Annotated in this window: 162 protein-coding genes, 7 tRNA genes and 8 pseudogenes (1 of these 177 running past the window's edge); 58 read left to right on the forward strand and 119 right to left on the reverse strand. The window is 70.7% G+C overall.

Going from position 1 to position 197,461, the window contains the following annotated elements; genetic code table 11:
* Both BT364_RS03230 and BT364_RS03235 read left to right on the forward strand, forming a co-directional pair.
* On the forward strand, nucleotides 1–504 hold the 3' portion of the coding sequence (locus BT364_RS03230) for a serine hydrolase domain-containing protein (protein ID WP_072483500.1). 318 nt of this gene lie to the left of the window's left edge; 504 of the gene's 822 nt are visible here — the last part of the coding sequence; the start codon falls outside the window, past its left edge; it ends in the stop codon at nucleotides 502–504.
* 72 nt (nucleotides 505–576) lie between these two features.
* A pseudogene (locus BT364_RS03235) lies at nucleotides 577–729 on the forward strand (DUF397 domain-containing protein); the annotation flags it as partial.
* Nucleotides 730–801: 72 nt separating this feature from the next.
* Here the strand turns inward: BT364_RS03235 and BT364_RS44055 are convergent.
* Complete coding sequence (locus tag BT364_RS44055) at nucleotides 802–2,001, reverse strand: eCIS core domain-containing protein (RefSeq protein WP_371268012.1); 1,200 nt, start codon at nucleotides 1,999–2,001, stop codon at nucleotides 802–804.
* Nucleotides 2,002–2,204: 203 nt separating this feature from the next.
* Here BT364_RS44055 and BT364_RS03245 point away from each other — a divergent pair, with 203 nt between their 5' ends.
* Entirely contained in the window at nucleotides 2,205–2,795 is a 591-nt protein-coding gene (locus tag BT364_RS03245) for a GNAT family N-acetyltransferase (RefSeq protein WP_072483502.1), read from the forward strand.
* A gap of 1 nt (nucleotide 2,796) precedes the next feature.
* Here the strand turns inward: BT364_RS03245 and BT364_RS03250 are convergent, their stop codons facing one another.
* Nucleotides 2,797–3,453, reverse strand: a complete 657-nt coding sequence (locus tag BT364_RS03250; RefSeq protein WP_072483503.1) for a pirin family protein — start codon at nucleotides 3,451–3,453, stop codon at nucleotides 2,797–2,799.
* 116 nt (nucleotides 3,454–3,569) lie between these two features.
* On the opposite strand from BT364_RS03250, the gene BT364_RS03255 reads away from it, so the two are divergent.
* From BT364_RS03255 to fabF, 5 genes are all read left to right on the forward strand, one after another.
* A complete protein-coding gene (locus tag BT364_RS03255; protein ID WP_072483504.1) occupies nucleotides 3,570–4,769 on the forward strand; it encodes a PucR family transcriptional regulator in 1,200 nt (399 codons plus the stop codon).
* A gap of 89 nt (nucleotides 4,770–4,858) precedes the next feature.
* A complete protein-coding gene (locus tag BT364_RS03260) occupies nucleotides 4,859–5,773 on the forward strand; it encodes an ACP S-malonyltransferase (protein ID WP_072483505.1) in 915 nt (304 codons plus the stop codon).
* 13 nt (nucleotides 5,774–5,786) lie between these two features.
* Nucleotides 5,787–6,788: a ketoacyl-ACP synthase III gene (locus tag BT364_RS03265; protein ID WP_072483506.1), complete on the forward strand. Its 1,002-nt coding sequence runs from the start codon at nucleotides 5,787–5,789 to the stop codon at nucleotides 6,786–6,788.
* 63 nt (nucleotides 6,789–6,851) lie between these two features.
* Nucleotides 6,852–7,100, forward strand: coding sequence for an acyl carrier protein (locus BT364_RS03270; RefSeq protein ID WP_072483507.1), 249 nt, complete (start codon nucleotides 6,852–6,854; stop codon nucleotides 7,098–7,100).
* 77 nt (nucleotides 7,101–7,177) lie between these two features.
* Nucleotides 7,178–8,440: a beta-ketoacyl-ACP synthase II gene (gene fabF / locus BT364_RS03275; RefSeq protein ID WP_072483508.1), complete on the forward strand. Its 1,263-nt coding sequence runs from the start codon at nucleotides 7,178–7,180 to the stop codon at nucleotides 8,438–8,440.
* Nucleotides 8,441–8,574: 134 nt separating this feature from the next.
* On the opposite strand, the gene BT364_RS03280 is transcribed toward fabF, so the two are convergent.
* Nucleotides 8,575–9,069, reverse strand: coding sequence for a DUF3145 domain-containing protein (locus BT364_RS03280; protein ID WP_072483509.1), 495 nt, complete (start codon nucleotides 9,067–9,069; stop codon nucleotides 8,575–8,577).
* Between the two features lie 350 nt (nucleotides 9,070–9,419).
* Here BT364_RS03280 and BT364_RS03285 point away from each other — a divergent pair, with 350 nt between their 5' ends.
* The gene (locus tag BT364_RS03285) at nucleotides 9,420–10,328 is read left to right on the forward strand and encodes an SGNH/GDSL hydrolase family protein (protein WP_072483510.1); all 909 of its coding nucleotides are present in this window, start codon (nucleotides 9,420–9,422) and stop codon (nucleotides 10,326–10,328) included.
* 11 nt (nucleotides 10,329–10,339) lie between these two features.
* Nucleotides 10,340–11,338 carry an aldose epimerase family protein gene (locus tag BT364_RS03290; RefSeq protein WP_072483511.1) on the forward strand — a complete coding sequence of 333 codons (999 nt, stop codon included), beginning with the start codon at nucleotides 10,340–10,342 and terminating at the stop codon, nucleotides 11,336–11,338.
* Nucleotides 11,339–11,386: 48 nt separating this feature from the next.
* Here the strand turns inward: BT364_RS03290 and BT364_RS03295 are convergent, their stop codons facing one another.
* The gene (locus BT364_RS03295; RefSeq protein WP_072483512.1) at nucleotides 11,387–13,858 is read right to left on the reverse strand and encodes a glycoside hydrolase family 3 protein; all 2,472 of its coding nucleotides are present in this window, start codon (nucleotides 13,856–13,858) and stop codon (nucleotides 11,387–11,389) included.
* Between the two features lie 150 nt (nucleotides 13,859–14,008).
* Here BT364_RS03295 and BT364_RS03300 point away from each other — a divergent pair, with 150 nt between their 5' ends.
* Together BT364_RS03300 and BT364_RS03305 are read left to right on the forward strand one after the other, a co-directional pair.
* A complete protein-coding gene (locus BT364_RS03300; protein ID WP_072483513.1) occupies nucleotides 14,009–14,605 on the forward strand; it encodes a TetR/AcrR family transcriptional regulator in 597 nt (198 codons plus the stop codon).
* Between the two features lie 119 nt (nucleotides 14,606–14,724).
* A complete protein-coding gene (locus BT364_RS03305) occupies nucleotides 14,725–16,692 on the forward strand; it encodes a flavin monoamine oxidase family protein (protein ID WP_072483514.1) in 1,968 nt (655 codons plus the stop codon).
* A 22-nt stretch (nucleotides 16,693–16,714) separates the two neighbouring features.
* On the opposite strand, the gene BT364_RS03310 is transcribed toward BT364_RS03305, so the two are convergent.
* The 4 genes from BT364_RS03310 to BT364_RS03325 all read right to left on the reverse strand — a co-directional run bounded on the left by BT364_RS03310 (nucleotide 16,715) and on the right by BT364_RS03325 (nucleotide 19,296).
* Entirely contained in the window at nucleotides 16,715–16,837 is a 123-nt protein-coding gene (locus BT364_RS03310) for a hypothetical protein (protein ID WP_256259560.1), read from the reverse strand.
* Nucleotides 16,838–16,852: 15 nt separating this feature from the next.
* Nucleotides 16,853–17,641: an EI24 domain-containing protein gene (locus BT364_RS03315; RefSeq protein WP_072483515.1), complete on the reverse strand. Its 789-nt coding sequence runs from the start codon at nucleotides 17,639–17,641 to the stop codon at nucleotides 16,853–16,855.
* A gap of 117 nt (nucleotides 17,642–17,758) precedes the next feature.
* Entirely contained in the window at nucleotides 17,759–18,187 is a 429-nt protein-coding gene (locus tag BT364_RS03320) for an organic hydroperoxide resistance protein (RefSeq protein WP_072483516.1), read from the reverse strand.
* Between the two features lie 89 nt (nucleotides 18,188–18,276).
* Nucleotides 18,277–19,296: an NADP-dependent oxidoreductase gene (locus BT364_RS03325; protein ID WP_072483517.1), complete on the reverse strand. Its 1,020-nt coding sequence runs from the start codon at nucleotides 19,294–19,296 to the stop codon at nucleotides 18,277–18,279.
* A gap of 151 nt (nucleotides 19,297–19,447) precedes the next feature.
* Between BT364_RS03325 and BT364_RS03330 the strand changes: the two genes are divergently transcribed.
* The 4 genes from BT364_RS03330 (at nucleotide 19,448) to BT364_RS03345 (ending at nucleotide 23,311) form a co-directional block, all read left to right on the forward strand.
* Nucleotides 19,448–19,891, forward strand: a complete 444-nt coding sequence (locus BT364_RS03330) for a MarR family winged helix-turn-helix transcriptional regulator (RefSeq protein ID WP_072483518.1) — start codon at nucleotides 19,448–19,450, stop codon at nucleotides 19,889–19,891.
* Nucleotides 19,892–19,925: 34 nt separating this feature from the next.
* Nucleotides 19,926–20,492 (forward strand): hypothetical protein, encoded by a 567-nt coding sequence (locus BT364_RS03335; protein WP_072483519.1) that lies wholly within the window; start codon nucleotides 19,926–19,928, stop codon nucleotides 20,490–20,492.
* Nucleotides 20,493–20,640: 148 nt separating this feature from the next.
* On the forward strand, nucleotides 20,641–21,678 hold the full coding sequence (locus BT364_RS03340) for a rod shape-determining protein (RefSeq protein WP_072483520.1): 1,038 nt from the start codon (nucleotides 20,641–20,643) through the stop codon (nucleotides 21,676–21,678).
* Nucleotides 21,679–21,700: 22 nt separating this feature from the next.
* Complete coding sequence (locus BT364_RS03345) at nucleotides 21,701–23,311, forward strand: GAF domain-containing sensor histidine kinase (RefSeq protein WP_079179292.1); 1,611 nt, start codon at nucleotides 21,701–21,703, stop codon at nucleotides 23,309–23,311.
* Here the strand turns inward: BT364_RS03345 and BT364_RS03350 are convergent.
* A complete protein-coding gene (locus tag BT364_RS03350) occupies nucleotides 23,289–23,720 on the reverse strand; it encodes an Lrp/AsnC family transcriptional regulator (protein WP_072483521.1) in 432 nt (143 codons plus the stop codon). The genes BT364_RS03345 and BT364_RS03350 overlap by 23 nt on opposite strands.
* Before the next feature lie 148 nt (nucleotides 23,721–23,868).
* On the opposite strand from BT364_RS03350, the gene BT364_RS03355 reads away from it, so the two are divergent.
* The 3 genes from BT364_RS03355 to BT364_RS03365 all read left to right on the forward strand — a co-directional run bounded on the left by BT364_RS03355 (nucleotide 23,869) and on the right by BT364_RS03365 (nucleotide 27,925).
* Nucleotides 23,869–25,077 (forward strand): nitrate/nitrite transporter, encoded by a 1,209-nt coding sequence (locus BT364_RS03355; protein ID WP_072483522.1) that lies wholly within the window; start codon nucleotides 23,869–23,871, stop codon nucleotides 25,075–25,077.
* A 105-nt stretch (nucleotides 25,078–25,182) separates the two neighbouring features.
* A complete protein-coding gene (locus BT364_RS03360; protein ID WP_107408165.1) occupies nucleotides 25,183–26,574 on the forward strand; it encodes an acyl-CoA synthetase in 1,392 nt (463 codons plus the stop codon).
* On the forward strand, nucleotides 26,567–27,925 hold the full coding sequence (locus tag BT364_RS03365; protein WP_072483524.1) for a carboxyl transferase domain-containing protein: 1,359 nt from the start codon (nucleotides 26,567–26,569) through the stop codon (nucleotides 27,923–27,925). Before BT364_RS03360 ends, BT364_RS03365 begins: the two co-directional genes overlap by 8 nt.
* Nucleotides 27,926–27,943: 18 nt before the next feature.
* Here the strand turns inward: BT364_RS03365 and BT364_RS03370 are convergent, their stop codons facing one another.
* From BT364_RS03370 to BT364_RS03385, 4 genes are all read right to left on the reverse strand, one after another.
* Nucleotides 27,944–29,209, reverse strand: coding sequence for an MFS transporter (locus BT364_RS03370; protein ID WP_072483525.1), 1,266 nt, complete (start codon nucleotides 29,207–29,209; stop codon nucleotides 27,944–27,946).
* Between the two features lie 57 nt (nucleotides 29,210–29,266).
* On the reverse strand, nucleotides 29,267–31,150 hold the full coding sequence (locus BT364_RS03375; protein ID WP_107408166.1) for an ABC transporter ATP-binding protein: 1,884 nt from the start codon (nucleotides 31,148–31,150) through the stop codon (nucleotides 29,267–29,269).
* Between the two features lie 126 nt (nucleotides 31,151–31,276).
* A complete protein-coding gene (locus tag BT364_RS03380; protein WP_072483526.1) occupies nucleotides 31,277–31,492 on the reverse strand; it encodes a hypothetical protein in 216 nt (71 codons plus the stop codon).
* Nucleotides 31,493–32,078: 586 nt separating this feature from the next.
* Nucleotides 32,079–32,699: a putative GNAT family N-acetyltransferase gene (locus BT364_RS03385; RefSeq protein WP_072483527.1), complete on the reverse strand. Its 621-nt coding sequence runs from the start codon at nucleotides 32,697–32,699 to the stop codon at nucleotides 32,079–32,081.
* A 431-nt stretch (nucleotides 32,700–33,130) separates the two neighbouring features.
* Here BT364_RS03385 and BT364_RS03390 point away from each other — a divergent pair, with 431 nt between their 5' ends.
* The gene (locus tag BT364_RS03390) at nucleotides 33,131–34,435 is read left to right on the forward strand and encodes an MMPL family transporter (protein ID WP_072483528.1); all 1,305 of its coding nucleotides are present in this window, start codon (nucleotides 33,131–33,133) and stop codon (nucleotides 34,433–34,435) included.
* A complete protein-coding gene (locus BT364_RS03395; protein ID WP_072483529.1) occupies nucleotides 34,432–34,866 on the forward strand; it encodes a hypothetical protein in 435 nt (144 codons plus the stop codon). The genes BT364_RS03390 and BT364_RS03395 overlap by 4 nt, the downstream gene beginning before the upstream one ends.
* Nucleotides 34,867–35,096: 230 nt before the next feature.
* Here the strand turns inward: BT364_RS03395 and BT364_RS03400 are convergent.
* From BT364_RS03400 to BT364_RS03415, 3 genes are all read right to left on the reverse strand, one after another.
* A tRNA-Ile gene (locus BT364_RS03400) sits at nucleotides 35,097–35,170 on the reverse strand.
* Between the two features lie 233 nt (nucleotides 35,171–35,403).
* Nucleotides 35,404–35,476: transfer RNA gene (locus tag BT364_RS03410), tRNA-Asn, on the reverse strand.
* A gap of 5 nt (nucleotides 35,477–35,481) precedes the next feature.
* A tRNA-Asn gene (locus BT364_RS03415) sits at nucleotides 35,482–35,554 on the reverse strand.
* Between the two features lie 193 nt (nucleotides 35,555–35,747).
* On the opposite strand from BT364_RS03415, the gene BT364_RS03420 reads away from it, so the two are divergent.
* The 4 genes from BT364_RS03420 (at nucleotide 35,748) to BT364_RS03435 (ending at nucleotide 41,394) form a co-directional block, all read left to right on the forward strand.
* Nucleotides 35,748–36,047, forward strand: coding sequence for a hypothetical protein (locus BT364_RS03420; RefSeq protein WP_072483531.1), 300 nt, complete (start codon nucleotides 35,748–35,750; stop codon nucleotides 36,045–36,047).
* Between the two features lie 68 nt (nucleotides 36,048–36,115).
* A complete protein-coding gene (locus BT364_RS03425) occupies nucleotides 36,116–37,561 on the forward strand; it encodes an FGGY family carbohydrate kinase (RefSeq protein WP_072483532.1) in 1,446 nt (481 codons plus the stop codon).
* 168 nt (nucleotides 37,562–37,729) lie between these two features.
* Complete coding sequence (locus BT364_RS03430) at nucleotides 37,730–39,463, forward strand: ABC transporter ATP-binding protein (RefSeq protein ID WP_072483533.1); 1,734 nt, start codon at nucleotides 37,730–37,732, stop codon at nucleotides 39,461–39,463.
* Nucleotides 39,463–41,394, forward strand: a complete 1,932-nt coding sequence (locus tag BT364_RS03435; RefSeq protein WP_072483534.1) for an ABC transporter ATP-binding protein — start codon at nucleotides 39,463–39,465, stop codon at nucleotides 41,392–41,394. The genes BT364_RS03430 and BT364_RS03435 overlap by 1 nt, the downstream gene beginning before the upstream one ends.
* A gap of 63 nt (nucleotides 41,395–41,457) precedes the next feature.
* Here the strand turns inward: BT364_RS03435 and BT364_RS03440 are convergent, their stop codons facing one another.
* The 4 genes from BT364_RS03440 to BT364_RS03455 form a co-directional block, all read right to left on the reverse strand.
* The gene (locus tag BT364_RS03440; protein WP_371268026.1) at nucleotides 41,458–42,648 is read right to left on the reverse strand and encodes an RNA polymerase sigma factor; all 1,191 of its coding nucleotides are present in this window, start codon (nucleotides 42,646–42,648) and stop codon (nucleotides 41,458–41,460) included.
* 99 nt (nucleotides 42,649–42,747) lie between these two features.
* Nucleotides 42,748–44,655, reverse strand: a complete 1,908-nt coding sequence (dnaG, locus tag BT364_RS03445) for a DNA primase (RefSeq protein ID WP_072483536.1) — start codon at nucleotides 44,653–44,655, stop codon at nucleotides 42,748–42,750.
* A 102-nt stretch (nucleotides 44,656–44,757) separates the two neighbouring features.
* A complete protein-coding gene (locus BT364_RS03450; protein WP_072483537.1) occupies nucleotides 44,758–46,017 on the reverse strand; it encodes an NAD(P)/FAD-dependent oxidoreductase in 1,260 nt (419 codons plus the stop codon).
* A gap of 92 nt (nucleotides 46,018–46,109) precedes the next feature.
* The gene (locus BT364_RS03455; RefSeq protein WP_072483538.1) at nucleotides 46,110–47,417 is read right to left on the reverse strand and encodes a deoxyguanosinetriphosphate triphosphohydrolase; all 1,308 of its coding nucleotides are present in this window, start codon (nucleotides 47,415–47,417) and stop codon (nucleotides 46,110–46,112) included.
* Between the two features lie 206 nt (nucleotides 47,418–47,623).
* On the opposite strand from BT364_RS03455, the gene BT364_RS03460 reads away from it, so the two are divergent.
* Nucleotides 47,624–48,337, forward strand: a complete 714-nt coding sequence (locus BT364_RS03460; RefSeq protein WP_072483539.1) for a SanA/YdcF family protein — start codon at nucleotides 47,624–47,626, stop codon at nucleotides 48,335–48,337.
* Nucleotides 48,338–48,364: 27 nt separating this feature from the next.
* Here the strand turns inward: BT364_RS03460 and cutA are convergent, their stop codons facing one another.
* Both cutA and BT364_RS03470 read right to left on the reverse strand, forming a co-directional pair.
* On the reverse strand, nucleotides 48,365–48,703 hold the full coding sequence (gene cutA / locus BT364_RS03465; RefSeq protein ID WP_072483540.1) for a divalent-cation tolerance protein CutA: 339 nt from the start codon (nucleotides 48,701–48,703) through the stop codon (nucleotides 48,365–48,367).
* Between the two features lie 76 nt (nucleotides 48,704–48,779).
* Nucleotides 48,780–49,406, reverse strand: a complete 627-nt coding sequence (locus tag BT364_RS03470) for an NADPH-dependent FMN reductase (protein WP_072483541.1) — start codon at nucleotides 49,404–49,406, stop codon at nucleotides 48,780–48,782.
* Between the two features lie 1,043 nt (nucleotides 49,407–50,449).
* Here BT364_RS03470 and BT364_RS03480 point away from each other — a divergent pair.
* Together BT364_RS03480 and BT364_RS03485 are read left to right on the forward strand one after the other, a co-directional pair.
* Nucleotides 50,450–51,256 (forward strand): hypothetical protein, encoded by an 807-nt coding sequence (locus BT364_RS03480; RefSeq protein WP_256259561.1) that lies wholly within the window; start codon nucleotides 50,450–50,452, stop codon nucleotides 51,254–51,256.
* A gap of 99 nt (nucleotides 51,257–51,355) precedes the next feature.
* Nucleotides 51,356–51,979 (forward strand): class F sortase, encoded by a 624-nt coding sequence (locus tag BT364_RS03485; protein WP_072483544.1) that lies wholly within the window; start codon nucleotides 51,356–51,358, stop codon nucleotides 51,977–51,979.
* A 24-nt stretch (nucleotides 51,980–52,003) separates the two neighbouring features.
* Here the strand turns inward: BT364_RS03485 and BT364_RS03490 are convergent, their stop codons facing one another.
* Entirely contained in the window at nucleotides 52,004–52,792 is a 789-nt protein-coding gene (locus tag BT364_RS03490; RefSeq protein ID WP_072483545.1) for a sulfite exporter TauE/SafE family protein, read from the reverse strand.
* Nucleotides 52,793–52,878: 86 nt separating this feature from the next.
* Between BT364_RS03490 and BT364_RS03495 the strand changes: the two genes are divergently transcribed.
* Nucleotides 52,879–53,808 (forward strand): oxidoreductase, encoded by a 930-nt coding sequence (locus BT364_RS03495; RefSeq protein WP_072483546.1) that lies wholly within the window; start codon nucleotides 52,879–52,881, stop codon nucleotides 53,806–53,808.
* 24 nt (nucleotides 53,809–53,832) lie between these two features.
* On the opposite strand, the gene BT364_RS03500 is transcribed toward BT364_RS03495, so the two are convergent.
* The 4 genes from BT364_RS03500 to dusB form a co-directional block, all read right to left on the reverse strand.
* The gene (locus tag BT364_RS03500) at nucleotides 53,833–54,237 is read right to left on the reverse strand and encodes a VOC family protein (RefSeq protein ID WP_072483547.1); all 405 of its coding nucleotides are present in this window, start codon (nucleotides 54,235–54,237) and stop codon (nucleotides 53,833–53,835) included.
* 182 nt (nucleotides 54,238–54,419) lie between these two features.
* Nucleotides 54,420–55,394, reverse strand: a complete 975-nt coding sequence (locus BT364_RS03505; protein ID WP_072483548.1) for an ArsR/SmtB family transcription factor — start codon at nucleotides 55,392–55,394, stop codon at nucleotides 54,420–54,422.
* Nucleotides 55,395–55,903: 509 nt separating this feature from the next.
* The gene (ppdK, locus tag BT364_RS03510; protein WP_072483549.1) at nucleotides 55,904–58,651 is read right to left on the reverse strand and encodes a pyruvate, phosphate dikinase; all 2,748 of its coding nucleotides are present in this window, start codon (nucleotides 58,649–58,651) and stop codon (nucleotides 55,904–55,906) included.
* A 645-nt stretch (nucleotides 58,652–59,296) separates the two neighbouring features.
* The gene (dusB, locus tag BT364_RS03520; protein WP_072483551.1) at nucleotides 59,297–60,445 is read right to left on the reverse strand and encodes a tRNA dihydrouridine synthase DusB; all 1,149 of its coding nucleotides are present in this window, start codon (nucleotides 60,443–60,445) and stop codon (nucleotides 59,297–59,299) included.
* A 70-nt stretch (nucleotides 60,446–60,515) separates the two neighbouring features.
* Here dusB and BT364_RS03525 point away from each other — a divergent pair, with 70 nt between their 5' ends.
* Together BT364_RS03525 and BT364_RS41310 are read left to right on the forward strand one after the other, a co-directional pair.
* Complete coding sequence (locus tag BT364_RS03525; protein WP_072483552.1) at nucleotides 60,516–61,997, forward strand: MFS transporter; 1,482 nt, start codon at nucleotides 60,516–60,518, stop codon at nucleotides 61,995–61,997.
* Between the two features lie 16 nt (nucleotides 61,998–62,013).
* Complete coding sequence (locus tag BT364_RS41310) at nucleotides 62,014–62,184, forward strand: hypothetical protein (protein WP_177327985.1); 171 nt, start codon at nucleotides 62,014–62,016, stop codon at nucleotides 62,182–62,184.
* Between the two features lie 80 nt (nucleotides 62,185–62,264).
* Here BT364_RS41310 and BT364_RS03530 read toward each other — a convergent pair whose 3' ends face one another.
* The gene (locus BT364_RS03530; protein WP_072483553.1) at nucleotides 62,265–62,501 is read right to left on the reverse strand and encodes a DUF6243 family protein; all 237 of its coding nucleotides are present in this window, start codon (nucleotides 62,499–62,501) and stop codon (nucleotides 62,265–62,267) included.
* 259 nt (nucleotides 62,502–62,760) lie between these two features.
* Nucleotides 62,761–64,143: a glycine--tRNA ligase gene (locus BT364_RS03535; RefSeq protein ID WP_072483554.1), complete on the reverse strand. Its 1,383-nt coding sequence runs from the start codon at nucleotides 64,141–64,143 to the stop codon at nucleotides 62,761–62,763.
* Nucleotides 64,144–64,344: 201 nt separating this feature from the next.
* Between BT364_RS03535 and BT364_RS03540 the strand changes: the two genes are divergently transcribed.
* From BT364_RS03540 to BT364_RS03555, 4 genes are all read left to right on the forward strand, one after another.
* The gene (locus tag BT364_RS03540; RefSeq protein WP_072483555.1) at nucleotides 64,345–65,298 is read left to right on the forward strand and encodes a metal ABC transporter substrate-binding protein; all 954 of its coding nucleotides are present in this window, start codon (nucleotides 64,345–64,347) and stop codon (nucleotides 65,296–65,298) included.
* Nucleotides 65,299–65,336: 38 nt separating this feature from the next.
* On the forward strand, nucleotides 65,337–66,119 hold the full coding sequence (locus tag BT364_RS03545; protein WP_072483556.1) for a metal ABC transporter ATP-binding protein: 783 nt from the start codon (nucleotides 65,337–65,339) through the stop codon (nucleotides 66,117–66,119).
* Between the two features lie 2 nt (nucleotides 66,120–66,121).
* A complete protein-coding gene (locus BT364_RS03550; RefSeq protein ID WP_072483557.1) occupies nucleotides 66,122–67,015 on the forward strand; it encodes a metal ABC transporter permease in 894 nt (297 codons plus the stop codon).
* 65 nt (nucleotides 67,016–67,080) lie between these two features.
* A complete protein-coding gene (locus tag BT364_RS03555; protein ID WP_072483558.1) occupies nucleotides 67,081–67,515 on the forward strand; it encodes a Fur family transcriptional regulator in 435 nt (144 codons plus the stop codon).
* Between the two features lie 63 nt (nucleotides 67,516–67,578).
* On the opposite strand, the gene BT364_RS03560 is transcribed toward BT364_RS03555, so the two are convergent.
* From BT364_RS03560 to leuA, 4 genes are all read right to left on the reverse strand, one after another.
* Nucleotides 67,579–68,400, reverse strand: coding sequence for an isoprenyl transferase (locus tag BT364_RS03560; RefSeq protein ID WP_072483559.1), 822 nt, complete (start codon nucleotides 68,398–68,400; stop codon nucleotides 67,579–67,581).
* Between the two features lie 35 nt (nucleotides 68,401–68,435).
* Nucleotides 68,436–69,182, reverse strand: coding sequence for a DNA repair protein RecO (recO, locus tag BT364_RS03565; protein WP_072483560.1), 747 nt, complete (start codon nucleotides 69,180–69,182; stop codon nucleotides 68,436–68,438).
* 47 nt (nucleotides 69,183–69,229) lie between these two features.
* On the reverse strand, nucleotides 69,230–69,907 hold the full coding sequence (locus BT364_RS03570; RefSeq protein ID WP_072483561.1) for a TerB family tellurite resistance protein: 678 nt from the start codon (nucleotides 69,905–69,907) through the stop codon (nucleotides 69,230–69,232).
* 242 nt (nucleotides 69,908–70,149) lie between these two features.
* On the reverse strand, nucleotides 70,150–71,937 hold the full coding sequence (gene leuA, locus BT364_RS03575; protein ID WP_072483562.1) for a 2-isopropylmalate synthase: 1,788 nt from the start codon (nucleotides 71,935–71,937) through the stop codon (nucleotides 70,150–70,152).
* A gap of 295 nt (nucleotides 71,938–72,232) precedes the next feature.
* Between leuA and BT364_RS03580 the strand changes: the two genes are divergently transcribed.
* The gene (locus tag BT364_RS03580) at nucleotides 72,233–73,309 is read left to right on the forward strand and encodes a M4 family metallopeptidase (RefSeq protein WP_072483563.1); all 1,077 of its coding nucleotides are present in this window, start codon (nucleotides 72,233–72,235) and stop codon (nucleotides 73,307–73,309) included.
* 31 nt (nucleotides 73,310–73,340) lie between these two features.
* On the forward strand, nucleotides 73,341–73,607 hold the full coding sequence (locus tag BT364_RS03585) for a protealysin inhibitor emfourin (protein ID WP_072483564.1): 267 nt from the start codon (nucleotides 73,341–73,343) through the stop codon (nucleotides 73,605–73,607).
* Between the two features lie 194 nt (nucleotides 73,608–73,801).
* Here the strand turns inward: BT364_RS03585 and era are convergent, their stop codons facing one another.
* The 9 genes from era to BT364_RS03630 form a co-directional block, all read right to left on the reverse strand.
* On the reverse strand, nucleotides 73,802–74,776 hold the full coding sequence (era, locus tag BT364_RS03590; protein WP_072483565.1) for a GTPase Era: 975 nt from the start codon (nucleotides 74,774–74,776) through the stop codon (nucleotides 73,802–73,804).
* A gap of 62 nt (nucleotides 74,777–74,838) precedes the next feature.
* Nucleotides 74,839–75,783 (reverse strand): WxL protein peptidoglycan domain-containing protein, encoded by a 945-nt coding sequence (locus BT364_RS03595; RefSeq protein WP_072483566.1) that lies wholly within the window; start codon nucleotides 75,781–75,783, stop codon nucleotides 74,839–74,841.
* Nucleotides 75,784–75,866: 83 nt separating this feature from the next.
* Nucleotides 75,867–77,216: a WxL domain-containing protein gene (locus BT364_RS03600; RefSeq protein ID WP_072483708.1), complete on the reverse strand. Its 1,350-nt coding sequence runs from the start codon at nucleotides 77,214–77,216 to the stop codon at nucleotides 75,867–75,869.
* Nucleotides 77,217–77,456: 240 nt separating this feature from the next.
* Complete coding sequence (locus BT364_RS03605; protein WP_072483567.1) at nucleotides 77,457–77,810, reverse strand: cytidine/deoxycytidylate deaminase family protein; 354 nt, start codon at nucleotides 77,808–77,810, stop codon at nucleotides 77,457–77,459.
* A gap of 61 nt (nucleotides 77,811–77,871) precedes the next feature.
* Complete coding sequence (locus BT364_RS03610) at nucleotides 77,872–78,225, reverse strand: MmcQ/YjbR family DNA-binding protein (RefSeq protein ID WP_072483568.1); 354 nt, start codon at nucleotides 78,223–78,225, stop codon at nucleotides 77,872–77,874.
* Nucleotides 78,222–79,514 carry a hemolysin family protein gene (locus tag BT364_RS03615; RefSeq protein WP_072483569.1) on the reverse strand — a complete coding sequence of 431 codons (1,293 nt, stop codon included), beginning with the start codon at nucleotides 79,512–79,514 and terminating at the stop codon, nucleotides 78,222–78,224. The genes BT364_RS03610 and BT364_RS03615 overlap by 4 nt, the downstream gene beginning before the upstream one ends.
* Nucleotides 79,511–80,008 (reverse strand): rRNA maturation RNase YbeY, encoded by a 498-nt coding sequence (gene ybeY / locus BT364_RS03620; protein WP_072483570.1) that lies wholly within the window; start codon nucleotides 80,006–80,008, stop codon nucleotides 79,511–79,513. The genes BT364_RS03615 and ybeY overlap by 4 nt, the downstream gene beginning before the upstream one ends.
* A 9-nt stretch (nucleotides 80,009–80,017) precedes the next feature.
* On the reverse strand, nucleotides 80,018–81,049 hold the full coding sequence (locus BT364_RS03625) for a PhoH family protein (RefSeq protein ID WP_072483571.1): 1,032 nt from the start codon (nucleotides 81,047–81,049) through the stop codon (nucleotides 80,018–80,020).
* A gap of 142 nt (nucleotides 81,050–81,191) precedes the next feature.
* Nucleotides 81,192–82,316: a carbohydrate kinase family protein gene (locus BT364_RS03630; protein ID WP_072483572.1), complete on the reverse strand. Its 1,125-nt coding sequence runs from the start codon at nucleotides 82,314–82,316 to the stop codon at nucleotides 81,192–81,194.
* Between the two features lie 337 nt (nucleotides 82,317–82,653).
* Between BT364_RS03630 and BT364_RS03635 the strand changes: the two genes are divergently transcribed.
* Nucleotides 82,654–84,009, forward strand: a complete 1,356-nt coding sequence (locus tag BT364_RS03635) for an MFS transporter (protein ID WP_072483573.1) — start codon at nucleotides 82,654–82,656, stop codon at nucleotides 84,007–84,009.
* Here BT364_RS03635 and BT364_RS03640 read toward each other — a convergent pair.
* From BT364_RS03640 to hrcA, 9 genes are all read right to left on the reverse strand, one after another.
* Nucleotides 83,973–84,965: an adenosine deaminase gene (locus BT364_RS03640; protein WP_072483574.1), complete on the reverse strand. Its 993-nt coding sequence runs from the start codon at nucleotides 84,963–84,965 to the stop codon at nucleotides 83,973–83,975. The genes BT364_RS03635 and BT364_RS03640 overlap by 37 nt on opposite strands.
* 48 nt (nucleotides 84,966–85,013) lie before the next feature.
* The gene (locus tag BT364_RS03645; protein WP_072483575.1) at nucleotides 85,014–85,922 is read right to left on the reverse strand and encodes a ribonuclease Z; all 909 of its coding nucleotides are present in this window, start codon (nucleotides 85,920–85,922) and stop codon (nucleotides 85,014–85,016) included.
* Nucleotides 85,923–85,940: 18 nt separating this feature from the next.
* The gene (locus BT364_RS03650) at nucleotides 85,941–86,300 is read right to left on the reverse strand and encodes a histidine triad nucleotide-binding protein (RefSeq protein ID WP_072483576.1); all 360 of its coding nucleotides are present in this window, start codon (nucleotides 86,298–86,300) and stop codon (nucleotides 85,941–85,943) included.
* Nucleotides 86,301–86,469: 169 nt separating this feature from the next.
* Complete coding sequence (locus tag BT364_RS03655) at nucleotides 86,470–89,703, reverse strand: S41 family peptidase (protein WP_072483709.1); 3,234 nt, start codon at nucleotides 89,701–89,703, stop codon at nucleotides 86,470–86,472.
* Between the two features lie 80 nt (nucleotides 89,704–89,783).
* On the reverse strand, nucleotides 89,784–90,272 hold the full coding sequence (locus BT364_RS03660) for a hypothetical protein (protein WP_072483577.1): 489 nt from the start codon (nucleotides 90,270–90,272) through the stop codon (nucleotides 89,784–89,786).
* 171 nt (nucleotides 90,273–90,443) lie between these two features.
* Complete coding sequence (locus BT364_RS03665) at nucleotides 90,444–91,190, reverse strand: 16S rRNA (uracil(1498)-N(3))-methyltransferase (RefSeq protein WP_072483578.1); 747 nt, start codon at nucleotides 91,188–91,190, stop codon at nucleotides 90,444–90,446.
* On the reverse strand, nucleotides 91,187–92,260 hold the full coding sequence (locus BT364_RS03670; RefSeq protein ID WP_072483579.1) for a nitronate monooxygenase: 1,074 nt from the start codon (nucleotides 92,258–92,260) through the stop codon (nucleotides 91,187–91,189). The genes BT364_RS03665 and BT364_RS03670 overlap by 4 nt, the downstream gene beginning before the upstream one ends.
* A 124-nt stretch (nucleotides 92,261–92,384) precedes the next feature.
* Nucleotides 92,385–93,521, reverse strand: coding sequence for a molecular chaperone DnaJ (dnaJ, locus tag BT364_RS03675; protein WP_072483580.1), 1,137 nt, complete (start codon nucleotides 93,519–93,521; stop codon nucleotides 92,385–92,387).
* Nucleotides 93,522–94,538: a heat-inducible transcriptional repressor HrcA gene (gene hrcA / locus BT364_RS03680; RefSeq protein ID WP_072483581.1), complete on the reverse strand. Its 1,017-nt coding sequence runs from the start codon at nucleotides 94,536–94,538 to the stop codon at nucleotides 93,522–93,524.
* Nucleotides 94,539–94,736: 198 nt separating this feature from the next.
* Here hrcA and BT364_RS03685 point away from each other — a divergent pair, with 198 nt between their 5' ends.
* Together BT364_RS03685 and BT364_RS03690 are read left to right on the forward strand one after the other, a co-directional pair.
* Nucleotides 94,737–95,459, forward strand: coding sequence for an MBL fold metallo-hydrolase (locus tag BT364_RS03685; protein ID WP_072483582.1), 723 nt, complete (start codon nucleotides 94,737–94,739; stop codon nucleotides 95,457–95,459).
* Nucleotides 95,460–95,482: 23 nt separating this feature from the next.
* Complete coding sequence (locus tag BT364_RS03690; RefSeq protein ID WP_072483583.1) at nucleotides 95,483–96,301, forward strand: DUF3097 domain-containing protein; 819 nt, start codon at nucleotides 95,483–95,485, stop codon at nucleotides 96,299–96,301.
* 24 nt (nucleotides 96,302–96,325) lie between these two features.
* Here BT364_RS03690 and hemW read toward each other — a convergent pair whose 3' ends face one another.
* From hemW to lepA, 4 genes are all read right to left on the reverse strand, one after another.
* The gene (gene hemW, locus BT364_RS03695) at nucleotides 96,326–97,567 is read right to left on the reverse strand and encodes a radical SAM family heme chaperone HemW (protein WP_072483584.1); all 1,242 of its coding nucleotides are present in this window, start codon (nucleotides 97,565–97,567) and stop codon (nucleotides 96,326–96,328) included.
* 72 nt (nucleotides 97,568–97,639) lie between these two features.
* Nucleotides 97,640–99,565 (reverse strand): ATP-binding SpoIIE family protein phosphatase, encoded by a 1,926-nt coding sequence (locus tag BT364_RS03700; protein ID WP_072483585.1) that lies wholly within the window; start codon nucleotides 99,563–99,565, stop codon nucleotides 97,640–97,642.
* A 186-nt stretch (nucleotides 99,566–99,751) separates the two neighbouring features.
* Nucleotides 99,752–101,641: an AMP-dependent synthetase/ligase gene (locus BT364_RS03705; RefSeq protein ID WP_072483586.1), complete on the reverse strand. Its 1,890-nt coding sequence runs from the start codon at nucleotides 101,639–101,641 to the stop codon at nucleotides 99,752–99,754.
* Between the two features lie 320 nt (nucleotides 101,642–101,961).
* Nucleotides 101,962–103,836, reverse strand: a complete 1,875-nt coding sequence (lepA, locus tag BT364_RS03710; RefSeq protein ID WP_072483587.1) for a translation elongation factor 4 — start codon at nucleotides 103,834–103,836, stop codon at nucleotides 101,962–101,964.
* Between the two features lie 216 nt (nucleotides 103,837–104,052).
* On the opposite strand from lepA, the gene rpsT reads away from it, so the two are divergent.
* Nucleotides 104,053–104,319 carry a 30S ribosomal protein S20 gene (rpsT, locus tag BT364_RS03715; protein WP_072483588.1) on the forward strand — a complete coding sequence of 89 codons (267 nt, stop codon included), beginning with the start codon at nucleotides 104,053–104,055 and terminating at the stop codon, nucleotides 104,317–104,319.
* Nucleotides 104,320–104,527: 208 nt separating this feature from the next.
* Here the strand turns inward: rpsT and holA are convergent, their stop codons facing one another.
* Nucleotides 104,528–105,514: a DNA polymerase III subunit delta gene (holA, locus tag BT364_RS03720; protein WP_072483589.1), complete on the reverse strand. Its 987-nt coding sequence runs from the start codon at nucleotides 105,512–105,514 to the stop codon at nucleotides 104,528–104,530.
* 172 nt (nucleotides 105,515–105,686) lie between these two features.
* Here holA and BT364_RS03730 point away from each other — a divergent pair.
* Nucleotides 105,687–106,776: pseudogene (locus BT364_RS03730) on the forward strand (aldo/keto reductase); the annotation flags it as partial.
* Nucleotides 106,777–107,175: 399 nt separating this feature from the next.
* On the opposite strand, the gene BT364_RS03735 reads toward BT364_RS03730, so the two are convergent.
* From BT364_RS03735 to BT364_RS03775, 9 genes and pseudogenes are all read right to left on the reverse strand, one after another.
* Nucleotides 107,176–108,060 carry a YceI family protein gene (locus BT364_RS03735; protein ID WP_072483590.1) on the reverse strand — a complete coding sequence of 295 codons (885 nt, stop codon included), beginning with the start codon at nucleotides 108,058–108,060 and terminating at the stop codon, nucleotides 107,176–107,178.
* A 187-nt stretch (nucleotides 108,061–108,247) separates the two neighbouring features.
* A complete protein-coding gene (locus BT364_RS03740; protein ID WP_072483591.1) occupies nucleotides 108,248–110,863 on the reverse strand; it encodes a ComEC/Rec2 family competence protein in 2,616 nt (871 codons plus the stop codon).
* The gene (locus tag BT364_RS03745) at nucleotides 110,860–111,588 is read right to left on the reverse strand and encodes a ComEA family DNA-binding protein (protein ID WP_371268047.1); all 729 of its coding nucleotides are present in this window, start codon (nucleotides 111,586–111,588) and stop codon (nucleotides 110,860–110,862) included. Before BT364_RS03745 ends, BT364_RS03740 begins: the two co-directional genes overlap by 4 nt.
* A gap of 446 nt (nucleotides 111,589–112,034) precedes the next feature.
* On the reverse strand, nucleotides 112,035–112,880 hold the full coding sequence (locus BT364_RS03750; RefSeq protein ID WP_072483592.1) for a DegV family protein: 846 nt from the start codon (nucleotides 112,878–112,880) through the stop codon (nucleotides 112,035–112,037).
* A 108-nt stretch (nucleotides 112,881–112,988) separates the two neighbouring features.
* A complete protein-coding gene (locus BT364_RS03755; RefSeq protein ID WP_072483593.1) occupies nucleotides 112,989–113,687 on the reverse strand; it encodes a hypothetical protein in 699 nt (232 codons plus the stop codon).
* 162 nt (nucleotides 113,688–113,849) lie between these two features.
* Complete coding sequence (leuS, locus tag BT364_RS03760) at nucleotides 113,850–116,717, reverse strand: leucine--tRNA ligase (RefSeq protein ID WP_072483594.1); 2,868 nt, start codon at nucleotides 116,715–116,717, stop codon at nucleotides 113,850–113,852.
* A 369-nt stretch (nucleotides 116,718–117,086) separates the two neighbouring features.
* A tRNA-Ala gene (locus tag BT364_RS03765) sits at nucleotides 117,087–117,159 on the reverse strand.
* A 145-nt stretch (nucleotides 117,160–117,304) separates the two neighbouring features.
* The gene (locus BT364_RS03770) at nucleotides 117,305–117,538 is read right to left on the reverse strand and encodes a hypothetical protein (protein ID WP_015608461.1); all 234 of its coding nucleotides are present in this window, start codon (nucleotides 117,536–117,538) and stop codon (nucleotides 117,305–117,307) included.
* Between the two features lie 176 nt (nucleotides 117,539–117,714).
* A pseudogene (locus BT364_RS03775) lies at nucleotides 117,715–118,937 on the reverse strand (MFS transporter).
* A gap of 187 nt (nucleotides 118,938–119,124) precedes the next feature.
* On the opposite strand from BT364_RS03775, the pseudogene BT364_RS03780 reads away from it, so the two are divergent.
* Nucleotides 119,125–120,034 (forward strand): annotated as a pseudogene (locus tag BT364_RS03780) (helix-turn-helix transcriptional regulator).
* Between the two features lie 42 nt (nucleotides 120,035–120,076).
* On the opposite strand, the gene BT364_RS03785 reads toward BT364_RS03780, so the two are convergent.
* The 7 genes from BT364_RS03785 to BT364_RS41320 all read right to left on the reverse strand — a co-directional run bounded on the left by BT364_RS03785 (nucleotide 120,077) and on the right by BT364_RS41320 (nucleotide 124,318).
* Nucleotides 120,077–120,149, reverse strand: a tRNA-Ala gene (locus tag BT364_RS03785).
* 129 nt (nucleotides 120,150–120,278) lie between these two features.
* Complete coding sequence (locus BT364_RS03790; RefSeq protein WP_072483595.1) at nucleotides 120,279–120,932, reverse strand: histidine phosphatase family protein; 654 nt, start codon at nucleotides 120,930–120,932, stop codon at nucleotides 120,279–120,281.
* The gene (gene rsfS / locus BT364_RS03795) at nucleotides 120,929–121,360 is read right to left on the reverse strand and encodes a ribosome silencing factor (RefSeq protein WP_072483596.1); all 432 of its coding nucleotides are present in this window, start codon (nucleotides 121,358–121,360) and stop codon (nucleotides 120,929–120,931) included. Before rsfS ends, BT364_RS03790 begins: the two co-directional genes overlap by 4 nt.
* A gap of 114 nt (nucleotides 121,361–121,474) precedes the next feature.
* Nucleotides 121,475–123,241, reverse strand: coding sequence for an LCP family protein (locus BT364_RS03800; RefSeq protein ID WP_072483597.1), 1,767 nt, complete (start codon nucleotides 123,239–123,241; stop codon nucleotides 121,475–121,477).
* A gap of 19 nt (nucleotides 123,242–123,260) precedes the next feature.
* Nucleotides 123,261–123,878 carry a nicotinate-nucleotide adenylyltransferase gene (nadD, locus tag BT364_RS03805; RefSeq protein WP_072483598.1) on the reverse strand — a complete coding sequence of 206 codons (618 nt, stop codon included), beginning with the start codon at nucleotides 123,876–123,878 and terminating at the stop codon, nucleotides 123,261–123,263.
* 38 nt (nucleotides 123,879–123,916) lie between these two features.
* Nucleotides 123,917–124,081: a hypothetical protein gene (locus tag BT364_RS41315; protein ID WP_177328009.1), complete on the reverse strand. Its 165-nt coding sequence runs from the start codon at nucleotides 124,079–124,081 to the stop codon at nucleotides 123,917–123,919.
* An 84-nt stretch (nucleotides 124,082–124,165) separates the two neighbouring features.
* Nucleotides 124,166–124,318: a hypothetical protein gene (locus BT364_RS41320; RefSeq protein ID WP_177328010.1), complete on the reverse strand. Its 153-nt coding sequence runs from the start codon at nucleotides 124,316–124,318 to the stop codon at nucleotides 124,166–124,168.
* Nucleotides 124,319–124,428: 110 nt separating this feature from the next.
* Between BT364_RS41320 and BT364_RS03810 the strand changes: the two genes are divergently transcribed.
* A complete protein-coding gene (locus tag BT364_RS03810; protein WP_072483599.1) occupies nucleotides 124,429–125,574 on the forward strand; it encodes a M48 family metallopeptidase in 1,146 nt (381 codons plus the stop codon).
* Here the strand turns inward: BT364_RS03810 and BT364_RS03815 are convergent.
* From BT364_RS03815 to proB, 5 genes are all read right to left on the reverse strand, one after another.
* On the reverse strand, nucleotides 125,507–126,628 hold the full coding sequence (locus tag BT364_RS03815) for an SCO2583 family membrane protein (protein ID WP_072483600.1): 1,122 nt from the start codon (nucleotides 126,626–126,628) through the stop codon (nucleotides 125,507–125,509). The genes BT364_RS03810 and BT364_RS03815 overlap by 68 nt on opposite strands.
* Before the next feature lie 345 nt (nucleotides 126,629–126,973).
* Complete coding sequence (locus tag BT364_RS03820; protein WP_072483601.1) at nucleotides 126,974–127,576, reverse strand: SCO2584 family spore wall biosynthesis protein; 603 nt, start codon at nucleotides 127,574–127,576, stop codon at nucleotides 126,974–126,976.
* A gap of 67 nt (nucleotides 127,577–127,643) precedes the next feature.
* A complete protein-coding gene (locus BT364_RS03825; protein WP_072483602.1) occupies nucleotides 127,644–128,927 on the reverse strand; it encodes a glutamate-5-semialdehyde dehydrogenase in 1,284 nt (427 codons plus the stop codon).
* A 97-nt stretch (nucleotides 128,928–129,024) separates the two neighbouring features.
* Nucleotides 129,025–129,525 carry a hypothetical protein gene (locus tag BT364_RS03830; RefSeq protein ID WP_072483603.1) on the reverse strand — a complete coding sequence of 167 codons (501 nt, stop codon included), beginning with the start codon at nucleotides 129,523–129,525 and terminating at the stop codon, nucleotides 129,025–129,027.
* 143 nt (nucleotides 129,526–129,668) lie between these two features.
* Nucleotides 129,669–130,754 carry a glutamate 5-kinase gene (gene proB, locus BT364_RS03835; protein ID WP_256259576.1) on the reverse strand — a complete coding sequence of 362 codons (1,086 nt, stop codon included), beginning with the start codon at nucleotides 130,752–130,754 and terminating at the stop codon, nucleotides 129,669–129,671.
* 448 nt (nucleotides 130,755–131,202) lie between these two features.
* Here proB and BT364_RS03840 point away from each other — a divergent pair, with 448 nt between their 5' ends.
* Both BT364_RS03840 and rfbC read left to right on the forward strand, forming a co-directional pair.
* Nucleotides 131,203–133,242 (forward strand): glycosyltransferase family 2 protein, encoded by a 2,040-nt coding sequence (locus BT364_RS03840; protein WP_072483605.1) that lies wholly within the window; start codon nucleotides 131,203–131,205, stop codon nucleotides 133,240–133,242.
* 86 nt (nucleotides 133,243–133,328) lie between these two features.
* Nucleotides 133,329–133,928, forward strand: a complete 600-nt coding sequence (rfbC, locus tag BT364_RS03845) for a dTDP-4-dehydrorhamnose 3,5-epimerase (protein ID WP_072483606.1) — start codon at nucleotides 133,329–133,331, stop codon at nucleotides 133,926–133,928.
* 67 nt (nucleotides 133,929–133,995) lie between these two features.
* On the opposite strand, the gene BT364_RS03850 is transcribed toward rfbC, so the two are convergent.
* From BT364_RS03850 to BT364_RS42520, 13 genes and pseudogenes are all read right to left on the reverse strand, one after another.
* Complete coding sequence (locus BT364_RS03850) at nucleotides 133,996–134,790, reverse strand: O-methyltransferase (RefSeq protein ID WP_072483607.1); 795 nt, start codon at nucleotides 134,788–134,790, stop codon at nucleotides 133,996–133,998.
* A gap of 155 nt (nucleotides 134,791–134,945) precedes the next feature.
* Nucleotides 134,946–135,830 (reverse strand): dTDP-4-dehydrorhamnose reductase, encoded by an 885-nt coding sequence (gene rfbD / locus BT364_RS03855; protein ID WP_072483608.1) that lies wholly within the window; start codon nucleotides 135,828–135,830, stop codon nucleotides 134,946–134,948.
* Nucleotides 135,827–136,813, reverse strand: coding sequence for a dTDP-glucose 4,6-dehydratase (rfbB, locus tag BT364_RS03860; protein WP_072483609.1), 987 nt, complete (start codon nucleotides 136,811–136,813; stop codon nucleotides 135,827–135,829). Before rfbB ends, rfbD begins: the two co-directional genes overlap by 4 nt.
* Nucleotides 136,810–137,880: a glucose-1-phosphate thymidylyltransferase gene (locus tag BT364_RS03865; protein WP_072483610.1), complete on the reverse strand. Its 1,071-nt coding sequence runs from the start codon at nucleotides 137,878–137,880 to the stop codon at nucleotides 136,810–136,812. Before BT364_RS03865 ends, rfbB begins: the two co-directional genes overlap by 4 nt.
* 138 nt (nucleotides 137,881–138,018) lie before the next feature.
* Nucleotides 138,019–139,230 carry a glycosyltransferase family 2 protein gene (locus BT364_RS03870; RefSeq protein WP_256259577.1) on the reverse strand — a complete coding sequence of 404 codons (1,212 nt, stop codon included), beginning with the start codon at nucleotides 139,228–139,230 and terminating at the stop codon, nucleotides 138,019–138,021.
* A 156-nt stretch (nucleotides 139,231–139,386) separates the two neighbouring features.
* Nucleotides 139,387–141,432, reverse strand: coding sequence for a hypothetical protein (locus BT364_RS03875; RefSeq protein ID WP_072483612.1), 2,046 nt, complete (start codon nucleotides 141,430–141,432; stop codon nucleotides 139,387–139,389).
* Between the two features lie 131 nt (nucleotides 141,433–141,563).
* The gene (locus tag BT364_RS03880; protein WP_072483613.1) at nucleotides 141,564–143,021 is read right to left on the reverse strand and encodes a bifunctional cytidylyltransferase/SDR family oxidoreductase; all 1,458 of its coding nucleotides are present in this window, start codon (nucleotides 143,019–143,021) and stop codon (nucleotides 141,564–141,566) included.
* A 332-nt stretch (nucleotides 143,022–143,353) separates the two neighbouring features.
* Nucleotides 143,354–144,790, reverse strand: a complete 1,437-nt coding sequence (gene obgE, locus BT364_RS03885; RefSeq protein WP_072483614.1) for a GTPase ObgE — start codon at nucleotides 144,788–144,790, stop codon at nucleotides 143,354–143,356.
* Nucleotides 144,791–144,968: 178 nt separating this feature from the next.
* Complete coding sequence (gene rpmA, locus BT364_RS03890) at nucleotides 144,969–145,226, reverse strand: 50S ribosomal protein L27 (protein WP_018103204.1); 258 nt, start codon at nucleotides 145,224–145,226, stop codon at nucleotides 144,969–144,971.
* 14 nt (nucleotides 145,227–145,240) lie between these two features.
* The gene (gene rplU / locus BT364_RS03895; RefSeq protein WP_072483615.1) at nucleotides 145,241–145,561 is read right to left on the reverse strand and encodes a 50S ribosomal protein L21; all 321 of its coding nucleotides are present in this window, start codon (nucleotides 145,559–145,561) and stop codon (nucleotides 145,241–145,243) included.
* Between the two features lie 361 nt (nucleotides 145,562–145,922).
* A complete protein-coding gene (locus BT364_RS03900) occupies nucleotides 145,923–149,936 on the reverse strand; it encodes an Rne/Rng family ribonuclease (RefSeq protein ID WP_072483616.1) in 4,014 nt (1,337 codons plus the stop codon).
* Nucleotides 149,937–150,167: 231 nt separating this feature from the next.
* A complete protein-coding gene (locus BT364_RS03905) occupies nucleotides 150,168–150,950 on the reverse strand; it encodes a TIGR03936 family radical SAM-associated protein (protein WP_072483617.1) in 783 nt (260 codons plus the stop codon).
* Nucleotides 150,951–151,074: 124 nt separating this feature from the next.
* A pseudogene (locus tag BT364_RS42520) lies at nucleotides 151,075–151,374 on the reverse strand (hypothetical protein); the annotation flags it as partial.
* A 261-nt stretch (nucleotides 151,375–151,635) separates the two neighbouring features.
* Here BT364_RS42520 and BT364_RS42525 point away from each other — a divergent pair.
* Nucleotides 151,636–151,995, forward strand: a complete 360-nt coding sequence (locus tag BT364_RS42525) for a hypothetical protein (protein ID WP_256259562.1) — start codon at nucleotides 151,636–151,638, stop codon at nucleotides 151,993–151,995.
* Between the two features lie 412 nt (nucleotides 151,996–152,407).
* Here BT364_RS42525 and BT364_RS03920 read toward each other — a convergent pair whose 3' ends face one another.
* The 14 genes and pseudogenes from BT364_RS03920 to BT364_RS03990 form a co-directional block, all read right to left on the reverse strand.
* A complete protein-coding gene (locus BT364_RS03920; protein ID WP_256259563.1) occupies nucleotides 152,408–152,620 on the reverse strand; it encodes a hypothetical protein in 213 nt (70 codons plus the stop codon).
* Between the two features lie 303 nt (nucleotides 152,621–152,923).
* Nucleotides 152,924–153,481 carry a DUF5753 domain-containing protein gene (locus BT364_RS03930; RefSeq protein ID WP_256259564.1) on the reverse strand — a complete coding sequence of 186 codons (558 nt, stop codon included), beginning with the start codon at nucleotides 153,479–153,481 and terminating at the stop codon, nucleotides 152,924–152,926.
* Nucleotides 153,482–153,562: 81 nt separating this feature from the next.
* Nucleotides 153,563–153,679: pseudogene (locus tag BT364_RS42530) on the reverse strand (helix-turn-helix domain-containing protein); the annotation flags it as partial.
* A 375-nt stretch (nucleotides 153,680–154,054) separates the two neighbouring features.
* Complete coding sequence (locus BT364_RS03940; protein WP_072483711.1) at nucleotides 154,055–155,980, reverse strand: TIGR03960 family B12-binding radical SAM protein; 1,926 nt, start codon at nucleotides 155,978–155,980, stop codon at nucleotides 154,055–154,057.
* 50 nt (nucleotides 155,981–156,030) lie between these two features.
* Nucleotides 156,031–157,551 carry a CYTH and CHAD domain-containing protein gene (locus tag BT364_RS03945; protein ID WP_072483621.1) on the reverse strand — a complete coding sequence of 507 codons (1,521 nt, stop codon included), beginning with the start codon at nucleotides 157,549–157,551 and terminating at the stop codon, nucleotides 156,031–156,033.
* A 51-nt stretch (nucleotides 157,552–157,602) separates the two neighbouring features.
* On the reverse strand, nucleotides 157,603–158,793 hold the full coding sequence (gene rodA, locus BT364_RS03950) for a rod shape-determining protein RodA (RefSeq protein ID WP_072483622.1): 1,191 nt from the start codon (nucleotides 158,791–158,793) through the stop codon (nucleotides 157,603–157,605).
* On the reverse strand, nucleotides 158,793–160,958 hold the full coding sequence (gene mrdA / locus BT364_RS03955; RefSeq protein WP_072483623.1) for a penicillin-binding protein 2: 2,166 nt from the start codon (nucleotides 160,956–160,958) through the stop codon (nucleotides 158,793–158,795). Before mrdA ends, rodA begins: the two co-directional genes overlap by 1 nt.
* A 61-nt stretch (nucleotides 160,959–161,019) precedes the next feature.
* Nucleotides 161,020–161,682, reverse strand: a complete 663-nt coding sequence (gene mreD / locus BT364_RS03960) for a rod shape-determining protein MreD (RefSeq protein WP_072483624.1) — start codon at nucleotides 161,680–161,682, stop codon at nucleotides 161,020–161,022.
* Between the two features lie 11 nt (nucleotides 161,683–161,693).
* Nucleotides 161,694–162,734, reverse strand: coding sequence for a rod shape-determining protein MreC (gene mreC, locus BT364_RS03965; RefSeq protein WP_072483625.1), 1,041 nt, complete (start codon nucleotides 162,732–162,734; stop codon nucleotides 161,694–161,696).
* Nucleotides 162,735–162,865: 131 nt separating this feature from the next.
* On the reverse strand, nucleotides 162,866–163,885 hold the full coding sequence (locus BT364_RS03970) for a rod shape-determining protein (RefSeq protein WP_072483626.1): 1,020 nt from the start codon (nucleotides 163,883–163,885) through the stop codon (nucleotides 162,866–162,868).
* Between the two features lie 289 nt (nucleotides 163,886–164,174).
* On the reverse strand, nucleotides 164,175–164,588 hold the full coding sequence (gene ndk, locus BT364_RS03975) for a nucleoside-diphosphate kinase (protein WP_072483627.1): 414 nt from the start codon (nucleotides 164,586–164,588) through the stop codon (nucleotides 164,175–164,177).
* Between the two features lie 96 nt (nucleotides 164,589–164,684).
* Complete coding sequence (locus BT364_RS03980) at nucleotides 164,685–165,044, reverse strand: DUF4233 domain-containing protein (protein ID WP_072483628.1); 360 nt, start codon at nucleotides 165,042–165,044, stop codon at nucleotides 164,685–164,687.
* 2 nt (nucleotides 165,045–165,046) lie between these two features.
* Complete coding sequence (gene folC / locus BT364_RS03985) at nucleotides 165,047–166,570, reverse strand: bifunctional tetrahydrofolate synthase/dihydrofolate synthase (RefSeq protein WP_072483629.1); 1,524 nt, start codon at nucleotides 166,568–166,570, stop codon at nucleotides 165,047–165,049.
* 128 nt (nucleotides 166,571–166,698) lie between these two features.
* A complete protein-coding gene (locus BT364_RS03990) occupies nucleotides 166,699–169,320 on the reverse strand; it encodes a valine--tRNA ligase (RefSeq protein ID WP_072483630.1) in 2,622 nt (873 codons plus the stop codon).
* Between the two features lie 140 nt (nucleotides 169,321–169,460).
* Here BT364_RS03990 and BT364_RS03995 point away from each other — a divergent pair, with 140 nt between their 5' ends.
* Nucleotides 169,461–170,486 carry a hypothetical protein gene (locus BT364_RS03995; protein ID WP_072483631.1) on the forward strand — a complete coding sequence of 342 codons (1,026 nt, stop codon included), beginning with the start codon at nucleotides 169,461–169,463 and terminating at the stop codon, nucleotides 170,484–170,486.
* Nucleotides 170,487–171,254: 768 nt separating this feature from the next.
* Here the strand turns inward: BT364_RS03995 and clpX are convergent.
* The 5 genes from clpX to BT364_RS04020 form a co-directional block, all read right to left on the reverse strand.
* Nucleotides 171,255–172,553, reverse strand: a complete 1,299-nt coding sequence (gene clpX, locus BT364_RS04000) for an ATP-dependent Clp protease ATP-binding subunit ClpX (RefSeq protein WP_072483632.1) — start codon at nucleotides 172,551–172,553, stop codon at nucleotides 171,255–171,257.
* Nucleotides 172,554–172,710: 157 nt separating this feature from the next.
* The gene (locus BT364_RS04005) at nucleotides 172,711–173,391 is read right to left on the reverse strand and encodes an ATP-dependent Clp protease proteolytic subunit (RefSeq protein WP_072483633.1); all 681 of its coding nucleotides are present in this window, start codon (nucleotides 173,389–173,391) and stop codon (nucleotides 172,711–172,713) included.
* Between the two features lie 80 nt (nucleotides 173,392–173,471).
* Nucleotides 173,472–174,077 (reverse strand): ATP-dependent Clp protease proteolytic subunit, encoded by a 606-nt coding sequence (locus BT364_RS04010; protein WP_177328013.1) that lies wholly within the window; start codon nucleotides 174,075–174,077, stop codon nucleotides 173,472–173,474.
* A 265-nt stretch (nucleotides 174,078–174,342) separates the two neighbouring features.
* A complete protein-coding gene (tig, locus tag BT364_RS04015) occupies nucleotides 174,343–175,752 on the reverse strand; it encodes a trigger factor (protein WP_072483635.1) in 1,410 nt (469 codons plus the stop codon).
* A gap of 150 nt (nucleotides 175,753–175,902) precedes the next feature.
* Nucleotides 175,903–175,979 (reverse strand) — tRNA-Pro (locus tag BT364_RS04020).
* Between the two features lie 165 nt (nucleotides 175,980–176,144).
* Between BT364_RS04020 and BT364_RS04025 the strand changes: the two genes are divergently transcribed.
* Nucleotides 176,145–176,218: transfer RNA gene (locus tag BT364_RS04025), tRNA-Gly, on the forward strand.
* 108 nt (nucleotides 176,219–176,326) lie between these two features.
* Here BT364_RS04025 and BT364_RS04030 read toward each other — a convergent pair.
* Nucleotides 176,327–176,521, reverse strand: a complete 195-nt coding sequence (locus tag BT364_RS04030; protein WP_072483636.1) for a hypothetical protein — start codon at nucleotides 176,519–176,521, stop codon at nucleotides 176,327–176,329.
* Nucleotides 176,522–176,987: 466 nt separating this feature from the next.
* Here BT364_RS04030 and BT364_RS04035 point away from each other — a divergent pair, with 466 nt between their 5' ends.
* A complete protein-coding gene (locus tag BT364_RS04035) occupies nucleotides 176,988–178,139 on the forward strand; it encodes an acyltransferase family protein (RefSeq protein WP_072483637.1) in 1,152 nt (383 codons plus the stop codon).
* Nucleotides 178,140–178,157: 18 nt separating this feature from the next.
* Here the strand turns inward: BT364_RS04035 and BT364_RS04040 are convergent, their stop codons facing one another.
* From BT364_RS04040 to BT364_RS04055, 4 genes are all read right to left on the reverse strand, one after another.
* Nucleotides 178,158–178,664, reverse strand: coding sequence for an HD domain-containing protein (locus tag BT364_RS04040; protein WP_072483638.1), 507 nt, complete (start codon nucleotides 178,662–178,664; stop codon nucleotides 178,158–178,160).
* 9 nt (nucleotides 178,665–178,673) lie between these two features.
* Nucleotides 178,674–181,154: an FtsX-like permease family protein gene (locus BT364_RS04045; protein WP_072483639.1), complete on the reverse strand. Its 2,481-nt coding sequence runs from the start codon at nucleotides 181,152–181,154 to the stop codon at nucleotides 178,674–178,676.
* Complete coding sequence (locus BT364_RS04050) at nucleotides 181,154–181,999, reverse strand: ABC transporter ATP-binding protein (RefSeq protein ID WP_072483712.1); 846 nt, start codon at nucleotides 181,997–181,999, stop codon at nucleotides 181,154–181,156. The genes BT364_RS04045 and BT364_RS04050 overlap by 1 nt, the downstream gene beginning before the upstream one ends.
* A 384-nt stretch (nucleotides 182,000–182,383) precedes the next feature.
* Complete coding sequence (locus BT364_RS04055) at nucleotides 182,384–183,529, reverse strand: PP2C family protein-serine/threonine phosphatase (RefSeq protein WP_072483640.1); 1,146 nt, start codon at nucleotides 183,527–183,529, stop codon at nucleotides 182,384–182,386.
* Nucleotides 183,530–183,634: 105 nt separating this feature from the next.
* Here BT364_RS04055 and BT364_RS04060 point away from each other — a divergent pair, with 105 nt between their 5' ends.
* Nucleotides 183,635–184,867 (forward strand): GNAT family N-acetyltransferase, encoded by a 1,233-nt coding sequence (locus BT364_RS04060; protein WP_072483641.1) that lies wholly within the window; start codon nucleotides 183,635–183,637, stop codon nucleotides 184,865–184,867.
* Nucleotides 184,868–184,900: 33 nt separating this feature from the next.
* Here the strand turns inward: BT364_RS04060 and BT364_RS04065 are convergent, their stop codons facing one another.
* The gene (locus tag BT364_RS04065; RefSeq protein WP_072483642.1) at nucleotides 184,901–185,707 is read right to left on the reverse strand and encodes an Fpg/Nei family DNA glycosylase; all 807 of its coding nucleotides are present in this window, start codon (nucleotides 185,705–185,707) and stop codon (nucleotides 184,901–184,903) included.
* A gap of 81 nt (nucleotides 185,708–185,788) precedes the next feature.
* Nucleotides 185,789–186,277, reverse strand: a complete 489-nt coding sequence (locus BT364_RS04070) for a ribose-5-phosphate isomerase (protein ID WP_072483643.1) — start codon at nucleotides 186,275–186,277, stop codon at nucleotides 185,789–185,791.
* Between the two features lie 283 nt (nucleotides 186,278–186,560).
* Here BT364_RS04070 and BT364_RS04075 point away from each other — a divergent pair, with 283 nt between their 5' ends.
* Both BT364_RS04075 and BT364_RS04080 read left to right on the forward strand, forming a co-directional pair.
* Nucleotides 186,561–188,051 (forward strand): amino acid permease, encoded by a 1,491-nt coding sequence (locus BT364_RS04075; RefSeq protein WP_072483644.1) that lies wholly within the window; start codon nucleotides 186,561–186,563, stop codon nucleotides 188,049–188,051.
* A gap of 72 nt (nucleotides 188,052–188,123) precedes the next feature.
* Nucleotides 188,124–188,477, forward strand: a pseudogene (locus BT364_RS04080) (FAD-binding oxidoreductase); the annotation flags it as partial.
* Nucleotides 188,478–188,576: 99 nt separating this feature from the next.
* On the opposite strand, the gene BT364_RS04085 reads toward BT364_RS04080, so the two are convergent.
* Nucleotides 188,577–189,173, reverse strand: a complete 597-nt coding sequence (locus BT364_RS04085; RefSeq protein ID WP_072483645.1) for a biotin transporter BioY — start codon at nucleotides 189,171–189,173, stop codon at nucleotides 188,577–188,579.
* Between the two features lie 442 nt (nucleotides 189,174–189,615).
* Between BT364_RS04085 and BT364_RS04090 the strand changes: the two genes are divergently transcribed.
* On the forward strand, nucleotides 189,616–191,031 hold the full coding sequence (locus BT364_RS04090; RefSeq protein ID WP_072483646.1) for an amino acid permease: 1,416 nt from the start codon (nucleotides 189,616–189,618) through the stop codon (nucleotides 191,029–191,031).
* Here the strand turns inward: BT364_RS04090 and BT364_RS04095 are convergent.
* Together BT364_RS04095 and BT364_RS04100 are read right to left on the reverse strand one after the other, a co-directional pair.
* A complete protein-coding gene (locus tag BT364_RS04095) occupies nucleotides 191,021–191,653 on the reverse strand; it encodes a histidine phosphatase family protein (protein WP_072483647.1) in 633 nt (210 codons plus the stop codon). The two genes, BT364_RS04090 and BT364_RS04095, sit on opposite strands and share 11 nt — an antisense overlap.
* 54 nt (nucleotides 191,654–191,707) lie before the next feature.
* A complete protein-coding gene (locus BT364_RS04100) occupies nucleotides 191,708–193,135 on the reverse strand; it encodes an FGGY-family carbohydrate kinase (RefSeq protein ID WP_072483648.1) in 1,428 nt (475 codons plus the stop codon).
* A gap of 162 nt (nucleotides 193,136–193,297) precedes the next feature.
* On the opposite strand from BT364_RS04100, the pseudogene BT364_RS04105 reads away from it, so the two are divergent.
* The 4 genes and pseudogenes from BT364_RS04105 to BT364_RS42535 all read left to right on the forward strand — a co-directional run.
* Nucleotides 193,298–194,011: pseudogene (locus tag BT364_RS04105) on the forward strand (ABC transporter substrate-binding protein); the annotation flags it as partial.
* A gap of 234 nt (nucleotides 194,012–194,245) precedes the next feature.
* On the forward strand, nucleotides 194,246–195,421 hold the full coding sequence (locus tag BT364_RS04110; protein ID WP_072483713.1) for an RNA-guided endonuclease InsQ/TnpB family protein: 1,176 nt from the start codon (nucleotides 194,246–194,248) through the stop codon (nucleotides 195,419–195,421).
* A 263-nt stretch (nucleotides 195,422–195,684) separates the two neighbouring features.
* Nucleotides 195,685–197,253, forward strand: a complete 1,569-nt coding sequence (locus tag BT364_RS38990) for an ATP-binding cassette domain-containing protein (protein ID WP_079179299.1) — start codon at nucleotides 195,685–195,687, stop codon at nucleotides 197,251–197,253.
* On the forward strand, nucleotides 197,250–197,461 hold a 212-nt coding region (locus BT364_RS42535; RefSeq protein WP_143166446.1), incomplete at its 3' end, for a transposase. The genes BT364_RS38990 and BT364_RS42535, both read left to right, overlap by 4 nt.

Below are 197,461 nucleotides of genomic sequence, written 5' to 3' on the forward strand. Positions count from 1 at the left end.
GCGCTCGGCGACCACATCGCCAAGGCCACCGACATCCCGTTCCCGGAGTACGTGCGCCAGGCGGTGGTGGAACCGCTGGGCATGACGGCGACCACGGTGGACGGCTCGCCCGCCAAGGACGGTGTCTCGACCGTCGACGACCTCATACGGTTCGCGGCGGAGGTGCAGGTGCCCCGCCTGCTCGACCCCCGTACGGTGCTCGCCGCGCAGACCGTCGTACACCCCGGTCTGAAGGGCGTACTGCCCGGCTACGGCCACCAGAACCCCAACGACTGGGGCCTCGGCTTCGAGATCCGGGACTCCAAGTCGCCGCACTGGACGGGCAGCTCCTCGTCGCCCGCGACCTTCGGACACTTCGGGCAGTCGGGGACGTTCCTGTGGATCGACCCGGTCGCGGGCGCGGCGTGCGTCGCACTGACCGACCGCGCCTTCGGCCCGTGGGCGGTCGAGGCATGGCCGCCGTTCACGGACGCGGTGCTCGCGGAGCTCCGCCCCGGCCGCTGAGGCGTACCACCGGTCGGCCGCCTTCGCGGCCAGGCAGTCGAGTGCACCGTCACCGGCGGCGCCGCATGGCGCAAGTCCAGCTACAGCGGCACCAACGGCGGCGAATGCCTCGAAGTGGTTGACGGTCTCCCCTGCGCCGTGCCCGTGCGCGACAGCAAGAACCCGGACGGCCCCGTCCTGATCGTCGGAGCGGACGCCTGGCGGGCGTTCGTGGGCACGCTCTGAGGTTGTCCGAAGCCTGAACGGCGAAGGGGCCCGGGGACGACCGACCGTCGTCCCCGGGCCCCTTCGTCCTCGTCAGACCAGCGGTTCGATCATGTGGGTCCGGCGCTGGGACCGCGTGGCCGCGCTGCCCGACCAGGCCGTCCGGCCCGGGTCGAGCCCCACGCCGTTGGCGAGACCGAGACGGGCGATCACGGCGTTGTGCTCCCGGCAGGCGACTTCCATCGGATCGATGAACTCGTTCTGCAACTCCGCCTGCGTGACGGCCGCGTTGGCGCTGACCTTCGCTTCGATGAAGTCGTAGACGTGCTCCAGCTGTTCGGAGCGAGGCGTGATCGCACCGTCCTCGGTGAAGTTGAGGTCCGGTCCGCCGCTGCCCGGGTCGTCGTTCCTGACCGCCGGTTCCGGGCCGAGTGCGAAGTTGGCCGGGACGTTCTTCAACGCCTTGGACACAGCGTTGAGTTGGGCGCTGTTGCTCGTGAACGCCGTCGGCGCGACCGGCCCCAGAGCCGTCACGACATCGGCCAGCTGGGCCGGGGTGAGGAGACCGGCGAATCTTTCTAGCAGCGACTTGGGCACGATGTGGTGCAGGGTGTGCACGAGTGCGTTGCCCGGGTTGGCCGCCTTCTCCGCGGCCAGGGCGTTCTTCGTCGGGTTGTTCTTCCAGTCACCGGCACGCTGGACCGGCGTCTCCGCGGTCGACGGCGCATGCGATGCGGGCTTCTCCCGGCCGCCGGGCACCCCGGTCCGCACCGGTGCGGACATGACCCGGCGGGCGTTCCGCTCCGCGGCCCGCTCGTAACGGTCCGAGGGGTCGGAGATCCGCAGGCCCGCGCCGTTGTCGGTGCCGGCGACCGCGCCCTGCCGTTGCTGGACGACATGGGTCAGCTCATGAGCGAGGGTGTGCTTGTCGCCGCCGCCCGCGCCGACGACGACATGGTGGCCGGAGGTGTAGGCACGGGCGCCGACCTCGTCGGCGGAGGCCCGTGCGGCGCTGTCGTCGTGAATGCGTACGTCGGAGAAGTCGGCGCCGAGGCGCGCCTCCATCTCCTCCCGGAGTGGGGTGTCCATGGGCCTGCCACCGGTGCGCAGGACGTCATGGACGGCGGAACGCTGCACCTCGTGCTGGTGCTCCTCCGACTGCTGCTGCTCCTCGGGCTGCGCCCAGGGGTGTCCCGCCTGCCGGAGCAGCTGGACGACGGCGTCGTTGCCGAGGCTGCTCTGGAGGGCGAGCGGCAGGTGCTCGGGGAGTTCGCCCGTCTCCGGTCGTCTCACCGGCGTACGCGCGCGAGCGGAACCATGGGTGCGTTCGGAGTCTCGTGCGCGCATCAGAAGCCTTCCGTAAGGGTGCACGGGGTGGTGGCCCCTCCATCACTACGCGGAACATGCCGGTGCGGGCCAGGTACACGGGGGCAGAATCGGTCGGCTCGCCGGACACAGCGGCATGGCCGACGCGACACCCGCTAATCTCCTCGGCCATGGCCGACATAGTCCGCGCTACCGCCGCCGATGTCCCCGCACTCGCCGCCGTGCTCGCCAGTGCCTATGCCGAGGATCCCGTGTGGACCTGGCTGATGCCGCGCGACCGGGACCGGCGGCTGCGGCTGCTGTTCACCGCGCACCTGGCCCAGCAGGTCCCGGCCGGCCGGGTGTGGACCGATCCGGAGCGCACCGTCGCGGCGGTGTGGGCGGAGCCCGGGAAGTGGAAGCTGCCGGTGACGTACCTGCTGCGCAACGCGGGGCCGCTCGTACGCGCGACAGGGGCTCAACTCCCGCGTACAGCAGGGCGGTTGTTCGCCATGGAGCACCGCCATCCGGCCGGTCCCGAGCACTGGTACGTCGAGTACATCGGCACCCGGGCGGACGCGCGCGGCACCGGGCGCGGGGCGCGGGTGCTGGGCGGGCTGCTGGAGCGGGCGGACGCGGACGGGCGGCGGGTCTTCCTGGAGTCCAGCAACCGCCGCAATCTCACCTTCTACCAGCGGCACGGCTTCGTCGTGCACGAGGAGATGACGTTCCGGTCCGGGCCGCCGATGTGGTCGATGTGGCGCCGGGACGACGGCCGGTAGGTCAGTCCGACAGTTCCCAGATCAGCACCTCGGCCGATCCGGTCGCCACCAGCTCCAGCCCTTCCTCGCCGGTGATCCGTACCGAGTCGCCCGGCTCCAGCTCCTCGTCGCCGATCCGTACGCCCCCGGCCACCACATGGACGTACACCCGCGCCGCGTCCGGCAGCGCCGCCCGCTCCCCCGCGCCGAGCCTGCGCACATGGAGCAGCGCACCGGCCGCCGGGAGGGCGTACGGGGTGGCGTCGGGGAGGCCGGGGACGATCGTGTACGAGGGTTCGCCGCCCGGTTCGAGCGGTGCCAGCCACATCTGGACGAACGTCAGCGGGGCCTCCCCGTCGTTGCGTTCGACGTGGCGCACGCCGGAGGCGGCGCTGAGGTGCTGGAGGTCACCGGGCCGTACGACCGTGGCGTGGCCGGTGGAGTCGCGGTGGGTCAGCTCGCCCTCGACGACCCAGGTGACGATCTCCGTATGGCTGTGGGGGTGTTCGTCGAACCCCGCGCCGGGTGCCAGACGCTCCGTGTTGCAGGCCAGGATCGGGCCGAAGCGCAGATTGTCCGGGTCGTAGAAGCCGCCGAAGGAGAAGGAGTGCCGGGACAGGATGCCGGCGTCCTGGTCCCCGCCCTGGAAGCGGTCCTCGGCGCGGTGTACGGAAATCACCCGCCCACGGTAGCCGGGCGGGAGCGCGGGGGGATCCTCCGGCCGCTACCGGCCGGTACGACCCGCGGTCGCCCCGGCTCTCCGTGCCCGTGGCCCGATAGGGCAATCTTGTCTCCGTGCCCCGACCCGATCCTGAACAGCCCGCTGCGAACGCCGCCCACCTGCATGCCGCGACCCTGAAACGCCTGGAACAGTCCTCCGGCAGGCTCGCCGCGAACGCGATCGCCCGCATGGACGAGTCGCTGCCGTGGTACCGGGCGATGCCACCGGAGAACCGGTCCTGGATCGGCCTGGTGGCCCAGGCCGGTATCGCGGCGTTCACCGAGTGGTTCCGGCACCCGGAAACCCCGCAGGCCATCTCCACCGATGTGTTCGGAACGGCTCCGCGCGAGCTGACCCGGGCGATCACCCTGCGACAGACCGTCGAGATGGTGCGTACGACGATCGAGGTCATGGAGGCCGCGATCGAGGAGGTCGCCGCGCCCGGCGACGAGTCGGTGCTGCGCGAGGCGCTGCTCGTCTATGCCCGGGAGATCGCCTTCGCGACCGCCCAGGTGTACGCGCAGGCCGCCGAGGCGCGCGGCGCCTGGGACGCCCGGCTGGAATCGCTCGTGGTGAACGCGGTGCTGTCCGGCGAGGCCGACGAGGGCGCCGTGTCACGCGCCGCGGCGCTCGGCTGGAACTCCCCCGAGCACGTCTGCGTGGTGCTCGGCACCGCCCCGGACGGCGACAGCGAGCTGACCGTGGAGGCGATCAGGCGGGCCGCCCGGCACGCCAAGCTCCAGGTCCTGACCGGGGTGCTCGGCAACCGCCTGGTGGTCATCGCGGGCGGCAGCGACAACCCGCTCCAGGTCGCGAAGGCGCTGATCGGCCCGTACGCGGCGGGCCCCGTGGTCGCCGGCCCCGTGGTGCCCGACCTGCTGGCGGCCACCCGGTCCGCGCAGGCCGCGGCCGCCGGACTCAGGGCGTGCGGTGCCTGGCAGGACGCCCCCCGGCCGGTGCTCGCCGACGATCTGCTGCCGGAGCGCGCGATGGCGGGCGACCCCGCCGCGCGGGACCAGTTGGTGGAGGAGATCTACAGACCACTGGAAGAAGCGGGCTCCGCCCTGCTCGAAACCCTCAGTGTGTATCTGGAGCAGGCGAGCAGCCTGGAGGGCGCGGCCAGAATGCTCTTCGTCCACCCGAACACCGTGCGCTACCGGCTTCGACGTGTGACAGACGTCACCGGATGGTCCCCTTCCGACGTTCGCTCGGCGTTCACGCTGCGGATCGCCCTGATCCTGGGGCGCTTGGCCGCGAAAGATCCTCAGTCCTAGACTTTTGTCGGACATCAACAATTCCCCATACGGTTCTTCGTCCCTGTCCCCACGGGTGTTCCGGACCGTTCACAAGAGAGAGTGTGAGGGTGCTCGTACTCGTCGCTCCCGGCCAAGGCGCTCAGACGCCCGGCTTCCTGACTCCCTGGCTCGACCTCCCCGGTGCCGCCGACCGCATCGCGGCCTGGTCCGACGCCATCGGGCTCGACCTCGCCCACTACGGCACCAAGGCCGACGCGGACGAGATCCGTGACACCTCGGTGGCGCAGCCGCTGCTGGTGGCGGCCGGTCTGCTGTCCGCCGCCGCACTCGATGCGTCGCCGAACGTCGTCGCAGGTCACAGCGTTGGTGAGATCACCGCAGCCGTCCTCGCCGGAGTCATCGGCGACGAGGCCGCGCTGCGTCTCGTACGGACCCGCGGGCTCGCCATGGCCGAGGCCGCGGCGGTCACCGAGACCGGCATGGCGGCGCTGCTGGGCGGCGACCCCGATGTGTCGGTCGCACACCTGGAGAAGCTCGGGCTGACCCCGGCGAACGTCAACGGGGCGGGTCAGATCGTCGCCGCGGGCACCGCCGCGCAGATCGCCGCGCTGGTCGAGGACAAGCCCGAGGGCGTGCGCCGCGTGGTGCCCCTCAAGGTCGCCGGTGCCTTCCACACGAGCCACATGGCCCCCGCCGTCGACCGGCTGCGCGAGGCCGCCGCGGAGCTGAAGCCCGCCGACCCGGCCGTGACATATGTCTCGAACGCCGACGGAAAGGCCGTCGCCACCGGCGACGAGGTCATCTCCCGGCTGGTCGGCCAGGTGGCCAGCCCGGTCCGCTGGGACCTGTGCATGGAGACGTTCAAGGAGCTGGGCGTCACGGCTCTCATCGAGGCCTGCCCCGGCGGCACCCTCACGGGGCTCGCCAAGCGCGCGCTGCCCGGTGTCCGGACGCTCGCGCTCAAGACCCCCGACGACCTCGACGCGGCCCGCGCGCTCATCTCCGAGCACGCCGGCGCCTAAGGAGCCCGAGAGAATGTCGAAGATCAAGCCCAGCCAGGGCGCCCCGTACGCACGGATCATGGGTGTCGGCGGCTACCGCCCGACCCGTGTCGTGCCCAACGAGGTGATCCTCGAGACGATCGACTCGTCCGACGAGTGGATCCGTTCGCGCTCCGGTATCGCCACCCGCCACTGGGCCTCCGAGGAGGAGACCGTGGCCGCGATGTCCGTCGAGGCGTCCGGCAAGGCCATCGCGGACGCCGGGATCACGCCCGAGCAGATCGGCGCCGTGGTCGTCTCCACCGTCTCGCACTTCAAGCAGACCCCGGCCATCGCGACCGAGATCGCCCACCTGGTCGGTGCGGGCAAGCCCGCCGCCTTCGACATCTCGGCCGGCTGCGCGGGCTTCGGCTACGGGCTGACCCTCGCCAAGGGCATGATCGTCGAGGGCTCGGCGGAGTACGTGCTCGTCATCGGCGTGGAGCGGCTCAGCGACCTCACCGACAAGGAGGACCGCGCGACGGCCTTCCTCTTCGGCGACGGCGCCGGCGCGGTCATCGTCGGCCCCTCCAAGGTGCCCGCCATTGGCCCGACCATCTGGGGCTCCGAGGGCGACAAGTCCGAGACCATCAAGCAGACCGTGGCGTGGGACGAGTTCCACGCCGAACGCCCGGAGAAGTTCCCGGCCATCACGCAGGAGGGCCAGGCGGTGTTCCGCTGGGCCGTCTTCGAGATGGCGAAGGTCGCCCAGCAGGCGCTGGACGCGGCCGGGATCGCCCCGGAAGACCTGGACGTCTTCATTCCGCACCAGGCCAACATGCGGATCATCGACTCGATGGTGAAGACCCTGAAGCTGCCGGAGAACGTCACCGTCGCCCGCGACGTGGAGACCACCGGCAACACCTCCGCCGCCTCGATTCCGCTCGCAATGGAGCGGCTCCTGGCGACCGGTCAGGCGAAGAGCGGCGACACCGCGCTCGTCATCGGCTTCGGGGCGGGTCTCGTCTACGCCGCGACGGTCGTTACCCTCCCCTAGGCACACCAGGCCGTTTCGGCCCGTACGCCCCAACCTGCAGATAAACATCGAAGGAGCGCCAACATGGCCGCCACTCAGGAAGAGATCGTCAAGGGTCTCGCCGAGATCGTCAACGAGATCGCCGGTATCCCGGTCGAGGACGTCCAGCTGGACAAGTCCTTCACCGACGACCTGGACGTCGACTCGCTGTCCATGGTCGAGGTCGTCGTCGCCGCCGAGGAGCGCTTCGACGTCAAGATCCCCGACGAGGACGTCAAGAACCTCAAGACGGTCGGCGACGCTGCCGACTACATCCTCAAGCACCAGGGCTGATCAGGCCTGCACCTGTGTCGCCACCCGGCGGTGGCGCCGCTGATTCACGACCCTCTACACGTGGAGAAGATTTTCCAGTGAACTCGACCAATCGCACCGTGGTCGTCACCGGTATCGGCGCAACCACTCCGCTGGGTGGCGACTCGGCGTCGACCTGGGAAGGTCTGATGGCCGGCCGTTCCGGCGTCAAGCCTCTCGAGGGCGAACGTTTCGCCGAACTGCCCGTCCGGATCGCCGCCCTCGCGGCCGTCGACCCGGGCGACGTCCTGCCCCGTCCGCTCGCCCGCAAGCTGGACCGCTCGGCGCAGTTCGCGGTGATCGCGGCCCGCGAGGCCTGGGCGGACGCCGGTTTCACCGGCAAGGCCGGCGAGGACGAGAACATCCGGCCCGAGCGACTGGGCTCGGTCATCGCCTCCGGCATCGGCGGCGTGATCACCCTGCTCGACCAGTACGACGTGCTCAAGGAGAAGGGCGTACGCCGCGTCTCCCCGCACACCGTGCCCATGCTCATGCCCAACGGCCCGGCGGCCAACGTCGGCCTTGAGGTCAACGCCCAGGCCGGTGTCCACACCCCGGTCTCCGCCTGCGCCTCGGGCGCCGAGGCGATCGGGTACGCCGTCGAGATGATCCGCACCGGCCGCGCCGACGTGGTCCTCGCCGGTGGCACCGAGGCGGCGATCCACCCGCTGCCGATCGCGGCGTTCGCCAACATGATGGCGATGTCCAAGAACAACGAGGAGCCCGAGAAGGCCTCCCGTCCGTACGACACCGGCCGTGACGGCTTCGTCCTCGGCGAGGGCGCCGGAGTGGTCGTCCTGGAGTCCGCGGAGCACGCCGCGGCGCGTGGCGCCAAGGTCTACTGCGAGGTGCTGGGCCAGGGGCTGTCCGCGGACGCCCACCACATCGCGCAGCCCGAGCCGACCGGCCGCGGGATCGCCGCCGCGATGCAGAACCTGCTGGACCAGACGGACCTCAAGCCGTCCGAGGTCGTGCACCTCAACGCGCACGCCACGTCGACGCCGCAGGGCGATGTCGCGGAGCTGAAGGCCCTGCGCAAGATCCTGGGCGACGACCTCGACCATGTCGCGATCTCCGCGACGAAGTCGATGACCGGTCACCTCCTCGGTGGCGCGGGCGGCATCGAGACCGTCGCGACGGTCCTGGCGCTGCACCACCGGACGGCTCCGCCCACGATCAACGTGGAGCACCTCGACGAGGCCGTGGAGGCGGACATCGTGCGCGACGAGCCCCGGCCGCTGCCGGAGGGTTCGATCGCCGCGATCAACAACTCGTTCGGGTTCGGCGGACACAACGTGGTTCTGGCGTTCCGCAGCGTCTGACCTGCGATCCGCAGTCCTGGTACGACGAGGCCCGCCCTCCCCTCTCGGGAAGGCGGGCCTCGTTCGCTGCGTTTCGGGGGCTTCGCCCCCGGACCCCCGCTCCTCGATCGCCGGAGGGGCTGAACTCCGCGCCGTCACACCACCTGGTGCAGCCACCGCACCGGCGCGCCCTCGCCCGCGTGGCGGAAGGACTCCAGTTCGTCGTCCCACGGCTTGCCGAGCAGTTTGGCGATCTCGGCCTCCAGGTCGGTCTCGCCCCGGACGGACCTGGCCAGCGCCGCCCGCAGCCGGTCCTCGGGAACCAGGATGTCGCCGTGCATGCCGGTGACGGCGTGGAAGATGCCGAGGCCGGGCGTGGAGCTGTAGCGCTCGCCCTCCGACGTGGAGCTCGGCTCCGCCGTCACCTCGAAACGCAGCAGGTCCCAGCCCCGCAGCGCGGAGGCGAGCTTGGACGCCGTGCCGGGGCGGGCCTGCCAGGAGAACTCGGACCGCCAGGTGCCGGGTGCGGCAGGCTGTCTGATCCAGTCCAGCTGGACCCGCACACCGAGGACACCGCCCACCGCCCATTCGACATGGGGGCAGAGCGCGCGCGGTGCGGAGTGAACGTACAGAACTCCACGTGTCGTCACCGGGACCTCCAGTGTGGGACGAAGTTCGCCTTCCCCAGCGGTCTCGCGCCCGTACCGTCTCTTCTCGGCCGGATCCCGAGGTTGTCATCAGTAAACAGCATCGGGGTGAAACTCCTGAAAAGGGACAGTATGTGACGTGATGTGATTTCCTGAAAGCCACCCGAGTGGAGCCGGGCGGGGGAACGCGCCGCTGGTTCGACGAGGAAAAGCTACCGCGCGGCGGGGTCCCAGGTGTGACGTACGGTCGGTCCCGGGCCCATCATTCGCTCAGCTTTCACTCGCCGGAGCGGCCGGGCCTTCCGACCGGTGCCACCAGGGGTTGCCGGGGGCATGACCGAGGGGACCAAGGGATGCAGGATCGTTCCGCCCGCCGCCGTTCGCGTACCGCGGCCGCCCTCCTGGCGGCGGTCTCGGTGCTCGGCACGGCCGTGCTGACGGGCTGTGACTCCGGGCCTGAGGGGACGACGAAGGGGGCGGTCGCGCAGCCTTCGGCCAGGCCGGGCCCGGTCTGGGACCGCGAGCCGGGTTCGGTGGCCGCCGTCGGCGACTCCATCACCCGCGGCTTCGACGCCTGTTCGGTGCTGGCGGACTGCCCCGAGGTCTCCTGGGCGACCGGCACGGACCGCGAGGTGCGCAGCCTGGCCGTGCGGCTGCTCGGTGAGTCGGGGGCCGCCTCGCGCAGCTGGAACCACGCCGAGACGGGCGCCAGGATCGCGCAGTTGCCGGAGCAGATGGCGCTGGCCGCGAAGGAGAAGCCCGATCTGGTGACGGTGATGATCGGCGCCAATGACGCCTGCCGGGACTCGGCGCGGTACATGACGCCGGTGGCTGATTTCCTCGCTTCGTTCGAGGCGTCGATGCGTCAGCTGCGGGCCGGGGCGCCCAAGGCGCAGGTGTACGTGTCGAGCGTGCCGGACCTCAAGCGGCTCTGGTCGACGGGGCGCGGCAACGCGCTGGGCAAGCAGGTCTGGAAGCTGGGGATCTGTCAGTCGATGCTGGGCGACGCGGACGACATGAGCGCGCGGGCGGCGGACCGGCGCGCATCGGTGCAGGAACGGGTCGTGGCGTACAACAAGGTGCTCCAGGAGGTCTGTGCGAAGGACCGGCGCTGCCGTTACGACGGCGGGGCGGTCTTCGACTACCCGTTCACCGGCAGGCAGCTCAGCCAGTGGGACTGGTTCCATCCGGGGCGTGACGGGCAGGCGAGGCTGGCGGAGATCGCGTACCGCAATGTCACCGCCGCCCGGCCTCCCGCGTAAGGTCCGTGATCATGGTCACTGGTTCGGGCACGGCGATGCGTACGGAAGACTTCGGTACCCTCGCGGACGGCAGCCGGGTACACCGATGGACGCTGGAACGGGACGGTACGCGGGTGCGCGTGCTGACGTACGGCGGCATCGTGCAGTCGGTCGAGGTGCCGGACCGGGACGGGGTGCGGGCCCAGGTCGCGCTCGGGCTGCCGGACCTGGCCGGGTACCAGGCGTTTCCCGGCCCGTACTTCGGCGCGCTGGTCGGGCGGTACGCGAACCGGATCGGCGGGGCCCGCTTCGAGCTGGACGGGCGCACGCACCGGCTGACGCCGAACGAGGGGCGCAACCAGGTGCACGGCGGGGCCAGGGGCTTCGACAAGCGCGTGTGGCGGGCGCGGGAGGTCGCCGAGGGTGTGGAGCTCTCGCTGGTCTCGGAGGACGGCGAGGAGGGCTTCCCGGGCCGTCTCGCGGTGTCGGCGGCCTACACCCTGGACGAGGGCGGGGCGCTGCGGATCGCGTACCGGGCGACGACCGACGCCCCGACGGTGCTGAACCCGACGAACCACACGTACTGGAACCTCGCGGGCGCCGGCAGCGGCAGCGCGCTCGGGCAGACGCTGCGGATCGCGGCCGGGCGGATCACCCCGGCGGACGCCGAGTCGCTGCCCACGGGCGGGTTCCTGCCGGTGGACGGGACCCGGTTCGACTTCCGTGAGCCGCGGCCGGTCGGTGCGGGCTACGACCACAACTTCGTGCTGGACGCGGCGGGAACGGGCCCGGCGGCCGAGCTGTACGACGCGGCCTCGGGGCGCGTGCTGACCGTGACGACGACGGAGCCGGGGCTCCAGCTGTACACGGCGGACCACTTCGACGGGCGGCCGTTCGGCCCGTGCGCCGGGATCGCGCTGGAGACCCAGCACTTCCCCGACTCCCCGAACCGGCCCGGGTTCCCGAGCACGGTGCTGCGGCCGGGCGAGGAGTTCGTCTCGACGACCGTGTACGGATTCACGGTGCGCTGACGGTGCGGCAGGGGGCGGGCGCGACCCCGTCCCCCTGCCGCCCGGCCGCTATTCCTCGATGTCCACGTTCGCCGTCAGGCGTACGTCGGTGAGCGAGCGGGCCGCCTGGACCTCGTACGTGCCGGGGACGAGGACCCAGTCGTACGCCTCCTCGTCCCAGATCTCGTACGCACGCCGCTCCAGCGCGATCACCGTCTCGGCGCTCTCGCCGGGCGCCGCCTCGACCCGTGCGAAGCCGGCCAGCCAGCGGGCCGGGCGTTCGGCGGTGTCGTCCCGGGGCGCGAGGTAGATCTGGACGGTCTCGGCGCCCGGCCGGGCGCCGGTGTTGCGGAGGCGGACGGTGACGGAGTCCGGGCCCGCCGTGAGGCTCTCGTACTCCCAGGTGGTGTAGCCGAGTCCGTGGCCGAAGGGGTACGCGGGCGCGGTGCCGGCCTTCTCCCAGGCCCGGTAGCCGACGAAGACGCCCTCGTCGTAGTGGAGTTCGCCGTCGGTGGGGGTGGTGTTCGAGACCGGGACGTCGGCGAGCGCGGCCGGCCAGGTGGTGGGCAGGCGCCCGCCCGGTTCCCCGGCGCCGAGCAGGACGTCCGCGAGGGCGTGGCCGGCCTCCTGGCCGGGGAACCAGCCGAGCAGCACGGCGGCGACCTCGTCGCGCCACGGGAGCTCCACCGGGGAGCCGGAGTTGACGATCACGACGGTGTCCGGGTTGGCGGCGGCGACGGCCCGGACGAGGTCGTCCTGGTGGCCGGGGAGCTTCAGGTCGGTGCGGTCGAAGCCCTCGGACTCGACGCGTTCGGTGGTGCCGACGACGACGATCGCGGTGTCCGCGGCGCGGGCCGATTCCACGGCCTCGGCGATCAGCTCCTGGGGGTCGCGGCGCGGGCCGAGGTGGCAGAAGGCGAACGAGACGCCGGGGATCGGCGCGTCGTCGCCCAGGGTCTCGGGGACCTGCCGCAGCGAGACCTGGACGGGTTCGCCCGCGGTGAGGGTGATCCGGCCGCGCTCCAGCGGGTTGCCGAAGAAGGCCTCGCCGGGGTCGTCGGAGCCGGTGACCCGGTGGATCCCGTCGTACAGGGTCTCGCCCGCGACGGTGAGGGTGATCGCCCCCGTGCCGCGGGTGCCGAAGACGTGCTCGCCGCTGTCGCGCGGGACGAAGGTGCCGGTGACCTCGACGGTGTGCAGCGTGCCGCGGGTGACGCCTTCGGGGAAGTCGTCACCGATCCACTGGACGGTGCCGCCCCGCAGCGGTGCGGAGCCGATGACGGTGCCGGCCTCGTCGTAGCAGACGGCCCTGAGCTCGAAGCCCTTCTCGGCGGGGGTGAGTTCGGTGTTGGGATCGGCGCCGACGCGGTAGTCGACGACGCCCTCGGGGAGGGCGGCGAGGAGGCCGTCGAGCGGGCTGACGATGTGGTGCGGGAAGACCTGGGCGGAGCCGCCGCCGAGGACCCGGGCGTCCCGGGCGAGCGCCCCGCTGACCGCGACCGTGCGGACGGCCGCCGGGTCGATGGGGAGGGCGGTGCGTTCGTTGCGTACGAGGACGAAGGAGCGGCGGGCGATCTCGCGGGCCAGCGCGTCGCCGTCGACGGCGGCGGGGCGGGCGGACTCGTCGACGACGGGCGGGGCGCCGTCCAGGATGCCGACACGGGCGGCCAGCCGCAGCACATTGCGTACGGCGCCGTCGACGACGGACTCTTCGATCTCGCCGGCCCGCACGGCGTCGGCGAGCGCCTTGCCGTAGACCGTCTTCGGGCCGGGCATCGCGACATCGAGGCCGCCGTCGGCGGCGGCGACGGTGGAGCGGGCGGCCAGCCAGTCGGAGACGATGTAGCCGTCGAAGCCCCATTCGCCGCGCAGCACCGCGTTCTGCAGATAGCGGTGTTCGGTCATGGTGGAGCCGTTGACCCGGTTGTAGGCGGCCATGATGCCCCACGGGTGGGCGTTCTTGACGATGCGTTCGAACGGGGCGAGGTAGATCTCGCGCAGGGGGCGCGGGGCGACGATGTTGTCGACGGTGAAGCGGTCGGTCTCGGCGTCGTTGGCGACGAAGTGCTTGACGGTCGTGCCGACCCCGCCGTCCTGCACGCCGAGCACATAGCCGGTGCCGATCTCGCCGGTGAGGTACGGGTCCTCGCTGTACGTCTCGAAGTGGCGCCCGCCGAGCGGGGAGCGGTGGAGGTTGACGGTCGGGGCGAGCAGGACGTGCACCCCCTTGCGGTGGGCCTCCTGGGCCAGCAGCCGGCCGGCCCGGCGGGCCAGGGCCGGGTCCCAGGTCGCGGCCAGCGCGGTGGGCGAGGGCAGCGCGACGGACGGGTCGTCGGCGCTCCAGGCGACACCCCGGACGCCGATCGGCCCGTCGGACATCACCAGGGAGCGCAGCCCGATGGCGGGGAGCGCGGGCAGCGACCACATGTCCTGGCCGGCCAGCAGCCGGGCCTTGTCGTCGAGCCCGAGCGCGGCGAGCGCCGCGTCGACCGCGGCCTCGCGGGCCGCATCGGGGTTGGTGGGTGTGGACGCGTCTGCCACGGCCGTGCCTCCTGGTCGGATTCTGGGCTGAATGCCTCCATACTGACCCCATCACAGGTAGAGCAGTAGGTTTCGTTATCGCTCTGTGATATTAGAGATGGCGTACGGTCCGGGTGCGGGACCGATGGAGCACCGAAAGGGGCCGGGGCGATGGTGCGGGCCAGGAGTACGGAGCGGCGGGCGGAGATCGTCCGGGCCACGCTCGAAGTGATCGCCGAGCGCGGCTATCGCGGCGCCTCGCTGAGCGCGGTCGCCGAGCGGGTCGGCCTCAGCCAGCAGGGGCTCCTGCACTACTTCCCGACCAAGGAGGCGCTGCTCGTCGCCGTGCTGGCGGAACGCGACCAGTGGGACACCGGAGGCAGCACCCGGAGCGACGGCGTCTGGCGGATCGAGCTGCTGGCCTCGCTGGTGGAGTACAACGCGATGCGGCCCGGCATCGTCCAGACGTTCTCGGCGCTGCTCGGCGAGAGCGTGACGGAGGGGCATCCGGCGCGGGATTTCTTCACCCGTCGCTACACCCAGGTCCGGTCGAGCATGGCGGCGACACTGCGCGCGGAGTACGGCGAGCGGCTGCCGGGCGGGCTGACCCCGGAGCGCGCGGCTCCGCTGCTCGTGGCGGTGCTGGACGGGCTCCAGTACCAGTGGCTGCTGGACCCGGACTCGGTGGACATGCCCGCGGCGTTCGGGGACTTCCTGGCGCTGTTGCAGCCGCCCGGACAGGAGGCTGTGAAGAACCCGCAATCATGACATGACCTGCGGCGACACACAGCGGAACCTGATCGATGCACGCCCCCTGCGGGTGATTTCGGGTCGGTCTACGCGCGTCCGGGCGCAGGGCACCCCTCCGGGCGCCCCAGGGTTGCCGCATGACTACCGAGCCCGCCGGACCCTCCTCCGACCTGCCCTCCCGCCGCACCCTGATCACGGGTGCCGCCGGTGCCGCCGCGTTAGCCGTCACCGCCGCTTCCGGCACCGCGAGCGCCGCCGCGCCCGGCGCCGCCGACTCCCCCGCCGACTCCCCCGCCGCGGCCGGCACCGCGCTCGCCCCCGCGGCCACCGGATCGGACTGGAACGCCTGCCTGACCGTCGCCCGCGCCATCCTCGTACGCGACGAACAGGACCAGCCCCTGGTCCCCCGCTACCGCGACATCCTGCTCTCCAAGGGCCTGCCGCGCAGCCGCAAGAGCCCCAAGAAGGTGCTGATCGTCGGCGCCGGCCCGGCCGGGCTCACCGCCGCCCATCTGCTCCGCGAGGCCGGGCACACCGTCACCGTCATCGAGGCCAACGGCAATCGCGTCGGCGGCCGGATCAAGACCTTCCGCAAGGGCGGCCACGAGAACGCGAAGGCGCCGTTCGCCGACCCGAAGCAGAACGCCGAGGCCGGCGCGATGCGCATCCCCGACAGCCACCCGCTGGTCACCGGCCTCATGGACAGCTTCGACCTGAAGCGCCGCCGCTTCTACCTGGTGGACGTCGACGCCGAGGGCCGGCCCGTCAACCGCACCTGGATCCACGTCAACGGCATCCGGATGCGCAAGGCCGACTACGCGGCGAAGCCCCAGGCGATCAACCGCTCGTTCGGGGTCCCCGCCGCGTTCGAGAACAAGACCGCCGCGGCGATCGTGCGGGACGCCTTCAAGCCCGTGCGGGCGGAGTTCGAGGGCAAGGAGGGCCGGGAGCTCGTCGAGGGCTGGGCGCGGGTGATCCAGCGGTACGGGCACTGGTCGATGTTCCGCTTCCTGACCGAGGCGGCCAAGCTCGACGAGCGCACCATCGACCTCGTCGGCACGGTAGAGAACCTCACGTCCCGGCTCCATCTCGCCTTTGTGCACAGCTTCATCGGGGCCTCCCTGATCAGCCCGGACACCGCGTTCTTCGAGCTGCCGGGCGGCACCGGCGTCCTCGCCGACGCGATGTACGAGCGGGTCGAGGACCTGGTGCGGCTGGACCGCCGGGCCACCAGGATCAGTCACGGCACCGACAGTGTCGAGGTCGAGACGATCTCCGAGGGCCGCGACGGCAGGCCGCTGGTGCGTCAGACCTTCCGCGGCGACCGGGCGATCATCACGGTGCCGTTCTCCGGACTGCGCCACATCCCCGTCACGCCCGCGCTCTCGTACGGCAAGCGGCGCGCGATCACCGAGATCCACTACGACGCGGCGACCAAGGTGCTGCTCGAATTCAGCCGCCGCTGGTGGGAGTTCGAGGAGAAGGACTGGAAGACCGAGCTGGAGCGGATCAAGCCCGGTCTGTACGACGCCTACCGGCTGGGCAAGGCACCGGCCGACGGTTCACTGCTGGGCTCCCACCCCTCCGTGCCGCCCGGCCACCTCCCGCCCAACCAGCGCGTGCACTACGCGGCGTACCGGGCCACCGCCCGCAACCAGCCCGAGGCGGCGCACGTCATCGGCGGCGGGTCGGTCACCGACAACGCCAACCGCTTCATGTTCCAGCCCTCGCACCCGATCGAGGGCAGCGCGGGCGGCGTCGTCCTCGCCTCGTACAGCTGGGCCGACGACGCGCTGAAGTGGGACTCGCTGGACGACGACGAGCGCTACCCGCACGCCCTGGGCGGGGTGCAGGACGTGTACGGGCAGCGCGTCGAGGTCTTCTACACGGGCGCGGGCGCCACCCAGTCGTGGATGCGCGACCCGTACGCGTACGGCGAGGCGTCGGTGCTGCTGCCGGGCCAGCACACCGAACTGTTCGCCGATGTGCGCTCGGTCGAGGGGCCGCTGCACTTCGCCGGCGACCACACCTCGATCAAGCCGGCCTGGATCGAGGGGGCGCTGGAGTCTGCGGTCAGGTCGGCGCTGGAGGTGCACAGCGGCTGACCCGGGTCCGGCGGGGCGTCGCTCAGTGGGACAGGCCCAGGGTGACGCCCGGCCCGACGAGCACCGATCCGATGCCCCGGTTGAGGGCCTTCTGCCACCTCAGCATCGAGGTGCGCAGGCGCGAGTTCGAGAAGAACAGGGTCATGGGCGGGTGGTCTCCTCAGTCCTTGTCGAGCGTGTACGGGGTGGGTGCCGTCTCGTCGTCCTCGTTCTCCGGCGCCACCAGGTCGCGCGCCAGCAGGGTCGCTCCGGCGACGGCGCCCGGCATCAGGAACACGGCGACGAACGGGATCAGGAAGGCGAGCCCCAGCGGTACGCCGAAGCCGAGGGTCAGCAGGCGGCGGCCGCGCAGCAGGGCGAGCCGGTTCTTCAGGAGCATGCCGCGGCGCTGGAGCGCGACGGCGGTGAGTTCCTCGGCGAGGAAGTAGCCGGTGACGCAGAAGCCGAGCACGGGGACGACGGTCTGGCCGAGCACCGGAATGAACCCGAGGGCGAAGAGCAGCACCGAGTAGAGCCCCACCCGCACCAGGATGCGGACGCTGTCGCGGGCGGAGATCCACAGCTCCCGCCAGAGCGGCAGCCCGGACTCGGGGACGTCGCCGCCCTCGGTGCGGTCGACGTGCTCGGAGAGCGACTCGTAGAAGGGCTGGCCGATCAGCAGCGTCACGGCGGTGAACGTGATCACGGCGAGGAAGAGCCCGAGGCCGAAGACCAGCACGGTCAGGGTGGTGCGGAGCAGGCCGAGCCAGGGCGAGGACCAGTCGTCGGCGAACGGGGTCGCCCAGTCCACCAGGTCGTCGGCGCCGTAGCCGAGACCGACGAGCGCCGCCACGTACAGCACGAGGGCGATCAGTCCGGGCAGCAGCCCTATGCCGAACCACCGTCCGTGCCGGCCGACCCAGCGCTGTCCCTTTATCAAGTAGCCGAAGCCCGCCCCTAGATCACGCATGGCGTCAGCGTACTGGTGGGGAAGGTGCGCCGTCGGACGAGTGGTTGTCGCGGACACGCCCGAAGGCCGCACCCCTTCGGGAGTGCGGCCCTCGGCCTGTCACGGGTGGGCCGGCGGTCAGGCGACCGACAGCTCGACCTTGATGTTGCCTCGCGTGGCGTTCGAGTACGGGCAGACCTGGTGGGCCTTCTCGACCAGCGCCTGCGCGGTGGCGGTGTCGACGTTCGGGATGGTGGCTCTGATCGCCACCTCCAGGCCGAAGCCGCCCTCGGCCGTCTTGCCGATGGAGACCTCGGCGGTCACCGTGGAGCCGGAGATGTCGGCCTTCTCCTGGCGGGCCACCACGCCCAGCGCGCCCTGGAAGCAGGCGCTGTAGCCGGCCGCGAAGAGCTGCTCGGGGTTGGTGCCCGCGCCGCTTCCGCCCATGGCCTTGGGCGGGTTGACGATGACGTCGAGGTTGCCGTCGTCGGACGAGACGCGGCCGTCACGGCCGTTCTCGGCGGTGGCGACGGCGGTGTAGGCAACGGTTATGTCCCGAATGGCCATGCTGAGGTTTCCTCCTGCTGTGCGCCGCGACTCGCGCCCACGATCGCGGCGGCCTGTGGATGAGCCTGACGGGTGCGCCGGGGCGGCTGTCAGGCGAGGGAGACGATCATCTTTCCGGTGTTCTCGCCGCGCAGCAGACCGAGGAAGGCGTCGAAGCCGTTCTCGATGCCCTCGACGAAGGTCTCGCGGTACTTCAGCTCGCCCGAGGCCAGCCAGCCGGCGACCTCCTGGACGAACTGCGGCTGGAGCGCGGCGTGATCGCCGACGAGCATGCCCTGGATGCGCAGCCGCTTGCCGATGACGAGGGCGAGGTTGCGCGGGCCGGGGGTCGGCTCGGTGGCGTTGTACTGGGCGATCATTCCGCAGACGGTGACGCGGCCGTGCAGGTTGAGCGAGGAGATCGCCGCTTCGAGGTGCTCGCCGCCGACGTTGTCGAAGTAGACGTCGATGCCGTCGGGGGCGGCCGCGCGCAGCTGCTCGACGACCGGGCCGTCGTGGTAGTTGAAGGCCGCGTCGAAGCCGTACTCCTCGACGAGGAGCTTGACCTTCTCGTCGGAACCGGCCGAGCCGATGACCCGCGAGGCGCCCTTGATCCTCGCCATCTGGCCGACCTGGCTGCCGACCGCGCCGGCCGCGCCGGAGACGAAGACTGCGTCGCCCTCCTTGAAGGAGGCGACTTCGAAGAGGCCCGCGTAGGCGGTGAGCCCGGTCATGCCGAGCACCCCGAGGTAGGCGGAGAGCGGGGCGAGCGAGGCGTCGACCTTCACGGCGCGCCCGGCCGGGAACTCGGCGTACTCGCGCCAGCCGAGGCCGTGCAGGACGTGGTCGCCGACCGCGAAGCCCTCGGCGTTCGAGGCGATGACCTCGCCGACCGCTCCGCCGTCCATGGGGTGGTCGAGCTGGAAGGGCGGGGTGTACGACTTCACGTCGTTCATCCGGCCGCGCATGTACGGGTCGACCGAGAAGTACAGATTGCGGACGAGGACACGGCCCTCGCCGGGAGCGGTGACCGGGGCCTCACGCAGCGCGAAATCCTCGGCCTTCGGCCAGCCGTGGGGGCGGGCGACGAGGTGCCATTCACGGCCGGACGTGGGAAGTGCAGCTGACATGGGCTCGGGTTCTCCTCAATGTCCTACGGGGTGGGGGAAGCTCCGGCCGGGGCGGTGGGGGCCGCACCGGGGAAGCGAAATGCTTCATGTGGTGAAACAACCATGCTCCTGAATATTTCATGTTGTCAAGCAACCGGCTATCCTGGGTGTCATGGCCACCTCTCGCACAGACCCTCTGACCCTCGAAGTCGTCGAGCTCATCGGCACCGTCGTGGCGCGCTACTACGAGGAGTACGACGAGGCTGCGGCAGCCCACTCGCTCACCGGTGCGCAGGCGCGGGTGCTCGGGCTGCTCTCGCTGGAGCCGATGCCGATGCGCAGGATCGCCCAGAAGCTGAAGTGCGAGCCGTCGAACGTCACCGGCATCGTCGACCGGCTGGAGACGCGCGGCCTGGTGGAGCGCAGGCCTGATCCGGCCGACCGGCGGGTGAAGCTGGCCGCACCGACGGAGCTGGGCGCACGGACCGCGCAGCAGCTGCGCGATTCCCTCACCTTCGCCCGGGAGCCGCTGGCCGAGCTGTCGGACGAGGACCGGACGATGCTGCGGGACCTGCTGCGCCGGATGCTGGGCGAGCCGGGCCCGTCCGCCGGGTAGGCCCTGGGGACCGCGGTGTGGAACCGTTGAATCCATGACCGCGCCCGCCTCCTTCGGCCCCCGTGAGTTCCAGCTCGTCCTGCTGCGCCGGATGGCCGACCACCAGCCCGGCCTCGTCGAGGACGCCCGGCACGAGCTGAGCGCTTCGCTCGCCGAGATGCGCGAGGCCAACCGCCGCTGGCAGGCCATGGTGCGGGCGCCCGGCGGACGGGGCACGCTGCGCCGCTACCGCTCGGTGCTCGGCGAGCCCGCGTCGTCCGTACGCCGCACGATCGGCGATCTGGAGTGCGACGCGCTGCAATGGCCGGTGCCGCTGTGGCCGGACCTCCGGTTCGAGGTGATGGTCGCGCCGGGCGGCGCGGTGTGGAACGAATGGCTGGTCCGGGCACCGGGGGCGCCCGTCCCCGAGCTGCGTACGGTCGAGGATCTGCGCCCCTGGTCCGGCACGGTCGACGAGGTCGCGCGGGCCTTCGCGCCGGCCCGCCCGATGGAGGGCGGCGCGCCGGCCCGGTGGGCGCTCGCGATCACCGGGCCGGGAACGGGCGAGCCGTACGTCGCCGAGTTCACCTGGGGCCTGTTCCAGCGGCTGCTGCCGGGCTGAACACCGCGCACCGCCCCTGCTGTCGGCCCGTCAGCTCCGTACCTCCTACGGCTCATCCCAGCGCGCGCCACGACTCCGAACGGCGCACGATGCCAGAGAGAACCGGCTTCCGCCGGTACCGTCGTCCGCGCCCTCGGGAGTACCTGCCGTGACCGTCAGCCTTGAGCAGCTGCGCCGTTGCCATGTCGCCGTCGACCTCGGGGCCGCCCGGACCCGGGTGTACGTCAAGGGCCTCGGGCTCGTCGTCGACGAGCCGAGCGTCGCCGCGGTGAACACCCGTACCGGGTCGCTCATCGCCGTCGGCGCGCTCGCCGAGCAGATGACGGGCCGCACCCCCGACTACATCCGGGTGGCCCGCCCGGTCACCGGCGGGACCGTCATCGACATCGAGATGGCCCAGCGGATGCTCCGCCATCTGCTCGGCGAGAAGCTCCGCCGCCAGCTGCGCCGCAAGCCCCGGCTGCGGGCCGCCGCCTGCACCCCGCACGACAGCGATCCGCTCGCCCAGCGGGCCGCCGTCGAGACGCTGGTCGGGCTCGGTGCCCGGCGGGTCGAACTGGTCGACACCCTGATCGCGGCGGCCGTCGGCTGCGGGCTGCCGGTCGAGCAGCCGACCGCCTCCATGATCATGGTGTGCGGGGCCGCGACCACCCAGATCGCGGTGCTCTCGCTCGGTTCGATCGTGACCGCCGTACGCATCCCGATCGGCGGCGACGCCATCGACCACGCGGTGATCCAGCATCTGCGGCAGCACCATGCGCTGATGCTGCCGAGCCAGTCGGTGCGCCCGCTGCAACTGGCGCTCAGCGGCAGCGGCCTGACCTCGCACGGGCCCGCCACGACCGAGATCCACGGCCGTGACGTGGCGACCGGGCTGGCCCGCTCGGTGCAGGTCGACACCGACGCCGTACGGCAGGCCATCCACGCCCCGCTCACCGCGGTCCTGGACGGGCTCGGCGCGATCCTGCGCGACTGCCCGCCGGACCTGGTGGCCGACCTCGTGGACTGCGGAATCATGATGGTCGGCGGCAGCGCGCTGCTGCCCGGCCTCGACCAGATGCTGCGGGACGCGACGGGCATGCCGGTGCACATCGCGGAGCGCCCGGACGTCTGCGCGGTACTGGGGCTCGGTGCCATGCTGGACGGAAAGATCGAGCCGATGGTCCTCGACCCGCTCGCCTGCTGAGCACACCCTGGGGGTGCGGCGCATGACCGACGACACGACGGACACGGCCGCGGAGCCGTTCGGCGAGGAGGCCGCCGCGGCTGAGCCCGTCCCGGAGAAGCCCCCGCTGTCGGTACTCCTGGAGGCGGTGCTCGGCATCGGCTCCGATCTCGAACTGCGGGTCATGCTCCAGCAGATCGTGGACACCGCGACGGCGCTGACCGGCGCCCGGTACGGCGCGCTCGGCGTGCTCGACCCGGAGCGCGGCACCATCGGCGAGCTGTACACCACGGGGCTCGACGACACCGAGCGGCAGCGCATCGGCCGGTTCCCGGACGGGCACTCGGGGATGCTCGGCGCACTCGTCGACGGGCCGGAGCCGCTGCGCCGCGACGATCCGACCGCCGACCCGCGGGCCGGCGGGGTGCCGCCCGGTCATCCGCCGATGCGCTCCTTCCTCGGGACGCCGATCCGGGTCCACGACCAGGTCTTCGGCAACCTCCGCCTCACCGAGAAGCGCACCGGCCGGTTCACCGACTCGGACGAGGCGGTGCTGAGGGCGCTGGCCGCGCAGGCCGGCATCGCGATCGCCAACGCCCGGCTGTACGCGGCGGCCCGGCAGCGGGAGCGGTGGATCGAGGGGGCGGCCGCCGTCACCACCGCGCTGCTGACCGGCGGGAGCGCCGCCGACGCGCTGATGACCGTCGCCGAACGGGCCAGGACGCTCGCCGACGCCAGCGCCGGGGTCATCCTCCAGCCCGACGAGGCGGGCGGGATGGAGATCGTCACCGCGTCCACGCTCGACGACCCGGCCGGGATCGTCGGCACCGCGATCGAACCCGGCTCCGCGGTGCTGGTCCAACTGCTCGGCGGGGAGCCGGTGTTCATCGACGACTCGGCGACCGATCCACGGATGACGACACATGTGCGCTCGCGGTTCGGCCCCAGCATGATGCTGCCGTTGCAGAGCGGCGGGCGGCTGATCGGCACCCTCGCCCTGCCCCGGCGGCGCGGCGACCGCCCGTACACGGCGGTGGACCGGCTGCTGGCCACGCAGTTCGCCTCGCAGGCCGCGCTGGCGCTGGTCCTGGCGGACGCCCGGCACGACCGGGAGCAGCTCGCGGTGTACGAGGACCGGGACCGGATCGCCCGCGATCTGCACGACCTCGTGGTCCAGCGGCTGTTCGCGACCGAGATGATGCTGGAGTCGACCCGCCGCCGGGCCGCCGCCCCGGAGACGGACGAGCTGCTGGGCAGGGCCGTCGACGAGCTGGACTCCACCATTCAGGAGGTGCGGACGACGATATTCGCCCTTCAGCAGCCACCCGCCGAGGCCCCCGCCACCTTCCGGGGCCGGGTGCTGCGGGAGACCGGGGGCGCCGCCGCCGTGCTCGGCTTCCCGCCGTCGGTGCACTTCACCGGGGCGGTCGACGCGCTGGTCGGGGAGCCCGTGGCCCGGCAGCTGCTCGCCGCGCTGCGGAGCGCGCTCGCGGCCGCGCACCGGCGGGCCGGGGTGTCGGCGATCGAGGTGGAGGTGGACGCGACGGCCGCCCTTCCGGACGGGCGGGCCGCGGTCCGGCTGACGGTCGCCGACGACGGGCGCGAGGAGGACGGCTCGCGCCCGTCGACCGTCACCTGGCAGGCGCCGCTCTGAGCGCGACCCGGGTGCTGGAGTGGGCGACCCCGGCCTCCCGTTTGAGCCGGCGCAGCAGTCCGTCCAGGGCCGCGGTGTCGGCGACGGCGGCCCGTACGAGATAGTCGTGGCCGCCGGTCACATGGACCACTTCGGTGATGCCGGGCAGGGAGAGCACCGCCCGCTCGAACACCTCGTTCGTCGTATCGATCCGCAGCGTCACGTCGATGAAGACGACGAGTCCGGTACGGGTGTCCGCGGCCGGGTCGATGATCACGGTGAAGCCGCGGATGACGCCGTCGCGGCGCAGCCGGCGCACCCGGTCGGCCGCCGCGTTGGCGCTGAGCCCGACCCGTACGCCCAGATCGCGGTACGAGATCCGGGCATCCTCCTGGAGGATGCCGAGGATTTCTCTGTCCAGACGGTCCATACTGCGATTGTCTCAGCTTTGTCCGGTTCGTGAATGGGCAAGTCGCGTCCGGCGGCACCCCCGCCCCCCGCTCCCGGCCCCGGGCGGGCATGACCCGCATGGCGCATTCCGGCGGGCCCGGGGCCTGCGCCCGCCCTTGACTGAGGGGGTGGACACCGCCGTCAAGCAGTCCCGCGCCACGATCGACGCGCCGCCCGCGGCCGCCTATCGCAACCTCGTGATGGCCACGATCGGTTTCGGGCTCACCTTCTGGGCCTGGAATCTGATCGCGCCGCTGTCCGGGGACTACAAGGAGCGGCTGGGGCTGAGCTCGTTCGAGCAGTCGCTGCTGGTGGCGGTGCCGGTGCTGGTCGGTTCGCTGGGCCGGATCCCGGCGGGCGCGCTCACCGACAAGTACGGTGCGCGGCTGATGTTCCCGCTGGTCTCGGCGCTCACCATCGCGCCCGTACTGCTGCTGATCCCGGCGCGGGACTCCTACGGCGCGATGCTCGTCGTGGGCTTTCTGCTGGGCCTGGGCGGCACCACCTTCGCGATCGGCATCCCGCTGGTCAACTCGTGGTTCCCGCCCGCCGAGCGGGGCCTCGCGCTCGGGATCTTCGGCATGGGGATGGGCGGTGTCGCCCTGTCCGGGTACTTCACCCCGAGGATCGCCGGGCACGGCGGCAACCTGCCGTACCTGGTGGTCGCGGCGGCACTCGTGGTGTACGCGGCGCTGGCCGCCGTGCTGATCACCGACCGTCCGGACCGCCCGGTGCCGGCCGACTCGCTCGCCCACCGGCTGGCCGGCGCCGGACGGCTGCGGGTCACCTGGGAGCTGTCCGCGCTGTACGCGATCGGCTTCGGCGGCATCGTCGCGTTCGGCGTCTACCTTCCCACGTATCTGAAGACCTGGTACGACCTGTCGCCCACCGACGCCGGCACGAAGGCCGCCGGGTTTGCGCTGGTCACCGTCGTCTTCCGGCCGATCGGCGGCTGGCTCTCGGACCGCGTCCACCCGGCCGTGGTCACGGCGGCGGCGCTCGGCCTGGCCGCCCTGATGGCGATCGTCCAGGCCTTCGATCCGCCGCTGGCCCCGGGCGGCACGATCGCGCTGCTCTGCATGGCGGCGGGCCTGGGCACCGCGAGCGGCAGCGTCTTCGCCCTGGTCTCGCAGGTGACGCCGCAGGCGAAGGTGGGCAGCGTGACCGGGATCGTCGGCGCGATGGGCGGTCTGGGCGGCTTCGTGCCGCCGCTGGTGATGGGTGCGATCTACAGCGCGAAGGGCTCGTACTCGATCGGCTTCATGCTGCTGTCGGACCTGGCGCTGGCGGGCTGCGTGTACGCGTACGGCCGCATGCGGGGACTCCAGCGCGACTGAGGTCTGTCACTTGCGGCAGCCCTTAGGGTGCGGTGGGTGACTCCTCTTCTGTTTGTGCCGGATGACGGTCCGACCCGGGAAGCCACCCGGTTCGGCGAACACACCATGACCTACGAGCGGTTGGCCACCGCCGCCACCGCGCTCGCCGCGCGCATCGCCGGCGCCGGGCGGGTCGCGGTCTGGGCCACTCCCACCCCCGAGACCGTGGTCGCCGTCGTGGCCGCGCTGCATGCCGGGGTGCCCGCGGTTCCGCTCAACCCGAAGACGGGGACGCGCGAACTCGCCCACATCGTGTCCGACAGCGAACCGACCGTGGTGCTGGCCGGGGCGGGCGACCCGCTCCCGCCGGTGCTGGAGGCGCTGGACCGCATCGACGTCGACACCGACCCGCGGGACTCCGGCGCCGCGCTGCCCGAGCCCTCCCCCGAGTCCCCCGCGCTGATCGTCTACACCTCCGGCACCACCGGCCCGCCCAAGGGAGCGATCCTGCCGCGCCGGGCGATCGCCGCCTCGCTCGACGCGCTGGAGGACGCCTGGCAGTGGACCGGCGACGACGTGCTCGTCCACGCCCTGCCGCTGTTCCATGTGCACGGCCTGATCCTGGGCGTGCTGGGGCCGCTGCGCCGGGGCGGATCGGTGCGGCACCTGGGCAGGTTCTCCACCGAGGGGGTGGCCCGGGAGCTGTCGTCCGGCGGCACCATGCTCTTCGGCGTACCGACGATGTACCACCGGCTGGCCGAGGCCCTCGACGGCTCCGGCCCCGGCGCGGCCGGACTGGCGAAGGCGCTGGCCGGGGCTCGGCTGCTGGTGTCCGGGTCGGCCGCGCTGCCGGTGCACGACCACGAGCGGATCGCGGCGGCGACCGGCCGCCGGGTCATCGAGCGGTACGGCATGACGGAGACCCTGATGAACACGGGCGTCCGGGCCGACGGCGAGCCGCGCCCCGGAACGGTCGGCGCGCCCCTGCGCGGTGTGGAGCTCCGCCTGGTCGAGGAGGACGGCACCGTCCTCCCCGCGGACGCCACCGGCCCCGACGCCATCGGCGAGATCCAGGTGCGCGGCCCGAACCTCTTCACCGGCTATCTGAACCGCGCCGACGCCACGGCCGCCGCATTCACCGAGGACGGCTGGTTCCGTACCGGGGACATGGCCACCCGGGACGCCGACGGCTACGTACGGATCGTCGGGCGCAAGGCCACCGACCTGATCAAGAGCGGCGGCTACAGGATCGGCGCCGGGGAGATCGAGAACGCGCTCCTGGACCACCCCGGCGTCCGCGAGGCCGCCGTCACCGGGGAGCCGGACCCGGATCTGGGTGAGCGGATCGTCGCCTGGGTGGTACCGGCCGACCCGGCCTCGCCGCCGTCCGCGGAGGAGCTCGCCGGCCATGTGGCCGCCCAGCTGTCCCCGCACAAGCGCCCGCGCACGGTCCGCTACCTGGACGCGCTGCCCCGCAACGACCTCGGCAAGATCATGAAGCGGTCGCTCCATGCCTGACCGGCTGACGGCGAGAGCGGCGATCGCGGCACTCACCGACGACTTCGAGGAGTTGACGGTGCCCGGGGAGAGCGCCGCGCCCGGCCGCGACGGGGACGGGCCCCTGACCTGGGCCGGGTACGCGGACTCCCGGGCCCGCGCCACCGCCCGTACCGGCGAGGAGGAGTCCGTCGTCCACGGCCTCGCCTCCATCGGCGGCCGGCGCTGTGTGCTGGTCTCCTTCGAGTTCGGGTTCCTGGGCGGTTCGCTGGGGCGGCGCACCGGGGACCGGCTGGAGGCCGCGTACGAGGCCGCCCGGACCCGGGCACTGCCGCTCGTCTCGCTGATCGCGACGGGCGGCAGCCGGATGCAGGAGGGCATGGTCGCCCTGACCCAGCTCCAGCGGGTGGCCCGCGCCTCGGCGCGGCTGCGGGCGGCGGGCCCGGCGCAGCTCGCGGTCCTGCGCGACCCGACGACGGGCGGCGGCTGGGCCACGCTGGGGGCGGGCGCCGATGTGATCCTGGCGCTGCCGGGCGCCCAGGTCGGGTTCGCCGGCTCCCGGGTACGGCCCCCGGCCGCGGACCCCCACGCGTACACCGCCGAGGGCCAGCTGGCCGCGGGGCAGATCGACGCGGTCGTGCCGCCCGGGGAGCTCCCGCAGGCGGTGGCGCACTGGCTGCGGGCGCTCCACGCCCCCGGCTCCCCGGCGCTCCCCGCCCCCGTGCCGGACGCCCTGTCGACCACCGGCCTCCCGGAGAGCGGCTGGGACGCGGTCCGGCAGGCCCGCTCGCCCGCCCGGCCGCGCGCCGAGGCGTATCTGGACGCCTACTTCGACCACCGGCTCCCGCTCGGCGGCGACCGCTGCGGGGGTACGGACCCGGGGCTGCTCTGCGGTTTCGGGCGGCGCGACGGCCGGTCGATCGCGTACGTCGCCCAGTGCGGCACCGCGACCCGCCCGGCCGGTTACCGCGCGGCGGCGCGGGTGATCCGGCTGGCCGACCGGCTCGGTGTCCCCGTGCTCACCCTGGTCGACACCCCGGGCGCGGCGAACGACGCGGAGGCGGAACGGGCGGGTGCGGGCGCCGCCATCGCCGAGGCCTTCGCGGCGATGGCGGAGGCCCGGGTCCCCGTCACCACCCTGGTGATCGGCGAGGGCGGTTCGGGCGGCGCGCTGGCCCTCGCGGCACCGGGGAACACCCATGTCACCCGGGACAGCTACTTCTCGGTGATCGCCCCGGAACTGGCGGCGGCGATCCTGAAGCGCGCTCCGCAGGAGGTGCGTGCCACGGCCGACCAGCTGCGGCTGCGCCCCCAGGACCTGGTGGAACTGGGCTTCGCCCGCTCGGTGGTGGGGCCGCCCGACAGGCTCTGAGAGGCGCGGGCGGGGCGGTCACGGCTGCGGGTCCCGCGCGTCGTACCGCGCGAACCCGCGCCACCGCAGCGCCAGCAGGGAGACGGCGACGACACAGGCGATCCCGCCGCCGGTCACCGCCAGGGCGGGCGAGGTCAGGTCGGCGACCGATCCCGCCAGGAAGTCGCCGAGCCTCGGCCCGCCCGCGACGACGACGATGAACACGCCCTGGAGCCGCCCGCGCATCTCGTCCGGCACGGCCGCCTGGAGCATGGTGTTGCGGAAGACCATCGAGGTGGTGTCCGCGCACCCGGCGAGCGCCAGGAAGAGCAGCCCGAGCCAGAGCTGCCGGGTCAGGCCGAAGACCGCGATGGCGGTGCCCCAGCAGCCGACGGCGAGCAGCACGGCGAGGCCGTGGCGCCGGACGCGCCCCAGCCAGCCGGAGAACACCCCGCCGAGCAGCGCGCCGAGCGCCGGGGCGGCGACCAGCAGTCCGGTGGTCTTCGCGTCGCCGCCGTACCAGAGGACGGCGACGACGGGGAACAGCGCCCGGGGGTGGGCCAGCAGCATGGCGCACAGGTCGGTGAAGAAGGTCATCCGGAGGTTGGGCCTGGTCCCGAGGAAGCGCAGCCCGTCCGCGACGGACGCCCGCTTGTCCCCCGCGCCCTCCTCGCGCTGCGGCAGCATGGCGGGCAGCCGCCACATCGCGTAGAGCGAGGCGGTGAAGGTGATGGCGTCGACGGTGTACGCGGCCCGGTAGCCCCACCAGCCGACGACGAGCCCGCCGAGCATCGGCCCGACCAGCGTTCCGGTGGTGCCGGTCATGGAGTTGAGGGCGTTGGCGGCGGGCAGCTGCTCGGGCGGCAGCAGCCGGGCGATCATCGAGCTGCGGGCGGGCGCGTTGACCGCGAAACAGGCGGCCTGGAGGCCGACGATCGCGTACAGCAGCCCCACCTGCTCCACCCCGGCGACGGTGATGGCGACAAGGACGACGGAGAGCGTGAACGACCCGGCGGAGCTGGCCAGGCCCAGCTTGCGCCGGTCGATGGTGTCGGCGACGGCCCCGCCGTACAGCCCGAAGACGACCATCGGCAGGAACGAGCAGAATCCGATGAGCCCGACCGAGAAGGCCGACCCGGTGATGTCGTAGACCTGGAGCGACACGGCGAGCGAGGTCATCCCCTGCCCGATCCAGGAGACCGTGTTCCCGAACCAGAGCCGCCGGTAGTCGGGCGAGCTGCGCAGAGGTGTCAGATCGGCGAGTATGCGGGTACGGGGGGCGGGTCCTTCGGTCGTTTCGGTCACGCCGGATAGTAACGACCGGGTCGCTCCGTACGGTTGGGATCCTGTGCCGGGGGCCGGCTACCTCCAGTGGATTCCTGACGGCCGGGCAGGCTTGTACACCGTTCCGTTGTGCGGCTGGGTGCGGCGCTCGAACAGGGTGGCGTACAGACCGCTCCTGCCGAGCAGTTGGGCGTGGGTGCCGGACTCCACCAGCCGGCCCTCGTCCAGGACGAGGATGCGGTCGGCGTCCGCGGCCAGGGCCAGGTCGTGGGTGATCACGATGGTGGTGCGGCCCTTGGCCAGCCGCCGCAGGGGTTCGAGGATGCGCTCCGCGGCCAGCCGGTCCAGTCCGGTGGTGGGCTCGTCGAGGAGGAGGACGGGCGCGTCGCGCAGCATGGCGCGGGCGATGGCGATGCGCTGCAACTGGCCGCCGGAGAGCCGGGAGGTGCCGGTGGATATGACGGTGTCATATTCCTCCGGGAGGGCCTCGATGAAACCGTGGGCGTCGGCCGCCCGCGCGGCCCGCACGACGTCGTCATGGCTCGCGTCGAGGCTTCCGCAGCCGATGTTCTCCTCGATGGTGTCGTGCAGGACGAGGGTGTCCTGCGGCAGCAGCGTGATGTTCCGGCGGAGGTAGGTCAGCGGCATCCGGTCCACGGACACGCCGTCCAGCCGTACGCTGCCGGTGTCCGGGTCGTAGAACCGCAGCAGCAGCGCCGCCAGGGTCGACTTGCCCGCACCGCTGGGGCCGGTGATGACCAGCAGTTCCCCGGGACTCGCGGTGAACGAGAGGTCCCTGAGCACCATCTCGCTGTTGCCGGGGTAGTGGAAGAACACCTGGCGTGCCTCCACCTCGCCGAGCGCCCGGCTCCGCGGCGGCACGGGCACGGAGTCGCCCGGGTCCGTGACGGCGGGCTCGGAGTCGAGGATCTCCAGCAGCCGTTCGGCGCCCGCGGTCGCGGCGGTGGCGGTCAGACCGAGCTGGCCCAGCGAGCGGATCGGCGGGTAGAGGTAGCCGATGAAGGCGGCGAAGGCCAGGAGCTGTCCGAGGGTCATCCGGCCGGCCGAGATCTCCCACGCACCCAGGCCGATGATCGTCAGGACGCAGAGCGTTTCGAGGACCTCGATGAACTGCTCGTAGAACTCGGTGAGCCGGACGGCCTTCACCGCCGTCTTCAACCGGAGCCGTGCCTTGCTGCTGAGCCGGTCCTCCTCGTCCTGCTGCCTGTTGTACGCCTGCGTCATGACGACGTTGACCAGCGTCTCCTCGACCACGGCCGTGATGGCGCCGTCCGCCGCGCGGCCGCGCCGGGACACCGCGCGCAGCGGCTTGGCGAACCCGCGGGTGACGGCCAGCAGGATCGGAACCATGACGAAGGTGGCGAGGGCCAGGTCCCAGCGCAGCAACAGGGCCGCACCGGCGTAGAAGACGGTGCCGAACAGCGCCGACGCCGCCCCGACGATGCCGGAGACCACCAGCGCCTCGATGGCCTCCACGTCACCGGTCAGCCGCTCCACCAGGTCGCCGCGGCGATTGCGCTGGAAGAAGTGCGGCGGGAGGTTCTGGAGATGGCCGAACACCCGGGCCCGCAGCCGCAGCACGAAGCGTTCGGCGGTCCAGACCGCGAGCGAACTGCCCAGGTACCCCACCACAGCACCGGCGACCGCAACGGCGAGCCACTGGGCGGCGGGCTTCCAGAAGGCGCTGACGGTGCCGCTCTGCAGCGCCTTGTCGGTGAGTTCGGCGAAGAGCAGGACGGTGACGGTCTCGGCGAGGGCGGCCAGGACCGCGCAGAGGAAGATGACGACGAGCCAGCGCCGGTCGCCTCTGGTCAACGGCCAGAAGCGCCGGAAGGACGCCAGGATGCTGACGGGGTCGGTACGGATCGGAACATCCGTCACCGGGTCCTCGGGCGGCTCTTCGGTACGGGCGGAACGCTGGAGCGGGCTGTGAAAGCGCATGGGCATCACGTCCCAGAGGTGCTCGGACCATGGACCGTCGGTCGCCATGGAAATGGGCCCAAAAAACTGAGGCGGACCCGCGCGATCTGCGCGAGCCTGCCTCGATTTGGGTTCGGGAGTGAAGGGTCAGTAACCCCAGCGACCTCCACGCCGGCCGTAGCCGCCGTAGCCGCCGAAGTCACGGAACCCGCGTCCACGTCCGCCGTAGCCGCCGCCGTAGCCGCCACGGCCGCCGTAGCCGCCACGGCCGTAGCCGCCGCCGCCGTAGCCGCCGCCGCCGTAGCCGCCGCCGTGTCCGCCGTGTCCGCCGTTCCTGTGGTCGAAGATGCTACGTACCTTCATCTTCGCCTCCTCTGAAGGAGTTCGCTACGCCGCTCCTTGCTCTTGCTGCGGCACTTTCGACACTACGTCCGACCCCTGGGACCAACAAGTCGTAGAAGCCGTAATCAACGATTAAAGAGGACGAAATACCGTAATTCTTCAGAGCGTTGCCATAAGTGACTCTCCGGACACCTCTCGGCCGGCCGGGGATGGAGTGCTCCCCGCAACACCAGGAAGGGCCGCCGTCCGGCCGCACACGATCAGGGCGGCCGTGCGGACACCGACGCCCCGACGTACTGGCACACCGATGCGGAACGAACGAGCGCCCGGGCCGGACCGAGGTCCCCCACGGAATCCATGAGGGCCCTCCTGCCCATGCATACGCAGCTCATCCCGTTTCGTTTCTGCCGGAGCATCGGCAGTGGGGCGGGCGGAACGCGAATACATCCCGGTGACGCGTCTCACCCGAAGTCACCGAAAGGAACGGACAGGGATGCGACGGGCTCCACGAGCCCCGGCCCCGTCACATCCGGCTACGTTCCGTGACCGATGGCTCCACGACAGAAGCACCGGGCGGGACGCCCGCGACGACTGCCACGAAATCCAGTCAGAAGGTGGTTTCACAGAAGGCTGCCGTGGAGACGCCGAACAGCCGGTCCGCGTTCAGCTCGTCGCCGACCTCCAGCACCAATGGGTCACCATCACCGCAGGAGCGCGCGTCGGGCGCCTTCGGCACGTCGACGAGCCGCAGCCACAGATCGTCGTTGAGCGAGTGGGTGCGGCAGGCTCGCCAGTCGTCCAGCATTCCCTCGACGAGCTCGTCGGTCGGCCGGCGACGTACACACACTTCTTCGACCAGGTCCACGCCGAGCAGGAAGCGCCACAGACCCACGACAGCCTCCGGATTCCCCGCGTGGAAGTCCGTGACCATCAGCGTGACACGGGCACCGCAGTCCCCGCTCTGCATGGTCCGGTACGCGACAAAGCCGTCGTCGCCGTCCGGTCCGGAATGCACTGCGACCACGGGGCTCCTGGCCGACCGCACCAGTGGCTCCCACTTGGCCTTCCACCAGCTCGCGGAACGTCCGATCACGCCGGGCCGGTAGGGGCCGAGCCGTTCGTGCAGCCGAGGCAGCGGGCTGACCGACGACGCACCGTCGATCAGCCGCACGTCGCCACCGGAGGGCACCTCGGGCCGCAGCCGGGCCTCCCACGGGTGCAGCCGCACCAACTGTGGAAGAACTACGCCATCCGTGGTGCACGTGGTCGACGGCGGGCACTTCCACTTCGACGAGTCGCTGCCCCGGGGCATCGGGATCCTGACCACACTTCTGGCTCAACTTCCGCTTCAACGAGTGCAGTTCGGCCAAGACGGAGAGTTCTGGACGACGCCCCCTCCGGGATTCCGGGGCCACCCGCCCGCAACCCCTGAGGGTTGACTCCCAGATGCCCCTGGCCCCTCCCGTCTGCTGTTGATGCCCGGCTTGGCACCTGCCAACATTTGGATGCAGGTGCAGAGAGGCGTACGACAAACAGGGGAGTTGGTGGTCATGAACAGCGTGCACTGGATGCACGTGCTCCTCATCCTTGTCACGATGCCGCCCATGGTGCCGAACTCCGCTCTGCTGACGAGCGCGGGCACCCTCGCCGCGACGCTCGATGCGGCACCGCGCCTTGGCGATCGGCGGCTGGCTGGCCCTCGTCGTCGTGGCACTGCTCGCCAGCGCCGCACTCTCCGGGTCCGGCGCCAGGACGCCGGACCCGGGTGAGTCCGGCAAGGTCAAGCAGGCGTTGAGCTCGCAGAAGGACTTCGAGCCGGTCCTGGAGAACGTCCTCATCCAGCCGCGCCACGGCGGCGGGAAGTTCATGGACAACCCGGCGCTCGTCAAGGCCACCGAGGACCTCGTGGCCGAGTTCGACAAGTCACCGGGAGCCGTCACCGGCCTGCGCACCCCGATGAATCCGGGGTCGGAGCAGCAGATCTCGAAGGACGGCCGCTCCGGGCTGGTCACCTTCTTCGTGGCCGGCCCGAACGAAGAGATGAACGCCCATTTCGACTCGGTGGCCGAAGCGGTGGACAGGGTCGCCGACCGGAACAGCGACGTGCGCGTCGTCCAGGCCGGGGACACGAGCCTTTCCCGTGCCGTCGACGACGCCGTCAAGAAGGACTTCGCCAGTGCGGAGGGCACCGCGCTGCCGATCACCCTGGTCATTCTCCTCATCGTCTTCGGGGCCCTGGTCGCGGCGGCGATCCCGCTGCTGCTGGCGGCGACCACGGTCGTGGGCACCTTCAGCCTCATCGCCATCCTGGAACGATGGGTCGCCGTCAACAGCGCCGCCACCTCGATGATCCTGCTGATCGGCATCGCGGTCAGTATCGACTACTCGCTGTTCTACCTGCGGCGTGAGCGCGAGGAGCGAGCCGCCGGACGCAGCGTGTCCGAATCGCTGCACATCGCCTCACGCACCTCGGGACATGTCGTCATCGTCTCCGGCGTGACAGTGATCCTCTGCCTGTGCGGCCTTCTTCTCAGCGGCCTCGGTGTGTTCCGCGGCCTCACGCTCGGCACCGCTCTCGTGGTGGGCCTGGCGTTGATCGCCTCGGTCACGGTGCTGCCGGCCCTGCTCGCCGCACTCGGGCACCGCGTCGACAAGGGCCGCGTGCCGTGGCTCGGCAAACGCCGCACGACCTCGACCGAGTCCCGCACCTGGCAGAAGCTGGCACGCGCCGTCGTCAAGCGCCCGAAGGTGTGGGGCGGCGCTGCGGTGGTCGCGCTGCTCGTGATGGCGGCGCCGGCGGCCGGTATGCATGTGCAGGACGCGGCCGTCGTCGACAGCCTGCCGCGCAACGCGCCCACGGTGGACGCCGCGGTCCGCATGCAGGAGGCCTTCCCCGGTGCCCCGACCCCCACGCGGATCGCGGTCTGGGGCGTCGACGGCGGGAGCTCGGACACCCCCAGGTGAAGGCGGCGGTCGACGAACTCCGCCAGCACGTCGCGGACAGTGACGGCAGGCTGGCGGGCCCGATCTCGACAGTGCAGATCGACGACATTCTCATGGTGCGCGTTCCGCTGGCGGGCAGCGGCACCGACGAGGTCTCCAACGCCGCGCTGAAGACGCTGCGCGAGGACACCCTTCCGGCGACCCTCGGCAAGGTCGAGGACATCGACTACGCGGTCGGCGGCCGGACCGCGTTCGGGCCGAGCGACACCGACTCGCGCACACCTACCGACCAGCCCGCGCCCACCGCCTCCAACTCGCCGGCCACACCAGGACGGTCCCCGTCCACCTCGCCCAGGCCGCCCACGCAGACCCCGAAACCCACGCCGTCGTCGACGGCCGAGCCGGACGACCTCACCGAAGCCGACGACCTCGCCGAGGCCGGACGAGTGTGACGGTCTGGAGATCTGCCTCCCGCCGCTCCTGTACCTCTGCCTCGGCTGAGACAGAGAGAGCTGCGCGACCCGCCGTTCGAGAGAAGCCCTCGGCGCGCCTCACTGACTCCTCCGACACTTCGGGCGAGCATAGGGCGAGCTAACGATCATGAGAGATGCGAAAAGGCCCCCGCCGACGCGGGGGCCTCTGCGTTTCCCCAGGTCAAAACGATTCTGCCTGGGTTGCTAGGTGGGGCGGGTGGGACTCGAACCCACGGCCGACGGATTATGAGTCCGCTGCTCTAACCGGCTGAGCTACCGCCCCTTTTCGGCGTGGCGCGTACAAGTGTGCGCGCCGTCTGCCGCAGCATAGCCGGTCATACGATCTCTCGCTCCGGATGGTCGGCTTCGCATGACCATGAAGACCTCGCCGCCGGCCGTCCGGTTCCGTACGGAGCCAAGTACACGCGAAAGAGTCACATGCATCCCGCACGCCCCACGGTGACGACCGCCGCCGGGCATACGAAAAAGGACCCCGCAGGGTCCTCTTCCGTTCCGCTCCCCCGACTGGACTCGAACCAGTAACCCTCCGGTTAACAGCCGAATGCTCTGCCAATTGAGCTACAGGGGATCGCGCTCCCCCGACTGGACTCGAACCAGTAACCTGCCGGTTAACAGCCGGCTGCTCTGCCAATTGAGCTACAGGGGATTGCTGCGTATGCACCGAACCCTACCTGCCTGGCTGCTGCCGGGCGGCGCTCGTTCGCTGCGACACATACATTAGCGCAAGCAGGGGGGTGCTTCGCCAATCGGTATCCCCCGGGGTGATCTCCGGTGCCCGCGGGTAGGCGGGCAGCACACGTCGCACTCAGCTTCGCACTGAGCAAGGAAGGGTGGCAGCCATGCGGTACCGGCTCACGTTCATCGCCGGACTGGCCCTCGGATACGTGATCGGAACGAGGGCCGGGCGCGAGCGCTACGAGCAGATGAAGAAGTCCGCACGCCAGTTCGCCCAGAATCCGGCCGTGCGCAATACCGCCGAGTCCGCGGCGCAGAGCGGCCGCGACCTGGCCGGCAAGGCGTACCACGCGGTGAGCGAGAAGGTCGGCGAGAAGGTCCCCGCCTCGGTGGCCGACCGGGTGCGCTCGCTGCGGGACCGCGGCCAGAACGGCGAGGACGACTGGGGCACCAGCAACACGTAGCGGGTCGCCCCCACCACTGCCGCGCCACCGGTACGGAAAAGCCCCGGCGGTGCGGCAGAATCTTGTGCATGGGGATAGTCGCCGGCTTGGACAGTTCTTCCGCCTTCACACACATCGTCGTCTGCGATACGGACACGGGCGCCGTGCTGCGCCGGGGGTTCGCCGCGCACCCCGTCGAGGCGAAGGCCACCGAGATCGATCCGCAGGCGTGGCTGCTCTCGCTCGGTGAGGCCGCCACCGACGGGCTGCTCGAAGGGGTGCAGGCCATCGGCGTCTCCGCCCAGCAGCACGGCCTGGTGCCGCTGGACCACCAGGGCAATCTGGTCCGTCCGGCGCTGCTCGGCAACGACAAGCGGGCGCAGGTCGCCGCGGCCGATCTGGTCGACGGGCTCGGCGGGCGGCAGGCCTGGGCCGAGGCGGTCGGGGCGGTGCCGCAGGCCGCGCAGCCGGTGTCGAAGCTGCGCTGGCTGGCGCGTAACGAGCCGGAGGCGGCCCAGCGGGTGGCCGCGGTGCTCCAGCCGCACGACTGGCTGGTGTGGCAGCTGCTGGGGCGTCCGGCCCGGCGGACCACCGACCGGGGCGCCGCGTCCGGCACCGGCTACTGGTCGGCGGACACCGGTTCCTACCGGCCCGATCTGGTGGAGCTGGCGCTCGGGCACCAGGCCACGCTCCCCGAGGTGCTCGGCCCCGCCGACGCGGCCGGGACGACGCCCGAGGGGCTGCTGATCTCCGCGGGGACCGGCGAGACGATGGCGGCGGCGTTCGGTCTCGGGGTCGGGGTGGGCGACGCGGTGGTGTCGCTGGGGGCGTCGGGCTCGGTCATGGCGGTGCACCACGAGGCGCTGTCCGATCCGGCCGGGATGATCACTTCGTTCGCGGACGCCACCGGGAAGCATCTGCCGGTGGTGCACACCTCCAACGCGGTACGGGCGCTGCGCGGGACCGCCGAGATGCTCGGCGTGGAGGGCCTCGAAGAGCTCTCCGCGCTGGCGCTGAAGTCCACGCCGGGCGCCTCCGGGCTGGTGCTCCTGCCGTACCTGGAGGGCGAGCGGACGCCTCGGCTGCCGCACGCCGCGGGGACGCTGTGCGGGCTGCGTCGCGAGTCGATGAAGCCGGAGCACCTGGCGCGGGCGGCGTTCGAGGGGATGCTGTGCTCGCTGGCCGACGCGCTCGATGTGCTGCGCGGCCGGGGCGTCGAGGTGCGGCGGGTGTTCATGCTGGGGGCGGCGGCCGAGCTGCCCGCCGTGCAGGGGCTCGCTCCGGCGCTGTTCGGTACGCAGGTGGTCGTGCCGCAGCCCGCCGAGTACGCGGCGCTGGGCGCGGCCCGGCAGGCGGCCTGGGCGCTGGGGGTCTCGCAGGGGACGGCCGATCCGCTCACTCCCCCGGCCTGGCAGGGCGCCGCGGCGCAGGTGCTGGAGCCGGGCGAGGAGCTGGCGGCCGGGCAGGCGGTACGCCAGCAGTACGTGGCGACGCGGGACCAGATCCACCCCGGAGCGTTCGACTCCGCGGGCTGAGCCGCCCACCTGAGCGATACGGCCGGGTGCACCGGTGGAGATGACCCCCTCCACTTGTGTACTCGGTCTGTTTTTTGACCTGGTCTTGAGTAAAATCGCTCGCAGTCACGACCGCCGGTGCCGGAAAATGGATCGGCTCCCGCCCTCTGCCGACTCCGAGAGACACGCGTGCTCATAAAACTCCTGCGGGCCTATCTCGGTCCGTACAGAAGACCCATCCTGCTGCTGGTCCTCCTCCAACTGCTGCAGACCTGCGCCAGCCTCTACCTGCCCACCCTCAACGCCGACATCATCGACAACGGTGTCGTCAAGGGGGACACCGGCTACATCCTCGAATTCGGCGGCATCATGATCGCCGTCAGCATCGGCCAGGTGGTCTGCAACATGGGGGCCGTCTACTTCGGCGCCCGTACCGCGTCCGCGCTCGGCCGTGACATCCGGGCGTCGGTCTTCGACCGGGTGCAGTCCTTCTCGGCGCGTGAGGTCGGACGGTTCGGGGCGCCCTCGCTGATCACCCGTACGACCAACGACGTCCAGCAGGTCCAGATGCTGGTGCTGATGACGTTCACCCTGATGGTGTCGGCCCCGATCATGTGTGTCGGCGGCATCATCATGGCGCTCGGCCAGGACGTCCCGCTGTCGGCGGTGCTGCTCGCGGTGGTGCCGGTGCTCGGCATCGCGGTGAGCCTGATCGTGAAGCGGATGCGTCCGCTGTTCCGCACCATGCAGGAACGGCTCGACACGGTGAACCGGGTGCTGCGCGAACAGATCACCGGCAACCGCGTCATCCGCGCCTTCGTCCGTGACGGCTACGAGGAGGAGCGGTTCCGCGGCTCCAACACCGAGCTGACGGACGTGGCACTGTCCACGGGCCGGCTGATGGCGCTGATGTTCCCCACCGTGATGACGGTCGTGAACGTCTCGTCGATCGCCGTGCTCTGGTTCGGTGCCCAGCGCATCGACAGCGGCGACATGGAGATCGGCGCGCTGACCGCCTTCCTCGCCTATCTGATGCAGATCGTCATGTCGGTGATGATGGCCACCTTCATGTTCATGATGGTGCCGCGCGCCGAGGTCTGCGCCGAGCGCATCCAGGAGGTCCTGGAGACCGAGTCCAGCGTGGTCCCGCCCGTCCAGCCGGTCCGCAAGCTGCTCGCCCGCGGTCATCTGGAGGTGCGCGGCGCGGACTTCCGCTACCCGGGCGCCGAAGAGCCGGTGCTGCGGTCGGTGGATCTGGTGGCCCGCCCCGGCGAGACCACCGCGATCATCGGGTCGACGGGCAGCGGGAAGTCGACGCTGCTCGGTCTCGTTCCGCGGCTGTTCGACGTGACGGACGGCCAGGTGCTGGTCGACGGCACGGATGTACGGACGCTGGAGCCGGCGCTGCTGGCGAGGACCGTGAGCCTCGTGCCGCAGAAGCCGTATCTGTTCTCCGGGACGGTCGCGACGAACCTGCGGTACGGAAACCCGGACGCTACCGACGAGGAGCTCTGGCACGCGCTGGAGGTCGCGCAGGCCAAGGAGTTCGTCGCGGCGCTGGAGCACGGTCTGGACGCGCCGATCGCGCAGGGCGGCACCAATGTCTCGGGCGGGCAGCGGCAGCGGCTGGCCATCGCCAGGACGCTGGTGCAGCGGCCGGAGATCTATCTCTTCGACGACTCGTTCTCCGCGCTCGACTACGCCACCGACGCCGCGCTGCGCGGGGCGCTCTCGCGGGAGACGGCCGAGGCGACCGTGGTGATCGTGGCGCAGCGGGTGTCCACCATCCGCGACGCGGACCGGATCCTGGTGCTGGACGAGGGCCGGGTCGTCGGTTCCGGTACCCATCACGAGCTGATGGACGGCAATGAAACGTACCGGGAGATCGTGCTCTCCCAGCTGACGGAAGCGGAGGCCGCGTAATGGCCGGGCCTGGCGGACGCATGATGGCGGGCGGGGCGCCGACCGACCGGTCCATGGACTTCAAGGGATCGTCGAAGCGGCTGCTGAAGCGCTTCGCAGCGGAGAAGACCCCGATTTACGCGATGCTGGTGGCCTGTGCGCTGAGCGTAGGTCTGTCGGTGGTCGGGCCCAAGATCCTCGGCCGGGCGACCGACCTGATCTTCGCCGGGTTCGTCGGCCGGGAGATGCCGGACGGGACGACCAAGGAGCAGGCCGTCGAGGGCCTGCGCAAGAGCGACAGCGGCCTGGCCGACATGTTCTCCAGGGTGGACTTCGTCCCCGGTCACGGCATCGACTTCGGTGCGGTGGGCGACGTACTGCTGGTGGCGCTGGCGGTCTATGTCGGCGCCGGTCTGCTGATGCTGGTGGCGACCCGGCTGTCGATCCGGATCATCAACCGGATCATCTTCCAGCTGCGCGAGGACATCCAGACGAAGCTGTCCCGGCTGCCGCTGTCGTACTTCGACCGGGCCAAGCGCGGCGAGGTGCTCAGCCGGGCGACGAACGACATCGACAACATCTCGCAGACGATGCAGCAGACGATGGGCCAGCTCATCAACTCCCTGCTCACCATCGTCGGCGTGCTGATCATGATGTTCTGGGTCTCGCCGCTGCTGGCGCTGGTCGCGCTGGTGACGGTACCGCTCTCGGTGGTCGTGGCCAGGAAGGTCGGCAAGCGCTCGCAGCCGCAGTTCGTGCAGCAGTGGAAGGTGACGGGCAAGCTCAACGCCCACATCGAGGAGATGTACACCGGGCACACCCTGGTGAAGGTCTTCGGCCGGCAGGAGGAGTCCGCGAGGGACTTCGCCGAGCAGAACGAGGCGCTGTACGAGGCCGGTTTCAAGGCGCAGTTCAACAGCGGGATCATGCAGCCGCTGATGATGTTCGTCTCCAACCTGAACTATGTGCTGATCGCCGTCGTGGGTGGTCTGCGGGTCGCTTCGGGGACGCTGTCGATCGGTGACGTGCAGGCGTTCATCCAGTACTCGCGGCAGTTCTCGATGCCGCTGACGCAGGTCGCCTCGATGGCGAACCTGGTGCAGTCGGGCGTCGCCTCGGCCGAGCGGATCTTCGAGCTGCTGGACGCCGAGGAGCAGGGCGCCGACCCCGCGCCCGGCGAGCGCGAGCGTCCCGAGGAGCTGCGGGGCAGCGTCGCGCTGGAGAAGGTGTCGTTCCGCTACGACCCGGAGAAGCCGCTCATCGAGGATCTGTCGCTGAACGTCGACCCCGGCCACACCGTCGCGATCGTCGGCCCGACGGGCGCCGGCAAGACCACGCTCGTCAATCTGCTGATGCGGTTCTACGAGGTGACGGGCGGCCGGATCACGCTGGACGGGGTCGACGTGACGAAGATGTCGCGCGACGAGCTGCGGCGCGGCATCGGCATGGTCCTCCAGGACACCTGGCTGTTCGGCGGTTCGATCGCGGACAACATCGCGTACGGCGCTTCGCGCGAGGTCACTCGCGAGGAGATCGAGGAGGCGGCGAAGGCGGCCCACGCCGACCGGTTCATCCGTACCCTGCCGGACGGCTACGACACGGTGATCGACGACGAGGGCTCCGGTGTCAGCGCGGGTGAGAAGCAGCTGATCACCATCGCTCGGGCGTTCCTGTCCGACCCGGTGATCCTGGTGCTCGACGAGGCGACCAGCTCCGTCGACACCCGTACGGAAGTGCTGATCCAGAAGGCGATGGCGCGGCTGGCCCACGGCCGTACGAGCTTTGTGATCGCGCACCGGCTCTCCACCATCCGGGACGCCGACGTGATCCTGGTGATGGAGAACGGCTCGATCGTCGAACAGGGCACGCACGGGGAGCTGCTGGCCGCCGAGGGCGCCTACGCCCGGCTGTATTCGGCGCAGTTCGCACAGGCGGTCGCCGAAGTCGACTAGGAGCGCTGTCCGTTCGGATGTGAGGGCCCGCACCGCCGGCGGCGGTGCGGGCCCTCACATGCGTCAGTCGAGGTAGCCGCGGAGCTGGTCGGCGAAGGCGTGGTCGCGCAGCTTGTTGAGGGTCTTGGACTCGATCTGGCGGATGCGTTCGCGGGTCACGCCGAAGATCCTGCCGATCTCCTCCAGGGTGCGGGGCCGCCCGTCGTCCAGCCCGTAGCGCAGCTGGACCACCTTCCGCTCGCGCTCGCCCAGCGTCGAGAGCACCGCTTCCAGGTGCTCGCGCAGCAGCAGGAACGCGGCGGACTCGACCGGGGACGCGGCGTCGCCGTCCTCGATCAGGTCGCCGAGGGCGACGTCTTCCTCCTCACCGACCGGGGCGTGCAGCGAGACCGGTTCCTGGGCGAGCCGCAGGACTTCGCCGACCCGCTCCGGGGTGAGGTCGAGCTGGCCGGCGACCTCCTCCGCCGTCGGCTCGTAGCCGCGCTCCTGGAGCATCCGGCGCTGGACGCGTACGACGCGGTTGATCAGTTCGACGACATGGACCGGGACCCGTATGGTCCGCGCCTGGTCGGCGAGGGCGCGGGACATGGCCTGCCGGATCCACCAGGTCGCGTACGTGGAGAACTTGTAGCCCCGGGCGTAGTCGAATTTCTCGACGGCCCTGATCAGCCCGAGGTTTCCCTCCTGGACCAGATCGAGCATGGTCAGCCCGCGGCCGACATAGCGTTTGGCGACGGAGACGACGAGCCGGAGGTTGGCTTCGATGAGGCGGCGCTTGGCCATCCTCCCCATGACCACCAGCCGGTCGAGGTCGACGGCCAGCCGGGTGTCCGGGTCCGGGGTGCTCGCGAGCCGTTCCTCCGCGAAGAGCCCGGCCTCGACGCGGCGGGCGAGCTCCACCTCGTCGGCGGCGTTGAGCAGGGGGATCCGGCCGATCTCCCGCAGATACTGGCGGAAGAGGTCGGAGGACGGGCCGGCGGTCTCCGGACGGCTCCGCGGCTCGGGCGCCCGGGGCGGCTCCTCCATGAGCGGCTCGTCCGGTATCGGCGGCTCCACCACGCCCTCCGGATGGTGCACGGCCCGGTTCTGCGCGGGGATGGCCGAGACGTGCTCGGTTTCGGTCAGGGTCCGGGTCTGCACGGGGGCGACCTCCAGGTGATCGCTGCCGGACCGCGGGGATGGAGGACCACCGTTCGGTGGGCCGGCCGCGCTCCGATGTCTCAGGCACCGCTCCCAGTGTGGGGGAAGACGCATCGCCGCCACGAGGGGCGTGCGGCGACTTTCTGAGTCCGGTCCGTGACCGGTCGGTTACGCGGGGGCGCCTGCCGTGCCGGGCGCTCACCCGACAGGCTCCTAGAGCGCGTCGGCGCCGTTGTTGCGCAGGGACTGGGCGTACTGCTGGAGGACCCAGACCTCGTTCTGCGCGGCCGCCAGATGGTCCGGGGCGACATTGCTGCCGAGCCGGGCGAGGCTGCCCTGTACGTCGTTGATCCGGCGGTCCACGGCGCGCAGCCGGACCTGGACGAGCTGCATGCCCGCGTAGGTCTCGTCGATGGTCTTGCCGTGGAAGACCTCGACGGCGAGCTCGGTGACCAGATTGCGGACCGTGTCGTCGGGGGCCGCGTCCAGGACCTGGGCCAGGTATTCGCGGGTCTCGGGGACGCCCAGCTCCGCGCCGCCGGCCTCCGCGATGCACTGCCGGACCGCCGCGTACGGCGGGGCGGTGAACTCGTCCGCCCCGTAGGCGTCGAAGGCCGGGGAGACCAGGGCGGGCTTCTGCAGGGCGAGCTTGAGCAGCTCGCGCTCGGTGCGGTGGGCGGGGCTGCGGAGGTTGAGCGCGGGGCCGGAGGGGGTCGCGGAAGCCTGGATCTGTTCGTGCCGGCGGCCGCCGCGGGAGGGGGGCTGGGCGGGGCCCCGCTGGTCGCCCCGTTCGCGGGCCCAGCGGGCGAGCTGGCCGACGCGCTTGACGACGAACTGGGTGTCCAGGATGCCGAGCATGCCGGCCAACTGGACGGCGACCTCGTGCTGCGAGGAGCTGTTCTTGATCCGCGCGACGACGGGGGCCGCCTCGTCGAGCGCGGCGCCGCGGCCCGCCGGGGTCTCCAGGTCGTACCGCGCGACGATCTGGCGGAGCGCGAACTCGAAGAGCGGGGTGCGCGGTTCGACCAGGTCGCGGACCGCCTCGTCGCCCTTGACCAGGCGCAGGTCGCAGGGGTCCATGCCGTCCGGGGCGATCGCGATGTACGTCTCCGCGGCGAACTTCTGGTCGTCCTCGAAGGCGCGCAGGGCGGCCTTCTGCCCGGCCGCGTCACCGTCGAAGGTGAAGATCACCCGGGCGCTGCCGTTGTCCATCAGGAGCCGGCGCAGAATCTTGATGTGGTCGCCGCCGAAGGCCGTGCCGCAGGTGGCGATGGCGGTGGTGATCCCGGCGAGATGGCAGGCCATGACGTCGGTGTAGCCCTCGACGACCACGGCCCGGCTGGCCTTGGCGATGTCCTTCTTCGCCAGGTCGATGCCGTACAGCACCTGGGACTTCTTGTAGATCGAGGTCTCGGGGGTGTTGAGGTACTTCGGGCCGTTGTCGTCGTCGCGCAGCTTGCGGGCGCCGAAGCCGACGATGTCGCCGGAGGTGTCGCTGATCGGCCACATCAGCCGGCCGCGGAAGCGGTCGATGGGGCCGCGCCTGCCGTCCTGGGAGAGGCCGGAGGTGATCAGCTCCTTGTCGCTGAAGCCCTTGCCGCGCAGATAGCGGGTGAGGTGGTCCCAGCCAGCCGGGCTGTAGCCGACGCCGAAGTGGGCGGCGGCCGCCTGGTCGAAGCCGCGCTCGGCGAGGAACTTCCGGCCGATCTCGGCCTCGGGGCCGTCCAGCTGCTCGACGTAGAACTGGGCGGCCACCTTGTGCGCCTCGACCAGTCTGATGCGCTCGCCGCGCTGGTGGGAGGGGTTGTAGCCGCCCTCCTCGTACCGCAGGGTGATGCCCGCCTTGGCGGCGAGCCGCTCGACCGTCTCGGAGAACGAGAGGTGGTCGATCTTCATCACGAAGGCGATCGTGTCGCCGCCCTCCTGGCAGCCGAAGCAGTGGAAGAGGCCCTTGCTGGGGCTGACCTGGAAGGAGGGGGACTTCTCGTCGTGGAACGGGCAGAGGCCCTTGAGGTTGCCACCGCCCGCGTTGCGCAGCTGGAGATACTCGGAAACGACGGCGTCGATCGGGACCGCGTCCCTTACCGCCTTCACGTCGTCGTCATTGATCCTGCCTGCCACGGGTGAAGTCTACGGGTGGGGTACGACAGCCGTGCCGCGCGCCGATGTGATCCGTGGAACCCGGTGGTGCCGCGCGGACCGGCCGGGACGGTCCGGCACGGCTCAGGACAGGGTCTCCAGTGGTACGGACGGGTCCGCCAGCGCGTCCGGGTCGATCTGCCGGCCGGACCGGATCAGCCCCTGCACGGTCTCGGTGACGTCCCACACGTTGACGTTCATCCCGGCCAGCACCCGGCGGTCCTTCAGCCAGAAGGCGATGAACTCCCGCTTCCCCGCGTCGCCCCGGATGACCACCTGGTCGTAGCTGCCCGGCGGCGCCCAGCCCGAGTATTCGAGGCCGAGGTCGTACTGGTCGGAGAAGAAGTACGGCACCCGGTCGTAGCTGACCTCCTGGCCGAGCATGGCGCGGGCCGCGGCCGGGCCGCTGTTCAGCGCGTTCGCCCAGTGCTCCACGCGCAGCCGGGCGCCGAGCAGCGGGTGGTCCACGTTGGCGACGTCACCGGCGGCGAAGATGTGCGGGTCGCTGGTGCGCAGGGAGGCGTCGACGGCGATGCCGCCGCCGTCCGCGCGCGGGGCCATGGCGAGCCCGGAGGTCTCGGCGAGGGCGGTGCGGGGTGCGGCGCCGATCGCGGCGAGCACGTCGTGGGCGGGGTGCTCCTCGCCGTCGTCGGTGCGGACGGCGAGCACCAGGCCGTCCTGGCCGATGATCTCGGTGAGGCGGACGCCGAAGTGGAAGCGGACCCCGTGGTCGCTGTGCAGATCGGTGAAGATCTGGCCGAGCTCGGGGCCGACGACCTGGTGCAGCGGGGTCGGCTCCGGTTCCATGACGGTGACCTCGGCGCCGTAGCCGCGCGCCGCCGCCGCGACCTCCAGGCCGATCCAGCCGGCCCCGGCGATCACCAGATGGCCGTTGTCGCGGCCGAGTGCGGCCAGTACGTTGCGCAGCCGGTCGGCGTGGGCGAGACGGCGCAGATGGTGGACACCGGCCAGGTCCGTGCCCGGAACGTGGAGGCGGCGCGGCTCGGCCCCGGTGGCGAGCAGCAGCTTGTCGTAGTGGACGACGGTGCCGTCGCCGAGCTGTACGGCGCGGGCCTCGCGGTCGAGCGAGGTGACGGGCTGCCCCAGGTGCAGCTCGATGTCGGCGCCCGCGTACCAGGCGGTCTCGTGGACGAAGACGCTGTCCCGGTCCTCCTTGCCGGAGAGGTAGCCCTTGGAGAGCGGAGGGCGTTCGTACGGATGGTCCCGTTCGTCGCCGAGCAGGATCACCCGGCCGCTGAAACCCTCCGCCCGGAGCGTCTCGGCTGCCTTCGCTCCCGCCAGCCCTCCGCCGACGATGACGAACGTCCGATGTGCGTCGACCACTTGATGCCTCCTGGGTGCTTGCTGCGCGGCGCCGCCAACTGCGAGCGTCCCGCACGCAGCGTGATGGCGAAAGAGGGTGTACCCCGATCAGGTCACACCCGGTGTCTGCGTTCCGTGAGCGACGCGTGCAGAGAGCGTGCCGAGGCGTCGGTCAGGGCGGCGATCTGGTCGACCAGGACCCGCTTGCGGGCCCTGTCGTCGCGGGCTGCGTCGAACAGCGCCCGGAACTGCGGTTCCAGTCCTTCGGGGGCGCGCGCGGTCAGGGCGGCGGCCAGCTCGGCGATCACGATCCGCTGGTCGGCGCGGATCGCCTCCTGCTCGGCGCGCTGCATGACGTAACGGTCGGCGACCGCCTTGAGCACGGCGCATTCGTTGCGGGCCTCGCGGGGAACGACCAGCTCGGCGGCGTACCGGCCGAGGCGGCCCGTTCCGTAGGTGTGCCGGGTGCTGCTCTCGGCGGCGAGGCAGAACCGGCCGATCAGCTGGCTCGTCGCGTCCTTCAGCCGGGCCTGGGCGACGGCCGATCCGTCGTAGCCGTGCGGCCACCAGTCCTGGGCGATGAGCCGGTCCAGGGCGTCGGCCAGCTCCTGGGGCTCGGTGTCCGCCGGTACGTAGCGGCCGACGGCGACCGCCCAGATCTCGTTGCGCTCCGGTTCGGCGTAGAGGCAGTTGGGGTCGATGTGGCCGGCGTGCAGCCCGTCCTCGAAGTCGTGCACGGAGTAGGCGACGTCGTCGGACCAGTCCATGACCTGGGCCTCGAAGCACTTGCGGTCCTTCGGGGCCCCCTCGCGGGCCCATGCGAAGACCGGCAGGTCGTCCTCGTACACCCCGAACTTCGGGGAGCCGGGGTCGGTGGGGTGCGCGCCGCGCGGCCAGGGGTACTTGGTGGCGGCGTCCAGGGCGGCCCGGGTCAGGTTGAGCCCGACGCTGACCAGCTCGCCGGTGCGGGTGTCGGGGACGAACCGCTTCGGTTCGAGCCTGGTCAGCAGGCGCAGCGACTGGGCGTTGCCCTCGAAGCCGCCGCAGTCCGAGGCGAAGTCGTTGAGCGCCTGCTCGCCGTTGTGGCCGAACGGCGGGTGGCCCAGGTCGTGGGCGAGGCAGGCCGTCTCGACCAGGTCGGGGTCGCAGCCGAGCGCCGCGCCGAGCTCGCGGCCGACCTGGGCGCATTCGAGGGAGTGGGTGAGCCGGGTACGCGGACTGGCGTCCCAGGCGTGGCTGCGGGTGCCCGGGGTGACGACCTGGGTCTTCCCGGCGAGCCGCCGCAGGGCGGCGGAGTGCAGCACCCGGGCACGGTCGCGCTGGAAAGCCGTACGGCCCGGCCGTTTGTCCGGCTCGGTGTCCCAGCGCTCGGAGTCGGCCGCGCCGTAGGGAGCCGTGCCGTGGTCCTGTGTGCCGTCCATGCCATCCATGGTTCCGACAGTAAACGGCCGGGCCGACAAGAAGGCTCAGGCGGCGGCCCGGAGATGTCCGTCGGCCGGATTTCCGCCGGTGCGGTCCCGCAGGTTCCGTTTGTGGTCGGGTGACGGATTCTGCCCGTTCGAGAACCCTTTCGGCCCGGGAGTCGTCCGACCATGTGGAACGACGGAGTACGGAACGAGGGATTCCCATGCGGGTGAAGTGGCCGGGAAGACAGCTGCTCGGGCGGTTGCGGCCCCGGTGGCCGCGGACGCGGCGTGGGCAGCGGCGGGCCGTACAGGGGGTGATGGTCGCGTGTGTGCTCGCGCTGGCGCCCTCGACGTGGACGTACGCCGCCGCCGGCTCCCGGGTCGGGACGACGGCGGACGCGCCCGCGCACGAGGTGGCCGTGGTGTTCGGGGCGGGGCTCTGGAAGGGCAGGCCGTCGCCGTATCTCGCCAACCGGCTGAGGACCGCCGCCGAGCTGTACCGGGACGGGAAGGTGAAGGTCGTGCTCGTGACCGGTGACAACGGCCGGAAGGAGTACGACGAGCCGGATGCCATGCGCACCTATCTCAGGGAGCACGGGGTGCCGGACGAGCGGATCGTGAGCGACTTCGCCGGGTTCGACACCTGGGACTCGTGCGTGCGGGCCAAGAAGATCTTCGGGGTCGACCGTGCGGTGCTGGTGAGCCAGGGGTTCCACATCCGCCGGGCGATCGCGCTGTGCCGGACCGCGGGGATCGACGCGTACGGGGTCGGCGTGGACGCCGTGCACGACGCGACCTGGTACTACGGCGGGACGCGGGAGGTGTTCGCGGCGGGGAAGGCGGCGCTGGACGCCGTGTTCAGGCCCGACCCGCACTTCCTGGGGCCGCGGGAGCCCGGGATCGGGGAGGCACTGGCGGCGGAGCACGGGCGGTAGCCCCGGGGCGGGGCCACCGCCCCGGGGCTACAGCAACGTGACCGGGGCGGTTTCGGCCGAGACCCAGGCGAGGTAGTGGGCGCTGCCCCGTACCACCGGGATCGCGATGATCTCCGGGGTCTCGTAGTCGTGCGCCGCCTGGAGATGGGCCTCCAGTTCGTCGTACCGCTCGGTCGTCGTCTTGAACAGCAGCTGCCACTCCTCGGTGGTCTCGATGGCGTTCTGCCAGCGGTAGACCGAGGTGACGGGCGCGGAGATCTGGACGCAGGCGGCGAGCCGCGCCTCCACCACGCCCTGTGCCAGGGCGTGGGCCTTCTCCTCACTGTCCGTCGTGGTCAGTACGGTCAGCCATGCCGGCGTCGTCACCTTCGGCTCCTGCGGGGTCGGTCCTGTGTCCCGGTACCCGTCGATTGTCGGGGACGTCGCGGCGCGGCGCTTGTGGTCAGGCGCCGTACGGGCGGACGGCCTTGGCGTCGCGCAGGGCGTGCCCCCACCAGACCAGCTGGTCGAGCAGCACCTCGGCCGCCGCGTCGCAGCCCGCCGGGTCCCGGTGCCTGCCCTCGTCGTCGAACAGGGCGCCCGCGTTGTGGAAGGACACCGTCTCGCGGATGCCGACGGTGTGCAGCTCCGCGAAGACCTGCCGCAGGTGCTCGACGGCGCGCAGCCCGCCGGAGACCCCACCGTACGAGACGAAGGCGACGGGCTTGGCCTGCCACTCGGCGCGGTGCCAGTCGATGAGGTTCTTCAGCGGGGCCGGGTACGAGTGGTTGTACTCGGGGGTGACGACGACAAAGGCATCCGCCGCCGCCAGCCGGGGCGCGACGGCCGCGAGCCGGGCCTGTGCCTCGGCGTCGGGCCGGTGGGAGAGGGCGACCGGGAGATCGAGTTCCGCGACGTCGATCAGATCGGTCTCGATGTCGGGGTGCGGGGCGGTGTGCGAGAGGAACCAGTCGGAGATCACGGGGCCGAATCGTCCCTCGCGGTTGCTGGCGAGGATGACCGCGACCTTCAGGGGTGCGGTGGAGCCGGTCGTGGATGCGGTCGATGAGGCAACTGTGGTGAGGTCCATGCGGAGAGACTCGTATGTCAACCACGGTTGAGGTCAAGCCTGTTCGACCGGACCCTTCCGCCGGGCCCATCCTCCGGGCCCGGCAGTTCTGCCCCGGTGCGATCGGGCGATCGCACCGGGGCAGGACTCTGCCAGGGGCAACTTCTCCCAGCCGACCGTCTCCGGGAGCGGGCTGTAGAAGATGGTGGCGCCGATGTCGGCGAGGCCCTTCTTCACGCTGTACGTCGAGGGACCGCTGAACAGCGGCAGGAAGGCGTACTGCTGGAGCGCCTTCCGCTCGACCTTGTCGACCGCCGCGATCTGCTCGTCGAGGTCCGGCGTTGACCGCGGCGGTCGACTCCAGGTTGACGTAGACCCGCTTGTCGAGCTTGCCCTTCTTGCCCCACCACTTCGGGTTGCGGACGAAGGTGATGCCGCCCGGGGGGCCACCAGGGCGGGCGGCTACCCGCCGATCGGGACCGGCGGCCGGTGGACCCCGCTGTCCACGCGGTGGGCGTGCGGCGAGGGCTTTCTGCGTACGGAGCGTGAGCACGAATGCGCGAACGCCAGCCTGGTCCGCACCTGCGGGCCTGCGGGCCTGCGGGCCTGCACCAGCCTTTGGCCGCTCTCGCCATGAGGTCGAAATACTGCTGCAGCAATCGGCCATGCATGGTGACTGTGCGCGTGCGGTCCGGTTCTCTCCGGCACGAATCCGCCCTCACCGGGCCCAGGGGGATCGGGCCGGTGAGGGCGGCGGCCGGGGGCGGCCTCGTAACACCGTCCCGTGGGGGGTGTGAGACGTGTGCCCGGCACCCACGAGGTCATGCGTGTGATGTACGCCACTTTCTCCCCGGGTGGCATCACCCGATCGGCACCGGGCGGCAAGGGGCCGGCTCCGACCGCCTCGATCACCACCGTGACCTGCGCGTTTACACCTTGGCAAGGAGGCCGCGCCGGTCCGTTCGAGTGAGAGCTGACTCGGTGTCAGCAGGCGTCGGCGGCGGACCGCCCGTTAGCTCGGGGTCAGGACACGCCTACTCGCGCCATCGCCGGAGGAACCCCCCATGCGTCCTGCCCGCCCAGTGACCGGTGCCGCCGCATCCGCGGTCGCCATAGCCACGCTCGGCTTCCTCACCGCCGGGCCGTCCGCGTACGCAGGTGATGCCGGCGCGCTGCGGACCGGCGCGGCCGGTGCCGCGTCGCGCACCACCGGCGACCTCGGAGCGCGGGCCACCACCGCCGACGAGGCCGGGGGCGACGAGGGCGGGGGCGACGGGACCGGGTCCGGCACGGTCAACCCGTTCAGCCTCGACACCCTCTCCGGCCTCGACGCGCCCTCGCTGCTCGACTCCGTCTCGGGGGGCGACGCCCTATCCGGACTCAATGTCCCGGGTGGGCGCGACAACCCGTCCGGGGACGAGGACACGGGCCGGGGCGAGAGCACGGGCAGTGGCGAGGACGCGGGCCGGGGCGAGGACGCGGGCCGGGGCGAGGACGCGGGCCGGGGCGAGGACGCGGGCCGGGGCGAGAGCACGGGCAGTGGCGAGGACGCGGGCCGGGGCGAGAGCACGGGCAGGGGCGAGGACGCGGGCCGGGGCGAGAGCACGGGCAGTGGCGAGGACGCGGGCCGGGGCGAGAGCTCGTCCGGGCACGACAACTCGTCCTCGTCGGGACACGACAGTTCGGCCTCCGGGCACCGCCCCGGGGACGCCCCGACGGGCCCCACCGGGCACGTCAAAACCGGAGTCGGCGGCAGCATCCGCCCCGACACCACCCAGATCGCGGCGGGCGCCGGCGTTCTCGCCGCGGCCGCCGTCGGCGGAGCCTGGCTCCTGCGTCGCCGGGCGAGCGGCACGCAGGGAGCCGGCTGACGGAGACGGATACACGTCTCCGTACCGCCTGGTTCCCGTCCCGGTGGCCGCGCGCCACCGGGACGGGACCGTCCCCATTCCGACTCCCGGAGGACGACCGTGTCCGAGAAGGCCAAGGGCTGGCTGCTGGTCATCGCGGCGCTGGCCGGTGTCTGGCTGATCCGGAACGGTGCCGACAACCAGTTGGTCCCGCCCCGGCCGACCGCCGCCCAGGCCTTCGCCGGCGGCCCGACACCGCAGCCGGGATCGCCGGTCGCCGAACCGCTGAAGCCCTCGGCCCCCGTACGCATCCGCATCCCGGGCATCCGGGTCGACGCCCCGATGATGCGACTCGGGCTCGGGGCCGACGGCAGTCTCGATGTGCCGCCGGCCGGGAACCGCAATGTCGTCGGCTGGTACCGGGACGGCACTCCCCCGGGCTCCGAGGGCAGTGCGATCGTCGCCGGTCATGTGGACAACGCGCAGGGGCGGTCGGTCTTCTACGACCTGGGCGCCCTGCAGAAGGGCAGCACGGTCGAGGTGGTCCGCCAGGACGGCCGTACCGCCGTCTTCTCCATCGACGCGATCGAGGTCTACGAGAACGAGAACTTCCCCGACCAGCGGGTCTACGGCGCCTCGTCCTTCGCCTCGCTGCGGCTGATCACCTGCGGAGGCGGCTTCTCGAAGACGACGGGCTACCGGGGCAATGTGGTGGCGTACGCGCATCTGACCACCGTCCGCTGAACCCGGCCGCCGGGCATGGGCCGTTCAGGCCGTCCACTGGTCGAAGGCCAGCTTCGCGACCAGCGAGAACACCACGACCAGCAGCACGCCCCGGACGAACTCGCTGCCCTTCCTGAGCGCCATCCGCGCCCCGAGGAGCCCGCCCGCCAGGTTGAACACCGCCATCAGCGCCGCCAGTTGCCACAGCACACTGCCCTGGTAGGCGAACATCGCCAGCGCGCCGCCGTTGGTGCAGACATTGACGATCTTGGCGGTGGCGGACGCCGTCACCAGGTCGAGTCGGAGCACCGCGGTCAGCGCCAGCACCAGGAACGTTCCCGTGCCGGGGCCGAACAGCCCGTCGTAGAAGCCGATTCCGCCGCCGACCAGCACGATGGCCGTGATCGTGCGGGCCCGGGTGACCTTCTGCCGCACGCCGTCGCCCGTGTCCTTGCCGAACGAGGGCCGCAGCAGCACGAACGCCGCGACGGCCAGCAGCACCACCATGATCACCGGCCGCAGCACCTCGCTGCTGATCCCGGCGGCGAAGAACGCACCGGCCATCGATCCGGCCAGCGCCGCGAGTCCGATCCGCAGCGCGGTCCCGACCTTCACCGGTGCCTTGCGTATGTACGTCACGGCGGCGCCCGACGTACCGACGATCGCGACGGCCTTGTTGGTACCCAGTACCTGCGCGGCCGGGACGTGCGGCAGCCCCAGGAGCAGTGCGGGCAGCAGAAGCAGTCCGCCGCCGCCGACCACCGCGTCGATCCAGCCCGCGGCGGCTGCGGCGAGGCAGAGGACGATCAGGGTGGTGATGGTTATATCGGGCATGATCGCGACCCTAGGGAGGCGATCCATGCACAGTCCATCGGATTGAGCCAAACCTGAGGTTCCCGAGCCGCCGTACGCTGGGGCCCATGAGCCACGGCTGGAACGCGAACGACATCCCGGACCAGAGGGGCCGTACGGCCGTGGTCACCGGAGCCAACAGCGGCATCGGCCTGCACACCGCGCGGGAGCTGGCCCGGCACGGAGCGAGGGTCCTGCTCGCCTGCCGTGACGAGACGCGCGGCAGGGAGGCCGAGTCCCGCATCCGGAGGGCCGTGACCGGAGCGGACGTGGCTTTCGTACCGCTCGATCTGGCCGATCTGGGCTCGGTGCGCGAGTTCGCCGGGGTCCACGCGCCCGCCCGGCTCGATCTGCTGATCAACAACGCGGGCGTGATGGCCCTCCCGTACGGGACGACGGCCGACGGCTTCGAGAGGCAGTTCGGCATCAACCACCTGGGGCACTTCGCCCTGACCGGGCTGCTGCTCCCCCGGCTCCTCGACACCCCCGGGGCACGTGTGGTGACCGTCTCCAGCGGGATGCACGCGCTGTCCGACCTCGACATGGGGGATCTCAACAGCGAGCGGAAATACCGTCGTTGGATCGCCTACGGCCGCTCGAAGACCGCCAATCTGCTCTTCGTCCACGAGCTGGCGCGACGGCTCACGAAGGCCGGCTCCCGGCTGGTGGCCGCCGCCGCGCACCCGGGATACGCGGCGACCAACCTCCAGTCCGCTGCCGCCCGGATGGAGAGCCGCCGGGCGGTGGAGCGGTTCTTCGAGCTGGGCAACCGGGTCATCGCCCAGCCCGCTTCGGCCGGTGCGCTGCCCACGCTGTACGCGGCCACCGCGCCCGGCGTGCGCCCCGGCTCGTTCACCGGGCCGGGGCCGCTGGGCTGGCGCGGTGCGCCCGCCCCGTCCTGGCGGGCGGGCTGGACGCGCGACGATGTGACGAGCGAGCGGCTCTGGGTGGCGTCCGAGCAGCTCACGGGGGTGACGTATCCGGACCTCGCCCCCTGATCCGGCCTGATCCAAACGAGAGACCTAGCCTTCGACGACCGCGGGGTCCATCCACATGACCTCCCAGATGTGGTTGTTCGGGTCCTGGAAGGAACGGCCGTACATGTGGCCGTAGTCCATCGTCTCGTTGGCCGGCGATCCGCCGGAGGCGAGGGCGGTGTCGACCAGCTCGTCCACCTTCTCCCGGCTCTCGGCGCTCAGGGCGATGATCACCTCGGTGGACTTCGAGGCGTCGGCGATCTCCTTCCTGGTGAACTCCTTGAAGCGCGGCTCGGTGAGGAGCATCGCGAAGATGGTGTCGCTGATGACCAGACATGCGGCGTTCTCGTCGGTGAACTGCGGGTTGCACGAGAAGCCCAGCTTGCCGAAGAAGGACTTGGTCGCTTCGAGGTCCTTGACCGGCAGGTTGACGAAGATCATCTGAGGCATGGCCGCTTCGCTCTCTCTGTTGTTCGAATGTGTACGACAGGTAGACGACGGGGCATCGCGGAACTCATCGCCGCCCACGAAAAAATTTTCGCCGCTCCGGAGCCCGTCCGCCTGCCGTCGCATCCGCCCGCCTGCCGTCACAGTCAACGTCCGCCCGCCTGTCGCCACGGCCGGCGCCCGCCTCAGGACATGGCGAGCGGTGCGCCGCCCCGGAGCAGCGATCCGCCCAGGGGGGTCAGCGTGTGCAGGACCGAGCCGCCGTGCCGCAGGGTGTGGATCAGGCCGGCCTCGCGCAGCACACAGGCATGCTGGCTCGCCGAGGCGAGGGACACCCCGGCCCGGAGGGCGAGCTCGCTGGTCGTGCAGCCGTTGCCTATGGCGCTCAGGACCGTCGAGCGGGTGCTGCCGAGGAGCCGGCCGAGCCAGGGGCCCGGTTCGGCGAAAACCGGGGCGCGGGAGTGGGTGACCGGGTAGACCAGGACCGGCGGAAGCTCCGGGTCGCGGTAGACGACGGGGGTGACGCGGCAGAAGAAGGACGGCTGGAGCAGCAGCCCCCGGCCGTCCAGACGGACATCCCGGTCGACGGGGTAGTCCGCCTCCAGTACGGGGGCCCGCCAGCGGATCATCGGCGGGAGGGAGGCGAGCAGTTCGTCCGCGCCGCCGTCCAGCAGGGCGCGGCCGCGGACCGCGCGGTCGGCCTCGACGCTGGCCCGGATGTGCGGCCAGTACGGCTCGATGGCGGCACGGTGGTAGCCGCGCAGGACGTCGGCGAGGCGGCCGAACGGTTCGGCGCGGCTGTCCGGGGAGCGGCCCGGATCGCGGCGTTCGGCGGCGAGCAGGGCGAGTTCGGCGAGGACCCGGCCGGGCGGGGTGCCGCGTAATGCCTCCATTCCCGCGTCGATGCCGTACGGCTCGCCGCTTTCCTGAGAAGGCGTCAGAAAATCCGGGAAATAGCCGCGCGGTGGAATCAGCGCGGACAGCAGACGTACTTCACCATTCAACCGACGCCGGGTTTCCGTACGCCATTTCCCGAACACCGCGGAACCGCGCCGGTCCCTCAGCCGGTGGAAACTCAGAGCGGTTTCCCACAGCGCGTCCGGCCGGGTGGCCATCCGCACCCTGGAAAGGTCCACTCCGGACATATGGATACGCAGCACCGGTCCCCCACCTGTTGCACCTGCAATTACCCCCACCCCAGGGTAGGTGATCCGTAACAGCACGTCACCACGGGGTTTCGGCCAGAGGTGAAACGCCTCGCACCCACCCGCCATCACCCGAAAAGCTGTACGACGTCGGGCACGATTCCGGCGCCACCGGAAGGGGCGAGTGAAGGCCGTGGGGGGTTTCGCGCGCCCGGCGGCGGTGGACGACGGTGCGGCACCGCGCTCGATGGGGGTAACCCGGGTGCGGTCCATGGATGGGGATCCATGGACCGCATCCCGGCCCGTTTCCGGCCCATTTCTTTGCGTATTGAACGAACCCTGTCTAATGCGCGAAGAAAAAGGAACAACGCCGAACAAAGATTTCCCCAGAACGAAACGGGACGGCGGCACCCCCGCACAGGGTGCCGCCGTCCTGGGGTGTACCGGAGCCGCCGTCGAGCCGGTGAGGGTGGTGAGGGGCCGACGGCGACTCCGGAAGCGGAGTCAGGGGATTCGGTGCCGGGTCAGCGGCTGTCGCTGCCCGTCGAACCCGCCGCCGCCCGGCCCGCTTCGAGCCGGGCCACGGGGATACGGAACGGGGAGCAGGACACGTAGTCCAGGCCCGCCTCGTGGAAGAAGTGCACCGACTCCGGGTCTCCGCCGTGCTCGCCGCAGACGCCGAGCTTCAGGTCCGGGCGGGTGGCCCGGCCGGCCGCGACGGCGCTGCGGACCAGCGAGCCGACGCCGTCCTTGTCGATCGTCTCGAACGGCGACACCCCGAAGATGCCCTTCTCCAGGTACGCGGTGAAGAACGAGGCCTCCACGTCGTCGCGGGAGAAGCCCCACACGGTCTGCGTCAGGTCGTTCGTACCGAAGGAGAAGAACTGCGCGGCCTCGGCGATCTGGCCCGCGGTCAGCGCGGCGCGCGGCAGCTCGATCATCGTGCCGATGGTGAGCTTCAGCCGGGTGCCGGTGGCGGCCTCGACCTCGGCGATGACCTGGTCGGCCTCCTCGCGGACGATCTCCAGCTCCTGGACCGTGCCGACGAGCGGAATCATGATCTCGGCGCGCGGGTCGCCCTTGGCGTTCTTGCGCTCGGCCGCGGCCTCGGCGATCGCCCGTACCTGCATGGCGAACAGGCCGGGGATGACGAGACCGAGACGGACCCCACGCAGACCGAGCATCGGGTTCTGCTCGTGCAGCTTGTGCACGGCCTGGAGCAGACGCAGGTCGTTCTCGTTGGCGTCCTTGCGGGACTCCGCGAGCGCGACCCGCACCGAGAGCTCGGTGATGTCGGGCAGGAACTCGTGCAGCGGCGGGTCGAGCAGCCGTACGGTGACGGGCAGTCCGTCCATCGCCTCGAACAGCTCGATGAAGTCGGCCTTCTGGAGCGGGAGCAGCTCCTCCAGCGCGGCCTCGCGCTCGGCGTCGGTGTCCGCGAGGATCAGTTTCTCGACCATCTCGCGGCGCTCGCCGAGGAACATGTGCTCGGTGCGGCACAGGCCGATGCCCTGGGCGCCGAAGCGGCGGGCCCGCAGCGCGTCCTCGGCGTTGTCGGCGTTGGCCCGCACCCGCAGCCGGCGCACCCGGTCCGCGTACGCCATGATCCGGTGCACGGCGGCGACCAGCTCGTCGGCGTCGTCGGCACCGGCGTGCATCCGGCCCTCGAAGTACTCGACGACCGGGGACGGCACGACGGGGACCTCACCGAGGTACACCTTGCCGGTGGAGCCGTCGATGGAGACGACGTCGCCCTCCTCGATGACCCGGCCGCCCACCGTCATCCGGCGGCGCTTGGTGTCGACCTCCAGGTCCTCGGCGCCGCAGACACAGGTCTTGCCCATGCCGCGGGCGACGACGGCGGCGTGCGAGGTCTTGCCGCCGCGCGAGGTCAGGATGCCCTCGGCCGCGATCATGCCGTCGAGGTCGTCGGGGTTGGTCTCGCGGCGGATCAGGATGACCTTCTCGCCGGAGCGGGACCACTTGACCGCGGTGTACGAGTCGAAGACGGCCTTGCCGACCGCGGCGCCCGGCGAGGCGGCGATGCCACGGCCCAGCAGTTCGGTCTTCGCTTCGTCATCGAAGCGCGGGAACATCAGCTGCGCCAGCTGCGCTCCGTTGACCCGCTGGAGTGCCTCGGCCTCGTCGATCAGGCCCTGGTCGACGAGCTGGGTCGCGATCCGGAAGGCGGCACCGGCGGTGCGCTTGCCGACCCTGGTCTGGAGCATCCACAGCTGGCCGCGCTCGATGGTGAACTCGATGTCGCACAGGTCCTTGTAGTGCGTTTCGAGGGTCTCCATGATCTGCATCAGCTGGTCGTACGACTTCTTGCCGATCGACTCCAGCTCGGCGAGCGGCACGGTGTTGCGGATGCCGGCGACGACGTCCTCGCCCTGCGCGTTCTGCAGGTAGTCGCCGTAGACGCCCTGGTGGCCGCTGGCCGGGTCGCGGGTGAACGCGACACCCGTACCGGAGTCGGGGCCGAGGTTGCCGAAGACCATCGAGCAGACGTTGACGGCCGTGCCCAGGTCTCCGGGGATGCGCTCCTGGCGGCGGTAGAGCTTGGCCCGGTCGGTGTTCCACGAGTCGAAGACGGCCTTTATGGCCAGGTCCATCTGCTCGCGCGGGTCCTGCGGGAAGTCGCGTCCGGCGTCCCGGGCGACGATCTTCTTGAACTGCTTGACCAGCTTCTTCAGGTCGGCCGCGTCGAGGTCGACGTCGACGGTGACGCCCTTGGCCTCCTTCGCCGCCTCCAGCGCCTCCTCGAAGAGGTCGCCGTCGACACCGAGGACGGTCTTGCCGAACATCTGGATGAGGCGGCGGTAGGAGTCCCACGCGAACCGCTCGTCGCCGGCCTGCGCGGTGAGACCGACCACGGACTCGTCGGAGAGGCCGATGTTGAGGACCGTGTCCATCATGCCGGGCATCGAGAACTTCGCGCCGGAGCGGACGGAGACCAGCAGCGGGTCGTCGGCCTGGCCGAGCTTCTTGCCCATCCGCGCCTCAAGGGCGTCGAGGTGCGCGCTGACCTCGGCACGCAGCGCGGCCGGCTCCTCGCCGCTCTCGAGGTAGACCTTGCACGCCTCGGTGGTGATGGTGAATCCCGGAGGGACGGGGAGCCCGAGGTTGGTCATCTCGGCGAGGTTCGCACCCTTGCCGCCGAGGAGGTCCTTCAGATCCTTGTTGCCCTCGGTGAAGTCATAAACGAACTTCTCGCCCTCGGACTCCCGGGATTCCGGGGTGGATACGTGGGGATCTTTGTTTTCCGACACGGGTCTCGACTCCTCGAGGACGCGGTGGCTGCCCTGACGGCGAGGAACATACCCAGATCGAAGGTGTCTGGGTACGTCCACTTGCGCGTCATGAGGCCTCAACCACCCGTCCGCCAGCAGATCGAAAGTGACGCCGTCCGTCGCCCGATCGGAGCCATGCGTTCACTTCTTAAATACATAATCACCCAGAGGTGCGGATTTTCGACAGGTCGACGACACTCCGCAACGGAAGTGTCGATCGATCAAACTGGAGGCCCCTGGCACCGAGTGCCATCATTTGAGAAGTCAAGCCCTCGAAATTTCGCTCATCTGAGCATGCAGACTCCCAGGGTGGCGAGAATCACTCCGTGAACGGCGCTCAGATGTCACCATCCGGACACCGGATCGACGACCGGCCGTCACGCGACGATCATGGATGAGAACTGAGCGTGAACAGAATCGCCGCACGGTGCCCGCAGTTGGCTCGTTCGAGTCGCTCGCCGACCGAACTGCCACCGAATCCGACCAGATATTGCGCTCAGATGAGCGAGACAAAGAAGAGGCACGCGGTGCCTGTGGCGCCGCGTGCCCTGGAAGAGCCGGGAAGGGCCGGGGAAAGAGCCGGGAGGGGCCTGGAAGGCCCGTTGCCGCCCTCGGCGTACCGCCTCAGCCGCCCGAGGTGTCCAGCTCCGCGTCCGGGCTCACGCCCGCGCAGTCGTACGGGTCCTTCAGCCAGCCGTCCGGCAGCACGACGCGGTTGTTGCCCGAGGTGCGCCCGCGCGGCCCGTCCGCGCCGTCCGGCCACGGCTGGTCCAGGTCAAGCTCCTGCAACTGCCCGCCCAGCTCCTGCAGCGACGAGGTGACCGCGAGCCTCTTGCGCATCTCCGAGCCGACCGAGAAGCCCTTGAGGTACCAGGCGACGTGCTTTCGGAAGTCGATCACCCCGCGCGTCTCGTCGCCGATCCACTCCCCCAGCAGCGTCGCGTGCCGCAGCATCACGTCGGCGACCTTCCGGAGCCCCGGCGCCTGCCGCGTCCCCGTGCCCTCGAACTCGCTCACCAGGTCGCCGAAGAGCCAGGGGCGGCCCAGGCAGCCACGCCCCACGACCACGCCGTCGCAGCCGGTCTCGCGCATCATCCGGCGGGCGTCGTCCGCGCACCAGATGTCGCCGTTGCCGAGGACGGGGATCTCCGGGACGTGCTCCTTGAGGCGGGCGATGGCGTCCCAGTCGGCGGTGCCGCCGTAGTGCTGGGCGGCCGTCCTGCCGTGCAGGGCGACGGCCGTGACCCCCTCCTCGACCGCGATCCGGCCCGCGTCCAGGTAGGTCATGTGGTCGTCGTCGATGCCCTTGCGCATCTTGATGGTGACCGGCAGGTCGCCCGCGTTGGAGACCGCCTGGTTGAGGATCGCGCGCAGCAGCGGCCGCTTGTACGGGAGCGCCGAGCCGCCGCCCTTGCGGGTCACCTTGGGGACCGGGCAGCCGAAGTTCAGGTCGATGTGATCGGCGAGGTCCTCGTCGACGATCATGCGGACGGCCTTGCCGACGGTGACCGGGTCCACTCCGTACAGCTGGATCGAGCGCGGGGTCTCGCTCGCGTCGAAGTGGATCAGCTGCATGGTCTTCTCATTGCGCTCGACCAGCGCCCGCGTGGTGATCATCTCGCTGACGAACAGCCCCTTGCCGCCGGAGAACTCCCTGCACAGGGTGCGGAACGGGGCGTTGGTGATGCCGGCCATGGGGGCGAGCACCACCGGCGGCTGCACCGTGTGCGGGCCGATCCGGAGCAGCGGGAGGGCGGGGGCGAGCGTGGTCATTGCTCCATTGTCGCGTACGGAGCCGGGCCCTCCAGCAGCGGAGTTCGTTAGTTAACCGTACTATCCATGTATGCCCGAGCTCAGTCACCGCCGACGGCAGTTGGTACTGGCGATCTGCTGCATGAGCCTGCTGATCGTCAGTCTCGACAGCACCGTGCTCAACGTCGCCCTGCCCTCCATGCAGAAGGAGCTGCACGCCACCGTCGCCGGCATGCAGTGGACGATCGACGCCTACACCCTCGTCCTGGCCTCGCTGCTGATGCTCGCGGGCTCCACCGCCGACCGGATCGGGCGCCGCAAGGTCTTCAAGACCGGGCTCGTCCTGTTCACCCTCGGTTCGCTGCTCTGCTCCGTGGCGCCGAACCTGGAGTCGCTGGTGGCGTTCCGGATGGTGCAGGCGGTGGGCGGTTCGATGCTCAACCCCGTCGCGATGTCGATCATCACCAACACCTTCACCGACCCGCGCGAGCGGGCCCGTGCCATCGGGGTGTGGGGCGGTGTCGTCGGCATCTCCATGGCGGCGGGCCCGGTGATCGGCGGGCTGCTGGTGGACTCGGTCGGCTGGCGGTCGATCTTCTGGATCAATCTGCCGGTCGGTCTCGCCGCGCTCCTGCTCACCTGGCGGTACGTCCCCGAGTCCCGCGCCCCGAAGCCGCGCCGCCCCGACCCGGTGGGGCAGCTGCTGGTGATCGGGCTGCTCGGTTCGCTGACGTACGCGATCATCGAGGCGCCCTCGGAGGGCTGGGAATCGCCGCTGATCCTGCTGTTCGCCGCGCTCGCCGGGTGCTCCCTGATCGGGCTGCTGCTGTACGAGCCCCGGCGTGCCGAGCCCCTGATCGATCTGCGGTTCTTCCGCAGCGCCCCGTTCAGCGGGGCCACCGTCATAGCGGTCTGCGCCTTCGCCGCACTGAGCGGGTTCCTCTTCCTCAACACCCTCTATCTGCAGAACGTGCGCGGGCTGAGCGCGCTGCACGCCGGTCTGTACATGCTGCCGATGGCGGCCCTGACCTTTGTCTGCGCGCCGCTGTCCGGGCGGCTCGTCGGCAGCCGGGGGCCGCGGCTGCCGCTGCTGGTGGCGGGCGTGACGATGACGGCGTGCGGGCTGCTGTTCGCCGTGTTCGACGCGGAGACCGACAACGTCCTGCTGTTCACCGGCTATGTGCTGTTCGGTCTCGGCTTCGGCATGGTGAACGCGCCGATCACCAACACGGCCGTCTCCGGGATGCCGCGCTCGCAGGCCGGGGTGGCGGCCGCGGTCGCCTCGACCAGCCGGCAGATCGGCGGGACGCTCGGGGTCGCCGTGATCGGCGCGGTGCTGGCGGCGGGGGTCGCCGGGACCGGGTCGCCGCGCGGCGCCGCGTACGCGGCGGCGTTCGTGGACGCGAGCACGCCCGCCTGGTGGATCCTCGGCGGGTGCGGGCTGTGCGTCCTGCTGGTGGGGGCGCTGACGAGCGGGCGCTGGGCGCGGGAGACGGCGCGCCGGACCGCCGAGCGGCTGGAGCCGAAGTCCTCACCGGCCGGGGATCGGACCTCGGCGGGTTCCAGGGCCTGAAGGCGCCGCAGCCGCTGTGCGGTTTCCTCACGGGCGCAGCGCCGGGGTCACGCTCGGAACCCTGTTCCTCTCCCTGGTCCCGGGCGCGGGCATGCGGGACGCGTTGGCCGTGCCGCTGCTGGTGCAGCCGGCCGCGGTGGCGCTGACGACGCTGCTCAGTCTGCGGCTGCCGCGCCGGGTGGCGTGAGCGCGGGACACGGGGCAAAGGGCGTGGGCCCGGATCACGAGGTGATCCGGGCCCACGGTCGTACGGGTGTTGAAGAGGCGTCAGCTCTGTGCCGGGGCGTCCTGCTCGGGCGCGTCCGCGGCACCGTCCGCCGGGGCCGCCTCGGAGGCGGTGCCGGACTGCGCACGCTCGCGCATCTTGCGCAGCAGCTCCTGCTTCTGGTCGGCGGCCGCCTTGCGGTCGGTGGTGCGGGCAGCGCCCACGCCCTGCTGATCGGCGCGGGACAGCTTCTTGCGCTGTCCGCCCACACCGAGAAGGTTGTTACGGCTCTTGGCCACGGCGTTCTCCCGTTCGTAGTGCGAAGTGAGGTCTGAATCGACCTGGATCGGTCCGGTGGGCGGCGGGTGGTCGGACCCGCCGCGCGCTCACTCGTAGATCTGGAAGAACGAATACATGCCGGAACCGTACCCCGGCCCGGTCGGCCCCCGCACCCGCTTTTGGGTCCGGACCCCGCACCCGGGTGCCCGGCGTGCGACAAAGCCCCCTGGAATTCGCCCCGCACGGGGAACCGGGGGCTTCGTCAGCGCGAGCGATACGTCAGCAGCCCAGCAGACGGGCGCCGAGGTAGGCCTGGATCTGGTCCAGGGAGACGCGCTCCTGCTTCATGGTGTCGCGCTCGCGCACGGTCACCGCGTTGTCGTCGAGGGTGTCGAAGTCGACGGTGACGCAGAAGGGCGTACCGATCTCGTCCTGACGGCGGTAGCGGCGGCCGATGGCGCCCGCGTCGTCGAACTCGATGTTCCAGTTCTTCCGCAGGTCGGCCGCGAGGCCCTTGGCCTTCGGCGACAGCTGCGGGTTGCGGGACAGCGGCAGGACGGCGACCTTGACCGGCGCGAGACGCGGGTCGAGCCGCATCACGGTGCGCTTCTCCATGACGCCCTTGGCGTTGGGCGCCTCGTCCTCGATGTAGGCGTCGAGGAGGAAGGCGAGCATCGCCCGGCCGACACCGGCCGCCGGCTCGATGACGTACGGGGTCCAGCGCTCGCCGGCCTCCTGGTCGTAGTACGCCAGGTCGGAGCCGGACGCCTTGGAGTGCGCCTTGAGGTCGTAGTCCGTGCGGTTGGCGACGCCCTCCAGCTCACCCCACTCGCTGCCGCCGAAGCGGAAGCGGTACTCGATGTCGGCGGTGCGCTTGGAGTAGTGGGAGAGCTTCTCCTTCGGGTGCTCGTACCAGCGCATGTTCTCCTCGCGCATGCCGAGGTCCGTGTACCAGTTCCAGCGCTGGTCCATCCAGTACTGCTGCCACTCCTCGTCCTCGCCCGGCTTGACGAAGAACTCCATCTCCATCTGCTCGAACTCGCGGGTGCGGAAGATGAAGTTGCCCGGAGTGATCTCGTTCCGGAAGGACTTGCCCATCTGGGCGATGCCGAACGGCGGCTTCTTGCGCGAGGTCTGCTGCACCTGGCCGAAGTTGGTGAAGATGCCCTGGGCGGTCTCGGGGCGCAGGTAGGCGACCGAGCCGGAGTCCTGGGTCGGGCCGAGGTGGGTGGAGAGCAGACCCGAGAACTGCCTGGGCTCGGTGAAGGTGCCCTTGTTGCCGCAATTGGGGCAGTTGAGCTCGGCCAGGCCGTTCGCGGGCGCGTGGCCGTGCTTCTCCTCGTACGCCTCCTCCAGGTGGTCGGCGCGGAAGCGCTTGTGGCAGGAGGTGCACTCGGTCAGCGGGTCGGTGAACGTGGCGACGTGACCGGAGGCGACCCAGACCTCGGGGGCGAGGATGACCGACGAGTCGATACCGACCACGTCCTCGCGCGAGGTGACCATGTAGCGCCACCACTGGCGCTTGAGGTTCTCCTTCATCTCGACACCCAGCGGCCCGTAGTCCCAGGCGGCGCGCTGACCGCCGTAGATCTCACTGCACGGGTAGACGAAGCCACGGCGCTTGCTCAGGCTGACGATGGAGTCGATCTTGTCGGCGGCCACGGTGCTCTCTTCATTGCGACGAAATGGGACAGGGGTGGCGCGAAGCGCCTCGATGGGGGAGGTCGGGAGACGGGCGGGCGAATGCCTCAGATTACCGGCGGGCACGGCCCCTGGATCAAATCGGTATCGGCACGGTCGGCCACGAAGTCATCTCATAAGCCTTGTTGACAATCGTTTCCAGTTTTGTTGAAAATGACTGTCATGAACGTAAGCCGCCTCATACCCACCGCCGCCGTCGCCGGAGCAGTCGTCCTCGGCCTCACCGCCCTCACCGCCTGCTCCTCCACCGACGCCGCGGACCGCAAGAACGGCGACAAGCTGGACGTGGTGGCCTCGTTCTATCCGATGCAGTTCCTGGCCGAGCAGATAGGCGGGAAGCACGTCTCCGTCACCACGCTGACCAAGCCGGGCCAGGAGCCGCACGACCTGGAGCTCAGCCCGCGGCAGATCGGCGGGCTCACCGACGCCGGCTTCGTCCTGTATCTCAAGGGCATCCAGCCCGCCGTGGACGACGCCATCGCGCAGTCCGGCGCGAAGAACGTCACCGACGCCGCGAAGCTCACCACGCTGGAGGACCACGGCACCGAGACCGGCGCCGACGAGCACGGCCACGAGCACCACGGCGACGAGGCCGGGGCCGACCCGCACATCTGGCTGGACCCGGTGAAGTATGCCGAGGTCGCCAAGGGCGTGGGCGCGTCAATGGAGAAGGCCGACCCCGACCACGCCGCGGACTACCGCAAGAACACGGACGCGCTGGTCACCAAGCTCGACGGTCTGAACACGGCGTACGTGAACGGGCTGAAGAACACCTCCACCAAGACGTTCATCACCACCCACTCCGCCTTCGGGTACCTCGCCGAGCGCTACGGCCTCACCCAGGAGGGCATCGCCGGCGTCGACCCCGAGGCCGAGCCCAGCCCCGCCCGGATCAGCGAGATCCACACCATCGCGGAGCGGGAGAAGGCCACCACCGTATTCTTCGAGACGCTCGCCAGCGACAGGACCGCGAAGACCGTCGCCAAGGACACCGGCCTGAAGACCGATGTCCTGGACCCGCTCGAAGGAATCACGCCCAAGTCCAAGGGCGGCGACTACATCGAGGTCATGCGGTCCAACCTCGCCGCCCTGCAGAAGGCGCTCGGCGCGAAGTGACCCCCGCAACCCCCGCCACAGCAGCATCGGAGGCGCACATGCCCGAGACCGGGAGCACCACGACCGACCCCGTGATAGCCCTGCGGGGCGCCACGGCCACGCTCGGCGCGCGTCCGGTGCTGCGCGGCATCGACCTGACCGTCCACCGCGGCGAGGTCGCCGCCCTGCTCGGCGCCAACGGCTCGGGCAAGTCGACCGCCGTACGCTCCGTCATCGGGCAGGTCCCGCTCACCGGCGGCTCCGTCGCGCTGTTCGGCACCCCGCTGCGCCGATTCCGCAGCTGGGCGCGGATCGGCTATGTGCCGCAGCGCACCACGGCGGCCGGCGGCGTCCCCGCCACGATCCGCGAGGTCGTCACCTCCGGGCGGCTGTCCCGCACCAGGCTGGGCCTGCTCCGCAAGGCCGACCGGGCCGCCGTCGACCGGGCCATCGAGCTCGTCGGCCTCGCCGACCGCGCCAAGGACTCGGTGGACGCGCTCTCCGGCGGACAGCACCAGCGGGTGCTGATCGCCCGCGCGCTGGCCGCCGAACCCGAGCTGCTGATCATGGACGAGCCGATGGCCGGCGTCGACCTGGCCAGCCAGGAGATCCTCGCCACGACCCTGCGTGAGCAGGTCGCGGCCGGCACCACGGTGCTGCTGGTGCTGCACGAGCTCGGCCCGCTGGAGCCGCTGATCGACCGCGCGATCGTGCTGCGCGACGGCTGTGTGATGCACGACGGGCCGCCGCCGAAGGCGCTGGGCCAGCACGCCCTGCCCGGACACGACCATGTACACCCCCACGCGGCCTCCGAGCCCGTCCGGACGGGACTGCTGAGCTGATCATGGAATTCCTCAACCCTCCCTTCATGCAGCGGGCCCTGCTCGCCGCCGTGCTCGTCGGCGTCATCGCCCCCGCCGTCGGCATCTACCTCGTCCAGCGCCGCCAGGCCCTGATGGGCGACGGCATCGGCCATATCGCGATGACCGGCGTCGGGCTCGGCTTCCTGCTCTCCACCAGCCCGGTCTGGATGGCCACCGCGGTCGCCGTCGCCGGTGCCGTCGTGATGGAGCTGATCCGCTGGTACGGACGCGCCCGCGGCGACATCGCGCTGGCCATGCTGTTCTACGGCGGCATGGCGGGCGGTGTGCTGCTGATCAACCTCTCCGACACCGGCTCCAACGCCAACCTCACCTCGTACCTCTTCGGCTCGCTGTCCACGGTCTCCTCCGAGGACATCGTCTCGATCTGCCTGCTGGCGGCCTTCGTGCTGCTGGTGACGCTGGGGCTGCGCCGCCAGCTCTTCGCGGTCAGCCAGGACGAGGAGTTCGCCCGGGTCACCGGACTGCCGGTGCGCGCGCTGAATCTGCTGGTCGCCGTCACCGCGGCGGTGACCGTCACCGTCGCGATGCGGGTCGTCGGGCTGCTGCTGGTCAGTGCGCTGATGGTGGTGCCGGTCGCGGCCGCGCAGCAGATCTCCAGGTCCTTCCGGGTGACGTTCGTGCTGTCGGTCGTCATCGGCACGGCGGTGACCCTGGCCGGCACCGTGACCTCGTACTACCAGGACATCCCGCCCGGCGCGACGATCGTTCTGCTGGCCATCGCGGTCTTCGTCGCGCTGACGCTGCTGGCGACCCCGCTGGCCAGAAGCCGCGCCCGACGGAGCGAAGCGGCGTCCGAGGAGTGCACCCTGGAGGTACCGGCCTCCCGTCCGGCCCCGGACGAACTCCGGGTTTGACCGTGGCGCCGGGACGGGCTGGCACAATGGCCCGACACAGGTACGGGCGACACGAGGAGGCTGCTGTGGCGACGGCGCCGATCAGTGGAACGAACGCGGCCCCGGTACGCGGCCGCTCGACCCGGCAGCGGGCGGCGGTGGCGGCGGCGCTCGACGAGGTGGACGAGTTCCGCAGCGCCCAGGAGCTGCACGATGTGCTCAAGCACCGCGGCGACTCGGTCGGGCTGACCACCGTCTACCGCACCCTCCAGTCCCTCGCCGACGCCGGCGAGGTCGACGTGCTGCGCACCACGGACGGCGAGTCCGTGTACCGGCGCTGCTCGACCGGGGACCACCATCACCACCTGGTGTGCCGGATGTGCGGCAAGGCCGTGGAGGTCGAGGGCCCCGCGGTGGAGCAGTGGGCGGAGACCATCGCCGCCCAGCACGGCTATGTGAACGTGGCCCACACGGTGGAGATCTTCGGTACCTGCGCGGAGTGCGCACAAGCGAAGAAGTGACGGTCCGGGGGCGCCGCCCCCGGACGAGGGGGGTCCGGGGCGCCGCCCCCGGCCCCCCCTCGCTCAGCCCTTCGGCTCCCGCTCCGCCTCCATCGCACCGCCGAAGCGCCGGTCCCGCTGGGCGTACTCCAGGCAGGCCCGCCACAGGTCGCGGCGGTCGAAGTCCGGCCAGAGCACGTCCTGGAAGACCATCTCGGCGTAGGCGCTCTGCCAGATCAGATAGTTGGACGTGCGCTGCTCCCCGCTGGGGCGGACGAAGAGGTCGACGTCCGGCATGTCCGGGTAGTAGATGTACTTCGCGAAGGTCTTCTCGTTGACCTTCGACGGGTCCAGCTTCCCGGCCGCCACGTCCTGCGCGATGCGCTGCGCGGCGTCGGCGATCTCGGCCCGACCGCCGTAGTTGACGCAGAAGTACAGCGTCATCCTGTCGTTGTCCTTGGTCTGCTCCTGGGCGACCTGGAGCTCCTGGACCACGGACTTCCACAGCTTGGGCATGCGGCCCACCCAGCGGATGCGGATGCCCAGCTCGTCCATCTCGTCACGGCGGCGGCGGATGACGTCCCGGTTGAAGTTCATCAGGAACTTCACCTCCTCCGGGGACCGCTTCCAGTTCTCGGTGGAGAACGCGTACAGCGAAAGGTTCTTGACGCCCATCTCGATGCAGCCCTTGAGCACGTCCATGACGACGCCCTCGCCGACCTTGTGGCCCTCGGTGCGCGGGAGGCCGCGCTCCTTGGCCCAGCGGCCGTTGCCGTCCATCACGACGGCCACGTGCTTGGGCACCAGCTCGCCGGGAATCTTCGGGGGCGTGGCACCGGAGGGGTGCGGCTCCGGGGTCTTGTAGTCGCGCCGGTTACGGCCGCCGAGCATCCCGCGTACTACCATGAACTGTCTCGCTCCCTGTGCCTGATCTGCCTGAATCACTTCTCTACGTACCGCAGTGAGCGCAGCCCGCGCTCCAGGTGCCAGTGCAGATAGGCGGACACCAGTCCGCTCCCCTCCCTGACATGACGCGCCTCGCACGCGTCCGCCGTCTCCCAGTCACCGCTGAGCAGCGCGCTCAGCAGGGTGACGGCCTCAGCCGAGGGTACGACGCTGCCGGGCACCCGGCAGTCGCCGCATATGACACCGCCCGCCGCGACGGAGAAGAACCGGTTCGGTCCGGGCATTCCGCACTTGGCGCAGTCCTCGAAGCTGGGTGCGTAGCCGTTGACGGCGAGCGAGCGCAGCAGGAACGCGTCGAGGATGAGGTGCGGCTCGTGTTCGCCGCGGGCGAGGGTGCGCAGCCCGCCGACGAGCAGCAGGTACTGCTGGACCGCGGGCTCGCCCTCGTGGTCGGTGAACCGCTCGGCGGTCTCCAGCATCGCGGTGCCCGCGGTGTAGCGGGCGTAGTCGGTGACGATGCCGCCGCCGTACGGGGCGATCGTCTCGCTCTGGGTGCAGAGCGGCAGTCCGCGGCCGATCAGTTCGCTGCCGCGGGCGAAGAACTGCACGTCGACGTGGGAGAAGGGTTCCAGCCGCGCCCCGAACTTGGACTTCGTGCGCCGCACCCCGCGCGCGACGGCGCGGACCCGGCCGTGGCCTCGGGTCAGGATCGTGATGATCCGGTCGGCCTCGCCCAGCTTCTGCGTGCGCAGCACCACGCCGTCGTCCCGGAACAAGCTCATACGACCATTGTCCGGTACGGAGCCGGCTCACCGGTCCCCCGGGGCGGTCAGGAGGGGGTGCGCGCCGCCTCGGCGAGCAGCCGGGCCGTGTCCTGGGCGCAGAGCTGCAGCGCACCGCCGACCGTGGTCAGCACCTCGCGCTCCGCCTGTCCGTACGGGCCGTCGGCGAGCGCGATCCGGGCGCCCTGGAGGAGAATCGATTCGCGTCCGGCGGGGGCCAGATGCGGGGCGAGCGGCTCCAGCGCCTCGTGCAGTTCGATGGCGAGGGCCGCTCCGCAGGCCTCGGCCGCGGGGTCGAAGGCGGAGCCGTTGCCGGTGTCGGCGGCGAGCACCTCGACGACGGTGCAGAGCTGTTCCTCGGTGCAGTCGTCGAATCCGGCGCCGCGCACGATGGCGGCCGCGGTCTCCAGCACCGTACGGGAGGTGGTGCCGCCCGCCGCGAGGACGCCGAGCGTGACGGTGTGGACGGCGTCCCGGAGCATGGCGGAGAGCCGGGTGGTGGTGGGGTGGTCGAGCGCGTCGGTGCCGAAGTGCTCGCGGCAGGCGGCGCATTCGACGACCGGGCCCACCGCGCCGCGCGCCAGCATCGGCACGCCGAGCACCGCGAAGCGCCGACGGCCGGTGAGCCGGCGGTAGTTGCGGTCGCCGCCGCAGCCGGGGCAGAAGAACTCGCCGTCGCCCACGGGGTCCCAGATGGTGCGGATGCCGCAGATACGCAGCTTCATGGCGCGTTGTACCAGGGCTGACCGCACGTCGCACACCTCCGTAACTCCCCCGTAGCCCCAAGGGCACGGGAGGTGCCACCTCCGGCAACATTGCCGTGTGGACGTGATGTTAACCACAGTCGTGATGTGGCGTCAGCACCTCGCTCGTCACAACCCTCCGGAGATGGCCGAACCCCGCCCCCCCCGGATGCGGGTGGACGGGGTTCTCGGCCGTGCGGCTCGACGCCCTCGCGGGCGCCGGATCAGCGGCTGGAGCGGTTGACGGCGGAGACGACCGCCTTCAGCGAGGCCCGGGTGGTGTTGGCGTCGATGCCGATGCCCCACAGGACCTTTCCGTCGATCGCGCACTCGATGTACGAGGCGGCCTGGGAGCTGGCGCCCTCGCTCATGGTGTGCTCGGTGTAGTCCAGCAGACGGGCGTCGATGCCGATGGCCTGCAGCGCTTCGAAGAACGCGGAGATCGGTCCATTGCCGGTGCCGGTCAGTACGGTGTCCGCGCCGTCCACGGTCGCCTCGACGGTGATCGTGTCCTGGCCGTCGGAGCCGGTCGTGGTCTGGCCGGTGCGCAGCTGTACGCGGCCCCAGGCGTTCTCCGGGTTGGGCAGGTACTCGTCGCGGAACGCGGACCAGATCTGCGTCGGGGTGACCTCGCCGCCCTCGGCATCCGTCTTGGCCTGAATGATCCGGGAGAATTCGATCTGCATCCGGCGCGGCAGGTCCAGCTTGTGGTCGTTCTTCAGGACGTAGGCGATTCCGCCCTTGCCGGACTGGGAGTTGACCCGGATGACGGCCTCGTAGCTGCGGCCGACGTCCTTCGGGTCGATCGGCAGGTACGGCACCGCCCACTCGATGTCGTCGACGGTCTTGCCCTGGGCGGCCGCGTCGGCCTCCATGGCGTCGAAGCCCTTCTTGATGGCGTCCTGGTGGGAGCCGGAGAAGGCGGTGTAGACCAGGTCGCCCGCGTAGGGGTGGCGCGGGTGGACCTCCATCTGGTTGCAGTACTCGCTGGTGCGGCGGATCTCGTCGATCTGCGAGAAGTCGATCTGCGGGTCGACACCCTGCGAGAACAGGTTCATGCCCAGGGTGACCAGGTCGACGTTGCCGGTGCGCTCGCCCTGGCCGAACAGGCAGCCCTCGATCCGGTCGGCACCGGCCATGATGGCCAGCTCGGCGGCGGCGACGGCGGTGCCGCGGTCGTTGTGCGGGTGGACCGACAGGCAGACGAACTCGCGGCGCGACAGATTGCGCGACATCCACTCGAACCGGTCCGCGTGCGTGGAAGGCGTCGAACGCTCCACGGTGGCGGGCAGGTTGAGGATGATCTCGCGGCCCTCCTCCGGCTGCCAGACGTCGCAGACCGCCTCGCAGACCTCCAGGGCGAAGTCCAGCTCGGTGTCGGTGAAGATCTCGGGGCTGTACTGGTAACCGAAGATCGTCTCCGGGCCCAGCAGCTTCTCCGCGTACTCCATGACCAGCCGCGTGCCGTCCACGGCGATCTGCTTGATGTCGTTCTTGGAGCCGCGGAAGACGACCCGGCGGAAGGTGGGCGCCGTCGCGTTGTACAGGTGCACGGTGGCGCGGTGGGCGCCGACGAGGGACTCCACGGTCCGCTCGATCAGGTCCTCGCGGGCCTGCGTCAGGACGGAGATCGTCACGTCCTCGGGGATCGCGCCCTCTTCGATGATGGAGCGGACGAAGGCGAAGTCGGTCTCGCCGGAGGACGGGAAGCCGACCTCGATCTCCTTGTAGCCCATGCGTACGAGCAGATCGAACATCTCGCGCTTGCGGGCCGGCGACATCGGGTCGATCAGGGCCTGGTTGCCGTCGCGCAGGTCGGTGGAGAGCCAGCGGGGCGCGACCGTGATCCGCTTGTCCGGCCAGGTGCGGTCGGGGATGTCGACGGCCTCGTAGGTGCCGTACTTGTGGATCGGCATCCCGGACGGCTTCTGCAGCTGAGTCGCGTTGGTGAGCGGTGTCGGACGGCCGACGGCGGACTCGGCGGGGGTCTGGACGGGATTTGCGGCGGTCATGGCGTACGGCTCCTCGGGGGTCCAACCAATGGGACGGCCGACTGTGTCGCTGCAACACAAGACTCCGCGGGGAGGGGGTCGGCCTACGACTACAGGCCCTCGCCGCGGCAGCTAAGAAGAAGCAGCCCGAAACGCATGATGCGAAGAGACTAACCGAGGGGCGCCTGATACGTCGGTCCCGTATCAGTATGCGGGACCGGGCACAGGAAACGCCCAAGAGTGACCGATCACTCCATTTCGTCAATCCTGATCGCAACCAGTGACATCGCGATTACCTGGTGCCACAGTCGGCGGTATGCAGCCTCAGTCACCGCACGGGTTCCACCCCGTCTTCTGCACGATCGTGCCGCCTCATGTCCTCGACAAGCTGTCGCAGTCCGACAACCCCGATCTCGCCGGGCCCTCCCGCCGCACCCTGGAGAGCGACGCGGCCCGCCGCACCCGCCGCCAGATGGCCACGGTCGTCGCCGTGCCCGTCGCCCCCGCAACCGACGGGGAAGCCTCCGACAAGCCCGACCGGACGCTCTACGACTGCCGCCACCGCACCCGACTGCCCGGCACCAAGGTCCGCTCCGAGGGCCAGGAGCCGACGAAGGACGCGAGCGTCAACCGCGCGTACGCGGGGCTCGGCGCCACCTTCGAACTGCTGCTCAAGGCGTACGGCCGCCGTTCGATCGACGGCAACGGACTGCCGCTGATCGGTTCCGTGCACTACGACGAGAAGTACAACAACGCCTTCTTCGACGGCGAGCAGATGGTCTTCGGCGACGGGGACGGCGAGGTCTTCCTGGACTTCACCGTCGCCATCGACGTGATCGGCCACGAGCTGACCCACGGCCTGACCCAGTACACCGCCAATCTGAGCTACTACGGCCAGTCCGGCGCGCTCAACGAATCCATGTCCGACGTCTTCGGCTCCCTGGTGAAGCAGTACACGCTGGGCCAGAGCGCCGACCAGGCGGACTGGCTGATCGGTGCCGGGCTGCTGGCGCCCGGCGTCCAGGGCACCGCACTGCGCTCCATGAAGGCGCCGGGCACGGCCTACGACGACGACGTGCTGGGCAAGGACCCGCAGCCCGCGTCGATGGAGGACTACATCCACACCAGCGAGGACAACGGCGGGGTGCACCTCAACTCCGGCATCCCGAACCGCGCGTTCTGTCTGCTGGCGACGGCGCTCGGCGGCAATGCGTGGGAGCGGGCCGGGCAGCTCTGGTTCGATGTGCTCACAGGTGGTCAACTGGCCGTGGACGCGGACTTCGCGTCCTTCGCCCGGCTGACGGTCGCCGCGGCCCGCAGCCGCTTCGGCGAGGGCGACGAGACCGAGGCCGTCCTGAAGGCATGGTCGGAAGTGGGCGTACCGACCGCTTAGGACCCGGACGTCCGGCGTTGGAGGGCATCGCATGCGGATTCAGGTCAGCAGGACCGGCGGCTTCGCCGGCATCGCACGCCACAGCGAGGTCGACACCGCCGGGCGGGACGACGCCCCCGAGTGGGAGGCACTGGCCGAGTCGGCGCTGGCCGCGGGCCACGACGCCCCGCCCAAGGGGGTGCCGGACGGCTTCCGGTACCGGATCACGGTCGGCGACCGGACGGTCCACTGCGCGGACCCGAGGCTGACCGACGCCCAGCGGGCCCTGGTCTCACGCGTCCTGAAGGAGGGCGCATGAGACCGGCCTCCCGGTGACCGGGGTCCCCGTGGCGCGGGCCCTCGCGGCCCGTGCCCGGTAATCCGGGTCAGAAGCCCAGCTTGCGCAGCTGCTTCGGGACCCATCCCGACTGCCGCCCTCGCGCCCTTCGGCCCCGGGGGCCTCAGCGGCTTCGGGCAGCTGCACCGTCCTCCGGCCGCCGGACCGGGCAGAACTCAGAAGCCCAGCTTGCGCAGCTGCTTCGGGTCGCGCTGCCAGTCCTTGGCGACCTTCACATGGAGGTCCAGGAAGACCGGTGTGCCGAGCAGTGCCTCGATGTGTTTGCGCGACTTCGTGCCGACGTCCTTCAGCCGCTTGCCCTTCGGGCCGATGATGATGCCCTTCTGGCTGGGCCGCTCGATGTAGACGTTGGCGTGGATGTCGAGCAGTGGCTTGTCCGCCGGGCGGCCCTCGCGGGGCAGCATCTCCTCGACGACGACCGCGATGGAGTGCGGCAGCTCGTCCCGTACGCCTTCGAGCGCGGCCTCGCGGATCAGCTCCGCGACCATGACCATCTCGGGCTCGTCGGTGAGGTCGCCCTCCGGGTAGAGCGGCGGGCTCTCCGGGAGCAGCGGGGCGATCAGGTCGCCGAGCAGGTCGACCTGGGTGTCCTTGACCGCGGAGACCGGGATGATCTCCGCCCACTCGAAGCCGAGCTCTTCGCCGAGGCGGGAGACGGCGAGCAGCTGTTCGGCGAGCTGCTTGGAGTCGACCAGGTCGGTCTTGGTGATGATGGCGATCTTCGGGGTCTTCTTGATACCGGCGAGTTCCTTGACGATGTACTTGTCGCCGGGGCCGAGCTTCTGGTCGGCGGGCAGGCAGAAGCCGATGACGTCGACCTCGGCCCAGGTGGTCCGTACGACGTCGTTGAGCCGCTCGCCGAGCAGTGTGCGCGGCTTGTGCAGGCCGGGCGTGTCGACCAGGATCAGCTGCGCGTCGTCGCGGTGCACGATGCCGCGCACGGTGTGCCGGGTGGTCTGCGGCCGGTTGGAGGTGATCGCCACCTTCTGGCCGACCAGAGCGTTCGTGAGGGTGGACTTGCCCGCGTTGGGGCGGCCCACGAAGCAGGCGAAACCGGCCCGGTGGGGGGCCGTGCCCGCGGCCTGCTGCGCAGCGGCTTCTGTGTCAGGTCGAACGCTCATGGCGCCCATTGTCCCCGATCCCGGCGGCCTCGCCGCACCAAGGGCCGCGGCGGGGCCTGCCGGGTGTCGCCTCAGGCGGTACGGGCACGGCTCCGGCGGACCCGTACCCACATCGCCGTACCCCCGCCGACGATCACCAGCAGGATCCCGGCCATCAGCCAGGGCAGGGCGAAGTACGGGACGGCGGCGGACTCGCGGGTCTGCCGGGCGCTCGCGGTCAGCCGGATCTCGCCCCATTCCAGCTGGGGCGCGTCGGCCCACTGTTCGGTCAGCCGGACCTCCTGGCGGGGCAGCAGCTCGGAGGGGATCCGCTTCAGGTCGCGGGCGAGCAGGGTGCGGCCGAAGAGCCCCTCGGCCTTGAGGGCGACCTTGGGGCTGAGGGTGACATTGCCCCGGTTGCGGAGCGTGTACGAGATGACGGCCCGGCTCTGCCCGGTGCCGGGGACCAGCGGCTGGGTGTGCTCGACCCGGATGTCGTCCACGGAGAGCGCGGGCATGGTCGGGCCGTTCACCCGCAGATAGATCCGGGCGCCGACCGCCTTCTGGATGCCCACGGCGACGGAACCGGCGTCGGCCGGGTCCATGCGCTCGTCGAGCGCGACGAGCGCGCCGGGGTGGTCGCCCGGTTCGGCGTTCTCGGGGACGGTGATGGTGAGCGGGACGGTGACCGATCCGTGCGGCTCCACGGTGACCCGGTCGCGGTCGGTCCTGGCCCAGGCGCCGACCGAGCGCTGCCGCTCGTCGCGGGCCCGTACGGCGAAGCCGCCGTCGCGCGCGGTGTTGTAGGCGTCGGCCGCGTACAGCCGGAAGGTCTGCGGCCGGTCCGTCCTGTTGGTGACGGTGACCTTGTCGTGGAGCGTGGCGCCGGGGTCGGCCGAGAGGTAGAAGTACGGGCGCTGACCGGCCCGTTCGGTGGCCGGGTAGACCGACCAGCTGCCGTTGTCCGCGGCGTGGGCGGCGGGCGCGCCGATCAGCAGGAGGGCGCCGGCCAGGAGAGTCAGGTAGATGGTGCGCACGGTGCGAAGCCCCCGGGTGGTGGTCGGGACGGGCGGTCCGGGCGGGTGCGCGCCCGGTCCGCCTGCTGGTCGGGACCGCTCGGTCAGGTGAGGGTGAGGGTGAGCACGCCGGAGTACGCGCCGGGGGCGGTGTACGCCGGTACGCTCAGCGCGAGCCGGGCGTCGACGGTGAACTCGCCGCCGGTGACGGTCCCGTTCGGCGTGGACGCCAGGGTGGCGCCCGCGCTGCCGACCGAGCCCTCGGAACCCGCCGCGCAGGTGCTCGGGCTGCCGGGCTTCGTCGCGCAGACCGGGGTCCAGGCGAGTGCGGAGGCACCGATCGTCGCGCCGCCGGGACCCTTGAAGTCGGTGACCTTCCCGGTCAGGGACCAGCCCGCGGGGCCGCCGCGGAAGTCCTCGACCGTGACCGTCTGCAAGGAGCCCCGGGAGGCGCCGCCGCGGCCGAAGTCGACCGCCGACATCTCGACGGTGTCCCCGGCCTGGACCATGGAGAGCGTGCCCGCCTCGATGGAGGTGTCGAGCCGCTGGCTGCCGTCCGGGATCTCGCCGCCGCCACCGGTGACGGTGTAGGCCTGCGGGCCGGCGCCCTTGGCCGGGTCCCAGCTGCCGCCCTCGTAGGCGACGATGCCGGTGGTCGCCGGATCGTCGACGGTGAGCCGGCCGCTGAAGTTGCCGGAGCCGTCCGCCTTGGCGGTGGCCGTGTCGGCGGTCGGCGCGTCACCGGCCCGGCCGGCGAGGGTGATGTCCGCGCCGGGGGTGAACTTCGACCCGGTGACGGTGACCGCGTCGCCCGCCTTGCCGGACGCGGCCCCGAGCTGGATGGCACGCTCGTTGACCTGGCCGCCGTCGTCCGTCGCGATGATCGTCTCGGAGACGGGGGCGGGCGGGTCCGTCACCGTGCAGGGGGTGTCCAGCTCCATGATGTAGCTGGTGTGGATGTTGTAGTCGCCGGGCGAGAGCGTGATCTGTCCGGGCGCGGTGACCGTGAAGGTGCCGGTCATCGAGAACGACGGGAAAGCGCCCTTGCCGGGTACCGGGTCGTTCTTCTTCGGGCCCGCGACGGTGACGCTCGCGCTCTGCGCACCGCCGACGGTGACCTTGCCGGTCGGCGTCATGATGTCGGCGGGCAGCGCCAGGTCGACCGGGTTCCCGGCGGCCGGCGCGACGACGGTGTACGTGACCGTGACCGTGTCGCCCACCCTCGGGGCGGCGTTGTCGACGGTGATCTCGGCCTTCGTGGTCCCGTCGATCGGCGGGATGCCCGCGATGGCCGGCGGGATGCAGTGGGTGGGGAAGTCCACCGGCACCGAGGCGGTGACCATGGCCTGCGCGGGGCCCGCGAGCCCGCCTCCCCCGGCCACGACGAGCGCGCCGACGCCCAGTGCGGCGGCCCAGCGGCGGCCCGGCCGTCTTCGGGCAGCGGATCTTCGCATGCTGATTCTTCGGACGGTCTGACGCATGGAGCCCCCTCCTGCGGATGCGGCGCGGCGGCTCTCCGCGCCGACGGGGGCCCATTGACGGCTCCGGCCCCGCAGAAGTCAATGGGAGCGGAACCCCTGGGCTGATGACCCATCAGATGCTGTCAAGATCCGTGCTTCCCGCACCCGGTGCGCGAACGCCCCGCACCGGTCGGGTGCGGGGCGTTCGTACACGGTGTGCGGATCGTGCCGCCGTCAGCCCGCCGTCACACTGACCCGCAGTGTGCCGTCGGGACCGGCGAGCAGTACGGGGGTGTCCGGGCCGCCCAGGTCCCGTACCGCGGCACGGTCCTCGTCCGACGGGGTCTCGGCCTCGGAGACGACCGCGGCCGCCTCCAGGGAGGTGGCCCCGCTGGCCACGGCCATCGCCACGGCGGTCTGCAGCGCGCTGAGTTTCAGCGACTCCAGCCGTACGGTGCCCGCGACGTACGTACGCCCGGTCTCGTCCCGTACGGCCGCGCCCTCCGGCACACCGTTGCGGGCGCGGGCGCTGCGCGCCAGCGTGACGATCTTGCGGTCCTCGGCGCCGAGGTCGGTGCTCTCAGTCATGTGCCGAGCATACGAACCGGGCGCACCGTCCCGAGCACCGCCCACGAACCGGGCGCACCGCCTACGGCCGGTCGAGCCGCAGCCGGTCCGCCTTCGGCAGTCCCGCCACCACCAGGTCGTAAGAGTCCTCGATCAGCTCGCGGAACACCCGGTCGGGCACCCCGGACACCGTCACCGTGTTCCAGTGCCGTTTGTTCATGTGCCAGCCCGGCACCACCGCCTCGTACTTCTCCCGCAGCCGCACCGCCTCGTCCGGGTCGCACTTCAGGTTCACCGTCAGCGGCCGGGCGTCCAGCGCGCTGAGCGCGAACATCTTGCCGAGCACCTTGAAGACGGAGGTCTCGGGGCCGAACGGGAACTCCTCGGCGCTCGCGTTGAACTCCAGGCAGAAGGCCCTCAGCTGCTGCGGGGTCAATCCTCGTCCTCCCCCTGTGGCGCCACGGGCTCCACCAGCACCGTGACGATCTTGTTGCGGCGGCCCGCCGGGGACTCCGCGGTCAGCCGCAGCCGGCGGCCGTCCGGCAGGTCGACCACGGCCGAGGCCCCGGCGATCGGGACCCGCCCCAGCGCCTTGGCCAGCAGTCCGCCGACGGTCTCCACGTCCTCGTCGTCGTACTCGTCGAGGCCGAACAGCTCCCCGAGGTCGCCGATGTCGAGGCGCGCGGTCACCCGGAAGCAGTCGTTCCCCAGCTCCGTGACGGGCGGGAGCTCACGGTCGTACTCGTCGGTGATCTCGCCGACGATCTCCTCGAGGATGTCCTCGATGGTGACGATGCCCGCCGTGCCGCCGTACTCGTCGATCACCACGGCGACGTGGCTGCGCTCCTGCTGCATCTCGCGCAGCAGGTCACCGGCGTTCTTGGTGTCGGGCACGAAGGCGGCCGGCCGCATCGCGGTGGAGACCAGATCGGCCTCCGACTCGCGGTTGATGTGGGTCTTGCGGACCAGGTCCTTGAGATAGACGATGCCGACGATGTCGTCCTCGTTCTCCCCGGTGACCGGGATGCGCGAGAAACCGGAGCGCAGGGCCAGGGTGAGCGCCTGCCGGATCGTCTTGTAGCGCTCGATGCAGACCAGGTCCGTCCGCGGCACCATGACCTCGCGCACCAGCGTGTCGCCGAGCTCGAAGACGGAGTGCACCATGCGGCGCTCCTCGTCCTCGATCAGCGACTCCGCCTCGGCGAGGTCGACCATCGCGCGCAGTTCGGCCTCGCTGGCGAACGGGCCCTTGCGGAAACCCTTGCCCGGGGTCAGCGCGTTGCCGATGAGGATCAGCAGCTGCGGGATCGGGCCCATGACCCGGGCCAGCGGCAGCAGGACGTACGCCGCGGCGGTGGCCGTGTTCAGCGGGTGCTGGCGGCCGATGGTGCGCGGCGAGACGCCGATGGCGACGTAGGAGACGAGGACCATCACGCCCATGGCGACGGCCAGCGCCTCCCAGGTCTGCGGAAATTCCTTCAGGCAGGCGTACGTGACGAGCACCCCGGCCGACATCTCGCAGGCGACCCGCACCAGCAGGGCGACGTTGAGATAGCGGGTCGGATCCGCCGCGACCTGCTCCAGCTTCCCGCTGCCGCGCCGCCCGGAGCGGACCGCCTCGGCGGCCCGGAAACTGGAGACCCGGGCGATGCCCGCCTCCGCGCAGGCCGCCAGCCAGCCGCCGACGACCAGCAGAACGGCCCCGAGAACGAGAGGAACACTCACGAGACGGTGGGGGCGGGCGACGGGCCGGTCAGGCCGTGCTCGGCGCGCCAGCCGTCGACGATCGCGGCCTGGAGGCCGAACATCTCGGCCTTCTCGTCCGGCTCCTCGTGGTCGTACCCGAGGAGGTGCAGCACTCCGTGGACGGTGAGGAGCTGGAGCTCCTCGTCCATGGAGTGCCGGGTCTCCGCGTCCTCGCCCTGCTTCTTGGCGACCTCCGGGCAGAGCACGATGTCACCGAGGAGTCCCTGCGGGGGCTCCTCGTCGTCCTTGGCCGGCGGACGCAGCTCGTCCATCGGGAAGGACATGACATCGGTCGGGCCCGGGAGGTCCATCCACTGGATGTGGAGCTGTTCCATGGCGTCGGTGTCCACCACGATCACCGAGAGCTCGGAGAGCGGGTGGATCCGCATCCTCGCGAGTGCGTAGCGGGCGATGTCGAGGATCGCCTGCTCGTCGACCTCGGTTCCGGACTCGTTGTTGACGTCGATCGACATGGTGCGCTGCTACTGCTTCCCGTTGTGGCTGTCTCGGTTGTCGTACTTCTCGTACGCGTCGACGATACGGCCGACGAGCTTGTGCCGGACGACATCCTGGGAGGTGAGCCGGGAGAAGTGGACGTCCTCGACGCCGTCCAGGATCTCCTGGACCTGGCGCAGACCACTCTTGGTGCCGTTCGGCAGGTCGACCTGGGTGACGTCACCGGTGATGACGATCTTCGAGTCGAAGCCGAGCCGGGTCAGGAACATCTTCATCTGCTCGGCGCTGGTGTTCTGCGCCTCGTCGAGAATGATGAACGCGTCATTCAACGTACGGCCACGCATGTACGCCAGGGGCGCCACCTCGATCGTGCCCGCGGCCATCAGCCGGGGGATGGAGTCGGGGTCGAGCATGTCGTGCAGCGCGTCGTAGAGCGGGCGCAGATACGGGTCGATCTTCTCGTAGAGCGTGCCGGGCAGGAAGCCGAGCCGCTCGCCCGCCTCGACCGCGGGCCGGGTCAGGATGATCCGGTTGACCTGCTTGGACTGCAGGGCCTGGACGGCCTTCGCCATGGCGAGATAGGTCTTGCCGGTACCGGCGGGGCCGATGCCGAAGACGACCGTGTGCTTGTCGATCGCGTCGACGTACCGCTTCTGGTTGAGCGTCTTGGGGCGGATCGTGCGACCGCGGCTGGAGAGGATGTTCTGGGTGAGCACCTCGGCCGGTGTCTCCTCGCCGTCCCCCTCGCCGCTCTCCGTCGCCCTGAGCATGGCGATCGAGCGTTCCACTGCGTCCTCCGTCATCGGCTGACCGGTGCGGAGCACCAGCATCATCTCGTCGAACAGGCGCTGGATCAGAGCGACTTCCGTCGCGTCCCCGGCGGCGCTGATCTCATTTCCCCGGACGTGGATGTCGGCCGCCGGGAAGGCCGTCTCGATCACGCGCAGCAAGGCGTCGCCCGAACCCAGAACGGTCACCATCGGATGGCTGGCGGGGACGGTGAAGTGGGCTCGCGCCTGCCTCGGCGCAGGGGTCTGGGCTGTGGGTGTCTGAGTCATGGGCCGGCTCTGTGGCCTGCACATACCTCCCGTTGCAAGGTTCTCGCCGATCGACAACCTCTCGGATCTACAAGCCTACGACTCCGCACCGACAACACCGAGGGCTTTTTCGCACACGCTCACGAACAGCCGTGCCCGGCCGTCAGGCGGGATGCCGGAAGCCGATCGTCGGGACCGCGCGGCGCAGCGGCCAGGGCCGGGCGGCGGCGGGCAGCAGTTCCTCCAGGAAGGCGTACCGCTGGAGCGCGGCCGGGTCCTGGTCGGCGAGGGTGCGGATCTGCTGCCACCAGGCGGCGATCTCCGCCCAGCCCGGCGCCGACAGCGATCCGCCGAACTCCTGGACCGAGAGCGCCGCGGTCAGCCCGGCGAAGGCCAGCCGGTCGGCCAGCGGCCAGTCCGCCAGGGTGCCGGTGACGAAACCGGCGACGAAGACGTCGCCGGCACCGGTGGGGTCGAGCGCCTCGACCTCGATCGCGGGCACCTCGGCGCTCTCCCCGGTCGCCGAGTCCACCGCGTACGCGCCCTCCGCGCCCAGGGTGACCACGGCGAGCGGCACGCGCTCGGCCAGGGCGTGGGCGGCGGCGCGCGGGCAGTCGGTGCGGGTGTAGCGCATCGCCTCCTCGGCGTTGGGGAGGAAGGCCTGGCAGTGCTCCAGGTCGGCGAGGGCGTCCAGGTCCCAGCGGCCGGTCTCGTCCCAGCCGACGTCGGCGAAGATCCGGGCGCCGTTGCGGGCCGCGGTGGCGACCCATGGTTCGCTGCGGCCGGGGGCGAGCGAGGCGACGGCGGCGCGGGCGCGGGGCGGGCAGCGCGGGAAGGACGCTTCCCCGGCGAGGAGGGCGGCTCCGTGGGCGCCCTCGGGGCCGGGGGCCTCGTGGCCGTGCGAGACCATCGTCCGCTCGCCCTCGTACGCCATCGAGACGGTCACCGGCGAGTGCCAGCCGGGGACGGTGTGCGACATGGACAGGTCGATGCCCTCGCCCTGCTCCAGGGCGTCCCAGCAGTACTCCCCGTAGTGGTCGTCGCCGAAGGCCGCGGCCAGCGAGGTGTGCAGCCCCAGTCGCGCCAGGGCGGTGGCCATGTTGGCGACGCCGCCGGGGCTGGAGCCCATGCCGCGGGCCCAGGACTCGGTGCCGCGCACCGGGGCGCTGTCCAGGCCGGTGAAGATGATGTCGAGGAAGACCGTGCCGGTGAGGAAGACGTCGCAGTCCGGGTCCTGCGGGGCGCGCAGCCCGTCCAGTGGGTCGATACCTGGAATGTCCGTGCTCACCTTGCACTCCCCGGTCGTGGCAGATCCGGCCAGTGTGCCCGATTCACCGCCGCAACCGGAGGGTGCGCGCCGTCGGCGCGGGAAGGCCCGCCGCAGCGCCCCACATCCAGCCACTGACCTGCATAAACATGCGCTGCTACCCGTACCCCCGGAACGTAAACACATAAGTGACCCAGATCACACGAGGGCGCCTTTCGGCCGGCTGGCCGCGGTTGATACAAATTGGCCCGCGAGCCCCTTCGGCGACGGTTGCCGACGAGTGGCCCGAATTCCCCGCATTTCCCGCTTTGCCCTCCCCTGCCTTCTCTGCCGTATCGGCATGTCTTCAGGAACGCCCATGTCCTCGCGCCCTCGCGCCGCGTGGCCCCTGGTCGCCGTGTTCACCGCCGGTTACCTCGCCGCCTATCTGCTCCCCACCATCGTCGGGCGGCTCTCCGTCTGTCTCGGCCTCAGTACGGCGCAGTCCGGTCTGGTCGGCAGTGCCCTGCTGCTGAGTTCGGCGACCGCCGGGTTCACGCTGGCTGGCCGAGTCGAGACGTACGGGCCGCGGCGGCCGGCCCGGATCGGGCTGGTACTGGCCATGGCGGGGTACGGCTGCGCCGCCCTGGCCGGGTCGGTGCCGCTGGTGGTCATGGGCGCGATGATCGGCGGCTTCGGCTCCGGTACGGCGACCGCGGTGGCCGCCTCGGGCATCGCCGCCCAGCGCGATCCGCACCGGACCTCGTCGCTCGGGCTGCTCAGCGTCTCCGCGACGGCGGGCGCCCTCTATCTGACGATCCCGCACCTCGGCGGCGGCCACCGGCTGCCGTTCGCCTCGATCGCCCTGGTCGCCCTGGTCGTCTGGCCGGCCACCGCACGGCTCGGCGGCGCCGTGCCCGCCGGCCCCACCGCCCCGGCCGCCGCCCGGCTGCCGCACCGCCGTTCCGGTCTGGTGCTCGCGGGCGGCATGCTCGTCTGGTCCATGGCGCAGAACGCGCTGTGGGGCGTCAGCAGCCGGATCGGGGTGGACCGGGTCGGGCTCTCCGAGGTCACCATCGGCGCGGTGTTCGCCGCCGCGCTCGGCGCGGGTCTGCTCGGGGTGATGGGCGCCGGGGTGCTGGGCTCCAGGCTCGGCCGGGCGGTGCCGATCGGTCTGGGCACCGTGATCATCGCGGCGAGCATCGTGCTCAGCTCGTCGGCCGGGAGCCTCGGCCAGTTCGCGACCGGCGAGATCCTCTGGAACACGGTCTACCCCGTGGTCCTGTCGTACCTGATCGGCCTGGCCGCCTCCCTGGACGTACGCGGCCGCTGGGCGGTCCTCGCAGGCTCCACGTCCTCCGTCGGCGTGGCCTGCGGGCCGATGCTCGGCAGTGTGCTGTCCGAGCAGGCCGGCTACCCGGTCATGGGCCTGATCCTGGGCGCCCTCACCCTCCTGGTCGCGGCCCCGGTCACGGCCGTCGCCCTGCACACCGGTGGCCGCCCGCTGGTGCCGGGATCGGTGCGCCGCAGGGGCGGCGCCCCGGCCGCGCTGCTCGCCGTCACCACCGGAGCGGTGCCGGGCGCCGTGCCCAAGCTGGGCGCGCCCGAGCAGGCCGTCACGGAGATCAGCCTGCCCGTGCGCCGCAGGCGCCCGGTCCGGGGCGCGTTCCGGACGGCCGGCCCGGCGGGCGGGGCCGGTCAGTCGAACGCGTACGCCTCGACCTCGGACAGATAGCGCGCCCTGCGCTCCTCGTCGTGGTCGAGGAAGGCCGCCTCGAAGGAGTTGCGGGCCAGCGTGCGCAGCTGCTCCTGGTCCAGACCGAGCGCCTCGCGGACGGCGTGGAAGGTGTCCCCGACGTATCCGCCGAAGTAGGCGGGGTCGTCGGAGTTCACCGTGCAGAGCAGTCCGGCGGCCATCATGGCCCGCAGCGGGTGATCCTCCAGGGTGTCGATGGCGCGCAGCCGTACGTTGGACAGCGGGCAGAGGGTGAGCGGCACCCGGTCCGCGACCAGCCGCTTCACCAGCTCCGGGTCCTCCATGCAGCGCAGCCCGTGGTCGATGCGCTCCACCCCGAGGACATCCAGGGCCTCCCGGATGTACTCGGGCGGGCCCTCCTCGCCGGCGTGCGCGACCTTGCGCAGCCCGAGCGCCGCGGCCGCCTCGTACACCTCGCGGAACTTGGCGGGCGGGTGGCCGACCTCCGCCGAGTCGAGGCCGACCGCGCTGATCCGGTGCAGATACGGCTTCGCCGCCTCCAGGGTCAAAAGCGCCGATTCGGCCGACTGGTCGCGCAGGAAGCACATGATCAGCTGGGTGGAGATGCCGTGCTTCTCCTCGCTGCGGTCCAGCGCCCGGCCGAGCCCCTCGACGACGGTGCCGATCGGGACTCCGCGGGCGGTGTGCGCCTGCGGGTCGAAGAAGATCTCCGCGTGCCGGACGCCCTGTGCGGCGGCGCGGGCGAGGTACGCGTCGGCGAGCTCCTCGAAGTCCTCCTCGGTCCGGAGCACCGCCATCAGCGCGTAGTACAGGTCCAGGAAGCTCTGCAGGTCCTCGAAGAGGTAGGCGGTGCGGAGCTCCTCGGTGTCGGCGTACGGCAGTTGCACGCCGTTGCGCCGGGCGAGCGCGAAGGCCAGTTCGGGTTCGAGGGTGCCTTCGATGTGGAGGTGGAGTTCGGCTTTGGGGAGGTGCACGGGTTTTTCACGCTCACAGACGGTGGTGCTGATGTGGTGCTGGTGTGTTCAGAGGTGCCGGGTGGGCACGCGGACCCGGCCGAGGTCCTGGGCGACGGTCAGTTCGCCCTCGTACCCCGCCGCGCGGGCCTGGGCCTCGAAGGCGGCCGGGTCGTCGTACCGCTGCGAGAAGTGCGTCAGCACGAGGTGCCGTACACCCGCGTCCCGGGCCACCCGGGCCGCCTGGCCGGCGGTCAGATGGCCGTGGTCGGTGGCGAGCCGTTCGTCCTCGTCCAGGAAGGTCGACTCGATGACCAGCAGGTCGCAGCCCTCGGCGAGCACATGCACGCCCTCGCAGAGCCTCGTGTCCATGATGAACGCGAACCGCTGGCCGCGCCTGCGCTCGGAGACGTCGTCGAGCGTGACGCCGCCGAGGGCGCCCTCGCGCTGGATCCGGCCGACGTCCGGGCCCTTGATGCCGTGCTCGGCGAGCTTCTCCGGCAGCATGCGCCGCCCGTCGGGCTCGACGAGCCGGTAGCCGAACGACTCGACGGGGTGCGAGAGCCGGTGGGCGCTGAGCGTGTACGCGTCGGTGGTGGCGAGCACCCCGTCGGCGTCGACCGGGGCCTCGGTCAGCTCGACGGACTCGCGGTAGGCGGTGGCGTACCGCAGCCGTTCGAAGAAGTGCTGCCCGCTCGCCGGGTAGTGCGCGGTGACCGGGTGCGGGACCTGGTCGAGGTTGATCCGCTGGATCACCCCGGCCAGGCCCAGCGAGTGGTCGCCGTGGAAGTGCGTGACGCAGATCCGGTCGATGTCGTGCGCGGCGACACCGGCCCGCAGCATCTGGCGCTGGGTGCCCTCACCGGGGTCGAAGAGGATGCCCTCGCCGTCCCAGCGCAGCAGATAGCCGTTGTGATTGCGGTGTCTGGTCGGGACCTGGCTGGCGGTGCCGAGGACCACGAGTTCGCGTACGGACACGGTGTGCGACCGGCCGCTCTAGCCGGGGGGCCACTGCAGTCCGCGGCCGCCCAGGACGTGGGCGTGCGCGTGGAAGACGGTCTGGCCGGCGCCGGCGCCGGTGTTGAAGACGACCCGGTACCCGGTGTCCACGATCTTCTCGTCGGCGGCGACCTGCCCGGCCTCACGCAGTATGTCGGCGGCGATCGCCGGCTCGGCGGCGGCGAGCGCGGCGGCGTCCGGGTGGTGGACGCGGGGGATGACGAGTACGTGGGTGGGGGCCTGCGGGTTGATGTCCCGGAAGGCGACGGTGGTCTCGGTCTCGCGGACGATGGTGGCCGGGATCTCGCCCGAGACGATCTTGCAGAACAGGCAGTCGGGCTGCGGTTCTCCTGCCATGGGGCGGCTCCTCGGTAGGCGGTGATCGTTGTACGGCATGGTATCGGGCCCGGAATCCAGCCTCTCCGGCGATTGAGGAGCGGGGGCCCGGGGGCAGCGCCCCCGGTTACGGGAAGGGCGGGCAGGGGCACACGCCCGCCGCAGGCGCACCCCACCCGCGCCCCACCCCCTACGCCTCCGGCAGCTCCGGCGCCCGCTTCGCCGGCGTCCGCGCCAGTGACGCCAGCGCGATCCGGATCGCCTCGTCCAGCTGCGGGTCCCGCCCCGCCACATGGTCCTGCGGCGTCATCACGACCTCGACATCGGGATCGACCCCGTGGTTCTCCACGCCCCAGCCGTAACCCTCCAACCAGAACGCGTACTTGGGCTGGGTGACCGATGTCCCGTCCACCAGCCGGTACCGGCCGTCGATGCCGACCACGCCGCCCCAGGTCCGGGTACCGACCACCGTCCCGATGCCCAGCGCCTTGATCGCGGCGTTCACCACGTCGCCGTCCGAGCCGGAGAACTCGTTGGCCACGGCGACCAATGGCCCGCGCGGCGCGTCCTGCGGGTAGCTGAACGGCAGCCTGCCGCGCGGCATGTCCCAGCCGACGACGCGGCGGGCGAGCTTCTCCACGATCAGCTGCGAAGTGTGGCCGCCGCGGTTCTCCCGGACGTCCACGACCAGCCCCTCGCGGGCCACTTCGATCCGCAGATCGCGGTGGAGCTGCGCCCAGCCCGAGCCGACCATGTCGGGGACGTGGAGGTAGCCGAGGCGCCCGCCGGAGTGCTCGTGCACATACGCCCGCCGGCCGGCGACCCACGCGTGGTAGCGCAGCGCCTCCTCGTCGGCGAGGGGTACGACGACGACATGGCGGGGGTCGCCGCCGTCCACCGGCGAGACGGTCAGCTCGACCGGCTTGTCCGCCGAGCCGGTGAGCAGCGGGCCGGGCCCGGTCACCGGGTCGACCGGGCAGCCGTCGACGGCGAGGATCGTGTCCCCGGCGCGCACCGCCACCCCGGGCGCGGCGAGCGGCGAGCGGGCCTCCGGGTCGGAGGTCTCGGACGGCAGGATCCGGTCGATGCGCCAACCGCCGTCCTCCGCACGGGAGATGTCCGCGCCGAGCAGCCCCTGCCGGGCCGAGTCGTCGCACCATCCGCCGGACGGCCTCACATAGGCGTGCGAGGTGCCGAGCTCCCCCTGCACCTCCCACAACAGGTCCATCAGGTCGTCGTGGGTGGCGACCCGTTCCAGCACCGGGCGGTAGCGGTCCAGGACCCCGTCCCAGTCGAGGCCTCCCATGTCGGGGCGCCAGAAGTTGTCCCGCATGATGCGCCCGGCCTCGTCGTACATCTGGCGCCATTCGGCGGCCGGTTCGAGGGTCCGCCGGATCCGGGAGAGGTCGACGGTGACGCCGCCGTCGCTGCCGCCGTCCTCGTCGTCGGCGGAGACATGGCTGTCGGACGGTACGACGCGCAGCTTGCCCCGGGTGTGCAGGACGATCCGCTTGCCGTCCCCGCTGACCGCGAAGTCCTTGACGCCCGAGGCGAGTTCCTCGCAGCGCAGCTTCTCCAGGTCGTACCGCTCCAGCACGGTCTCGGGCCGCCCCGAGTCGGGCGTGGCGCCGCTCGTACCGAGCACCCCGGTCACCGGGTGGCACAGCCACAGCAGCCCGTCCTTCGCGGCCCGCAGCGTGGAGTAGCTGGCGGCCTCGACGGGCAGCGGCAGGATCCGGTCGGCGAGCCCGTCGAGGTCGATGCGGGTGACGGGCAGCGCGGTCGGGTTGTCCTGGTCGCCCTCGCCGCCGCCCTTCTCCTTCTCGGCCGGGCGGCCGTGGCGCTGCGGCCCGAACGGGGAGGGTGTGGTGGCGGCGAGCGTGAGCAGATACGGGCGGCAGGCGCCGATGAACGCCAGGTCGAAGACATGGGCGTCGTAGACCGGGTCGAAGGACCGCTCGGAGAGGAACGCGAGGTGCTTGCCGTCGCCGGTGAACGCGGGAGCGAAGTCCCGGAAGCGCAGCGGGGTGGCCTCGGTGACCGAGAGGTCGGCGAGGTGGGCGAGCTTGAGCCGGCTGAGCGGCTCGGGGCCGGGGTGGGACCAGGCGAGCCAGGCGGAGTCGGGCGAGAAGGCGAGGCCGGAGGCGTCGCCGTGCTCGCTGCGGTCCACCTCGTGGACTTCGCCGCTCTCCCGCTCGACGATCAGGACCCGCCCGTCGTGCGCGGCGACGGCGAACCGGCTGCCGTCGGGGGCCGGGGCGAGGTCGAGGACCCTGCCGATGCGACCTGCGGCGAGGCGGCGCGGAGCGGAGCCGGGGGCGGTGCCGGTGGCGGGTGCGCACTCCAGGGCGTCGTCGCCCTCGGCGTCGGTGACCCAGACGACGTGCTGGTCGCCGTCGGCCTGGAAGGTGCGGGGCAGCCGGGCCCGTACGCCCGGTTCCGCGGCGAGTACGCGGGCCGGGCCCCCGCGGTGGGTGACCCAGTGGACGGCGCCGCGCGTCCCGACGGCGCTGCCGCGGCCGGTGCGGTCCGGGGAGGCGGAGTCGAGGTGGCTGCCGGCGTGCACGGAGTGCGGCTGGAGGTCGGTGCGCTGGCCGCCGAGCCGGATGTCGAGGCGGCGGGGGCCGTCGCCCTCCAGGCCGTCCAGCAGCCAGAGTTCACCGGCCGAGGCGTAGGCGACTCGGGTGCCGTCGGTGGTCGCGTGGCGGGCGTAGAAGCCCTCGATGCCGGTGTGGCGGCGCAGACCGGAGCCGTCGGGAAGCGAGGAGTAGAGTGCGCCGACGCCTTCGTGGTCGGAGAGGAAGGCTATGCGCTCCCCCACCCACATCGGGCACTCGATGTTCCCGTCGAGCTCCGCGTGGATCCGTACGAACTCCGCCGGGCCGTCCGCCGGGGGCTCCTGCTCGATCCACAACTTGCCTGCCGTGCCGCCCCGGTAGCGCTTCCAGGTGGCGGCCTCGCGCCCCATCGTGACCGAGAGCAGCAGGACCCGGCCGCCGGGCCCGTACGCGAGCGATCCCACCGGCCCGTACGGCAGGGTCCGCGCGGGCCCGCCGTCGACCGGGACGGCCCGGGCCCAGGTGCGCCGGTGCGAGGCCTGCCCCTGGGCGCTGATGACCAGCACCTCGCCGCCGGGCGTCCAGCCGTGGACGGCGGTCTGCTCGTCGCCCCAGTAGGTGAGCCGTTGCGAGGGGCCGCCGTCGGCCGGTGCGACGTGCACCTCGGGCACCCCGTCCCGGGTGGACGTCCAGGCGACCCGGGTTCCGTCGGGCGATATCCGTGGGCCGGTGACAGGCCGGTTGTCGGCACTGACGCGCCAGGCCCGGCCGCCGTCCAGCGGCGCCAGCCAGACATCGTCCTCGGCGGTGAAGGCGATCGAATCGCCCTGGACATGGGGGTATCGGAGGTAGGCAGGCTGTGTCACACCGATCACCCTAGGCCGCGGCCATGCTCTGCGTAACCGGGTTGGCCGGAGTACGACGGGCCGCCGGGCGCCCGCCGGACTCACTTGCCCCTGGGCGCTTCGGTCACCGTCACCGTGACGGTGACCGTCGGCCGGAAGCCGGCGCCGCCACCGGCCGGCGGCGGGTTCACCACGGCGGTCGTGGGGGTGTCGTCGCAGTCGCCGAGCGCATCCGCCCGGAAGACGGACCTCCCGCCCGCCTTCGCGGTCAGGTCGCCGAGCACACACCGCCCGCCGAGCTCCTGGGTGACCTTGCCGGTGAGCGTGATGGCCTCGCCGTTCCCGGTCTTGCCGGTGCAGTCGACGTCCGCGATCCGGTGCGCGGAGGCGGCGGGCGAGGCAACCCCGATCCCGAGCCCCTCCCCGTCGACTCCGGCGGTGCAGTTCAGCCACCGCACGTCGACCCCGTTGCGCTCCAGTGCGCCGGTGCCGGCCTGATCGGTGGTCACGGCGATGGACACGGAGTTCAGTCCGCCCACGGGCTCACAGCCCACAGCACCCGCGACCGCCGCGACCACGAGTGCGGACACGGCCAGAAAGCGCCGTTCTCTTCCCCGGGCCCATGCCCTTGTTGTCCCCATACGGGCAGCTTCCCACCGTTCGCCCGCGAAGCGGTAGACGGCTTGCGGCCGGAACCGCGAGCGGCTCCGGCGCACGCGACGGGGCGCACAGCGGGCGCACGGCGGGGCTCACGACAGGGGTCACGACCAGCGGCCGGTGCGCCCCAGCAGCAGTGCCGTCGCCGCCGTGCCCGCCGTCGAGGTACGCAGGACGCTCGCCCCGAGCCGGCAGGTCCGGGCGCCCGCCGCGGCGAAGACCGCCAGCTCGTCCGGCGACACACCGCCCTCGGGACCCACGACGAGCACGATCTCGCCCTGGGCGGGGAGCCGGACGGTGGCCAGCGGCTCGCTGTCGTGCCCCCGGTCCTCGTGCAGCACGGCCGCGAAGTCCGCCGCGTCCAGCAGCGCCGCGACCTGCTTGGTCGTCATCGCCTCGGCCACCTCGGGGAAGCGCACCCGGCGGGACTGCTTCCCCGCCTCCCGGGCGGTGTTGCGCCATTTGGCGAGGGACTTGAGGCCGCGGTCGCCCTTCCACTGCGTGATGCAGCGCGCCGCCTGCCAGGGCACGATCGCGTCGACGCCGGTCTCCGTCATCGTCTCCACGGCGACCTCGCCGCGGTCGCCCTTGGGCAGGGCCTGGACGACGGTGATGCGCGGTCCGGGCACGGGCTCCTCCCGGACGGCGCCCAGGCCGGTGAGGACGAGCCGGTCCTTGCCCTCGGCGGCGCCGACTACGCCTTCCGTCCAGTGGCCGCGCCCATCGGTGAGCACGACCTCCTCGCCGGCGCGCAGCCGCTTCACCGACACGGCGTGCCGGCCCTCGGGCCCCTCCAGGACGAACTCGGGCCCCTCGGGGACCTGTTCGACGACGAAGACCGGTGCGGTCACTGCGTACTCCCTGTGCTCACTGCCGTCCGTGCGGCGTCCAGTTCCTCGGCGAGCAGCCGGACCAGCCGGCCCGCGGGCAGCTCGCGTGCCATCCGGTGTCCCTGGCCCGCCCACAGCGCCATGCCCTGCGCGTCCCCGGCCTTCACCGCCGCCTTGCGCAGCCCGGCGGTCAGATAGTGGACCTGCGGGTAGGCGGCGGGGGCGTACGGTCCGTGCTCGCGCATGAACCGGTTGACCAGGCCCCGGGCCGGGCGGCCGGAGAACGCCCGGGTCAGGGCGGTCCGTACGAACAGCGGGTTGGTCAGCGCCTGCTTGTGCAGCGGGCTCGCCCCCGACTCGGGGCAGGCGAGGAACGCCGTACCGAGCTGTGCCGCCTCCGCGCCCGCGGCGAGCACCGCGGCGATCTGGGAGCCGCGCATCAGCCCGCCCGTGGCGACGATCGGTATCTGCACGGTCTCACGGACCTGGGACACCAGCGAGAGCAGCCCGATCCCGGTGCCGTCGGTCTGCGGGTCGTCGCGGTGGGTGGACTGGTGGCCGCCCGCCTCGATGCCCTGGACACAGACCGCGTCGGCGCCCGCCCACTGGGCGGCCTGGGCCTCCTCGGGCGTGGTGACCGTCACGACGGTGTACGTGCCGACGCCGGCGAACGCGTCGAGGGTGTCGCGGGTCGGGCAGCCGAAGGTGAACGAGACGGCCGGAACCGGGTCCTCCAGGAGGATGGCGAGTTTGGCGTCGTAGTTGTCGTCGCCGCCGGAGTCCGTGTCGCCGAGCGGGGTCTCGTACCAGGCGGCCTCGCCCGCGAGCTGGTGCCGGTACACCTCCACGGCGCTCGGGTCGGCGAGCGCCGGCTGCGGCATGAAGAGATTGACGCCGAAGGGCCGACCGGACAGCCCGCGCAGCTGTTTGATCTCGTTGTACATGCCGTCGGCCGTCTTGTACCCGGCGGCGAGAAAGCCGAGCCCGCCCGCCTCGGAGACGGCTGCGGCGAGCTGCGGACCGGACGAGCCGCCCGCCATCGGGGCCTGCACGATCGGATACCGGCAGAGATCGGTCAACGCGGATGACATGACCGCATCGTGTCACGTCCGGCGCGGCGCGGGGCGCGCGGGACAAGGTCCGCTTTGTACTCAAACGCCGGACGGGCCCGTCGAGCGGGCCCGTCCGGCGTCCGGAAAGGGTGCGGCAGACCGGTCAGCGGCCGTTGAAGGCGTCCTTCAGCCGGGAGAACAGCCCCTGCTGGCCGGGCTGGAACTGGCCGGTGGGCCGCTCCTCGTTGCGCATCTTCGCCAGGTCCCGCAGCAGTCGCTCCTGCTCCGGCTCCAGCTTCGTCGGGGTCATCACCTCGACGTGCACGATGAGATCGCCGCGCCCGCCGCCGCGCAGATGCGTGATGCCGCGTCCGTGCAGCGGGACCGACTGGCCGGACTGGGTGCCCGGCCGGATGTCGACCTCCTCCAGGCCGTCGAGCGTCTCCAGCGGCACCTTGGTGCCGAGCGCGCCCGCCGTCATGGGGATGGTGACCGTGCAGTGCAGGTCGTCGCCCCGGCGCTGGAACACCGCGTGCGAGAGCTCGTGGATCTCCACGTACAGATCGCCGGCCGGGCCGCCGCCGGGGCCGACCTCGCCCTCGCCCGCGAGCTGGATGCGGGTGCCGTTGTCGACACCGGCGGGGATCTTCACGGTGAGCGTGCGCCGCGACCGGATGCGGCCGTCGCCGGCGCACTCCGGGCACGGGGTCGGCACAACCGTGCCGAAGCCCTGGCACTGCGGGCAGGGCCGCGAGGTCATGACCTGGCCGAGGAAGGACCGGGTGACCTGGGAGACCTCGCCGCGGCCGCGGCACATGTCACAGGTCTGGGCGGAGGTGCCGGGGGCGGCGCCCTCGCCGCTGCACGTCGTGCAGACGACGGCCGTGTCGACCTGGATGTCCTTGGTGGTGCCGAACGCGGCCTCGGCCAGATCGATCTCCAGCCGGATCATCGCGTCCTGGCCGCGCCGGGTGCGCGAACGAGGTCCGCGCTGCGACGACGTACCGAAGAACGCGTCCATGATGTCGGAGAAGTTGCCGAAGCCACCTTGTCCGAATCCGCCCGCGCCACCGCCGCCGGAGGCGGACAGCGGGTCGCCGCCGAGGTCGTAGACCTGCTTCTTCTGCGGGTCCGACAGCACCTCGTAGGCGGCGTTGATCTCCTTGAACCGCTCCTGGGTCTTCGGATCGGGGTTCACATCCGGGTGCAGCTCGCGGGCGAGCCGACGGAATGCCTTCTTGATCTCGTCCTGGGATGCGTCGCGGCGCACGCCGAGTACGGCGTAGTAGTCCGTGGCCACTTACGACTCCGCCAGGATCTGTCCGACGTAACGTGCCACTGCGCGTACCGCTCCCATCGTTCCGGGGTAGTCCATGCGGGTCGGTCCGACCACGCCGAGTTTGGCGACTGCCTCGTCGCCCGAACCGTAGCCGACCGCGACGACGGACGTGGAGTTGAGCCCCTCGTGGGCGTTCTCGTGCCCGATACGTACGGTCATGCCCGAGTCCTTGGCCTCGCCGAGCAGCTTCAGCAGCACGACCTGCTCCTCCAGTGCCTCGAGCACCGGCCGGATCATCACAGGGAAGTCGTGCCCGAAGCGGGTGAGGTTGGAGGTGCCGCCGATCATCAGCCGCTCCTCCGTCTCCTCGACGAGGGTTTCGAGCAGGGTGGAGAGCACGGTGGACACGGTTCCCCGGTCCTCGCTCTCGAAGGATTCCGGCAGATCCTGCACCAGTTGCGGGACATCCGCGAAGCGGCGGCCGACGACCCGGCTGTTGAGCCGGGCCCGCAGATCGGCGAGAGAGGTCTCGCCGAACGGGGCGGGGCAGTCGATCATGCGCTGTTCGACCCGGCCGGTGTCCGTGATGAGCACGAGCATCAGCCGGGCGGCCGCCAGCGACAGCAGCTCCACGTGCCGCACCGTCGACCGGGTCAGCGAGGGGTACTGCACGATGGCGACCTGCCGGGTCAGCTGCGCGAGCAGCCGTACGGTGCGGCCCACGACGTCGTCGAGGTCGACCGCGCCGTCGAGGAAATTGTGGATGGCACGGCGCTCCGGCGACGAGAGGGGCTTGACCCCCGCGAGCTTGTCGACGAAGAGCCGGTAGCCCTTGTCCGTCGGGATGCGTCCGGCACTGGTGTGGGGCTGGGCGATGAAGCCCTCGTCCTCCAGCACCGCCATGTCGTTGCGGACGGTCGCCGGGGAGACCCCCAGCTTGTGCCGCTCGGTGAGCGCCTTGGAGCCGACGGGCTCCTCCGTGCCGACATAGTCCTGGACGATGGCGCGGAGCACTTCGAGTCTGCGTTCGCTGAGCATCGCGCACACCTCCAGCTGTGTTCCTCGGTGGTTCTCGGGACGTTCCTGTTTCTCTGCCCAGGAATCCGCTTGGCACTCTGTCAACGCGAGTGCCAGCAATCCCCCGGCCAGTGTACGGCGGCCGAGTGGGGACCTAGCAAGGGCGACCGGCCACGCTACCGCGAGACCGCGCAGGTCGTTTGCCGATAGCGTCCCGGTATGGATGCCTCTTGGGAAGAGTTCGGGTGGGAGCGACTCGGTCACGGAGTGGGCCGGCGCCGCCTTCCCGGATGGGACGCGACGGTCGCACTGGTGGCCGGGACGGACGGAGTGCTGCTCTACGACACCGGATCGACGCTCCGTGAGGGTGCCGAGGTAAAGGCCCAGGCCCAGGCTCTGCTGGGCCGGAGGGTGACGCATATCGCACTCAGCCACCCCCATTTCGACCATGTCCTGGGCACCGCCGCGTTCTCCGGCGCCGAGGTGTACGGGGCGGTCGGCCTGGCGGAGCTGCTGGAGCGGGGGGCTGCGGATCTGCACACCTCGGCGGTGCGCCAGGGGGTCGGTGAGCACGACGCGACGGAGGCCGTCGACGCGCTGGTGGTCCCGCAGCACCAGGTGTGCGGCGAGTGGACGCTCGATCTGGGCGGCGGGCGCGAGGTGCTGCTGGCCGACGTGGGCCCCGCGCACAGCGGCCACGACCTGGTGGCGGTGGTCCCCGGCTCCCCCGCGATCGTGCTCTGCGGCGACCTGGTCGAGGAGTCCGGCGAACCGCAGGCGGGCCGGGACGCGTTCCCCGCCCGCTGGCCCGCCGCGCTGGACCGGGTGCTGGCGCTGGGCGGCGAGGACGCGGTGTACGTACCGGGGCACGGGGCGGTGGTGGACGCGGCGTTCGTACGGGACCAGCGCGAACAGCTGGCCGTACGCTTCGGCGTGTCGTGACCCTCAGGGCCTATCGTCGTCCGGTGCGCAGCTACCAGCCGGACCTGACCCCGCCGTGGAAGAGGTCCGCCCCCGTTCCCGAGGTCCCCGCCGAAACCGATCTGGTCGTGGAGGAGGTCTCCACCGGATTCTGCGGTGCGGTGATCCGCTGCGAGAAGACGGCACAGGGTCCGACGGTGACCCTGGAGGACCGCTTCGGCAAGCACCGGGTCTTCCCGATGGAGCCGCGCGGCTTCCTGCTGGAGGGGCGGGTGGTCACCCTCGTCCGCCCCTCGTCCGCCGCTCCGGTGCGCCCCACTCGTACGGCCTCGGGTTCGATCGCGGTCCCCGGGGCGCGCGCCCGGGTCGCGCGGGCGGGCCGGATCTATGTGGAGGGCCGGCACGACGCGGAACTGGTCGAGCGGGTCTGGGGCGACGACCTGCGGATCGAGGGCGTGGTCGTCGAGTACCTGGAGGGCATCGACGACCTCCCGGCCATCGTGCGCGAGTTCTCCCCCGGCCCGGACGCCAGGCTGGGCGTCCTGGTCGACCACCTGGTCCCCGGCTCCAAGGAGTCCCGGATCGCCGACCGGGTGTCGGACGCGGACGTGCTGGTGGTCGGCCACCCCTACATCGACGTGTGGGAGGCGGTGAAGCCGTCCTCCGTGGGCATCACTGTCTGGCCGGCGGTACCGCGCGGCCAGGACTGGAAGACGGGCGTGTGCCGCGCGCTCGGCTGGCCGGAGAACACCGGCGCGGCCTGGCAGCGCATCCTGTCCACGGTCCGCTCGTACCGCGACCTGGAGCCGTCACTGCTGGGTTCGGTAGAACACCTGATCGACTTCGTGACCGCGCCGGAGTAGGGCCCCTCCGGCGCGCCCCGCCCCTCAGTCCACCAGGTCCCGCACCACCGCGTCCGCCAGCAACCGCCCCCGCAGGGTGAGCACCGCCCGCCCCTGCTCGTACGGCCCGGACTCCAGGAGCCCGTCCGCCAGGGCGCGGCGGGACGCGGCCAGCCCGGCCGGGGCCAGCAGCGACAGCGGGCAGCCGTCGGCGAGCCGGAGCTCCAGCAGGATCCGCTCGACCCGCCGGTCCTCCGCGGAGAGGATCTCGCGCCCGGCGCCCGGCGACCGCCCCTCGGCCAGCGCCTGCGCGTACGCCCCCGGGTGCTTCACGTTCCACCAGCGCACCCCGCCGACATGGCTGTGCGCCCCGGGCCCGGCGCCCCACCAGTCGGCCCCGCGCCAGTACAGCTCGTTGTGCAGGCACCGGCCCCCGGGCGTGCGGGCCCAGTTCGACACCTCGTACCAGGAGAAGCCCGCCGCCGCCATCGCCTCGTCGGCGATCAGATAGCGGTCGGCGTGGACGTCGTCGTCCGTCATCGGGACCTCGCCGCGCCGGATCCGTCGCGCCAGCTGCGTCCCCTCCTCGACGATCAGCGCGTACGCCGAGACATGGTCCGGCCCCGCGCCGATCGCGGCGTCCAGCGAGGCCCGCCAGTCGTCGTCGGACTCGCCGGGGGTGCCGTAGATCAGGTCGAGGTTGACGTGCTCGAAGCCCGCCTCCCGGGCCTCGGCGACACACGCCTCGGGCCGCCCCGGCGTATGCGTACGGTCCAGGATCTTCAGCACGTGCTGCCGGGCGCTCTGCATCCCGAACGAGATCCGGTTGAAGCCGCCCTCCCGCAGCTCCGCGAGGTACGCCGGACCGACGGACTCCGGGTTGGCCTCGGTGGTGATCTCGGCGTCGTCCGCGAGGCCGAACTCCTCCCGGATCGCCCCCAGCATCCGGACCAGGTCCGCGGCGGCCAGCAGGGTCGGCGTGCCGCCGCCGACGAAGACCGTGCGGACCGGGCGCGGATCGTCGCCGAGGACCTTGCGGGCCTGGCGGACCTCGCCGATCAGATGCTCGGCGTAGTTGTCCCGGGAGGCCAGCGCGCCGCCGGAGCCGCGCAGCTCGGTGGCGGTGTAGGTGTTGAAGTCGCAGTAGCCGCAGCGGGTCGCGCAGTACGGCACGTGCAGATAGAAGCCGAGCGGCCGGTCGGCTGCGCCTTCCAGGGCGTGGCGGGGCAGCGCCCCGTCGTCGGGTACGGGTTCACCATCGGGCAGTACGGAAGGCATACCGCCCATTGTCGCTCGCCGCCGGGGAACCCCCGGCCACGTCCGTGATCGCGGAGGCCGCCCGTGCCCCGACGCGGGTCCTCACCCGGCCTGGAGCACCAGCAGCGCCAGATCGTCGTCGGGCGGCCGCTCGGCGAACTCGTGCACCGCCCGCTTGATCCGGTCCGCGATCCCGTCCGCCGACAGCCCGGTGCAGCCGGCCAGCGCCTGGGCCAGTCCGTCCCCGTCGTCGAACATCAGCGGTCCGCAGCGCCGCTCCGTCACCCCGTCCGTGACGCACAGCAGGCTGTCGCCGGGTGCCAGCTCGAAGCTCTCGCTCTCGTACGCGACGTCGTCGAAGATCCCGAGCAGCATCTGCGGCTCGGCGGCCGGGCGCACCTCGCCGTCGGGCCGCAGCAGCAGCGGCAGCGGGTGGCCGGCGCTGGCCAGGGTGCAGCGCGCGCCGCCGCCGGGCAACGGTACGAGCTCTCCGTACAGCAGGGACAGGAAGCGGGACTGTCCGGTGTCCGCGGTCTGCTGGCCGCCGGCCGCGGCCACCATGAGCGCGGCGGCCTCGGCGGCCTCCATCGCGTCGTCGAGGAGCAGCCGGTTGAGCCGGTCCAGGACCTCGCCGACGCCGAAGCCCTCGCGGGCCAGCAGCCGCAGCCAGGGCCGGGCGAGGCCGGTGACGACGGCGGCCTCGGGACCGCTGCCCTGCACGTCGCCGAGTACGAAGCACCAGCGGTCGCCGGGGCACGGGAAGATGTCGTAGAAGTCACCGCCGACGACGCCGTCGTCGCTGGGCTCGTACACCAGCGAGCTGGTGACCCCCGGTATGTCGGCGACCTTGCCGGGCAGCAGGGCGCGCTGCAGGATGCGGCTGATGGTGGCCTGCCGGGTGTACTCGCGGGCCGCGCCGACGGCGAGGCCGACCCGGCGTACGAAGTCCTCGATGAGCGCGGTCACTTCGTCGGGGACGCGGGCGAGGCCCTCCCTGCCGAGGAGTACCGCGCCGAGGTTCCGGCCGCCCGAGGTGATCCGGTAGGCGAGAGCGGACACGGCGCGCTCCTCGGTCTCCCCGCCCCCTTCCTCGCCGCCGGGCCACGGCATGGAGACGGGCCCGGTGCCGACCCGCTCGGGGAGCCGGATCGGGTCCTGCTCCAGCAGGGTGCGCAGCTGCCCGGTCTCGGCCTCGTCCCGGTGCCAGACGCTGGCGAGCCGCGGGACTGCCGAGGGGCCGCCGTTCTCGGGTTCCAGCCAGATCGCGCACCAGTCGGCGAGCCTGGGCACCAGTAACTGTCCGGAGAGCGCCGCGACGATGTCCTCGTCGAGCTGGCCGGCGAGCAGGTCCGAGGCCTCGGCGAGGAACGAGAGCGCGCCGCGGCCTGCCCAGTCCGCGTCGTCGCGCAGCGCGCGGCGGGCGGAGGGGGCGAGCAGTTCGGCGGCGCGCAGGCCCTGCTGGAACTCGGGCTCGGCCGCCGGTTCCGGGAAGGGGTTCCAGTCGTCCACGGGGAGCCGGGCCCAGACGGTCTTGAGGCCGGTGCGGTAGGTGATGCCCCAGCGCTCGGCGAGGGTGCCGACGAGCTGGAGCCCTCGACCGTACTCGGCGGGCTCGTCGGGGCCGACGAGGCCGGTGCCCTCCGCCGCGTCGGCCGCGCTCCCGGACTCCGGGCGGTCGCTGCGCACGGCGCGGGCCGGGTGGTGGTCCGAGACCTCCAGCACCAGGGCCGCGACCTCGTCCTCGGTGGCCTCCTCCAGCCGGGCGAGCAGCTCCACATTGGTCCCGGCGTGCACGACCGCGTTGGTGACCAGCTCGCTGACGACGACCTCCGCGTCCTCGGCCACGCGCTGGCTGAAGCCCACGGCCGCCGGCAGTCCGAGCCCGGTCCACTCGCCGAGCGCGGCCCTCAGGAACCGGCGGGCGGCGGAGGGTGCGAGGAGGTTTCCGGGCAGGGACGTATGGGCGGCCGGCCGCGTATCCGCACGGCCTGCGGGAATACCGGGACGCTGAACGATGTCCCGCTGCAAGGGAATGGGCCCCACGGTGCAGCTCCTGACCTGTTCTCGCTCTGTCTGTTCTCGTTGCTGTCTGTCTGTTCTCGTTGGGCGGCGCTGACGACACCGACAGAGTGACAGATGGACCATGCCCATAAGCAACGAGTTGCCGAAGTGAGCGGAGAAAATGAGCGGGGAGGAGCACCGTGGGGACAGGTCCTAGGCTTCGCGGGACCCCGCGTACATCTCGTCGATGAGGCCCTTGTACGCGCGCTCGACGACCGGCCGCTTCAGCTTGAGGCTGGGCGTCAGCTCGCCGTGCTCGATGTCCAGGTCGCGGGGCAGCAGCCGGAACTTCTTGATGGTCTGCCAGCGCTGCAGACCCTCGTTGAGCCGCTTCACATAGCCCTCGATGAGCGCGACGGCCCGCGGGGAGGCCACCACCTCGGCGTACGGCTTCCCGCGCAGGCCGTTCTCGGCGGCCCAGCCGAGGATGGTCGGCTCGTCGAGGGCGATCAGGGCGGTGCAGAAGTTACGGTCCGCGCCGTGCACCAGGATGTTGGAGACGAACGGGCAGACCGCCTTGAACTGTCCCTCGACCTCCGCCGGGGCGATGTACTTGCCGCCGGACGTCTTGATCAGGTCCTTCTTGCGGTCGGTGATCCGGAGGTAGCCGTCGACGGACAGCTCGCCGATGTCGCCGGTGTGGAACCAGCCGTCCGACTCCAGCACCTCGGCGGTCTTCTCCGGCTGTCCGTGGTAGCCCTGCATCAGGCCGGGGCCGCGCAGCAGGATCTCGCCGTCGTCCGCGATCCGTACCTCGGTGCCGGGGAGCGGCTTGCCGACGGTGCCGGTGCGGTAGGCCTCGCCCGGGTTGACGAAGGAGGCGGCGCTGGACTCGGTGAGGCCGTAGCCCTCCAGGATGTGGATCCCGGCGCCGGAGAAGAAGAGACCGATGTCGGGGGCGAGGGCGGCGGAGCCGGAGATGCAGGCGCGCAGCCGGCCGCCGAAGGCTTCACGGATCTTGGCGAAGACGAGAGCGTCGGCGACCTTGTGCTTGGCGCCGAGGGCGAAGGGGACGGAGGCCGTGCCGGTGCGCCGGAAGTTGTCCTGCGAAACCGTGGCGTACTCGCGGGCGACCCCGGCCGCCCACTGGAAGATCTTGTACTTGGCCCCGCCGCCGGCCCGCGCCTTGGCGGCGACGCCGTTGTAGACCTTCTCGAAGATCCGTGGGACGGCGGCCATGTACGTCGGCTGGACCAGCGGCAGATTCTCGATGATCTTGTCGACCCGGCCGTCGATGGCGGTGACGTGGCCGACCTCGATCTGGCCGGAGGTGAGGACCTTGCCGAAGACGTGCGCGAGCGGCAGCCAGAGGTACTGCACGTCCTCCGGAGTGATCAGCCCGGTCGCCACGGTGGCCTTGGCCATGTACGACCAGTTGTCGTGCGGCAGGCGTACGCCCTTGGGGCGGCCGGTGGTGCCCGAGGTGTAGATCAGGGTGGCCAGCTGGTCGGCCGTGATGGCGGCGACCCGCTCCTTGATCGCCTCGGGGTGCTGCGTCAGGTACTCGGCGCCGCGGGCCTCCAGCTCGGCGAGGGTGAGCACCCAGCCCTCCGGGTCGCCCTCGGCGGGTCCGGCGTCCTCGGGGTCGATGACGACGACATGGGCGAGGTCCGGCAGCTCGGCCCGGCGCTCGCGGGCCTTGGCCAGCTGGGCAGCGTCCTCGGCGATGAGCACCCGGCTCCCGGAGTCGGAGAGGATGAACGCCGACTCCTCCGCGTTGGTCGACGGGTAGATCGTGGTGGTGGCGGCGCCCGCGCACATCACACCGAGATCGACGAGGATCCATTCCACCCGCGTGCTGGCGGCGAGCGCGATCCGCTCCTCCGGCTGCACGCCCAGACCGATGAGCCCGGCCGCGATGGCGTAGACCCGCTCGGCGGCCTGCGCCCAGCTCAGCGACTTCCACTCATCGGGTCCCCCGCCGGCGGCCGAGGGGACGGGGTAGCGGTAGGCCTCCCCGTCCGGGGTGGCCGCCACGCGGTCGATGAAGAGGTTCGCCACGGAGGGCGGTCGGTTCTCGATCAAGGTCTGTGTGTCGCTCACGACGTCCTCCGGGCCTGCGGCAGTGCTTCACGACCGGCTGCTGATTGCTGCTTGTTCCTGCGGGTGTCTGCGTGCTTGATCCTGCGGCGCTAGTCCTGCGGGCTTGTTCCGCGCGGGGCTTGTTTAACTGGCGAGTAACTACGAAGCCGTGATCAGGGTAGAGCGCCCGCGTCCACCGCGTAAGAGGCAACGGGCCGCCGCTTCATAACAAACGGGCCCCTGTGTCGCGAGGTACTGCGACACAGGGGCCCGTTCGGACTGCCACCGGGCAGGGGCGGACGGAGCCGGACCCGGGCGCTTCCGGGGCGGGCTCGGGCGCGCTACTTCTTGCCCTTGCTCTCCCCGCCCGACTCGTCCGTGGACAGGACGGCGATGAAGGCCTCCTGCGGCACCTCCACGTTGCCGACCATCTTCATCCGCTTCTTGCCTTCCTTCTGCTTCTCCAGCAGCTTCCGCTTACGGGAGATGTCACCGCCGTAGCACTTGGCGAGGACGTCCTTGCGGATGGCGCGGACGGTCTCACGGGCGATGACCCGGGAGCCGATGGCGGCCTGGATCGGCACCTCGAAGTTCTGCCGCGGGATCAGCTCGCGCAGCTTGGCGACGAGCCGGACGCCGTACGCGTACGCCTTGTCCTTGTGGGTGACCGCGGAGAAGGCGTCGACCTTGTCGCCGTGGAGCAGGATGTCGACCTTGACGAGCTGGGCGGTCTGCTCGCCGGTGGGCTCGTAGTCGAGCGAGGCGTAACCCCGCGTCTTGGACTTCAGCTGGTCGAAGAAGTCGAAGACGATCTCGGCGAGCGGCAGGGTGTAGCGGATCTCGACCCGGTCCTCGGAGAGGTAGTCCATGCCGAGCAGGGTGCCGCGCCGGTTCTGGCAGAGCTCCATGATCGCGCCGATGAACTCGCTGGGGGCCAGGACCGTGGCGCGCACGACGGGCTCGTGCACCTTGTCGATCTTGCCCTCGGGGAATTCGCTCGGGTTGGTGACGGTGTGCTCGGTGCCGTCCTCCATGTCGACGCGGTAGACCACGTTGGGGGCGGTGGCGATGAGTTCGAGGCCGAACTCGCGCTCCAGCCGCTCCCGGATCACGTCGAGGTGGAGCAGTCCGAGGAAGCCGACGCGGAAGCCGAAGCCGAGGGCCGCGGAGGTCTCCGGCTCGTACACCAGGGCGGCGTCGTTGAGCTGGAGCTTGTCCAGCGCCTCGCGCAGGTCCGGGTAGTCCGATCCGTCCAGCGGGTAGAGACCCGAGAACACCATCGGCTTGGGGTCCTTGTAGCCGCCCAGCGCCTCGGTCGCGCCCTTGTGCAGGGAGGTGATGGTGTCACCGACCTTGGACTGCCGGACGTCCTTCACACCGGTGATGATGTAGCCGACCTCGCCCACGCCGAGGCCGTCGGCCGGGGTCATCTCCGGGGAGGAGACCCCGATCTCCAGCAGCTCGTGGGTGGCGCCGGTGGACATCATCCGGATGCGCTCGCGCTTGTTGAGCTGACCGTCGACGACACGGACGTACGTGACGACGCCCCGGTACGAGTCGTAGACCGAGTCGAAGATCATCGCGCGGGCCGGGGCGTCCGCCTGGCCGATGGGGGCCGGGACGTCCCTGACCACCCGGTCGAGCAGTGCGTCCACGCCGATACCGGTCTTCGCGGAGACCTTGAGCACGTCCTCCGGCTGGCAGCCGATGAGGTTGGCCAGCTCCTCGGAGAACTTCTCGGGCTGTGCGGCCGGCAGGTCGATCTTGTTGAGCACCGGGACGATGGTGAGGTCGTTCTCCATCGCCAGGTAGAGGTTGGCCAGCGTCTGGGCCTCGATGCCCTGCGCGGCGTCGACCAGCAGGACCGTGCCCTCGCAGGCGGCGAGCGACCGGGAGACCTCGTAGGTGAAGTCCACGTGGCCCGGGGTGTCGATCATGTTGAGGACATGGGTGCGGCCCTGGCCCTCGCCCGTGGTGGGCGCCCAGGGCAGTCGCACCGCCTGGGACTTGATGGTGATGCCGCGCTCGCGCTCGATGTCCATACGGTCGAGGTACTGAGCGCGCATCTGCCGCTGGTCGACCACGCCGGTCAGCTGGAGCATCCGGTCGGCAAGGGTCGACTTGCCGTGGTCGATGTGCGCGATGATGCAGAAGTTGCGGATCAGCGCCGGGTCGGTACGGCTCGGCTCGGGCACGTTGGTAGGAGTCGCGGGCACGCAGGGTCCTGATTCTTGAGACGCCGAACGCCGTGTCTCGGGTCGATGTCGGTTCGGTCGGATCGATACGTAGCCTCCATCGTCCCATGGTTGCGGGGCGGAGACCGGTTTGGGCCGGTCGGAGCGGGACTGGTAACGTTGACAGCTGTGCCTCGCGACTCTCTTGGGCCGTGGGGCGCACATCGAAGATCCATCGAACCTGAAAAGGCTCTTTTCGTGGCGAACATCAAGTCCCAGATCAAGCGGAACAAGACGAACGAGAAGGCGCGCCTGCGCAACAAGGCCGTCAAGTCCTCGCTCAAGACCGCTATCCGCAAGGCCCGTGAGGCTGCCGCCGCCGGTGACGTCGAGAAGGCCACCTCGGCCGCTCGCGACGCCTCCCGCGCGCTCGACAAGGCCGTCTCGAAGGGTGTCATCCACAAGAACGCCGCCGCCAACAAGAAGTCGGCGCTGGCCTCCAAGGTTGCCTCCCTCCAGGGCTGAGCATTCTGATGTGATCGCCGGGACGGACCCAGCGGGCCCTCTCTCCCGTTCCTGACCGGCACCCCGCGCCGCACACCGAACCTGCGTTCGCCACGCGGGTGCGGCGCACCAAGCGTGAACCGAGGCCCCGGCCCCCGCTCTCCCCGGAGCGAGGACCGGGGCCTTCGGCGTACGTGCTCCTGCGGACCCCGAAGGCCCGGGGCCGGGGCTACCGCCCCGACCGTGCCGCCCGCGCGATCGCGACCACGGCCTTCTCCAGGGCGTACTCCGGGTCGTCTCCGCCGCCCTTGACCCCCGCGTCGGCCTCCGCGACCGCCCGCAGCGCCAGGGCCACCCCGTCCGGCGTCCAGCCGCGCATCTGCTGCCGGACCCGGTCGATCTTCCACGGCGGCATGCCCAGCTCACGGGCGAGGTCGGCGGGGCGCCCGCCACGGGCCGAGGACAGCTTGCCGATCGCCCGTACGCCCTGCGCCAGCGCACTGGTGATCAGCACCGGCGCCACTCCCGTCGACAGCGACCAGCGCAGCGCCTCCAGCGCCTCCGCCGCCCGCCCCTCCACCGCGCGGTCGGCGACCGTGAAGCTCGACGCCTCGGCGCGGCCCGTGTAGTAACGGGCGACGACCGCCTCGTCGATGGTGCCCTCGACATCCGCGACGAGCTGCGAGACCGCGCTCGCCAGCTCCCTCAGATCGCTGCCGATGGAGTCGACCAGCGCCTGGCACGCCTCGGGCGTCGCCGAACGCCCCAGTGCCCGGAACTCCGACCGTACGAACGACAGCCGCTCGGCCGGCTTGGTCGTCTTCGGGCAGGCGACCTCCCGCGCCCCCGCCTTGCGCGCCGCGTCCAGCAGGCCCTTGCCCTTGGCGCCGCCCGCATGCAGCAGCACGAGGGTGATCTCCTCGACCGGGTCGCCGAGATACGCCTTGACGTCCTTGACCGTGTCGGCGGAGAGGTCCTGCGCACCGCGCACGATCACCACCTTGCGCTCGGCGAAGAGCGAGGGGCTCGTCAGCTCGGCAAGGGTGCCGGGCTGGAGCTGGTCGGAGGTGAGGTCGCGGACATCGGTGTCGGGGTCGGAGGCACGGGCCGCGGCCACCACCTGTTGCACGGCGCGGTCGAGGAGCAGGTCCTCCTGGCCCACGGCGAGCGTGAGAGGGGCGAGCGGGTCGTCGGTGGAATTCCTTCTGGTGGCCATCGCCGTCCAGCATCCCATGCACCACTGACAGCCCCCGGACTCCCTCCCCCGCCCGCCCGGCCCGCCACCCCCTCTGTTCGCCCCTGCCAGGAGAATTCCGCACGTTGCTAGGATTCCTGCCGCGACAACGGATCAAGTGAATTCCAGAGGAGAACCCGAATTGGGTTCGTCAATGATTCCACGCCGCCGGCTCGGAAATACCGGACTGGAGGTTTCCGCTCTCGGGCTGGGCTGCATGGGAATGAGTCAGACATACGGAATTCCGGACGACACGGAATCCATGAGGACCATCCATCGCGCCCTCGACCTCGGCTGCGATTTCTTCGACACGGCGGAGTCCTACGGTCCGTTCGTCAACGAGGAGCTCTTAGACCGACCGGCAATAGGGGGGGCGGCGTCGCGGGGCTGGGCACGCACATCTGCCGCGTTGTCGTCAAATCAACAACGCTCCGCGTTGCCTCAATCCTCCGCCTTGCAGCTGCACGCACCCAGCCCCGCTCCTTCACCCACCCCCCAATTGCCGGTCGGTCTTAGGCAGGGCGCTGCGCGGCCGCCGGGACGACGCGGTCGTCGCGACGAAGTTCGGCTGGGAGTACGAGGGCACCGTGCGGGGCGCGCTCAACAGCCGGCCCGAGCACATACGCGAGGCGGTCGACGGGAGCCTGAGCCGGCTGGGTACGGACCGGATCGACCTGCTGTATCAGCACCGGGTGGACCTGGAGGTGCCGATCGAGGACGTGGCCGGAGCGGTCGGCGAACTCGTCGCGGCCGGAAAGGTACTTCACTTCGGCCTCTCGGAGGCGGGAGCGAACACCGTCCGCCGGGCGCACGAGGTCTGTCCCGTATCGGTTCTCCAGACGGAGTACTCCCTGTGGGAACGCCATCTGGAGCAGGAGATCCTGCCGGTGATCCGAGATCTGGGCATCGGTCTCGTTCCCTATTCACCGCTGGGTCGCGGATTCCTGACCGGAGCGGTCCTCCGCGCGGAGGAATATCCGGAGAACGACTACCGCAGGCACGATCCGCGATTCCAGGGCGATAATTTCAGGATCAATTCCGCGGCCGCCGACATGGTCCGGGACGTCGGCGGCGGGTGCGGTGCGACCCCGGCGCAGGTGTCGCTCGCCTGGCTGCTGCACCGGGGCGACGGCATCGTGCCGATCCCCGGCACGAAGCGCAGGCCGACGCTGGAGGAGAACCTCGCGGCGGCGGAACTCACGCTCGGTCCGGACGAGCTGCGGCGCCTGGACGCGGCGCTGCCGCCGTCGGTGGTCGCCGGCAGCCGGTACCCCGAGAGCGTCATGCACATGAACGGCCGTTGGAGACCGTCTCCACCGGACCGCGCGGCGTACCCGGTACGGGAGAATGGGCAGGTGAGCGATGTGAGACATGTGCTGGTGCTGCCCGACCGCGATGCCGCGGAGGAGGTGGCCGGAGAGCTCGGCGACCGCTTCGGGGTGACCGAGGAGCCCCAGCTCGTACGCGATGCGCTGGCCGGTGAGGACGATGCCGAGGACGCCCAGTGGCTGGTGGTCGTGGAGGACCCGTCGGGGCGGCTGGACTCCTCGGCACTCGACGCCTTCGCCGCGGAGTACGAGGGGTGGCTCGAAGCTCCGTAGTACGCGCCCTGCGAGGGGCGCCGCCCGGGGCGGGCGGCGGGTTCAGCTCTTGGGGACGATCTGGATGTCCATGTCGATGGAGATGCTGGAGCCGACGGCCGCGATGCCGCGGGCCAGCATGGTCTGCCAGGTCAGGGTGAAGTCCTCGCGGTGCAGTTCCGTGGTGGCCCGGCAGGCGGCGCGGGTCTCGCCCTCCAGGCCGTTGCCGAGGCCGAGGTACTGGGTGTCCAGCGTGACCGTGCGGCTGACACCGTGCAGGGTGAGCGCACCGGTGACGCCCCAGCGGGTGCCGCCCCGGTGGACGAAGCGGTTGCTGTAGAACTCCATCGTCGGATAGCGCCCGACGTCGAGGAAGTCGCTGGAGCGCAGGTGGTCGTCCCGCATCTGGACGTTGGTGTCGATCGACGCGGCATCGATGATCACGTGCATGGCCGAGTCCTCCATGCGGTCGGCTATGCGCACCGCACCCGCGAAGGTGTTGAACCGACCGTGAATGCGCGCGAGTCCGATGTGCCGGGCCGTGAAGCCGATCTGCGAGTGCATCGGCTCGACCTCCCACTCGCCCGGAGCGGGCAGCTGCGGGGGCGCGGACAGCTGAAGGGTCACATCGCCGAGGCCGGCGTGACCGCCCTCGACGACCGTGGCCGAGCCATGGAACGGAGTGAAGCCCTCGGCCGTGACGGCCAACCGGTACTCACCGGCCGGGACGGTGGCGAGCACATTGCCGAACGGATCCGTCTCACCGCCGAACACCTTGCGGCCCGCGCCGTCCGTGACCGCGAACTCGGCCAGCGGAACGACCTCGTTGACGGGATCGAGCACGCGACAACTGAGCAGTCCGGCGGTGCGCGGCATCTCGAGTCCGGCAAGGGCATTGCCCTGCGCGACCCCCGCCGCTCGCCTGCCATTCGGCCAACGACCGAACATCTTCCACCTTCCCCCGGGGACGATTCACCTTGGGGCCCGGCCGCTGGACGTCTCTGTCGGAGCAGCGGCCCACCGACGAGCATGCATTCGATCACCAATGTGGCGTTCGAGGCAAACAGAGCAGCTCGCAGGGGCTTGGGAGGAGGTGTTACCGAAGGTCCGAATTGATCGTTCTCGGGCGGGGTGATCATGACCGGCCCACCGCCCGCAGCCCCGGCCCGGCGCCCGTCACGGCGATCGCGCCGTCGGTGTCCGTACGCAGCACCACGGCGCCGCCCGCTCTGAGCGCGTCGACGGTACGCGCGGCCGGGTGGCCGTACGGGTTGTCCCTGCCCACGCTCACCAGGGCGAATCGCGGGTGCGCGCTGCGCAGCAGGGCGGTGTCCTGGTGGGCGGAGCCGTGATGGGCGACCTTGAGCACGTCCACCCGCGGCAGCGCGGGATACCTGCGCAACAGCCCCTGCTGAGCCGGTGGTTCGAGGTCTCCCAGGAGCAGCAGGGTCAACCCGCCGGACCGGACGTACAGGGTGACGCTGGCATCGTTCGGCTCCAGCGGTACGGGCCCGGCGCCCGGGTCCGCCGCTGCGCCGCCGGCCCCTGTGGCGTTCGCCGGCCAGAGAACCCGCCAGTCGAGCGCCCCGATCCGGCGGCGTTCCCCCGGCACGGCCCGCACCAGGGGCACATGCGCCCCGGCCGCCGTCCTCCGTACGAACGCGACCTGGTCCGGCGGTTCGTCCAGGCTCGTCGTCTCGATCGCACCCACCGCCCTGCCCCGCAACACACCGGGCAGGCCTCGCACATGGTCTGCGTGGAAGTGTGTGAGGACCAGGAACGGCACCTCCGTGATGCCGAGCTCGTGAAGGCACCGGTCGACGAGAGAAGGATCGGGCCCGGCGTCGACGACCACCCCCGCGCCCTCCCCCGCGGCCAGCACCAGGGCATCTCCCTGCCCCACGTCGCACATCGCGAACGCCCAGCCCGGCGGCGGCCATCCGGTCAGTACTCGGGTGAGCGGCACCGGTCGCAGCACCGCGAGGACCAACAGCAGCGCGGCGGCCCCGCAGACCCAGGGATGGCGCACGATCCGACGGGCGAAGAGCACCATCAGAGTGGTCAGCGCGGTGAGCAGCACCGCCCCCTTCCCGCCGTCGGGCCAGTCGATCTCCGCTCCGGGCAGGGCCGCCCCGGTGCGGGCCACCGTGGCGATCCAGCCGGCCGGCCATCCCGCGATCCGGGCGAACAGCTCCGCGACCGGCATGGCCACCGGCGCCAGGGCGAGCGCGGCGAACCCGAGGACCGTGGCCGGTGCCACCGCGAACTCGGCCAGCAGATTGCACGGGATCGCCACCAGACTGACCCGGGAGGCGAGCAGCACGACGACCGGCGCGCACACCGCCTGCGCGGCGGCCGCCGCGGCCAGCGCCTCGGCGAGCCGGGGCGGAACTCCGCGCCGTCGCAACGCGTCGCTCCACTTCGGGGCAATGGTCAGCAGGGCGCCGGTGGCGAGCACGGAGAGGACGAATCCATAACTGCGCGCCATCCACGGGTCGTAGAGCACCAGCAGCAGAACGGCGGCTGCCAGCGCGGGAATCAGCGATCTGCGCCGCCCCGTGCCGATGGCGAGCAGGGTGATCAGCCCGCAGGCGGCTGCCCGCAGAACGCTCGGTTCGGGTCGGCAGACGATGACGAAGGCGAGGGTGAGCCCGCCGCCGAGCAGCGCCGTCAGCCGCAGCGGGATCCCCAACCGGGGTGCCAGTCCGCGGCGTTCGACGCGCAGCGCCGTGCCCGGTGGTCCGATGAGGAGGACGAGCAGGATCGCCAGGTTGGCACCGGAGACCGCCATCAGGTGGGTGAGGTCGGCAGCCTTGAACGCCTCGTGCAGTTCGGGGGTGACCCGTGAGGTGTCGCCGACCACCAGGCCCGGCAGAAGGGCCCGCGCATCGGGTTCGAGCCGCTCGGTCGCCTGCCGCAGACCACCGCGCAGCGCGCCTGCGGTGCGCTGGAGGAAGGAGGGGGGTCCGATCACGCGCGGCGGCCCCTTGCCCCCGGGACGCAGTACGGCGGCGCTGCGCTCCCCGTCGTGCAGCGGCGGCGCCAGTCGGCCGCCGACGCGCAGATGTGTGGAGGGGAGCAACTGCTGCCACTGCCCCGTCGAGCCGCCGGGCGAGACGATCAGCAGTACGGGCGTACTCAGCCTGGTGACCGCGCCGTCGGGGCCGGTCAGCCGTGTGATCTCGGCGTCCACGAGGAGGGATGCGGGCATGCTGCGGTCGCCGCGCACCCGGGGCCGGGTCTGCCGGGCGTCGGACGTCACCGTCACCTCCGCCTCGACCCTCGCGAACCGCTGAGCGAGCGCGTGGACCGGACCCTCCCGTACGTCCGCGCTGTGCAACCCTGCCGATGCGGCCCCGGCCGCCGCACAGAGCAAGGCCGCGGCGGTGGCGGTCGCCGTGGCCCGTGGCGACCGCCGACCGCGTACCGCAGTCTCATCGCTCGCCCTTTCCTCGCCCTCCCCTGCGTCCTCGCGCTCTTCTTCGTCCTCGCCCTCCCCTGCGTCCTCGGCCGTCCTGCGCAGTGCCCGGGTTGCCGAGGCTCCCGACATGGCGAGGAGCACCATGGCCGCACCCACGCAGAGCATCACGCCCGTGGTGGTCCACCGCCCCGGCGCGCTCAGCGCCGACGCGGCTCCGGCCCAGGCCGCCATGGCCGGCGGGACCAGGCGCAGATCGAGCGGACCCTCCTGCCGCGGATCGGAGGCGCCGAGCCGGCGGCCCGACGCCGCGTGGACGTCCGGGCCGCTCATGGCCCCACCAGTGGTCGGAGGTCGGCGAACCGGCGGTCACCGATCCCGTTGACCTCACGCAGTTCGTCGACGGAGCGGAAACCGCCGTGCTGTGTGCGGTAGTCGACGATGTGCTGGGCGAGGACCGGGCCGACCCCGGGCAGCGTGTCCAGTTGTTCGGCGGTCGCGGTGTTGAGGCTGACCGGGCCGGCCGGAGAGCTCCCGCCGTCGCCCGGCGCGGTTCCGACCGGTCCGCCGACGGCTGCGGGGCCGGATGGAGCGCCCACCACGATCTGCTCTCCGTCCATGAGCACCCGTGCCCGGTTGAGTCCGGTGAGGTCGGCTCCGTCCCGGACTCCGCCCGCCGCGCGTAACGCATCGGCGACCCTTGCTCCGGACGGCAGTTGACGGATGCCGGGCCTTCGCACCTTTCCGCTCACGTCGACGACGATGTGTCCGCCCGGCCCTGTCACAGGTGGTGGTCCCGGTGACGGCTCCGGCGCTTCGGCGGCATCCGGCGCCGGGGGCGATGTCCGGGCGTGCGCGGCTTCAGCGACCGGCTCGGGCGCGCGCACGGAGTGCGGGCGCCCGGACCAGAAGTGCATCGCGGCAAGGACTCCGGCCGCGACCAGGACAACGGCCAGCGCGGCAAGGGATTTCGGCTCCAGACCGCATCTGAGCTGCAACCAGACCGGAATCCGCTCCCTCAGCGCGAGAACCAGCCGCTCCCACCACCGCCCCGGCACACCGGAATCCTGACTCGGGCTCGGGCTCGGGCTCGGGCTCGGGGCTTGAGCCGAGGTCGAGGTCGGAGGCGGCGCCGAGACCGGGGCCCGGACAGGAGCCGGGGCCACCCCCAGCACGGGCCGCGCGACCCGTCCGCCGTACGCACCTGTCATGAGGGCGTCCGCCCGCCGGCGCGAAGCCGCGGCCACGGCGTCCGCCCGCCCACGCGACGACGACCGTCGCCGGCCGGGGCCGCTGCGAACACGGACGTCCGAGGCCGGGACGCGCCCGGGGCCGCTGCCGCTGGTTGCACGAGGTGATCGGGGAGTCATGCCTCACGACGGTAGGCACATCTGCCCGAACCCGCTGAGCAGACTCAATTCCGGTGGAAAATCGACCAGTTGTGGATAACTCGGCCACCCCTGGGGGTGACGCACAAGAGACCGGCAGGGCCGCGCACCCCGGATCAGCGCGGCGAGACCACTGCCCCGAGCAGACCGGGCCCGGTGTGCGCACCGATCACCGCGCCCACCTCGCTCACATGCAGATCGACCAGACCCGGCACCCGTTCGCACAGCCGCTCGGCGAGCCGCTCGGCCCGCTCGGGTGCCGCCAGGTGGTGCACGGCGATGTCCACACGGCCGCTGCCCGCCCGTTCCACGACGATCTCCTCCAGGCGCGCGATCGCCTTCGAGGCCGTCCGTACCTTCTCCAGCAGGTCGATACGGCCGCCGTCGAGCTGGAGCAGCGGCTTCACGGCGAGCGCCGACCCCAGCAGCGCCTGCGCGGCCCCGATACGGCCACCTCGGCGCAGATAGTCCAGCGTGTCGACGTAGAAGTACGCGGAGGTGCCCGCGGCCCGCTTCTCCGCGGCGGCGACCGCCTCGTCCAGGCTTCCGCCCGCCTCCGCCGTCTCCGCGGACGCCAGGGCGCAGAACCCGAGGGCCATGGCGACCATCCCGGTGTCCACCACCTTTACCGGAACCGGCGCGTCCTTCGCCGCGAGCAGAGCGGCGTCGTACGTACCCGAGATCTCGGCCGAGAGGTGCAGCGAGACGATGCCGGTGGCCCCGGCCTCGGCCGCCGCACGGTACGCGGCGGCGAACACCTCCGGACTCGGCCGGGACGTGGTCACGGGACGACGCTTCTGGAGCGCCACTGCGAGGGAACGGGCCGAGATCTCGGTGCCGTCCTCCAGAGCCTGATCACCGAGGACGACGGTCAGCGGCACCGCGGTGATGCCGTGCCGCTCCATCGTCTCGGGCGGCAGGTAGGCCGTGGAATCGGTGACGATCGCGACATGGCGGGACATGAGCGGGAGGTTACCTGGCGAACCCGCGTCCCGGCAGTCCGACCCCGGCCGAATGATCTCTCCTGGCCTCTTCGGACCACGTCCTGTCGCAGCCGGTCGTCGAACGTCTCAGTTCGTCGTTTCCGGCCGGGCCGCCTTCTGCCACGGGTATCCGGTCTGCCGTCGCGGGTCCGGAGCCGTGATCGCCTGGGCCACCCCGTCCGCCGGCCCACTTCCCCGCTCCTGCGCCTGCCCGTATCCCTGTCCCTGTGGCTCGTCCGTCTCCACCGTCCAGTGCCGAAGCGCTCCGGCCTCCACGTCGATCTGTGCGTTCAGCGCGTCCAGATCGTCGTCGGTGAACTTCCGCGCCCGGTCCCGCGCGGCCCACCGCAGCGAGTCGGCGGAGTGCGTGATCCGCTCCGTACGCTGCTTCAGGCCCGGCAGCAGCGAGGCGACGGTCGCCCGGTCGGGATCGCGCTCCAGCTTCTTCAGCTCTTCGTCCAGCTCCTGCCCGTGCACGCTCAGCCGCTGGAAGAGGCCCAGCGACTCCGAGAGCGAGGCGTCCTCGACGGCTCCCGCCCGCAGCGCCTCCTGCGTGGCTCGCATGGATGTGCGCAGTGCCAGCCGCAGCTGCGCCAGCTCCCCGCCCACGCCCGCCTGGCCGTAGCTCTTCGCCCGCAGCGCGGTCTCCTCGACGGTGCGCCGCGCCTGTGTGATCGTACGGTCCACACCGCGCTTCGCCGCGCCGATGGCTTTGACGCTCACGTACACGCCCAGGGCCACAAACGCGAAAAAGAGCAACCCCAGAATCAGGATCACGGCTTCCATGAGCGCCCCTCGGTATCGTTTCGGCTGCCGGTTCCGGCCCCTCCACCGTAAACGGAAAGGGCAGGTTGAGGGTTCCTTCGGAACCCCCAGCCTGCCCGTAGGGGAATGCCCCCACACCATCGCGCGCGGCGCGGTCAGCGCCTCACGCGGGACGCCGTGTCATCACGCCGGGACGATGTTGACCAGCTTCGGTGCCCGCACGATCACCTTGCGGATACCGGCGCCGTCCAGCGCCGCCACCACGGCCGGATCGGCCAGGGCCAGCGCCTCCAGCTCCTCGTCCGTGATCGACGGGGAGATCTCCAGGCGCGCCTTGACCTTGCCCTTGACCTGCACGACGCAGGTCACGGTCTCGTCCACGACGTACGCCGGGTCGGCGACCGGGAAGTCCTGGTGCACGACCGACTCGGTGTGGCCCAGCCGGCGCCACAGCTCCTCGGCGATGTGCGGGGCCAGCGGCGCCACCAGCAGCACCAGCGACTCGGCGACGGACCGGGACAGCGGGCCGCCCGTCTTGGTCAGGTGGTTGTTCAGCTCGGTGACCTTGGCGATCGCCGTGTTGAAGCGCATCCCGGCCATGTCCTGGCCGACCCCGTCGATCGCCTTGTGCAGCGCACGCAGCGTCTCCTCGCCCGGCTCCGTGTCGACGACGGTGACCGCACCGGTCTCCTCGTCGACGACATTGCGCCACAGCCGCTGCAGCAGCCGGTACTGGCCGACGACGGCGCGCGTGTCCCACGGCCGCGACACGTCCAGCGGGCCCATCGCCATCTCGTACAGGCGCAGCGTGTCCGCTCCGTACTCGGCGCAGATCTCGTCCGGCGTGACGGCGTTCTTCAGGGACTTGCCCATCTTGCCCAGGACGCGGCTGACCTTCTCGCCCTGGTAGTAGAACTTTCCGTCGCGCTCCTCGACCTCGGCCGCCGGGACCGCGATGCCGCGGCTGTCCCGGTAGACGAACGCCTGGATCATGCCCTGGTTGTACAGCTTGTGGAACGGCTCGGCGGACGAGATGTGTCCCAGGTCGTGCAGCACCTTGGACCAGAAACGGGCGTACAGCAGGTGCAGGACGGCGTGCTCGGCGCCGCCGACGTACAGGTCGACACCGCCGGTCGGCTGCCCCTCGCGCGGGCCCATCCAGTACTGCTCGATCGCCGGGTCGACCAGCTTCGAGTCGTTGTTCGGGTCCAGATAGCGCAGTTCGTACCAGCAGGAGCCCGCCCAGTTGGGCATGGTGTTGGTCTCGCGGCGGTACTTCTTGGGACCGTCGCCCAGGTCCAGGGTGACATCGACCCACTCGGCGTTCCGGGACAGCGGGGTCTCGGGCTGGGTGTCGGCGTCGTCGGGGTCGAAGGTGCGCGGCGAGTAGTCGTCGACCTCCGGCAGCTCCAGGGGCAGCATCGACTCGGGCAGCGGGTGGGCGACGCCGTCCTCGTCGTAGACGATCGGGAAGGGCTCGCCCCAGTAGCGCTGGCGGCTGAACAGCCAGTCACGCAGCCGGAAGTTGACGGTGCCCTCGCCGACGCCGTGTGCCGTCAGCCACTCGGTGATCTTCGCCTTGGCGTCGACGACGCCCAGACCGTCCAGCGAGATCTCGTCATTGGCGGAGTTGACCAGCTTCGCGTCGTACGAGCTGAAGGCGTCGTCCCAGGTCGACGGGTCCGTGCCGCGGTCGTCCGACGGCTCGACGACACAGCGCATCGGCAGCTCGAAGGCGCGCGCGAAGGCGAAGTCGCGCGCGTCGTGCGCCGGTACGGCCATGATCGCGCCGGTGCCGTAACCCATCAGGACGTAGTCGGCGATGAAGACGGGAACCTTCTCGCCGCTGACCGGGTTGGTCGCGTACGCACCGGTGAAGACACCGGTCTTGTCCTTGGCCTCGGCCTGCCGCTCCACGTCGGACTTGGCGGCGGCCAGCTTGCGGTAGGCGGCAACGGCCTCGGCCGGGGAGGCGTATCCGCCGGTCCACACCGCGTGGGTGCCCTCGGGCCAGGCGGCCGGAGTGATCTGCTCGACCAGCTCGTGCTCGGGCGCCAGCACCATGTAGGTCGCGCCGAACAGGGTGTCCTGGCGGGTGGTGAAGACGGTGATGCTGCCGGCGCCGTCGACCGGGAAGTCGACGCGGGCGCCTTCGGAGCGCCCGATCCAGTTGCGCTGCTGCAGCTTGATGGCCTCGGGCCAGTCCAGCCCGTCCAGGTCGTTCAGCAGCCGGTCGGCGTAGGCGGTGATGCGCATGTTCCACTGGCGCAGCTTGGCCTTGAAGACGGGGAAGTTGCCGCGCTCGGAGCGGCCGTCGGCCGTCACCTCTTCATTGGCCAGCACGGTACCCAGGCCGGGCGACCAGTTGACAGGCGCGTCGGAGGCGTACGCCAGGCGGTACTCGCCCAGGATGTCGGCGCGCTCGACGGCGCTCAGCGCGCTCCAGTCACGGCCGTCCGGGGTGGGGCGTGCGCCGCTCTCGAACTGTGCGACCAGTTCGGCGATCGGGCGAGCCCGGTCGGCCTCGGTGTCGTACCAGGAGTTGAAGATCTGCAGGAAGATCCACTGGGTCCACTTGTAGTACTCCGACTCGATCGTGGCGAACGAGCGGCGCTTGTCGTGGCCCAGGCCCAGCCGGCGCAGCTGAGCGGTCATGTTCTCGATGTTGGCCTCGGTGGAGACCCGCGGGTGCGTGCCGGTCTGCACCGCGTACTGCTCCGCGGGCAGGCCGAAGGCGTCGAAGCCCAGGGTGTGCAGGACGTTGTGCCCGGTCATCCGCTGATGGCGGGCGAAGACGTCGGTGGCGATGTAGCCCAGCGGGTGGCCGACGTGCAGGCCCGCACCCGAGGGGTACGGGAACATGTCCATGATGAACTTCTTCGGCCGGGCGGCCAGCTCCGCATCGCCCGCCAGGTCACCGCTCGGGTTCGGCGCCTCGTACGTGCCCTCGGCGTCCCAGAAGTCCTGCCAGCGTGCCTCGATGTCGGCGGCCATCGCCGCCGTGTAGCGGTGCGGCGCAGCCGTCTCGGCTGCGGAAGTCGTCTCGCTCATGATCCTCAAAGCTCCATCGATCGTCATCTGCCGGCGCCCATGTCTACGGACACGCGTCTACGGAAACGAAAAATCCCCTCGCACAGGAGGGGACGCCGCGCCGATTCCGACCAGGCATTCTCACCGGTCGGGACTGATCAGCGCGGCTCGCTAAGCAGAAGGCGTACGGCACGCATGGCGTCAGGGTACCGCACGGGCCCGGAAGCGGGCCGGGCGCGACCGAACCGTGGACAGGACGGCGGGAGCGGTCGTACGGCACCCTCCCGTACTTTCCGCAGGTGGAACGGCGACGGGCTCGGGTGTACCGACCTGAGCACACACGAAAAGCGGGTCACCCTGTCTGGATGACCCGCTTCTCGTTCTTCACTGTGGAGCTAAGGAGAATTGAACTCCTGACCTCCTGCATGCCATGCAGGCGCTCTACCAACTGAGCTATAGCCCCGTGCCGTTTTCCGCCCGGTCTCCCTGGCGACATCGAGAACATTACCGGTGACCCCGCCGGTCCACCAAATCGATTTCCCGCCGTGCCGATTTGACCGATTTTGCGACATCGCGTCGACGGTCGGCCTGACCCCCGCCGGCGGGGGTCAGGCCGTGGCGAAGGAGTAGAAGCGCTTGAGCGTGCAGTGCTCCTCCAGCAGCCGACCGTAGATCGGCTCTCCCTCCAGCTCCCGATAGGTCTCGATCGGGTCGCCCTTTATGATCAGCGCCCGCGCACACTCCTCGCACCAGTACTGGTACTCCGGATTGATCGGATCCATGTCCCTGACGATGGGCGTGCCGCTGCCGCACCAGTCGCATTTCCGCCTGTGTGCACCCATGGGTCAGCTCCGGCTTTGGCCGCGAGTTGCAGGGTATCCGGGAACAAGGGGCAGGTCCGGGACCTCGTGGCGGCTCGCAGGCATCGCGCTCCCTCCCGTTCGGTCCGTCGCCCCCTCCGGCGCTCCGATTCTGCCATGACCCCGCAAGAGGGGAAGCCCGCCGGAGTTCCGGCCGCTCACCGACGTCGTACGAGACCCGCCGCAGCCTCTGCCGCCGCGGCCACGAAGAGCGCGAGAGCACATACCCACAACGCGTGCCCGGACCCCTGCGCCCCTTGTGCGTCAAGGCGGTTGAGGTAGAGCGTGCCGAATGCGGCGACCTCGGTCAGCTGACCGAGCTGGGTGACCGTCACCAGTACGCCGCTCGCGTCGGCCGCGCCCTTGGGACGTACGTCCGCCAGCGCCCTCGTGAGGGTGGGGCCGAAGCCCAGCGCCATCCCGACGCCCATCACCGCGAAGGCGGCGTACAGCGCGGGCCCGCCGTCGCCGCCGCGCATCAGCAGCCCGACAGCCAGGCGGCGGCCACGAGCACGAACCCGCCCGGCACCAGGACCCCTTGGAGCCGGGCGGGCCACCGTCGCCAGGTCAGTCCGGTCACACCGAGCACCAGCGCCGTCGGCGCGAACATCAGCCCCGCACGCAACGGCGAGTACCCCAGGCCTCCCTGGACGTGCAGCGTCCTCGCGAAAAGGAAGCCCGCGTTGATCGCCATCACCAGAAGAATGCGCAGCGCCGCCCGTGCGATGCCGGGAACGCGCAGCACCCCGGGCACGATCAGGGGCGCACCACCGCGCGCGGCCAGCCGTGACTCGTATCCGGCGAAACCGGCGAAGACCCCTGCGAAGGCGGTCAGGCAGACCCGGGACCAAACCGGCCGGCCCAGCTCCTGCCCGAGCACCAGGGGGGACGGTGAGCAGGGTGACGGCGACGGCGAGCAGCACCAGCCCCGGCAGGTCGGGCCCGCGGGCCCGAGCCTGGGCCCTGCCGGGCGCGTACGCGGCTCGCGCGGCAGGACCCGGATGCCGAGCACCAGCGCCCGGACCCGCGCCTCGCCGCTGAAGTGGCGCTGGATGAGGCTGAGCACCTGGGGAATCTTCACCGCCGCGGCAGCGCCCTGCACCAGCCGGAAGGCGATCAACTGCCCGGTTCCCGCGGCGAGTCCGCAGGCGAGCGAGGCGGCGGTGAAGACGAACAGCCCGGCCAGATGGGCCCGGCCGTGTCCGAGCAGGTCGCCGAGTCCGGCACCGGTGATGAGCAGCACCGCGTACGTAATGGTGCAGCCGGCCACGACGAGCTGCAACCCGGCGCCGGAGGAACCGAGTTCGCTCTGGATCGTCGGGGCGGCGACATTGACGATGAAGGTGTCGAGCAGTGCCATGAACTGGGCCGCGAGCACCAGGGCGAGCACTCTCCCGGAGCGGTTGTCAGTGGTGGCGTCTTTACTGGTTACGGAACGTGGAGTTGCCCCGGAGGCCGTCGTCATGACATCGAGCCTGGCCCCGGCCGCATACGGGTAACGAGAGCCCGCTGATGCTGGTACCGACAGCACCTGGCAACTCCCTCGCGGGGCACCGACCATGGAGGGTGTGACTACGGTGACGACACGTCAGGCGACGTATCGGGCGGAGAACCGGACAGAGGACCCGACGGCGGACCGGACGGGCCGGCACCGGCGGCGTCCGGAGCTCGCTGCCTTTCTGCGCAACCGCCGGGCGCGGGTGACCCCCGCCGATGTGGGCATGGCGCCCGGGCTGCGCCGCCGCACCCCGGGGCTGCGTCGCGAGGAGGTCGCGCAGCCCTCCGGCGTCGGTGTCACCTGGTACACCTGGCTGGAGCAGGGCCGTCCGATCAACGCCTCCCCGCAGGTGCTGGACGCCGTGGCGCGCACGCTCCGGCTGGACGCGTCGGAGCGCGAGCACCTCTACCACCTGGCGGAGGCGGCCTGCACCCGACAGGCAGTCCGACGCCTTCGAGGTGGGGCCGGAGATCCAGGACATCTTCGACGCGCTCGATCCGCACCCCGCCGTGGTCTACAACGCGAGATACGACATCCTGGCCACCAACCCCGCCTATCGCGACCTGTTCGTCGTCCCCGAGACCGTGGGGACGGGGATACGCAACGTGCTGTGGCCGCTGTTCACGGTGTCCGAGGAGGCCTGTCCCGTCGTCCACCGCACGCAGGAGCTGCCGATCATGGTGTCCACGCTGCGGGGCGCGTACGGGCGCCATACGGGCGAGCCCGCCTGGGAGTCGTTCGTGGAGCAGCTCTCGGCCGCCAGCCCGTACTTCGCCGAGCTGTGGCGCAGTGGGGACGTCGCCCCTCCCGGGCCGCGGGTGAAGACCTTCCGGCACTGGGCGACGACCGGGGAGATACGGATGACCTCGGTGTCGCTGTCCGTCAACGGGCTGCCGGAGTGCCGGATCGTGGCGTACACCCCGGCCGACGAGGAGAGCGGGGAGCGGGTGGCCGCGTTGCGGCGGCGTCGGAAGGCGTGAACGCAAAGATCCCGCCCCCTGCCGGGGACGGGATCTTGATTGTGGAGCTAAGGAGAATTGAACTCCTGACCTCCTGCATGCCATGCAGGCGCTCTACCAACTGAGCTATAGCCCCATTGTTCACTGTGTTTCTCTGCGTTTCCGCGCTGCGAACAAGAAGAACTTTAGCCTGTGACCTGCCAGAAAGTGAAATCCGGCCGGGAGGCCCCTGGGGCCCGGCCGATCCGGATCGGCCGGACAGACCCTAGGTGTCGTCGCCGAGCACCGGCTCGGGCAGTGTGCCGGCGTTGTGCTCCAGCAGGCGCCAGCCCCGCGCGCCCTCGCCCAGCACCGACCAGCAGCAGTTGGAGAGCCCGCCGAGTCCTTCCCAGTGGTGCGCCTCCAGGCCCAGCAGCCGGCCGATGGTGGTGCGGATGGTGCCGCCGTGACTGACCACGACGAGCGTGCCGTTCTCGGGCAGCTTGTCGGCGTGTCCGAGCACGACCGGGGCGGCCCGGTCGGCGACCTCGGTCTCCAGCTCACCGCCGCCGCGGCGTACGGCCTCGCCGCGCTTCCACGCGGCGTACTGCTCGCCGTACTGCCCAACGATCTCCTCGTGGGTGAGTCCCTGCCAGGCGCCCGCGTAGGTCTCGCGCAGTCCCGCGTCGTGCGCGACTTCGAGGCCGGTGATCGCGGCGAGCTCGGCGGCGGTGGTCGCCGCCCGCTGCAGGTCGGAGGCGACGATCGCGTCCGGCTTCAGCGAGGCCAGCAGCCGGGCGGCCCGCCGGGCCTGCCCGACTCCGGCCTCGGTGAGCGCGATGTCCGTGGAGCCCTGGAACCTGCGCTCCAGATTCCAGGCCGTCTGGCCGTGGCGCCAGAGAACGATCCTGCGGCCCCTGCCGCTCGTGCTGCCGTTCAGCTCTGCTCACCTTCCGTGCTGCCGGCGAGCCGGGCGTGCTCCTCGGCCTTGCCGCGGGTCTTGACGGCGTCCTCGGGAAGCGGGATCTCGGGGCAGTCCTTCCAGAGGCGCTCCAGCGCGTAGAAGACACGCTCCTCGCTGTGCTGGACGTGGATGACGATGTCGACGTAGTCGAGGAGGATCCAGCGCGCGTCGCGGTCGCCCTCGCGGCGTACCGGCTTGGCGCCGAGCTCCTTCTGGAGCCGCTCCTCGATCTCGTCGACGATCGACTTGACCTGGCGGTCGTTGGGGGCCGAGGCCAGCAGGAAGGCGTCCGTGATCGACAGCACGTCGCTGACGTCGTACGCGATGATGTCGTGCGCGAGCCGGTCGGCGGCCGCCTGGGCGGCGGCATTGATGAGCTCGATGGAGCGGTCCGTGGCGGTCACATGCAGGCTTTCGTCGGCGGTCAGAGAGACCTCTAGGGTCTCACGGACCGCCGACAGCCCACGCAGCGATTGTTCGAAGATCGAATCGACATCATCCGGGCGGCCGGACGCGGGTCATTTGATCTTGTAGTCCTGGCCGAGCAGCACGGACACATCCGCGTTCGCGGCGGGCTTGCCCTGTTTCACCGCGGCCGTCGGCAGGTCCAGGGTCTTGGCGACCTGCGTCGCCTTCTCCTTGTCCGCCGCGCTCCTGTAGACGACCTCGGACAGCGCCACGGTCTCGGCCGTTCCGCCGCCGACGAAGGCGTAGCCGCCGTTGACCAGCTTGATCTGCGCGGACCCCGTGCCGTCCTTGTCCCCCGTGGCGTTCTCGACGCCGACCCGCACCGGTGCGTCCGCGCCGGCGCCCGGGGCCTTGACCGAGCCGCCCAGGATGTCCTTGACGACGCTCTCGGTGGCCGCGTCGGTGAGTGATCCGTCGGCCTGCACCGGCAGCACCGCCGTCTTGTAGTCGCCCATCTTGGCGTGCTGGGCGAGCTTCGCCAGGGAGGCTCCCAGGTCCTTCTCGGGGAGCGAGGGGTCGAGGATCTGCGCCAGCGTCTGCACGGTGACCGTGGCGGCCTTCGGGTCGTCCGAGATCTTCCGCAGCACACCGCGCATGACCTCCCCGAACCGTGTGAGCTGCTTCGTCTCGGCCTCGCCCGGCCCCCGGTAGGTGGCGTACGCGACGGCCATCTGGCCGCTCAGGGTCTGTGCCTCGCCCTTCTTCACCAGGGGGGAGGCACCCTTCTTCTGGTCCGGCACATCGGTGTCGGTGTCGACCTCGATGTTGCCGACCAGGTCGACAAGGGTCTCCAGGTACGGGGTGTCGAGCCGCCATGTGCCGCTGATGTCGGTGCCGAGCAGTGTGCCGATGGACTCGCGGGTTCCGGTGGTGCCGTCGTCCTTGACGGACTTGCCGAGGGTGGTCGCGTTGCCGTCCTCGTCGGCGACCGCGAGCGAGTTGGGGAGCAGGACCGTGGTGCCCTGTTTGTTCGTCACATTGTCGACGAGCAGTGCCGTGGAGGTGCCGCCCTGCTTGGTGTTGCGCAGATGGACCACGATGACGTCCCGCTTCTGCGGGCCCGTCGATGCCGTGCTGTCCTTGTCCGAGCCGGACAGGCCCGGGATCATTCCGGCGGACCAGAGGTAGCCGACACCGCCGACCACGACCAGGGCCACCACGACTATGAGCGCGACCATGCGGTTGCGGCCGCGACGCCGTGCCTCCTCGCGCCGCTCACTGCGGCTCTCGGTGAACTTCAGCCAGTCGATGACGTCTTCGGAGTCCTCGTCGGGCTCCTCGATGAAGGAGAACTGCTCGGTGCCGTAGTCGCGGTCGGCGCGGCGCTGCCCGGGAACGGCCGCGTCCGGCTCCGCCCCGGAGTCCGGCACGAGCGCGGGTTCCGGCTCGGCCGGAGCGTGCGCGGGCGCGGGCGGGGACGACTGTGCGGCCGCCTGCTGCGGGATGTTCCACTGCTGGGTGGTGTCGACCGCGGCGGCCTGCCCGCCGGTGTCGTAGCCGTATGCGTCGTAGCCGCCGTATCCCTGCAGCTGGGACTGCTGGGACTGCTGCGGCTGCTGGGAATGCTGGGGCGCATACGGGTCGTACGCCTGCGGCTGCTGCGGATGGGTCTGGGGCTGGGCGTACGGGTCGTAGCCGTACCCCTGACCGGCCTGCTGAGGCTGCTGGGCCTGTTGAGGCTGCTGCGCATACGGGTCGTACGCCTGCGGCTGGACCTGCTGCGGCTGCTGGTACACCGGCTGCCCGTACTCGTCGTAGCCGATGATCTGCGGCTGCTGCTGGTAGTACGGGTCGTACGGGTTCTGTCGGTCGTTCACCGGTGCCCCTCTGCGTCGCTCATTCGCCGCGGTACAGCTGGCGCTTGTCGATGTAGCGGACCACGCCGTCCGGCACCAAGTACCAGACCGGATCCCCCTGCGCGACCCTCTCACGGCAGTCCGTGGACGAGATCGCGAGCGCGGGAACCTCCACGAGGGAGACCCCGCCCTCCGGCAGCCCGGCGTCCGTGAGCACATGCCCCGGCCGCGTCACACCGATGAAGTGGGAGAGCGAGAACAGTTCGTCGGCGTCCCGCCAGGTGAGGATCTGGGAGAGCGCGTCGGCACCGGTGATGAAGAAGAGGTCCGCGTCGCTGTGGATCGCGCGCAGGTCCCGCAGCGTATCGATGGTGTACGTGGGCCCGCTGCGGTCGATGTCGCTCCGGCTGACCGAGAACTGGGGGTTGGACGCCGTCGCGATGACCGTCATCAGATAACGGTCCTCGGCCGGGGAGACGTGCTTGTGGCTCTTCTGCCACGGCTGCCCGGTCGGAACGAAGATCACCTCGTCGAGGTGGAACTGGGCGGCCACTTCGCTGGCCGCCACCAGGTGTCCATGATGAATCGGGTCAAACGTCCCGCCCATCACGCCGAGTCGGCGCTTTCCGCGGCCGGTAGGCACTTCCTGCTCTCCCATGCGTGCAGAGCCTACTGGCACAGCTGTACGCCTTCGCCTCAGCGGTCGCGGTTGAAGCGCGTGGTGATCCAGAGCAGGAGCAGCAGCGCGACGAACGCACCGCCCCCGGTGAGATACGGGCTGAGGCTTTCGTGGTTGCCACCGTGCTCGCCGCCCTCGGAGGCGAGAGTGACCAGCTGGTGCGCGGTGCTCGTGAGGCTCATCTTCGGCAGGACCTATCGATCGGGAGTCGGAAGGAAGACGTCGCGCACATCGTATGCGGGAGCCCCGGGCACGCTCACGCCGACTCAGTCGTTGTTGTCGTCGTTGCGGTATCCGCGGAGCAGGAACCAGCCGAGCAGCACGGCTCCGACGAGCGAGGCGAGCAGCACGATGCGAAGCGTGTTGCCGGGCCCCTGTTCCCCGGACGCGGCGGCGAGCAGAGCAACGGTATGCGGCATGTCGGGCGTCTCCTCAGTTATCCACAGCCCCCCGCACACCGTAGCCCCAGCACCTACGCTGGGATTTGTCAGGGGGCGAGCGACATCTCGTACGAACAGGGGGCCCATTCATGACCGAACGCAGCCACGAGAGCCACGAGAACGTGCCGAGCAGGCAGCGCAGGCGTTTCGCGGGCATCTCGTCCCGGGCCTACGAACACCCGGCGGACCGCTCGGCCCTGGTGGCCCTGCGCAAGCTGAGCGGTTTCGACACCGTGTTCAAGACGCTGAGCGGCCTGCTGCCCGAGCGCAGTCTGCGACTGCTCTTCCTCTCGGACTCCGTCCGGGTGAGCGACGCCCAGTTCGCTCATCTCAACGACATGCTTCGGGACGCCTGTTACATCCTGGACCTGGAGAAGGTCCCGCCGATGTACGTCAACCAGGACCCGCAGCCGAACGCCATGTGCATCGGCCTCGACGAGCCGATCATCGTGGTGACGACGGGGCTGGTGGAGCTGCTCGACGAGGAGGAGATGCGGGCCGTCATCGGCCACGAGGTGGGACACGCGCTCTCCGGCCACGCGGTGTACCGCACCATCCTGTTGTTCCTCACCAGTATCGCGTTGAAGGTCGCCTGGATCCCGCTCGGCAATGTCGCGATCATGGCGATCGTGACGGCGCTGCGCGAATGGTTCCGCAAGTCCGAGCTGTCGGCCGACCGGGCCGGGCTGCTCGTCGGCCAGGATCTGCAGGCGTCGATGCGCGGTCTGATGAAGATCGCGGGCGGCAATCATCTGCACGAGATGAATGTGGACGCCTTCCTCGCCCAGGCCGACGAGTACGAGAAGGGCGGCGATCTGCGCGACTCGGTGCTCAAGATCCTCAACCTGCTGCCCCGCTCGCACCCGTTCACCACGGTGCGTGCGGCCGAGCTGAAGAAGTGGTCCGAGACCCGCGACTACCAGCGGATCATGGACGGTCACTACCCGCGGCGCGACGAGGACAAGGACACTTCGGTGACCGACTCCTTCCGGGAGTCCGCGGCCCACTACGCGGACACGGTGCGCTCCAGCAAGGACCCGCTGATGAAGCTGGTCGGCGACATAGCGGGGGGCGCCGGGGACCTGGGCGGCAAGCTCCGCGACAAGTTCACCGGCCAGGGCGGGAGCGCGGCCGGCAAGGGCGGCGCTACGGACGGCTCCGGGGACTCTACGAGGCGGGACGAGCCGCGGAACCCTGATGGACCGGGGACTGAGCCGGGGCCGTCGGGGAGCTGATCGCCAGGGTCCCGCAGAGCGCCACCGTGGGCCGGCCCGTCGCGTACGGGTCGGTGCCCGCGGGGCCGCGGGGGATGGCGCGCTGCCCGGCGAGCAGCGGCCGCAGCGCGCCTGTGGTGTCCGCCGGGCACTCCTGCGGTCCGGCCTGGACGTAGCTGGTGCGCAGCTCCAGCCGGTGCAGCCGCAGGTCCTCCCGGTCGAAGCGGAAGTGCAGCTCGCGCCGTACGGTGAAGAGCGAGGCGCCGCCCGCCTGTTGAGGCCCCGCGACGGCCGGGCGGAGCGTGTAGGTGAAGGTGTGGTCCGACACCACCTCCAGCGTGTCGGACCCCTCCTCGGCGTAGCTCAGGGTGCCGCGGACCCTGATGTCCGGAGCGGCCAGTGCCACCTTCGCCGGGTCGAACCGCACCAGCCATCCGGTCGCGGCATGCCGGCCGTCGTCCTGCGGCCGGTTCATGCTCCGCTCGAACTGGGCCGTCTGGTCCGGGTCCAGCAGCAGTTCCACCGGGCGCACCGCGGAGCCGTTGAGTACGTCGGGGTCGAGCGAGGAGGCGACGAGATAGTCCTTGGCGGTGGTCAGGGCGGTCGCCACCTGGCTGTCCGAGAAGTTGTCCGTCCGTCTGATCGCCGGCAGGTTGATGCCTGCGGCACCTGTTCCGAAGTGTGCAGCGGGGCTCTTCGCGAGGAGGGCGGCAGCGGTTCCGCCCGGTACGGCGCCCTGGGGGGCCAGAGGTACGACGGTGGACCTCAGCGGCTCGGCCCGTCCGCCGACGGGTGCCTCGTAGGGGTGGCGAAAGCCCATGTACACGGCCATTCCGAAGGCCAGGGCGATCAGGAGTACCAGGGCGATGGCGGCTTTGGGTCCGTTGCGCAGGCGCCGGGAGGGCAGGCTGCGTACAGCAGGGGCGTGGTCCCCCATGCGCTCCTGGGCGGAGAATTCCTGCAGCCGGGCAGCGCGCACGAACGACTCGTCGAAGACGAGTGAGCGGTACTCGTCCTCACCTCCGCCTGCCGGGCTCTCGGACGGGCCTTCTGGTGGTTCTCCGCGGTCTGCCATGACTTCTCCCGACTCCACGTCACCGACCGGGGCCGTAACGCCTCGCTCTGCTTCGGCCGAATGGCTTCGGACAGGGCCTGCCCGTCATGAGCTCGTATGACGTCGTACGAGTGCGTGAGTACGGACGAGTGAGAAGCCCCCTCGGGGAGAGGGGTCACACTTTCAGGGTAGGTCGATCGGGACCGGGGTAAACGCCCAGCCGCGAGAGAACCGAGGGAGAACCGCGGAAGAACCGGCCGGGAGTTCCGCCGGAGCCCGCAGGCACGCCTTCGGGGCGTGCGAGGAATACGGAGGGAGCGGGACGTACCCGGCCGTACGCAAGGAGTCCAGGAACCGGCGCGCCGCTCAGTCCGTGCGGGGGATCGCGGACACCGTGGGGCGTGGATAGCCCGTGGCGGCCGGTGGAGTGGCGTCGGGGACGGTGCCGGGAGCGCTGTCCACGCCGGTCGTGGCGGGCGGCGGGGCAGGGTCCTGGCGGCTGCCCGAGGAGTTGCGGTAGACGGCGCTGAAGGCCAGTGCGACCATTCCGATGCCCATCAGCACGGCGAGCAGCCAGGCCACCGGCCGGTGCCAGCGCGCGGCGCCCCGGTAGGGCCGCAGGGCGCCGCCGTGGCGCCCGTAGGGGCCGCGGCCGTACCCGTCGTCGTCGAGGTCCAGCGGATCGTCGAAGGCGCCCTCACGGCCGTACGTGCCGGGGCCGTACCCCTCTTCTTCGTAGAGGTCGTCGTCCAGGGGACCGCCGCCCGATCGCGCACGCGAGGCCTCGGCCTCGGCGCGTGCCTGGGCGGCCGCCAGCAGCCGCTCGACGGCGGTCGGCTCATGGATCTCGGCGGCCCGTACGAAGTCCTCGTCGAACACCACGAAGGCGAAGTCCTCGTCCGCGCCCCCGCGGTCGTCGTCGGGCTCCCAGCCGTCCGGGAACGGCCTGCCCCCCACGTCGTCCGGCACGGCTCCAGATTAGCCCCGCCGGGACGTTCTGGGCAGGGAGCCCGCAACATTCACCGGCCCCGGAAGGTCACCGCACATGGCCGTCGCCCGTGACGATGTACTTCGTCGAGGTGAGCTCCGGCAGGCCCATCGGTCCCCTGGCGTGCAGCTTCTGCGTGGAGATGCCGATCTCGGCGCCGAAGCCGAACTGGCCGCCGTCGGTGAAGCGGGTGGACGCGTTCACGGCCACCGTCGTGGAGTCCACCAGCTGGGTGAAGCGGCGGGCCGCGGCCTGGGAGGTGGTCACGATCGCCTCGGTGTGGCCGGAGGACCAGAGCCGGATGTGCGCGACGGCCGCGTCCAGCGAATCCACCACGGCCGCGGCGATGTCGTAGGAGAGGTACTCGGTCTCCCAGTCCTCCGGCGTCGCCGCCACCACGGTGGCCTCGGACCCCTCGGCGTACTCGAGCACCCGCTCGTCGCCGTGCACGGTCACGCCCGCGTCGGCCAGCGCGTCCAGGGCGCGCGGCAGGAACCGCGCGGCGACGTCCTGGTGGACCAGGAGCGTCTCGGCGGCGTTGCAGACGCTCGGGCGCTGCGCCTTGGAGTTGATCAGGATGTCCACGGCCATGTCGAGGTCGGTCTGCGCGTCCACGTACACATGGCAGTTGCCGGTGCCGGTCTCGATGACCGGCACGGTGGATTCCTCGACCACCGTACGGATCAGCGAGGCACCGCCGCGCGGGATGAGGACGTCGACCAGGCCGCGGGCCCGCATCAGCTCCCGTACCGAGTCACGGCTCTCGCCCGGAACCAGCTGCACCGCGTCGGCCGGGAGCCCGGAGCCGCCGACCGCGTCGCGCAGCACCCGTACGAGCGCGACGTTGGAGGAGTACGCCGAGGACGAGCCGCGCAGCAGGACGGCGTTACCCGACTTCAGGCAGAGGGCCGCGGCGTCGACGGTCACATTGGGCCGGGCCTCGTAGATGATCCCGACCACGCCGAGCGGCACCCGTACCTGTCGCAGGTCGATGCCGTTGGGCAGGGTCGAGCCGCGGACGACCTCGCCGACCGGGTCGGGCAGCGCCGCCACGTCCCGCACATCGGCGGCGATGGCGCGGATCCGCTCCGGGGTGAGGGTGAGCCGGTCGATGATCGACTCACTGGTCCCGGCCTCACGGGCGCGGGCGACGTCCTCGGCGTTGGCCGTGACGATCTCACTCGTCCGCACCTCCAGCGCGTCCGCGATCGCCAGCAGTGCGTCGTCCTTCGCCGCGCGCGGCAGCGGCGCGATGTCGGCCGCGGCGGAGCGTGCCCGGTAGGCGGCCTGGGCGATCGGGGACATGTTGTCGTACGGCGAGAGCGTGGTCATGCCCGCAGGGTAGTGCGCACACTGCGGGCATCCGTCACTTATCCCGTGATGCGAGACAACCGCGCTCGGAACAGCTGTTCCGAGCGCGGTTGCCTGCTCAGTACGGGTGCACTCCGACCGGAGCGGCCGGGGGCGGCCCGTACCCCTCGGCGACGCGCTGGTGGTACGTCTCGCGGTCGATGACCTCCAGGCCGACGATCTCCCAGGGCGGAAGCCTGGCCGTGGAGCGGTGCTCGCCCCACAGCCGCAGCGCGACGGCCGCCGCGTCGTGCAGATCGCGGGCCTCCTCCCAGTAGCGGACCTCCGCGTGGTCGTTGGCGTACCGGCTGGTCAGCAGGAAGGGATGGTCGTGCGCGAGCTGTTCGAGTCCGCGTCTGACCTCCTTCAGGGGAGTGTCGGCTCCCGAGACGCTGAGCGTGATGTGCCACAGCTTCGACGGGGTGCGTTCCTCTCTCACCGCCGTCTGCTCGGGCCGGGTGGTCCGGTCGTCCCCTCGCTCCGTGGTCCGGCTCCCGTCGAAGCCGGCACCTGCTCCGACACTGGTCAGGGCCCGGCCACCCGTTCCTCGGGGCGGCGCCCCCGGGCGCGCTCGTCTCACCGGCGGCCTCCTGTGAATGCGTTTACTGTGCTGTACCCCGCTGTTTCCCCGTTACAAAGTTGACCAGTCCGCGGCCGGGGATGGGGCGGTTTTCGTGAAGGTCTATGCCCCGAGACTGGACTTTCAGCCGTTTCAGGGGTTTGTCAGGTGTGCAGTACGACCAGATCGTCCCTGTGTACGACCTCGCGCTCGTAGGCCGGACCGAGCTCCCGTGCCAGGTCGCGGGTGGAGCGGCCGAGCAGCTGCGGGATCTCCTTGGCGTCGAAGTTGACGAGTCCGCGGGCCACGGGCCGGCCTTCCAGGTCGCGCAGCTCCACCGGGTCGCCGGCGGTGAACTCGCCCTCGACCGAGGCGATCCCGGCGGGCAGCAGCGAGCTGCGGCGGTCGACGACGGCCCGCACGGCCCCGTCGTCGAGGGTCAGTGAGCCCTGCGGGGTGGAGGCGTGGGCGAGCCAGAGCAGCCGGTCCGCCGAGCGGCGTCCGGTGCGGTGGAAGTACGTACCGGTGTCGCGTCCGGCCAGGGCGTCGGCGGCCCGGCTCGCCGAGGTGAGGACGACGGGGACGCCTGCGGCCGTGGCGATCCGGGCGGCCTCGACCTTGGTGACCATGCCGCCGGTGCCGACGCCCGCCTTCCCGGCGCTGCCGATGGTGACGCCCGCCAGGTCCTCGGGGCCGGCCACCTCGGCGACCCGCGAGGTGCCCGGGGTGCCGGGGTCGCCGTCGTAGAGGCCGTCCACGTCCGAGAGGAGGACCAGCAGGTCCGCGCGGACGAGATGGGCGACGAGCGCGGCGAGCCGGTCGTTGTCGCCGAACCGGATCTCGTCGGTGGCGACGGTGTCGTTCTCGTTGACGACCGGGAGCGCACCCATGTCCAGGAGTTGGTCGAGGGTGCGGCAGGCGTTGCGGTAGTGGGCACGGCGGCTGGTGTCGTTGCTGGTGAGCAGCACCTGGCCGACGCGGACTCCGTACCGTGCGAAGGAGGCGGTGTAGCGGGCGACGAGCAGTCCCTGGCCGACGCTGGCGGCGGCCTGCTGCCGGGCCAGGTCCTTGGGGCGGCGCACCAGTCCGAGCGGGGCGAGCCCGGCCGCGATGGCGCCGCTGGAGACGAGCACGATCTCGCGCTCCCCGCCGCTTCTCACCTTGGCCAGTACGTCGACGAGCGCGTCGACACGGTCCGCGTCGAGGCCGCCCGCGGCGGTGGTGAGGGATGAGGAACCGACCTTGACCACGATCCTGCGGGCCTCTGTGACGCCCTGCCTTGCCCCTGACACGTCCATCCCCAATGATTCGGCCTCGCCCAGCCCCCGCAATCTACGCGAGCGGCGAGAACGGCGCCTGTGCGTTCCGCCCTCTGGACCCTCGCGCCCGCCGGCCCCGCGGTCCGGCCGGGCGGGCGGCGGCACCGCACCCCAGAACCGCTGCTCGACGCTTCCGTCGCACCGGCCGTTCATCCGCGCGACCGTGCGCGTATACCGAATGTCCCGGGACTCCTCGGGCGGTATCCGCACACTGTCGGCAGAATCACGCCGTGCGGGAGCGGACAACCATCGGGGCGCCTCGACCATCTAACAGCCGATAGGGTGCACGGCGGGCGGCTTTCCATGCCCATTTCCAGTAGCGCAGGCCCCGCGTCCGCCGCCGGCCAGAGGGACTTCTCACAGACATGGGACAGCAGCAATGCCAGTCAAAGTAAGTGTCGTCATTCCTGTATACAACCCGGGCAAGTACATCGACCCCTGCATCGACTCGCTGCTGCGACAGACTCTCCCGGCAGGGGAATTCGAAGTTCTCTTCGTCAACGATGGCTCGACGGACGACACTCGTGAGCGGCTCGAGAAGCTGGCCGGGGAGCACCCGCACTTCCGTGTGATCACCATCCCGAACTCCGGCTGGCCCGGAAAGCCCCGCAACATCGGTGTGGACGAGGCGAAGGGCGAGTACGTCCAGTTCGTCGACCAGGACGACTACCTCGCCTCCGGCGCCCTGCAGCGGCTGTACGACATGGGTCACCGCAACGGTTCGGACATCGTCATCGGCAAGGTGGCGAGCAACTTCCGCGGCGTCCCGCACGGCGTGTTCAAGAAGAACCGCGAGAAGTGCACCCTGCACGACGCGCCCCTGTACGACAGCCTCACACCGCACAAGATGTTCCGTACGGAGTTCCTCCGCGAGAACGGCATCGCCTACCCCGAGGGCAAGCGCCGGCTCGAGGACCAGCTCTACATGATGCAGGCGTACTTCCCCGCCAAGGTCGTCTCGATCCTCGGCAGCTACACCTGCTACTACTACTCCCGCCGGGACGACGGCCAGAACGCCGGTTCCGCGAAGATCATCCCGTCCGGCTACTACGGCAATCTCCGTGAGGTCCTCGACGTCGTCGTGGAGAACACGGAGCCCGGCGAGTTCCGGGACATGCTGCTGCGCCGCTTCTACCGCGTCGAGATGCTCGGCCGGCTCAGCGAGCCCTCCGTCCTCAAGTACGACCCCGAGTACCTGGACGAGATGTGCGACGCCATCCAGGACCTGGCCACGGACTTCATGCACGACGGGGTGCACGACGGGCTCGGCCCGGTGCTCCGGCTGCGCTCCACGCTGCTGCGCAACAACGACCGCCAGGGCCTCGTCCGGATCTCCCGGTTCGCCGCGTCGGTCAAGGCGGCGGCCCGCCTGGAGAAGTTCGACTGGCGGCCGGACGGCAGGATCGACCTCACCATCAGCGGCCGTCTCGTCCACGGCGAGGACCAGGCCACGCTGACGCTGCTGCGCCGCGACGGGCGCTACTTCCTGCACCCCGACATCACCGAGGGCCTGCTGCCGGACGGCGAGCTCCTGGACGTCACCGACGACATGTCCGGGTTCTCCGCCGAGCTGTCGCTGCGCAACCGCGAGACCGCCGTCGAGTGGTCCTGCCCCGCGACGTTCACCGCCCGTGTCGAGGAGCTCGGCGACGACGTCTGCGAGGTCGTCCTGCACGGCAGCGGCCAGATCGGTTCGGAGGCGGTCAAGGGCCGCGGCCGGGTGTCGCGCGGCTTCTGGGACGTCTGGGTGCCGCTGCGCGGTCTCGGTCTGGTCCGCAAGGCCCGGCTCGGCGCCGACCGCGCCCCGGAGGTGGACGCCGCCTGCCTGCCGGCCTCGCTGGGCTCGCCGGCCCGTGCCGTCATCCCGTACTTCACCGACCCGCACGGCAACATCACCCTCGATGTGGCCCGCCGCTCCAAGAGGCTGGCCGAGTACCTCGAAGGCCGCCCGGTCCGCCGCTCCCCCTCCAGCCCCACCGAACTGCGGCTGGACCTGTTCACCGCGTCCACCACCGCGCCCTCCGCGACCACGCTGGTCCTGAGCCCGGCGGACGGCTCCGACGGACCGTCCCACCAGCTCCGCACCACGCTGCGCCCCACCGACGGCCGGGCCCACCTGACCGTGCCCGACCGCGCGCCGGGCGTCGCGCCCGGCACCTGGAAGCTCGCGGTCCGGCTGGACGCCGACAAGGACCCCGCGTTCCACCTCTGCGACGTCACCGTCGGCAAGGGCGGCCGGATCACCGTCCCGCAGAGCCTGCCCGCGATCGAGGCCGAGATCATGCAGGGGATCGTCGGCAGGCGCCGGAAGGCGAAGCTGCGCCGTGCGCTGCGCGCGGTCGGCGGCCCCCTCGTGCGCCGGCTCCCGGCCAAGAGCCGCAAGCGGGCGCGGCGCCTCGCCGCCCGGTTCACCGGCTGACCCCGCCCCGTACCTCCGTACGCTTCCCACCAATACACACTGGCCGGATCCATCGGCCACGAGCGACAGAACAAGGACGTGATCGCATGCGGCAGCTCTCCATCGCAGGGGCCTGGGTGCATGAGCCCAAGGTCTTCCCGGACAGCCGCGGCAGCTTCCACGAGTGGTTCAAGGCGTCGGAGCTCAGCGAGGCCGTCGGGCACACGCTGCGGCTGGTGCAGGCCAACTTCTCCGTCTCCAGCCGGGGAACGCTGCGCGGCGTGCACTTCGCCGACGTTCCGCCGAGCCAGGCGAAGTACGTCAAGTGCGTGCGCGGCGCGGTGCTCGACGTCATCGTGGACATCCGGGTCGGCTCCCCCACGTACAAGCAGTGGGAAGCCGTCCGGCTCGACGACGTCGACCACCACTCCGTGTACCTCGCCGAGGGGCTCGGCCACGCCTTCATGGCGCTGACGGACGACGCCTCGGTCGCCTATCTGTGCTCCGAGGGCTACGCGCCCGGCCGCGAGCACGGCATCAACCCGCTCGACCCCGAGCTGGGCATCGAGTGGCCGCAGGGGATCACCCCGCTGCTGTCCGACAAGGACGCCGCGGCGCCCTCGCTGGCCGAGGCCGAGCAGCAGGGCCTGCTGCCCACGTACGAGGCGTGCCAGGAGTACTACGCGCAGCTGCGCGCCCGCGGCTGAGCCGCCGGTACGCCGAAGCCCCCGTGGTCCGTACGGATCACGGGGGCTTCGTGCTGTCCGGGTCGGGTCAGCCCGTCACGGCCTCGATGCGCGAGCGCAGCGGCGCGAACGCGGCGCGCGGGCGGCGCAGATTGCGGGCGCGGGCCAGGGCCGGCCAGAAGTCGGCGCGGAGCAGCGTCTCGGGCCGGACGGCGTTCTTGCGTACCAGTACCTCTTCGGGCACGTCCTGCGGGTCGGGTACGACGAACTCCTCGATGATCTTGTCGTACGCGTTCTTCAGGATGTCGCTGTCGGGGTTGGCGCCGAACACGGCGACCACGCCGGTCGGCTCCGTGTCCACCTCGACGACCACCAGGTCGGGGCGGTAGCGGCGCAGCACCTGCACGACCTTGTACACATCGCCGGTCCAGTACTTCGTGTGCCGGTCGCGGGCCGCCTCGTCGACGTCGCGCGGGAGCATGTCGTCCAGCACGATCACGCTCGACCAGCGGGAGTGCTTCTCCACGTTCATGAAGTCGCGCAGCGCGTACTCGAAGAGGTGCATGCCGTCGATGAAGGAGAGTTCGAGCTTCGGGTCCCCGCCGAGAACGTTGAGCGGATCGCGGCGGGCGAGGGCGCGGAACGGGTTCCGGCCGTTGCGCAGGTGCAGCAGCGGGTCCTTGCGGGCGAAGAAGTCGTCGCTTGTCGCCTTGACCAGGTGGACGTCACAGCTGATGTCCGTCACGACCCGGAAGGCGGGGTCGACGGCGACGGAAGGGACCCGTGAAAGGGCCAGGCTTCTGCCGTCGTTGACCCCGATCTCCAGATAGTTCCGGGGACGGTATACGCGGTGCAGATGACGCAGGAAGTCGTGGCGGTTCACTCGGAGCAGCCCTTCGCAGGAAACCAACTGGTCTGGTGCCCGGCGAAGTTACCTCATGACCGCACTGTGATGTAAGCGTCTCCCCTATGTAAACCTTGGTTGTGAAAATCTTTGAAAATCGACGAGATTTGACCGTCTTTACGATCAATTCATGATCATGGCCGCTCTGCCGCGAGAAGTGCCGGAAAGGCTTCCTCCAGCGCCGCCCGCCAGTCCCGGACCGGTTCGATCCCGGCCGCGGCCCAGCGGTCGTGGCCCAGCACGCTGAACGCGGGCCGGGGAGCCGGCCGCACGAAGGCTTCGCTGGTCGTGGGGCGGACCCGCTCCGGGTCGGTGCCGAGCAGCCGGAAGATCTCCCGGGTGAAGCCGAACCAGGTCGTCTTGCCGCCGCTGGTGCCGTGGTACACACCGGCGGGGGCGGTGCCCGCGAGGGCGGCCCGCCCGAGCCGGACCAGCCGGTCGGCCAGATCGACGGTCCAGGTGGGCTGACCTCGCTGGTCGTCCACCACGTCGAGGGTGTCCTTGACGCCCTCCAGCTTGATCATCGTACGGACGAAGTTGCCGCCGCCCGCGCCGTACAGCCAGGCGGTGCGGACCACGTAACCGGTCTCCGGCAGGGTGTCCAGCACGGCCTGCTCGCCGGCCAGCTTGGTGCGGCCGTAGGCGCTGCGCGGCCCGGTCGGGTCGTCCTCGGCGTACGGCTTGACGCCGTCACCGGCGAAGACGTAGTCCGTGGAGACCTGGAGCAGCACGGCGCCGTGCTCGCGGCAGGCCTCGGCGAGGACCGCGGGGCCCGTGCCGTTGACCCGCAGCGCGGCGTCCTCCTGGGACTCGGCGTCGTCGACCGCGGTCCAGGCGGCGCAGTTCACCACCACGGCGGGGCGGTGCTTCCCGAAGGCCGCCCGCACCGACTCCGGGTCGGCGATGTCCACGGCCGCCCGGTCCGCGGCGATGGCGGTGACGTCCTCACCGGCGAGCCGGGCCAGGACGTCCTGGCCCAGCATCCCGGCGGCTCCGGTGACCAGCCAGACAGCGCTCACAGTGCGGCCCGGTCCTTCAGCGGCTCCCACCAGGCACGGTTGTCGCGGTACCACTGCACGGTCTCGGCGAGGCCGGTGCGGAAGTCCTTGCGGGGCTCGTAGCCGAGCTCCTCGCGGATCTTGGTGCAGTCGACCGAGTAGCGGCGGTCGTGGCCCTTGCGGTCCTCGACGTACGTGACGCTGGTGTCCCAGTCGGCGCCGCAGGCGTCCAGCAGCAGGCCGGTGAGCTCCTTGTTGGAGAGCTCGGTGCCGCCGCCGATGTTGTAGACCTCGCCGGCCCGGCCCTTGGTGCGGACCAGTTCGATGCCCTGGACGTGGTCGTCGATGTGCAGCCAGTCGCGGACGTTGGCGCCGTCGCCGTAGAGCGGGACCGTCTTGCCGTCCAGCAGGTTGGTGACGAAGAGCGGGATGACCTTCTCGGGGAAGTGGTGGTGCCCGTAGTTGTTGGAGCAGCGGGTCACCCGCACGTCGAGGCCGTGGGTGCGGTGGTACGAGAGCGCGATCAGGTCGCTGGAGGCCTTGGCCGCGGAGTACGGCGAGTTGGGCGCGAGCGGGTCGGTCTCGGGCCAGGAGTCCTCGTCGATCGAGCCGTAGACCTCGTCGGTGGAGATGTGCACGAAGGTCTTGATGCCCGCCAGGTGCGCGGCGTGGATCAGGGTGTGGGTGCCCACGACGTTGGTACGGACGAACTCGGCGCCGCCGTCGATGGAACGGTCCACGTGGGACTCGGCGGCGAAGTGCACCACCTGGTCGTGCTCGGCCATCAGCTTGGCGACCAGCTCCGGGTCGCAGATGTCACCCTGCACGAACCGGAAACCGGGGTGGTCGCGCACCTCGTCGAGGTTGGCCGGGTTGCCCGCGTAGGTGAGCTTGTCGAGCACGGTGACGGCAATGTCGCCGGGGCCCTCGGGGCCGAGCACCGTACGGACGTAGTGCGAGCCGATGAAGCCGGCGCCGCCGGTCACCAGGATGTTGGTGGTCATGAAGAGATCTGCACCTTGCTGTGGTCGCCGAGTACGAGTCGGTGGGCGGACGGGGAACGGGGCGCGGGGGTCACTTCGACGTCACGGCCGATGAGCGAGGCCTCGACGCGGCGGACACCGGCGATGGAGGCGCCCCGCAGAACGATGGAGTACTCGATCTCGCTGTCCTCGATGCGGACGTCCTCCGAGACCGAGGTGAACGGGCCCACGTACGCGCCGCTGATCACCGAACGCGCGCCGATGATCACGGGCCCGACGATGCGGCTGCCGCTGACCTTGGCACCCGCCTCGATCCGCACCCGGCCGATGATCTCGCTGTCCTCGTCGACCTCTGCGTCCTCGTGGAACGGCTCGACGGCCTCCAGGACGGTCCGGTTGACCTCCAGCATGTCGGTGACGTTGCCGGTGTCCTTCCAGTAGCCGTGGATCGTGGTGGAGCGCACGTCGCGCTTCTGGTCGATCAGCCACTGGATGGCGTGCGTGATCTCCAGCTCGCCGCGCCAGGACGGCTCGATCGAGCGGACCGCCTCGTGGATGGCGGGGGTGAAGAGGTAGACACCGACCAGCGCCAGATCGCTCTTGGGCTCCTTCGGCTTCTCCTCCAGCGCCGCGACCCGGCCGTCGGCGTCGAGCTCCGCGACACCGAAGGAGGTCGGGTTGGGCACCTGCGTCAGCAGGATCTGCGCGTCGGGCTTGTCCGCGCGGAACTCCTCCACCAGACCGGTGATCCCACCGACGATGAAGTTGTCGCCGAGGTACATGACGAAGTCGTCGTCCCCCAGGAAGTCGCGGGCGATCAGCACCGCGTGGGCGAGGCCGAGCGGCTCGTCCTGCGGGATGTACGTGACCTCGATGCCGAGCGCGGAACCGTCGCCGACCGCCTCGCGGATCTCGGGCGCGGTGTCGCCGACGATGATGCCGACCTCGGTGATGCCCGCTTCCGCGATGGCTTCCAGACCGTAGAAGAGCACGGGCTTGTTGGCCACGGGCACCAGCTGCTTGGCCGAGGTGTGTGTAATGGGACGCAGGCGTGTGCCGGCCCCTCCGGATAGTACGAGAGCCTTCACGTGACCAGTCCCCATGGTGATCTGTCAGTCCTGTCGCGGGCGCGACGTCGGGACGATTTTACTGATGCTTCTCGGTGCGATCTTCGGCGAATCGATCCTGCGGGTGCACTCGGGGTCCCCCCGCAGGACGAGCGGCCGTCACTCCACGGTCAGCCGCTTCTTCCAACGCCTCACATCACGGCGCATCCTGCGGGCCACGCGCCGGGACAGCGAGGCCCGGCGGGCGGCGGCCTTCGGCTGCTCGATGCGCTTGCCGTCGTGCCAGTCCGGCACGGTCACCTCGTAGTTCGAGTCGGCCAGACCGGCCGACGCGTCGCGGAAGTGCGGGTACGCGAGGTACAGCGTGTCACCGTTGCGCGAGCGGACCACGTCCGGGACCGTCTTGGCCCGGACGTACCGCACCACCTCGATGAGCAGGTCCATCCTGCCCTGTGCCACACAGGCCAGACGCAGCCGCTCCGAGACCTTGATCAGCCGGGCCACGCCGTCGTTCCAGTACGTGCCCATCAGCGGAGCCACGAGTTCCATCTTGTGCCGCCGGACTTCCTCGGAATCCTTCAGCACGATGGGGCCGAACTGCTGGAGCATCCCGACCGTGAAGGGCCGGACCATCAGGAAATCCCGTTTCGGCCCCGCGGGCTCGATCCGGTGAATGAGCGACATCATGGCGCGCATCGAGTCGAAGCGCCATTCATAGGTGCCGCTCTTCGTGACGTGCTTCCCGTCGTCACGGCCCACCAGGTAATAGCAGACGTAATTGGAGATCACCGAGACCCCGGCGCCGCGCAGATAGGCCTCCATCGTGAAGAGGGCGTCCTCACCGGTTCTGAGATTCTCGTCGAACCTCAGGGAAAGACGCTCCAGGAGTTCACGCCGGAAGAGCTTCTGGGCGCTCAGGGTGTAAATGACCTTGGAGTTGTAGACGTCGACACGCTCCTTGGTCGCGCCCCACATCGACTGCGGCGCCCCCCTGTTCACGCCGACCACCTTGCCGAGCACCACATCGGTGCCCGCCCGGTCGGCCATGGCCACCATCCGCTCCAGTGCCTCGTCCCCGAAGTAGTCGTCCGCGTCGAGGAAGAACACATAGCGGCCGCGGGCCAGACCGATACCCACATTGCGCGGCCCGCTGGGACCGCCGGAGTTCTTCTGTCTGACCACCCTGGTCGGGACCTTCGACCGCGCGGCGAATTCCTCCAGGTACTCACCCGTGCCGTCGGTGGAACCGTCGTCGACCGCAACGATTTCGATGCGATCGGCGCCGATCGTCTGCGCCTCCACCGATTCGAGACAACGAATGAGGTAGGGCATCGCCTCATATGCACCGACAACCACAGTCACGTCAGGAATTTGCGTCTCGTTCACACAAACAGAAGACAGTCCGCCCGGTCCGTTGGTTGTCTTACGCCACGCGGCCAAATGGTGACACTCATCACAAAGGCCCGGCACAACCCTTTGCGGGATGTGCCGGGCCTTGCCCGATCATGTAATGCAAATGGTTGACTCTCAGCCACCCACAGGTTCGCCCAGGCTCTTCGCCACTCTGGCGTTCCGCGCCTCGGACTTGACCGAGAGCGCCTTCACGGCCGTGTCGAACTGCACGATAGAGGTGGGCTCGTCCGGGCCGAGGAGGTACTGCTTCAGCTCGCTCCTGGCATCCGCCCGGGCGTCCGCGGCCGGATCCGCCACCGCGGCGAGCAGCTCGTCCAGCTCGGCCGCCGAGTTGGACAGGATCACCGCGGCGCGCACCGCGGTGTTCTGCCGGCGGAACTCGTCCTCGCCCATCTCGGCCGAGTCCGTGACGGCGTACGGCTTGCCGCTCGCGATGAAGTCGGAGACCACGCTGGAGATGTCCGAGACCATGGCGTCCGACTCGTTGAAGCAGTCGTACAGCCGCATCTGGGCGCCGGTGATGACCCGGTGCTCCCACCAGCCCTGCGCACGCCAGGACGCCGCGTTCCACTCGTCCTTGAGCTTCGCGGTCTCGGCCTCGCGCGCCGGGTCGGCCAGCGAGTCCCGGGACAGCTCCGCCTCGTCCCGTGCGGTGCGTCCGCCGCCGGCCAGCTCGGCCAGCCGTGCCTCGATACGGGCCAGCTCGGCCCGCGCCTCGGCCTGCTCGCCCTGGAGCGCGGCCGACTGCTCCGCCCAGCGGGAGTCGGTGACACGCTCGGCGGCGGCCTGCTCGATCATCGCCGTGATGCGCAGGTGCACCGCCTTGGCCTTGGCGCTGCGGGTGCCGGTGAAGGGATGCGGCTTGTACAGCAGCCGGACCGGCTGCTCGGCCTCCAGCAGCCGCCTGACGATGTTCTCGCCGGCCAGGAGCAGGGAGGTGTTGCCCGGGTTGTCGTCCCAGCCCTCCCAGGTGGGGGCGTACAGCACGGTCGGGATCGGGTTCTTCTGCGTACCGGACCAGGGCTGGATGGTGGCCAGCTGCGGGCGGCCCACCTCCACGATGTCCTCGTCGCGCACCCCGACGTCGGCCAGCGCGTAACGGTCGCGGCCGGCCCGGCCCGCGGTCCACACCTCGTCGTACACCTTGCTGTACGGGTTGACGCTGGCGATCTTGTCGCTGTCGCCGTGGCCGATGAAGACGTGCTTCATCGTCGGCACCCGGAGCAGGTGGATGTTCTTGCCGACGTTGGCCGCGTAGAGCGCGACCCGCACCGACGAGAGGTCCAGGTTCATCAGGTGCACACCGCCGGGCACGCAGAGCACCGGCACCGAGGTCGTGGCGAGCTGCGGCACGATGTTGCGCTCACGGAGCAGGATCATCGGCCGGCCGCCGAGCTGCGCCATGGTCTCCAGCCACATGTTGGCCTGGTAGGCGGAGTCCTTGGAGCCGGAGAAGTACAGCATCACGGTCGGTTGGTACTCGGCGAGCCAGTCGCCCACCGCGTTGAGGACCTTGGTCTCCGGGGGTACGAGCCGGCTCGGCCGGACGTACGGCAGCAGCGCCACCAGGTAGCAGACCGCGAGAACGAGCGTCAGGCCGAGGCCGATGTACGCGATGGCGGCCTTGCCGGTCTCGACCGCGACCAGCACACCCACCATCGAGAAGACGTCCAGGTGCAGCATCTTCTCGGCGGGCCGGCTCATCAGGCTCTGCGGCGGGGCATCCGCTATCCGCACCGACGCCAGGTCGATGTTGCGGGTGACCACCGGAAGCTTGCGGCGCAGCCGGATCAGGGTGACCATCGCGCTCTGCGGTGCCTGGAGCCCGTAGAACGCCAGCAGGCAGGCGACCGTCACGTAGAAGAGCGTCTGCTCGCCGTATCCCATGCGGGACAGCAGCAGGACGAGCAGGAGTTGCCGGACCAGGAAGCGGATCGAAAGCCCCGCCCGGACCGCGGCGAGCCGGTTGATCAGATAGCTGCCGCAGTGGTGCAGATACCGGTCCGCGAGATAGGTGGCCGCGGTGGCCGCGGCGAAGAACCAGAGATTGGGGATTATTGCCGCGAGCATTATGCACGGGAACCCCAGAGCCACCAGGAGCGCGGCGGCCAGCTCCGAACCGCTGCCCACCCGAGCCAAGCGCATGGCTTTCGAAATCACGAAGTACCGCTCCCGAGGGTGCCGACTTTTACCTTACGTGGGGAATGTGAAGGCAGAGCTTCACGAATTCGGACCCCTGCGGTTCGCACGTGGCGACTGCAGGGGTCCGAATAGTCGATTGTCAAGCAGTATTACACATCGGCCTGTCGGTCCAGGACAGCGGCAAGCGCCTGCTCGAAACCGGATGCCTCGGAGGCGCCACGCGTCGGGTCCTGCTGGCGTACGTCGATGACATGGCCGGTCATCTCGGAGAGCAGGACGTCGAGCGAGGTCCTGGCGACCGCCTCGGAGGAGAGCAGCGTGCCCGCGGGCTCCTCGCCGAACGCCTTGGTGCGCATCGGGGTGGCGGTGCGCTCGGGGTTCACGCAGTTCACCCGCACACCGTCGGCCGCCCACTCGTCCGAGAGCGCCTGGGTGAGGTTGACCATGGCGGCCTTGGTGGACGAGTAGAGGCTGTACTCGGCGCGGCCCCGGGTGTAGCTGCTGGAGGTGTAGAGCAGCAGCTGGCCCTTGGTCTCGGCGAGGTACTTGTACGAGGCGCGGGCGATCTGCACCGGTGCCAGGTAGTTGACGTTCAGCGCTTCCTGGATGGTCGCGCTGTCCGTCTCGGCCAGCTTGCCGATGCGGAGCACGCCCGCGGTGTTGATCACGTAGTCGACCCGGCCGGTGTCGGCGTACGCCTTGGAGAGCGCCTCGTCGATGTGCTCGGGGTTCTCCACGTGCGTACCGGTGGTGGAGCGGCCCAGGGCGTAGACGGTGGCGCCGTAGGACTCGGCGAGCGTCGCGATGTCCGCGCCGATGCCGTACGAGCCGCCGAAGACGACGAGGGTCTTGCCGGTGAGCAGCTCGCGGTAGGCGGCGTCGTCGGTCGGCTGCGGAACGGCCGTGGAGGCCAACTGGAAGAGCTTGTCCGCGATGAAGACGTCGACCGGCTGGGTGACCTTCATGTTGTACTCGTCGCCCGCCACGACATAGATCGGTACGTCGGGGAGGTACTTCAGCACGACCGAGCAGTCGTCGGTCGCCTGGAAGTTCGGGTCGCCCGCGGCGACTTCGTAGGCCCTGCGGATCGTGGAGAGCTTGAAGGCCTGCGGCGTCTGGCCCCGGCGGAGCCGGGAGCGGTCGGGCACATCGGTGATGAACTCGCCGTCGCCGCCGTGGGTGCGGGTCACGATGATCGTGTCCGCGGACGGGATGGCGACGTCGACGGCCTCGTATCGGTCGAGGGCGTCGACGCAGTCCTTGATGACGCGCTGCGAGAGCAGCGGGCGCACGGCGTCGTGGAAGAGGACGTTGCGGTCCTCGCCCTCGGCCAGGCCCTCACCGAGGGCCGCGATGGCGCGCTCGGTGGTCTCGTTGCGCGTGGAGCCGCCCTCGATCACCTTGGTGACCTTGGTGAGCCCGGCCTTGGCGACGATCTTCTCGATGTCGGGCACGTAGCCCGGGGCCATCAGCACGATGACGTCGTCGATGGAGTCGGCCTGCTGGAAGATCGACAGTGTGTGCTCGATGACAGCCTTGCCTGCGATCTTCAGCAGCTGCTTGGGAATGGACAGACCCACGCGCTGGCCGGTACCGCCGGCGAGCACGACTGCTGTGGTTCGGGCTTTGACTATGTGCTGAGCAGACACAGACGACCTACCTTGCGAGGGCTGGGAGATACCGCGATGGTTGCACTCTCCGTTACCGTCTCGCAAGGTGGACGTCGGCCACCGCATGCCGTACCGAAACCTTTTGTTGCCTTGCGATCAGGGCGGATACCGGAATTAGCGCTTCCCGGCCAGGTGACCGACGCCACACGAGTGAGCGGCATGATTCACCCTTGAGCGGGTTCGGTTTCCCCCGGACGTATGACGCGGAGAGCGTGCACAACCGCCGGACGGGCTTGCGGAACAGGCCCGTCCGGCGGCCGGTGCCCCGTCTAGAACGGGTTGAACTCGTCGAACTCGCGCTGCGCCTCGTCGCGTTCCGTCTCGCGGTCGCGCCGGCGCTGCGCCGCGGGGCGCGGTGCTTCGAGCCGGTGGTCCTCACCACGGCGGCCGAGCATCTCCGCGCCCGCCGCCAGGGTCGGCTCCCAGTCGAAGACGACCGCGTTGTCCTCTGCGCCGATGGCGACGCCGTCGCCCGCACGGGCACCCGCCTTCACCAGTTCGTCCTCGACACCGAGGCGGTTGAGCCGGTCGGCCAGGTAACCGACGGCCTCGTCGTTGTTGAAGTCGGTCTGGCGCACCCAGCGCTCCGGCTTCTCACCGCGCACCCGGTAGATGCCGTCCTCCTCCAGCGTGACGGTGAAGCCCGCGTCGTCGACGGCCTTCGGGCGGATGACGACCCGCGTCGCCACCTCCACCGGCTTGGCCGCACGCGCCTCGGCGACGATGCCCGCGAGCGCGAAGGAGAGCTCCTTCAGACCGGCGTGGGCGACGGCGGACACCTCGAAGACGCGGTAGCCGCGCTCCTCCAGGTCCGGGCGGATCATGTCGGCGAGGTCCTGGCCGTCCGGGATGTCGACCTTGTTGAGGACGACGATGCGGGGCCGGTCCTCCAGACCGCCGTACTGCTTCAGCTCCTCCTCGATCACGTCGAGGTCGGAGACCGGGTCGCGGTCCGACTCCAGCGTCGCGGTGTCCAGTACGTGCACCAGCACCGAGCAGCGTTCCACGTGCCGCAGGAACTCCAGGCCGAGGCCGCGGCCCTGGCTGGCGCCCGGGATCAGGCCGGGGACATCGGCGACGGTGTAGACGGTGCTGCCCGCGGTGACCACGCCGAGGTTCGGGACGAGGGTCGTGAAGGGGTAGTCGGCGATCTTCGGCTTGGCCGCCGAAAGGACGGAGATCAGCGAGGACTTGCCGGCGCTCGGGTAGCCGACCAGCGCGACGTCGGCGACGGTCTTGAGCTCCAGGACGATGTCCCGGGCCTCACCGGGCTCGCCGAGCAGCGCGAAGCCGGGGGCCTTGCGCCGGGCGGAGGCCAGCGCGGCGTTGCCGAGGCCGCCGCGGCCGCCCTGTCCGGCGACGAACGTGGTGCCCTGGCCGATCAGGTCGGCGAGCACATTGCCGTTCCGGTCGAGCACGACCGTGCCGTCCGGCACCGGCAGGACCAGGTCCTGGCCGTCCTTGCCGGAACGGTTGTCGCCCGCGCCGGGCTGACCGTTGGTGGCCTTGCGGTGGGGGTGGTGGTGGTAGTCGAGGAGCGTGGTGACCGCCTGGTCGACGACCAGGGTCACATCGCCGCCGCGGCCGCCGTTGCCGCCGTCCGGGCCGCCGAGCGGCTTGAACTTCTCACGGTGTACGGAGGCACAGCCGTGGCCCCCGTTACCCGCGGCGACATGCAGCTCGACGCGGTCCACGAAGGTGGTCATGGTTGAAACCTCCAGTTACATACGTGCAGAAATATCTCACTCGTGCTGCCCCGCCGGCTCGTACCGTACCGCTGGGAGACAGCCGTCCCTCATGGGAGAAACACGCGAAAGGCGGACCCGCTTCCCGTACGGGAAGTGAGGTCCGCCTCCGCAGAAACCGCTCGACGAGCGCCGAAAATCAGCCGGCGATCGGAACGATGTTCACGACCTTGCGGCCACGGTGCGTGCCGAACTCGACCGCACCGGCGGCGAGAGCGAACAGCGTGTCGTCGCCGCCACGGCCGACGCCCGTGCCCGGGTGGAAGTGCGTGCCGCGCTGGCGGACCAGGATCTCACCGGCGTTGACGGCCTGACCGCCGAAGCGCTTCACGCCGAGCCGCTGAGCATTGGAATCGCGCCCGTTCCGGGTGGACGATGCGCCCTTCTTGTGTGCCATGTCTCCTCAGTCCCTTACTTCGCAGCCGCGGGGATACCGGTGACCTTGATCGCCGTGTACTGCTGACGGTGACCCTGGCGACGGCGGTAGCCGGTCTTGTTCTTGTAGCGAAGGATGTCGATCTTCGCGCCCTTGTGGTGGTCCACGATCTCGGCCTGGACCTTGATCCCGGCCAGCACCCACGGGTCGCTGGTCACGGCGTCGCCGTCGACCACGAGCAGGGTCGAGAGCTCGACCGTGTCGCCAACCTGGGCAGTGGAAATCTTGTCAACCTCAACGATGTCACCGACAGCAACCTTGTGCTGGCGGCCACCGCTGCGCACGATGGCGTACACGCGGATCTCTCTCTCGCTCGGAACGGAGCCCCTGATGCCAGCCGCTCACACAGGCCGGGGCCCGAGGTGATCCGAATGGACGAGCGGCCTCTCACCTGTGAAGGGAGGGGGTTGCTCAGGGACAGGCGCATGGAAACACGCCGAAGGGCAAGATTACGGGCCGCCGTCCGGAGGGTCAAACCGGGCCCTGTGTCCTTCCCCGCCGCTCCCCCGTTCATGCCTGCCGACATGGCCACGGGCTCCACGGCGGGCCGCGACGGCCGGTGGGCCACACCCCCGCAGGAATGTGGCCCACCGGCCGTCGAACCGCGCCGTGCGGCCGCGGAGGAGGCCTCCGTGGCCGCACGGGCCGCGCTGTCGCCTACGCCTCGGCGTCGGCCGAGACGGCGGACTTCGACGGCTGCTCCGCGGCGACGGTCTTCTTCGCCGCCGCCTTCTTGGCCGTCGTCTTCTTCGCTGCGGTCTTCTTGGCGGCCGTCTTCTTGGTGGCCGCCTTCTTCGCCGTGGCCTTCTTGGCGGTCTTGCGGACCGCCTTCTTGGCCGGGGCCGCGGCCTCGGCGGTCTCGGCGTCGGGCGTCGGCTCGGATTCGGGCTTCGGCTCGGCCTGGCCGGTCACCACGACGACCTCCGCCCCGTCCGCGCCTGCGGGCGAGCCCGCGGGGGCGGTGACCTTACGGGTCACCCGGCGACGCGCACGCGGCGGGGCGGCCTCGGGGGCCACCTCCTCGGGTGCGGCCTCGGGCTGCGGGGCCTCGACGACGGGCTCCGGCTGCTCGGCCGGCTCGGCGGCCTGCACCGGGACGACCGGCTCGGCCGGGGCCGGCGAGCCCGCCGGGGCGGTCGCCTTCCGGGTCGCCCGACGGCGCGTACGGCCCTGTGGGGCCTCGGCCGCGGGCGCCTCCTCGACCACCGGGGCCGGGGCCTCGACGACCGGCTCCGGCTCGACGACCGGCGCGGGCTCCACGACCACTACCGGCTCCGGCTCGACGGCCGGGACGGCAGCGGGTGCGGCTGCGGCCTTCGGGGCACCGGCCGGGGCCGTTGCCTTACGGGTCGCACGGCGACGGCCACGACCGCGCGTGGCGGCCGCCTCGGCCTCGGCCGGGCTGCTGTACAGCTCCTCGTCCGGGACGAACTCCGGCTCGGGCAGCGCCACCGGGGCGGCCACCTCGGCAGCCACCTCGGCCTCGGTCTCGGTCTCGACCTCTGCCACGGCTTCGGTCCCGGCCACGTGCTCGTGGTCCGCGCCGCCCCGGCCGCGCTTCTTGGAACGCTTGCCGTTGCCGCCGCCACCGACCGAGGTCGGCTGCTCCATGTGCACGATCACGCCGCGCCCGTTGCAGTGGACACACGTCTCGGAGAAGGACTCCAGCAGACCCTGGCCCACCCGCTTGCGGGTCATCTGGACCAGGCCCAGCGACGTGACCTCGGCGACCTGGTGCTTCGTACGGTCGCGTCCCAGGCACTCCAGCAGGCGCCGCAGCACCAGGTCCCGGTTGGACTCCAGCACCATGTCGATGAAGTCGACGACGACGATGCCGCCGAGGTCGCGCAGCCGCAGCTGGCGCACGATCTCCTCGGCCGCCTCCAGGTTGTTCTTGGTGACGGTCTCTTCGAGGTTGCCGCCCTGACCGGTGAACTTGCCGGTGTTGACGTCGACGACGACCATCGCCTCGGTCTTGTCGATCACCAGCGAGCCGCCGCTCGGCAGGTAGACCTTCCGGTCCAGCGCCTTCATCAGCTGCTCGTCGATCCGGTACGTCGCGAAGATGTCGACCTCGGAGGTCCACCGCGACAGGCGGTCCGTCAGGTCGGGCGCCACCTGCGAGACGTAGCCGTGGATGGTCTCCCACGCGTCGTCGCCGCTGACGATGACCTTGGAGAAGTCCTCGTTGAAGATGTCGCGGACGACCCGGACGGTCATGTCCGGCTCGCCGTAGAGCAGGGTCGGCGCATTGGAGCTGCCGGTGCTCTTCGACTTCTTCTGGATGTCCTCCCACTGCTGCTGGAGCCGCTCGACATCGCGGCGCAGCTCGTCCTCGCTCGCGCCCTCCGCGGCGGTACGGACGATGACGCCCGCGTCCTCGGGGACGATCTTCTTGAGGATGGTCTTCAGCCGGGCCCGCTCGGTGTCGGGCAGCTTGCGGCTGATGCCGGTCATCGAGCCCTCGGGCACATAGACCAGGTAGCGGCCGGGCAGCGAGACCTGGCTGGTCAGGCGGGCGCCCTTGTGGCCGATCGGGTCCTTGGTCACCTGGACGAGGACGGACTGGCCGGACTTGAGCGCGGTCTCGATACGACGCGGCCCGTGGGCCATGCCGAGCGCCTCGAAGTTCACCTCACCGGCGTAGAGCACCGCGTTGCGGCCCTTGCCGATGTCGACGAAGGCGGCCTCCATGGACGGCAGTACGTTCTGCACCTTGCCCAGGTAGACGTTGCCGACGTAGCTGGTGGCCTGCTCCTTGTTGACGTAGTGCTCGACGAGCACGTTGTCCTCGAGGACGCCGATCTGGGTGCGCTCGCCGTTCTGGCGGACGACCATGACCCGCTCCACGGCCTCGCGGCGGGCCAGGAACTCGGCCTCGGTGATGATCGGGACGCGACGGCGGCCCTGCTCACGGCCCTCGCGGCGGCGCTGCTTCTTGGCCTCCATACGGGTCGAGCCCTTGATGGACTGGACCTCGTCGAAGCCGGTGCCGGGCTCGCGCTCGGCGTCCTTGCGGCGGGGCTCACGGACCTTGACGACCGTGCGCTCGGGGTCGTCCGTGCCGTTGTCGGCGTCGGAGACGTCCCCGCTGCGACGACGGCGGCGGCGCCGACGACGGCTGCTGCTCGATCCGGCGGCGGACGCCTCGTGCTCCTCGTCCTCCTCCTCTTCGGACTCCTGAGCACGCTCCTGCTCGTCCTCGGCGTGCTCGGCGACGGCCTCGTCGGCGTGCTGCTCGGCGGCCTCCTCGCCCTCGCTGACCTCGCCACGACGACGGCGACGGCCTCCGCGACGGCGACGGCGCGAGGGCCGGTCCCCGTACTCGTCCGTCTCGTCGCCCTCGTGCTCGGCCTCGTGCTCCGGCTCCTGCTCCTCCTCGGCCGGCTCCTCCACCACGGGGGCGGCGGCCTGCTCGGGCTCGGCGGCCTCACCGCGACGGCGGCGACGGCGGCGCGAACCGGCCTGCGGCGCGGCCTCGGCGGCCGGGGCCTCGACGGCGGCCGTCGGCTCCTCGACCGTCTCGGCCTCTTCCTCGACCTCTTCGTAGCGCGACGCCGCAGCGGCGGCGGCCGCGGTCTCCGGGGTCTGGAACATCGGCTCGGCGAAGACCGGCGCCTGGAACACGGCCACGGCGGGGCGCGCGGCGCGACGGCTCTTGCGGACGGGCTCCTCGGCCTTGGCGGTGAACTCCGGCCGGCCCGCGGGGGCGGTGGCCCGGCGGCGCTGACGGCCGCGCGGCGCGGTGTCCTCGGCCTCGGCGGGCTCGGCGGCGGGCTCCTCGGCGGCGGCCTGCGCTTCCTCGACGATCTCCACGGCTTCGGCGGCCTTCGGCGCACCGGCCGGAGCGGTCGCCTTACGGACCGCACGACGACGGCCGCGCGGGGCCTCGGCGGGCTCGGCGGGCTCGGCGACCTCTTCCTCGGCGACCTCTTCCTCGGCGGCCACGGCGGGTTCCGCGATTTCCGCGGGCGCGGCAGGCGCCTCGGTGGGCTGCGGCGCACCGGCCGGGGCCGATGCCCGGCGCCGGGTGCGGCCGCGCGGCGCGGCGGGCTCGACGGCCTCGGCAGCCGGCTCGGGCTCGGCCACGGCCGGCGCTTCCTCGACGATCTCCACGGCTTCGGCGGCCTTCGGCGCACCGGCCGGAGCGGTCGCCTTACGGGCCGCACGGCGACGCGGACGCGTGGGCGCCGCCTCCACCGTCTCGGCCTCGGGCTCGGCCTCGACGGCCGGTGCGGCGGCCTCGGCGGCCTGCGGCGCACCCGCCGGAGCGGTTGCCTTACGGACCGCGCGACGGCGCGGACGCGCGGGCGCCTCCTCCGCCGGTGCCTCGGCCACGGGCTCGGCGACCGGTGCGGCGGCCTCGACGGCCTGCGGCGCACCCGCCGGGGCCGTCGCCTTGCGGACCGCGCGACGACGCGGACGCGCGGGCGGCGCGGCTTCCGCCGACGCGGCGTTCCCGGCGTCGGCGGTGGTGCTGTCGGACACTGCGGCGTCAACGGCCGGTATGGCCGGCGCGGCCGCCTCGGCGGCTGCGCCCTGGGCCTCCGCCACCGGCGGACCGGCCGGGCGGGACGCTGCGCGGCGCCTGCGGCGCGGCGGCAGCTTGTCGCCGGGTGCGTTGTTCTCTTCGGCGTTCCCGGTCGTGCCGGGTTCGTTGGGCTGGGGCATGCGGGCGGTTCTCCCGTCAGGCTCCCGGGCGCCGCGTCTGGTTCCGGTCCGGCACGGTCCGCGCGATGTACGCGGCTCCGCCGTCCGGGGCGCGGGCGCCGCACGGGAGCTCAATGTCTGGCTCGCCGGTTCCGTACGCGCTGTGCGTACGGCCTGGCGAAAGTCTTATGGGTCATCGCGCGGCCCGAACCGGATGGCTCCCGAGTCGGAGGCTGCGCTGCAACGACCGCCTTACGCGGAACCTGCACCTTCCGGCGCCGTCGCGACGGCGGTCCCGGTGGCCGTGGGTGGAGCGGCCGGGGCTGCCTCGCGGTCGGGCGCGAGCGGGTCGGTCACCGTGCCGGACTCCTCGTCGAAGAGCCCCTGCGCCAGCCTGGTCACCGCTGCGGGGACCGGCGGCGCCAGGTCGGCCACAACGCGGAGACCGGACAGGACGTCGTCAGGTCGCACGGCAGGTGTCACGTGCCGAACAACCAGCCGCAGTATCGCACAGGGCCTGTCCTCGGGCCTATCAGCCTGTGGATCAAGAGCCTGCAGGTCGACCACGGCGGCGCGGGCGTCGAAGGTGCGCATGCCGTTCTTCGCGCGGCGCTGGACCTCGACGGTCTCCGCCTTGTCGAAGGCGGCCACGGCCTCGGCCGCCTCCGCCGCGGTGACACCGTCGAGACGCAGCTCCCAGACGGAGGCGGTCAGCCGGTCCGCGAGACCCGAGGTACGGGCCTCCACGGCGTCGGTGATGTCGAGGCCGTCCGGCAGCGAGTCGTTGAGCAGCTCCCGCAGAACGGCCGGATCGCGGGCCTCGGTGAGGGCGATCTCCAGGAACTCGGCCTCGCTGCCCGTACCGGTCGGGGCGGCGTTGGCGTACGACACCTTCGGGTGCGGGGTGAAGCCGGCCGAGTAGGCCATGGGCACCTCGGAGCGGCGCAGTGCCCGCTCGAAGGCGCGCTGGAAGTCACGGTGACTGGTGAACCGGAGGCGGCCGCGCTTGGTGTAGCGCAGTCGGATGCGCTGCACCGCCGGTGCGGGCGGCGGGCCTTCGGGCTGTCGCTTGCCCAGTGGTTCTTCTCCTCGGTGCGGGGCGGACGCGGTGTGGCGCCGCCCTCGAAATGCGGGTGGCCCGGGGTGTCCGGTCCGGCTCACCCCCGCTCGGCTTTTTCTCTCCGGGCGAGGAGATCTCTGGTTCGGGCGCCACGCTGGGCACAGTCGTTGTACTACCCAGAGTACGCGCAAGGGGCCTTCCCGGTTCCCGGGGCTCGGGCTCCCTGGCCCCGCCGACCAGCGCCCGCCAGGCGTCGCGGCGTGCCTGGCGTACGGTCTCGCGCGCCGAGCGCAGCGCCGACCGGGCCGCGCGGCCCGCCTCGACGGCTCCCCTCCTGGCCGGGGCCCAGATCTGGTCGCGCCCGTACCCGAGCGGAGTGAGCACCGACCCGTACAGCCACACCCGAGCTGGCCACTCCGTGAAGGGGCCGCCATCCCAAGGGGCTGGCAGGGGAAGCCGAGGGCGCCCCGAAGCGCAGGACGGTACTGCGCGACTTCCACTCACTCGCCGAGGTACAGCTTCGCGCTGTCCTCGGCCGCCGCCGGGAGGTCGCCGACCCTTGAACATCACGATCGAAATCGTCTGGACCTGTGAGGCGTGCGCCTCGCCTCTCGTCGACGGAGAGACTCACGACTGTGGCGGCACGGAGGTTCCGAGCCGATGAGCACGAGCACCATCAACTTCGGCCCCGGCCGCCCGTGGGGCGGGGTATCTCAGCGCGAGTACCAGCGCATGGCCCAAGACCCCCGACACCAGCTTGCCTACCGCATCCACTTCGCGGCCCTCGGTTGGGCCGACCGCCACGGACACGCGAGCTTCGGCCCCGGCAAGCTCGCCGCACTGCTCGGCAGGAAGGACAAGCCCCTGTCCGACCAGAGCACGAACAACGCCCTGGCCCGCGCCAGGGAACTGGAGCTTGTCTCGCCTCGATCGGGCGCCGCTTGCCTTGTCCTCCCCTCGTACGTCTTCCAGAAGAGGAAGGGCGCACCCGTGCCGTGCCGCCTGCACCTCGATCGGTGACTACATCTCTCGCGTGTAGCCAGCACACGCCTCACGTGTATCGAGACGGCATCTCACCTGCGGAAACGTTCGCGTCTTCTCTTGCTCTTCGAGAACTCGGCTCCCGCGATCGGGAGCCCGTACAGGTCGGTCATCGTTGTGCCCTTCCTGATCTGCTTCACGGCCGAGCGAGTGCCGGCCGCGCCCCGCCCTCGATGGAGCGGAAGTCTTGGATGGGTGCTTCGGCTTCCCTGGGTCCGAAGCGGTTGCCCTCACCGCCCAGGGCGGCACCCCAGTCAAGGGGCGGACCGGGCCGGAACCTGGGCACGTCAGCCCAGACGAGACACGTCCTGTCTCTGCTCAACGGCTTGTCGATCGGGGGACTACCTGCCTCCCGCCGGGAGGGCAGCGGTGACAGGATTCTGTGATCGGCTCAGGGAGCCGAGGGAACCCGCAGCGCCTCTGCGATCTGCTCGACCGCATCAGCGCGGATCATCCCGAGATGGACGTACGCCTGCCCGCTGTGCGTCACCACGGGTCGGACGCTGCTCCACGCGGACTCGGGAACTCCGAGCGCGGCGAGTGCCGCGCGTATCGATTCCGTCGCGTCCGTCGCCTGAGTCCTGGCATCTCTCCACGTCTGCATGTCCATCAGTGGCCGGTCCCGTGCATCCGAAGCAGGATGTTGCAGTCGGCGACCGTGGTGCCGTCGCCCTCCATCCCGGCTGCCTTCCGAAGCTGTGCCAGCCGCGCGCACTCAGGGCAGCCAGGTACCGGACGGGGCGCAGGGCGCTCCTCCCGAATCGGCAGCTCTACCGGTACTTCCTGCCACCGGTTGGGTTCTGTCTTCGTCACCGTCGCGCCCTCCCTGTCGCTTCCGAGGTCGATGAACAGACCGTAGGGAGCGGGGCTGTGAGGGGTCCACGCTGTTGCATGCGGTTGCACGGATTCACCCGAGGGCAGCGAGCGCCTTCGTGATCAGCGCGCGGGCTTCGGCTCCGCGCACGGCGGATCGCGACAGCTCGGAGAAGGCTCGAAGGTAGGTACGGATCTCGCCGGGCGTGGTCAGGTTGATCTCTGCGGTGAGAGTCTCCACCGCCACCTGTTGATCGTCGAAGGCGTAGAAGGCTTCGAGCGGCCAGACGGTACGGCGGGCCCGTGCGGGGATGATGCCGAGGGAGACGTTCGGCTGTCCCATCACAGAGAGCACGTGTTCAAGCTGGGCCGCCATCGCGGCATCGTCGCTCACCCGGTAGTAGAGAACCGTCTCTTCGAGCACCAGCGCGAACCGATGATCCCCCTCCCGGATCACACGGGACCGTTGGGCCCGAGCCCACACGGCGTCGGCCACGTCGTCCGGGGTTCCCTGGAAGGCTGTGATGGACCGCAGAAGTCCTGTCGCGTAGCCGGAGGTCTGGAGCATCCCCGGCATGACGTTCGAGGCGTACACGCGAAAGGAGCGGGTCCGGTGGTACAGCGGGACAGTCCGCTCATGAACTCGGCGCATCCCGTCATGGTGGATCTGCCGCCACTCGACGTACATCAACTCTGCGTTGCGGGACGCAGCGATCAGATCAGCCGCGTGATCGTCGGCCCCGCAGGCAGCGCACCAGGCACGGATGTCAGCGTCCGAAGGTGGCGTCTTGCCCCGCGCGATCCGGGATGACTTCGACTTGTGCCAGCCGCACAGAGCGGCCAGCTCATGCGCCGACGAACCGTAAGGCCATGGTGTCCCTCCCTGTCGAGCGCGTTGCGCCTGGTTGCACGACCTTCACTCTGTCGGAACCTGCGGGTCAAGAGGGCATGTTCACCCCGATCCGACCCGATGCTGTTCATCGGCGCCACGCAGAAGGCGCCCGGACCTTTACGGCCCGGACGCCTCTCGTCAGCTACACCCACTCGACCGCCGAGACAATGCCCGGATCTTGCCGAGGAGCAGGGAGCGGCGTACGCCGCACAGGGCGGGGAGCCTGCTCACGCTCCTTCGTCCCGAGCCCTCGAAGGATCTCGGTCCGCTCCGCCTCGCTCATGCCAGCGAGCGTCTCAGCCATCCTCTGGACGGCATCGCCGCTGGTCACGACTACTTCTTGACCTCAAGCGGAAGCAGCTTCTTACCCGTCGGTCCTACTTGTGGCCATGTGTCGAACTGCGGGCAGACGCCGCAGTCGAAGCACGGGGTCCAGCGGCAGTCCTCGACCTCGGTCTCGTCGAGCGAGTCCTGCCAGTCCTCCCAGAGCCAGTCCTTGTCCAGGCCGGAGTCCAGGTGGTCCCAGGGCAGGACCTCCTCGTAGGAGCGCTCGCGGGTGGTGTACCAGTCGACGTCCACGCCGTACTCGGGCAGCGCCTTCTCGGCGGCGGTCATCCAGCGGTCGTAGCTGAAGTGCTCGCGCCAGCCGTCGAAGCGGCCGCCGGACTCGTAGACCGCGCGGATGACGGAGCCGACGCGGCGGTCGCCGCGCGAGAGGAGGCCCTCGACGATGCCGGGCTTGCCGTCGTGGTAGCGGAAGCCGATGGAGCGGCCGTACTTCTTGTCGCCGCGGATCTTGTCGCGGAGCTTGGCGAGCCGGGCGTCGGTCTCCTCGGCGCTCAGCTGCGGGGCCCACTGGAACGGCGTGTGCGGCTTGGGCACGAAGCCGCCGATGGAGACGGTGCAGCGGATGTCGTTCTGGCCGGAGACCTCGCGGCCCTTGGCGATCACGTTGACCGCCATGTCGCCGATCTGGAGGACGTCCTCGTCGGTCTCGGTGGGCAGGCCGCACATGAAGTACAGCTTCACCTGGCGCCAGCCGTTGCCGTACGCGGTGGCGACGGTGCGGATGAGGTCCTCTTCCGAGACCATCTTGTTGATGACCTTGCGCATCCGCTCGGAGCCGCCCTCGGGGGCGAAGGTGAGTCCGGAGCGGCGGCCGTTGCGGGTCAGCTCGTTGGCCAGGTCCACGTTGAACGCGTCGACGCGGGTGGAGGGCAGCGAGAGGCCGATCTTGTCCTCGGTGTACCGGTCGGCGAGGCCCTTGGCGATCTCGCCGATCTCGGTGTGGTCCGCGGAGGAGAGCGAGAGCAGGCCGACCTCCTCGAAGCCGGTCGCCTTGAGGCCCTTCTCGACCATCTCGCCGATGCCGGTGATGCTTCGCTCCCGCACGGGGCGCGTGATCATGCCGGCCTGGCAGAAACGGCAGCCGCGGGTGCAGCCGCGGAAGATCTCGACGGACATCCGCTCGTGGACGGTCTCGGCGAGCGGTACGAGGGGCTGCTTCGGGTACGGCCACTCGTCGAGGTCCATCACGGTGTGCTTGGACACCCGCCACGGCACGCCCGACTTGTTGGGCACGACACGGCCGATCCGCCCGTCCGGGAGGTATTCGACGTCGTAGAAGCCCGGGACGTAGACGCCGCCGGTCTTCGCGAGGCGGAAGAGCACCTCCTCGCGGCCGCCGGGTCGGCCCTCGGCCTTCCAGGCGCGGATGATCTCGGTGATCTCCAGGACGGCCTGCTCGCCGTCGCCGATGACCGCGCAGTCGATGAACTCGGCGATCGGCTCGGGGTTGAACGCGGCGTGGCCGCCCGCGAGGACGATCGGGTCGTCGAGGCCGCGGTCCCGGGCGTCGAGGGGGATGCCCGCGAGGTCCAGGGCGGTGAGCATGTTGGTGTAGCCGAGCTCGGTGGAGAAGCTCAGCCCGAAGACGTCGAAGGCCTTGACCGGGCGGTGGCTGTCCACGGTGAACTGCGGGACCTTGTGCTCGCGCATCAGCTCTTCGAGGTCCGGCCACACGCTGTAGGTGCGCTCGGCGAGGACGCCCTGGCGCTCGTTGAGTACCTCGTAGAGGATCATGACGCCCTGGTTGGGGAGTCCGACCTCGTACGCGTCCGGGTACATCAGTGCCCAGCGGACGTCGCATTCGTCCCACGGCTTGACGGTGGAGTTCAGCTCACCGCCGACGTACTGGATGGGCTTCTGCACATGCGGGAGCAGAGCTTCGAGCTGTGGGAAGACCGAATCGACAGACATCGCGAACTTTCGAGAGCCGGCAAGGGTGACCATCAAGCGTACCCCGATGCTCAGCCTCCCAGCGCCGCCCGCAGTTCCGCCCGCGAGGCCCGCTCCCACACCTCCGGCAGCTCCCTTTCGCCGGCCGCGGCGGCCGCCTCCTCCCGTCCGTACAGCAGTCCCCAGGTGAAGGCCGACTCCCCGGCCGCGTGCGCCTGGACGGCCAGGGTGCGCAGGGCCTCGCGGGCCACCACGCTGTCCTGGTGGTCGCCGAGGAGGGTCTGGACGGCCTTCATCCGTTTGGCGAATCGCTTGGCGGGTCTGCCGAGCGCGGGCTGGGCCGCCTCCGCCGCGTACCGGGCACGTTTGGCGGCCTTGCGGGCCTCGTGCAGGGCCACGTCCCGGTCGTGGCCGGGCGGCAGTTCCAGGGCACGGCCGACCCGGGCCGCGAGGCGGCGGTACTCCTTCAGCACGGCCCGGGGCAGCGCGCGCCCGGGGGCCCGGGAGGCGGCGGACAGCAGGGGCGGGCCGGCGAGCAGGGCGTCGAGGCTCTCCAGGAGTGCCAGGTACCGCTTCCCGTCGAGCACGGCGACGGTGAGACGGCGGGAGCCGTTGCGCCGGGCGGTTGACCAGATCCGGAGCCGGCCGCGGACCGGGCCGAGGACCAGGGTGCGGGGCAGGCCGTCGAGGCGGGCGCGCAGCCGGGCGTCGAGCACCTCCTGGTCACGGTCGATGCCGAGCTCGGCGGCCAGCCACTTCAGCTCGTCGCCGACCGGGTCGGTGACCCCGCGGTCGAGGATCTTCCGGTACGTCCGCAGCGCGCTGCGCAGTCTGCGGGTGGCGACCCGCATCTGGTGCACGGAGTCGGGCAGGTCGCGGCGGACGGCGGGGTCGAGGGCGACGATCGCCTCGGCCTGGTGCCGGATGTACGCGAGGACATGGTCGCCCGCGGTGGTCCGCCGGGCGCTCGCGGCGGGGCTCCTGCTCGGCTTCGGCGCGGTCTCGGCGAGCGCCCTGGCCAGCTTGGACGGGGACGCGGACGGGCGGACCCCGGCCTTGCGCAGCCTGCGCTCCACGGCGTCGAGGAAGGCGGGGTCGCCGTCGTCGGCGAGTTCGGCCTCGATCTCGGTCCAGGCGGCCGTGGAGTCGCCGCCGGTCATCCGCTCGGCCCGCACCCGGTCGACGCTGACCTCGGCGAGCAGAGCGCCGTCGGCGTCGAGCAGGTGGTGGACGTCGCGGGCGGAGAGCAGCCGGACGACGGGGACGAGGTCGCGGTCGCGGACCCGGGAGCGCAGCAGCCCCGCGAAGGAGCGCGGCAGGGTGTCGGAGAGCGGTTCCCGCAGCTCGTCCCGGATGCCGGAGGCGACCGGGAACTTGAGGTGCCAGCCGGCGTCGCTCCCGCCGGTGCGGCGGCGCAGGGTGAGGGAGTCCGCCGCGAGCCGGAGGTCCTCGGTGTCGTAGTAGACGGCGTCCAGTTCGCTGACGCCCCGGTGGGCGACGGCGAAGACCCCGGCCACCCGGCTCAGGTCCGGGAGCCGGGTCTCCGTGGTGGCTTCGTACTTCCGCTCGATCTCACGCTTCGAGTCCGCCATGAACCGAATCTAGACGTGTTGTACGCGAATGGGCAGTGCTCGCGCACCGGCTCAGGCGCTTATCGGCCGCTGCATCCTGATCGACTGGAGCAGCCCGACGGCCACCCAGACGGCGAACATCGAGGACCCTCCGTACGAGACGAACGGGAGCGGGAGTCCGGCGACCGGCATGATGCCGAGCGTCATCCCGATGTTCTCGAAGGACTGGAAGGCGAACCAGGCGATGATTCCGGCGGCGACGATCGTGCCGTACAGCTCGGTCGTCTCGCGGGCGATCCGGCAGGCGCGCCACAGGACGACACCGAGCAGGACAAGGATCAGCCCGGCGCCGAGGAAGCCGAGCTCCTCGCCCGCGACGGTGAAGACGAAGTCGGTCTGCTGTTCGGGAACGAACTGGCCGGTGGTCTGGGTGCCGTGGAAGAGGCCGGTACCGGAGAGGCCGCCGGAGCCGATCGCGATGCGGGCCTGGTTGGTGTTGTAGCCGACGCCCGCCGGGTCGAGCGCCGGATTGGCGAAGGCGGCGAAGCGGGCGATCTGGTACTCGTCGAGCAGGCCGAGCTGCCAGATCGCGATGGCACCGGCCACGCCCGCGCCGAGCAGTCCGGCGATCCAGCGGTTCGACGCGCCGGAGGCGAGGAGCACACCGAGCACGATGACGACCATGACCATCACGGAGCCGAGGTCCGGCATCCCCATGACGACGGCCATCGGGACGGCCGCCAGACCGAGGGCCTTGGCGACGGTCCGGTGGTCGGGATGGAGCTGGTCGCCCGCGTCGACGCGCTCGGCGAGCAGCATCGCCATGATCAGGATGATGGTGATCTTGGTGAACTCGGACGGCTGGAGCGAGAAGCCGCCGCCGATGATGATCCAGGCGTGGGCGCCGTTGACGGTGGCGCCGAGCGGGGTGAGCACCGCGAGCACCAGCAGCACCGAGAGGCCGTAGAGGACCGGGACGGCGCCGCGCAGGGTGCGGTGGCCGAGCCAGATCGTGCCGACCATCAGGGCGAAGCCGATGCCGGTGTTGAGGGCGTGCCGGAAGAGGAAGTAGTACGGGTCGCCATGGGTGAGCGAGTCGCGTCCCCGGGTCGCCGAGTAGACCAGCAGCGAGCCGATGAAGGAGAGCGCGAGCGCGGACCCGAGCAGCGGCCAGTCGAGTTTGCGTACGAGGGAGTCGCGGGCGGTGAGTTTGCCCCAGGCGGAGCGCTCGGGGGCGTACCGCTGGACGGAGAAGCCGGCCATCAGTCGCGCCTCCCCAGGACCGCGGCGAGGGTCTGCTCCTCCGGGGTCTTCTGCGAGTCCGGGTTGTAGGGCTTGATCTCCGGTACGTCGATCGAGCCGTCCTGCTGGATCTTGGGCAGGGACTTCTGCGGGGTGGGCAGCAGCGCCTTCTTCAGGTCCTGCTTGCCGGAGTCGTCGAGACCGTAGAGGGCGTCGTAGATGTTGCGCACGGCGGGCCCGGACGCGCCGGAGCCGGTACCGCCCTGGGAGATCGTCATGACGATCGAGTAGTCCTTGGTGTACGTGGCGAACCAGGAGGTCGTCTGCTTGCCGTAGACCTCGGCCGTACCCGTCTTGGCGTGCATCGGGATCTTGTCCTGCGGCCAGCCGCCGAATCGCCAGGCGGCCGAACCACGGGTCGCGACTCCCGCGAGGGCTTCGTCTATCTCGTTGCGGGTCTTGCGCGTGAAGGGCAGCTTGCCGTGCGACTTGGGCTTGACCACCTCGACGCTCTTGCCGTCGCCGCTGACGATCGCCTTGCCGACGGTGGGGTCGTAGAGCGTGCCGCCGTTGGAGATCGCGGCGTAGATGGTGGCCATCTGGATCGGGGTGACGAGCGTGTCGCCCTGGCCGATCGAGTAGTTGACGGAGTCACCGGCGCGCATCTTGTCGCCTTCGAGGCAGTTCTCGTACGCGATCTGCTCGACGTACGTGCCGCCCTTCTTGCCCTGCTTGCACCAGGCGTCCTTGTTCGCCTTGTAGAAGTCCTGCTTCCACTTGCGGTCGGGGACCCGGCCGCTGACCTCGTTGGGGAGGTCGATGCCGGTCTCCTTGCCGAGGCCGAACTGGTGGGCGGTCTTGTAGAACCAGTCCTTGGTGTTCTTCTTGGGGTTCATCCCGCCGTCCTTCAGCCACTCCCTGTGCGCGATGCCGTAGTAGACGGTGTCGCAGGAGACTTCGAGGGCCCGGCCGATGGTGATGTCGCCGTAGCCCTGGGACTCGAAGTTCTTGAAGGTCTGGCCGCCGACGTTGTACGAGCTGGGGCACGGGTAGTGGCCGTCGAAGGGGTATCCGGCGTTGACCGCCGCGGTCGAGGAGATGACCTTGAAGATCGAGCCGGGGGCGGCCTGGCCCTGGATGGCCCGGTTCAGCAGCGGGAAGTTGGAGTTCTTGCCGGTGAGCTTGGCGTAGTCCTTGGCGGAGATGCCGCCGACCCAGGCGTTGGGGTCGTAGTTCGGCAGGGAGGCCATCGCGACGACGCGGCCGGTCTTGGCCTCCATGACGACGACGGCGCCGGAGTCGGCCTTGTAGTTCTCCCCGGTGTTCTTGTCGAAGGCCTGACGGGCCGTCTTCATGGCCTCGTTGAGCTCGTACTCGGCGACGGCCTGGACCCGGGCGTCGATGGAGGTGACGACGCTGGAGCCGGGCTCCGCCTTGTCGTTCTTCGCCTGGCCGATGACCCGGCCGAGGTTGTCGACCTCGTAGCGGGTGACGCCGGCCTTGCCGCGCAGCTCCTTGTCATAGGTGCGCTCCAGGCCGGAGCGGCCGACCTGGTCGGAGCGGAGGTAGGGCGAGTCGGTGTTCTGGGCCTTGGTGATCTCCTCGTCGGTGACCGGCGAGAGGTAGCCGAGGACCTGCGCGGTGTTGGCCTTGCCGGGTTCTCCGTACCGGCGTACGGCGGTGGGCTCGGCGGTGATGCCGGGGAAGTCCTCGGCGCGTTCGCGGATGGTGAGGGCCTGCTGGGTGGTGGCCTCGTCGGTGACCGGGATCGGCTGGTACGGCGAGCCGTTCCAACAGGGCTGCGGCGTCTTCGAATCGCAGAGCCGGACCTTGTCGAGGACCTCCTTGGGCTTCATGCCGAGGACGCCGGCGAGCCGGGTCAGGACGCTCTTGCCGTCGTCCTCCATCTTCATCAGCTCGGTGCGGCTGGCGGAGACCACCAGCCGGGTCTCGTTGTCGGCGAGGGGCACGCCGCGCGCGTCGAGGATGGAGCCGCGGACGGCGGGCTGGACGACCTGCTGGACGTGGTTGTTCTTCGCCTCGTCGCTGTACTCCCGGCCGTTGCGGATCTGGAGGTACCAGAGGCGGCCGCCGAGGGTGAGCAGCAGGGAGAAGACGAGGACCTGGATGACGATGAGTCGGATCTGGACGCGTTGGGTCCGGCCGGTCTCGGGGATGTTGGTCACGGGGCGCCCCCGGTGGTGGTCGGGCCGGAGGTGTGCGAGGTGTCCTGGCTGCGGTGCGGCCTCACAGTCGCTTGACCCCCTTGATGCGTCCGGCGCGGGCCGCGCGGTTGCGGGCGGCCTTGACGCGCAGTCCGCCGCGCTGGCTGCCGATCCGCAGTCCGGTGCCGGAGGCGAGCCAGCCCGCGGCCACGTCCCCGCCGCCGGAGGTCTCGGCGAGCGGGTCGTTCACCGTGCGTCTGGCGACGGCCATGATCAGCGGTACGACGAAGGGGGCCAGGAGCAGGTCGTAGACGGCGGCGGTGAACATCAGGCTGCCCAGGCCGACATGGCGGGCCGCCGTGTCCCCGACGAGTGCGCCGACCAGCGCGTACAGCAGGGTCGAGCCGATCGCCGCGGCGACCACCCCGATCATCGGGACCATCGCCGACTTCAGCTGCCCGTTCTCCGGCTTCATCAGCCCCGCGAGGTAGCCGATGACGCAGAGGACCAGCGCGTAGCGTCCGGCGGCGTGGTCGGCGGGCGGTGCCAGGTCGGCGAGGAGCCCCGCGCCGAAACCGATGAGGGCGCCGCTGACATGCCCGTACACGAAGGCGAGAGCGAGGACGACGAGGAGCAGCAGGTCGGGCACGGCGCCGGGGAGCTGGAGGCGGGCGAGCACGGAGACCTGGACGACGAGGGCGACGACGACCAGGACGGCGGAGAGCAGAATCCGGTTCAAACGCATGGGAATCAGCTCTACCTCTGCTCGTTGACCGCGGTGTCGGCGTTCGGAGTGCCGTTCGGGTCCGGGCTGTTGCTGGGGTCCGGGCTCTCGTGGATGTTCCCGACGACGTTTCCTTCGGTGTCGACGATGTCGCCGTTGGGCGAGATCGTGACGGTGACGGTGGGCGTCGGCTTCGGCTTGGCGGGCTTGGCCGGCTGCTTCGGCAGGACCATGTCACGGGGGTCCTGGCGCGGGGCCTGGACCACGACGCCGACGATGTCGAGCTTGGTGAAGCCGACGTACGGGCGGACGTAGACGGTACGGGTCAGGCCGCCGCCGGACGGGTCGACCCGGACGACCTCGCCGACCGGGACGCCGGGCACGAAGGGCTTGTCCTTGCTGGAGCCGAAGGTGACGAGCCGGTCGCCCTTCTTCACCTTGGCCTTGCCGTTGAGGAACTGGACGGACAGCGGCTGGGAGCCCTGACCGGTGGCGAAGCCGAGTTCGTCGGTCTTCTCCATGCGGGTGCCGACGGTGAAGTCGGGGTCGTTGGCGAGGAGCACCGTGGCGGTGTCCGGGCCGACGGTGGTGACCCGGCCGACCAGTCCGTCGCCGTTGATGACGGTCATGTCGCGCTTGATTCCGTCGTTGGAACCCGCGTCGATGGTGACCGTCCAGGAGAAGCCCTGGGCCGCTCCTATGGCGATGACCTCGGCGCCCTTGATGCCGTACTGTCCGGCGGCCGACTTCTTCAGCATCCGGTCGAGCTCACGGACCCTGCTGCGGTTGCGGTCGTCGCTGCCGAGCTTCGTCTTGAGCGCGGCGTTCTGCTGTTCCAGCTCGGCGATCCGGTTGTGCCGTGTCCCGGATTCGCGTACCGCCCCTATGGCGTTGCCCACTGGGTCGACGGCGGCCGCGACGCCGTTCTCCACCGGCCCGAAGGCCGCTGCGGCGGCCCGCCGGGCGCCGTCCACCGGTGACTCCTCGCCCCCGCGGATGTCCACCGTGATCAATGCGAACGCGATGGCGATCAGCAGCACCAGGAGCAGCCGGCTCTCTCGTGTGTCCCTCACGTGCGGCGGCCGTGCCTTCCTCGTCGGAATGTTCGTGCCTGTATATCAACGATCGGCCGTACGGAGCGGCAGTGTTCCGTACAGCGGACCGCTGTGTGTTCACCCGCGGGGTGGTTCACCTGCGGGGCTGTTCACCTGCGGGGCTGTGCGTCCAGCACCTGCTGGAGCGCCTCGAACTCCTCGACGCACTTGCCGGATCCGAGGGCCACCGAGTCCAGCGGGTCCTCCGCGATGTGGATCGGCATGCCGGTCTCGCGGCGCAGCCGCTCGTCCAGTCCGCGCAGCAGCGCGCCACCGCCGGTCAGGACGATGCCGCGGTCCATGACGTCGCCGGAGAGCTCCGGCGGGCACTTGTCGAGCGTGGTCTTCACGGCGTCGACGATCGCGTTGACCGGCTCCTCGATGGCCTTGCGGACCTCGGCGGCCGAGACGACCACGGTCTTGGGCAGTCCGGAGACGAGGTCGCGGCCGCGGATCTCGGTGTGCTCGTCCTCGTCCATGTCGTATGCCGAACCGATCGTGATCTTGATCTGTTCGGCGGAGCGCTCGCCGAGGAGGAGCGAGTACTCCTTCTTGATGTGCTGGATGATCGCGTTGTCCAGCTCGTCGCCGGCGGTCCGGATCGACTGGGCAGTGACGATTCCGCCCAGCGAGATGACCGCGACCTCGGTGGTGCCGCCACCGATGTCGACGACCATGTTGCCGGTGGCCTCGTGGACCGGCAGCCCGGAGCCGATGGCCGCCGCCATGGGCTCCTCGATGATGTGCACCTGGCGCGCGCCGGCCTGCGTCGACGCCTCGATCACGGCGCGTCGCTCGACCCCGGTGATGCCGGAGGGCACGCAGACGACGACCCGCGGGCGGGCCAGGTAGCGGCGCTTGTGGATCTTCAGGATGAAGTAGCGGAGCATCCGCTCGGTGATCTCGAAGTCGGCGATCACGCCGTCCTTCAGGGGCCGTACGGCAACGATGTTGCCCGGTGTACGCCCGATCATCTTCTTGGCCTCGGAGCCGACCGCCAGGATGCCGCCGGTGTTGGTGTTGATGGCCACGACGGACGGCTCGTTCAGAACGATGCCGCGCCCCCTGACGTACACCAGCGTGTTGGCAGTCCCGAGGTCGATAGCCATGTCACGGCCGATGAACGACATTGAGTTCCCCTTGTTCCCCATGAGGATGCGTCGGGCCTTCCGAGAAAGCGATGTGGCTTGTTCCGGTCGGCGAGGTGAGCGCGGCGGGCGTGGAAGATTCCATCGTAGTGCCGCAGTGACGGACACCGCGCGAGGGTCCTTCGCCATTGTGGGCGGAACGGGTGGCCGTTCCACTCATGGTGACGTTACGTCGGAGGGATGCGTTCCCGCGATTCCGGACCCTATACCGAAGGGCGACCGAATTAATTCGGTCGCCCCAGGTCTTGAGCGCTGTTCGGCTGATCGGCGATCAGGCGATTCCGGGGAAGAAAAGCTTCAGTTCCCGCTCTGCGGACTCCTCGGAGTCCGAGGCGTGAATGAGGTTCTCCCGGGTGATCGTGCCGAAGTCACCGCGGATGGAACCGGGTGCGGCGGCGATCGGGTCGGTGGGGCCGGCCAGCGTACGGATGCCCTCGATGACCCGCTCGCCCTCGGCGACCAGCGCCACGATCGGACCGGACTGCATGAACTCGACGAGCGGCTCGTAGAACGGACGGCCGACGTGCTCGGCGTAGTGCTGCTCCAGCGTGGCGCGGTCGAGGGTGCGCAGCTCCAGTGCGGTGATCCGCCAGCCGGCCTTGCGCTCGATCCGCCCGACGATCTCGCCGACCAGTCCGCGCCGGACAGCGTCGGGCTTGAGGAGAACGAGGGTGCGCTGGGTCATGGTGTGCGGCTCCTTGCAGGCATGCGGGTGCGGTGAACCGAGGCTACAGGGGTACGGGGACGGGCCGGCGGCCGGGTTTGGCCGACGGACACCGCGTCAGCCACCGGCCGGTGCCTCGGCCGCCTCCTGCGCCGCCGCCCAGCGGGCCTTCGCCTCGTCGATCTTGCGGCCGTAGTGCACCGAGGCCCACCACAGGCCGGCGAAGACCACACCGAGGATGAACATCATCGGGACGACGAAGCCGCTCAGCACCAGGGCGATCTGCAGCACCCAGCCGAGCTGTATGCCGCCGGGGCGGGTGATCATTCCGCAGAGCAGCACGGAGAGCAGCATGCCTATGCCGCAGACCGTCCAGACCGTGGCATTGGTCAGGTCGTCGGACTTCATCGCGACGAGTCCGGCGAAGCCGATCACGAAGAACTCGCCGATCAGCGTGGACGCACAGAGGGTACGCATGGTCAGCGCCTTCCCAGGAGCAGCCGGGCCTCGCCGACCGTGATCACGGAACCGGTCACCAGAACACCGGCGCCCGCGTATTCGTCCTCCTCCTCGGCGAGGGTGATCGCCGCCTCCAGGGCGTCGTCCAGGCGTGGCTCCACCTGGACGCGGTCCTCGCCGAAGACCTCGACCGCGACGGCGGCCAGCGCGTCGACGTCCATCGCGCGGCCACTGGAGTTCTGCGTGATGACGACCTCGGCGAAGATCGGTTCGAAGGCTTCGAGGAGCCCCTTGACGTCCTTGTCGGAGCTGGTGCCGACCACACCGATCAGCCGGGAGAAGCCGAAGGCCTCGGAGAGCCCGTCGGCGGTGGCGCGGGCGCCCGCCGGGTTGTGCGCCGCGTCCAGGACGACGGTGGGGCTGGAGCGGACGACTTCGAGGCGGCCCGGGGAGACCACCGAGGCGAAGGCCCGGCGGACCGTGTCGACGTCGAGCGAGCCGGGCTGCTCGGCGCCGATCCCGAAGAAGGCCTCCACCGCGGAGAGCGCCACCGCCGCGTTGTGCGCCTGGTGGGCGCCGTAGAGCGGGAGGAAGATCTCTGTGTACTCGCCGCCGAGGCCGCGCAGCGTCAGCAGCTGGCCGCCGACCGCGATCTCGCGCGAGACGACGCCGAACTCCATGCCCTCGCGGGCCACCGTGGCGTCGACCTCGACGGCCTTCTTCAGCATGACCTGCGCGGCGTCCACCGGCTGCTGGGCGAGGACGACCGTGGCGCCCTGCTTGATGATCCCGGCCTTCTCGCCGGCGATCTCGGCGGGCGTGGTGCCCAGCCGGTCGGTGTGGTCCAGCGAGATGGGGGTGACGACGGCGACCGAGGCGTCGATGACGTTGGTCGCGTCCCAGCTGCCGCCCATGCCGACCTCGACGACCGCGACATCGACCGGCGCGTCGGCGAAGGCCGCGTAGGCCATGCCCGTCAGCACCTCGAAGAAGGAGAGCCGGTACGGCTGCTGGGTGTCGACCATCTCCACGTACGGCTTGATGTCCTGGTACGCCTCGATGAACCGCTCGGGGTCGATCGGGGAGCCGTCCAGGCTGATCCGCTCGGTGATCGACTGGACGTGCGGCGAGGTGTAGCGGCCGGTACGCAGGTCGAAGGCGCCGAGCAGCGCCTCGATCATGCGGGCCGTGCTCGTCTTGCCGTTGGTCCCGGTGATGTGGATCGAGGGGTACGCGCGCTGCGGCTCGCCGAGCACGTCCATCAGCGCGGCGATGCGCGTGACGGAGGGCTCCAGCTTGGTCTCGCCCCAGCGTCCGGCGAGCTCCTGCTCCACGGCGCGCAGCGCCTTGTCCACCTCGGGGTCGGCGGGGCGGGCCGGGACCTCTTCGCCCTGCGGCGGCCCGGAGCGGGTGCGCAGCGTGCGGCTCCCGGCCTCGATCACCGCCAGGTCGGGGTCGCGCTGGGTCTCTTCGTCGACGATCTCCGCGAAGGTGTCGTCGGAATCGGAGTCGTCGTGCCGGTCGGAAGGGCGGGGCTCACTCACGGGGCCAGTCTACGGATGGGCACGGACATCGCACGCAGCGCCCGGTGCGGGCACGGATGTCGGAGGAAACGAGCGAAGCCCCCGTCCCCCTGGTCGGTCAGGGGAACGGGGGCTCCGTGCTCAGGTCATCAGCTCTGCGGCAGGTTCGCCAGCTGGCCGGAGATCCGCTCGATGTCGGCCTCGGCCTTGGCGAGCCGGCCACGGATCTTGTCGACCACATTGTCCGGGGCCTTGCCGAGGAACGCCTCGTTGGAGAGCTTGCCGACCGCCTGGGCCTTCTCCTTCTCGGCGGCGCCCAGGTCCTTCGTCAGGCGCTTGCGCTCGGCCTCGACGTCGATGGTGCCGGAGAGGTCGAGCGCGACCGTGGCGCCCGCGACGGGCAGCGAGGCGGTGGCGTGGAAGCCCTTTTCGGCCGGCTGGAGCCGCAGCAGCTGGCGGATGGCCGCCTCGTGCGGGGCGAGCGGCGTGCCGGTCAGGGTGAGCTCGGCCGGGACCTTCTGGCCGGGCTGCAGGCCTTGGTCGGAGCGGAACCGGCGGACCTCGGTGACGACCTGCTGGACGAGCGCGATCTCCTGCTCGGCCGCGTCGTCGCGGAAGCCGGAGTCCTTCGGCCAGTCGGCGGTGACCAGGGTCTCCTTGCCGGTGAGCGTGGTCCACAGCGTCTCGGTGACGAACGGGACGATCGGGTGCAGCACGCGCAGCATCACGTCCAGGACCTCGCCGAGGACCCGGCCTGAGAGCTTGGCGCCCTCACCGCCCGCGAAGAAGGTCGTCTTCGACAGTTCGACGTACCAGTCGAAGACCTCGTCCCACGCGAAGTGGTAGAGGGCGTCGGAGAGCTTCGCGAACTGGAAGTCGTCGTAGAACGCGTCGACTTCGGCGACCGTCTTGTTCAGCCGCGACAGGATCCACCGGTCGGTCGCCGACAGCTGCTCGACGGGCGGCAGCTCGCCCTCCACGGTCGCGCCGTTCATCAGCGCGAAGCGGGTGGCGTTCCAGATCTTGTTGGCGAAGTTACGGGAGGCCTTGACCCAGTCCTCTCCGATCGGCACGTCCGCGCCCGGGTTGGCCCCCGTGGCGAGCGTGAACCTCACGGCGTCCGAGCCGTACGCGTCCATCCAGTCGATCGGGTCCACCGCGTTCGGGTTGGACTTCGACATCTTCTTGCCGAACTCGTCCCGGACGAGACCGGTGAGCGCGACGGTCTTGAAGGGGACCTCACCGTCCATCGCGTACAGACCGAACATCATCATCCGGACGACCCAGAAGAAGATGATGTCGTGCCCGGTGACCAGGACGTCGGTCGAGTAGAACTTCTCGAGGTCCGGGGTCTCCTCCGGCCAGCCGAGCGTCGAGAACGGCCAAAGACCGGACGAGAACCAGGTGTCGAGGACGTCCTCGTCCTGGACCCAGCCCTCGCCCGTGGGCGCCTCGTCGTCGGGGCCGACGCAGACCGTTTCGCCGTTCGGCCCGTACCAGACGGGAATCCGGTGGCCCCACCACAACTGCCGTGAGATGCACCAGTCGTTGAGGTTGTCGACCCAGTCGAAGTACCGCTTCTCCATGTCCTTCGGGTGGAGCGCGACCCGGTCGTCGCGGACCGCGTCGCCCGCGGCCTTGGCGAGCGTCTCGACCTTGACCCACCACTGGAGGGAGAGGCGGGGCTCGACGGTCGTCTTGCAGCGCGAGCAGTGCCCGACGGAGTGGACGTACGGGCGCTTCTCGGCGACGACGCGGCCCTGCTCGCGCATGGCGGCGACGATCGCGGAGCGCGCCTCGAAGCGGTCGAGTCCCTGGAAGGGGCCGTGCACGGTGATGACACCGCGCTCGTCCATGATCGTCATGAGCTCGAGGTCGTGGCGCTGACCGATCGCGAAGTCGTTCGGGTCGTGAGCGGGCGTCACCTTGACGGCACCCGTTCCGAACTCGGGGTCGACGTGAGTGTCGGCGACGACCGGGATCGTCCGGTCGGTCAGCGGCAGCTTGATCCGCTTGCCGACGAGGTGCGCGTACCGCTCGTCGTCGGGGTGAACGGCGACGGCCGTGTCACCGAGCATGGTCTCGACCCGGGTGGTGGCCACGACGACGGTCTCGTCGCCCTCGCCGTACTTCAGCGAGACGAGCTCGCCGTCGTCGTCCTGGTAGTCGACCTCGATGTCGGAGATCGCGGTCAGACAGCGCGGGCACCAGTTGATGATGCGCTCGGCGCGATAGATCAGCTCGTCGTCATAAAGCTTCTTGAAGATCGTCTGGACGGCCTTGGAGAGCCCCTCGTCCATGGTGAACCGCTCGCGCGACCAGTCGAGCCCTGCGCCGAGGCGCTTCAGCTGGCCCAGGATCCGGCCGCCGTACTCGTCCTTCCACTGCCAGACGCGCTCGGTGAACGCCTCGCGGCCGAGATCCTGCCGCGACTTCCCTTCCTCGGCGAGCTGCTGTTCGACCTTGTTCTGGGTGGCGATGCCCGCGTGGTCCATGCCCGGCAGCCACAGCGTCTCGAAGCCCTGCATGCGCTTGCGCCGCGTGAGGGCATCCATGAGCGTGACCTGGAAGGCATGGCCCAGGTGGAGCGCACCGGTGACGTTCGGCGGCGGAATGACGATCGTGTACGGAGGCTTGTCGCTCTTCGCGTCGGCGGTGAAGTAACCCCGTTCTACCCAGCGCTCATACAGCTTCCCCTCTACCTCGGCCGGTGCGTACTGGGTCGGCAGTTCGGGGTTGCTGGCTGGCGTCTGCTGAGTCTTCTCGGTCACGGGGGACAGTTTAGGGCCGTCACAGTCGTGCGCTGAAACCGGTTTGTTGAGTAACGGTGTGACGCCCGGTGCTCCATATGGGGAGCCCTTCCGTCAGGATGTTCGAAACGCATAAGCATGACGAACAGGGGACACCGCAGATGAGCTACAACCAGCCGGGCCCGTACGGCGGCCAGCCGCCCCAGGGCCAGCCGGGACCGTACGGCGGCCAGCCGCCCCAGGGCCAGCCCGGACCGTACGGGCAGCAGCCGCAGGGCCAGCCCGGACCGTACGGCCAGCAGCCCCCGCAGGGCCAGCCCGGTTACGGCTACCCGCAGCAGGCTCCCCAGGGTGTCCCGCAGCAGCAGCCCCAGCCGGGCTATGGCTACCCCCAGGCCCAGCAGCCCGGCCCGTACGGCCAGCAGCCGCCCACTCCCCCGTACGGCGGCCAGCAGGCCTACGGCACGATGCCGATGCCCCCGGCCCAGCCGAAGAAGAAGACGGGCCTGATCATCGGCGGCGTCGTCGTGGCCCTGGCGGTCATCGGGGGCGGGGTGTACTTCCTGACGTCGGGCGGTGCCAGCAACAGCGACGTGGCGGACTCCACCAAGGGGTACAAGCTGACGCCGGCTGCGACGCTGGACGGCTACAAGAAGGAAGCCGGCATGCCGTCGACGTCGACGCCGGTGACAGGCGACGACAAGACGGAAGCCGAAGCCATGGGGATCAAGGACCCCCAGAAGGTGAGGGCCCAGTACTCGTCGGGTTCCGAAGACAACCCACTCACCGGCAAGGCCGTGACGCTTACGGGGATCTGGGGAGATGTCACCGACCCGGCGAAGGTCATCGACAGCTCCTTCACCAACGCCGAGGCGGACATGAAGAAGGGCGAGAAGGGCATGGACGTCCAGCTCGTCGGCAGCGCCAAGGCCGTCACACCACCCGGGTTCAAGGGTGCGCTGATGAAGTGCCAGGACCTGAAGGTGATCAACAAGGAAGGCGACGGCACGGCGGAGAAGGGTCCGAAGGAGTTCCTGATTCCCGTCTGCGTCTGGGCGGATTACAGCACCGTCGGCGTCGTCAACGGAGTTGATGTGGCCCTCTCCATGGCCGGCAAGGGCATGTCCCAGGACGACGTGGCCGCCCTGACCGCCAAGCTCTACAGCACATCCCGCACCAAGATCTGATCGCACCACGACATCGGAAGGGGCACCCGCCAGTTCACCTGGCCGGCGCCCCTTCCGTCTGTTTCCGTCTGCCGCTGCACGGACCTCCGCAAGCTCACCCGAGTAGCGATTCCGGCCCCGCGATCTAGCCAAAACACCCGTGGCCGGTGACTAGATTTAGATCAACACGATCATTCAGCACGCAAGTTCAATAGTGTCACCTCGTCAGATCGCACCAGATCTCTCGGAAGAGAAACACATGCGTAAAAGATTCCTCGCGTTCAGCGCTGCCGCTGCGACCGCCCTGCTCGTCCAACTCGCAGCCTCCCCGGCGTCGGCAACCTCCGCCAACTACGACGAGGGCTGCTTCACCGGGTCCGTTCTCATGGCTGGCGCCAGCGGAGGCGGCAAGTGGGACTTCGAGAGCAAGACTCGGTTGAACCCGATGACCCTTTCCGTATCCGACCGCAGAGCAGACGGGCACCACGTCGCGGTCGGACTCGTAACTCGCCGGAGCAACGGGACAGACCACGCCTGGCCGTTGCACCATCTCTACGCGGGCAGCGGGACATCCCAGAGTTTCGGCACTTCTGCGTCAGACGCGGGCGGAATTCGACAGGCTTGGGTACAAGTATTCGTTCTCGAAGGGAATAAGGTACTCGAGGCCTGCGTGACGCCCAAGGCAAACAATCTTCACTGGTAAAAAGCAACGCCCATCTTCACGGCGCGTCATGAAAGGGCACTCACCAGTCCGGCTGGTGAGTGCCCTTTCACGTTTTTCCTCTGCCGCTACGCGGACTTCTCGTGCCGCCCGCCGTCGCCCTTGCCGATCGTCCGCGGCTCGCGCGGGACCAGGGTCGGGTTCACGTTGTTGCGGACGACGTCCGCCGTGATGACGACCCGGGCGACATCCTTGCGGGACGGCACCTCGTACATCACGGACTGGAGGACCTCCTCCATGATGGCCCGCAGGCCACGCGCGCCGGTGCCGCGCAGGATCGCCTGGTCGGCGATGGCCTCCAGGGCCGGGCGGTCGAAGTCCAGCTCGACGCCGTCGAGTTCGAAGAGGCGCTGGTACTGCTTCACCAGCGCGTTGCGCGGCTCGACGAGGATCTGCAGCAGCGCCTCGCGGTCCAGGTTGTGGACCGAGGTGAGGACGGGCAGCCGGCCGATGAACTCCGGGATCATCCCGAATTTCACCAGGTCCTCCGGCATGACCTCCTGGAACTGGTCGCTCGCCTCGATCTCCCGCTTCGAACGGATCGTCGCGCCGAAGCCGATGCCCTTGGCACCCGCCCGGGACTCGATGATCCGCTCCAGGCCGGAGAAGGCGCCGCCCACGATGAACAGCACGTTCGTCGTGTCGATCTGGATGAACTCCTGGTGCGGGTGCTTCCGGCCGCCCTGCGGCGGTACGGAGGCGGTGGTGCCCTCCAGGATCTTCAACAGGGCCTGCTGGACGCCCTCGCCGGAGACATCGCGGGTGATCGACGGGTTCTCGCTCTTGCGGGCGACCTTGTCGATCTCGTCGATGTAGATGATCCCGGTCTCGGCCTTCTTGACGTCGTAGTCCGCGGCCTGGATCAGCTTCAGCAGGATGTTCTCGACGTCCTCGCCGACGTAGCCGGCCTCCGTCAGCGCCGTCGCGTCGGCGATGGCGAACGGGACGTTGAGCATGCGTGCCAGCGTCTGCGCGAGCAGTGTCTTGCCGGAGCCCGTGGGGCCCAGCAGCAGGATGTTGGACTTGGCCAGCTCGATGGCGTCGTCCCGGCCCTGCGCGCCGCCGTTCTCACCCGCCTGGACCCGCTTGTAGTGGTTGTACACAGCGACCGAGAGGGCCTTCTTCGCGGGCTCCTGCCCGACGACGTACCCCTCGAGGAACTCGTAGATCTCGCGCGGCTTGGGAAGTTCCTCCCACCGCACCTCGGAGGTCTCGGCGAGCTCCTCCTCGATGATCTCGTTGCAGAGATCGATGCACTCGTCGCAGATGTACACACCGGGACCCGCGATGAGCTTCTTCACCTGCTTCTGGCTCTTTCCACAGAACGAGCACTTGAGCAGGTCGCCGCCATCACCGATGCGTGCCACGAGGTGCTTCCCCTTCGCCTGGGAGCAGCTTGGTTCAGCGGCTCCTGGTGCCTCTATCCGACGGTACCTTGCCTTGGCCCCGGTTCGGGCCCCCCTTGGCACGGTTCACACGGCAAGGACCGGGCGAACGTGGCGTGCCAAGGGGTGAAGGCCGACGTCAGACGGCCGTGGCCGCCTGCTTGCGGGTCGACACGATCTGGTCGACAAGACCGTAGGCGAGGGCGTCCTCGGCGGTCAGGATCTTGTCGCGCTCGATGTCGTCGCGGATCTTGTCGATCGGCGTGGTGGAGTGCTTGGCCAGCATCTCTTCCAGCTGGGTGCGCATCCGCAGGATCTCGTTGGCCGCGATCTCCAGGTCGGAGAGCTGCTCACGGCCGGTCTGCGAGGACGGCTGGTGGATCAGCACACGGGCGTTGGGCAGCGCCATCCGCTTGCCGGGCGTGCCCGCGGCGAGCAGCACGGCCGCGGCGGAGGCCGCCTGGCCCATGCAGACCGTCTGGATGTCCGGCTTCACGAACTGCATCGTGTCGTAGATCGCGGTGAGCGCGGTGAACGAGCCGCCGGGGCTGTTGATGTAGATCGAGATGTCCCGGTCCGGGTCCATCGACTCCAGGCACAGCAGCTGCGCCATGACGTCATTGGCCGAGGCGTCGTCGATCTGCACGCCGAGGAAGATCACGCGCTCCTCGAAGAGCTTCGCGTACGGGTCGTACTCGCGCACGCCCTGCGAGGTGCGCTCCACGAAGCGCGGCACGATGTAGCGGTTGTCCACCTGCGGGCCGGCGTAGAGGCCGCTCGCGGAGGCGCCGGGGAAGTTGTTCATGTGGGTGTTCACCATCCTGGTGGCGTTCTGTGGCTGGGTGTCTCGGCGTACGAGAGGTGCGCGGGGCGGTGGGGCCGGATCCGGTGGGTACCGGATCAGGCGCCGGTGCCGCCGCCGCCCGGAACGCCCGATGCGATCGTGATGATCTCGTCGATGAGGCCGTACTCCTTGGCCTCCTCCGCGGTGTACCAGCGGTCGCGGTCGCCGTCGCGGATGATCGTCTCGACGGTCTGGCCGGAGTGACGGGCGGTGATCTCCGCCATCCGCTGCTTGGTGCGCAGCAGGTACTGGGCCTGGATCTTGATGTCCGAGGCCGTGCCGCCGATGCCGGCCGAACCCTGGTGCATGAGGATGTCGGTGTTCGGGAGCGCGAAGCGCTTGCCCGCGGTGCCGCCGGTGAGCAGGAACTGGCCCATCGAGGCCGCCATGCCCATACCGATGGTGACCACGTCGTTCGGGATGTACTGCATGGTGTCGTAGACCGCCATGCCGGCCGTCACCGAGCCACCGGGGCTGTTGATGTAGAGGTAGATGTCCTTCTCGGGCTCCGCGGCGAGAAGAAGCAGCTGCGCGGTGATCTTGTTGGCGATCTCATCGTCCACCTGCTGACCGAGGAAGATGATGCGCTCGCCGAGCAGCCGGCTGTAGACCTGGTCACCGAGGCCTCCACCGAGGGACGGTTCACCGGCGGCGTAGGGCATCAGATTCGTCACGTATCCACCTGCTCGTCTCTGACGGCTCCGGCCGTCTCAGCGTCTTCGTACCGGGTGGGCGGGGACTCCCCTGCCCTTCCTATTCATGGACCCTAACGCGCAGGTGGGACAACGCCATCCCGCTTCCGCGACTGTTCGCTCGGAGCGCAAGCTCCGCAGTCCGCACAAGGGTTGTGGGGCACCGTACGCCATACGACGACGGGCTCCGGACGCAGCGGCGTCCGGAGCCCGTCGTTCGGGTTCAGCGCGAGGCTCAGGCCTCGTTCTTCTCCTCGGCGGCCTCGGCGGCGGCGTCGGCAGCGGCCTCGGTGGTGCCCTCGGCGGCCTCGACGGCCTCGATGGCCTCCTCCTCGTCGTCCTCCAGGTCGACGACCTCACCGTTGGTGTCGACGACCTTGGCGGCCTCGACGACCACGGCCAGCGCCTTGCCGCGGGCGACCTCGCCGACGAGCATCGGCACCTGGCCGCCCTCGACGACGGCCTGGGCGAACTGGTCGGGGCTCATGCCGGAGGAAGCAGCGCGCCGCATGAGGTGCTCGGTGAGCTCCTCCTGGTTGACGTTCAGCTTCTCCTTGTTGACGATCTCGTCCAGGATGAACTGGGTCTTGATGCCCTTGATCGCCTGCTCGGAGGTCTCGGCGTCGAACTCCTCGACCGTCTTGCCCTGGATCTCCAGGTACTTGTCGAGGGTCAGACCCATCTGACCGAGCTGGTGGTGCTCCAGGTTGTGCTTGCGGGTCTGGACCTCGTCCGCGAGCAGCTTCTCCGGGATCGGGACCTCGGCGAGCTTCAGCAGCTCGTCCAGGACACGCTCCTGGGCCTGGGTGGCCTGGTCGTACTGCTTGGTGTTCTCGAGGCGCTTGCGGCTGTCCGCCTTCAGCTCGTCGAGGGTGTCGAACTCGCTCGCCATCTGGGCGAACTCGTCGTCCAGCTCGGGGAGCTCACGGGCGGCGACGGCGGAGACCTTGACGGTGACCTCGGCCTCCTTGCCCTCGGCGGAGCCGCCCTTCAGCTCGGAGGTGAAGGTGGCCTCGCCACCCGCCTCCAGGCCGGTGACGGCGGCGTCGATGCCGTCGAGGAGCTCGCCGGAACCGATGGTGTACGAGACACCCTCGGCGACGCCGTCCTCCAGGACCTCGCCGTCGACCTTGGCCTGCAGGTCGATCGTCACGACGTCGCCCTCGGCAGCGGCGCGCTCGACCGGGTTGGTGGAGGCGAAGCGCTCGCGGAGCTGCTCCACGGCCTTCTCGACGTCCTCGTCGCTGACCTCGAGGGCGTCGACGGTGACCTCGATGCCGGAGTAGTCCGGAATCTCGATCTCGGGGCGTACGTCAACCTCGGCGGTGAAGGCCAGCAGCTCGCCGTCCTTCAGCTCGGTGATGTCGACCTCGGGCTGGCCGAGGACGTTGAGCTCACCCTCGTTGACGGCCTCGGTGTAGAACTTCGGGAGGGCGTCGTTGACGGCCTCCTCCAGCACCGCACCGCGGCCGAAGCGCTGGTCGATGACCCGGGCAGGGATCTTGCCCTTGCGGAAGCCCTTCACCGTGACCTGCTGGTTGATCTTCTTGTACGCCGCGTCGAGGCTGTCCTTGAGCTCCTCGAAGGGCACCTCGACAGTGAGCCGAACCCGGGTCGGGTTCAGGGTCTCCACGGCGCTCTTCACGGTTCGGTCTCCTTGTGGCTGACTTCTTGGGGTTCTGCTCCGCCGCACGGGTGGCGGCTTCGCGGACCGAGCCCGGTACATCAGACACACGGGCACGCATTTTGCATAGTAACGGCAAGGAGTCGGACTCCCACAATGCGATCTTGCCGGTGGTCGGGGTGGCCGGATTCGAACCGACGACCTTCCGCTCCCAAAGCGGACGCGCTACCAAGCTGCGCCACACCCCGTCGGTGCGACACGTAGGGTACATGCAGTCAGGCAGTGCATCGGCCGCTTTGCGCGGGCGGCACCGAACACGACACCGGGTGGCCGCAATCGGGTGTGCGGGCAGCGTCCGCGACCCGCTACGATGCTTCACGTGCCGACGGCCTCCGGGCCTGCGGTGCGGCTTTGCGGGCGTAGCTCAATGGTAGAGCCCTAGTCTTCCAAACTAGCTACGCGGGTTCGATTCCCGTCGCCCGCTCCATGCTTGGGCCCGGTCCGGCGAATTACTCGCCGGACCGGGCCTTTTGCGTTCCGTATGTGTGGCGCCGGACCGCCCGCGCCGGAGCGCGGGCGGCCGGATCCGCCGGTTTCAGAAGGAGATCTGGTTGATGGTCTCCGCTATCGAGTTCATGAACCTCTGGATCGACGGCGCCATGCCGGTCGATGCCAGGAAGAAGCCGAAAAGTATCGCGACGATCGCCGGCCCGGGTTTGATCGAGCCTCCCCGGATCAGGACCACCAGGATGATCGCCAACATCAGCACCACAGACAGTGAAATGGCCACGACTGATCACACCCTTGGTCGGTCCGCCTTCCGGCCCGGAGAGGTGCGGCCGAGCACTCCTCCGTCCCGTCCATCGTGCCACCAACTCCCCTGTGGTCGCTGCCGCCTGACGGATCGATGTGGCGGGATCGCGCCATCCTTGCGCCCCGCGTGCACTCGGGGCGCACGGCCGCACGGGGGGTCGCACAGAGCCCCCCACACCTGTGAGTGAACTGTGAATCAGCCATTCGCAATGACTTGCGAATGTGACGATTTCCATATCCACACACTTCATTCACATGGAATTCCAAGGTTTAAGTGCGATGAAATTCACGCCCCGCAACAGCCTGCCGAAATGCCCCATTTAAGGTGGATGAATCGGCGCATAGCGGGCGGTTGGCGGCGGTTTCACTTTCGATTGGGCGGGAGCACGCGATATCCCCGAGCGGTTTTACGAATTCCGATCGAGGCGTCTAAGGTGCATGAGATGTTCCACGCTCCGAACGAATTTCAGAGGGCCCCGCTCCCATCGGCGACCCGGGAGTCGGAGCCCAGACCCCGAGGGACCACCGCCACCGCGGCACCCCCCGCACCAGTGGCGAACAAGCCGCCGACGGCCGCACCGGCGAAGCAGCGCGACGCCTACTTCGACAACGTCAAATACCTGGCCATCGTGCTCGTCGCGGTGGCGCACTCGTGGGAACCGGTGATGGACGGCAGCCGGACCGCCCGTGCGCTGTACATGGTGGCGTACACCTTTCACATGCCTGCGTTCGTCATCGTCTCCGGCTACTTCTCCCGCTCGTTCGACATGTCCGCCGCCAAGGTGAAGCGCCTGATCACCGGCGTCGCCGTGCCCTATGTGGTGTTCGAGACGGCGTATTCGCTGTTCAAGCGGTACGCGGACGACTCGGCCGACGGCTCGGTCAGCCTGCTCGACCCCTGGTACCTGACCTGGTTCCTGATCGCTCTGTTCGTCTGGCGGATCACCACGCCGCTGTGGCAGGCGCTGCGCCATCCGCTGCCGGTCGCGCTCCTCATCGCCGTGCTCGCCTCCCTCTGCCCGACGATCGGCGACGATCTCGATCTCCAGCGCGTTCTGCAGTTCCTGCCGTTCTTCGTGCTGGGGCTCCGGCTGCGGCCCGAGCACTTCCAGTTGGTGCGCCGGCGCGAGGTGCGGATGCTCGCGCTCCCGCTGTTCGCCGGGGCCCTGGCGTTCGCGTACTGGGCGGCGCCGCGGATGCAGCTGGGCTGGTTCTACCGCAGCAGCAGCGCGCAGGAGCTGGGTGCCCCGTGGTGGTCCGGTGCCGTGATGACACTGGCCATGTTCGGCTGCGCGCTGCTGCTCACCATCGGGTTCCTCGCGTGGGTGCCGCGCCGCCACATGTGGTTCACGGTCCTCGGTGCCGGGACGATCTGCGGCTATCTGCTGCACGGCTTCCTGATCAAGGGAGCCGGATACGCCGAGGTGTTCGACGTCTACGACTGGCTCGCGGCGCCCGTCGGCCTGGTCCTGGTCTCCCTGGTCGCGGCCGTCGCCGTGACGCTGATGTGCACGCCACCGGTGCGGCGGGCGCTGCGCCCGGTGACGGAGCCGGACATGGACTGGGCGTTCCGGCGGGGCTCGGCCAGGCTCTGAGCCCGGCGGACAGGCGGATCAGTCCTTCGCCGTGTTGGCTTGATCCGATTGCTCGGTGGGCGATTCGCCCGGGGTGAGCCCCAGCAGCCCCCGTACCAGCGCATACTTCTCGGTCAGCCGGGTACGGGTCGCCGGCTCCAGCACGGCGAGGCGGGCCGGGTCCGCGTTGTGTGCCAGGTCGGACTCCTTGATCAGCAGCGCGCCCGGGGTGTCCAGGATGCGCCGGGTGTACGAACGAAGGTCCTCGCCGTCACGTTTGGTGACGGCGAGGACCATGTCCTTCACCTGCTGCGGCAGCGCGGCGCCGGCCAGCCACCGCTCCGACAGCGCGTCGTCCTCGACCGCGTCGTGCAGCCAGGCCGCGGCGATCTGCTCCTCGCTGCCGCCCCTGGTCCGTACCCCCTCGGCGACGGCGGCGAGGTGTTCGGTGTACGGGCGTCCCGCCTTGTCCCGCTGCTCGGCGTGGGCCTCGCGGGCGATCGCCTCGACTTCGGCCAGGGTCAGGTGTGCGTGCGGTGTGGGCATGGCCCGACTCTACGGACGCGCGGCCGTCCCCCGCAGGGCGGACCGGGCCGGGACCGTCACGGCGGCCAGGCCGAGTCCGATGGTCGCGGCGAGGAAGGACCCGTACAACGTCGGCGGGATGTATGGCGATTCGCCCGTGAGTCCCTTCACCATCGGGACCAGTGTGGCCAGTGCGATGGCGGTGCCGAGCGCGGCGCCGGCGACCGTGACGAGCAGCGCTTCCCAGCGGATCATCCCCATGACCTGGCGGCGGGTGGAGCCGACGAGCCGCAGCATGGTCAGCTCGCGGCGCCGGTCGAGGACGGTCATCACCAAAGTGTTGACCGCGGCGACGGCGGCGAATCCGCCGAGGACCGCCGCCATGGTGGTGTTGGCCCAGGCGTTGAGTTCACGGCTCTGGTCCTGTGCGGCGGCGTAACCGGACCGGTCGGTCACGGTACCGAGCGCGGCGAGCTTCCGTGCAGCAGCGGGTGTGGCCCGTACCAGCAGGTCGGAGGCGTGCGGCGAGGTGACATGGGTGCTGAGGTCGGCGGCGGGCAGTGTGACCAGGCCGGTGCCCAGGCCGCGGCCGTAGACGGCGACGATCTTCGGAGCCGCCTTGGTGCCGTCCGGGAGACGCAGGGCCAGCCGGTCGCCCGTGCCGACCTTCGTGGATCCGGCGAGGGTGGTGTCGATGGCGACGGTGCCGGGGCGCAGGCCGGTCAGCGACCCGGACCGGACATCGAGGTCCTGGACCTTGGTGAGGTCCGGGCCGGAGCCGATGATCCCCTGGGCTGAGGTGGTCTGGAGCCGCCGGTCCCCGCCCGATCCGGTGGGCACCAGGACGGAGCCGCGGAGCAGCCCGACGGCGGTCGTGACACCGGGTGTGGCGGCGGCCCGCTCGGTCGCATCGGAGGCGAGTCCGGCCGGGGCGGAGACGATGTGGTCGGCGGTGATGGCGTCGCGCTGCTGGTGTGCGATCACCCGTTCCTGGCTGGTCTGCATGAAGACGAGCGTGCAGGAGAAGGCCATGGCGAGCACGATCGGGGTGATCGCGGAGGCCAGGCGGCGTGAGTTCGTCCGGGAGTTGGCGGCGGCCAGCGAGCCCGACGCGCCGGCGGCGCGCAGGGGGAAGCCGATGACGGCGGCGCAGATCCGGGCGATCAGCGGGCCGAGCAGGCCGACCGCGAGCATGAAGAACATGACGACGCCGAGTGCGGCGTTTGCCGCGTCCTCGCCGCTCGTGGACGCGGCGACGCCCGCGAAGGCCACGCCGCCGGCGAGGGCGGCGATGCCGAGCGGGGTGCGGATCCAGCCGAACGGCGGGCGTTCCACCGCGGACTGCGCGAGAGCCAGGCCCGGCTTGGTCTTCGACGGCCGGCGGGCGGCGAAGTATCCGGCGCCCAGCGCGGTGAGCATCGTGGCGGCCACGGTGACGGTCAGCGGCAGCCAGGACACCCGCAGCGCGACGGCTTCGGGGATGGCTCCCCTGTCCTGGAGCTGCCCGAACCACCAGTGGGCCAGGGCGATTCCGGGCAGACAGCCGAGCGCTCCGGCGAGCGGGGCGACGAGCAGGGACTCGGTGGCGATGGTGCGGCGCAGCTGGCGCGGGGTGGCGCCGATGGCGCGCAGCAGCGCGAACTCGCGGCTGCGCTGGCCGACGGAGAGGGCGACGGTGCCGGCGGCGGTGAAAACGGCGACCATGGTGGCGACGCCGCCGAAGGAGCCGCCGAGACCGACGAGGAGTTCCTCGGCGCCCGCGAGTTCCGCGTCCTCGACGGCGCCCCGGTCGTCACCGGTGTGGACCTGGGCCCCGGCAGTGTGGCCGACGGCCTCGCGTACCCGGTCGGCGAGGGTGCCGGTGGAGGTGGAGCGGGCAGCGAGCACGGCGATGGCGTCGACCCGGCCGGGGTGGCCGGAGAGCTGCACGGCCTGCCGGTCGGCGAACCAGACGGTGGCTTCGGTGGCGGTGGTGCCCGCGACGCGGAACTCCCGCACGCCCGCGGGGGTGTCGAGGGTGATCTTCTCGCCGACCCGGGCCTCGGTGCCGGTGGGGACGACGACTTCGCCGGTCCCGGGCGCCGCGCCGGTGAGCAGTCGCGCGCCGGTGAGGGCCGTGGAGCCCCAGCCGTGAGCGGTGAGGAGGCTGCCGTCCTGCCGTACGGAGTAGCTGACGTCCCCGATCGCGGCTGCCGCGCCGGGGGCCGAGGCGGCCTTGCCCACCAGGGATTCGGGGAGCCGCGCGGTGTCCGGTACGGGGGCGGCGGCGTCGTACGCGCCCTCGCCGCTGCCGACCGTCATGTGGACCCGCTGGTCGGCGGCGACCACTACGGGTGCCTTCGCGTAGCGGTCCGCCGGTATCGAGGCGCGCAGGCCGGTCTCCAGCAGGATGCCGCAGGCGGAGACGATCGCCGCGGCCAGCAGCAGCGCGACGAAGGTCCCGACGAACGACGAGGGCTTGAAGCGAACGGCCGCGCGGGCGAGGCCGTTCGGGACGTGCGGGGTGAACATCAGGCTGCTGCTCCTGCGTGGGCGGGGGCGGTGCGCGCGGTCAGCGCGGTCATCCGGGCGGCGATCTGTGCGGCACCGGCGCGCGGCAGGCTGTCCGCGATCGCGCCGTCGGCGAGGAAGAGCACCTGGTCGGCGTAGGCGGCGGCGGCCGGGTCGTGGGTGACCATGACGACGGTGGCGCCGAGGCTGTCCACCGCGTTGCGGAGCAGGGCGAGGATCTCGGCGGCGGTGGTGGTGTCGAGGGCGCCGGTCGGCTCGTCGGCGAAGATCACATCGGGCCGGGTGACCAGGGCGCGGGCGACGGCGACGCGCTGCTGCTGTCCGCCGGAGAGCTGGCCGGGGCGGCGGTCGCCCTTGTCGCCGAGGCCGACCCGGGTGAGCATCTCGGTGGCTTCGCGGCGGCTGCGGGCGGAGCCGGTGCGCTGTCCGGCCAGGCGCATGGGCAGGACGACGTTCTGTTCGACCGTCAGGGACGGCAGCAGGTTGAAGGCCTGGAAGACGAAGCCGAGGCGGGTGCGGCGCAGTTCGGTGAGCCGGTTCTCGCTCATGCCGGTGATCTCGGTGCCGCCGAGGCGTACGGAGCCCTCGGTGGGGCGGTCGAGTCCGGCGGCGCACTGCAGGAAGGTCGACTTCCCGGAGCCGGACGGTCCCATGACGGCGGTGAAGGTGGAGCGAGGGAGGGCGAGGTCGATGCCCCGCAGCGCGTGGACGACGGAGCCGCCCCGGCCGTACTGCCTGCGGACGCCGCGCAGTTCGACGGCGAGGTCCGAGGGTCCGGACGCCTGGTGGGTGTCCGCCGTGTACTGCCCGTCCTGCGCGCGCTGCCTGGTGCGTCGCAGCCCCATGGTGTCCGCCTTCCGTTGCTCATCGGCCGCTTCTTCGACCATGGCTCGAACCTACGGAGCGGGGGCGGGTGCGGAACATGGCGGCTGCTGGCGGATCGGGGGTGGGGAAAACCCCAGGTCCGGTCGGGGGGAGACAGACCGGGGGCGGCCGGGCGCTCGCACGGGCCGGCCCGCATCCTGCCGGGCGGGCGGGGCCGGGGCGAGGACAGTGACAGCGACGACGGCGCCGGGAAACTCGCGGTCCCGGCTGAGCCGACACCCGCGGCGTTCCGGGTACGGGGACCGGCCCAGGTCCTCCCCGTACCCGGACAGGCCGCTGTCCACGTTCCGGTGACGGGCCGACAGCCGTTGACCCATGCCCGGTTCGAGCGGTTTGCGTATGGTTCAGAATGTGCGCGACAACAGCAGCAGCGCCCGGTCGTCGTTGACGTCCTTGGCGCATGCCTCGATCAGGTGCCAGGCCGCGCCCTCGAAGCCGGTGGCGACATAGCGGTCGGCCTCGCCGGTCAGCCGGTCGATGCCCTCCGCGATGTCGCGGTCCGACGCCTCGACCAGGCCGTCCGTGAACAGCATCAGTACGTCGCCGGGGGCCAGCGAGCCCTTCACGGCGTCGAACTGCGCCCCGTCGTACACCCCCAGCAGCGGCCCCTCGGCCGCCTTCTCCTCCCACTGGCCGCTGCCCGAGTGGAGCTGGAGGGCGGGCGGGTGCCCGGCCGACAGGAGTTCGTAGTCGCCCGATTCGAGGTCCAGGACGAGATGGATCGAGGTGGCGAACCCCTCGTCCCAGTCCTGGCGCAGCAGATAGCCGTTGGCCGCGGGCAGGAAGCCGTGCGGGGGCAGCGAGCCGAGGAGGCCACCGAAGGCCCCGGACAGCAGGAGGGCGCGGGAGCCCGCGTCCATGCCCTTGCCGGAGACGTCGGTGAGCACGGCCTCCAGGGTCCGTCCGCCGTTGGTGCGGGCGGCGACGACGAAGTCCCCGGAGAAGGACTGCCCGCCCGCCGGGCGCAGCGCCATCTCGCGGTGCCAGCCCTGCGGCAGCCTGGGCAGGGCGCTCTGCACCCGGATGCGTTCGCGCAGGTCGAAGAGCATGGTGCCGCCGCGCCGCCACGGCACGCCGACCCTGGCCCGGAACTGGGCGAGGACCAGCCCGAAGAAGCCGCAGGCCGCGACCACCAGGACGATTCCGGGGGTCACCCGGGCCGGACCGTCGTCGTACGGGCCCAGTCCGACCGACTCCACGATCAGGGCCGTGGCGGCGGTCGCGTACAGGCCCAGCAGGCTGGCCGGGCGCAGCAGCAGGCCGCCCGCGACGATCGGCAGGACGAGCGCGGCCGGTGAGCACCACATCGGGTAGAAGAGGGTGGCGCAGGTGATCGCGGGAATGGTCAGCAGCAGGCCGACCAGCGCGATCCAGTCCGAGCCGTCGCCGCGGAAGTAGTCGACACCGGATTTGCGCAGCGCGATGCGCGCCCGGTGCGCCGATTTCCGCAATCGGGCCGGGTACGAGTCTGCTCCTGCGCGACGGGCCATTGCCGGGACCCTATCTACCCGGCCGCCCGAGGTGCAGGGGGACCCCATGACAATGCGTTCGAAATCGGGTCGCCCGGCCGCCGCGCCCCCTGGTAGGCATGGCCCATGACTACTGAGCTTCGTGTACTGCGTCCGTCCGAATGGAACCAATGGTTCGAGTGTCTGGAGCTGGCGTTCGGCGGGGACCCGGAGACTCCCGAGGAGCGCGAGCTGTTCGAGCAGCTGACCGAGCACGAACGGTCGCTCGGCATCTGGGACGGTGACGACGTGGTCGGCACGGCGGGGGCGTTCAGCTTCCGGGTCGCGGTGCCGGGCGGGGCGCTGGTGCCCGCCGCCGCGATCACGATGGTGAGCGTCGCCTCCACCCACCGCAGGCGCGGGCTGCTGACCTCGATGATGCGCCGGCAGCTGGACGACATCCGCGCGCTGGGCGAGCCGTTCGCCGTACTGACGGCCTCGGAACCGGTGATCTACGGCCGGTTCGGCTACGGCGCCGCCTCGCGGCAGATGTCCCTGACGATCGAGAAGGACCGGATCCGGCTGGACGTGCCGCCGGGCACGGACGAGGTGCGGCTGCGCCACGCGAAGCCGGACGAGGCGATGGCGGCGTGCGAGAGCGTGTACGAGCAGCTGGTCTCCGGCCGTCCCGGCGTCCCGGCCCACGGGCCCGGCTGGGAGCGCAAGCCCATGGTCGACCCGGTCTCCAGCCGGCAGGGCTCCTCGGCGCAGCAGTGCGTGCTGGCGGAGCGGGACGGGGAGCTCGTCGGCTGTGTGACCTACCACATCAAGCCGGAGTGGGAGCCGGCCGGCCCCAAGGGCACCGTCGTGGTCAACGACCTGGCCGCGCTGGACCCGGCGGCGTACGCGGCGCTGTGGCGCTTCGTCTTCGACATCGACCTGATGACGACGGTCGTGGCCCGCAACCGCCCGGTCGACGACGCGGTGCTGCACCTGGTGTCGGACGTGCGGCGGTGCAACATCCGGGTCCGCGATTCGCTCCATGTGCGTCTGGTCGAGCTGGGGGCGGCGCTGGAGGCCCGGACGTACCGGGGCCCGCTGGACGTGGTGTTCGACGTGGAGGACGCGTTCTGCCCCTGGAACGCGGGGCGTTGGCGGCTCACGGTCGACGCGAAGGGCGCCGCGTCGTGCCGGCGCACCGACGACCCGGCCGATCTCGCGCTCTCGGTACGGGAGTTGGGCTCCGCGTATCTGGGCGGCGAGTCGCTGAGCTCGCTGGGTCTGGCCGGGCGGGTACGGGAGCTGCGGGCGGGCACGCTGGCCCAGGCGTCGTCGGCGTTCTTGTCGGACACGGCCCCGTGGCTGCCCCGGGGGTTCTAGGAGCTCTCTAGACCCTGATCCGCCGGACAGACCCTAGGCCTGGCACCCCGGGCACCAGAAGAGATTGCGGGCGGCGAGATCGGCGGTGCGGATCTCGCCGCCGCAGATGTGGCAGGCCTGGCGGGCCCGGCGGTACACGTACACCTCGCCGCCGTGGTCGTCGACGCGCGGCGGGCGCCCCATCGCCTCCGGCAGGTGCTCGGGGCGGACGGTGTCGATCCGGTTGTTCCGCACGCCCTCGCGCATCAGCACCACCAGGTCCGCCCAGATCGCGTCCCACTCCGCGCGCGTGAGGTCCCTGCCGAGGCGGTACGGGTCGATCCCGTGCCGGAACAGCACCTCCGCGCGGTAGACGTTGCCGACTCCCGCGATGACCTTCTGGTCCATCAGCAGGGCCGCGACGGTGATCCGGCTGCGCGAGATCCGCAGCCAGGCCCGCTCGCCGTCCTCGTCGGTCCGCAGCGGGTCCGGCCCGAGTCGGTCGTGTATCGCGCGCTTCTCCGGATCGGTGATCAGCGCGCAGGCCGTCGGGCCGCGCAGATCCGCGTGGTGCTCCTCGTTCAGCAGGCGCAGCCGGACCGTGTCGGTGGGCGGCGGGGCCGGGACCGTACCGAATCCGAGCTTGCCGAACAGGCCCAGGTGGATGTGGACCCAGCCGGCGCCCTCGAAGCCGAGGAAGAGGTGCTTGCCGTGGGCGTCGACCCCGGTGAGGGGCCGGCCGTCGAGCAGCGCGGCGCCTTCGGAGAACTTGCCCTGCGGGCTGCTCACCCGCACCGGACGCCCGGCGAACCTGTCCCGGTGGTCCGCCGCGAGGCGGTGGATGGTGTGTCCCTCGGGCACGGCGACGGCTCTCCTCGGTGGGATACGGGAGTGGACATGGCTGTGCCGCCGGGAGCACCGGCGGCACAGAGGCGGGGGCGGTCAGCCCTGCTGCGGGTGGTGGGCCGGGATCGGGGGGAGCTCGCCGGTCGTCTCGTACGCCGTCAGCATCTCGATGCGGCGGGTGTGACGCTCCTCGTTGGAGTACGGGGTGGCGAGGAAGATCTCGACGAACTTGGTGGACTCCTCCACCGAGTGCATCCGGCCGCCGATGGCGACCACGTTGGCGTTGTTGTGCTCGCGGCCCAGCGCGGCGGTCTGCTCGCTCCAGGCCAGTGCGGCGCGGACGCCCTTGACCTTGTTGGCGGCGATCTGCTCGCCGTTGCCGGAGCCGCCGATCACGATGCCGAGGCTGTCCGGGTCCGCGGCCGTCCGCTCGGCGGCACGCAGGCAGAACGGCGGGTAGTCGTCCTGGGCGTCGTAGATGTGAGGGCCGCAGTCGACGGCCTCGTGGCCCTGGGCCGTGAGCCATTCGACGAGGTGGTTCTTGAGTTCATAGCCGGCATGGTCCGAGCCGAGGTACACGCGCATGTTCCGAGTGTGGCACGTGCGACGCGGGGCAGCCGCCATCGGGGTCAGGGTCCTTCGTTCGGATCGGGCCGGTGCACGCGGCGGACCTCGTGTGATCGCGATGTGCGGGCCCGGTGTGAGCGAGGCCACTCGGGCAACGGTCCGGGCAACGATTCGGTCAACGATTCGGAAGAAGGGGTTCCGTTTTTCTGGTTCGCCGGGCTTCAATGCATCACTCGCTGTCGCACCCCACTGCGGCGGCCGGACACGCATCGTGTGATCCGAGAACCTAAGGATTCGATCCATGACGTCGCAGACGACTACGGCCGGGCCGGGCCACCAGCCCCGTAAGCCGGACCGGTCGAACGGGCCGGACACCCCGGAAACCCCCCACTCCCCGGACTCCCCGGACGGACTCCAGGCGGGACTCAAGAACCGCCATCTCTCGATGATCGCCATCGGCGGGGTGATCGGCGCGGGCCTCTTCGTGGGCTCCAGCGCCGGCATCGCCGCCGCGGGACCGGCCATCCTGCTGTCGTACGCCCTGGTCGGCCTGATGGTCGTCTTCGTGATGCGGATGCTCGGCGAGATGGCCGTGGCCCGCCCCAGCTCGGGCTCCTTCTCCGCCTACGCCGACCAGGCACTGGGCCGCTGGGCCGGTTTCTCGATCGGCTGGCTGTACTGGTTCTTCTGGGTCGTGGTGCTCGCCGTCGAAGCCACGGCGGGCGCCAAGATCCTGGAGGGCTGGGTGCCGGGCGTCCCGCAGTGGGCGTGGGCGCTGATCGTGATGGTGGTGCTGACCGCGACGAACCTGGTCTCGGTCGGCTCGTACGGCGAGTTCGAGTTCTGGTTCGCCGGGATCAAGGTCGTGGCGATCGGTGCCTTCGTGGTCGTCGGACTGCTCGCCGTCTTCGGGGTGCTGCCCGGCTCGGACAACCCCGGCGCGGGCTTCGCACATCTCACCGACACCGGCGGGTTCTTCCCCAACGGGCCGGGCGCGATCCTCACCGGTGTGCTGATGGTCGTCTTCTCCTTCATGGGCAGCGAGATCGTCACCCTCGCCGCCGGTGAGTCCGAGAACCCGCAGCGCGCCGTCCAGAAGGCCACCAACAGCGTGATCTGGCGGATCGCCGTCTTCTACCTGGGCTCGATCTTCGTCGTGCTCACCCTGCTGCCGTGGAACGACGCCTCGATCGTGAAGGACGGCAGCTATGTCGCCGCCCTCAACTCCATCGGCATTCCGCACGCCGGACAGGTCATGAACGTCATCGTCCTGACCGCCGTGCTGTCGTGTCTGAACTCCGGCCTCTACACCGCCTCGCGGATGGCCTTCTCGCTCGGCGGCCGCGGGGACGCGCCGAAGGCCTTCGCCCGGACGAACAAGCGGGGCGTGCCGCAGGCCGCCATCCTGTCCTCGGTCGTCTTCGGCTTCGTCGCCGTGTTCTTCAACTACCAGTGGCCCGACACCGTCTTCCAGTTCCTGCTGAACTCCTCCGGCGCTGTCGCCCTGTTCGTCTGGCTGGTCATCTGCTTCACCCAGCTGCGGATGCGCGGCATGATCCTGCGCGAGTCGCCGGAGAAGCTGGTCGTACGGATGTGGCTCTTCCCGTACCTGACCTGGGCGACCATCGCGATGATCTCCTTCATCCTGGTCTACATGCTGACCGACGACAGCGGGCGTGAGCAGGTGCTGCTCTCGCTGCTCGTCGCAGCAGTGGTGGTGGCCATCTCGCTGGTCCGCGAGGCCAGGAACCGCAAGGACCGCACGGCCGCGGAAACGCCCGCCAATACCTGACGGCCGTTGTCAGGTTTACCGGAGAGGCTCTCCCTCGCAACGCCACCGAGCGGGCGATCGGAGAGCCTTTCCATGTCCACCGCCCCCGCCGGCTTCCAGACCGGTTTCGCGATCCGGCCCCACCTCGTCGTCGAGGCGGCCCACGCCGAGGACGTATGCACCGCCGTGGCGGACGCGGCCGCGCGCGGGCTCCCGGTCCGTGTCCACGCCACCGGCCACGGGCTGCCCGGTGCCGTCGAGGGCGGGGTCCTGATCAGCACCCGCCGGATGGACTCCGTCGGGATCGACCCGGTCCGCCGCACCGCGCGGATCGGCGCGGGCGTCACCTGGGGGCAGGTGATCGAGGCCGCCGCACCGCACGGGCTCGCCCCGCTGAACGGATCGTCCCCGTCGGTCGGCGCGGTCTCCTGCACCCTCGGGGGCGGGGACCGGACCGAGGGCTTTCACGACGCGCGGACACAGCAGAGGCTCGCCGGTCTGGTGTCGCGTCACGACCCGGCGAGCCTCTTCGGGGGAGTTACGGCATCAGCCCCGGCGGCCGATGAGCTTCCAGGCCGTGGGCAGCGCGCCCATGGCCAGCGCCGCCTTCAGCGCGTCGCCGAGCAGGAACGGCACCAGGCCGGCCGCGATCGCGGCGCTCGCCGACATGCCGGTGGCCAGCGCCAGGTAGGGGACGCCGACGGCGTAGATGATCGCGGAGCCCAGCACCATCGTGCCCGCGGTGCGCAGCATGGAGCGGTCGCCGCCGCGGCGGGCGAGGCCGCCGACCACGGCGGCGGCGAGCACCATGCCGAGGACGTAGCCGAACGAGGGGAAGCCCATTCCGGAGGTGCCCTCGGAGAACCACGGCATGCCCGCCATGCCCACCAGCGCGTACACCGCGAGGGAGAGGAAGCCGCGGCGGGCGCCGAGCGCGGTGCCGACGAGGAGCGCGGCGAAGGTCTGGCCGGTGACCGGGACCGGGGAGCCGGGGACCGGTACGGCGATCTGGGCGGCGATGCCGGTGAGCGCGGCGCCGCCGAGGACCAGGGCCGTGTCGACGGCGTAACGGTTCCTGGCGGCGGGCAGCAGGTCGGCGAGGACCGCTCCGGTGCGGGCAGGGGCGGCGGCAGCAGTGCTCATCGGGACTCCGCGGGGTGAGGGCAGGTGGGGACAGACTGAGCCCGACGTTAGCCCACGTGTTAACGCCCGATCACCATCAGTGGCCCACAAAGCGACGACCGAGCCCTTGGTGGGGTTCACACAAAGGGCCGTACGCAATCATATGGCGGCGTGATGCTCGTCACTGAGGTGGGGGCGGAGCGGCTCGGATTCAGCGAGGAGTGGTTGCCGGGAGAGACTGTAGGTTCCCGCCAATTCCACGCCGACTCCGTCCCGGATCGACCGACGGTCGACCGGGCGACGGACCGGCCGCGAGCGGGGTGGCCGTCTCCGCGTGTCCGGGTGTGCACCTTGTGTGAGCATCGTGCCCGTATGGCGGACACTGGTTCCCCGCCGGCGGTGTGCGTGCCCAGACTGTCCGCACACCTCCCCCCACGTCTCACCTATCGAACAGAGCTTGTCCATGTCTCGGAATTCCGTGTCTCCCCCCACTGGATCCCCGGCCGCCGTCTCCGACGCCGGGGCCGACTCGGCTCTCACCCACGGGCTCAAGCAGCGCCATCTGTCGATGATCGCCCTCGGCGGTGTCATCGGCGCCGGGCTCTTCGTCGGCTCGGGCGCGGGCATCGCCGCGGCGGGCCCGTCGATCATCATCGCGTACGCCGTCTCCGGGCTGCTGGTCATGCTCGTGATGCGCATGCTCGGCGAGATGTCGGCCGCGAACCCGGCCTCCGGTTCCTTCTCCGTGCACGCGGAACGGGCGATCGGGCCATGGGCGGGGTTCACCGCGGGCTGGGCGTTCTGGGTGCTGCTCTGTGTCGCCGTCGGCCTGGAGGGCATCGGCGCCGCGAAGATCGTCACCGGCTGGCTGCCCGGTACCCCGGAGTGGGCCTGGGTCGCGCTGTTCATGGTGGTCTTCCTGGGCACCAACCTGGCCTCGGTGACGAAGTTCGGCGAGTTCGAGTTCTGGTTCGCCACCCTCAAGGTCGTGGCGATCACGCTCTTCCTGGTCCTGGGCGTGCTGGCGATCCTGGGGGTGCTGCCCGGCACGGACGCCCCCGGCACCGCCAACCTCAGCGGTGCGGGCGGCTTCCTGCCGAACGGCGCCGAGGGCCTGGTGATCGGGCTGCTCGCCTCCATCTTCGCGTACGGCGGTCTGGAGACCGTCACCATCGCCGCGGCCGAGTCCGAGGACCCGGTGCAGGGTGTCGCCAAGGCCGTGCGGACGGCGATGTGGCGGATCGCGCTCTTCTACGTCGGCTCGATGGCGGTCGTCGTCACGCTGGTCCCGTGGGACGACCCGAAGGTCGTGGAGGTCGGCCCGTTCTACGCGGCCCTGGACCACCTCGGGATCAGCGGCGCGGCCGAGATCATGAACGTGGTCATCCTGGTCGCCCTGCTCTCCGCGATGAACGCCAACATCTACGGCGCCTCGCGCATGGCCTGCTCGCTGGTCGCCCGCGGCCAGGGCCCGAAGCGGCTCGGCCGGATCTCCTCGGGGGTCCCGCGCACCGCGGTGCTGGTCTCGTCCGTCTTCGGCTTCCTGTGCGTGCTGCTCAGCTACTGGCGTCCCGACGACGTGTTCCCGTGGCTGCTCAACATGATCGGCGCGGTGATCCTGGTCGTCTGGATCTTCATCGCCGTCTCCCAGCTGATCCTGCGCGTCCGGCTGGAGCGCGACGCCCCGGAGCTGCTCGTCGTACGGATGTGGTTCTTCCCCGTCCTGCCGGTGCTGGCGCTCCTGGCGATGGCCGGCATCTTCTTCCTGATGCTGCGCCAGCCGGACACCCGTGACCAGCTGCTGGCGACCGGCGCCCTGACCCTCGTGCTGAGCGTCATCGGTCTCGTACGGCAGCGGCGGGCGGCCGTCAAGGGCTGACACCCGGCACACAGGGCACATTGAGGGAGAGCAGCGCGCCGCCCTGTTCCCCGATCCGCACCTCGCTCACCGCCGTGTTCCGCAGCTGCGGGAAGACCCGGCGGTAGGAGCCCAGCGGAATCGACAGCAGTTCGCACAGCACCAGCCGCAGCAGGGTGTTGTGCGCGACGACGAGCACCCGCTGCCCCGGGTGCCCGTCCGCGATCCGGCGCAGCGCGGCCGTCCCCCGGGCCGCCGCGACCCGGGGGTCCTCGGCCCCGGGAAAGGGGTGGGCCACCGGGTCGGCGCGGTACTCCCGGGCCCACTCCGGCTGCTCGGCCGCGAACTCCGCCAGGGTGCGCCCCTCCACCTCGCCGAAGTCGCATTCGCGCAGCTCGTGTTCGCGCCGGGGGGTGATGCCGAGCGCCTCGCACGCGGGGCGCGCGGTCTCGATCGCGCGGCTGACCGTGGAGGTCCAGATCGCGTCGACCCCGCTCCGGGCGGCCCACTCGCCCAGCTGCCGGGCCTGGCGGCGGCCCTCGTCGGTGAGGGCGATGTCGCTGACCCCGGCGTAGCGGTTCTCCGCGTGCCAGACGGTCTGACCATGGCGGGCGAGCAGCAGGGTGGCCGGTCTCCTGGTCATCGCTTCTCCATTCGGGTGCGGGTCGTCACGGCTGCTCCGTCCGGGTGCGGGTCGTCACGGCTGCTCCGTCCGGGTGCGGGCGTGGGCGGCGACCGGGCCGGGGAGCCAGCCGCGCCGCTCCAGTTCGTCCACCAGCGTGAGGTACGGCTCGGTGTACCACGCCGTACGCACCGGGTGCGGGCGCAGCACGTGCCGCAGCCGCACCATCCGGCCCGCGGCCCGTTGCAGGGTCTGAGCCTCCCCCGCGCCGTACGCGGCGAGGACGGCCATGCCGAGGGCGGGCTCGCTGTACTTCGGGATGTACACGGGCCGGCCCAGGATGTCGGCGCGCAACCGGCTCCAGTAGCCGCTGCGGACCGCGCCGCCGGTGAAGGTGAGCCGGCCGTACTGCTGGGCGCCGAGCAGGTCGAGGTAGTCGAGGCAGAGCCGTTCGACCAGGCCCACCCCGGTCAGCAGGGCCAGCCAGTGCTCGGCCTCGGAGGCGGGCTCGCCGAGCAGGAAACCGGTGGCCTGTGGCGCCACGAAGGGGAACCGCTCCCCCGTCGCCACCAGCGGATACGCCACCACCCGCGCCGGTTCACGATCGCGGGCCAGCGCGTCCATGCGGGCCGGGTCCACGGCCGGGAAGGCGGCGGTCAGCACCCCGCCACCGACCCCGGAGGCCCCGCCCGGCAGCCAGCTCCCGTCCGGCGCGCGGTGGTTGTAGACGACCCCGGCCGGGTCCTCGACCGGTGACGAGGTGACCCCCTTGAGGACCAGTGTCGTGCCGAGCACCGAATTCCAGGAGCCCACGGTGAGCGAACCGGAGGCGAGCTGCGCCGCGCACCCGTCCGTCATCCCGGCCACGATGGCGGTGCCCGCCGGAATCCCGGTCTCCTCGGCCGCCGCCCGCCCCACCTCACCGATCCGCGTCCCCGGCCGCACCACGTCCGGGAACAGCCCGTCGGGCAGGCCCAGCTTCCCGAACCTCCGCCGCGGCCAGTCGTCCCGCTCCAGGTCGTAGCCGGTCTTCAGGGCATGGCTGGAATCGGTGGGCAGCGGCGTCCCGGCGAGCCGCGCCAGGACCAGATCGGCCTGGTGCATCACCCGTACGGCTCCGTCCGCCCCTCCCCCGTACTCCCGCAGCAGCCACATCACCTTGGGCAGGGCCCAGCTCGGCGGGGCCCCCGCCCTGGCCGCCTCGGCGACGGCCCGCCCGTCGTCGTACATCACCCCCGTGGTCAGCGGCCGGCCCTCCCGGTCGCCGAGCAGCACGGTGCCGGAGGTGGCGCAGACGGCGAGCGCCCGGGGGGCGGGGCAGTCGCGCAGCGCCTGCCGGGCGGCCGCGCACACGGCCGTCCACCAGTCGAGGGGCCGCTGCTCATGCCGTACGCCGTCACGTCTGCCGGTGAGCGGTGCCGAGCCGCTGCCGAGGATCTCACCGCGGTCTCCCGCCACCACCGCCCGGACGCTCTGCGTGCCGAGATCGATGCCCATCCACATATCGGTCCCCTCTGTGAACTTCTCACTCTGCACCGAGAATTTCCGTTGCGCGAGGGATTGACGGCCAACTTCCGTTGTTCCAAGCTCTGTTAACCAGTCGATTCAACGTGTGAACGGGCCCCCCACCCATCTCCGGCCGGACCGTGGAGGTCACGGATGGACATGCACGCGCACGACCGGCGACGGTGCCTCGCCATCGGCGCGGCCACGGCCGCGTCCGCCACCCCGCTGCTCACCGCCTGCGGCGCGGGCTTCGGCGGCGACAAGGCCAGGAACGACGGCTCCGCGGCCGACGACGTCACCGGCCCCTTCGACTGGAAGCGGGCCAAGGGCAGAACGGTCAAGGCGCTGCTGAACAAGCATCCGTACACCGACGCACTGATCGCCGATCTGAAGGCGTTCACCGAGAAGACCGGGGTCAGGGTCGAGTACGACGTCTTCCCCGAGGACAACTACTTCGACAAGCTCACCGTCGACCTCTCCAGCGGACGCGCCTCCTACGACGTGTTCATGCTCGGCGCGTACATGGTGTGGCAGTACGGACCGCCGGGCTGGCTGGAGGACCTCGGCCCGTGGATGCGCAATTCCTCGGCCACCGGGGCCGAATGGGACCAGGAGGACTTCTTCCCCAACCTCCTCTCGGCCGACCAGTGGTCGCTGAAGGCGGGCGCGCCGCTCGGGCGGGGCGGGCAGTACGCGCTGCCGTGGGGCTGGGAGACCAATGTCGTCGCGTACAACACCGAGGTGTTCAGGAAGCTCGGCCTGAAGCCCGCCGAGACCTTCGACGAGCTGCGCGAGGTCGCCGGGGCGATCACCCGCCGGGCGCCGGGGGCGGGCTTCGACGGGATGTACGGGGTCGCGGTGCGCGGCTCGCGCAGCTGGGCGACGATCCATCCCGGCTTCATGACGATGTACGCCCGCAACGGCCTGAAGGACTTCACCGTCGAGGGCAGCAGGGTGAAGTACGCGATAACAGTCGCGCGCACAGGCGGGTACATCACGACGGCATGCAGTCACGGAATTCACGCACCATGGATCGCGAAAGATCAATGTCTGCCGGTTCTGATCTTGTCGCACGGGTTGGCGAGTGGCGGTCGTACGGTCGTCTGTGTGCAGCTTCGTTACGCATTCCGCATCGAGCCGGGCCCAGGCCAGCGCATCGCGCTGGGCCGGGCGTTCGGCTGCGCACGGGTGGTCTTCAACGACTGTCTGCGGGCCCGGAAACGGGCCCATGAGCAGGGCGCGCCCTATCCGACGTCAGCGGAGCTGTCGAAGCGGTACATCACCGAGGCGAAGAAGACTCCCGAGCGGTCCTGGCTCGGCGAAGTGTCATCGGTAGTGCTCCAGCAGTCGTTGCGGGACCTGGATACGGCCTACCGGAACTTCTTCGCGAGCATCAAGGGCACCCGAAAGGGCCCGAAGATCGCCGAACCGAGGTTCAAGTCCAAGCGGGACAGCCGCCAGTGTGTGCGATTCACCGCGAACGCCAAGTGGTCGATCACACCGGATGGGAAGCTGAACCTGCCGAAGATCGGCCCGGTACGGGTGCGCTGGTCACGTGCTCTGCCGTCGGTGCCGTCGACAGTGACAGTGATCAAGGACGCGGCCGACCGGTACTGGGCGAGCTTCGTCGTGGAGACCTACCCAGCAGGCGAGGCGTTGCCCGCGCTCGACCGGGAGCAGGGCATCGACCTCGGGCTGACTCACTTTGCCGTGATGGCGGACGGCTCCCGCGTCCGGTCGCCGCGGTTCCTGCGCCGGGCGGAGAAGAAACTCAAACGCGAGCAGCGAAGTCTGTCCCGGAAGAAGAAGGGGTCGAAGAACCGGGGCAAGCAGCGGGTCAAGGTCGCGCGGGCTCATGCGAAGGTGGCGGATGCGCGCCGGGACTTTCACCACAAGCTGTCTACGAAGCTGATCCGTGAGAACCAAGCGGTCAGTGTGGAGAGCCTGAGTGTGAAGGGCCTGGCCCGCACGAGGCTGGCGAAGTCCGTGCACGACGCGGGCTGGTCCAGCTTTGTGACCATGCTGGAGTACAAGGCGTCCCGGTACGGGCGCACCCTGACCAAGGTCGACCGGGCCTTCCCGTCCTCGCAGGTCTGCTCCTCCTGCGGACACCGCGACGGACCGAAGCCCCTGGACATACGTACCTGGATCTGCCCCCGATGTGGTGCCCGGCAGGACCGGGACCACAACGCAGGCACGAACATCAGAGACGAGGGACGGCGCATCCGCGCTGCCCACCAAGCTGTACCACCCACCCCCGGGCCGGGGGCCTCACGCCGGTAACGACGTGAGTAAACGCCTGCGGAGCGCATGTAAGACCACGGATACGTCCCGGCAGCGCGCGCAACCCCCGCCCCACGGGTGGGAAGGAACCAGGAACCCGACTCAAGGCGATCCGTTTCGCACGGACGCCAGGGAGAGAATCCCCCACAACCATTACGGGGAGGAGGCCAAATGATCGTGCTGTGGGCCGTGGTCTACCTGGTCACGATGGTGCTGGTGCGCTATCTGGGCCGGATCCAGAGCCGGGCGGCGGAGGTGCCACGATGAGGCGCAGACTGCTCGCCGTCGCCGCCGACCTGGCGCTGATCGCCTACTTCGTCTTCGCGCTGTTCCCCGTCGCCTGGATGGTGGTCCTGTCGCTGAAGCCGACGAACGAGCTGTTCAGCACGTACTTCTCGTTCACCCCGACCCTCGACTCGTACCGCACGGTGCTGGGCGCCGGGGACGACCAGGGCGTGCCGTTCCTCCGGTTCTTCGTGAACAGCCTCGTCGTGTCGCTGGGCGCCGTCGCGCTGTCGCTGGTGATCGGGCTGCCCGCCGCGTACGCCGCCGCGCGGTGGCGGTTCCACGGCTCGGAGAACCTGATGTTCACCCTGCTCTCGTTCCGCTTCGCGCCCGAACTCACCGTGATCATCCCGCTGTTCGTGCTCTATCAGCAGCTCGGGCTCTTCGACACCTACGTCGGCATGGTGTGGGTGCTGCAACTGGTGACGCTCCCGCTGATCGTCTGGATCATGCGGTCGTACTTCTCCGATCTCTCCCCCGAGCTGGAGCAGGCTGCGCTGCTGGACGGCTACACCCGCAAGCAGGCGCCGCAGGCCGGGACGGTCGAGCTGGACGGGGCGGACATGGCGGGCGTGGAGCCCTACGACCGGGGCGTGGCCATGTGCTTCGAGTCGTACGCGCTCTACCCGCACCGCACCGCGTACGACAATCTCGCCTCCCCGCTCCGCTCGCCGCGCCACCGCCTCCCCGCGCACGAGGCGCACGAGCGGATCGGGGAGATCGCCGAACTCCTCGGCATCGGCGCCCTGCTGGACCGCCAGGTGGGCCGGCTCTCCAACGGCCAGCGGCAGCGGGTGGCGCTCGGCCGGGTGCTGGTGCGGCCGGCCAGGGCGTTCCTGCTGGACGAGCCGCTGTCGCACCTGGACGCGAAGCTGCGGCAGGCGATGCGCGCGGAGCTGCGGGCGATCGGCGCGGTGCGGCGCACCACCACGCTGTACGTCACCCACGACTCGGTGGAGGCGCTGGCGCTCGGCGACCGGATCGGGGTGATCAGGGAGGGCCGCATGGTGCAGACCGGCACGCGTGAGGAGCTGTGGCACCGCCCGTACGACACCTTCGTCGCCCGGTCCTTCGGCCGGCCGCGGATCAATCTGCTGCCCGGGACGGTGACGCCCGAGGGGCACTTCCGGTCGCCGGACGGGGCGTACGAGCTGCCGCTGGCGGTGCCCGCGCCGCCGGGCACCGCCGTCCGACTGGGCTTACGGCCACGGGACATCGGGCTCGGCGGACCGGCGGGGACCGGCGGCGGGGGCCCGGTCCTGGAGCTGACCGGCGCCGTCCATGTCACCGAGCTGCTGGGCCGGGCCACCGAGGTCACCGTCCGGATCGGCGGGCAGCGGCTCTCCCTCGTCGTCCCGCGCGCCGAGGCGGCCGGTCTGAGCCCCGACCATCCGGTCCGGCTCTCCGTGGCGCCTGAGCTTGACGTTTATCCTCGCCTGTCACCCAACCTGCTGATCTGCGGTTCTTCCCGGGACAGCGGAGGCGGCCGTTCTCCACGCTTCGAGATGTCGAGTCACGAAGCACGAGAGAACGGCCGCTGCGTATGAGTCTCCCTCTCCCAGGGCCCGCAGGCGAGGCGTTGGATGTCTTGTCCCGCTTTCGGGTCGAGTTCTACGAGTGCCTTTACGCCCGCGCGGATGCACTCTTCGAGCTCACGGACGCGGTGCTGTGCGCGGACGGGCCGGTGAAGACCCTGGTCGAACTGTCGCTGGCCCTCGAGCACCGGCGTGGGCATGGTGCTCTGTACGCAGCGTT

Origin of the sequence: Streptomyces atratus (assembly GCF_900119365.1) — a bacterium.
Lineage (GTDB): Bacteria > Actinomycetota > Actinomycetes > Streptomycetales > Streptomycetaceae > Streptomyces > Streptomyces atratus_B.

Bases quoted from the DNA above. Each gene is read 5' to 3' on its own strand.
- BT364_RS03245 (WP_072483502.1), top strand. From the start codon at position 2,205: ATGGCCGACATAGTCCGCGCTACCGCCGCCGATGTCCCCGCACTCGCC.
- BT364_RS03265 (WP_072483506.1), top strand. From the start codon at position 5,787: ATGTCGAAGATCAAGCCCAGCCAGGGCGCCCCGTACGCACGGATCATG.
- BT364_RS03270 (WP_072483507.1), top strand. From the start codon at position 6,852: ATGGCCGCCACTCAGGAAGAGATCGTCAAGGGTCTCGCCGAGATCGTC.
- BT364_RS03285 (WP_072483510.1), top strand. From the start codon at position 9,420: ATGCAGGATCGTTCCGCCCGCCGCCGTTCGCGTACCGCGGCCGCCCTC.
- BT364_RS03290 (WP_072483511.1), top strand. From the start codon at position 10,340: ATGGTCACTGGTTCGGGCACGGCGATGCGTACGGAAGACTTCGGTACC.
- BT364_RS03300 (WP_072483513.1), top strand. From the start codon at position 14,009: ATGGTGCGGGCCAGGAGTACGGAGCGGCGGGCGGAGATCGTCCGGGCC.
- BT364_RS03305 (WP_072483514.1), top strand. From the start codon at position 14,725: ATGACTACCGAGCCCGCCGGACCCTCCTCCGACCTGCCCTCCCGCCGC.
- BT364_RS03310 (WP_256259560.1), bottom strand. From the start codon at position 16,837: ATGACCCTGTTCTTCTCGAACTCGCGCCTGCGCACCTCGATGCTGAGG.
- BT364_RS03315 (WP_072483515.1), bottom strand. From the start codon at position 17,641: ATGCGTGATCTAGGGGCGGGCTTCGGCTACTTGATAAAGGGACAGCGC.
- BT364_RS03320 (WP_072483516.1), bottom strand. From the start codon at position 18,187: ATGGCCATTCGGGACATAACCGTTGCCTACACCGCCGTCGCCACCGCC.
- BT364_RS03325 (WP_072483517.1), bottom strand. From the start codon at position 19,296: ATGTCAGCTGCACTTCCCACGTCCGGCCGTGAATGGCACCTCGTCGCC.
- BT364_RS03330 (WP_072483518.1), top strand. From the start codon at position 19,448: ATGGCCACCTCTCGCACAGACCCTCTGACCCTCGAAGTCGTCGAGCTC.
- BT364_RS03335 (WP_072483519.1), top strand. From the start codon at position 19,926: ATGACCGCGCCCGCCTCCTTCGGCCCCCGTGAGTTCCAGCTCGTCCTG.
- BT364_RS03345 (WP_079179292.1), top strand. From the start codon at position 21,701: ATGACCGACGACACGACGGACACGGCCGCGGAGCCGTTCGGCGAGGAG.
- BT364_RS03350 (WP_072483521.1), bottom strand. From the start codon at position 23,720: ATGGACCGTCTGGACAGAGAAATCCTCGGCATCCTCCAGGAGGATGCC.
- BT364_RS03360 (WP_107408165.1), top strand. From the start codon at position 25,183: ATGACCTACGAGCGGTTGGCCACCGCCGCCACCGCGCTCGCCGCGCGC.
- BT364_RS03365 (WP_072483524.1), top strand. From the start codon at position 26,567: ATGCCTGACCGGCTGACGGCGAGAGCGGCGATCGCGGCACTCACCGAC.
- BT364_RS03375 (WP_107408166.1), bottom strand. From the start codon at position 31,150: ATGCGCTTTCACAGCCCGCTCCAGCGTTCCGCCCGTACCGAAGAGCCG.
- BT364_RS03380 (WP_072483526.1), bottom strand. From the start codon at position 31,492: ATGAAGGTACGTAGCATCTTCGACCACAGGAACGGCGGACACGGCGGA.
- BT364_RS03390 (WP_072483528.1), top strand. From the start codon at position 33,131: ATGCGGCACCGCGCCTTGGCGATCGGCGGCTGGCTGGCCCTCGTCGTC.
- BT364_RS03420 (WP_072483531.1), top strand. From the start codon at position 35,748: ATGCGGTACCGGCTCACGTTCATCGCCGGACTGGCCCTCGGATACGTG.
- BT364_RS03425 (WP_072483532.1), top strand. From the start codon at position 36,116: ATGGGGATAGTCGCCGGCTTGGACAGTTCTTCCGCCTTCACACACATC.
- BT364_RS03435 (WP_072483534.1), top strand. From the start codon at position 39,463: ATGGCCGGGCCTGGCGGACGCATGATGGCGGGCGGGGCGCCGACCGAC.
- BT364_RS03440 (WP_371268026.1), bottom strand. From the start codon at position 42,648: ATGCGTCTTCCCCCACACTGGGAGCGGTGCCTGAGACATCGGAGCGCG.
- BT364_RS03455 (WP_072483538.1), bottom strand. From the start codon at position 47,417: ATGGACGGCACACAGGACCACGGCACGGCTCCCTACGGCGCGGCCGAC.
- BT364_RS03460 (WP_072483539.1), top strand. From the start codon at position 47,624: ATGCGGGTGAAGTGGCCGGGAAGACAGCTGCTCGGGCGGTTGCGGCCC.
- BT364_RS03470 (WP_072483541.1), bottom strand. From the start codon at position 49,406: ATGGACCTCACCACAGTTGCCTCATCGACCGCATCCACGACCGGCTCC.
- BT364_RS03480 (WP_256259561.1), top strand. From the start codon at position 50,450: ATGCGTCCTGCCCGCCCAGTGACCGGTGCCGCCGCATCCGCGGTCGCC.
- BT364_RS03490 (WP_072483545.1), bottom strand. From the start codon at position 52,792: ATGCCCGATATAACCATCACCACCCTGATCGTCCTCTGCCTCGCCGCA.
- BT364_RS03495 (WP_072483546.1), top strand. From the start codon at position 52,879: ATGAGCCACGGCTGGAACGCGAACGACATCCCGGACCAGAGGGGCCGT.
- BT364_RS03500 (WP_072483547.1), bottom strand. From the start codon at position 54,237: ATGCCTCAGATGATCTTCGTCAACCTGCCGGTCAAGGACCTCGAAGCG.
- dusB (WP_072483551.1), bottom strand. From the start codon at position 60,445: ATGACCACGCTCGCCCCCGCCCTCCCGCTGCTCCGGATCGGCCCGCAC.
- BT364_RS03525 (WP_072483552.1), top strand. From the start codon at position 60,516: ATGCCCGAGCTCAGTCACCGCCGACGGCAGTTGGTACTGGCGATCTGC.
- BT364_RS03540 (WP_072483555.1), top strand. From the start codon at position 64,345: ATGAACGTAAGCCGCCTCATACCCACCGCCGCCGTCGCCGGAGCAGTC.
- BT364_RS03545 (WP_072483556.1), top strand. From the start codon at position 65,337: ATGCCCGAGACCGGGAGCACCACGACCGACCCCGTGATAGCCCTGCGG.
- BT364_RS03550 (WP_072483557.1), top strand. From the start codon at position 66,122: ATGGAATTCCTCAACCCTCCCTTCATGCAGCGGGCCCTGCTCGCCGCC.
- BT364_RS03560 (WP_072483559.1), bottom strand. From the start codon at position 68,400: ATGGTAGTACGCGGGATGCTCGGCGGCCGTAACCGGCGCGACTACAAG.
- recO (WP_072483560.1), bottom strand. From the start codon at position 69,182: ATGAGCTTGTTCCGGGACGACGGCGTGGTGCTGCGCACGCAGAAGCTG.
- BT364_RS03570 (WP_072483561.1), bottom strand. From the start codon at position 69,907: ATGAAGCTGCGTATCTGCGGCATCCGCACCATCTGGGACCCCGTGGGC.
- leuA (WP_072483562.1), bottom strand. From the start codon at position 71,937: ATGACCGCCGCAAATCCCGTCCAGACCCCCGCCGAGTCCGCCGTCGGC.
- BT364_RS03580 (WP_072483563.1), top strand. From the start codon at position 72,233: ATGCAGCCTCAGTCACCGCACGGGTTCCACCCCGTCTTCTGCACGATC.
- BT364_RS03585 (WP_072483564.1), top strand. From the start codon at position 73,341: ATGCGGATTCAGGTCAGCAGGACCGGCGGCTTCGCCGGCATCGCACGC.
- era (WP_072483565.1), bottom strand. From the start codon at position 74,776: ATGGGCGCCATGAGCGTTCGACCTGACACAGAAGCCGCTGCGCAGCAG.
- BT364_RS03600 (WP_072483708.1), bottom strand. From the start codon at position 77,216: ATGCGAAGATCCGCTGCCCGAAGACGGCCGGGCCGCCGCTGGGCCGCC.
- BT364_RS03605 (WP_072483567.1), bottom strand. From the start codon at position 77,810: ATGACTGAGAGCACCGACCTCGGCGCCGAGGACCGCAAGATCGTCACG.
- ybeY (WP_072483570.1), bottom strand. From the start codon at position 80,008: ATGTCGATCGACGTCAACAACGAGTCCGGAACCGAGGTCGACGAGCAG.
- BT364_RS03625 (WP_072483571.1), bottom strand. From the start codon at position 81,049: ATGACTCAGACACCCACAGCCCAGACCCCTGCGCCGAGGCAGGCGCGA.
- BT364_RS03635 (WP_072483573.1), top strand. From the start codon at position 82,654: ATGTCCTCGCGCCCTCGCGCCGCGTGGCCCCTGGTCGCCGTGTTCACC.
- BT364_RS03650 (WP_072483576.1), bottom strand. From the start codon at position 86,300: ATGGCAGGAGAACCGCAGCCCGACTGCCTGTTCTGCAAGATCGTCTCG.
- BT364_RS03670 (WP_072483579.1), bottom strand. From the start codon at position 92,260: ATGTCATCCGCGTTGACCGATCTCTGCCGGTATCCGATCGTGCAGGCC.
- hrcA (WP_072483581.1), bottom strand. From the start codon at position 94,538: ATGCTCAGCGAACGCAGACTCGAAGTGCTCCGCGCCATCGTCCAGGAC.
- BT364_RS03685 (WP_072483582.1), top strand. From the start codon at position 94,737: ATGGATGCCTCTTGGGAAGAGTTCGGGTGGGAGCGACTCGGTCACGGA.
- hemW (WP_072483584.1), bottom strand. From the start codon at position 97,567: ATGGGCGGTATGCCTTCCGTACTGCCCGATGGTGAACCCGTACCCGAC.
- holA (WP_072483589.1), bottom strand. From the start codon at position 105,514: ATGGCCACCAGAAGGAATTCCACCGACGACCCGCTCGCCCCTCTCACG.
- BT364_RS03735 (WP_072483590.1), bottom strand. From the start codon at position 108,060: ATGTTCGGTCGTTGGCCGAATGGCAGGCGAGCGGCGGGGGTCGCGCAG.
- BT364_RS03740 (WP_072483591.1), bottom strand. From the start codon at position 110,863: ATGAGCGGCCCGGACGTCCACGCGGCGTCGGGCCGCCGGCTCGGCGCC.
- BT364_RS03750 (WP_072483592.1), bottom strand. From the start codon at position 112,880: ATGTCCCGCCATGTCGCGATCGTCACCGATTCCACGGCCTACCTGCCG.
- BT364_RS03755 (WP_072483593.1), bottom strand. From the start codon at position 113,687: ATGGAAGCCGTGATCCTGATTCTGGGGTTGCTCTTTTTCGCGTTTGTG.
- leuS (WP_072483594.1), bottom strand. From the start codon at position 116,717: ATGAGCGAGACGACTTCCGCAGCCGAGACGGCTGCGCCGCACCGCTAC.
- BT364_RS03770 (WP_015608461.1), bottom strand. From the start codon at position 117,538: ATGGGTGCACACAGGCGGAAATGCGACTGGTGCGGCAGCGGCACGCCC.
- nadD (WP_072483598.1), bottom strand. From the start codon at position 123,878: ATGGGAGAGCAGGAAGTGCCTACCGGCCGCGGAAAGCGCCGACTCGGC.
- BT364_RS41315 (WP_177328009.1), bottom strand. From the start codon at position 124,081: ATGAGCCTCACGAGCACCGCGCACCAGCTGGTCACTCTCGCCTCCGAG.
- BT364_RS41320 (WP_177328010.1), bottom strand. From the start codon at position 124,318: ATGCCGCATACCGTTGCTCTGCTCGCCGCCGCGTCCGGGGAACAGGGG.
- BT364_RS03810 (WP_072483599.1), top strand. From the start codon at position 124,429: ATGACCGAACGCAGCCACGAGAGCCACGAGAACGTGCCGAGCAGGCAG.
- BT364_RS03815 (WP_072483600.1), bottom strand. From the start codon at position 126,628: ATGGCAGACCGCGGAGAACCACCAGAAGGCCCGTCCGAGAGCCCGGCA.
- BT364_RS03825 (WP_072483602.1), bottom strand. From the start codon at position 128,927: ATGACCACGCTCTCGCCGTACGACAACATGTCCCCGATCGCCCAGGCC.
- BT364_RS03840 (WP_072483605.1), top strand. From the start codon at position 131,203: ATGCCAGTCAAAGTAAGTGTCGTCATTCCTGTATACAACCCGGGCAAG.
- rfbC (WP_072483606.1), top strand. From the start codon at position 133,329: ATGCGGCAGCTCTCCATCGCAGGGGCCTGGGTGCATGAGCCCAAGGTC.
- rfbB (WP_072483609.1), bottom strand. From the start codon at position 136,813: ATGACCACCAACATCCTGGTGACCGGCGGCGCCGGCTTCATCGGCTCG.
- obgE (WP_072483614.1), bottom strand. From the start codon at position 144,790: ATGACCACCTTCGTGGACCGCGTCGAGCTGCATGTCGCCGCGGGTAAC.
- rpmA (WP_018103204.1), bottom strand. From the start codon at position 145,226: ATGGCACACAAGAAGGGCGCATCGTCCACCCGGAACGGGCGCGATTCC.
- BT364_RS03900 (WP_072483616.1), bottom strand. From the start codon at position 149,936: ATGCCCCAGCCCAACGAACCCGGCACGACCGGGAACGCCGAAGAGAAC.
- BT364_RS42525 (WP_256259562.1), top strand. From the start codon at position 151,636: ATGAGCACGAGCACCATCAACTTCGGCCCCGGCCGCCCGTGGGGCGGG.
- BT364_RS03920 (WP_256259563.1), bottom strand. From the start codon at position 152,620: ATGCAGACGTGGAGAGATGCCAGGACTCAGGCGACGGACGCGACGGAA.
- BT364_RS03930 (WP_256259564.1), bottom strand. From the start codon at position 153,481: ATGCGCCGAGTTCATGAGCGGACTGTCCCGCTGTACCACCGGACCCGC.
- BT364_RS03940 (WP_072483711.1), bottom strand. From the start codon at position 155,980: ATGTCTGTCGATTCGGTCTTCCCACAGCTCGAAGCTCTGCTCCCGCAT.
- BT364_RS03945 (WP_072483621.1), bottom strand. From the start codon at position 157,551: ATGGCGGACTCGAAGCGTGAGATCGAGCGGAAGTACGAAGCCACCACG.
- rodA (WP_072483622.1), bottom strand. From the start codon at position 158,793: ATGGCCGGCTTCTCCGTCCAGCGGTACGCCCCCGAGCGCTCCGCCTGG.
- mreD (WP_072483624.1), bottom strand. From the start codon at position 161,682: ATGCGTTTGAACCGGATTCTGCTCTCCGCCGTCCTGGTCGTCGTCGCC.
- BT364_RS03970 (WP_072483626.1), bottom strand. From the start codon at position 163,885: ATGTCGTTCATCGGCCGTGACATGGCTATCGACCTCGGGACTGCCAAC.
- ndk (WP_072483627.1), bottom strand. From the start codon at position 164,588: ATGACCCAGCGCACCCTCGTTCTCCTCAAGCCCGACGCTGTCCGGCGC.
- BT364_RS03980 (WP_072483628.1), bottom strand. From the start codon at position 165,044: ATGCGTACCCTCTGTGCGTCCACGCTGATCGGCGAGTTCTTCGTGATC.
- BT364_RS03995 (WP_072483631.1), top strand. From the start codon at position 169,461: ATGAGCTACAACCAGCCGGGCCCGTACGGCGGCCAGCCGCCCCAGGGC.
- BT364_RS04005 (WP_072483633.1), bottom strand. From the start codon at position 173,391: ATGGTGAACACCCACATGAACAACTTCCCCGGCGCCTCCGCGAGCGGC.
- BT364_RS04010 (WP_177328013.1), bottom strand. From the start codon at position 174,077: ATGCCCTACGCCGCCGGTGAACCGTCCCTCGGTGGAGGCCTCGGTGAC.
- BT364_RS04035 (WP_072483637.1), top strand. From the start codon at position 176,988: ATGTTCCACGCTCCGAACGAATTTCAGAGGGCCCCGCTCCCATCGGCG.
- BT364_RS04040 (WP_072483638.1), bottom strand. From the start codon at position 178,664: ATGCCCACACCGCACGCACACCTGACCCTGGCCGAAGTCGAGGCGATC.
- BT364_RS04045 (WP_072483639.1), bottom strand. From the start codon at position 181,154: ATGTTCACCCCGCACGTCCCGAACGGCCTCGCCCGCGCGGCCGTTCGC.
- BT364_RS04050 (WP_072483712.1), bottom strand. From the start codon at position 181,999: ATGGGGCTGCGACGCACCAGGCAGCGCGCGCAGGACGGGCAGTACACG.
- BT364_RS04055 (WP_072483640.1), bottom strand. From the start codon at position 183,529: ATGGCCCGTCGCGCAGGAGCAGACTCGTACCCGGCCCGATTGCGGAAA.
- BT364_RS04060 (WP_072483641.1), top strand. From the start codon at position 183,635: ATGACTACTGAGCTTCGTGTACTGCGTCCGTCCGAATGGAACCAATGG.
- BT364_RS04070 (WP_072483643.1), bottom strand. From the start codon at position 186,277: ATGCGCGTGTACCTCGGCTCGGACCATGCCGGCTATGAACTCAAGAAC.
- BT364_RS04075 (WP_072483644.1), top strand. From the start codon at position 186,561: ATGACGTCGCAGACGACTACGGCCGGGCCGGGCCACCAGCCCCGTAAG.
- BT364_RS04085 (WP_072483645.1), bottom strand. From the start codon at position 189,173: ATGAGCACTGCTGCCGCCGCCCCTGCCCGCACCGGAGCGGTCCTCGCC.
- BT364_RS04090 (WP_072483646.1), top strand. From the start codon at position 189,616: ATGTCTCGGAATTCCGTGTCTCCCCCCACTGGATCCCCGGCCGCCGTC.
- BT364_RS04095 (WP_072483647.1), bottom strand. From the start codon at position 191,653: ATGACCAGGAGACCGGCCACCCTGCTGCTCGCCCGCCATGGTCAGACC.
- BT364_RS04100 (WP_072483648.1), bottom strand. From the start codon at position 193,135: ATGTGGATGGGCATCGATCTCGGCACGCAGAGCGTCCGGGCGGTGGTG.
- BT364_RS38990 (WP_079179299.1), top strand. From the start codon at position 195,685: ATGAGGCGCAGACTGCTCGCCGTCGCCGCCGACCTGGCGCTGATCGCC.